This is a genomic window from Variovorax sp. CCNWLW225 (genome assembly GCF_037204045.1).
Taxonomy (GTDB): Bacteria; Pseudomonadota; Gammaproteobacteria; order Burkholderiales; family Burkholderiaceae_C; genus Variovorax.
Map to the genome: position 1 here is coordinate 167,363 of NZ_JBBCBV010000003.1, position 225,760 is coordinate 393,122.

206 protein-coding genes, 1 pseudogene and 2 riboswitches (2 of these 209 cut by a window edge) are annotated in these 225,760 nt (G+C 65.8%); of the genes and pseudogenes, 118 read left to right on the plus strand and 89 right to left on the minus strand.

Translation table 11 applies throughout. The features are described from left to right. The 6 genes from V9L20_RS08505 to V9L20_RS08530 form a co-directional block, all read left to right on the plus strand. Positions 1–906: the 3' portion of a mechanosensitive ion channel family protein gene (locus V9L20_RS08505; protein ID WP_337296242.1), read on the plus strand. 375 nt of this gene lie to the left of the window's left edge; the window shows 906 of its 1,281 coding nt (coding positions 376–1,281); its start codon lies beyond the left edge, outside the window; the stop codon is at positions 904–906. 137 nt (positions 907–1,043) lie between these two features. Further along, on the plus strand, positions 1,044–1,793 hold the full coding sequence (locus V9L20_RS08510; protein ID WP_126749040.1) for an electron transfer flavoprotein subunit beta/FixA family protein: 750 nt from the start codon (positions 1,044–1,046) through the stop codon (positions 1,791–1,793). Positions 1,794–1,795: 2 nt separating this feature from the next. Beyond that, complete coding sequence (locus tag V9L20_RS08515) at positions 1,796–2,728, plus strand: electron transfer flavoprotein subunit alpha/FixB family protein (protein ID WP_337296243.1); 933 nt, start codon at positions 1,796–1,798, stop codon at positions 2,726–2,728. Positions 2,729–2,802: 74 nt separating this feature from the next. Then, complete coding sequence (locus tag V9L20_RS08520) at positions 2,803–4,593, plus strand: acyl-CoA dehydrogenase (protein WP_337296244.1); 1,791 nt, start codon at positions 2,803–2,805, stop codon at positions 4,591–4,593. A gap of 79 nt (positions 4,594–4,672) precedes the next feature. Continuing rightward, positions 4,673–5,635, plus strand: coding sequence for an NAD(P)H-dependent flavin oxidoreductase (locus tag V9L20_RS08525; protein WP_258507701.1), 963 nt, complete (start codon positions 4,673–4,675; stop codon positions 5,633–5,635). 50 nt (positions 5,636–5,685) lie between these two features. Then, positions 5,686–6,801 carry an acyltransferase family protein gene (locus tag V9L20_RS08530; RefSeq protein WP_337296245.1) on the plus strand — a complete coding sequence of 372 codons (1,116 nt, stop codon included), beginning with the start codon at positions 5,686–5,688 and terminating at the stop codon, positions 6,799–6,801. 30 nt (positions 6,802–6,831) lie between these two features. Here V9L20_RS08530 and V9L20_RS08535 read toward each other — a convergent pair whose 3' ends face one another. Next, positions 6,832–7,254 carry a cupin domain-containing protein gene (locus V9L20_RS08535; protein WP_126749050.1) on the minus strand — a complete coding sequence of 141 codons (423 nt, stop codon included), beginning with the start codon at positions 7,252–7,254 and terminating at the stop codon, positions 6,832–6,834. A gap of 141 nt (positions 7,255–7,395) precedes the next feature. Between V9L20_RS08535 and V9L20_RS08540 the strand changes: the two genes are divergently transcribed. The 19 genes from V9L20_RS08540 to V9L20_RS08630 all read left to right on the plus strand — a co-directional run bounded on the left by V9L20_RS08540 (position 7,396) and on the right by V9L20_RS08630 (position 29,832). After that, positions 7,396–7,842 carry an ArsR/SmtB family transcription factor gene (locus V9L20_RS08540; RefSeq protein WP_337296424.1) on the plus strand — a complete coding sequence of 149 codons (447 nt, stop codon included), beginning with the start codon at positions 7,396–7,398 and terminating at the stop codon, positions 7,840–7,842. Further along, entirely contained in the window at positions 7,731–8,195 is a 465-nt protein-coding gene (locus V9L20_RS08545; protein WP_337296246.1) for an SRPBCC family protein, read from the plus strand. Before V9L20_RS08540 ends, V9L20_RS08545 begins: the two co-directional genes overlap by 112 nt. Then, complete coding sequence (locus V9L20_RS08550) at positions 8,192–9,775, plus strand: MFS transporter (protein ID WP_337296247.1); 1,584 nt, start codon at positions 8,192–8,194, stop codon at positions 9,773–9,775. The genes V9L20_RS08545 and V9L20_RS08550 overlap by 4 nt, the downstream gene beginning before the upstream one ends. Before the next feature lie 50 nt (positions 9,776–9,825). Further along, positions 9,826–10,011, plus strand: a complete 186-nt coding sequence (locus tag V9L20_RS08555; RefSeq protein ID WP_126749054.1) for a hypothetical protein — start codon at positions 9,826–9,828, stop codon at positions 10,009–10,011. A 32-nt stretch (positions 10,012–10,043) separates the two neighbouring features. Beyond that, a complete protein-coding gene (gene aroC / locus V9L20_RS08560) occupies positions 10,044–11,168 on the plus strand; it encodes a chorismate synthase (protein WP_337296248.1) in 1,125 nt (374 codons plus the stop codon). Continuing rightward, positions 11,168–12,361: an MFS transporter gene (locus V9L20_RS08565; RefSeq protein WP_337296249.1), complete on the plus strand. Its 1,194-nt coding sequence runs from the start codon at positions 11,168–11,170 to the stop codon at positions 12,359–12,361. The genes aroC and V9L20_RS08565 overlap by 1 nt, the downstream gene beginning before the upstream one ends. A 116-nt stretch (positions 12,362–12,477) precedes the next feature. After that, positions 12,478–14,664, plus strand: a complete 2,187-nt coding sequence (locus V9L20_RS08570) for a LamG-like jellyroll fold domain-containing protein (protein ID WP_337296250.1) — start codon at positions 12,478–12,480, stop codon at positions 14,662–14,664. Positions 14,665–15,051: 387 nt separating this feature from the next. Beyond that, positions 15,052–18,018 carry a type VI secretion system Vgr family protein gene (locus V9L20_RS08575; RefSeq protein WP_337296251.1) on the plus strand — a complete coding sequence of 989 codons (2,967 nt, stop codon included), beginning with the start codon at positions 15,052–15,054 and terminating at the stop codon, positions 18,016–18,018. Between the two features lie 49 nt (positions 18,019–18,067). After that, complete coding sequence (locus tag V9L20_RS08580; protein ID WP_337296252.1) at positions 18,068–22,960, plus strand: RHS repeat-associated core domain-containing protein; 4,893 nt, start codon at positions 18,068–18,070, stop codon at positions 22,958–22,960. A gap of 1 nt (position 22,961) precedes the next feature. After that, the gene (locus tag V9L20_RS08585) at positions 22,962–23,336 is read left to right on the plus strand and encodes a DUF7668 domain-containing protein (protein ID WP_337296253.1); all 375 of its coding nucleotides are present in this window, start codon (positions 22,962–22,964) and stop codon (positions 23,334–23,336) included. A gap of 86 nt (positions 23,337–23,422) precedes the next feature. Further along, positions 23,423–23,953: an SMI1/KNR4 family protein gene (locus V9L20_RS08590; protein WP_337296254.1), complete on the plus strand. Its 531-nt coding sequence runs from the start codon at positions 23,423–23,425 to the stop codon at positions 23,951–23,953. A gap of 120 nt (positions 23,954–24,073) precedes the next feature. Next, the gene (locus V9L20_RS08595) at positions 24,074–24,472 is read left to right on the plus strand and encodes a hypothetical protein (RefSeq protein ID WP_337296255.1); all 399 of its coding nucleotides are present in this window, start codon (positions 24,074–24,076) and stop codon (positions 24,470–24,472) included. Continuing rightward, positions 24,469–24,762, plus strand: a complete 294-nt coding sequence (locus tag V9L20_RS08600) for a hypothetical protein (RefSeq protein ID WP_337296256.1) — start codon at positions 24,469–24,471, stop codon at positions 24,760–24,762. The genes V9L20_RS08595 and V9L20_RS08600 overlap by 4 nt, the downstream gene beginning before the upstream one ends. 28 nt (positions 24,763–24,790) lie before the next feature. Further along, positions 24,791–25,177 carry a hypothetical protein gene (locus tag V9L20_RS08605; protein ID WP_337296257.1) on the plus strand — a complete coding sequence of 129 codons (387 nt, stop codon included), beginning with the start codon at positions 24,791–24,793 and terminating at the stop codon, positions 25,175–25,177. After that, the gene (locus V9L20_RS08610) at positions 25,174–25,671 is read left to right on the plus strand and encodes a pentapeptide repeat-containing protein (protein ID WP_337296258.1); all 498 of its coding nucleotides are present in this window, start codon (positions 25,174–25,176) and stop codon (positions 25,669–25,671) included. The genes V9L20_RS08605 and V9L20_RS08610 overlap by 4 nt, the downstream gene beginning before the upstream one ends. A 154-nt stretch (positions 25,672–25,825) precedes the next feature. Further along, on the plus strand, positions 25,826–26,830 hold the full coding sequence (locus V9L20_RS08615) for a sugar ABC transporter substrate-binding protein (protein ID WP_337296259.1): 1,005 nt from the start codon (positions 25,826–25,828) through the stop codon (positions 26,828–26,830). Positions 26,831–26,850: 20 nt separating this feature from the next. Beyond that, a complete protein-coding gene (locus tag V9L20_RS08620) occupies positions 26,851–27,810 on the plus strand; it encodes an ABC transporter permease (protein WP_337296260.1) in 960 nt (319 codons plus the stop codon). Then, complete coding sequence (locus V9L20_RS08625) at positions 27,810–28,616, plus strand: ATP-binding cassette domain-containing protein (protein ID WP_258507662.1); 807 nt, start codon at positions 27,810–27,812, stop codon at positions 28,614–28,616. The genes V9L20_RS08620 and V9L20_RS08625 overlap by 1 nt, the downstream gene beginning before the upstream one ends. Beyond that, on the plus strand, positions 28,609–29,832 hold the full coding sequence (locus V9L20_RS08630; protein ID WP_258507661.1) for an ROK family transcriptional regulator: 1,224 nt from the start codon (positions 28,609–28,611) through the stop codon (positions 29,830–29,832). The genes V9L20_RS08625 and V9L20_RS08630 overlap by 8 nt, the downstream gene beginning before the upstream one ends. A gap of 13 nt (positions 29,833–29,845) precedes the next feature. On the opposite strand, the gene V9L20_RS08635 is transcribed toward V9L20_RS08630, so the two are convergent. Then, positions 29,846–30,334 carry a hypothetical protein gene (locus V9L20_RS08635; protein ID WP_258507659.1) on the minus strand — a complete coding sequence of 163 codons (489 nt, stop codon included), beginning with the start codon at positions 30,332–30,334 and terminating at the stop codon, positions 29,846–29,848. A 192-nt stretch (positions 30,335–30,526) separates the two neighbouring features. Here V9L20_RS08635 and V9L20_RS08640 point away from each other — a divergent pair, with 192 nt between their 5' ends. Then, positions 30,527–31,177, plus strand: coding sequence for a hypothetical protein (locus V9L20_RS08640; protein WP_337296261.1), 651 nt, complete (start codon positions 30,527–30,529; stop codon positions 31,175–31,177). Between the two features lie 30 nt (positions 31,178–31,207). On the opposite strand, the gene V9L20_RS08645 is transcribed toward V9L20_RS08640, so the two are convergent. Further along, a complete protein-coding gene (locus tag V9L20_RS08645) occupies positions 31,208–32,218 on the minus strand; it encodes a Bug family tripartite tricarboxylate transporter substrate binding protein (RefSeq protein ID WP_337296262.1) in 1,011 nt (336 codons plus the stop codon). 69 nt (positions 32,219–32,287) lie between these two features. Next, on the minus strand, positions 32,288–33,082 hold the full coding sequence (locus V9L20_RS08650; RefSeq protein ID WP_337296263.1) for an IclR family transcriptional regulator domain-containing protein: 795 nt from the start codon (positions 33,080–33,082) through the stop codon (positions 32,288–32,290). A 200-nt stretch (positions 33,083–33,282) separates the two neighbouring features. On the opposite strand from V9L20_RS08650, the pseudogene V9L20_RS27315 reads away from it, so the two are divergent. The 12 genes and pseudogenes from V9L20_RS27315 to V9L20_RS08710 form a co-directional block, all read left to right on the plus strand. Beyond that, positions 33,283–33,561 (plus strand): annotated as a pseudogene (locus V9L20_RS27315) (shikimate dehydrogenase family protein); the annotation flags it as partial. Positions 33,562–34,262: 701 nt separating this feature from the next. Further along, positions 34,263–34,865, plus strand: coding sequence for a TRAP transporter small permease (locus V9L20_RS08660; RefSeq protein WP_337296265.1), 603 nt, complete (start codon positions 34,263–34,265; stop codon positions 34,863–34,865). Between the two features lies 1 nt (position 34,866). After that, positions 34,867–36,147 (plus strand): TRAP transporter large permease subunit, encoded by a 1,281-nt coding sequence (locus V9L20_RS08665; protein ID WP_337296266.1) that lies wholly within the window; start codon positions 34,867–34,869, stop codon positions 36,145–36,147. Between the two features lie 64 nt (positions 36,148–36,211). Further along, the gene (locus tag V9L20_RS08670; protein WP_258507653.1) at positions 36,212–37,216 is read left to right on the plus strand and encodes a TRAP transporter substrate-binding protein; all 1,005 of its coding nucleotides are present in this window, start codon (positions 36,212–36,214) and stop codon (positions 37,214–37,216) included. A 28-nt stretch (positions 37,217–37,244) separates the two neighbouring features. Then, positions 37,245–38,078 carry a shikimate dehydrogenase family protein gene (locus tag V9L20_RS08675; protein WP_258508481.1) on the plus strand — a complete coding sequence of 278 codons (834 nt, stop codon included), beginning with the start codon at positions 37,245–37,247 and terminating at the stop codon, positions 38,076–38,078. A gap of 100 nt (positions 38,079–38,178) precedes the next feature. Further along, positions 38,179–39,390 (plus strand): 3-carboxy-cis,cis-muconate cycloisomerase, encoded by a 1,212-nt coding sequence (pcaB, locus tag V9L20_RS08680; RefSeq protein ID WP_337296267.1) that lies wholly within the window; start codon positions 38,179–38,181, stop codon positions 39,388–39,390. Next, positions 39,387–39,815, plus strand: a complete 429-nt coding sequence (locus V9L20_RS08685; protein ID WP_337296268.1) for a carboxymuconolactone decarboxylase family protein — start codon at positions 39,387–39,389, stop codon at positions 39,813–39,815. The genes pcaB and V9L20_RS08685 overlap by 4 nt, the downstream gene beginning before the upstream one ends. Further along, positions 39,812–41,032 (plus strand): multidrug effflux MFS transporter, encoded by a 1,221-nt coding sequence (locus V9L20_RS08690; RefSeq protein WP_337296269.1) that lies wholly within the window; start codon positions 39,812–39,814, stop codon positions 41,030–41,032. Before V9L20_RS08685 ends, V9L20_RS08690 begins: the two co-directional genes overlap by 4 nt. Next, positions 41,029–41,793: an alpha/beta fold hydrolase gene (locus tag V9L20_RS08695; protein WP_337296270.1), complete on the plus strand. Its 765-nt coding sequence runs from the start codon at positions 41,029–41,031 to the stop codon at positions 41,791–41,793. Before V9L20_RS08690 ends, V9L20_RS08695 begins: the two co-directional genes overlap by 4 nt. A 143-nt stretch (positions 41,794–41,936) precedes the next feature. Further along, positions 41,937–43,835 (plus strand): bifunctional sugar phosphate isomerase/epimerase/4-hydroxyphenylpyruvate dioxygenase family protein, encoded by a 1,899-nt coding sequence (locus tag V9L20_RS08700; protein ID WP_337296271.1) that lies wholly within the window; start codon positions 41,937–41,939, stop codon positions 43,833–43,835. A 27-nt stretch (positions 43,836–43,862) separates the two neighbouring features. Beyond that, positions 43,863–45,272 carry an MFS transporter gene (locus tag V9L20_RS08705; protein ID WP_337296272.1) on the plus strand — a complete coding sequence of 470 codons (1,410 nt, stop codon included), beginning with the start codon at positions 43,863–43,865 and terminating at the stop codon, positions 45,270–45,272. Positions 45,273–45,310: 38 nt separating this feature from the next. After that, positions 45,311–45,994 (plus strand): DsbA family oxidoreductase, encoded by a 684-nt coding sequence (locus V9L20_RS08710; RefSeq protein WP_337296273.1) that lies wholly within the window; start codon positions 45,311–45,313, stop codon positions 45,992–45,994. On the opposite strand, the gene V9L20_RS08715 is transcribed toward V9L20_RS08710, so the two are convergent. Then, positions 45,984–46,916, minus strand: a complete 933-nt coding sequence (locus V9L20_RS08715; protein WP_337296274.1) for a LysR substrate-binding domain-containing protein — start codon at positions 46,914–46,916, stop codon at positions 45,984–45,986. The genes V9L20_RS08710 and V9L20_RS08715 overlap by 11 nt on opposite strands. A gap of 149 nt (positions 46,917–47,065) precedes the next feature. On the opposite strand from V9L20_RS08715, the gene V9L20_RS08720 reads away from it, so the two are divergent. Further along, entirely contained in the window at positions 47,066–47,461 is a 396-nt protein-coding gene (locus V9L20_RS08720) for a RidA family protein (protein ID WP_337296275.1), read from the plus strand. 30 nt (positions 47,462–47,491) lie between these two features. On the opposite strand, the gene V9L20_RS08725 is transcribed toward V9L20_RS08720, so the two are convergent. Next, positions 47,492–48,088, minus strand: coding sequence for an NAD(P)H-dependent oxidoreductase (locus V9L20_RS08725; RefSeq protein WP_337296276.1), 597 nt, complete (start codon positions 48,086–48,088; stop codon positions 47,492–47,494). 97 nt (positions 48,089–48,185) lie between these two features. Between V9L20_RS08725 and V9L20_RS08730 the strand changes: the two genes are divergently transcribed. Then, entirely contained in the window at positions 48,186–48,857 is a 672-nt protein-coding gene (locus V9L20_RS08730) for a TetR/AcrR family transcriptional regulator (RefSeq protein ID WP_337296277.1), read from the plus strand. On the opposite strand, the gene V9L20_RS08735 is transcribed toward V9L20_RS08730, so the two are convergent. Next, the gene (locus V9L20_RS08735; protein ID WP_337296278.1) at positions 48,854–49,729 is read right to left on the minus strand and encodes a LysR family transcriptional regulator; all 876 of its coding nucleotides are present in this window, start codon (positions 49,727–49,729) and stop codon (positions 48,854–48,856) included. The two genes, V9L20_RS08730 and V9L20_RS08735, sit on opposite strands and share 4 nt — an antisense overlap. Before the next feature lie 103 nt (positions 49,730–49,832). Here V9L20_RS08735 and V9L20_RS08740 point away from each other — a divergent pair, with 103 nt between their 5' ends. Together V9L20_RS08740 and V9L20_RS08745 are read left to right on the plus strand one after the other, a co-directional pair. Beyond that, the gene (locus V9L20_RS08740; RefSeq protein WP_337296279.1) at positions 49,833–50,762 is read left to right on the plus strand and encodes an NADP-dependent oxidoreductase; all 930 of its coding nucleotides are present in this window, start codon (positions 49,833–49,835) and stop codon (positions 50,760–50,762) included. Between the two features lie 56 nt (positions 50,763–50,818). Then, positions 50,819–51,688, plus strand: a complete 870-nt coding sequence (locus tag V9L20_RS08745) for an NmrA/HSCARG family protein (protein ID WP_337296280.1) — start codon at positions 50,819–50,821, stop codon at positions 51,686–51,688. A 530-nt stretch (positions 51,689–52,218) separates the two neighbouring features. Here V9L20_RS08745 and V9L20_RS08750 read toward each other — a convergent pair. The 9 genes from V9L20_RS08750 to V9L20_RS08790 all read right to left on the minus strand — a co-directional run bounded on the left by V9L20_RS08750 (position 52,219) and on the right by V9L20_RS08790 (position 61,773). Beyond that, positions 52,219–52,989, minus strand: coding sequence for an SDR family NAD(P)-dependent oxidoreductase (locus V9L20_RS08750; protein WP_258507618.1), 771 nt, complete (start codon positions 52,987–52,989; stop codon positions 52,219–52,221). A 5-nt stretch (positions 52,990–52,994) separates the two neighbouring features. Continuing rightward, a complete protein-coding gene (locus V9L20_RS08755) occupies positions 52,995–53,714 on the minus strand; it encodes an ABC transporter ATP-binding protein (RefSeq protein WP_337296281.1) in 720 nt (239 codons plus the stop codon). After that, positions 53,698–54,456 (minus strand): ABC transporter ATP-binding protein, encoded by a 759-nt coding sequence (locus V9L20_RS08760; protein WP_337296282.1) that lies wholly within the window; start codon positions 54,454–54,456, stop codon positions 53,698–53,700. Before V9L20_RS08760 ends, V9L20_RS08755 begins: the two co-directional genes overlap by 17 nt. After that, complete coding sequence (locus V9L20_RS08765; RefSeq protein WP_337296283.1) at positions 54,453–55,733, minus strand: ABC transporter substrate-binding protein; 1,281 nt, start codon at positions 55,731–55,733, stop codon at positions 54,453–54,455. The genes V9L20_RS08760 and V9L20_RS08765 overlap by 4 nt, the downstream gene beginning before the upstream one ends. Further along, entirely contained in the window at positions 55,730–56,746 is a 1,017-nt protein-coding gene (locus V9L20_RS08770) for a branched-chain amino acid ABC transporter permease (RefSeq protein ID WP_337296284.1), read from the minus strand. Before V9L20_RS08770 ends, V9L20_RS08765 begins: the two co-directional genes overlap by 4 nt. After that, positions 56,743–57,603, minus strand: a complete 861-nt coding sequence (locus V9L20_RS08775) for a branched-chain amino acid ABC transporter permease (RefSeq protein ID WP_337296285.1) — start codon at positions 57,601–57,603, stop codon at positions 56,743–56,745. Before V9L20_RS08775 ends, V9L20_RS08770 begins: the two co-directional genes overlap by 4 nt. A gap of 1,125 nt (positions 57,604–58,728) precedes the next feature. Continuing rightward, entirely contained in the window at positions 58,729–60,069 is a 1,341-nt protein-coding gene (locus V9L20_RS08780) for a metal-dependent hydrolase family protein (protein ID WP_337296286.1), read from the minus strand. A gap of 34 nt (positions 60,070–60,103) precedes the next feature. Next, entirely contained in the window at positions 60,104–60,895 is a 792-nt protein-coding gene (locus tag V9L20_RS08785) for an alpha/beta fold hydrolase (RefSeq protein ID WP_337296287.1), read from the minus strand. Positions 60,896–60,903: 8 nt separating this feature from the next. Then, positions 60,904–61,773 carry a fumarylacetoacetate hydrolase family protein gene (locus tag V9L20_RS08790; protein ID WP_337296288.1) on the minus strand — a complete coding sequence of 290 codons (870 nt, stop codon included), beginning with the start codon at positions 61,771–61,773 and terminating at the stop codon, positions 60,904–60,906. Between the two features lie 221 nt (positions 61,774–61,994). Here V9L20_RS08790 and V9L20_RS08795 point away from each other — a divergent pair, with 221 nt between their 5' ends. Continuing rightward, entirely contained in the window at positions 61,995–62,852 is an 858-nt protein-coding gene (locus V9L20_RS08795; protein WP_337296289.1) for an AraC family transcriptional regulator, read from the plus strand. A 1,149-nt stretch (positions 62,853–64,001) separates the two neighbouring features. After that, entirely contained in the window at positions 64,002–64,517 is a 516-nt protein-coding gene (locus V9L20_RS08800) for a ferritin-like domain-containing protein (protein ID WP_258507601.1), read from the plus strand. A 39-nt stretch (positions 64,518–64,556) separates the two neighbouring features. On the opposite strand, the gene V9L20_RS08805 is transcribed toward V9L20_RS08800, so the two are convergent. After that, positions 64,557–65,351, minus strand: coding sequence for a LytR/AlgR family response regulator transcription factor (locus V9L20_RS08805; RefSeq protein WP_337296290.1), 795 nt, complete (start codon positions 65,349–65,351; stop codon positions 64,557–64,559). Continuing rightward, positions 65,348–66,412 (minus strand): sensor histidine kinase, encoded by a 1,065-nt coding sequence (locus tag V9L20_RS08810; protein ID WP_337296291.1) that lies wholly within the window; start codon positions 66,410–66,412, stop codon positions 65,348–65,350. Before V9L20_RS08810 ends, V9L20_RS08805 begins: the two co-directional genes overlap by 4 nt. Positions 66,413–66,645: 233 nt before the next feature. Between V9L20_RS08810 and V9L20_RS08815 the strand changes: the two genes are divergently transcribed. The 3 genes from V9L20_RS08815 (at position 66,646) to V9L20_RS08825 (ending at position 70,221) form a co-directional block, all read left to right on the plus strand. Beyond that, positions 66,646–67,827, plus strand: coding sequence for an alpha/beta fold hydrolase (locus tag V9L20_RS08815; protein WP_337296292.1), 1,182 nt, complete (start codon positions 66,646–66,648; stop codon positions 67,825–67,827). A gap of 103 nt (positions 67,828–67,930) precedes the next feature. Beyond that, complete coding sequence (locus V9L20_RS08820) at positions 67,931–69,268, plus strand: glycosyltransferase (protein ID WP_337296293.1); 1,338 nt, start codon at positions 67,931–67,933, stop codon at positions 69,266–69,268. Continuing rightward, positions 69,265–70,221, plus strand: coding sequence for a hypothetical protein (locus tag V9L20_RS08825; RefSeq protein ID WP_337296294.1), 957 nt, complete (start codon positions 69,265–69,267; stop codon positions 70,219–70,221). The genes V9L20_RS08820 and V9L20_RS08825 overlap by 4 nt, the downstream gene beginning before the upstream one ends. 28 nt (positions 70,222–70,249) lie before the next feature. On the opposite strand, the gene V9L20_RS08830 is transcribed toward V9L20_RS08825, so the two are convergent. Next, complete coding sequence (locus V9L20_RS08830; protein ID WP_337296295.1) at positions 70,250–71,710, minus strand: sensor domain-containing diguanylate cyclase; 1,461 nt, start codon at positions 71,708–71,710, stop codon at positions 70,250–70,252. 109 nt (positions 71,711–71,819) lie between these two features. On the opposite strand from V9L20_RS08830, the gene V9L20_RS08835 reads away from it, so the two are divergent. From V9L20_RS08835 to V9L20_RS08850, 4 genes are all read left to right on the plus strand, one after another. After that, positions 71,820–72,872, plus strand: a complete 1,053-nt coding sequence (locus V9L20_RS08835; protein ID WP_337296296.1) for an NAD(P)H-dependent flavin oxidoreductase — start codon at positions 71,820–71,822, stop codon at positions 72,870–72,872. Between the two features lie 15 nt (positions 72,873–72,887). Beyond that, on the plus strand, positions 72,888–73,577 hold the full coding sequence (locus tag V9L20_RS08840; protein WP_337296297.1) for an alpha/beta hydrolase: 690 nt from the start codon (positions 72,888–72,890) through the stop codon (positions 73,575–73,577). A 135-nt stretch (positions 73,578–73,712) separates the two neighbouring features. Then, on the plus strand, positions 73,713–74,618 hold the full coding sequence (locus tag V9L20_RS08845; RefSeq protein WP_337296298.1) for a DUF3014 domain-containing protein: 906 nt from the start codon (positions 73,713–73,715) through the stop codon (positions 74,616–74,618). 109 nt (positions 74,619–74,727) lie between these two features. Further along, positions 74,728–74,976, plus strand: coding sequence for a hypothetical protein (locus tag V9L20_RS08850; protein ID WP_258507585.1), 249 nt, complete (start codon positions 74,728–74,730; stop codon positions 74,974–74,976). 22 nt (positions 74,977–74,998) lie between these two features. Here the strand turns inward: V9L20_RS08850 and gcvP are convergent, their stop codons facing one another. The 8 genes from gcvP to denD all read right to left on the minus strand — a co-directional run bounded on the left by gcvP (position 74,999) and on the right by denD (position 84,464). Further along, positions 74,999–77,905, minus strand: coding sequence for an aminomethyl-transferring glycine dehydrogenase (gcvP, locus tag V9L20_RS08855; RefSeq protein WP_337296299.1), 2,907 nt, complete (start codon positions 77,903–77,905; stop codon positions 74,999–75,001). A gap of 50 nt (positions 77,906–77,955) precedes the next feature. Next, positions 77,956–78,327 carry a glycine cleavage system protein GcvH gene (gene gcvH, locus V9L20_RS08860; protein WP_337296300.1) on the minus strand — a complete coding sequence of 124 codons (372 nt, stop codon included), beginning with the start codon at positions 78,325–78,327 and terminating at the stop codon, positions 77,956–77,958. Between the two features lie 50 nt (positions 78,328–78,377). Beyond that, positions 78,378–79,553, minus strand: a complete 1,176-nt coding sequence (gene gcvT, locus V9L20_RS08865; RefSeq protein WP_337296301.1) for a glycine cleavage system aminomethyltransferase GcvT — start codon at positions 79,551–79,553, stop codon at positions 78,378–78,380. Positions 79,554–79,598: 45 nt separating this feature from the next. After that, a riboswitch (glycine riboswitch) is annotated at positions 79,599–79,710 on the minus strand. A gap of 12 nt (positions 79,711–79,722) precedes the next feature. Then, a riboswitch (glycine riboswitch) is annotated at positions 79,723–79,813 on the minus strand. Positions 79,814–79,835: 22 nt separating this feature from the next. Further along, positions 79,836–80,399, minus strand: a complete 564-nt coding sequence (locus tag V9L20_RS08870; protein ID WP_337296302.1) for a hypothetical protein — start codon at positions 80,397–80,399, stop codon at positions 79,836–79,838. Positions 80,400–80,547: 148 nt separating this feature from the next. Next, on the minus strand, positions 80,548–81,825 hold the full coding sequence (locus V9L20_RS08875) for a TRAP transporter large permease (protein WP_281148587.1): 1,278 nt from the start codon (positions 81,823–81,825) through the stop codon (positions 80,548–80,550). Then, entirely contained in the window at positions 81,822–82,316 is a 495-nt protein-coding gene (locus V9L20_RS08880; protein WP_337296303.1) for a TRAP transporter small permease, read from the minus strand. Before V9L20_RS08880 ends, V9L20_RS08875 begins: the two co-directional genes overlap by 4 nt. An 87-nt stretch (positions 82,317–82,403) precedes the next feature. Then, entirely contained in the window at positions 82,404–83,375 is a 972-nt protein-coding gene (locus V9L20_RS08885) for a TRAP transporter substrate-binding protein (protein WP_337296304.1), read from the minus strand. A gap of 72 nt (positions 83,376–83,447) precedes the next feature. Continuing rightward, entirely contained in the window at positions 83,448–84,464 is a 1,017-nt protein-coding gene (gene denD / locus V9L20_RS08890; RefSeq protein ID WP_337296305.1) for a D-erythronate dehydrogenase, read from the minus strand. A 100-nt stretch (positions 84,465–84,564) separates the two neighbouring features. Here denD and V9L20_RS08895 point away from each other — a divergent pair, with 100 nt between their 5' ends. The 4 genes from V9L20_RS08895 (at position 84,565) to V9L20_RS08910 (ending at position 91,404) form a co-directional block, all read left to right on the plus strand. Further along, the gene (locus tag V9L20_RS08895; protein ID WP_258507569.1) at positions 84,565–85,470 is read left to right on the plus strand and encodes a LysR family transcriptional regulator; all 906 of its coding nucleotides are present in this window, start codon (positions 84,565–84,567) and stop codon (positions 85,468–85,470) included. A gap of 91 nt (positions 85,471–85,561) precedes the next feature. Further along, complete coding sequence (locus V9L20_RS08900) at positions 85,562–86,371, plus strand: putative hydro-lyase (RefSeq protein ID WP_337296306.1); 810 nt, start codon at positions 85,562–85,564, stop codon at positions 86,369–86,371. A gap of 41 nt (positions 86,372–86,412) precedes the next feature. After that, entirely contained in the window at positions 86,413–87,705 is a 1,293-nt protein-coding gene (locus V9L20_RS08905) for an MFS transporter (RefSeq protein ID WP_337296307.1), read from the plus strand. Positions 87,706–87,747: 42 nt separating this feature from the next. Then, positions 87,748–91,404: a hydantoinase B/oxoprolinase family protein gene (locus tag V9L20_RS08910; protein ID WP_337296308.1), complete on the plus strand. Its 3,657-nt coding sequence runs from the start codon at positions 87,748–87,750 to the stop codon at positions 91,402–91,404. A gap of 348 nt (positions 91,405–91,752) precedes the next feature. Here V9L20_RS08910 and V9L20_RS08915 read toward each other — a convergent pair whose 3' ends face one another. After that, a complete protein-coding gene (locus tag V9L20_RS08915) occupies positions 91,753–93,450 on the minus strand; it encodes an electron transfer flavoprotein-ubiquinone oxidoreductase (RefSeq protein WP_337296309.1) in 1,698 nt (565 codons plus the stop codon). Positions 93,451–93,566: 116 nt separating this feature from the next. On the opposite strand from V9L20_RS08915, the gene V9L20_RS08920 reads away from it, so the two are divergent. From V9L20_RS08920 to V9L20_RS08935, 4 genes are all read left to right on the plus strand, one after another. Continuing rightward, positions 93,567–94,349, plus strand: a complete 783-nt coding sequence (locus V9L20_RS08920) for an SDR family oxidoreductase (RefSeq protein ID WP_337296310.1) — start codon at positions 93,567–93,569, stop codon at positions 94,347–94,349. 77 nt (positions 94,350–94,426) lie between these two features. After that, the gene (locus V9L20_RS08925) at positions 94,427–95,257 is read left to right on the plus strand and encodes a DMT family transporter (RefSeq protein ID WP_443098557.1); all 831 of its coding nucleotides are present in this window, start codon (positions 94,427–94,429) and stop codon (positions 95,255–95,257) included. After that, positions 95,254–95,676: an acyl-CoA thioesterase gene (locus V9L20_RS08930; RefSeq protein ID WP_337296311.1), complete on the plus strand. Its 423-nt coding sequence runs from the start codon at positions 95,254–95,256 to the stop codon at positions 95,674–95,676. Before V9L20_RS08925 ends, V9L20_RS08930 begins: the two co-directional genes overlap by 4 nt. Positions 95,677–95,682: 6 nt before the next feature. Continuing rightward, complete coding sequence (locus V9L20_RS08935) at positions 95,683–96,384, plus strand: M949_RS01915 family surface polysaccharide biosynthesis protein (RefSeq protein ID WP_337296312.1); 702 nt, start codon at positions 95,683–95,685, stop codon at positions 96,382–96,384. Here the strand turns inward: V9L20_RS08935 and V9L20_RS08940 are convergent. Beyond that, on the minus strand, positions 96,381–97,733 hold the full coding sequence (locus tag V9L20_RS08940) for an ATP-binding protein (protein WP_337296313.1): 1,353 nt from the start codon (positions 97,731–97,733) through the stop codon (positions 96,381–96,383). The genes V9L20_RS08935 and V9L20_RS08940 overlap by 4 nt on opposite strands. Next, complete coding sequence (locus V9L20_RS08945) at positions 97,730–98,404, minus strand: winged helix-turn-helix domain-containing protein (RefSeq protein WP_258507546.1); 675 nt, start codon at positions 98,402–98,404, stop codon at positions 97,730–97,732. Before V9L20_RS08945 ends, V9L20_RS08940 begins: the two co-directional genes overlap by 4 nt. 146 nt (positions 98,405–98,550) lie before the next feature. On the opposite strand from V9L20_RS08945, the gene V9L20_RS08950 reads away from it, so the two are divergent. From V9L20_RS08950 to V9L20_RS08960, 3 genes are all read left to right on the plus strand, one after another. Then, a complete protein-coding gene (locus tag V9L20_RS08950) occupies positions 98,551–99,276 on the plus strand; it encodes a phosphatase PAP2 family protein (protein WP_337296314.1) in 726 nt (241 codons plus the stop codon). After that, a complete protein-coding gene (locus tag V9L20_RS08955) occupies positions 99,263–99,832 on the plus strand; it encodes a phosphatase PAP2 family protein (protein WP_258507544.1) in 570 nt (189 codons plus the stop codon). Before V9L20_RS08950 ends, V9L20_RS08955 begins: the two co-directional genes overlap by 14 nt. Before the next feature lie 89 nt (positions 99,833–99,921). Further along, positions 99,922–101,673 carry a phosphoethanolamine transferase gene (locus tag V9L20_RS08960; RefSeq protein WP_337296315.1) on the plus strand — a complete coding sequence of 584 codons (1,752 nt, stop codon included), beginning with the start codon at positions 99,922–99,924 and terminating at the stop codon, positions 101,671–101,673. A 9-nt stretch (positions 101,674–101,682) separates the two neighbouring features. Here the strand turns inward: V9L20_RS08960 and V9L20_RS08965 are convergent, their stop codons facing one another. The 7 genes from V9L20_RS08965 to eat all read right to left on the minus strand — a co-directional run bounded on the left by V9L20_RS08965 (position 101,683) and on the right by eat (position 108,959). Continuing rightward, complete coding sequence (locus V9L20_RS08965) at positions 101,683–102,261, minus strand: peroxidase-related enzyme (RefSeq protein WP_337296316.1); 579 nt, start codon at positions 102,259–102,261, stop codon at positions 101,683–101,685. 77 nt (positions 102,262–102,338) lie between these two features. Further along, complete coding sequence (locus tag V9L20_RS08970; RefSeq protein WP_337296317.1) at positions 102,339–103,601, minus strand: HAD family hydrolase; 1,263 nt, start codon at positions 103,599–103,601, stop codon at positions 102,339–102,341. 95 nt (positions 103,602–103,696) lie between these two features. Beyond that, a complete protein-coding gene (locus V9L20_RS08975; protein ID WP_337296318.1) occupies positions 103,697–104,950 on the minus strand; it encodes a type II toxin-antitoxin system HipA family toxin in 1,254 nt (417 codons plus the stop codon). Continuing rightward, the gene (locus V9L20_RS08980) at positions 104,940–105,284 is read right to left on the minus strand and encodes a helix-turn-helix domain-containing protein (protein WP_337296319.1); all 345 of its coding nucleotides are present in this window, start codon (positions 105,282–105,284) and stop codon (positions 104,940–104,942) included. Before V9L20_RS08980 ends, V9L20_RS08975 begins: the two co-directional genes overlap by 11 nt. Before the next feature lie 69 nt (positions 105,285–105,353). Beyond that, positions 105,354–106,139, minus strand: a complete 786-nt coding sequence (gene eutC / locus V9L20_RS08985) for an ethanolamine ammonia-lyase subunit EutC (RefSeq protein WP_337296320.1) — start codon at positions 106,137–106,139, stop codon at positions 105,354–105,356. Then, positions 106,136–107,530 carry an ethanolamine ammonia-lyase subunit EutB gene (locus V9L20_RS08990; RefSeq protein WP_337296321.1) on the minus strand — a complete coding sequence of 465 codons (1,395 nt, stop codon included), beginning with the start codon at positions 107,528–107,530 and terminating at the stop codon, positions 106,136–106,138. The genes eutC and V9L20_RS08990 overlap by 4 nt, the downstream gene beginning before the upstream one ends. Before the next feature lie 7 nt (positions 107,531–107,537). Then, positions 107,538–108,959 (minus strand): ethanolamine permease, encoded by a 1,422-nt coding sequence (gene eat, locus V9L20_RS08995; protein ID WP_337296322.1) that lies wholly within the window; start codon positions 108,957–108,959, stop codon positions 107,538–107,540. Positions 108,960–109,066: 107 nt separating this feature from the next. On the opposite strand from eat, the gene V9L20_RS09000 reads away from it, so the two are divergent. Then, on the plus strand, positions 109,067–109,492 hold the full coding sequence (locus V9L20_RS09000) for an FKBP-type peptidyl-prolyl cis-trans isomerase (protein WP_337296323.1): 426 nt from the start codon (positions 109,067–109,069) through the stop codon (positions 109,490–109,492). Positions 109,493–109,496: 4 nt separating this feature from the next. Here V9L20_RS09000 and V9L20_RS09005 read toward each other — a convergent pair whose 3' ends face one another. After that, entirely contained in the window at positions 109,497–110,252 is a 756-nt protein-coding gene (locus tag V9L20_RS09005) for a glucose 1-dehydrogenase (protein ID WP_337296324.1), read from the minus strand. Between the two features lie 128 nt (positions 110,253–110,380). On the opposite strand from V9L20_RS09005, the gene V9L20_RS09010 reads away from it, so the two are divergent. Then, a complete protein-coding gene (locus tag V9L20_RS09010) occupies positions 110,381–111,298 on the plus strand; it encodes a LysR family transcriptional regulator (RefSeq protein WP_337296325.1) in 918 nt (305 codons plus the stop codon). A 6-nt stretch (positions 111,299–111,304) separates the two neighbouring features. On the opposite strand, the gene V9L20_RS09015 is transcribed toward V9L20_RS09010, so the two are convergent. From V9L20_RS09015 to V9L20_RS09025, 3 genes are all read right to left on the minus strand, one after another. Then, complete coding sequence (locus V9L20_RS09015; protein ID WP_337296326.1) at positions 111,305–112,903, minus strand: glucan biosynthesis protein; 1,599 nt, start codon at positions 112,901–112,903, stop codon at positions 111,305–111,307. 225 nt (positions 112,904–113,128) lie between these two features. Next, positions 113,129–113,974, minus strand: a complete 846-nt coding sequence (locus V9L20_RS09020) for a class I SAM-dependent methyltransferase (protein WP_337296327.1) — start codon at positions 113,972–113,974, stop codon at positions 113,129–113,131. A gap of 140 nt (positions 113,975–114,114) precedes the next feature. Continuing rightward, entirely contained in the window at positions 114,115–115,623 is a 1,509-nt protein-coding gene (locus tag V9L20_RS09025) for a CoA-acylating methylmalonate-semialdehyde dehydrogenase (RefSeq protein ID WP_337296328.1), read from the minus strand. A gap of 104 nt (positions 115,624–115,727) precedes the next feature. Between V9L20_RS09025 and V9L20_RS09030 the strand changes: the two genes are divergently transcribed. Beyond that, on the plus strand, positions 115,728–116,678 hold the full coding sequence (locus V9L20_RS09030; protein WP_337296329.1) for a LysR family transcriptional regulator: 951 nt from the start codon (positions 115,728–115,730) through the stop codon (positions 116,676–116,678). A gap of 28 nt (positions 116,679–116,706) precedes the next feature. Here V9L20_RS09030 and V9L20_RS09035 read toward each other — a convergent pair whose 3' ends face one another. Continuing rightward, positions 116,707–117,618 carry a LysR family transcriptional regulator gene (locus V9L20_RS09035; RefSeq protein WP_337296330.1) on the minus strand — a complete coding sequence of 304 codons (912 nt, stop codon included), beginning with the start codon at positions 117,616–117,618 and terminating at the stop codon, positions 116,707–116,709. A gap of 115 nt (positions 117,619–117,733) precedes the next feature. Here V9L20_RS09035 and V9L20_RS09040 point away from each other — a divergent pair, with 115 nt between their 5' ends. The 13 genes from V9L20_RS09040 (at position 117,734) to V9L20_RS09100 (ending at position 133,427) form a co-directional block, all read left to right on the plus strand. After that, a complete protein-coding gene (locus tag V9L20_RS09040) occupies positions 117,734–118,150 on the plus strand; it encodes a YjfI family protein (protein WP_258507492.1) in 417 nt (138 codons plus the stop codon). Positions 118,151–118,165: 15 nt separating this feature from the next. After that, positions 118,166–118,879, plus strand: a complete 714-nt coding sequence (locus V9L20_RS09045) for a PspA/IM30 family protein (protein ID WP_258507489.1) — start codon at positions 118,166–118,168, stop codon at positions 118,877–118,879. Next, on the plus strand, positions 118,876–119,238 hold the full coding sequence (locus tag V9L20_RS09050; RefSeq protein ID WP_258507487.1) for a hypothetical protein: 363 nt from the start codon (positions 118,876–118,878) through the stop codon (positions 119,236–119,238). Before V9L20_RS09045 ends, V9L20_RS09050 begins: the two co-directional genes overlap by 4 nt. Positions 119,239–119,265: 27 nt before the next feature. Beyond that, on the plus strand, positions 119,266–119,910 hold the full coding sequence (locus V9L20_RS09055; RefSeq protein WP_337296331.1) for a ubiquinone biosynthesis protein: 645 nt from the start codon (positions 119,266–119,268) through the stop codon (positions 119,908–119,910). 53 nt (positions 119,911–119,963) lie between these two features. Continuing rightward, a complete protein-coding gene (locus V9L20_RS09060; protein WP_258507479.1) occupies positions 119,964–122,132 on the plus strand; it encodes a hypothetical protein in 2,169 nt (722 codons plus the stop codon). Positions 122,133–122,185: 53 nt separating this feature from the next. Then, positions 122,186–122,689, plus strand: a complete 504-nt coding sequence (locus V9L20_RS09065) for a zf-TFIIB domain-containing protein (RefSeq protein WP_337296332.1) — start codon at positions 122,186–122,188, stop codon at positions 122,687–122,689. Positions 122,690–122,701: 12 nt separating this feature from the next. Beyond that, positions 122,702–127,945 (plus strand): DNA repair ATPase, encoded by a 5,244-nt coding sequence (locus V9L20_RS09070; RefSeq protein WP_337296333.1) that lies wholly within the window; start codon positions 122,702–122,704, stop codon positions 127,943–127,945. 345 nt (positions 127,946–128,290) lie between these two features. After that, the gene (locus tag V9L20_RS09075; RefSeq protein WP_337296334.1) at positions 128,291–128,989 is read left to right on the plus strand and encodes a phospholipase D-like domain-containing protein; all 699 of its coding nucleotides are present in this window, start codon (positions 128,291–128,293) and stop codon (positions 128,987–128,989) included. Further along, on the plus strand, positions 128,989–129,762 hold the full coding sequence (locus V9L20_RS09080) for a hypothetical protein (protein ID WP_337296335.1): 774 nt from the start codon (positions 128,989–128,991) through the stop codon (positions 129,760–129,762). Before V9L20_RS09075 ends, V9L20_RS09080 begins: the two co-directional genes overlap by 1 nt. A gap of 105 nt (positions 129,763–129,867) precedes the next feature. After that, entirely contained in the window at positions 129,868–131,043 is a 1,176-nt protein-coding gene (locus V9L20_RS09085) for a CaiB/BaiF CoA transferase family protein (protein WP_258507471.1), read from the plus strand. Further along, complete coding sequence (locus V9L20_RS09090; RefSeq protein WP_337296336.1) at positions 131,040–132,023, plus strand: hydroxymethylglutaryl-CoA lyase; 984 nt, start codon at positions 131,040–131,042, stop codon at positions 132,021–132,023. The genes V9L20_RS09085 and V9L20_RS09090 overlap by 4 nt, the downstream gene beginning before the upstream one ends. Beyond that, positions 132,020–132,400 (plus strand): VOC family protein, encoded by a 381-nt coding sequence (locus V9L20_RS09095; RefSeq protein ID WP_337296337.1) that lies wholly within the window; start codon positions 132,020–132,022, stop codon positions 132,398–132,400. The genes V9L20_RS09090 and V9L20_RS09095 overlap by 4 nt, the downstream gene beginning before the upstream one ends. A 46-nt stretch (positions 132,401–132,446) precedes the next feature. Beyond that, positions 132,447–133,427 carry a Bug family tripartite tricarboxylate transporter substrate binding protein gene (locus V9L20_RS09100; protein WP_337296338.1) on the plus strand — a complete coding sequence of 327 codons (981 nt, stop codon included), beginning with the start codon at positions 132,447–132,449 and terminating at the stop codon, positions 133,425–133,427. 21 nt (positions 133,428–133,448) lie between these two features. Here V9L20_RS09100 and V9L20_RS09105 read toward each other — a convergent pair whose 3' ends face one another. After that, positions 133,449–133,595 (minus strand): hypothetical protein, encoded by a 147-nt coding sequence (locus V9L20_RS09105; protein ID WP_165442094.1) that lies wholly within the window; start codon positions 133,593–133,595, stop codon positions 133,449–133,451. Positions 133,596–133,743: 148 nt separating this feature from the next. Then, on the minus strand, positions 133,744–134,310 hold the full coding sequence (locus tag V9L20_RS09110; RefSeq protein ID WP_258507463.1) for a LuxR C-terminal-related transcriptional regulator: 567 nt from the start codon (positions 134,308–134,310) through the stop codon (positions 133,744–133,746). A 102-nt stretch (positions 134,311–134,412) separates the two neighbouring features. Here V9L20_RS09110 and V9L20_RS09115 point away from each other — a divergent pair, with 102 nt between their 5' ends. Beyond that, positions 134,413–135,216 carry a CoA transferase subunit A gene (locus V9L20_RS09115; protein WP_157614536.1) on the plus strand — a complete coding sequence of 268 codons (804 nt, stop codon included), beginning with the start codon at positions 134,413–134,415 and terminating at the stop codon, positions 135,214–135,216. Position 135,217: 1 nt separating this feature from the next. After that, on the plus strand, positions 135,218–135,856 hold the full coding sequence (locus V9L20_RS09120; RefSeq protein WP_126746825.1) for a 3-oxoacid CoA-transferase subunit B: 639 nt from the start codon (positions 135,218–135,220) through the stop codon (positions 135,854–135,856). Here V9L20_RS09120 and V9L20_RS09125 read toward each other — a convergent pair. Beyond that, complete coding sequence (locus tag V9L20_RS09125; protein ID WP_337296339.1) at positions 135,780–136,745, minus strand: LysR family transcriptional regulator; 966 nt, start codon at positions 136,743–136,745, stop codon at positions 135,780–135,782. The two genes, V9L20_RS09120 and V9L20_RS09125, sit on opposite strands and share 77 nt — an antisense overlap. 139 nt (positions 136,746–136,884) lie before the next feature. Here V9L20_RS09125 and V9L20_RS09130 point away from each other — a divergent pair, with 139 nt between their 5' ends. The 4 genes from V9L20_RS09130 to mmsB are packed head-to-tail and all read left to right on the plus strand — an operon-like array spanning position 136,885 to position 141,647. Continuing rightward, on the plus strand, positions 136,885–138,408 hold the full coding sequence (locus tag V9L20_RS09130; protein WP_337296340.1) for a CoA-acylating methylmalonate-semialdehyde dehydrogenase: 1,524 nt from the start codon (positions 136,885–136,887) through the stop codon (positions 138,406–138,408). A 12-nt stretch (positions 138,409–138,420) separates the two neighbouring features. Beyond that, complete coding sequence (locus V9L20_RS09135) at positions 138,421–139,575, plus strand: acyl-CoA dehydrogenase family protein (RefSeq protein WP_337296341.1); 1,155 nt, start codon at positions 138,421–138,423, stop codon at positions 139,573–139,575. 28 nt (positions 139,576–139,603) lie between these two features. Continuing rightward, positions 139,604–140,719, plus strand: coding sequence for an enoyl-CoA hydratase/isomerase family protein (locus V9L20_RS09140; protein WP_337296342.1), 1,116 nt, complete (start codon positions 139,604–139,606; stop codon positions 140,717–140,719). 31 nt (positions 140,720–140,750) lie between these two features. Beyond that, complete coding sequence (gene mmsB / locus V9L20_RS09145; protein WP_337296343.1) at positions 140,751–141,647, plus strand: 3-hydroxyisobutyrate dehydrogenase; 897 nt, start codon at positions 140,751–140,753, stop codon at positions 141,645–141,647. A 51-nt stretch (positions 141,648–141,698) separates the two neighbouring features. On the opposite strand, the gene V9L20_RS09150 is transcribed toward mmsB, so the two are convergent. Next, positions 141,699–142,625 (minus strand): LysR family transcriptional regulator, encoded by a 927-nt coding sequence (locus tag V9L20_RS09150; RefSeq protein WP_337296344.1) that lies wholly within the window; start codon positions 142,623–142,625, stop codon positions 141,699–141,701. A gap of 102 nt (positions 142,626–142,727) precedes the next feature. Between V9L20_RS09150 and metE the strand changes: the two genes are divergently transcribed. Both metE and V9L20_RS09160 read left to right on the plus strand, forming a co-directional pair. Beyond that, positions 142,728–145,082: a 5-methyltetrahydropteroyltriglutamate--homocysteine S-methyltransferase gene (gene metE / locus V9L20_RS09155; RefSeq protein WP_337296345.1), complete on the plus strand. Its 2,355-nt coding sequence runs from the start codon at positions 142,728–142,730 to the stop codon at positions 145,080–145,082. A gap of 38 nt (positions 145,083–145,120) precedes the next feature. Continuing rightward, the gene (locus tag V9L20_RS09160; RefSeq protein WP_337296346.1) at positions 145,121–145,984 is read left to right on the plus strand and encodes a hypothetical protein; all 864 of its coding nucleotides are present in this window, start codon (positions 145,121–145,123) and stop codon (positions 145,982–145,984) included. Here V9L20_RS09160 and V9L20_RS09165 read toward each other — a convergent pair. Further along, the gene (locus V9L20_RS09165; RefSeq protein WP_337296347.1) at positions 145,926–147,437 is read right to left on the minus strand and encodes a short-chain fatty acyl-CoA regulator family protein; all 1,512 of its coding nucleotides are present in this window, start codon (positions 147,435–147,437) and stop codon (positions 145,926–145,928) included. The genes V9L20_RS09160 and V9L20_RS09165 overlap by 59 nt on opposite strands. A gap of 106 nt (positions 147,438–147,543) precedes the next feature. On the opposite strand from V9L20_RS09165, the gene V9L20_RS09170 reads away from it, so the two are divergent. The 6 genes from V9L20_RS09170 (at position 147,544) to V9L20_RS09195 (ending at position 152,511) form a co-directional block, all read left to right on the plus strand. After that, positions 147,544–147,957: an acyl-CoA thioesterase gene (locus tag V9L20_RS09170; protein WP_258507442.1), complete on the plus strand. Its 414-nt coding sequence runs from the start codon at positions 147,544–147,546 to the stop codon at positions 147,955–147,957. Then, positions 147,954–149,120 (plus strand): bifunctional 2-methylcitrate synthase/citrate synthase, encoded by a 1,167-nt coding sequence (prpC, locus tag V9L20_RS09175; RefSeq protein ID WP_337296348.1) that lies wholly within the window; start codon positions 147,954–147,956, stop codon positions 149,118–149,120. Before V9L20_RS09170 ends, prpC begins: the two co-directional genes overlap by 4 nt. Positions 149,121–149,166: 46 nt before the next feature. Then, entirely contained in the window at positions 149,167–150,621 is a 1,455-nt protein-coding gene (locus V9L20_RS09180) for a bifunctional 2-methylcitrate dehydratase/aconitate hydratase (RefSeq protein WP_337296349.1), read from the plus strand. Between the two features lie 19 nt (positions 150,622–150,640). Beyond that, the gene (locus tag V9L20_RS09185; protein WP_258507439.1) at positions 150,641–151,519 is read left to right on the plus strand and encodes an isocitrate lyase/PEP mutase family protein; all 879 of its coding nucleotides are present in this window, start codon (positions 150,641–150,643) and stop codon (positions 151,517–151,519) included. Between the two features lie 163 nt (positions 151,520–151,682). Further along, entirely contained in the window at positions 151,683–152,024 is a 342-nt protein-coding gene (locus V9L20_RS09190; RefSeq protein ID WP_126746841.1) for an alpha/beta hydrolase, read from the plus strand. Between the two features lie 211 nt (positions 152,025–152,235). Continuing rightward, positions 152,236–152,511: a DUF4242 domain-containing protein gene (locus tag V9L20_RS09195; RefSeq protein ID WP_258507437.1), complete on the plus strand. Its 276-nt coding sequence runs from the start codon at positions 152,236–152,238 to the stop codon at positions 152,509–152,511. 9 nt (positions 152,512–152,520) lie between these two features. Here V9L20_RS09195 and V9L20_RS09200 read toward each other — a convergent pair whose 3' ends face one another. The 3 genes from V9L20_RS09200 to V9L20_RS09210 all read right to left on the minus strand — a co-directional run bounded on the left by V9L20_RS09200 (position 152,521) and on the right by V9L20_RS09210 (position 156,617). Next, on the minus strand, positions 152,521–152,991 hold the full coding sequence (locus V9L20_RS09200; RefSeq protein ID WP_258507430.1) for a cupin domain-containing protein: 471 nt from the start codon (positions 152,989–152,991) through the stop codon (positions 152,521–152,523). A 66-nt stretch (positions 152,992–153,057) separates the two neighbouring features. Further along, the gene (locus V9L20_RS09205) at positions 153,058–153,417 is read right to left on the minus strand and encodes a group I truncated hemoglobin (protein WP_258507429.1); all 360 of its coding nucleotides are present in this window, start codon (positions 153,415–153,417) and stop codon (positions 153,058–153,060) included. Between the two features lie 110 nt (positions 153,418–153,527). Next, entirely contained in the window at positions 153,528–156,617 is a 3,090-nt protein-coding gene (locus tag V9L20_RS09210) for a helix-turn-helix transcriptional regulator (protein WP_337296350.1), read from the minus strand. Positions 156,618–156,873: 256 nt separating this feature from the next. On the opposite strand from V9L20_RS09210, the gene V9L20_RS09215 reads away from it, so the two are divergent. Genes V9L20_RS09215 through V9L20_RS09230 form a run of 4 tightly spaced genes read left to right on the plus strand, consistent with a single transcriptional unit; the run spans position 156,874 to position 160,971 of the window. After that, the gene (locus V9L20_RS09215; RefSeq protein ID WP_337296351.1) at positions 156,874–157,560 is read left to right on the plus strand and encodes a DUF3348 domain-containing protein; all 687 of its coding nucleotides are present in this window, start codon (positions 156,874–156,876) and stop codon (positions 157,558–157,560) included. Next, positions 157,557–159,650, plus strand: coding sequence for a DUF802 domain-containing protein (locus V9L20_RS09220; RefSeq protein ID WP_337296352.1), 2,094 nt, complete (start codon positions 157,557–157,559; stop codon positions 159,648–159,650). The genes V9L20_RS09215 and V9L20_RS09220 overlap by 4 nt, the downstream gene beginning before the upstream one ends. Then, positions 159,650–160,303 carry an OmpA family protein gene (locus tag V9L20_RS09225; protein WP_258508476.1) on the plus strand — a complete coding sequence of 218 codons (654 nt, stop codon included), beginning with the start codon at positions 159,650–159,652 and terminating at the stop codon, positions 160,301–160,303. Before V9L20_RS09220 ends, V9L20_RS09225 begins: the two co-directional genes overlap by 1 nt. Next, entirely contained in the window at positions 160,300–160,971 is a 672-nt protein-coding gene (locus V9L20_RS09230; RefSeq protein ID WP_337296353.1) for a DUF2894 domain-containing protein, read from the plus strand. Before V9L20_RS09225 ends, V9L20_RS09230 begins: the two co-directional genes overlap by 4 nt. 30 nt (positions 160,972–161,001) lie before the next feature. On the opposite strand, the gene V9L20_RS09235 is transcribed toward V9L20_RS09230, so the two are convergent. The 7 genes from V9L20_RS09235 to V9L20_RS09265 all read right to left on the minus strand — a co-directional run bounded on the left by V9L20_RS09235 (position 161,002) and on the right by V9L20_RS09265 (position 165,215). Further along, positions 161,002–161,313 carry a chaperone modulator CbpM gene (locus V9L20_RS09235; RefSeq protein ID WP_258507422.1) on the minus strand — a complete coding sequence of 104 codons (312 nt, stop codon included), beginning with the start codon at positions 161,311–161,313 and terminating at the stop codon, positions 161,002–161,004. Between the two features lie 2 nt (positions 161,314–161,315). Then, on the minus strand, positions 161,316–162,278 hold the full coding sequence (locus V9L20_RS09240) for a DnaJ C-terminal domain-containing protein (protein WP_337296354.1): 963 nt from the start codon (positions 162,276–162,278) through the stop codon (positions 161,316–161,318). Between the two features lie 44 nt (positions 162,279–162,322). Continuing rightward, the gene (locus V9L20_RS09245) at positions 162,323–162,964 is read right to left on the minus strand and encodes a histidine phosphatase family protein (RefSeq protein WP_337296355.1); all 642 of its coding nucleotides are present in this window, start codon (positions 162,962–162,964) and stop codon (positions 162,323–162,325) included. A gap of 16 nt (positions 162,965–162,980) precedes the next feature. Then, on the minus strand, positions 162,981–163,559 hold the full coding sequence (locus V9L20_RS09250) for a glutathione S-transferase family protein (protein ID WP_258507417.1): 579 nt from the start codon (positions 163,557–163,559) through the stop codon (positions 162,981–162,983). A gap of 28 nt (positions 163,560–163,587) precedes the next feature. Next, the gene (locus V9L20_RS09255) at positions 163,588–164,226 is read right to left on the minus strand and encodes a CDP-alcohol phosphatidyltransferase family protein (protein WP_337296356.1); all 639 of its coding nucleotides are present in this window, start codon (positions 164,224–164,226) and stop codon (positions 163,588–163,590) included. 81 nt (positions 164,227–164,307) lie between these two features. Further along, positions 164,308–164,844, minus strand: coding sequence for an SRPBCC family protein (locus V9L20_RS09260; RefSeq protein WP_337296357.1), 537 nt, complete (start codon positions 164,842–164,844; stop codon positions 164,308–164,310). 29 nt (positions 164,845–164,873) lie between these two features. Beyond that, positions 164,874–165,215 carry an ArsR/SmtB family transcription factor gene (locus V9L20_RS09265; protein WP_337296358.1) on the minus strand — a complete coding sequence of 114 codons (342 nt, stop codon included), beginning with the start codon at positions 165,213–165,215 and terminating at the stop codon, positions 164,874–164,876. A gap of 169 nt (positions 165,216–165,384) precedes the next feature. Here V9L20_RS09265 and bla point away from each other — a divergent pair, with 169 nt between their 5' ends. Beyond that, positions 165,385–166,275 (plus strand): class A beta-lactamase, encoded by an 891-nt coding sequence (gene bla / locus V9L20_RS09270; RefSeq protein ID WP_337296359.1) that lies wholly within the window; start codon positions 165,385–165,387, stop codon positions 166,273–166,275. A 9-nt stretch (positions 166,276–166,284) separates the two neighbouring features. On the opposite strand, the gene V9L20_RS09275 is transcribed toward bla, so the two are convergent. The 4 genes from V9L20_RS09275 to V9L20_RS09290 form a co-directional block, all read right to left on the minus strand. Then, entirely contained in the window at positions 166,285–167,586 is a 1,302-nt protein-coding gene (locus tag V9L20_RS09275; protein ID WP_337296360.1) for a UDP-N-acetylglucosamine 1-carboxyvinyltransferase, read from the minus strand. Positions 167,587–167,672: 86 nt separating this feature from the next. Next, a complete protein-coding gene (locus V9L20_RS09280) occupies positions 167,673–168,110 on the minus strand; it encodes a helix-turn-helix domain-containing protein (protein WP_337296361.1) in 438 nt (145 codons plus the stop codon). Between the two features lie 67 nt (positions 168,111–168,177). Beyond that, on the minus strand, positions 168,178–168,798 hold the full coding sequence (gene trhA / locus V9L20_RS09285; RefSeq protein ID WP_337296362.1) for a PAQR family membrane homeostasis protein TrhA: 621 nt from the start codon (positions 168,796–168,798) through the stop codon (positions 168,178–168,180). A 95-nt stretch (positions 168,799–168,893) separates the two neighbouring features. Beyond that, positions 168,894–169,802: a LysR family transcriptional regulator gene (locus tag V9L20_RS09290; protein ID WP_337296363.1), complete on the minus strand. Its 909-nt coding sequence runs from the start codon at positions 169,800–169,802 to the stop codon at positions 168,894–168,896. Between the two features lie 118 nt (positions 169,803–169,920). Between V9L20_RS09290 and V9L20_RS09295 the strand changes: the two genes are divergently transcribed. The 4 genes from V9L20_RS09295 to V9L20_RS09310 are packed head-to-tail and all read left to right on the plus strand — an operon-like array spanning position 169,921 to position 174,324. Then, positions 169,921–170,376 (plus strand): DoxX family protein, encoded by a 456-nt coding sequence (locus tag V9L20_RS09295; RefSeq protein ID WP_258507397.1) that lies wholly within the window; start codon positions 169,921–169,923, stop codon positions 170,374–170,376. A gap of 24 nt (positions 170,377–170,400) precedes the next feature. Then, positions 170,401–171,069: a (2Fe-2S)-binding protein gene (locus tag V9L20_RS09300; protein ID WP_337296364.1), complete on the plus strand. Its 669-nt coding sequence runs from the start codon at positions 170,401–170,403 to the stop codon at positions 171,067–171,069. Then, positions 171,062–172,057: an FAD binding domain-containing protein gene (locus V9L20_RS09305; protein WP_337296365.1), complete on the plus strand. Its 996-nt coding sequence runs from the start codon at positions 171,062–171,064 to the stop codon at positions 172,055–172,057. The genes V9L20_RS09300 and V9L20_RS09305 overlap by 8 nt, the downstream gene beginning before the upstream one ends. A 2-nt stretch (positions 172,058–172,059) precedes the next feature. After that, the gene (locus V9L20_RS09310) at positions 172,060–174,324 is read left to right on the plus strand and encodes a xanthine dehydrogenase family protein molybdopterin-binding subunit (RefSeq protein ID WP_337296366.1); all 2,265 of its coding nucleotides are present in this window, start codon (positions 172,060–172,062) and stop codon (positions 174,322–174,324) included. Between the two features lie 9 nt (positions 174,325–174,333). Here V9L20_RS09310 and V9L20_RS09315 read toward each other — a convergent pair whose 3' ends face one another. From V9L20_RS09315 to V9L20_RS09330, 4 genes are all read right to left on the minus strand, one after another. Beyond that, complete coding sequence (locus tag V9L20_RS09315; protein ID WP_126746857.1) at positions 174,334–174,696, minus strand: hypothetical protein; 363 nt, start codon at positions 174,694–174,696, stop codon at positions 174,334–174,336. A gap of 156 nt (positions 174,697–174,852) precedes the next feature. Beyond that, on the minus strand, positions 174,853–176,265 hold the full coding sequence (locus V9L20_RS09320; protein ID WP_337296367.1) for a GTPase/DUF3482 domain-containing protein: 1,413 nt from the start codon (positions 176,263–176,265) through the stop codon (positions 174,853–174,855). Next, entirely contained in the window at positions 176,262–177,662 is a 1,401-nt protein-coding gene (locus V9L20_RS09325) for a DUF2868 domain-containing protein (protein ID WP_337296368.1), read from the minus strand. The genes V9L20_RS09320 and V9L20_RS09325 overlap by 4 nt, the downstream gene beginning before the upstream one ends. Positions 177,663–178,089: 427 nt before the next feature. Further along, positions 178,090–178,710, minus strand: a complete 621-nt coding sequence (locus tag V9L20_RS09330; protein WP_337296369.1) for a TetR/AcrR family transcriptional regulator — start codon at positions 178,708–178,710, stop codon at positions 178,090–178,092. A 73-nt stretch (positions 178,711–178,783) separates the two neighbouring features. On the opposite strand from V9L20_RS09330, the gene V9L20_RS09335 reads away from it, so the two are divergent. Beyond that, complete coding sequence (locus tag V9L20_RS09335; protein ID WP_258507383.1) at positions 178,784–179,212, plus strand: VOC family protein; 429 nt, start codon at positions 178,784–178,786, stop codon at positions 179,210–179,212. Between the two features lie 6 nt (positions 179,213–179,218). On the opposite strand, the gene V9L20_RS09340 is transcribed toward V9L20_RS09335, so the two are convergent. The 3 genes from V9L20_RS09340 to V9L20_RS09350 all read right to left on the minus strand — a co-directional run bounded on the left by V9L20_RS09340 (position 179,219) and on the right by V9L20_RS09350 (position 182,922). Then, entirely contained in the window at positions 179,219–181,081 is a 1,863-nt protein-coding gene (locus V9L20_RS09340; protein WP_337296370.1) for an ABC transporter ATP-binding protein, read from the minus strand. Between the two features lie 98 nt (positions 181,082–181,179). Beyond that, positions 181,180–181,641, minus strand: a complete 462-nt coding sequence (locus V9L20_RS09345) for a hypothetical protein (RefSeq protein ID WP_337296371.1) — start codon at positions 181,639–181,641, stop codon at positions 181,180–181,182. Between the two features lie 123 nt (positions 181,642–181,764). Further along, on the minus strand, positions 181,765–182,922 hold the full coding sequence (locus V9L20_RS09350; protein ID WP_337296372.1) for a helix-turn-helix transcriptional regulator: 1,158 nt from the start codon (positions 182,920–182,922) through the stop codon (positions 181,765–181,767). 168 nt (positions 182,923–183,090) lie between these two features. On the opposite strand from V9L20_RS09350, the gene V9L20_RS09355 reads away from it, so the two are divergent. From V9L20_RS09355 to V9L20_RS09370, 4 genes are all read left to right on the plus strand, one after another. Further along, positions 183,091–183,876, plus strand: coding sequence for a helix-turn-helix transcriptional regulator (locus V9L20_RS09355; protein ID WP_337296373.1), 786 nt, complete (start codon positions 183,091–183,093; stop codon positions 183,874–183,876). A 58-nt stretch (positions 183,877–183,934) separates the two neighbouring features. Continuing rightward, positions 183,935–184,765, plus strand: coding sequence for a DODA-type extradiol aromatic ring-opening family dioxygenase (locus V9L20_RS09360; RefSeq protein ID WP_337296374.1), 831 nt, complete (start codon positions 183,935–183,937; stop codon positions 184,763–184,765). A 28-nt stretch (positions 184,766–184,793) separates the two neighbouring features. Then, the gene (locus V9L20_RS09365) at positions 184,794–185,684 is read left to right on the plus strand and encodes an alpha/beta fold hydrolase (RefSeq protein WP_337296375.1); all 891 of its coding nucleotides are present in this window, start codon (positions 184,794–184,796) and stop codon (positions 185,682–185,684) included. 142 nt (positions 185,685–185,826) lie between these two features. Beyond that, positions 185,827–186,642 carry a MipA/OmpV family protein gene (locus V9L20_RS09370; RefSeq protein ID WP_337296376.1) on the plus strand — a complete coding sequence of 272 codons (816 nt, stop codon included), beginning with the start codon at positions 185,827–185,829 and terminating at the stop codon, positions 186,640–186,642. Here V9L20_RS09370 and V9L20_RS09375 read toward each other — a convergent pair. The 4 genes from V9L20_RS09375 to V9L20_RS09390 form a co-directional block, all read right to left on the minus strand. Then, positions 186,630–188,039, minus strand: a complete 1,410-nt coding sequence (locus tag V9L20_RS09375) for a sensor histidine kinase (protein WP_337296377.1) — start codon at positions 188,037–188,039, stop codon at positions 186,630–186,632. The two genes, V9L20_RS09370 and V9L20_RS09375, sit on opposite strands and share 13 nt — an antisense overlap. Next, positions 188,036–188,701 carry a response regulator transcription factor gene (locus V9L20_RS09380; protein WP_337296378.1) on the minus strand — a complete coding sequence of 222 codons (666 nt, stop codon included), beginning with the start codon at positions 188,699–188,701 and terminating at the stop codon, positions 188,036–188,038. The genes V9L20_RS09375 and V9L20_RS09380 overlap by 4 nt, the downstream gene beginning before the upstream one ends. A gap of 81 nt (positions 188,702–188,782) precedes the next feature. Beyond that, positions 188,783–189,802: a Bug family tripartite tricarboxylate transporter substrate binding protein gene (locus V9L20_RS09385; protein ID WP_337296379.1), complete on the minus strand. Its 1,020-nt coding sequence runs from the start codon at positions 189,800–189,802 to the stop codon at positions 188,783–188,785. After that, positions 189,799–190,797, minus strand: a complete 999-nt coding sequence (locus V9L20_RS09390; protein WP_337296380.1) for a Bug family tripartite tricarboxylate transporter substrate binding protein — start codon at positions 190,795–190,797, stop codon at positions 189,799–189,801. Before V9L20_RS09390 ends, V9L20_RS09385 begins: the two co-directional genes overlap by 4 nt. Before the next feature lie 167 nt (positions 190,798–190,964). Between V9L20_RS09390 and V9L20_RS09395 the strand changes: the two genes are divergently transcribed. The 7 genes from V9L20_RS09395 to V9L20_RS09425 all read left to right on the plus strand — a co-directional run bounded on the left by V9L20_RS09395 (position 190,965) and on the right by V9L20_RS09425 (position 199,222). Continuing rightward, positions 190,965–192,425: an FAD-dependent oxidoreductase gene (locus V9L20_RS09395; RefSeq protein ID WP_337296381.1), complete on the plus strand. Its 1,461-nt coding sequence runs from the start codon at positions 190,965–190,967 to the stop codon at positions 192,423–192,425. A gap of 79 nt (positions 192,426–192,504) precedes the next feature. Next, positions 192,505–193,353, plus strand: a complete 849-nt coding sequence (locus tag V9L20_RS09400; RefSeq protein WP_337296382.1) for an IclR family transcriptional regulator — start codon at positions 192,505–192,507, stop codon at positions 193,351–193,353. Between the two features lie 56 nt (positions 193,354–193,409). Beyond that, complete coding sequence (locus tag V9L20_RS09405) at positions 193,410–194,705, plus strand: aconitase X catalytic domain-containing protein (RefSeq protein ID WP_337296383.1); 1,296 nt, start codon at positions 193,410–193,412, stop codon at positions 194,703–194,705. A 127-nt stretch (positions 194,706–194,832) separates the two neighbouring features. Then, entirely contained in the window at positions 194,833–195,285 is a 453-nt protein-coding gene (locus V9L20_RS09410; RefSeq protein WP_157614490.1) for an aconitase X swivel domain-containing protein, read from the plus strand. After that, the gene (gene ilvD, locus V9L20_RS09415) at positions 195,282–196,985 is read left to right on the plus strand and encodes a dihydroxy-acid dehydratase (protein WP_337296384.1); all 1,704 of its coding nucleotides are present in this window, start codon (positions 195,282–195,284) and stop codon (positions 196,983–196,985) included. Before V9L20_RS09410 ends, ilvD begins: the two co-directional genes overlap by 4 nt. 120 nt (positions 196,986–197,105) lie before the next feature. Then, positions 197,106–198,233 carry a porin gene (locus tag V9L20_RS09420; RefSeq protein ID WP_337296385.1) on the plus strand — a complete coding sequence of 376 codons (1,128 nt, stop codon included), beginning with the start codon at positions 197,106–197,108 and terminating at the stop codon, positions 198,231–198,233. A 14-nt stretch (positions 198,234–198,247) separates the two neighbouring features. Then, a complete protein-coding gene (locus V9L20_RS09425; protein WP_337296386.1) occupies positions 198,248–199,222 on the plus strand; it encodes a Bug family tripartite tricarboxylate transporter substrate binding protein in 975 nt (324 codons plus the stop codon). A 16-nt stretch (positions 199,223–199,238) separates the two neighbouring features. Here the strand turns inward: V9L20_RS09425 and V9L20_RS09430 are convergent, their stop codons facing one another. Beyond that, positions 199,239–200,159 carry an aldo/keto reductase gene (locus V9L20_RS09430; RefSeq protein ID WP_443098560.1) on the minus strand — a complete coding sequence of 307 codons (921 nt, stop codon included), beginning with the start codon at positions 200,157–200,159 and terminating at the stop codon, positions 199,239–199,241. Between the two features lie 351 nt (positions 200,160–200,510). Here V9L20_RS09430 and V9L20_RS09435 point away from each other — a divergent pair, with 351 nt between their 5' ends. Then, positions 200,511–201,473 (plus strand): hypothetical protein, encoded by a 963-nt coding sequence (locus V9L20_RS09435; protein ID WP_337296388.1) that lies wholly within the window; start codon positions 200,511–200,513, stop codon positions 201,471–201,473. A 659-nt stretch (positions 201,474–202,132) separates the two neighbouring features. On the opposite strand, the gene V9L20_RS09440 is transcribed toward V9L20_RS09435, so the two are convergent. After that, positions 202,133–203,260: an ABC transporter substrate-binding protein gene (locus tag V9L20_RS09440; RefSeq protein ID WP_337296389.1), complete on the minus strand. Its 1,128-nt coding sequence runs from the start codon at positions 203,258–203,260 to the stop codon at positions 202,133–202,135. A 120-nt stretch (positions 203,261–203,380) separates the two neighbouring features. Between V9L20_RS09440 and imuA the strand changes: the two genes are divergently transcribed. From imuA to V9L20_RS09460, 4 genes are all read left to right on the plus strand, one after another. Further along, complete coding sequence (gene imuA / locus V9L20_RS09445) at positions 203,381–204,193, plus strand: translesion DNA synthesis-associated protein ImuA (protein WP_337296390.1); 813 nt, start codon at positions 203,381–203,383, stop codon at positions 204,191–204,193. Continuing rightward, complete coding sequence (locus V9L20_RS09450) at positions 204,162–205,529, plus strand: Y-family DNA polymerase (RefSeq protein ID WP_337296391.1); 1,368 nt, start codon at positions 204,162–204,164, stop codon at positions 205,527–205,529. The genes imuA and V9L20_RS09450 overlap by 32 nt, the downstream gene beginning before the upstream one ends. Further along, positions 205,522–208,890 (plus strand): error-prone DNA polymerase, encoded by a 3,369-nt coding sequence (locus V9L20_RS09455; RefSeq protein ID WP_337296392.1) that lies wholly within the window; start codon positions 205,522–205,524, stop codon positions 208,888–208,890. The genes V9L20_RS09450 and V9L20_RS09455 overlap by 8 nt, the downstream gene beginning before the upstream one ends. 68 nt (positions 208,891–208,958) lie before the next feature. Continuing rightward, complete coding sequence (locus V9L20_RS09460) at positions 208,959–209,891, plus strand: hypothetical protein (RefSeq protein WP_337296393.1); 933 nt, start codon at positions 208,959–208,961, stop codon at positions 209,889–209,891. Positions 209,892–209,920: 29 nt separating this feature from the next. Here the strand turns inward: V9L20_RS09460 and V9L20_RS09465 are convergent, their stop codons facing one another. The 15 genes from V9L20_RS09465 to V9L20_RS09535 form a co-directional block, all read right to left on the minus strand. Continuing rightward, complete coding sequence (locus V9L20_RS09465; RefSeq protein ID WP_337296394.1) at positions 209,921–210,130, minus strand: hypothetical protein; 210 nt, start codon at positions 210,128–210,130, stop codon at positions 209,921–209,923. A gap of 81 nt (positions 210,131–210,211) precedes the next feature. Next, positions 210,212–210,808 carry a hypothetical protein gene (locus V9L20_RS09470; protein ID WP_258507331.1) on the minus strand — a complete coding sequence of 199 codons (597 nt, stop codon included), beginning with the start codon at positions 210,806–210,808 and terminating at the stop codon, positions 210,212–210,214. 37 nt (positions 210,809–210,845) lie between these two features. After that, complete coding sequence (locus V9L20_RS09475) at positions 210,846–211,130, minus strand: hypothetical protein (RefSeq protein WP_281148485.1); 285 nt, start codon at positions 211,128–211,130, stop codon at positions 210,846–210,848. A 60-nt stretch (positions 211,131–211,190) separates the two neighbouring features. Then, entirely contained in the window at positions 211,191–212,699 is a 1,509-nt protein-coding gene (locus V9L20_RS09480) for a mannose-1-phosphate guanylyltransferase/mannose-6-phosphate isomerase (protein ID WP_337296395.1), read from the minus strand. Between the two features lie 36 nt (positions 212,700–212,735). Beyond that, a complete protein-coding gene (locus V9L20_RS09485; RefSeq protein WP_337296396.1) occupies positions 212,736–213,527 on the minus strand; it encodes a response regulator transcription factor in 792 nt (263 codons plus the stop codon). 111 nt (positions 213,528–213,638) lie between these two features. After that, positions 213,639–214,919, minus strand: a complete 1,281-nt coding sequence (locus V9L20_RS09490) for a glycosyltransferase WbuB (RefSeq protein WP_337296397.1) — start codon at positions 214,917–214,919, stop codon at positions 213,639–213,641. Then, the gene (locus tag V9L20_RS09495; protein WP_337296398.1) at positions 214,916–216,181 is read right to left on the minus strand and encodes a lipopolysaccharide biosynthesis protein; all 1,266 of its coding nucleotides are present in this window, start codon (positions 216,179–216,181) and stop codon (positions 214,916–214,918) included. Before V9L20_RS09495 ends, V9L20_RS09490 begins: the two co-directional genes overlap by 4 nt. 29 nt (positions 216,182–216,210) lie before the next feature. After that, positions 216,211–217,143, minus strand: coding sequence for a hypothetical protein (locus V9L20_RS09500; protein ID WP_337296399.1), 933 nt, complete (start codon positions 217,141–217,143; stop codon positions 216,211–216,213). Between the two features lie 40 nt (positions 217,144–217,183). Continuing rightward, positions 217,184–218,125: a hypothetical protein gene (locus V9L20_RS09505; protein WP_337296400.1), complete on the minus strand. Its 942-nt coding sequence runs from the start codon at positions 218,123–218,125 to the stop codon at positions 217,184–217,186. Further along, on the minus strand, positions 218,125–219,219 hold the full coding sequence (locus tag V9L20_RS09510) for a glycosyltransferase (RefSeq protein ID WP_258507318.1): 1,095 nt from the start codon (positions 219,217–219,219) through the stop codon (positions 218,125–218,127). The genes V9L20_RS09505 and V9L20_RS09510 overlap by 1 nt, the downstream gene beginning before the upstream one ends. Before the next feature lie 9 nt (positions 219,220–219,228). After that, positions 219,229–220,557, minus strand: coding sequence for a hypothetical protein (locus tag V9L20_RS09515; protein ID WP_337296401.1), 1,329 nt, complete (start codon positions 220,555–220,557; stop codon positions 219,229–219,231). Between the two features lie 39 nt (positions 220,558–220,596). After that, complete coding sequence (locus V9L20_RS09520) at positions 220,597–221,574, minus strand: GDP-L-fucose synthase family protein (protein ID WP_337296402.1); 978 nt, start codon at positions 221,572–221,574, stop codon at positions 220,597–220,599. 66 nt (positions 221,575–221,640) lie between these two features. After that, complete coding sequence (locus V9L20_RS09525; RefSeq protein WP_337296403.1) at positions 221,641–222,303, minus strand: sugar transferase; 663 nt, start codon at positions 222,301–222,303, stop codon at positions 221,641–221,643. Further along, the gene (locus V9L20_RS09530; RefSeq protein WP_337296404.1) at positions 222,300–224,612 is read right to left on the minus strand and encodes a polysaccharide biosynthesis tyrosine autokinase; all 2,313 of its coding nucleotides are present in this window, start codon (positions 224,610–224,612) and stop codon (positions 222,300–222,302) included. Before V9L20_RS09530 ends, V9L20_RS09525 begins: the two co-directional genes overlap by 4 nt. A 40-nt stretch (positions 224,613–224,652) precedes the next feature. Beyond that, positions 224,653–225,760, minus strand: the 3' portion of a protein-coding gene (locus V9L20_RS09535; protein ID WP_337296405.1) for a polysaccharide biosynthesis/export family protein. Its footprint extends 83 nt past the window's final position; only the last 1,108 of its 1,191 coding nucleotides appear in the window; its start codon lies off the right edge, out of view; it ends in the stop codon at positions 224,653–224,655.

Genomic DNA, 225,760 nt, shown 5'->3' on the forward strand with positions numbered 1-225,760 from the left:
TGGATTGCAGCCATTCTCTGGATCGTCGGGCTGCTGCCGCCCGTGCTGGCCGAGCTCGACAACATCACGCTGGCGTTCGGCAAGACGCGGGTCAGCCTGCAAACCATCATCCAGGGCGCGCTGTCCGCGGGGCTGGTGCTGGTGATTGCGCTCTGGATTGCCGCCACCATCGAGAAGCGCATCCTGCTGGAGGCCGTGACCGACCTTTCGATGCGCAAGGTGGCGTCGAACGCGATTCGCGCCATTCTGCTGCTGGTCGGGCTCCTGTTCGCGCTGTCGGCGGTGGGGGTCGACCTCACGGCGCTTTCGGTGCTGGGAGGCGCGCTGGGCGTGGGCCTGGGTTTCGGCCTGCAGAAGCTCGCGGCCAACTACGTGAGCGGCTTCGTCATCCTGCTGGAGCGTTCCATCCGCATCGGCGACAACGTCAAGGTCGACACCTTCGAAGGCCGCATCACCGACATCAAGACGCGCTACACGCTCATCCGTGCCGGCAACGGGCGCGAGGCCATCGTGCCGAACGAGTCGCTCATTACCAGCCGGGTCGAGAACCTCTCGATGGCGGACCGCAAGTTCAACATCACGACCAGCGTGGTGGTGGGCTACGACAGCGACGTGGCGCAGGTCCAGTCGATTCTTTGCGGGGCCGCCAAATCGCAAGAGCGCGTCATGACCGATCCCGAGCCGGTGACCTATCTCTCCAGCTTTGCGCCCGACGGGCTCGAGTTCATCCTGAACTTCTGGGTGGCGGACCCGGACAAGGGCAAGGACAACGTTCGCTCGGCCATCAACATTGCCATTCTGGAAGGCCTGCGTGGCGCGGGCATCGACATTCCGTACCCCCAGCGCGTGGTGCGCGTCGAGTCGCTGCCGCCGGGCGTTTCGGGCACGCCTGACGCTGCCGTATAATCACGAAAAAGCACGATCGTTCTTTTTTTGTTGCCCGCAGTGCCAATCGCCATGAAAGCAGAGGCGGCAAAGGTCGGACTCTAAAATGACCGGTTGCCCTCGAAGCCCCCTTTTTGCAATCCAATGGAGTCAAGTCAATGAAGGTTCTAGTGCCTGTCAAACGGGTCGTCGATTACAACGTCAAGGTGCGCGTGAAGAGCGACGGCACCGGGGTGGACATTGCCAACGTCAAGATGAGCATGAACCCCTTCGACGAAATCGCCGTTGAAGAAGCCGTTCGCCTGAAAGAGAAGGGCGTTGTGACCGAAGTCATCGCCGTTTCTTGCGGCGATGCCAAGTGCCAGGAAACCCTGCGCACCGCCATGGCCATCGGCGCCGACCGCGGCATCCTGGTCGAGACCACCGAAGAACTCCAGCCCCTGGCCGTTGCCAAGCTGCTCAAGGCGCTGGTCGAGAAGGAACAGCCCCAGCTCATCATCCTGGGCAAGCAGGCCATCGACGACGACGCCAATCAAACCGGCCAGATGCTCGCCGCCCTGACCGACCTGCCGCAAGCCACCTTCGCCTCCAAGGTCGAAGTCGCCGACGGCAAGGCCACCGTGACGCGCGAAGTCGACGGCGGCCTGGAAACCATCCAGCTCAGCCTGCCGGCCGTCATCACGACCGACCTGCGCCTGAATGAGCCGCGTTACGTCACCTTGCCCAACATCATGAAGGCCAAGAAGAAGCAGCTCGACACCTTCAAGCCCGAAGACCTGGGCGTGGACGTGAAGCCGCGCCTGAAGACCCTCAAGGTCAGCGAGCCGCCCAAGCGCGGCGCCGGCATCAAGGTGCCTGATGTTGCAACGCTGGTGGACAAACTGAAGAACGAAGCGAAGGTGATCTGAACATGACCGCACTTGTTATTGCCGAACACGACCACGCGACCGTCAAGCCCGCGACCCTCAACACCGTGACCGCGGCGCTTGCCTGCGGCGGCGACGTGCACGTGCTCGTGGCCGGAGCCAATGCCGCCGAAGCCGGCAAGGCCGCCGCGCAGATCGCCGGCGTGGCCAAGGTCATCGTGGCCGACAGCCCCTCGCTGGCCGAGAACCTGGCCGAGAACGTCGCTGCCCAGGTGCTGGCAATTGCCGGCAACTACAGCCACATCCTGTTCCCCTCGACCGCCAACGGCAAGAACGTCGCCCCGCGCGTGGCTGCCAAGCTCGACGTGGCGCAGATCTCCGACATCACTTTGGTCGTGAGCCCCGACACCTTCGAGCGCCCGATCTACGCCGGCAACGCCATCGCCACCGTGCAGAGCACCGACGCCACCAAGGTGATCACGGTTCGTACCACCGGCTTCGACGCCGCTGCCGCCACCGGCGGCAGCGCAGCGGTCGAAACCGCTGAAGGCGTGGCCGACAGCGGCAAGTCGAGCTTTGTGGGCCGCGAAGTCACCAAGAGCGACCGCCCCGAACTCACCGCCGCCAAGATCATCGTCTCGGGCGGCCGGGCCCTCGGCAGCGCCGAGAAGTTCACCGAAGTGATGACGCCCCTGGCGGACAAGCTCAACGCAGGCCTGGGCGCCAGCCGCGCCGCGGTGGACGCAGGCTACGCACCGAACGACTGGCAAGTGGGCCAGACCGGCAAGATCGTCGCGCCGCAGCTGTACATCGCGGCCGGCATCTCGGGCGCCATCCAGCACTTGGCCGGCATGAAGGACTCCAAGGTGATCGTCGCGATCAACAAGGACGAAGAAGCACCGATCTTCTCGGTGGCCGACTACGGCCTTGTGGCCGACCTGTTCACGGCCGTGCCGGAACTGGTCAAGGCGCTCTGACGCGATTGCCGCACTGAGCCGGAGGGCATCGTTCGCGATGCCCTTTTCGTATCCGCCGTATCTGGAGACAAGAGATGAGCTACACCGCCCCCCTCAAGGACATGCTGTTCGACATCGAGCACCTGGCCAACATCGGCGAGATCGCCAAGCTGCCCGGCTTTGAAGACGCGGGCCTCGAAACCGCGCAAGCGGTGCTAGAGGAATGCGCGCGCTTCAACCAGGACGTGGTCGCGCCGCTGAATGTGGAGGGCGACCGCAATCCTTCGTCGTTCAAGGGCGGAGAGGTAGCCACCACCCCGGGCTTCAAGGAAGCCTTTGCGCAGTACGTGTCGGGCGGCTGGCAGGGCCTGCAGCATCCGGCGGACTTCGGCGGCCAGGGCCTGCCCAAGACCATTGGCGCAGCCTGCGGCGAAATGCTCAACTCAGCCAACATGAGCTTTGCGCTGTGCCCGCTGCTGAGCGACGGCGCCATCGAGGCGCTGCTCACGGCCGGCTCCGACGAGCTCAAGGCGGTGTACCTGGAAAAGCTGGTGAGCGGCCAATGGACCGGCACCATGAACCTCACCGAGCCGCAGGCCGGCAGCGACCTTGCGCTGGTGCGCAGCCGCGCCGAACCGCAGCCTGACGGCACCTACAAGATCTTCGGCACCAAGATCTTCATTACCTACGGCGAGCACGACATGGCCGAGAACATCGTGCACCTCGTGCTTGCACGCGTCACCGGCGCGCCCGAGGGCGTGAAGGGCATCAGCCTGTTCGTCGTGCCCAAGTTCATCGTCGGCAAGGATGGGTCGCTGGGCGAGCGCAACGACGTGCACTGCGTGAGCATCGAGCACAAGATGGGCATCAAGGCCAGTCCTACCGCCGTGCTGCAGTACGGCGACAACGGCGGTGCCGTGGGCTACATCGTCGGCCAGGAGAACCGCGGCCTCGAGTACATGTTCATCATGATGAACTCGGCCCGCTATGCCGTGGGCATGCAGGGCATTGCCATTGCCGAGCGCGCCTACCAGCACGCCGTGGCCTACGCGAAGGACCGCGTACAGAGCCGCCCGGTCGACGGCTCGATGAACGCCAGCGCGCCGATCATTCACCACCCCGACGTCAAGCGCATGCTGATGACGATGCGTGCCTACACCGAAGGCTGCCGCGCCATGGCCAGCGTGGCCGCCGCCGCCTACGACGCGGCGCACCACCACCCCGATGCGGAAGCTCGCAAGCAGAACCAGGCGTTCTACGAATTCATGGTGCCGCTGGTCAAGGGCTACAGCACCGAGATGAGCCTGGAAGTGACCTCGCTCGGCGTGCAGGTGCACGGCGGCATGGGTTTCATCGAGGAGACAGGGGCGGCGCAGTACTACCGCGATGCCAAGATCCTCACGATCTACGAGGGCACCACGGCCATCCAGGCGAACGACCTCGTCGGGCGCAAGACGGCGCGCGACGGCGGGCAGACGGCCAAGGCCATTGCAGCGCAAATCGAGAAGACCGAGGCCGAGCTCGCCAAGAGCGAGAGCGCGGCGGCCGCGGCGGTTCTCAAGCGCCTGAAGGCCGCGCGCCAAGCGTTTGTCGAGGTGGTCGACTTCGTCGCGGGCCAGACCAAGGCATCGCCCAATGCGGTGTTCGCGGGCAGCGTGCCTTACCTGATGCTGGCGGGCAACCTGGTGGCCGGCTGGCAGCTGGCACGCTCGCTGATCATTGCCGAGGACCTTGCCTCGCACAGCGTCGACACCGATTTCATGCAAGCCAAGGTGGCCACGGCGCGCTTCTACGCCGAGCACATTCTCAACAAGGTACCGGGCATCCGCGACAGCATCGTCGACGGCGCGGAAAGCGTTACCGCACTGGCACTCGACGCCTTCTGACCCAAGGCCATGTGTCGCCCACCTGACGGGCGGCGCAGCCTTCCTCTTATATAAAACCGAAACTCATCCCGGAGAAGACATGTCCAAGCTGCCCCCCGTGCTCGCGAACCTGCCGCTGCCCATCATCGGCTCGCCGCTGTTCATCATCAGCAACCCCAAGCTCGTGATCGCGCAGTGCAAGGCGGGCGTGGTCGGCTCCATGCCGGCGCTGAATGCACGCCCCGCGGCGCAGCTCGAAGAGTGGCTGATCGAAATCACCGAAGAGCTCGCGGCCTACAACAAGGCCAACCCGGACAAGCCCGCCGCGCCGTTCGCCATCAACCAGATCGTGCACAAGAGCAACGACCGCCTCGAGCACGACATGGAAATGGTCGTGAAGTACAAGGTGCCGATCGTCATCACGTCGCTGGGCGCACGCACCGATGTGAACGATGCGGTGCACAGCTACGGCGGCGTCACGCTGCACGACATCATCAACAACAAGTTCGCGCAGAAGGCGATCGAGAAGGGCGCCGACGGCATCATTGCCGTGGCGGCCGGTGCCGGCGGCCATGCGGGCGTGAAGAGCCCGTTTGCGCTGGTACAGGAAATCCGCCAGTGGTTCGACGGCCCCATCGCGCTGTCGGGCTCCATTGCGACCGGCGGTGCGGTGCTCGCGGCGCAAGCCATGGGCGCCGACTTCGCGTACATCGGCACTGCCTTCATCGCCACCGAAGAAGCGCGTGCCAGCGATGAATACAAGCAGGCCATTGTCGACGGCACCTCCGACGACATCGTGTACTCGAACCTCTTTACCGGCGTGCACGGCAACTACCTGGCGCCCAGCATCGTCAAGGCCGGCATGGACCCGGCCAACCTGCCCGAAGGCGATGTGAAGACCATGAACTTCGCCGCCGGAGAAGGCAGCAAGGCCAAGGCCTGGAAAGACATCTGGGGCTCGGGCCAGGGCATCGGCGCTGTGACCGAAGTGGCCAGCGCCGCCGCATTCATCGAAAAGCTCAAGCGCGAATACCAAGAAGCAAGGCAGCGGCTCGCGCTTTGAACGGCGCGGACAAACCGGCACCTGCCGCGGAGCCCCCGCAGCGCGGGCGGATGCCGCTGCTCGACATTGCCAAGGGCATCGCTTGCGCGGTGATCGTCGGGCACCACCTGACGCGCTACGGCGCGATGCCAGCCGGAGCTTTTCCCCTGGCCCCCGCCTTCCTTGGTTGGTTGGCGGACGATGGCCGGCTTGCCGTGCAGGTGTTCCTGGTGATCGCGGGTTTTCTGGCAGCCGCCAGCCTGGCGCCGGACGGCGTGCTGCGTGTCGACCGGCCCATGGCGCGCATCCTCCAGCGCTATGGCCGGTTGGTGATGCCCTACCTGGCCGCACTCACAGTGTGTGTGCTGGTGGCCGCCCTCGTGCGCCCCTGGATGAGCGGCGACGATGTGCCCGCTTCGCCCAGCATCGGCCAACTGCTCGCCCACGGGTTGCTGATGCAGGACCTGCTGGACTACGACGCGCTCTCCACCGGCGTCTGGTATGTGGCCATCGACTTTCAGCTCTTCGTGCTGGCGCTGACGCTCATGGGAATGCCGGCCGTGTTGCGGCGGGGCAGGGCGACGTCGTTGGCGGCAGCCTCGCGTGAACACTGGATTCCCGTGGCGCTCGTGCTTGCGGTCGCCATCGCCTCGCTGGTGGTTTTCAACCGCAATGCCGATCTCGACGACACGGCGTTCTATTTCTTCGGTGCCTACGGCCTCGGCATGCTGGTGTTCTGGATCGGACGCGCCACGCGCGACAGCACCTGGCAGAGCGCCATCGCGCTGCTGGCGCTGACCGGCGCGGGCGCGCTGGCCATCGATTGGCGCAGCCGCATCGCCATCGCCTTGGTAAGCGCGCTGTTGATTGCGGTTGCGCAGCGGCAAGACTGGCTCGCGCTCGCAGGCCGGCCGAATGCGGCCATGCCGCTGCAGCGCCTGGGCCGCATCTCGTACTCGCTGTTCCTGATTCACTTTCCGGTGCTGCTGGCCACCAACGCAATGGTTGCGCAACTGGGGCCGCATGCCGCGTGGATCGACGCGCTCGGCATGGCCGTCACCTTCTGTCTTTCGGTGGCGGCCGCGCTGGTGCTGTACCGCTGGGTGGAGGTGCGCCCGGCGTCATGGCGCTCGGTAGCCGGACTGTTTGCCGCGCTGCTGGTCAGCGGGATGCTGGTCGCTCCCTGAACGGCCGCTACCAAAAGCCGCGGCAGCCTGTCAGGGCCAAGGCGTAGGCGGCGGAATCTCGCAAACCGGCTCGACATCCACGCTCTTGAAGTCCGCCGGCGAGACGATCTCCAGGTATTCCATGTCCGGCGAGTAGTCGAACAGGAAGTGCCGGATGCCGGGCCGCTGGTGCACGACGTCGCCGGCTTCGACCAGGGTTTCCTTGTCTTCGTACATGAAGCGGGCCCAGCCCTTGACCATGATCACGATCTGGAAGTCCGCCTCGTGGCGGTGCCAGCCAGTGCCCGCTTCCGGTGCCATGTTGGCCTTGACGAGGTGCGCGATGACTTTGCCGTTTGTGGCCTCCGCGATGCCGAGGTCGCGGTAAAGAAAGAAATCGCGCAGGCCGCCCGAGACAAACTCCGTATCGCCGGGCTTGACGTGGGAGAACTGGGTAGCGGTTCGGTCCAGCATGGGGCGCTCCTTTGCAGGTGATGCAGGTGGTGGTTGTGCCGCGGTGCAGCACGCATAAAGCGTTCCCAAAGACATCTGCGGCAAAGGGCTGATTCAAGCGATGGCTTGACGGGCCTGAAGCGCGACGAGATACTAAACCATATGGTTCACTCAGATCCCGTTTCGCTGGACGCCGTCTTTGCCGCCCTTTCCGACCCGACGCGCCGCGCCGTGCTCGAGACCCTGGGCGAGCGCAGCCTCAGCGTGACCGAGCTTGCAGAGCCGCACGGCATGTCGCTCACCGGCTTCATGAAGCACCTGCGGGTGCTCGAAGACGCCGGCCTTATCTCGCGCACGAAAGAGGGCCGGGTCGTGCAGTGCGAACTCTCGCCGCGGCCCATGCAGGAGGCTGCCGTGTGGCTATCCCGTTACGAGAAATTCTGGACCGGGCGCCTCGATGCACTGGCCCGCTATCTCTACCACCAAGAGGAGACCGAATGGCAAAACCTGCCGCCCCCGCCACGGAGCGACCCTCGCTCACCCTCCGCAGGCACTACCCCGTCGCCGCCGAAAAAGTCTGGCGCGCGTGGACCGACCCGCAAGCGCTGAAAGCCTGGTTCGGCCCGGAAGAAATCGTTTCCGTTCCCATTGCCGAAGTCGACCTGCGCGTGGGCGGTCGCTTTCGCGTGACCATGCTCGCCGCCGATGGCGAGACGCACGACGTGAGCGGCGTCTACCAGGAGCTGGTGCCCAACCGCAAACTGGTTTTCAGTTGGGCCTGGCGCAGCACACCGGAGCGCGAATCGCGCGTCACGGTGCGGATCGAGCCCGACGGCAACGGCTGCGAGCTGGTGCTGATGCACGAGCAGTTCTTCGACGAGGTGGCACGCGACGGGCACGAGCACGGCTGGACGGGCGCCATGGTCAAGCTCGAGCAATGGTTGGCGAAAGCGGCTGAATGACCGGCGGGCGCGACGCGTCTGCCGGCAGGCCGCCGCCGGCCCGTGCAACGGCGCGCGAGTGGACGGGGCTTGCCGTCATCGCGCTGCCGTGCATGCTGTATTCGATGGATCTCACGGTGCTGAACCTTGCGATTCCGTCGATCAGCGAAGACCTCAAGCCCACTGCCTCGCAGTTGCTGTGGATCGTCGATATCTACGGCTTCTTCGTCGCCGGGCTGCTGGTCACCATGGGCACGCTGGGCGACCGCATCGGCCGGCGTCGGCTGCTTTTGATCGGCGCGGCGGCGTTCGGCATCGCTTCCGTGCTGGCCGCGTTCTCTACCAGCGCCAACATGCTCATCGCCACGCGGGCGCTGCTCGGCGTCGCGGGCGCAACGCTCGCACCGTCGACCCTTTCGTTGATCCGCAACATGTTTCTCGATCCGGGGCAGCGCACGGTGGCCATCGGCGTCTGGATTTCCAGCTACTCGGCCGGTGCGGTCATCGGCCCGGTGCTGGGCGGGGTGCTGCTGCAGTTCTTTCCGTGGGGCTCGGTGTTCCTGATCGGCGTGCCGGTAATGGTGCTGCTGCTGGTGCTCGGCCCCATGCTGCTGCCCGAATACCGCGACCCGGAAGCGGGGCGGCTCGACCTGGCCAGCGTGGCGCTTTCGCTCGGCGCGGTGCTGGCGGCCATCTACGGCATCAAGCAGGTGGCGGAGCACGGGCCGGATGCCGTGTCGGCCCTGGCTATCGTGGCCGGCGTGGCGCTTGGGTGGGCGTTCGCGCGCAGGCAGCGGCGGCTGGCCGATCCGATGATCGACCTGCGCCTGTTCCGGCTGCCTGCTTTCCGCATCTCGCTGGCGGCGTATATGCTGGCCTGCTTCGTGATGTTCGGCATGTTTCTCTACAACGCGCAATACCTGCAGCTGGTGCTCGGGCTCTCGCCGCTGCACGCGGGTCTTTGGAGCGTGCCCAGCGCGGCCGCCTTCATTGCCGGCTCCATGGTGGTGTCCGCGCTGGTGCGCCGCATGCGGCCTGCGTTTGTGATGGGCGGCGGCTTGGGCGTTGCGGCCCTGGGGTTCGCGATGCTCGTGGTGCTCCCCGCGCAAGGCGGCCTGGCGTGGATGGTGGCCAGCGCGGTCATTTCCTCCCTGGGCCTGGCGCCGGTGTTCACGCTGGCCACCGACCTGGTGGTGGGCAGTGCGCCGCCCGAGCGCGCAGGCGTGGCCTCGGCCATCTCGGAAACGAGTTCGGAGTTCGGCGGTGCGCTCGGCATTGCGATTCTGGGCAGCATTGGCGCCGCCATCTACCGCGGCGCGATGGCGGATGCCATTCCAGCCGGCCTGGCGGGTGCTGCCGAAGTGGAGGCGGCGCGCAGCACGCTTGGCGGTGCGGTGGCTCTGGCCGACCAACTCGGGGGCACCGCTGGCGCCGAGCTGCTCGACACAGGCCGGGCCGCCTTGCTGCATGGCCTGCGGCTGACGGCCGGCATTTGCGCAGCGGTGCTATTGCTGGTGGGCGCGCTGGTGGCTGTGCGGCTGCGCAGCGCCGGAGAGGCCGCGCAGCCCAAGGCGCCGCCAGATGCATTGCCTGAGCGCTGACGAAGACCCATACTGCAGGCTCCACGACGAGACGATGAACGGAGCCTCCCATGAGCAACGAACTTCGCAAGAAGCTGCATGACCTGGCGGAACTGTCTGAAAACACCTCGGACCCGCAGACCAAGGCCATCATCGAGGCCATACGGCTGCAGACCGCCGTGCTGAACGAGCGGCTCTTTTCCATCGAGCTGCAGCTGGGCACGCTCACCAAGCGCATGGAAAACACGACTGACTGAGTGGCCGCCGCTTTGTAGGGATAATCCCAGCCATGAGCGGCAACACATTCGGAACTCTCTTCGCGGTCACCAATTTCGGCGAGTCGCACGGCCCGGCCATCGGCTGCGTGATCGACGGCTGCCCGCCCGGCATGGAACTGAGCGAAGCCGATATCCAGGGCGACCTCGACCGCCGGCGCCCCGGCACCAGCCGCCACGTTACCCAGCGCAACGAGCCCGACGCGGTGCAGATTCTTTCCGGCGTGTATGAAGGCAAGACCACCGGCACCCCTATTGCGCTGGTGATCCAGAACACCGACCAGCGCAGCAAGGACTACGGCCAGATCGCCCAGCAGTTCCGCCCCGGCCACGCCGACTTCACCTACTGGAAGAAATACAGCATCCGCGATCCGCGCGGCGGCGGACGTTCTTCGGCGCGGCTCACGGCGCCCATGGTGGCGGCCGGCGCGGTTGCCAAGAAGTGGCTGGCCGAAAAATACGGCATGGTGTTTCGCGGCTGCATGACGCAGATCGGCGAAATTGCCATTCCGTTCGAGAACTGGGACCACGTGCCCAGCAACCCCTTCTTCGCGCCCATTGCCGACGTGAGCGAGCTCGAGGCGTATATGGACCGCCTGCGCAAGGCCGGCGATTCGTGCGGCGCGCGCATCCGCGTCACGGCGACCAACGTGCCCGTCGGCCTTGGCGAGCCGCTGTTCGACAAGCTCGATGCTGAGATTGCCTACGCAATGATGGGCATCAACGCAGTGAAGGCCGTCGAGATTGGCGCTGGCTTCGATAGCATCACCCAGCGCGGCACCACGCATGGCGACTCGATCACGCCCACGGGCTTTGTCACCAACAACGCGGGTGGCATTCTGGGCGGCATCAGTTCGGGGCAAGACCTCGAAGTGAGCATCGCGATCAAGCCCACCAGCTCGATCATCAGCCCGCGCCAGTCCATCGACATCCACAACAACCCGGTCGAGGTGGTCACCAAGGGCCGCCACGACCCGTGCGTCGGCATTCGCGCCACGCCCATCGCCGAAGCCATGCTCGCGCTGGTGGTCATGGAGCATGTGCTGCGCAACCGTGCGCAGTGTGGCGACGTGCAGCAGCAGCAAAAGGCCGAAGCCGACAAGACCGAAGCTGCCTCGCCGCAGGCGTCTTTCCTCTAGTGTCCGCCCCGCCACCAGTGGCCGCCGGGCGCGGCCACCTGTTGGCGTTTGCTGGTCTGTCGGCCAGCTATTTCGCGCACATCGGTTTCTTCAACCCCTACCTGCCGCTGTGGCTGCAGGACCTGGGTCTGCCGATTTTCACGATCAGCCTGTTGGCTTCGGTGCAGTCGATCACCCGCGTGTTCGCGCCCTATGCCTGGGGCGCGCTCAGCGACCACACCGGCCACCGCGTGATGCTGCTGCGCTTCAGTGCCGCCGTGGCGCTGGTCAGTTCGTTCGGGCTCTGGTGGCATGGCGGCGCCTGGTGGCTGGCACTGGTGCTGTTGGTGATGTTTACCCACACCAGTTCGATGATGTCGCTCACCGAGGCTGCCATGGCGCAGCTCGTGGCCGGCGACTGGGGGCGCTACGGGCGCATTCGCCTGTGCGGCTCGGCCGGCTTTTTGGTGACGGTGTTCTTTGCGGGCGAGTGGTTCGAGCGCTTCGGCATGAAGCACTTTCCGGCCTGGGCGGCGGGCACGCTGGCCGTCGTGCTGATTGCGACCATGAAGCTGCCGGACATCCGCGAGCCCGTCGCGGCGCACGACGCAGTGAAGGAGCCTATCGGCCCCGTGCTGCGCATTCCGGCGGTGCGGTGGTTCTTTGCGGCGCTGTTCTTCCAGGTAATGGCGCACTTCTCGGTGTACGCATTTTTCTCGCTGTACCTCGATTCGCTGGGTTACGGCAAGAGTGTCATCGGGCTGCTGTGGGCGCTCTCGGTGGTGGCCGAGATCGTCTGGTTCTTTCTGCAGGGGCGGCTCATCGGCCTCTTGCCCATGCCGCGCTGGATGCTGGTGTGCGGCATCGCCGCCGTGGCGCGGCTGGGCCTTACTGCCGGGCTGGGCGGCTCGATTGCGGCGCTTGTCATTGCACAGTGGCTGCACGCGCTGAGTTTTGCGGCGCACCACACCACCTGCATTGCCGTGGTGTCGCGCCGCTTTCCCGGGCGGCTGCGCGGGCGGGGGCAGGCGCTGTTCACGGTGATCGGCTACGGCTTTGGCGGTGTGCTGGGCGTGCTGCTCGGCGGCGCGGTAGCGCAGGAAATCGGCTACCGCACCATGTTCGCGCTGGCGGCGTTGCTCGCGGTGGTGGGCTGCCTGTGCGCATGGCGGGTGATAAAGCTCGAACTGCTGGAGCGCGGGGCCAGGGCGTGACCCCGCGCTGAATAAAAGGCGCGCCGGCATTGCGCGCGCCAAAGTGTCACGGGCCTTAAATGCCTGCGTCACCGCGCCTGCCTACGCTTGCGCGCTTTTCAACGCTCCCCATCGACATGTCTGCTTCTGACGACTCGCACGGCGCCCGCGCGCCGCACACCCCTTCTCCGGCCGAACCATCTCCCGCCCATCCTGCCCAGCCGCCACGCCGGCAGGTTCTCAAGCTCGGTGCGTCACTGCTGACTGTCGGCGGTAGCAGCGCATTGCTGGCGGCCTGCGGCGGTGGGGGAGGCGGAGCGCCGGGCTTCAATCCGTTGCCGGCGCCGGCCCCGTCGCCTGCACCAGCCCCAGCGCCGGCTCCGACGCCCGCACCGGCCCCGCCGCCTGTCGCGTCGAAGATCTCGAGCTTCGCGCTCGCCGTAATGCCCGACACGCAGTTCTACGCGCGCTACGCCACCGCCGCCGAGAGCGACCAGTACGACAAGCGCTTCGGCAGCGCACCCTTCGCCGCACAGACGAAATGGATCGCAGCCAACGCCGCGGCGCTGAACATCCCGTTCACCATTCACCTGGGCGATGTGGTCGACCAGGTCGGCAAGCCCGACCAGTGGAAGGTGGCCGATGCCGCGATGAAGGTGCTCGAAGACGCCAAGCTGCCCTACAGCGTGCTCGCCGGCAACCACGACGTGTTGAACGATGTGGACTACGGCATCGACCCGAACGGCGGCACCGACGCCACCCGCACGCTCGCCAACGAGCCTTATCTCCAATGGTTTGGCGCCGAGCGCGCCAAGCGCCAGGCCACCTTCGGCGCGCGCGACAGCAGCGGCTTTCATGAGTACCACGTGTTCGAGGCGCAGGGCCAGAAGTTCATGGTGCTGTCGCTGTCGTGGCGCATCTCGGACGCCGGCATTGCCTGGGCGCGCCAGGTGATTGCAAAGAACCCGACGCTGCCCGTGATCCTGGTGAACCACCAGCTGCTGAACATCGATGCCGACGGCACCAGCCCGCTCGAGACCGACTACGGCAAGATGCTGTGGGAAAAGCTGATCCGCGACAACGACCAGATCTTCATGACGCTCAACGGCCACCACCATGGCGCGGCGCACCTCACGAAGACCAACGACTTCGGCCACAAGGTCGAGGAGATGGTGGTCGACTACCAGATGGCCTACCAGGGCGGCAACGGCCTGATGCGCCTCTACGAATTCGACCTGACCCACAACCAGATCAAGGTGCTGTCGTTCTCGCCGTGGGTGCCGCAGAAGCCGGCCGACACGCTGAACAGCTTCGACCAGGCCGTGCTCACCACGCCCAATGAGTCCTTCGTCATCGGGATGGATTTTGCGCAGCGCTTCGCGGGCTTCAACAAGGCTTTCGGCACGGGCGAAGCTCTCATCGAGGGCTCGTTGGTTGATAAGGCCAGGGCGATGGTTCTCGCGAACTACAAGGAGCCCGATGTCCCCGTGCAGCGGCCCGCCGCGAATGCTGACGATTACCCCCAGGTCGCGAACACGCTGGCGCATTGGCGCTTCTTCGGCGGCACCGTCAACCAGCCGGTGCTCCCGGGCACCGTCATTGCAGACGTCACGGGCAACAACCCGCTGCACCGCGACACGCTGAACCAGGGCGGCATCGCGGGTGCGGCCGACGCCGACATCGTGTGGAGCGACGACCGCCACCATCTCTCGGCCGCGCCGGGCTCGGTGCGCTTCCTGAACACCGACAAGAACGTGCCGCGCCTGAGCTACTTCCTCACCGAGGCCGCAGCGCCGATCAACGGCCAGACGCTGGACAACGGCTACACCGTCGAGGCGTTCGTGAAGATCGAAAAGAGCTGGACCAGCAACAAGCAGGCGTGGATGAACATCATGACACGCGACGGCCGGCGTGGCGACCTGGCCGGCTACCAGGGCGGCGACCCTGAAGCGCCGCCGATGCTGTTCGCCATCTCGAGCCTGCGCGAAGTGCAATGGGAAGTGGTGCCGAGCACGGCCGGCACTCGCTCGCCCAAGACCAACTGGTCCGGCGAGGTGATTGCCGACCGCTGGGTGCACATCGCCATCGTCAACGACCCCGTGTCGCACGACACCACGATGTATGTGGAAGGCGCGCCGGTGCTGCGCAACATCAGCAATGCGCCCGGCCTTGCCACGCTCTCGGCCACCTCGCCTTGGGTGGTGGGCGGCGGCTCGTGGGACGGCGCCCGGGCCGACGGCTTCTTCGGCCACATCGGCGAGGTGCGGGTGGTGGCTGCCGCTCTGGCGCCGCCCCAATGGCTCACGGCCCGCAAGGCGGCCTGACGAAGCCAAGGGCGGGAAGGACTACTTTCCGCCCATTACCGGCTGAAGGCTTTTCGCCTGTTTGGCCGATGAGATCACCCGGAATGCGCTATTCCGGGTGATCTTTTAAATACTAAGTATTCCTCGCATTGGAGCCGCCTCATTGCGGTCGGCAATTCACGTGGCCCCCGTTTCCCGCTTTGCTCGCTGAAGCGTTCACGCCGTGAACTTTTTGTTCAAGCGGCTATTTGTCAATTTTTAGCATTGGCTTTTACGATAAATCAACATTTAAAATAAATGTGAACACGTGCAATGGGAGGTGAGCTTGAAGCTCATTTTGAAAACAATATTCTTATTGGATGAATTGCTATTAGGTAATTCGTCTTATCGGCTCAATGCGGTGCAGCAATGAACCGCCGCGTCACCATCCAAACGCCCTTGGGCGAGTCGTTGCAATTTCACCAACTGGTGGGCCGTGAGGTGCTGAGCCAGCTCTACACCTTCGACATCGACCTGCTGGGCAGCAGCAACGCGATCGACTCGAAAGCCCTGCTCGGCAAGGCGTCGACCGTGGCGGTGGAAACCGAAAGCGGCGGTGTGCGTTACCTGGGCGGCATTGCAACGCGCTTCGGCCTGCAGCAGGAAGACGCACGCCACTCGTTCTATCGCCTGCAACTGCGGCCTTGGCTGTGGCTTGCCACGCGGCGCAGCGATTTCCGCATTTTCCAGGGCAAGAGCGTTCCCGACATATTGACCGAAGTGCTGGGCAGCTACGGCTATCCCATCGAGAAGAAGCTCAGCCGGGGCGACTACCGCCGCTGGGACTACTGCGTGCAGTACCACGAGAGCGACTTCAACTTCATCTCGCGGCTGTGCGAGCTCGAGGGCATCTACTATTACTTCCGGCACGAGGCTTCGCAGCACGTGCTGGTGTTTGCAGACGACATTGCAAGTTCGCACGCGCCGCTGCCCGGCGGCGAATCGGTGCGCTTTCATCCGCTCGAAAAATCCGGCATGGGCCAGCGCGAGCGCATCTATGCGTGGGAAACCGCTGAAGAGGTGCGCGCGGGCCATCACTACAACAACGACTACGACTTTGAGAAGCCCAAGGCCGACCTCTCGCACCTGCGGCAGATGCCGCCCGGGCACGACCACGACAGCTACGAGAACTACGAGTGGCCCGGCGGCTTTGTGCAGCACGCCGACGGCGAAACCTACGCGCGCATCCGTAACGAAGAGCAGCTGAGCCAGCGTAGCCGTGCGAGCGGCCGCTCCAACCTGCGCGAGCTCGCAACCGGCCACACGCTGCGGCTCACCGGCCACCCCAGGTCCGACCAGAACCGCCAATACCTGCTGCTGAGCGTGAGCTATCACCTGCAGGAAAACCTGCAGGCCAGCGAGGGCGCGGAAGCGACAGAGGGCTCGGTGCAGCGCTTTGCCTTCGATGCGCAGCCCACCAGCCTTGCATGGCGCCCGCGACGCACCACGCCCAAGCCGCGCACCCGCGGTCCGCAAACGGCCATGGTGGTCGGGCCTGCCGGCGAAGAAATCTGGACCGACCAGTACGGCCGCATCAAGGTGCAGTTTCACTGGGACCGCCTGGGCAAGGACGACGAGAACTCCAGCTGCTGGGTGCGTGTGTCCACCGCCTGGGCGGGCGCCACCTTTGGCGCGGTGTCGGTGCCGCGAATCGGCATGGAAGTGATCGTCGACTTTCTCAACGGAGATCCCGACTTCCCGATCGTGACGGGCTGTGTCTACAACGCCGACACCATGGCGGCTTGGCAATTGCCGGAGCAAAAGCATCTGTCGGGCATTCGCAGCCGCGAACTGGGCGGCGGGCGCGGCAATCACCTGGTGCTGGACGACACCCAGGGAAAGATCCAGGCGCAGCTGCGCAGCGACCACCAGGCCAGCCAGCTGAGCGTGGGGCACATCGGGCGCATCGAAGACACGGCCGGCCGCAAGGAGCCGCGCGGGCAGGGCTTCGAATTGCGCACCGACGGGCATGGCGTGGTGCGCTCGGCGAAGGGCCTTCTGGTCACCACCGAGACGCGCGCCAACGCGCAGGCGCACATGACCGACATGGGCGAAACCGTCGGCCGGCTCACGCAAGGACGCGACCTGCATGAGAGCCTGGGCGAAATCGCGCGCACCGCCAAGGCCCACGAAACCGGCGACCAGGACGAAGTGGCCCGCAGCCTCAAGGAGCAGACGGACGCAATCAAGGGCCAAGGCGGCAACCGGGAGCAGGGCGAGTTCGCCGAGTTCCAGGAGCCGCACCTGACGCTCGCCAGCCCCGCGGGCATCCAGACCACCGCGCAGGGTTCCACGCACATCGTGAGCGTGGAGCACACGGCGATCACAAGCGGTGCGCATGCGAGTTTTGCCACGGGCAACAGCTTCCTGGTCAGCGCCAAGGATGCGGTGCGCATCGCGGCGTTCAACAAGGGCATCCGCATGGTGGCGGCGGCCGCCGACATCGACATCACCGCGCTCAAGGACAGCATCAACGCGCTGGCCAAGCTCGACATCAAGATGGAGGCCAACCGGATCACCATCACCGCGAAGGAAGAGATCGTCGTCAACGGCGGCTCCAGCTACACGCGGTGGAATGCGGGCGGCATCGAGAGCGGCACCAATGGCCTGTGGCGCGCGCATGCGTCGTCGCATTCGATGGTCGGCCCGAAGAGCGACGGGCCGCCGCGCCTGCCGCAGCCGCCGCAGCTCCCGCGCGGGCAACTCGACCTGTACCACCGCTACGTGAAAGCCGACGGCGCCATGCGCCAGGGCGTGAAGCAGGGCGACTACACGGTGGTCGATTCGGAAGGCGCAACGCACACGGGCAAGCTCGACGCGAACGGTTTCGCGTCGGTGGCCGGGCTTCCGCTCGGGCAGGCCAAGGTCACCTTCGGCGGCGACCCGAGCGATCCGTGGGAAACGGGCAGCTACTTCGCCAAGCCCGACCGCTGGCCGGCCGAACCTGCGAGCGACAAGGCGCTGGACTCCGAGGGCGGTGGAACGAGTTTCCTCGGCGGGCTAGGGGGTGCGGGCGGTCTGGGCAATGTTGCCGGCCTCGGCAGCAGTCTCGGTGGCATCGGCCAGTTCGGCAGCGCGGCGACCGGACTACTGGGCGCAGGCGCCGCGGGCTCGCTGGGCAAGGCGAGCGGGCTCGTGAGCCAGGTCGCCCAGGCGGCGAACACGGCGCAGCAAGCCGTCGGGGCCGTGCAGAGCCTGCAGCAGGGCGGCGCAAAAGCGTTGCTCGGGCAGGTCGGCCGGACCGCCACCGGCATGGCCGCGCAGGCTGTAGGCGCCAAGCTGCCTGCATCGCTGCCTTCGCTGCCGAGCGTTCAAACGCCGGGGTTCGCAGGCTGACGGCCCGCGAACCTCGGCGACAACAAGAGATCAAGGGAGAGATTCGCGCATGGCTGAACAAGCCCCACAAAACAAGGCGCAAGGCGCGCAACCGACCGAACGCGAGCGCCAGACCGCGGTGGCGCCGCTCAACACCATCGGGGTGGAAGACATCGGCGCCGGTGCCGCCAAGATCGACAAGTGGCTACGCAAGCTCACCAACGACTACGTCACGCTCAACGTGCTGAAGACCTTTGCGGGCAGCCTGCCGGTCATCGGCAACATCATGGCGCTCATCGATGCGGTCTGGGACATCGTCGAAATGATCACCAAGAAGGCGTACTCCGACGTGCTGCAGTGGGTGAGCCTGGCGATCAACCTGCTGGGCGTGATTCCGTTTCCTCCCGGCACGGGCGCCGCGCGCATGAGCCTGCGGCCGATGCTGCACCTGCTCAAGCAGGAGATAGCCAAGTCGGCCAAGAACGTGGTGCCGAATATCGGCGAGGCTTTCGTGACGGTGCTCATCACCCACCTGAACGACACCATCGCCGGCACGCTCGACAAGTTCGTGGACGAGGCGCTCGGCTACCTGGACGACTTCCTGCAGTCATGCGCGAAAAAGGTCGACGGCATCGCCGATGCGCTGATCGGTGCACTGCAAGTGGCACTGGGCGAGAAGCCGGTGTTCGCGACGGGCGGCGCTGCCGAGAAGAACACCTACGACCCCAAGACCCAGAGCACCTGGGGCCGCATGATGGCCGCCGCCGCCGACGCCGCGAAAAAGTCCGCCAACTACGCGGCCGCGAAGGCGAGCCACTATGGGTTGCCCGACGCCGTGAAGGCGGAAATCCGAAATACCGTCGCCAGCCTGACCGATCTCAAGGGTGCGGCGCGCCGGCAGATCATGCGGCTGGGCGATGAGAGCCTGCAGTACGGCATCAAGTGGATGATCAAGATCCTCAAGGACGCACTGATCAGGCGCAAGGGAAAGCACGCCGCAAGCATCAACGCGACCAAGGGTTCGGAGGTACGGGGCAACAAGCCCGGCGGAGAGCAGGGCGCGACATCCGCGCAGGTTCCGGCCAGCGGCGACCCGGGCTGCAAGAACTGCGCGGTGTCAGGCGCCGGCGGCGCCATCGCACTGGCCACCGGATGCGAGAGCTTCGACCACACCGACTTCGTGCTGGGCGCGACGCTGCCCATCAGCTGGACGCGCGTCTATCGCAGCAACCTCGGCGCCTTTGACCAGGCCAGCCTGGGCGCGCGCTGGATCACGCCTTACACCACCCGCGTGGACGTTGCCAAGGCCGCCAAGGGCCGGCGCCAAGGCGAGATGAGCCTGATCTATCACGGCGCCGATGGCCGCAGCCATGCCTTTCCGTTGCTGGCCGTGGGCAAGAGCCATCACAACCCGATCGAGGAGATCACGCTCACGCGACTGAGCGAACGCCTGCTGGCGGTGGACTTCGGCAAGCCGGTGCCCGCGGGCGAGGCGGCCGATTGGCGCGAGACCTACGAACTCGTGGACACCGTGCCCGCCAAGGCTGCATCGCAAGGCAAGCAGCACTTCCGCCTGGTGGCCCAGCATGCGCGCGGCGGTGCCGCGGTCGGCCTGCGCTACGACCATGTGATCGCCGCGACCGGTGAAGAGGTGCTGAGCGACATCATCAGCCGGCAGGGCGATGCAGTCATCGCGCACGTCGGCACCCGGCCCGACGCCCGCACGGGCCTGATCAAGTCGCTGTGGGAGCTGAAGGACGGCCAGGTTGTGCGCCAACTGGCGGCCTACACCCACGATGCCGAAGGCGACCTTGTCACCGCGCAGGACGAGAACGGTGCCGGCTGGCAATACAGCTACAGCCATCACCTCGTGACCCGCTACACCGACCGCACCGGGCGGGGCATGAACTTGCAGTACGACGGCACGGGCGTCGACGCCAAGGCCGTGCGCGAATGGGCCGACGACGGCAGCTTTGCGCTCACGCTGGAGTGGGACAGGAATATTCGCCTCACCTACCTGACCGATGCCATCGGCGGCGAGACTTGGTACTACTACGACGTGCTGGGCTACACCTACCGGATCATTCACCCGGACAAGCGCGAGGAGTGGTTCCTGCGCGACGACGCCAAGAACATCACGCGCCACATCCACACCGATGGCAGCACGGACGACTACGTCTACGACGCCAACGGCAACCTGAAGACCCACACCCGCGCCGACGGCAGCCGCGTTCACTACGAATACGACGCGCGCCACCGGGTGACGGGCATCCTCGATGCCGAAGGCGGCGTCTGGAAGCGCGAGCACGATGCAAGCGGCAATCTCACTGAAGAAATCGATCCGCTCGGCAACAAGACCGAATACGCCTACGACCCGGCCGGCCAGCCGATTCTCATCACCGATGCCAAGGGCGGCGTGAAGACCCTGGCCTACACGCCCGCCGGCCAGATGGCGAGCTACACCGACTGCTCGGGCAAAGTCAGCAGTTGGGAATACGACAGCCGCGGGCGCCTCGTCAAGGCCACCGATGCGGCCGGCCAGTCCACGCGCTACCGCTACACGCCCGTGGGCGCGGCTGTGGCGCAAGGCGAAGACGGCGTCAACCGCAACCACCCGGGCCAGCTCGAGGAAATCGTGCTCCCCGACGGCACCCGCGAGCACTTTGCGCACGACGCCGAAGGGCGCTTGCTCGCACACACCGACGCGCTCGGCCGCCGCACCCGCTACAGCTACACCCGCGCTGGCCTGGTCGCCGGCCGCATCGACGCGGCCGGCCACACCTTGCGCTACCAGTGGGACCTGCTCGGCCGGCTGACCGAACTGCACAACGAGAACGGCAGCCGCTACGACTTCAAATACGATCCGGTGGGCAAGCTGCTGGAGGAAATCGGCTTCGACCGCAAGGCCACCCGCTACCGGTATGAGGAATCCACCGGCGTGCTGGCCGAGGTTGTCGATGCGGGCCACAGCACCACGCTCGCATTCGATCCGCTGGGCCGCCTTACCGAACGCCAGGCCGCGGAACAGGCGGAGCGCTTCGCCTACGACGGCAACGGGCGCCTGGTGGAGGCTGCGAACGGCGATGCGCGGCTACAGTGGTTCTATGACGCGGCGGGCAACCTCGCGCGCGAGCATCACCACTACGTCGAGAGCGGGCAAACGGCAGTCTGGCGCCATGGCTACGACGAGCTCAACCAGCGCGTGACCACCATTCGCCCCGACGGCCACACCACGCAGTGGCTGACCTACGGCTCCGGCCATGTGCACGGCCTGCTTGTCGACGGACAGGACATCCTCGACTTCGAGCGCGACGACTTGCACCGCGAGATCGCGCGCGAGCAGGGCAACGGCCTGACGCAGAAGCTGCGCTACGACCCAGTCGGCCGTTTGCTCGAGCAACAGATTTCGCAAACCAGGCCCGGTGCCATCGAAGCCGCTGCCGCCGTCCGCCGCAGCTATGCCTACGACAAGGCTGGGCAGCTCGTCGCCATCGGCGACAGCCGCCGCGGCAGCCTTAGCTACCGCTACGACCCTGTGGGCCGCCTGTTGGAAGCCAACAGCCGCCTGGGCCGCGAAACCTTCGCATTCGATCCGGCAGGGAATATCGGCAATCCTTCGGACACCACCGCGGCCGGCACGCTGGCCGCAGGCCGCGTGACCAACCGCGTCGCGGTTCGCCTGGACGGCGACGGCCGCAGCATGGCCGGCAAGCTGATGGACAACCTGCTCAAGGACTATGCCGGCACCCACTACAAGTGGGACGAACGCGGCAACCTTGTCGAGCGAACGAGCAATGGCGAGAAGACAACGTTCACCTGGGACGGCTTCAACCGCATGCGCAGTGCGAGCACCTACGGCAAGACCACGACCTTCAGCTACGACGCCCTGGGCCGGCGCATCGCCAAGCGATCCGAGCACGACGTCACCCTGTTCGGCTGGGACGGCGATACGCTGGCCTTCGAGAGCACGCAAAGCACCGAGGGCGAGAAGGAGCAGCAGGCTTGGCGCGGCGACAGCGTGCACTACATCCACGAGCCCGGCTCCTTCGTGCCGCTGGTGCAGATCAGGCAGGCCCAAGCCATCGCATTGAGCCAGACAACCGACGTGAAGGCGCTGATCGCGGCCAACGGCGGGCGCTACGAAATCGAGCAGGATCCGCTATGGAACGGGGAACAGCTCGGGTCGCCGCAGGCCTTCGCGCGGGAAGAGATTGCGTTCTACCAATGCGACCACCTGGGTACGCCGCAGGAGTTGACCGACCATGAGGGGCGGATCGCCTGGTCGGCGAGCTACAAGGCCTGGGGGCAGGCGCGGCAGGTAATCAGCGAGGCGGGGAGGAAGGCTGGGTTCAGGAATCCGATTCGGTTCCAGGGTCAGTACCTGGATGAAGAGACGGGATTGCACTACAACCGGTATCGATACTACGACCCGGCGAGTGGGCGGTTTGCCAGTCGCGATCCGATCAAGTTTAGGGGGGGCTTGAACCTTCATCAATTTGCTCCCAATCCAGTGAATTGGATCGATCCGCTGGGGCTTTCACCGATTAATTCATGCCCCTGCGAGTGCGAACGGATCCTTGCAGAAGAAGGCGTAGTAACAGGTAAGCATGGGGATCTGAAGAAGATTGGAGGTCTCCAAGACTCGCATCACATCTATCAAGATGCAGCGATGAAAAACATCAGCGGCTATGACTACAACGCTGCTCCAGCGATTAGTTTGCAGGGGCGCAATCCCGATGGAACAACGCGAGGTACACCTCACTACGGAGCCAATCGAGCGCAGGACAATGCGTCGCGGGCAGGAATCCTGGGCAGCGAGACAGTAGTAGCCTACAACTCACTGAAAGCGGCAGGACTGAGCCCCGCAGCTGCAAAATGCGCGACATTAAAAGCGCGTGGATATTTCAAATCCATTGGGGCGGGCGCAGGAACATCCACAACCACGCCATTAAAGAGGAAGTGAAATGAACGATGAATTTAGAGCTCAAGCCTATAAGCTCTTAGACGAATTTATTGGAGCGGTAAGCCGAGATGACCGGCAAGAACTGAACAATCATTTTGATGTCTCCGAGACACTGGCTGAGGAGATTCAAGAAATGATTCACGAATACTATCCTAATGAAGATTTTTCGCTTGGAATTGCTCCCTTTGAGTCGGCATTTTTAAAAGAAAAGCGCAAAAGGCCAGACATTGAGCTGTTCGAGATGAATGACGGCGACCGGTGGGGCGTGGAGTGTGTTCTATGGGTTAACGGAAAACCGAGCGAGCCAATATTGCATGTTGAGCTTTTCTGGAAAGCCTCGGACCTGAGGTTGCAATATAAATACATTGGATCTTAAATTGACAGATAAAAACTGGCAGCCTCTTATCTTTGATTTTATCAAAATGCGGGTGGGCGCTTAATGGCGGCGGTGCGAAAAATCTAATGTTTAGAAAACTTGGATTATCTGACGCAGGGCTGGAGATGCAAGGGGGCAGGTTTGATAGAAGAACAAGCGAACTTTACCGCTCAATGTATGAAACGCTCAATCCAACTGCCGAAGATATTCAGAAGCTCGAAGGCTCGGTTGGGCCAATTCCGGAGGACTACAAGGAATTCTTGAAAAATCACAACGGAGGCATCCCGAGCGCAACTTTGCTAAGGACGAAATCCAATGAGCGGGTCATAAATTCGTTTTTCGCATTGAATACGCCCTTCGGATTTGGAGATTCTATCGAAAACCACGCCAAAGTCTACGGCGAAAGAATTCCTAAAAAAACCATTCCTATTGCATCTGGAGGCGGTGGAGATCTAATTTTGCTGAACCTCGATGCGAGTAATTTCGGGCAGATTTTATATTGGGATCACAATTTCGAGTCGGACGATGAGGATGCGAGCAACTATTTTGAGAACACGGAAGTTGTAGCGAGCTCTTTTTCCGAATTCTTGAGCAAACTACGTCCTGATGTCGGGTGACTAGGAATTGCGGATCAATAGAGCGCATTGCTAGTTCAAACTGGGGTGGCGCTTTGGCTTGCCAAAGATGCCTCGAAGATTTTTATGTTGGCTTTAAGGAGAAACTCATTGCAACGGTTCATGATAGCCCTGCTGCTCGTCGCAGCCAACATCAGCTTTGCCACTGAGAGCGAGCCAAAGAAGATCAATCTGAGCAAATTGCACCAAGGCTACGTCAGGGGAGGTTATTCGACGATGGATTTGCCGGAATTCAATAAAAGGGTCGCGTTTTCCGGCGTGGTGATTGGCGGGCCGACCAAAGGCTTCAAAAGAGGGCCAGATAGCGCGAATGGTGGCACCTTGCTCAAAGTCGGTGTCGCTGGATCGGAAAACGAACTCGCTCGCATGGTTGCCCGAGATGCTGCCAATGCAGAAAAAATGGCGGCCCTGACAGCGGGCGCTGCATTCAAGGCTACATGCACGGTTGCGTTCGCATCGGGCGCGGGCTATGTCCCGTTGCAAGATTGCGTTCTCAATTGAAATGGGTTCGCGCCCGTGCCCAGCACACCGCTCGCCATCGCCTGGCCCATGCCCATGAGCGCTTTGCACAGACAGGGCAAGACCTGAACGATTTCGACATCCAGATCAGCGAGCGCACGCGTGAAGACGGCGAAGACGAGAACGGTGAAAACACCTTTGGAATCGCCTTTGTCGCAAAGCTCGAACCGGGCAAGAAGGGCCTTGGCAATGCAAATCGCCTCGGCCGTTCGGTGCTGTACATCGCCTCGAAAACGTCGGGCGAGATCTTGCGCGAAGCGGGGAGCCGCTGAGCGCCTTACGCAACGGAGAACAAGTCCCATGGAAAACGATGCTTCCGCTTCCGCCTCGTCTCTCTCTCCCATTTCAGGCGCCCAGAGCTATGCGCTCACTGATGAGCAGCGCCTTGCGCTAATGGCAAAGGCAGAGGCCGGCAATGCCGACTCTGCCTTTCGCCTCTCGCTGTACTACACCTTCACGTTCTCCGATCCCGATCAATCGATGCACTGGCTTTCCATGGCGGCCAAGGGCGGACATCGCATTGCGCAGCACAACCTTGCCTACGACCTGTACATGAACGGCACCGACCTCGAAAAGGCTGCCTACTGGGCCGCGGAGTCGCAGAAGAACGGCAACGCCGAAGCCGGATGGCTGCTGAGCGAAATCGAGACTGAGAAGGTCGTTTCCGGGTGGACCCCGCTGACATGAGTTCGCAGCTGATCATCCTGGCGCACGACATGTGGCGCAAAGGCGCAGGCGGAGCGCCGGCCGGCCTGGTGGGGCAGGCCGACAGCTTCGCATACGCGGGGCTCGACCTGGACCTGGCGCAGTTCGCCGGCTCGACTTTCGCGGGCACCAGTTTCACCGCCACCAGCTTCAAGCAGGCGGGCTGGAGCGCCTGCCAGTTCACGGGCTGCAACTTCACGCAGTGCGACTTCAGCGGCATATCGATTACCGGCTGCACCTTCGTCAGCTGCAGCTTCAGCGAGTCGCAGTTCAATGCCGCGCGACTGAGCGGCTCGACATTCACCGGCTGCACCTGGACCGGCCTCAGCTTCGACGGCGGCTCCTGGTCGCAGGTCGATGTGCTCGACTGCCGCGGTCACCGGGTCACCGCGAGCAACCTCCGCGGCCAGCAAGTGAACTTCACTGGCAGCCATTTCGAAGAGCTTGAATTCAACAACGCCGTCATCAACAGCTGAGTTCAACCCCGGGTTTCCGATAACTAAATCCACTTGATTTAGTCCTTCCGCTGTCCGATAGTCTCCCTGCGCCCGGATGCTCCGCGCCTTCCACGGCCCGCATCCGGATCCCAAGACCGCAGGCGCATTGCCGCCTGACCACGGAGACACACACATGCTCAGCTCCCGCTCCATCCTGGCCCTGGCGGCCATGTCCCTGGCTGCATCGTCCGCTGCCTTTGCCGCCGACCAGCCGGTCATCGGCCTCGTCACCAAGACCGAAACCAACCCCTTCTTCGTGAAGATGAAAGAGGGCGCGCAGGAAGAAGCCAAGAAGCTCGGCGCCAAGCTGCTTTCGGGCGCGGGCAAGGCCGACGGCGACAACGCGGGCCAGATCACAGCTATGGAAAACATGATTGCCGCGGGTGCCAAGACCATCCTCATCACGCCGAGCGACGCCAAGGCCATCGTGCCGGCGATCAAGAAGGCGCGCGACAAGGGCATCATGGTGATCGCGCTCGACAGCCCGGCCGATCCGCCGGAGGCGACCGATGCGCTCTTCGCCACCAACAACTACACGGCCGGCGTGCTGATCGGCGAATACGCCAAGGCCGCGATGGCGGGCAAGCCGGCGAAGATCGTCGCGCTCGACCTGCTGCCTGGCCACCCGGTGGGCGCGCAGCGGCACAACGGCTTCATGAAGGGCTTCGGGCTTGCGGCGAACGATGCCAAGTCGAACGAGCTGTCGAAGGCGCCTGAAATCGTGTGCATGGCCGACAGCTTCGGCGACCAGGCCAAGGCGCAGACGGCAATGGAAAACTGCCTGCAACGGGCGCCCGACGTGAACCTGGTCTACACCATCAACGAGCCCGCCGCGGCCGGTGCCTACAACGCGCTGAAGCGTGCGGGCAAGGAGAAGGGCGTGATGATCGTGTCGGTCGATGGCGGTTGCCAGGGCATCAAGGACACCAACGCCGGCGTGATCGCGGCAACCTCGCAGCAGTACCCGCTCAAGATGGCGGCCATGGGCGTGGCGGCAGGGGTGGAATATGCCAAGACGGGCAAGAAGGCCTCAGGCTATGTCGACACGGGCGTGACGCTGATCGCCGGCAAGAGCGTGCCGGGCGTCGACAGCAAGGACACCAAGACCGGCGCCGAGCTGTGCTGGGGCAAGAAGTAATCGAAGCCCGGAGCATCTAGATGGCGAAATCTCCGACGCACCATATTCCGTGGGGCGCCCTGGGGCCGTGGCTGGCCCTGCTTGGCGCATGCATCTTCTTTGCGACCCAGTCCGACCGCTTCCTGACGGGCGGCAACCTCTCGCTGATCATGCAGCAGGTGATGGTGGTCGGCGTGATCGCCATCGGCCAGACGCTGATCATTCTCACGGCGGGCATCGACCTGTCATGCGGCATGGTGATGGCGCTGGGCAGCATCATCATGACGAAGTTCGCCACCGAACTGGGCCTGCCGGTGCCGGTGGCCATCTTGTGCGGCATTGGCGTGACCACGCTGTTCGGCTTGCTCAACGGCTTGCTGGTCACGCGCATCAAGCTGCCGCCGTTCATCGTGACGCTGGGCACACTGAACATCGCGTTCGCGATCACGCAGCTGTATTCGTCGTCGCAGACCATCACCGATCTGCCCGCCGGCCTCACGGTGCTGGGCACCACCTTCACCGTCGGCAGCGCCGAAGTGGCGTGGGGCACGGTGCTCATGCTGGTGCTGTATGCGCTCGCATGGTTCGTGCTGCGCGAGACGGCCGCGGGGCGGCATATCTACGCGGTGGGCAACAACGCCGAGGCCACGCGCCTGGTCGGCATTCCGACCCAACGCGTGCTGCTGGGCGTGTATGTGGCGGCTGGTGTGCTCTACGGCATTGCCTCGCTGCTGTCGGTGGCGCGCACCGGCGTGGGCGATCCGAATGCGGGGCAGACCGAGAACCTCGACGCCATCACGGCCGTGGTGCTCGGCGGCACCAGCCTGTTCGGCGGGCGCGGCATCGTGCTGGGCTCGCTCATCGGCGTGCTCATCGTCGGCGTGTTCCGCAACGGGCTCACGCTGATGGGCGTGTCGTCGATCTACCAGGTGCTGGTAACGGGCGTGCTGGTGATTCTTGCGGTGGCGGCCGATCAACTCTCGCGCCGGGGAGCACGCTGATGAACGCCGCGGCCAATCCTCAATCCGCCAAGATCGTCATGCAGGCCAAGGGCCTGGTGAAGCGCTACGGCCAGGTGACAGCGCTCGACGGTGTCGACTTCGAGCTGCGCGAAGGAGAAATCCTCGCGGTGATCGGCGACAACGGCGCGGGCAAGTCGTCGCTCATCAAGGCGCTTTCGGGCGCGGTGGTGCCCGACGAAGGCGAGATCCTGCTCGACGGTGCGCCGGTGCATTTTCGCAACCCGCTCGACGCGCGCCGCGCGGGCATCGAAACGGTCTACCAGGACCTGGCCGTGGCACCCGCCATGACCATCTACGAGAACCTCTTTCTCGGCCGCGAGCTGCGCCGCCCAGGCTTCATGGGCAACGTGCTGCGCATGCTCGACAAGAAAAAGATGCTGCAGGAAAGCGCCGCGCGCATGGCAGACCTGAAGGTCGGCATCCAGTCGATGACGCAGGCGGTCGAAACGCTCTCTGGCGGGCAGCGCCAGTGCGTGGCCGTGGCGCGCAGCGCGGCGTTCGCGCGGCACGTGGTCATCATGGACGAGCCCACCGCCGCGCTTGGCGTGAAGGAGGGCAACATGGTGCTCGAGCTGATCCGCCGCGTGCGCGACCGCGGGCTGCCCGTGGTGCTCATCAGCCACAACATGCCGCATGTGTTCGAGGTGGCCGACCGCATTCACGTAGCGCGGCTCGGCAAGCGCGCGGCGGTGCTCAACCCGAAGAACATCAGCATGAGCGATACGGTGGCCGTGATGACCGGCGCCATGACGGCCGACCAACTGCCCGCGGAGGCGCATGCCTGATGCAGAAGTCGCTATGCGCCCGCCCGACCTGTTGCGCCCGCGCGGCTCCAACCAGGTGGGCATGCGCCAGTTCAACGAGCGCGTGGTGCTGCAGGCCCTGCGCGTTCACACCAGCCTGCCGAAGGCCGACCTCGCGCGGCTCACCGGGCTGAGCGCGCAGACCATCGGGCTCATTACCGCCCGGCTCGAGGAAGACCAGCTCATCGTCAAGCAGGGCCGCGTGCGCGGCCGCATCGGACAGCCGTCGGTGCCGCTGGCGCTGAACCCGGACGGTGCCTTTGCCATCGGCATCAAGGTGGGGCGGCGCGGCGCCGAATGGTTGCTGATCGACTTTGCCGCACAGGTGCGGGAGCGCCATGCCATGAGCTACGACTTTCCGGATGCGCAGGCGCTGCTGCCCGCCATTGCCGAGCATATCCATCGCCTGCGCGACGGGCTCGGGCCGCTGGCTGTGCGCAACGTGGGCGTGGGGCTGGCCGCGCCTTTTCTGCTTGGCGGTTGGCACCGCACGCTGGGCCTGTCGAAGGCGCAGTCGGACGAGTGGAACCAGATGGACCTGCTGGCCGAGGTAAGGGCGCGCACTGAGGTGCCTGTGAGCTTTGCGCGGGACACGGTCGCCGCCTGCGTGGCCGAACTGGTCGGCGGGCGCGGTCACGACCTGAAGAGCTTTTTGTACATCTTCGTCGACACCTTCGTGGGCGGCGGGCTGGTGATCGATTCGCACCTGCACACCGGTGCGCACGGCAACGCGGGAGCATTGGCCTCGTTGCCGATGCAGTCGGTGCGAGCCGGTGGCACGCTGCCGCCGCAGGTCATGGCCGAGGCTTCGCTCTGGGAGCTGGAGCAGCGGCTGCAGGCGCAAGGGCTGGACACCACTGCCGCGTATGACGACCGCGCGCTGCAGGCGCCGTATGCAGCGGTTACCCAAGCCTGGCTGGGCTCCGCATCGCTGGCCTTGGCCCATGCCATCGTGAGCAGCACGGCGGTGCTCGACCTCGCCGATGTGGTGATGGACGGTTCGATGTCACGCTCGCTGCTGCAGGCGCTGCTCGAACAGACGCGCGCGGCGCTGGCCCGGTGCAACTGGGAAGGGCTATGGCCGCCGCAGCTGCATGGAGGCAGGCTGGGCGCGCAGGCCTGTGCGCTGGGCGGGGCCATGCTGCCGCTGCACGCCAATTTCGCGCCTGACCACGACGTGTTCCTGAAGGCGGCCTAGGGGCTTGCGCAGCTCACAAGCTTGCGGATGCGTGCACGCCGCGCGGCAGCCGCAACGTGCTCGCTTGCGCGCCTTCGGGGCAAGGTCCATCGGAATAGCTTGCTTCGCCTTCGGGCATGACGCACTTGTGCACCTCGACCACGGCCGGTGCGGTCTTGGCCGGCGCCTCCGCCGGAGCGACTACAGGGGCTCCGAAGTTCGCGTTTGCGAGCGGCGCATAAGCGGGCGCATACGGCGACATGGGCATGACCGGTTCAGGGGACGAGCGGGCCACTTCACTCGGCAACGCCCGCGTGCTGGTGGCCGGCTCGACATGCGCCGGCATGACTGCCGGTGCCAACCCGGGCGCGCGTGCGGCGCTCTCTTGAACCAGGTCTTTCAAGGTCACATAGAAAAGCGACACCGCGACCAGTGCCACACCCAGGCAAGGCGCCCAGTACCGGCTGGAGCCTTGCGCAATATCCGGTTGCCCGGTCTTGCCGATCGTCTGTTCGAGGCCCATGGCTGAAGTTCCTTGTGAGTGTTCAGCCGTTCTACCGGCCGCAACCGACCGCCCTTGTAGGCCTGCGCCATGCGCCACGACGGAATACGCCTCGAAAACGCCGCGGAGAAAGCCGCCTGGACGGTTCGAAAGGGCCGAGACGCGAGAGTTTCGATAATGCAGTCCGTCCAGTAGATAGAACCGACCGCAAAAATGAGTGCCGCAGATTTCCTCTTCGCCCCCGAAGTACAAAAGCTACTGATGGTTGCCTACGCGGCGCCCGACCAACCGTTTTCTTCCAGCGAGCTGGCCAAGCGCTCGAAGCTCGAACCCGATGATGCAGCGCGCACGCTGGAGCACCTTGTCGGCAGCGGCATCCTGAAGCGCAGCAAATCGAAGGCGGACGAGGCCGAGACCATTTCGGTCGACCGCGCGTTCATCTTCCACGACGAGTTGCGCAACATTGCGCTCAAGTCTTTTGCCGCAGCCGAACCGGTCCGCGCCATGCTGCGCACCAAGTTCAAGGACTCGGTCATGCGCGCCTTCATCCTGCAAGAGGACAAGGACGGCACCCTGGAGCTCCTCGTCGTGCACGGCCAGCTGGTGCCCGATGAATCGGCCATGAAGGCCGCGTGCCAGAAGCTGTCGAAGAACATCCACCGCCATCTGAAGATGCACGTCATCTCGAGTGCGAGGTTCAACAGCCTCACGCCGCGCGACTCGCTCGCGTCGAAGATTGCGGCACCGGGCGCGCTCGAAATCATTGCGCTTGGCGATACGAAGGCTCAGCCGCCGGTCGAGAAGGTCGGCCTTCTGCAAAGCGCGAAGAAGAAACTCGCAACGTTGGCGCGCCCTTCGGCGTAAGCGCGCAGCGCGAGGCCGTTCAGGCCCGGCTCAGTCCGGCTTGATGTTCGCCCTTGCAATCACCTTTTGCCAACGCGCCTGCTCGGCCGCAATGAACTGTGCGAACTGTTCGGGCGTGCCGCCGATGGCCTCGGCCGCATCGCCCGTCAGCCGCTGCATGGAGTCGGGCGACTTCACGGCCTTCATCGTCTCGGCAGAGAGCTTGGCCAGCTGCGCGGGCTCGATGCTGGCCGGCGCAAGCATGCCGTACCACTGCGTCATCTCGAAGCCCGGAAAGCCTTGCTCGGCCACCGTGCCCACGTCGGGCAGTTGCGGCAAACGCTTGGCCGAACCCGTGGCAATGCAACGCACCTTGCCGCTCTTGATGAACGGAAGGATGGCCGCCGCACCGATGGCCGAGGCATCGAGCCGGCCCGAGAGCAGGTCGGTCACCATGGGGCCGGTGCCGCGGTAGGGCACATGCAGCATGAAGACGTTGGCGGTCATCTTCAGGTACTCGAAAGCCAGGTGGCCCGCGCTGCCGTTGCCCGCGGAGCCGTAGCTCAGCTTGCCCGGCTTCGACTTGGCGTAGGCGATGAACTCCTTCAGGTTCTGCGCCGGTACGTCGGGGTGCACCACGTACAGGCTGGGCACCTTGGCCAGCAGGCTCACGGGCCTGAAGTCCTTGTTCGCGTCGTAGGGCAGCTTGGCAAAGATGTACGGGTTGACCGCCAGCGTGCCGATGTGCCCGAGGATCAGTGTGTGCTGGTCGGTGGCGCGCGCCACTTCGCTCATCGCAATGTTGCCGGCCGCGCCGGGCTTGTTGTCGACGAACACGCTCTGCCCGAGCGTGCGGGAAAGTTCGGCGGCCGTGGAGCGCGCCACGATCTCCGAACTGCCGCCCGGCGCAAAGGGCACCACGAAGCGGATCGACTTGCTCGGCCAGGCGGCCTGGGCGGAGCCCACCGAAGGCAGCAGGCCGCCAAGGGCCAGCGCGCCGCCGCCTTGCAGCCATTGGCGGCGCGTGGACTGTTGATCGTTCAGGAAGAAGTTGTCGGACATGAATTTGTCTCCGTTGCTTTTGTGTGAGGGGAGCATCTTGCCCGACGAATGCAGCCGCAACCTGCCGGGTCAGATCAGGTTGCGCATCGCCTGCGCCGTCTCGCGCAGCACCGGCAGCACGCGCGCCACCGCGTCCTCGGAGCTTTCGTGGCCCATGGGCATGGTGATGTTGAGCGCGCCCAGCAGCATGCCGTGGCGGTCGCGCAGCGGCACCGCAATGCCGCGCGAGTTCAGGTCGAGCTGCTGCTCCGACAGGGCCCAGCCTTGTGCGCGGATGCGCGCCAGCTCGAGCTTCATGCGCTCCTTGCTTGCGATGGTGTGCGAGGTGAACACCTGCAGCTCCCGTGTGGCGAGCCATTCGGCCAGCTCGGCGTCGCCGCGCAGCGCCAGCATCAGCATGCCCGCGGCCGTCACCTGCGCCGGCACGCGCGCGCCGAGCACGTAGCCGGTGCTCATGCTGCGGTTGGGGCCGTTGCGCGCGATGTAGACGACCTCGTCGCCGTCCATCACGCTGAGGTAGGCGATCTCGTTGGTGCCGGCCGCCACGCGCTGCAGAAACGGCTGCACGATGCGCGGCAGCCGCGCCGAGTCGAGGTACGACTGGCCCAGCCGCAGCACGCGCGGCGTGAGCCAAAAGAGCTTGCCGTCGCTGGCCACGTAACCCATGTGCTGCAACGTCAGCAGATAGCGGCGCGCAGCCGTGCGGGTCATGCCGGTGCGCTCGCCGGCCTGGCTGGCGGTCAGGCGCGGGTGGGCGTCGTCGAAGGCTTCGATGATGCTCACGCCGCGCTCCAGGCCGGCGATCCAGTCGCGCTTGTCGAGCCCGGGCGGGGCGCGGGAAAGGTCGGTGAGATCGGTGCTCATGGTGCGGGAGTTTGCCGTGCCGGCGGCGCTGCAGCGCTCAGCCCTCATCAGGATTAACCCTGTTTTTGTGCGATGAACGAACGCATTAAGACGATAGTCGTGCATTTCCGGTGCTGCGGAAGGCGGGCTTGGGACTCAAGATGGATAAAGTGCGCCCTGGCGATGGCTTTGGAGCGATTGCCGCACAAAAGAGGCAAGACATGACCACCTCCATCACCGGCAGCACCCTGGCGTACCTGATCCCCGGCGACCCCGTGCGCAACGTGCGCCTGCCGAAGATGTTCAACGCCGTGTTCGAGCGCTTCGGCATCGACGCGGTGCTGGTGCCCATGCAGGTGCCGCTGCGCGACTTTGCGGTGTTCCTCAAGTCGGCCTTCCTGGCCCGCAACGTGCGCGGCATGGTGATTGCGCCGCCGCACAAGCCGCTGGCGGTCGATTTGCTCGACGGATGCGGCCTGTTCGGCCGGGTGGCGGGCTCGGTCAACGTGGTGCGCCGCATCGAGAACAACGAACTGGAAGGCGACCTGTTCGACGGCGAAGGCCTTCTGGGTGCGCTCGATCATTTCAACATTCCGTTCCGCGGCAAGCGGGTGCTGATCCTCGGCGCCGGCGTGAGCGCTGCGGCCATCGGCGTTGCGCTGGCCGAAGGCGGCACCGTGGATGGCGCGGAGCACATTGCCCTGTACGACACCTCGGCCGGCAAGGCGGCGGGCGTGGCGGCCAAGCTCGATGCGTTCTTCGATGCCAACGTGGTGGCGGTCGACAGCAATGCACCCGAAGGCTACGACCTGGTGATCAATGCCACGTCGCAGGGGCTGGAAGAGACCGACGCTCTGCCGGTCGATGTTGCGCGCATGGAGCCCCACGCCGCACTGTTCGACATCTTGCTGCGCAACCAGCCGACGCCGCTGGTGCGCGCCGCGCGTGCCCGCGGGCTCAACGCACAGGCCGGCTTCGAAATGCTGATCCAGCAAATGCCGCACTACTTTGCGTATTTCGGCCATGCCGAGGCGGCGCAGGGCCTGCGCAGGGACGCGGATTTTCTGCGCGAGATCATCTATCCGCCCGCCATGCATGCGGAGATTGCCGCCCCTCTGCGCTATCGCTCCGACACCGTCGCCTGAAAGGCGCTTGCGGAACAGCGCCGAGCGGAACAATTTCAACAAGAGTCAAAAGAACAATGACAAGAATCTTCTCGTGGTACTGCCGCGGGCTCGAAGGGCTCATGGCGCTGATGCTGGCCATCATGGTGGTCATGGTGTTCGGCAACGTGGTGCTGCGCTACGGCTTCAACTCGGGCATTACCGTGTCGGAAGAGGTGTCGCGCTGGCTCTTCGTCTGGATGACCTTTCTGGGTGCCATCGTCGCGGTGCGCGAGCACGGCCACCTGGGCACCGACATGCTGATCTCGAAGCTGCCCACGTGGGGCAAGAAGCTGTGCCTGTACCTGTCGCACGGGCTGATGCTGTTCGCCTCGTACCTGCTGCTCACGGGCAGCTGGCAGCAGACGCTCATCAACTGGGACGTGAGCGCACCTACCACCGGCGCCTCGGTCGGCATCTTCTATTTCGTCGGCGTGGTATTCGGCGTCTCGGCCATCGTGTTCCTGCTGTACGACCTCTGGCGTGCAGTGACCGGAAAGCTCAGCGACGCCGAACTGGTCATGGTGCATGAGTCGGAAGAGCAGGGCGACATCGACCGCATCAACGCCGAGCTCGCGCGGCGCGATGCCGAAGAGGCCTCTGCTGGCCACCGCGGCGGCAACGGCGCACGAGGCAACTGACATGACGATCGCCATCTTCCTCGGTGCCCTGCTGGGTGCCATGGCCATCGGCGTGCCGATCGCCTATTCGCTGCTGCTGTGCGGTGTTGCGCTGATGTGGCACCTCGACCTGTTCGATGCGCAGATCCTCGCGCAGAACGTGATCAACGGCGCCGACAGCTTTCCGCTTTTGGCCGTGCCCTTTTTCATGCTGGCCGGCGAGGCCATGAACCAGGGTGGCCTGTCGCGGCGCATCGTGAACCTGGCGCTGGCGGTGGTGGGCCATGTGCGCGGCGGGCTCGGCTACGTGGCCATCGTCGCGGCCTGCATCCTTTCGGCGCTGTCGGGCTCCGCGGTGGCTGATGCGGCGGCGCTCTCGGCGCTGCTGATCCCGATGATGGTGGCCGCGGGGCACGACAAGGCGCGCTCGGGCGGCCTGATCGCGGCCTCCGGCGTGATCGGCCCGATCATTCCGCCCTCTATCGGGTTCGTCATCTTCGGTGTGGCCGCCAACGTGTCGATCTCCAAGCTGTTCCTGGCGGGCATCTTCCCGGGCATTTTGATCGGCGCCTCGCTCTGGTTCACGTGGTGGTGGCTGGTGCGCAAGGAAAAGGTGCTGCCGCCGCCGCGCAAGTCCAAGGGCGAGATGCTCACCGCGTTGCGCGAAGCCACCTGGGCGCTGCTGCTGCCGCTGATCATTCTCGTGGGCTTGCGCTTCGGCATCTTCACGCCCACCGAGGCGGCCGTGGTGGCTGCGGTGTATGCGATCTTCGTGGCCACGGTGGTCTACCGCGAGCTCAAGCCCTCGCAGTTCTACGCCATGTTCGTGTCGGCCGCCAAGACCAGCGCGATCGTGATGTTCCTGGTTGCGGCGGCCATGGTCTCGGCCTGGCTCATCACCGTGGCCGACCTGCCGGCCAAGCTGGTGGCGTTGCTCGAGCCGCTGATCGCAAGCCCGATGCTGCTGATGATCGTGATCATGGTGCTGGTGATGGCGGTGGGCACCGCAATGGACATGACGCCCACCATCCTGATCCTCACGCCGGTGCTGATGCCGGTGGTCAAGGCGGCGGGCATCGATCCGATCTACTTCGGCGTGCTGTTCATCATCAACAACTCGATCGGCCTGATCACGCCGCCGGTAGGCACCGTGCTCAACGTGGTGGCCGGCGTCGGGCGCATGAAGATGGATGAGCTCACGCGCGGCGTGTGGCCCTTTGCGCTCGCAGAGTTCGGAATGATGTTCCTGATGGTCATGTTCCCGCAGCTCGTGATCTGGCCGGCCCGGCTGCTGAGCGGCTGAGGCGCTGGCCAGCCGACCCTTCCCCAATTTGCTTTTCTTATTTCAACCCGAGGAGACTTTCACCATGAACAAATTTTTCAGCAAGACGCTGGTCGCCCTGGTCGCGGTCGCTGCCATGGGCGGCGCCGCCGCCCAGGTGAAGGAACGCACGCTCAAGTTCGCGTTCCAGAACCAGACCGGCCATCCGCAGGCACAGGGTGCGCAGAAGTTCGCAGACCTCGTTGCCGAGAAGTCGGGCAAGAAGATCACCGTCAAGCTGTTCCCGGGCGGCACGCTCGGCGGCGACCTGCAGACCGTTTCGGCCATGCAGGGCGGCACCATCGAGATGACGGTGCTCAACGCCGGCATCCTCACCGCGCAGGTGAAGGAATTTGCCGCCTACGATTTCCCGTTCCTGTTCAACAACGCGCAGGAAGCCGACGCGGTGACCGACGGCCCCTTCGGCCAGAAGATGCTCGCCAAGCTGGACGAGAAGAACCTGCACGGCCTCGGCTACTGGGACCTGGGCTTCCGCAACCTGACCAACAGCAAGCGTCCGATTGCCAAGGCCGAGGACATCGCGGGCCTGAAGATCCGGGTGATCCAGTCGCCGATCTACATCGACCTGTTCAACACGCTGGGCGCCAACGCCACGCCGATGCCCTTCCCGGAGCTGTATTCGGCGCTGGACCAGAAGGCGGTCGACGGCCAGGAGAACCCCAACACCGTGATCGCATCGTCGAAGTTCGCCGAGGTGCAGAAGCACATCACGCAAACGCGCCACATCTACAACCCGCAGGCGCTGATCATCAGCAAGAAGACCTGGGACAGCATGAGCGCCGAAGAAAAGAAGATCATCGGCGACGCCGCTGCCGAAGCCACCAAGTTCCAGCGCGAGGCCTCGCGCGCCGCGGCCGACACCGCGCTCGACACGCTCAAGAAGGCCGGCATGACGGTGACCGAGCTCCCGCCCGCCGAAATGGCCAAGCTGCGCGACAAGGTCAAGCCGGTGATCGACAAGTACACGGCCACCGTGGGCGAGGCGACCGTGAAGGAACTAATGGCCGAGATCGCAAAGGTCCGCAAGTAAGTTCAACCACAGGCGAATGAAGGACAGCATGATCACCGGCAAGACCACCCTCGTCGCGCACCTGGGCTTTCCCACCGAGAGCTTCAAGGCGCCGATGATCTACAACCCCTGGTTCGAGAAGCAGGGCATCGACGCGGTCGTGGTGCCGATGGGCGTGAAGCCGGAGGACTACCCCGCGGCGTTTGCCGCGCTGTTCCGGCTCACCAACATCCGGGGTGCGCTGGTGACCATGCCGCACAAGATCACGACGATGGGCCTGGTCGACGAGGTCACGCCGACCGCGAAGATCGCCGGGGCTTGCAACGCGGTGCTCAAGCGCGCCGACGGCACGCTGGTGGGCGACCAGTTCGATGGCGCGGGTTTTGTGCGCGGCGTTCTGCGCAAGGGCTGCGCGCTCAAAGGCGCGCGCGTGCTGGTCTCTGGAAGCGGCGGTGTCGGCTCGGCCATTGCGGCTTCGCTGGCCGCCGCCGGCGTCGCGCAGATTGCGCTCTTCGATGCCCACGCGCCGTCGGCCGATGCGCTTGCCGGACGGCTGCGCACGCACTATCCCGCGCTGGCCGTTTCCACGGGCTCGAACGACCCGGCCGGTTTCGACGTGGTCGTCAACGCCACGCCGCTGGGCATGAAGGAGGGCGATGCGCTGCCTTTCGACGTCGACCGCATCGCGCCTTCGACCTTCGTCGGCGAGGTGGTCATGAAGTCCGAGTACACGCCGCTGCTGCGCGCCGCGCTGGACAAGGGCTGCGCGGTGCAGGTCGGCACCGACATGCTGTTCGAGATGATTCCCGCGTATCTCGAATTCTTCGGCTTTGGCACCGCCACGGCCGACGAGCTGCGCGCCGAGGCGAAGATCAGCTACTGAGTTGCGACCGACGCAAACGCCTACGTCCCACGGGCGTGTTGCGAACGCAGTGTAATGCCGTCTCGCCGCCCGATTTTTTTGATGCAAAGAGGCGTTCACCATGAGTATTTTTGAAGGCTTTCTTTCCACTTCCGAAACGCTTTCAGCCTTCAGCGACCGCAACTTTGTCGACGCCATGCTGCGCTTCGAGGCGGCGCTCACGCGGGCGCAGGCCGCCGTCGGGCTGGTGCCTGAATCGGCTGCGCATTCGATCGTCGGCAGCTGCAAGGTCGAGCTGTTCGATGTGGCGAAGATCGTGCGCGACAGCGGCCGCGCGGGCAGCGTTGCAATTCCGCTGGTCAAGGCATTGAAAGAGGCCGTGGGCCTGTTCAACGCGGAGGCGGTGCCCTTCGTGCATTTCGGCAGCACCAGCCAGGACGTGATCGACACGGCCATGGCATTGGTCACGCGCGAGGGCATGGCGCTGATCGAGAAAGACCTCGACCGTGCCATCGAGGCGCTGCTGCAGCATGCCGTGCAGCATGCCGCCACGCCGATTCTTGCGCGCACGTTGATGCAGCCGGCCTCGGTCACGAGCTTCGGCCTCAAGTGCGCGGGCTGGGCCGCGCCGCTGGTGCGCAGCCGCGTGCGCTTGCGCACGGCCGCGCACCACGCCCTCAACGTGCAGCTTGGCGGGGCCGTCGGCACGCTCTCGCAGATGAAGGGGCAGGGCCCGGCCGTGGTGCAGCGCGTGGCGGACGAGCTCGGCCTCGGCAACCCCGGTGCCACGTGGCACACGCAGCGCGATGAATGGGTGGCGCTCGGCTGCGAGTTGGGCCTGCTCACCGGCAGCCTGGGCAAGATCGCGCGCGACATCTCGCTCATGGGGCAGTACGAAGTCGGCGAGGTGGCCGAACCCACCGAGCCGGGCCGTGGCGGCTCTTCGGCGATGCCGCACAAGCGCAACCCCGTGGCCTCGATGGTGGCGCTGGCTGCGGCGCAGCGTGCACCGCAGCGCGTGGCCGCACTGCTGGCCGCCATGCCGCAGGAACACGAGCGCGCCCTCGGCGGCTGGCAAGCCGAGCTGGCCGAGTGGCCGCAACTGCTGATGTCCGCCCATGGCAGCGCACGCGCCCTGGCCGGTGCGCTGCCGGGCCTGCAGATCGACGCGGCGCGCATGCGCGCCAACATCGACACGCTTCGAACGGAACTGCCGCGCGAGGCAGCCGACGAATGGTTCAGCCCGGCCCTGGCCGGACCGGCAGGCGAAACCGCGCTGCGCCAGGTGGCGGCGCTGCGCGACCAACTGATTGCGAAAGACACATCCCGATGACCGATCCGAAAAGCACACCTCCCGCCGGTGACTACGAAGCGGGCCTTGTCAACCGCCGGCGCGTGCTCGGCGATGCGTGGGTCGACAAGTCGCTGGCCAACCGCAACGAGTTCAACGCCGAGTTCCAGGAGCTCATCACGCGCCACGCGTGGAACGACATCTGGGGCCGGCCCGCGCTGGGCGACAAGACGCGCCGCTTCATGGTGCTGTCGATGATGCTGGGCATCCATGCGTATGAAGAATTCGCCATGCACGTGCGCGCGGCGCTCGACGGCCCGCCCGAATCGCGCCTGACGCCGGACGACATCAAGGAAGTGATCATGATGGCGGCCATCTACTGCGGCGTGCCGGTGGCCAACCACGCCTTCGGCATTGCGACCGGCATCTTGCGGGAGAAGGGCCTGCTGGCAGCAGCCCCGCAGTGACCGGACCCACGGATATTCGAAAAGGGCGTTTCGACGTCGGCTTTGGCTTGCTGCTGCCGCTGCTCCTGGCGGCCCAGCCTGTGGCCACCGACAGCTACCTGCCCGCGCTGCCCGCCATTGCCAATGAGCTGGGCTCGGCGAGCACCAGCCTCACGCTGTTTGTGCTGGCCTTCGGTTTTGCGCAATTGCTCTGCGGGCCGCTGGCCGACCGCTTCGGGCGCCGGCCCGTGCTGTTGGCGGGGCTGGGTTGCTACGTGGTCGCGGCGCTGGGCGGTGCATTCGCCGGCAGCGTGGCGGTGCTTGCGGGCTGGCGCACGCTGCAGGGCTTTTCGATGGCGGCCATTCTGGTTTGCGCGCGCGCCGCGGTGCGCGACCTGTACCCCGCGCACGAGGGGCCGCACGTCATGGCGCGCGGGCTCACCGGGCTGGGTGTGGTCGGGCTCCTCGCGCCGCTGCTTGGCGCGTGGCTGGTGCAAGGGGCGGGCTGGCGCTGGGTGATGGGGTCGATGGCGCTGTATGCGTTGGTGCTCTTTGCGCTTTGCTGGCGTTCGTTCGGCGAAACGCGGCTGCCGCTGGCGGGCGATGTTTCCGCGCCGCGCGGCAGTGCGCGCGCGGTGTTCGCGAGCCGCAGCTTTCGCGCGTGGGCTTCGGTGGCCGCAACCACTTACGGCGGCCTGTTCTGCTTTCTGCTGCTGTCGCCGATGGTCTACATCGGCTATCTGGGCTGGTCGCCCGCGATGTACGGCTGGATTCCGGCGGGCGGTTCGCTGGTCTACATTTTCAGCACCACGATGTGCCGGCGCCTGCTGCGCAAATACGGGCCCGTGCACACCGTTCAGCTTGGCGCTACGCTGAGCATTGCCGGGGCAACGATCCAGGCGCTGGGCTGCTGGCTGGCGCCGCACAGTGCGGTGCCGCTGCTGGTGGGGCACGCCGTTTATTGCCTTGGCCACGGCATCCACCAGCCCTGCGGCCAGGCCGGCGCGGTGGGCGACTTGCCGCACCTGGCGGGCCGCGCCGTGTCCTGGTCGGGCTTCGGCATGATGATGGTTGCATTCAGCGTCGGGCAAATTGCGGCACAGTTTGTCGACACCGGTTATTCGAACGGCGCCTGGCCGATGGTCGTGCCCATGCTGCTCGCGGGCTGCGTGCTGCTGGCCATCGCGTTTCTCTGGCTGCCGCGTCTTCAACACCCGATAAGGAAGGAATCAACATGACCCGTTTGAACGTCGTCCGCGAAGGCAGCGGCCCCTTCGTCGTGCTGAGCCATGCGCTGGGTTGCGACCTGCACATGTGGGACGGCGTGGCCGAGCAGCTTGCGCGCGGCCACACCGTCATCCGCTACGACCACCGCAACCATGGCGGCTCAGAGGTGGTGCCGGGCGCGCTGCGCATCGAAACACTGGCGCAGGACGTTACCGAGCTCATCCAGCGCGAGACCGGCGGAGAGCCGGTGCATTTCGTCGGCCTTTCGATGGGCGGCATGACCGCGCAGGCGCTGGCGGTGCGGCATCCCGAGCTGCTGCGCAGCGTGGTCATTGCGAATTCGTCGGCTCACTACCCCGACCAGTCGCCGTGGCGCGCGCGCGCTGAAACGGTGGCCGCCAAAGGCGTGGCGGCCATTGCGCCGGGTGCGGTGTCGCGCTGGCTCACGCATGGCTATGTCACCACGCAAGAGGGCAAGGCGGCGGCGCAGGCGCTGAACGACGTGCTGGTGCGCACCGATGCAGAGGGCTACATCGAAAGCTGCAATGCCGTGGCCGCCATCGATTTTCGCGAGAGCAACCGCCGCATTGCCGTGCCCACGCTGGTCATTGCGGGCCTGCAGGACGAAGCCACTCCGCTGGTCATGTCGGAGGCCATGGTGGCCGCCATTCCCGGCGCGCGGCTGGCCACGATCGATGCCGCGCACCTGAGTGCGGTGGAGCGGCCGGTTGAATTTACGCAGCTGCTGATCGATTACTGGCGCAGTCTCTGAAAAATCGGCCGCTCGCGGAGCGGGATCACGCCTAGGTCTAACCCCTATTTCGTTCGAACAATGCACGCAGGCGTTCGATTATCGAACGACGGGTGAATGTGGAGCATTGTGGGCAGGGCGCCGTCTTCCTAAAGTCGGTTCCCATGCATCGCTCCATTGCCACCGTTTCTCTCAGCGGCACGCTTCGCCAGAAGCTCGAAGCCATTTCGGCCGCGGGCTTCGACGGCATCGAACTGTTCGAGAGCGACTTCGTCAACTTCAAGGGCAGCGCCAGTGAGCTCGGCCGCATTGCCGCCGACCTTGGCCTTTCGATCGACCTGTACCAGCCGTTCCGCGATTTCGAGGGCATGCCCGAGGCGCAGTTCCGGCGCAGCCTGGAGCGCGCCGAACGCAAGTTCGACCTGATGGAAGCGATGGGCGCGCCGATGATGCTGTGCTGCTCGAACACATCGCCGCTCGCCATCGATGACCCGGCGCTTGCCGCTGCCCAGCTGCACGAGTTGGCGGAGCGCGCCGCACGCCGCAACCTGCGGGTGGGCTTCGAGGCCCTGGCCTGGGGCCGCTTCACGTCGCTCTATGGGCAAGCCTGGAACATCGTGCGCGAGGCTGGTCATCCGAATCTCGGCTTGATCCTGGACAGCTTTCACACGCTGTCGCTGAAGGACGATCCCGCGGGCATCGCCCAGATTCCGGGCGACAAGATCTTCTTTCTGCAGATGGCCGACGCGCCGCTGCTTTCGATGGACGTGCTGCAGTGGGCCCGCCATCACCGTTCGTTTCCGGGGCAGGGCGACCTTGCCGTGATCGGGTTCTTCGAGCAGGTGCTGCGCGCGGGCTACACAGGGCCGCTGTCGCTCGAGATCTTCAACGACATCTTCCGCGAGACACCGAACCGACGCACCGCGGTGGATGCGATGCGCTCGCTGCTGTACTTGGAAAGCGAGGCGCAGCGGCGCCTTGCGGCGGCGGCCAATACCGCGGCTGTGCCCGTGCCGCCGCAGCGCGTCGAGCTTTTCAGCCCGCCGTCCGTGCCGGCGCTGTCGGGCCTGTCGTTCATCGAGTTCGCGGCTGACGAAAGCTCGGCCCGTACGCTCGGCGCACTGCTTGGGCAACTCGGCTTCCGCCGCGTCGGCCGGCACCGCTCGAAGGCGGTGGTGCTGTACCGCCAGGGCGAGATCAACCTGATCGTCAATGCGCAGCCGGATTCGTTCGCGCGCAGCCGCTTCGATGCGCACGGCACCTCGGTGTGCGCGCTGGGCGTGCGCTGCGCTGACCCTCTGGCAGCGGTCGATCGCGCCACGGCGATGCGATCGCAACGCCACGACAGCCCGGTCGGCCCCAATGAATTGCGCGTGCCGGCCATCGTGGCGCCGGGCGGCAACCTCATCCACTTCGTGTCGGAGGCGCTGGGTGCCAACGGCCTCTACGAAGCGGATTTCATCCTCGAAGAAGACGCAGCCGGAGCCGGCGGCGCAGGCCTGACGCAGATCGACCACGTGGCCCTTGGCCTGGCGGTGGACCAGCTCGACACCTGGGTGCTGTTCACACGCGCGGTGCTGGGGCTGGAGCCGGGCGAAAGCCTGGAGCTGGCCGATCCGTTCGGGCTCATTCGCAGCCGGGGCGTGGCCGATGCGGCGCGAAGCGTACGGCTGGTGCTCAACGTGTCGCTGAGCCAGCGCACCCGCACCGCGCGCACGCTGAGCGTGACGGGCGGCGGCGCGGTGCACCACATTGCCTTGCGGTGCGAAGACATCTTCGAAAGCGTGGAGCGGCTGCGCGCCAACGGCACGCGCTTCGTGCCCATTTCGGGCAACTACTACGACGACCTGGCCACGCGCATCGATCTCGACCCGGCGCTGCTCGCACGCATGCGCGCGGCGGGCGTGCTGTTCGACCGCTCTGCGGCTGGCGACTACCTGCACATCTACACCGAGAACATCGAAGGCGGGCTCTTCTTCGAACTGGCACAACGCACCGCGGGCTACGACGCCTACGGTGCCCTCAATGCACCCGCGCGCATGGCATCGCAGGCGCAGGAATAAGTTTTCTAGTCAACCCGGAGACAAACCATGGCAAACACCACGGCCCAAGAGCCGAAAGGCAAGCACCAGTCGAAGAAGGCCACCGCCAGTGGCTGGATCGGCTCGGCGCTGGAGTACTACGACTTCTTCATCTACGCCACCGCGGCGGCGCTGATCTTTCCGCAGATCTTCTTTCCCAAGGGCGACCCGCAGATCGCGATCATCGCGTCGCTTGCGACCTACGGCGTGGGCTATGTGGCACGGCCGATCGGCGCACTGCTGCTGGGCCACTGGGGCGACACGCACGGCCGCAAGACCGTGCTGATTCTCTGCATGTTCCTGATGGGCTTTTCGACCATTGCCGTGGGCCTGCTGCCGACGTATGACCAGGTCGGCTTGTGGGCGCCTGCGATGCTGGTGGTGCTCCGGCTGATCCAGGGCTTTGCGGTGGCCGGCGAAATTTCAGGCGCGAGCTCGATGATCCTGGAGCACGCGCCGTTCGGGCGCCGCGGCTTCTTCGCGAGCTTCACGCTGCAGGGCGTGCAGGCCGGCCAGATCATGGCGGCCGCCGTGTTTTTGCCGCTCGCGCACTACATGGACAAGGACGCCTTCAACTCCTGGGGCTGGCGCATTCCGTTCCTGCTGAGCTTCATCGTCATCGTGGCCGGCTACATCATCCGCAAGGAAGTGGACGAGACGCCCGCCTTCACCGAAGTGGAGAAGAGCGCGACCGTGCCCAAGGCACCGGTGATCCAGGCCGTGACCGAGAGCTGGGGCGACATGCTGCGCGTGCTGCTGTGCTCGCTGATGAATGTGATTCCGGTGGTTGCCACCATCTTCGGCGCCGCCTATGCGGTGCAGCCGGGCTACGGCATCAACTTCGAGAAAGACATCTACCTCTGGATTCCGGTGATGGGCAACATCCTGGCCGTGATCGTGATCCCGTTCGTGGGCAACCTGTCGGACAAGGTCGGCCGGCGCCTGCCGATCGTCGTTGGCGCCCTTGGTTCGGGCCTGCTGTCGTTCGGCTACCTGTACGCCATCAGCATCCACAACGTGCCGCTGGCCATCGTGATGTCGCTCCTGATGTGGGGTGTGGTCTACCAAGGCTACAACGCCGTGTTCCCGAGCTTCTATCCGGAGATGTTCCCCACGCGCACCCGCGTCTCGGGCATGGCCATTTCGCAGAACATCGGCACCGCAATCGCGGCGCTGCTGCCGGCGCTGTTCGTGGCCGTTGCGCCCCCCGGTGCCGCCAACATCCCGCTTACCGTGGGTGCCATCACGCTGGCGATCTGCGCCATTGCCGCTGTTTCGGCCTGGTCTGCCCGCGAAACCTACCGCGTGCATATGAACGACCTGGGCAAGCCCGACGCTGTTCCGGTCGAGAAGACCGAGTACGACCGGCTGCGCGAACAAACGCTGGTGAACGCACGCATGGCCAAGGCAACCGCCTGAAGACCTTGCGCGCACCAAGGGAGTCGGCGCCATGAAGAATGGCGCCCATGACCTCCCATCTGAAGATCGATTTTGTTTCCGACGTGTCTTGCCCCTGGTGCGCCGTCGGCCTGGGTTCGCTCGAAGCGGCGCTCCAGCGCGTAGCGCCCGACGTCACGGCGGAGCTGCATTTCCAGCCCTTCGAACTAAACCCGCAGATGCCGCCCGAAGGCCAGGACACCTTCGAGCACCTGAACCAGAAGTACGGCTCCACGCGTGAGCAGCAAGCGCAGTCGCGCGAGATGATCCGCCAGCGCGGGGCTGAGGTGGGCTTCGAGTTCAGTCCCGAAGGCCGGCCGCGCATCTACAACACCTTCGATGCGCACCGCCTGCTGCACTGGGCCGAGCTCGAAAGCCTGGCCAAGCAGGCCGCGCTGAAGAAGCTGCTGCTCAAGGCCTACTTCACCGACAGCCAAAACCCGTCGGACCCCGAGGTGCTGGTGCGTGCGGCCACGGAGGCGGGCCTCGATGCGGCGCGTGCGCGCGAAATCCTAGCAAGCGACGAGTATGCAAACGAGACCCGCGAGCGCGAACGCATGTACACCGATGCGGGCATCCACTCGGTGCCCGCGATCATCATCAACGATCACCACCTGATTTCGGGCGGGCAGCCGGTCGAGGTGTTCGAGCGGGCGCTGCGTCAGATTGCGGGTGCGCAGCCGAGCACCGTCGTCACGGCCTGAGCTGGCGCCGGGCCTCGACAGGCGCGTGCTGCGCCATCAGCTCGGCGATCCAATCGATGAACACGCGCAGCTTGGCGCTGACGTGCCGGTTCGGCGGAAACGCGACGTACAGCGGCATCGAGTCGAGCTGCCAGCCATCGAAAAGCCGCACCAGCTCGCCGCCCGCCAGGTGCCCCTTGGCCATGTAGTCCGGCAGCCAGAGAATCCCCAGCCCGGCAAGCCCCGCCGCGAGATACGCATTGCCGTCGTCCACCGACAGCACGTAGCGGCCCTGCACCTCGATGCGCTCTTCGCCCAGCCGCATGGCATACGGAAAAGTCTTGCCGCTGCGCGACCACAAGAAGCCCACGATGCGGTGGTGCGTGTCTTCCAGCTCGCGCGGGTGCAGCGGCGTGCCGGCAAGTTCCAGGTAGCGCGGCGCCGCATAGACGCCCAGCCGCAGGTCGCCCACGCGTCGCGCCATCAGCGACCGGTCGGTGAGCTCGCCGCCGCGCACCACGCAGTCCACGTTGTCGCCGATCACATCCACCATGCGGTCGCTCACGCCCATGTCGAGCTGGATGTCGGGGTAGCGGGCATGGAACGCCGGCAAGGCCGGCACAAGGATCATGCGGGCCAGCGGGCTTGGCACGTCCACCCGCAAGTGGCCGCGCGGCAACGCCGAGGCGCTCGGGAGGCTGGTTTCCGCGTCGTCCATGTCGGCCAGAAGGCGCACCACGCGCTCGTAGTAGGCGGCACCATCGGCCGTGACGCTGAGCTTGCGCGTGGTGCGGTTGAGCAGCTTCACGCGCAGCCTTGCTTCCAACTGCTGCACCAGCTGCGTCACGGTGGTCTTGCTCATGTTCAGCGTGTCGGCCGCCTTGGTGAAGCTGCCTGCTTCCACCACGCGCGCGAATGCGTGCATCGCATCGAAGCGGTCCATGTCTGTTCCTGCTGGTTCGAAGATTGTTTGAGTTTGCCAAACAATGATTGTTGGCTTTGCCTGTTTATCCGATGAGCCCGGATCCCTAAAGTCGCTTGATCGTGATGACGGGCCGGCGACGGCTCATTCGAGAAAAGAGGAAGCAATCCATGGCTCAACGCGACGTCGTTTTTCCGCCCGGGCGCCAGGCGCTCTATGAAAAGAACCGCTATTCGCCGGCCGTCCGGTCCAACGGCTTCCTGTTCGTTTCAGGCCAGGTCGGCAGCCGCCCCGACGGCTCGCCGGAACCCGACCTGGAGGCGCAGGTTCGGCTTGCCTTCGAGAACCTGAACGCCATCCTGGCGGCCGCGGGCTGCACGTTCGACGACGTGGTCGACGTGACCGTCTTCGTCGTCGACCCGGAAGCGAACTTCGAAAAGATCTGGAAGGTGGTGCCGGAGTACTGGGGCAATGCGCCGCACCCGACGCTCACCGGCATCGGCGTGACGTGGCTCTATGGCTTCAAGTTCGAGATCAAGGTGATTGCGAAGCTTCCTGAAGCCTGATGCGATGGCCAGGACTCCCTGGCTTTCAGCTCAAGCGGCAACGGCCGAGAAAAGCCCGCGCCCCAGGTCGCGCGCGGCTTCCAGCTGAACGGTGCGGTCCGGCCGGTCGGACTCGAGCAGGAACTCCGACGTCACCACGCGTGCGCCGCAGTAGCCGAAGATGCCATGGTCGATCTGCGTCTTCATCGCATCGAAGTAGCCATGCCGGTCGTAGGTTCCAGGGTCGGCGCCGCCAATGGCGACGAGGTGCACCGGCAAGTGGCCCAGGCGCTTGACGAGCTTGCCGTCGCGCTCGTCGTAGGCCCATCCGTTCGCGAACACGCGGTCGATCCAGCCCTTGAGCAGCCCCGGGAAGGACCACCAGTACACCGGATACACCAGCACAAGCGCATCGGCGCGGTCGATTCTTTGCTGTTCACGCGTCACGTCGGCATCGGGCGGCGCCTGCTTCCTGTGGGCGGCATGGTCGCCCGCGGTAAAGCGCGGGTCGAAACCCTCCGCTGCAAGGTCGGCAATTTCCGCCGTATGGCCTTCATCGGCAAGCGCGACACCTTCCGCGAGCTTGCGTGCGACGTGGTGGGTGAGCGATTCCGGATCCGGGTGCGAGACAACGATGAGCGCATGCATGCGTGACATTCCTTTCATGCTTCTTGAGGTTGAAGAGGGCTGCTACAGTTGCAACCTACGTTTAGTATATTGATTAACCTACCTTTGGTACATAACCATGCCCAAGCACGGGGTTAAAGAGGCACGCGCCACATCAACCGACGCCGATGAGCCCAAGCGACGCCGGCTCTCGCGGCAAGACCGCTACCGCCAGCTCATCGAAGTGGCGTGGCGCATCGTGCGCGAATCGGGCACCGATGCCTTGACGCTCGGCTCGCTCGCCGAGCAGGCGGGCATCGCCAAGCCGGTGGTGTATGACCATTTCGCGACGCGCAATGGGCTGCTTGCCGCGCTCTACGGCGAGTTCGACATGCAGCAGAACGCGCTGATCGATGCCGCGATCGAGAACAGCGAACCGACCCTGGCCGGACGCGCATCGGTGATTGCCGGCTCGTATGTCGATTGCGTGCTCGCGCAGGGGCGCGAGTTGCCCGGCGTAAGCGCGGCGCTAGCGGGCTCTCCCGAACTCGAGAGCCTCAAGCGCGAATCGGAAGCGGCCTTTTTGCAGAAGTGCCGCGCGCTGCTGGCACCGTTTGCTCCCGGCAAGGACATCGGCGTGGCCGGGCTGCGCGCCATGCTGGGAGCGGCCGAGGCCTTGTCGTACGCGGCGGCCATGGACGAGATCTCCGCGTCGCAGGCCAAGGAGGAACTGCTCGAGACCATCCTGGGGATGGTGTCGCGGCAGAAGCGGCCAGCCGCGCGTCGGGCCGCGAGCCGACCGGTCTCCTAGCCGTTCAGCACGAGCGACTCCTGCGGATACTGCTCGCACATGAAGTCGACGAACGCGCGCACCTTCGGCGCAGGAAGCCGCCTGGATGTATGCAGCACCCACAGCGCGACCTCCGCACCCGAAACCATGCCCCACTGAACCAGTTCTCCGCGTGTCAGCTGGTTGCACGCAATGGACTGCGGCATGAGGGCGGCGCCTGCGCCCGCGACCGCAGCATCGCGAATCATCAGGAACGAGGAAAGCCTCAGCCTTGGAATTGGCTCAATCACAAGGCGCCCGTCGTCGAGCGTCCAGTTTCCGCCTTGAAAGTTTGTTGAAACGATGCCGGGAACGGCGCTGACCTTGCCTGGCTTTGGCGCCGGCACGGAAGGCGCGGCCACCACCACCAGCCGGTCCTTGGCGAAGCACCGGCCCACCAGGCTGCTGTCGGGGCTTGGATTGATCCGGATCGCGGCGTCGAATTGCTCCTCGACGAGGTCGACCAGCCGATCGTCCGCCACCACCTCGCACGTCACTTCAGGGTAGGCCGCGCAGAACCCGGCCGAAATGCGGCCCATCGCAAGCTGGGAGAACAGCACCGGCGAGGCGATGCGCAAGCGTCCGCGCGGTACCGACAAGCCCTCACGCGCGGAAGTCATCGCGTCGGCCACCTCGTGCATCGGCCCTTCGGTGCGATCCATCAGCAGCTGGCCGGCTTCCGTGAGCTTGAGCCCGCGGGCGCTGCGCTCGATGAGCCGCACGCCGAGCTGCTCTTCCAGGTCCGCGATGCGCCGCGAAAGCGTCGCCTTCGATCTGCCGCTGGCGCGGCTTGCTTTTCCGAGGCCGCCGTTCGTTGCGACGAGCGCGAAGTCGCTCAGTGCGTTCAGGTCCATGGTGTTTCGAAATTGAGACGAGGTGTCTTCATTTTCGGGTCTTCGTTTTACCAATGCAACGGCCTATCTTCTCCTCATCGCAACTTCGAAACGAGGAATTGAAATGACCACCACTCAACGTGCTGTGCTGATCCGGGCCTATGGCGGTGCCGCAGAGGTCGCCGAAATCACGAGGCCCTTGGCAGGGCGGGGCCAGGTTCTGGTCCGCGTTCGCGCCGCCGGCGTGAACGGCATCGACTGGAAAGTTCGTGACGGCTTGGTTCAGCAGGCTTTTCCGCTGCAACTGCCCGCCGTGCTGGGTATCGAGCTCGCGGGTGTCGTCGAGGCGGTTGGCCCCGGCGCCTCGCGCTTTCGTGTGGGCGACCGCGTCATGGGGCCGCTAGGCGGGCTGGGTGCCTATGCCGACTTCGTAGCGGTCGACGAGGCGAACCTGGTACGCACGCCGCACGGCCTGGACGACGTTCATGCGGCCGCCATTCCGGTCGCGGCCGTTGCAGCTTGGCAGAGCCTGCACCACGCAGGACCGATCGGCGCAGGCCAGCGAATCCTGATCCACGGGGCAGCGGGAGGGTTGGGCGGCTATGCCGTGCAGTACGCCAAGCAGGTGGGCGCCGAAGTCTTCGCAACGGCGTCGGCCGCGCACCTGGACCATGTGCGCAGTCTGGGCGCGGACCACGTCATCGACTACCGGGCCCAACGCTTCGAGTCGGTCGCGCGGGACATCGACCTGGTGCTCGACTATGTCGGAGGTGAAGTGCTCGACCGCTCCTGGCAGGTGCTGAAGAAGGAGGGCGCGATCGTCGGCACCTCGTCGCCCGACATCCTTGCACGCACGCCGCCCGGCCGCCGCGGACTGTGGTTCATGAACAAGCCGGACGCCGATCTGCTGGAACGGCTGGCGGCGGAGATCGCCGAAGGCACGCTGATCTCGAAGCTTGGCGAAGTCGTCGGCTTCGCCGACATCCCGGCGGCCATTGAACGCAACCGCACCGACCCTCGCATCGGCAAGGTGGTCGCGGACTTTTCGCGCTGATCGGCCCCTTGCTCCCTTTACCTCGCTTCATTACCTAAAAACCCCTGGAGATTTCCATGAGCATTCTCGTCACAGGTGCCACCGGCACCATCGGTTCCCTCGTCGTCCAAGGCCTGGCCGGCGCAGGCGCCCAAGTCAGCGCATTCGTTCGCACCCCCGGAAAGCAAAGCTTTCCAACGGGCGTCAAGGAGGTCGTCGGCGACCTGACCGACGTGCCCTCATTGCGCGCGGCACTGTCGTCGGTGCGCACACTGTTTCTGCTGAACGCCGTCACGCCGGACGAAGTGACGCAAGCCTTGGTCGCACTGAACCTCGCGCGCGAGGCCGGCATCGAGCGCGTCGTCTACCTGTCGGTCATCCACGCGGACAAGTTCACCAACGTGCCGCATTTCACCGGCAAGCACACCGTCGAGCGAATGATCGAAAGCCTCGACATTCCCGCGACCATCCTTCGGCCGGCTTACTTCATGCAGAACGAGCGCATGGTCCAGCAGGTGATCCAGGGCTACGGCGTCTACCCGATGCCGATCGGCTCCACCGGCGTGGCCATGATCGATGCGCGAGACATTGCGGATGCCGCCGTCGCCGAATTGCTGCGTCGGGACGGGGCGCCCGCGCCGCTGCCGCGCGCAACGCTGGAGCTGGTCGGGCCCGAGTTGCTGACAGGAGAGTCGGTGGCCAAGATCTGGAGTGCCGCGCTGGGCCGCGACGTGGCTTACGGCGGAGATGACGTGGCCGCGTTCGAAGCGCAGATGGCGGGGCAGGGGCCGTCGTGGCTTGCCTACGACATGCGCCTCATGATGGCCGGGATTCAGAAGTTTGGCATGCACGGGGCCGACGGCGCAGTGGATCGCCTGCAGGCCATCATCGGGCGTCCTTTGCGCAGGTATGGCGACTTCGTGAAGGAGTCGATTGCTGCGTCGTAGGCTGCGCTTCGCGTGGGCAGCTCCGAATGTTGTATGCCGGAGTTACTGCAGGTAACATCCACGTCGCACCATAGAAACAGATCTCTCTGTATGCGCGCTGTGGATTGGCAGCGGCCAGCCGGTCTCGACCATGGACGCCGGTCGGCACATTGATGGCGTCATCGGCTTCGCTCAACTGGCACTGGGGCTTTTTCTTGTTCTCAAGGCTCAGGTTGTCGCTAGACATTTGCTGAGCGATCCGCAAGCGTCCGAAAAATCAGATTCATAAAAGCTTCATCGTCGATGCGTTGTTCCCGTCATTGGCGGATTGAATGCGACCGGTCCACTAGTCACAGTCACGCATATGAAACGAACTGGCGAACAGGCGAATGCCGCACTAGAACCAACATTGCCAGGTACAGCAGGCAAGATGCTGCTCTCGCCCACGGTTCACGAAAAGAATGAGACTGCTGTCTTCGGAATAGACCATTGCGTCATCTCGCCAGAACTCAGCCATCCGTTCCGCCATCACGCGGCCCTGAGCGCCGGCTCTAACCGCTTGTTAGTCCACCATCGACAGGAAAGATGCCTCCTGTGGTCCATGATGAGTCATCGCCTGCCAGAAAGACTGCGATGCCGGCGAGGTCGTCCGGCCGCCCTATGCGTCCGAGAGGGTATGCGCCATCCACGTATGCCTGAAGCTTTTGGCGGGCTTCAGGCGGCAACACCTCGATCGTTCGACGGCGCAGCGGGGTATCGACAGTTCCTGGAGCGATGGCGTTCACACGAATTCCGGAGGGGCCTAGTTCATACGCAAGCGATTTGGTCAACGAATTGATCGCCCCTTTTGTCAGCGAGTAGAGCGTCGATGGTCTCCCTGGCAGCATCTTCCCGGCGAAGTAGGAAGATATGTTGATGATCGATGCCGCGCGGTGCTCCATGAGCGGGAGAAGGCCTTGCGTCAGGAAGTAGGCCGAGGCGATGTTGAGATTGACGGAGAGTTGAAACTCCGCAGTTGTGGCTTCCTTGAAGGGAACAAGCACTGACGTTCCGGCGTTGTTGACGAGAATGTCGAGCGAAGTCGTCTGCGAACTCAAAGTATTGACAACCGCTTGAACCCCTTCCTCCTTAGATAGATCGGCGGCAATTGATTGGCTCGATTCGCGCCCGATGACGTCCATCGCGGCGTCGAGCTTTTCCTTGTCGCGCCCGACGATGCAGACATGCGCACCACGCTGGGCCAGCGCCTTGGCGATCGCGAGCCCGATGCCGTCGCTCCCGCCCGTGACTAGAGCTCGTCGTCCAGAGAGTTTCATTGTCATGCCTGTCATGCTGTCGCAAGACCTAGTGCCCGCTGCTGCAGCGCCACGTCGCCTTTCAACGTATCTGCATCCGTTGTGAGTGTGATCACTCCCGCAGACATGACGGCTATGCGCTCAGCCGCGCGCAAACCCACCCGCATGTTCTGTTCCACCAGAAGGATCGACACCCCGTCGCTATCGAGTTGCGATAACGTCTTCAGCAGGTCGTCGACGATTGCCGGCGCCAGTCCTTCGGACGGTTCATCCAGCACGATAAGCCGGGGGTTGGTCATGAGCGCGCGCGCGATAGCCAGCATCTGTTGCTCTCCGCCAGAGAGCTGGTTGCCGAAGTTCCTCTTTCGTTCCGCCAGTCGCGGAAAAGCGCGATAGACGCGTTCCCTTGACCACGGCCCGGGCTTGAGTCCGTCCATGAGCCGAAGATGTTCGTCGACGGTGAGTGAGCGGAAGACTCTGCGACCTTGAGGAACGATCGTGATCCCATGCGCCGCGATATGTTGTGGTGGCAATCCGGCCAGCTCGATTCCGCCGAAATCGATGTAACCCGCAGTAATCTGCATCAACCCGAGAAGCGCCTCGCACAGCGTCGACTTGCCGGCGCCATTGCGCCCCAAGAGTGCCACGGGCTTGCCGGGTTCAACTGTCAGATCAACCCCATGAAGCACCTCGAGTGATCCCCGCCGGACATGGAGACCTCTGATGGTCAACGCACTAGTGTTCTGCGCCAAGATACATCTCCCTGACAAGCTCGTTCGACCGGATTTGTTCGGGTGTACCCGACGCCACCACTTGGCCATCACGCATGACCGTTACCTCGTCGGCAAGGGCCAATGCCACATCCATATCGTGCTCTACGAAGAGCAGCGTGACTGACCGCGGCAACGCGCGAAGCCGGCCCAGCAGTTCAACTCGCCCGGACGGCGACATGCCGGCGGCAGGCTCATCGAGGAGCAAGAGTGTGGGTTCGGCCGCTAAGGCCATGGCGATTTCTACTTCGCGTTGCTGCCCATAGGACAGGGACCCGACCGGCAGTTCCGATACGGGCTTCAACGCAAAACGCTCCAACACGTTCTCCAGCCGCTCGCCTATTGCGCCGTATGTCGGCCAGGCGTTCAAGCCAAATCTAGGGCCGGCGCGACCGGCCAGTGCCACCCGCAGGTTGTCTGCCACGCTGCGATCACCAAAACACAGTGACGTTTGGAAGGTGCGGCCGATTCCCAGCCTGGCGCGCGCATGCACGGCCAGGTGCGCGAGCCGGATTCCCTGAAAACGGACGTCTCCGGCGCTGACCGGCACCGTCCCGCATATGGCGTTGAAGAGTGTCGACTTTCCGGCCCCATTGGTGCCAAGCAGCGCATGCCGCCCACCCGCAGGAATCCGCAAGGAGACATCGCTCACCGCACGCACGGCACCAAACTGGACGCAGACTTTGTCGATTTCCAGCAGGGCCGCTTTGTCGTCGGACCTCATGATGGCGACTTGCAAACAGGGTTGTCGCGACCGGCAGCGCCGAGCGCAAGAAACTCCGTACGCGGGCGGCCCAAGGTCTGATTGACGCCTTTCGCGGTCTTGACGAGCTTGTTGTACAGCTTGCCATCCGATCCCTGAGCGACTTCCGTGACGAAAATATCCGCGACGGCTTGACGGTTCTCGTCGAGCGTTACCGCGCCTGTGGGCGTTTCCATCCGCAGACCTGCCAGTGTCTTCTGATAATTCGTCTGGTTGCCCGATGTGTCCCCGTTGACCTGCTGCAGCCCTGTGAGAGCGGCTTTGGTACCGACGTAGTAGCCGTGAGCAAAGAGGGATGGCGACGGGAATGCTGCCGGGAAAGCCTTGCGATAGCGATCGCTGAACTCAACCCACTTCGGATCGGGATTCGAATCGGCAGTCGGACCGGCTGCGATCGCGCCGACCAAATTCTTGCGGAACGCACCCGTTGTACTGAGCACGTTCTGATCCACGGTGACACTTCCGCCGATGATGGATGCCTTTCCGCCACTCTGGTAGTACTGGGTGAAGAAGTTGACGGCATCAGAACCGCCGAGAAGCACATAGATAGCGTCGACGTCCTGAGGAAGCTTGGCGATGACCGAGGTGTAGTCCTTGGTACCCATCGGAACCCAGTTCTTCTGGGTAATCTTTCCTCCCTTAGCGCAGAACTCCTGCTGGAAGCCCATCACTTGAGAGTAGGGAAACGAGTAGTCCTCTGCCACGACTGCCACCCGCTTCCACCCTTTGACGTCGATCGCATAGCTACCGAGTCCAGCCTGCCACTGCGCGCCATCTGTGCTGAAGCGGAAAAAGTTGGAAGCCGGATCCCGCAGGGTCGTGTCCTGGGCTCCCGATGTGCCGTTGACGAACGTTTTCGTTGGCACTGTCTTGGCATATTCCTTGACGGCAAGACCCTCCCCACCCGACAGTGGCCCGATGACCACATCGACTTTATCCAGTTCGATCAGCTTGCGCGCCTTGGCAACGGCAACGTCCGGCTTACCGTTGGTGGATTCCTTGATCAGCTCAACCTTGCGGCCGCCTATTCCGGCTTTGAACTCTTCGAGCGCTAACTCCGCACCGCGGATGCCGTCCTGTCCCGCCTGAGCGAATGGTCCCTCAAGTGTGGCGAGAACTCCGATCCGGATGGGCCCCGTCTCTGCGCTTTGGGCCCTTGCCTGGGAACAGAGCGCAAAGCAAGCAGCGGCCAGCGCGGCAGCGGCGGCGCGAGATTTGATAGAGGTGCGCGAGGTCATGATGTCTCCTTAGTGGTCTGAACAAGTGGCGTGGGCGCATGTCGGCCCAGGAAAGAAAATCGAAGTGATGGCAGACGAGACAAGCTGATGAGGCCGCCCGGCAAGCAGAAAACAATCAGCACAAAGGCCGCGCCGATGACCAGGTTGAACCGGTCACGGCCGACAAGCAGCGAGGCAAAGTTCTCGAGGAGCACGAAGAAGATCGCGCCCACGAAAGCACCCATCGATCTGCGCATGCCGCCGACGACCGCGACGATCAACAACGCAACGGCGGCATGAATGTCTGTCGAGCCGGGCGACACCTGACCCGAGTACCAAACGTTCAACGTACCTCCGACGGAGGCAATCAAGCCGGACATGGTGAAGGCGACCAGACGCAAACGTGCCGTATCGTGTCCAAGCGCCGCCATGCGTTGCGGCGCATTGCGCAACCCGTGAAAAGCGGAGCCCAATGGCGTGCGCTCAAGCCATCCACAGAAGGCGATGCATGCAGCAGAGCACGCAACGGTCAAAGCGAAGAATGCCTTCTTGTTGGAGAAATCGATTCCGAAGGCTTGGGGCGGGCGAACTCCATTGACACCGTCAAAGCCATTGAAAACAGTCGTGTTCTGTGAGACGAAATAAAACCACGACATCGAAAGCGCGAGCGTGATCATCAGCAGATAGATGCCGGCGCTTCGGAGGGCGATGAATCCGACAAGCAATCCCGCAAGCGACCCAGCCGCCAGGGCCGCAATCACGGCTACCGGCAATGGGAGCGCGATACCCATTCCTGAGGTGTTGACCGAAAGCAGGGCTACTGTGTATCCGGCAACAGCTGCGACAGCCGCTTGAGCGAATGACACCAAGCCGGTCATTGATACAAGCATGGTGAGGCTCAACGCAGTGATGCCAATGATCATCGCGCGGGTTGCCACAGTGGATACCCAAAAATCTCCCGCAAAGAGCGCGAAAACGACGAAGAACGCGAGCGCTGCAACGCTTGTGATGACGGGCGTCAGATATCGGCTCATGCGCCTCTCCCGAACAGTCCTGCCGGCCGAACCGCAAGGACCCCAACCATGAGCAGGAAAGTGAGTAGCATCGCGTAGTTCGGAAACAGCGCCAGTCCGAACTGCTCCGCCATCCCGATAAGAAGTGCCCCTACGGCACCTCCCACCAGGCTGCCCATGCCGCCCACGATCACCACCACGAGCGACGACAAGAGCGCACGGGCATCCTCACCTGGAGCGATCGACAGCGCGCTGCCTCCCACCACACCAGCAGCGCCGGCGAGAGCTGCTCCGAGCGCGAATACCAGCAACATCGTTCGTCCAATGTTGAATCCCATCGCCGACACGATCCGCTGATCGTCGACTCCCGCGCGTATCAGCATGCCGAGACGTGTATGGTGAATGATCCACCAGAGTGCTCCGCCGACGGCGCATGCAAAGCCCATCACGAAGAGTCGAATGGTGGGGTAGGCCCCCACGAGCGGTAGGGCCGTGCTACCGAAGATGGCTTCAGGTGGTTCGAACAAAACCGTGGCGCCCCCATAGCGGGCCAGAAGCAGGTCGCTGATCACCACTCCAAACCCAATGGTTACCAGTGCCTGGCGTAGCTCGTCGCCTTCCAGGGAGCGGAGCAGAAACTGATGAAGCACCGCTCCAACGATTGCCGCGGCGATCGATGCACCAACCAAGCCGGCGACCCAAGAGCCGCTGACTGCGGCGATCTCGTAGCCGACATAGCCACCGAGCAGGTAAAGCGCACCGTGGGCCATGTTGACCGATCGCAGCAATCCGAAAATCAGCGAGAAGCCGCTTGCTACGAGGAAGTAGAGGGCCGCCACGGTCAAGCCGTTCATGGCGACGAGCAGATAGAGCTTCAAGGTTGCTCTCCCTTGCCGGCGAACAGCGCGTCCGTGCAGTCCTCCGGCACGGAACGCAGTTGCCTTTGGCCCCACCTATTGAATGTCGAGTTGCGCATCTTGATTGCTCCTGTGAATGCGTGGCGTCCCGCTGCTGCCCCGCCGTCGAGGAATGCGAGACGAGGTGGAAGCCTCGGCTGTTCCGAAGCGCGGGCAGCTGGGACAACGTGGCCCAACTATAGGAACGCGTCGTCGTATGCGCTTCTCAGTCAGTCGGCTGATTTATCGAACAGTCCGCATGGTGCGTCGGTACTTTCCCTAGACAACCGCACGGTCACGCGAAGCTCATCTGCTAAGGCCGCCGAACGCATCTATCGATGCACGACGAAGGCTCTGCTGGCGCCTTCCTGGCGAAGCTATAGGATCGATTGGCTATGGAGGTATACGCCCCGTATGAACGCAGCTTCAGGCGTGCAGTCGTGCTGGAGCCGCGCGCGGATTTGGTCTTGCACGCTCACGCGAAGTCGCGGTTGGCGTTCTGGCTGAGAGGTGCTCGCGTTGAAGCCAGGCTCAGGGCCACGCGGACTGCGATGCCGCACACAACCAGCGGCTCAGAGAAGTTGCCACGCACGTAGTGAATCACGGCTCGTAGTCACGGATGGCGACTCGGCGCGTACTCACCAAATTAACGTGGATATGGAGTGCCAAAAGTCGCGTCGATATCCGCAGTGCACAGACGAAAGGTCGAAGCGTCTGCGGACGGCATCCATTGGCTTCCATTTTTTTAGAAGGTCGTCGCTTGCGTCGTCGCATTGACCCAGCAGGGTCGGGACCGGCATGTACGTCGATGATGAGTTCACGTCTCCTGGTGGTGAGACGCTCGCGAGGAAGCAACCTCCGATTGAGTCCTTCGGACTTGAGGAAACGTACCTCGTGCATGACAAGCACGCACACTGGCGGTTGGGAACACTGAGAAGGCGAAGTGCGGATCCAGAGCGCGCTGGTAGTGGAGACCGCCAACCATCTGTCTGATGCGATCACGCACGAAGGCCACCCTCGATGAGCGTCGAAAGAGCCTTCCGCCGCCGCTGGATCAGGAGCTACGTTGCAGAGGTTGCACGCTAATAGCGGTGATCGTTCACTGAATCAGTGCATCTCCGCGATTGCCTCTCGCACGCCTTCTTCCTGCAGAGGGGAGTTGGCCCCCTCGAGGTGCAATGCCGCCTCAGCCGGAACGGGAGTTGCGCAGTCCTTGTGAATCACGCCATCCTTCATCACGAGCTGGATCTTGGCCGGATCGGTCATCAGGGCGAGGTTCTGAAGCGGGTCGCCGTCAACAAGCACGATGTCGGCCAAATAGCCGGCCTTCAGTTGGCCCAGTTCGTCAGGGCGCATCATGATCTGGCCGCCCAGCTTCGTTGCTGCGAGCAAGGCTTCCTTCGGCGTCATCCCGATGTAATCGACGAAGTACTGCAGGTCGTTGGCGTTGGTGCCGTGCGGCATCCAGGCAAAGCCGTAGTCGCCCCCTGGCAGGATGCGAATTCCGCGTTGGTGCATCTTGCGTAGCGACTGAGATGCAATCTCCAACTCGCGCTTGTAGCCCATCTGCGTCGCAACGGCTTCGGTGATGCCGTACTCCGCCGCGTTGTACGTAGTACGAATGAGCCAGCCGATGCCTGGCGCGACGAAGTGTTTGTCCTTCGCGGCCTCCAACATGTCGAGCGCTTCTTCATCCGCGAAGCTCGCGTGGTAGACCATCTCGATGCCGTGCCGCACGCACTGCTTAACTGATTCGCTCGAGCGCGCATGGGCCGCCATGCGTTTGCCGAAGCGCTTGGCTTCCTGCGCGAGCATCGCGATCTCCTCTTCAGCAAACGGCGACATCTCGGCCGGCAAGCCCGCGATGTATTCGCCCGACAGGTTGATCTTCAGGTGATCGACGCCGTACTTGATGAAGGTGCGGGCGGACCTACGGATCTCTTCAGGCCCGCTGCACACACTTCCGAAGCTCAGTTCCTCAAAATTCATGTGCGGCAAGGTGTTGTCACCGAGCGCGCCGATCGTCGTGATCTCCTGGCTCCCTGCGAGGTAGCGCGGACCCGGGAACTCGCCCGCATCAATTGCGTTGCGCAGCACCACGTCGAGCCGCGGCTTGGCCGCGGCTGCGCCGACTGCCGACGTCCAACCCATGTCGAGATAGCGTTTGGCCACGCGCACGCACCACAGCATGTGCTCCTCAGGCGGCATGAACTGGATCGCTGCCAGTGACGGCTGATCGTTCCACGAGAAATGTGTGTGCGCCTCGGTCATGCCGGGCATCAGGAAGCGGCCTCTACCTTCGATGACGCGCGCGTCATCGGTACTCACGCGTTTGGGTGCGTGAGTCACCTCGACGATGCGCTTGCCCTCGACGAGGACGTCGCCCAGATAGGTGTCTTCGCCCGTGCCGTCGAAGATGCGCACATTGGTGAATGCGATGCGTGTCATGCTTGTCTCCTCCGGCGAAACGCCGGCAATGGGTTTAAGAAGTCAGCTTCAGCGATGCATAAAACTGTTCGAGTTCCTGCATGCAGCGTTGCGGCTTTTCGAAGGTCGTCCAGTGGCCACAGTTGTCGAACACAACATGGCGGGATCCAGGGATGCGAGAGGCCATCGCCGACACATTGACCGGCGGCGCTACGCCGTCTTGGTCACCGGTGACGAGCAGCGTCGGTACTTCAATCTGCTCGATGGCTGCAGACTGCGCACTGGCTAAGGCTTCGCAGCTTTGCGCATAGCCCTCGGGCGACTGCCGCATCACGCTCTCTCGGACCAGCGCAAGGACTGCAGGTTGCTGGTCCTTCGTCTCCTTGCTGGTCGCGCCCTTGACTATTGCATCGGCTATCTCTTGCATCGCCGCTGCACCGCTGCGCGCCAATGCAGCCCGGGCGGTGATGTTCGGCCGCGCAGCTTCCGGCGGCGCGACCAGGGGGCCGAATAGCGCGAGCGACTTGACCTTGTCCGGGTGGCTCACCGCCAAATGCTGCGCGACGATGGTGCCGAGAGAGTGCGCCATGACGTGCACAGATTCGATCTTGAGGCTCCCCAGCAGTCCGTCCAGCGCCGCAACGTAACGCTCGATGGAAAGTGGTTGCTGCAGGAGTGCCGACCGTGCGCTGCCAGGCAAGTCGGGTCGGATGACTTTGAACCCTGACAGCGCCGCCAGCAACGGCGTCCAGGTGTTCGAGGATCCACCGAGCCCGTGGATGCACAGCAGTGCCTCGCCTTCGCCGTCGATTTCCACGGCCAGTCCATTGATGCATTGAGTCGTCATGGCGTTCCTCAGACAAATTTGTTCTCAATGGCGCCGAGGCCTTCGATCTCGACTCGGACAACATCGCCCGCTTTCAGGTAGCGCGGCGGCGTCATCCCCATGCCGACGCCGGCCGGTGTGCCGGTGGCGATTACGTCCCCCGGATAGAGCGTGATGCCCCGCGAGATGGTTTCGATCAGCGCCGGGATGTCGAAGATCATGTTCTCGGTCGGCCCGTCTTGACGCAGCTCGCCATTGACCCAGCAGCGAACGCGCGTCTTGGTGCCATCGAGCTCGTCGGCAGTGACGACCCACGGGCCCATCGGGCAGAAGGTGTCGAAGGACTTTCCCAAGTCCCATTGGCCATGGCGTACTTGCACGTCGCGCGCCGTCACGTCGTTGACGATCGTGTAGCCGAAGACATGATCCATCGCGTCCGCACGCGTGATGTTCGTCCCGCCCTTGCCAATCACCACCGCCAACTCGGCTTCGTAGTCGATCTGCTGCGAGATTTCACTGGGCACGAAGACGTCGTCATGCGGTCCGACGACGCATTCGGGTACCTTGGTGAATACGATGGGCCATTCGTCGGTTTTGGCAGCGCTATCCTTGAAGACGGATGACGACAGTTCCTTGGCATGCGCGTGGTAGTTGCGACCGACGCACCACACGTTGCGCCGCGGCTTGGGCAATGGCGCGTCGAGGTCTACATCTGCTACCTTGACAACAGCACCGTTCGTGGGCGGCAACTTGCCGCCTTCGGCCAAGGCTTCGATCAAGCTCAGCGCACCTTTTTCTGCCTGCTCCGGCGTAAGGATGAAGGGGGTGATCGTGCTTCCGTCGGCGGACACAAGGCCGGTTTGGCGACGCCCTTCGGCCAGGTAGGTTGCGATTCGCATGTCTGGGGTACTCCTGTGAGTTGTGTTCGATGATTTGCGACTCCGAGCACGGCGTCGCGGCGATGAGCAACTTTATGAACTCAGGGCACTTGGCGCTTATCGAGGAATCTGGCGGCGTATCAGGGAGTCAGGTGCGGGCTAGGGACTTTCCCGAATCGACCGCTATTCCGGCTCTGGCAGGCAAACAATCGCGGTGCCCCCACGTTTGAAGGACTTGCAAGATGCCAGAAGCCTACGCGCTGCATGAGGGCGCCTTTGGCACAGCGATCGTTCTTGAATCGCGCGCCAATCTGGTGTCACATGCTCATTCCGAAACGCAGCTAGCTCTGTGGCTTGGGGGTACCCGAGCGATCGCAAATGTGGGAGCCCACGTCGTTCGATACAGCGAGAACGTTGCGCTAGGTGTCAATGAATTTCAGGCGCACGACATGGTTATGGAAGGCAGCGGCACCAGCCTCTTTCTCGTATTCATGATTTCAAAGGATTGGCTGGATGAGCTGGGAGCTGCAACTGGACGCAACTTTAGATTTCCGTCGCCTAACGTGCCCATCACATCTGCGATGCGGCGGTCATGCTGGCGCGTGCTGGACTTGATCATCTCCGCCAGCAACTCGCGTTCCGCCATCGACAACGAAGTCGAGCGGTTGTTGGAGGCCGCTATCGCAGCGTCCACCGCCGGCGGTGCAGAACCACACTCTGTAGCCGTGGGCGTAACGCTCGACTACCGGCTCAGGGCCGCCATCGCCCACATGCGCGAGCATGTTTCTGAAGTCATCACCATAGATGAAATTGCAGCGAAGGTCGGACTGTCGCGTGGTCACTTCTTCGCGCTTTTCCGAGATCAACTCGACACCACGCCGCAGGTGTTCTGGAGTGGCGTGCGGGTTGAAGAGGCCATGCGCCGCGTAGCGGAAGGCAGCGCGTTGACCGACGTCGCGCTAGACCTCGGCTTCTCTGCGCCAGGAAACTTCTCGCGCTTCTTCAAGGAGCACACCGGTGTCTCTCCCTCGATCTTCAAACGCGCCGCTCGCGGCCCGTCCCCCGTGACGGTCACTGGCATCTCAAGGGAGCACGCTTAGTTGCGTGTTTCCCGTGGACGTCCTGCGACACGGCGCTTCATGGCGCGTCGGCAACGTCGAGAAGATCAAGCGCCGGCGTAAGCCTGGCCAAGATGAACGCCGCGCCGGGCGGCTAAGCGCTTAGCGAAAATCGACGTACCGCGGCATTGCGATTGGCCCACTTATCTGCTCTCGAAAGATTCATCCGACGAGACGCACCTAGTTATTTGCGACTAGGAAAGCCGTGAATGTGATTGCCAGGGGCAGCAATGAATCCTCCCCTGACTTTCCATGAGCAAAGTAGGCAATGGTCAGAACATGGCCAAGCCGGTAGTCTAGGCACACGTAGTCACCGAAGCCGGTATCGACAATGGGAAGCACGCTGACCGGTATCTGTTCGTCACACCTCAAAGCCCGATAGGTGCTCAACACAGTTCGCGGCGCGTCCCCATCAAACGCGAGCATGCTACCGACGCAGCTAACGTCCTCGACGCCCGAGCCGTATGTGACCACAAATTCGCACTCCTCCGGGTTGCTGGCTAGGGGGCCCGGGGCGGTCCTGAATGCCGGCCGAAACCGGTCACTTAGGGGCGAGCGAAAGGTATTGGCCAGTTGCTCAGGCCGCCGCGAACGTGTCGTAGGCCTTGCCGGATCTGCCCTCTGACGGCCTGTGAGCCGCGCCCGAACAGCACGTGACGCGTCATGGGGCCGGCGAACTGAAACGCCTTTGTAAAAGGGCAATCGCCCTCGTCGCTCTCAAAAGACCCCGAATACCTTCAACAAGATGATGACGCCAATAGGCACGCCGCATAGCCAAAGGATGATGCTTTTCATGTGACTTCCTCGGTGGTGGGTATGCCGTCACGGTAGCCAGCATCACCTCGATCGGCGAAGGGAAAAAACGACCCTTGCAGTAGGAAAACGTCCGCGCCGGTGATCGCCGACGGCTTGCGCGGGATAGTGCAGATGCTTCGCCCGGATGTGTCGAGCGAGTCACGTAATGGCGCTCCGCCTGCCGCTGTTGCGGATTCGGCCAACCCCTACAAGCCTCGTCACTAGCAGACGACGCCGGAAGCCCTGAGGCGCGCGACCATAGTTCGCAAGGCTGCGCCGCGGCGGCCCCGGCGGTTTTATTTCTGTTCCGCGTCAAGCAACACCAAGGAGCAAATCATGGCCAATGGCAGCGTTTTGGGTCGCGCCGACCAAGCTTGTGCTGATCGCGTTCCTTTTGCCGATGTGCCCGCCGATGAGCAGGCGGTCGATGTGTTGAGCGAACTGCTCGAACACGCGCGCGACAGCGAATACGGCTTTCGCACCTGCGCCCGAGAGGTGCCTTCTGCATCAAGCCTGAGGCAGTCGTTCAACCGGCGCGCTTCGCAGTACCACGAGGCATGCGATGAGTTGGAGCGAATGATACGGCGCCACGGTGGAACTCCCATCGAGTGTGGTACGACCGGGGCGACCATCCATCGGGGGTGGGTCCGGGTGAAAGGAGCGATCGGCGCGAACAGTGAGTTGTCGCTGCTTGAAGACTGTGAACGTGGCGAAGAGGCAGCCGTCGCGCTCTACCGCGAGGCGATGCAGCGAAATCTGCCACCCGACGCCCGCGACTTGGTCGAGCGCCAGGCCGCAAGCGCGCAGCAAAGCCATGAACAGCTCCGGGTGCTGCGCGACGCAACCGCCTAGGCGCGTGACGAAGATAGTCCGTTGCCGGTTCTGCCACCACTACATGGCGCGGAACAGGTGCCCGAACGCCCGGCTGACCTTGAGAGATCTCTGGAGGCCCCGCACGCACAGGCTGTAGCGCCCGTTCTCGTCGCGGGTGGCGCTCACGATGCAGTGCATGTTGACCAGCACGCCGCGATGCACCTGCGTGAAGTCGGCAGCGTCGAGCCGCGACACGAGATCGCGCAGGCTCATGCGCACCAGCGCCTCGCCGTCGGCTGTGACAACATTGACGTACTTCTCGGCGGCTTCCAGGCAGATCACCTCCGAGACCGGGATCATCCGCACGGTGTTGCCGACGCCTGCGCGGATGATCTTGATCTTCTCGGGCGCGTCGGCCGCATCCGTGATCGACTGGACGCGCTGCATCAGGGCCGCCATGCCACCGGCAACTGGTGTCCGGGCGCGCTCGTGCAACCTTTGCTTCAGCCGTTGCACGCAGACCTCCAAGCGTTCAAGCGTCGCCGGCTTGAGCATGTAGTCCATCGCCGCATGCTCGAATGCCGAGATCGCGAAATTGTCATATGCGGTGATGAAGACGAAGAGCGGTTCGGCCTTGTCATCGGGCCACTCGTCAGCGACAGCCTCTGCGACTTCCAGGCCTGTCTTGCCCGGCATCTTGATGTCCAGGAACATCACATCGGGCACCAGCGTCTGGGCGAGTTCGATCGCCTTCATGCCATCGTCGGCAACGCCCGCGATCTTCAGCTCGGGCCAGGCTTCGAACAGCAATCGCTGCAGCGTTCTCGACAACACCGGTTCATCTTCGGCAATCACGGCGCGCCATGCGTTCACGACGGAATCCTCACAACCGCGTGAACGCCGCACGGTGATCGAGTTTGCAGAGTCAGGGACGCACGCAAGCCATAGAGGGCCTGGAGGCGGTCACGCACATTCTTCAGTCCGGAGCCGCAAACCTCGCCCGCATCGTCGTCGCTCGAAGCGGGCTGTTGCGGCGGCAAGCCCAGACCGGAATCGTCTACCGCGACTTCGATGCTCCCTTCGACCGACCGTGCCCGTACTTCGATGTTCCCTGCGCCCAACTTCGGTTCCAGGCCGTGCTTGATGGCATTCTCGACCAGCGGCTGCAACAGCATCGGCGGGATGGCGGTCCGCTCCAGTTCGGCGGGCAAGTCGAGCCGATAGGTCAGCCTGGGGCCCATGCGCAAGGACATGATGTCGAGGTACGCCTTCAACTGGGAGAACTCCGACTGCAGTGTCGTCACTTCGTCGCGCGAAGCTGCATGCGTGCTGCGCAGGTAGACGATCAGTTGGTCGATCATGCGCTCGGCCTGTCGCGGGTCTTCGTCGACGAGGGAGCGCAGATTCGCCAGCGTGTTGAACAACATGTGGGGCTCGAGTTGGGCGCGCAGCAGCCGCAGTTCCGATTCGGTGGCAAGGCGTTGGGCATCGGATCGCGCGATCGCTTCTTTGGCAAGCTGGTCACGCGCCGCAGCGGCGTAGAGGACGAACGCGGCCAGCACCAGGCCGAATGCAAACGCCACCATGTAGTCGCGTCCATGACCCACAAGGCGGCTGATCGGCTCGTCCAGGATCAGGAGCGCGATCAGGTGACCTCCAAAGTACCCCGTGGGGATGGCGATCGCGCCGGTGAGAAGCCAACGGGGCAGCGCCTGCATTCGCAGCAGCCGTTCCGAGCGGCCAAGCACCGCGATGCACGCGATGAACACCATGCCGACACATTCGACGAAGACGAACAGGCGAGGCAGCGTCTCGAGTGCGGGAGCGGCCCAGAAGAGCAGCCCGGCCGCGATTGCGCACAGCAGAAACGAGCCGGCCGTCAGCCGTGCTGCGCCGAGCCAGCGGGCCGAAATCGATGAATCAACGCTGATCACTGGCGGAAGTCGGATGCATCGAGGAACTGTAAAGGTTGGAACGCCATGCCGCTACGGATGCAGGGCGTTGAGGGCGAATTTGTCCTCGAGCCGTCGGTTTGGTCGACCGAACGGCGACCGTTCGATGCCGCCTTACGACCGTTGACGCCCCCAACCGAGCGTTTGGGAGTCAAACCGGATGCGCCTGTGGCAGCGGCCGCCGAAAGTGCGGACCTCACCACTCGGGAGTTCTTATGCAACGGTCTTTTCTTTCCAACACGCTGCTTTGCGCCGCGGCCGCCGTCTGTGCAGCCATCGTCACGACGAACGCACAGGCCTTCGACGGCATCGTCGAAAAGCAGGTGTTCAACCTGCCTGCCTACACGACCGTGAACGGCCAGGTCATCAAGGGAGTGCGCATCGGCTATGAAACCTATGGCCGTCTGAATGCTGCGCGAGACAACGTGATCCTCATCAACCATTTCATCACCGGCACTTCGCACGCCGCCGGCCGGTATGCGGCGAGCGACGCCGCGCCCGGTTACTGGGACACGATCATCGGCGCCGGCCTGCCGATCGACACCGAGCGGTTCTTCGTCATCGCGACCGACGCGCTGGCCAATCCCAATCGCGCATCGGCCACGGTCGTCAGTACCGGCCCGGCCAGCATCGACGCCGCCACCGGCAAACCGTATGGCATGCGCTTTCCGGTGCTGGCCGCGCGGGACACGGTGGAGGTGCAGAAGGCACTGCTCGATTCGCTGGGCATTCGAACCCTCTACGCCGTGGCTGGCGCTTCGGCTGGGGCCTGGATGTCGGTGGAATGGGCCTCGGCCTATCCGGAGCGTGTGCAGCGCCTGTTGTCCGTCGTGGGACCTGGCGTCGACAGCCCGGCCTACGCCGTCGCCAAGATGAGCTCGTGGGGCGCGGCCGTGAGGCTGGACCCGAACTGGGCCAATGGCGATTACCACGGCAAGGCCGAGCCGCTGGCAGGCATGACGCAGGCCATGCGACAGGTCACGCTCGACGCCCTCAGCTTTGCCTGGGCCGACAAGGCCTTCGGTCAAAAGTGGGCCGACCCGGGCAAAAACCCCGGCGATGCGACCGCCAATCAGTTTGCGGTCGATGCCACCCTCGAGAAGATCGGCGAAGCGCGCGCCAAGGGCATGGACGCCAACAGCTGGCTGTACACGCTGAAGGCCTTGCAGTTGCCGAGCGCCAAACCAGACCGCATCAAGGCCAAGTCGCTGTTCGTGGGCATCAGCTCGGATCAGATCTTTCCGCCGCACTTGTCAAAACGCGCAGTGGAGACCCTCAAGGCGCAAGGCACTCCGGCAGAGTACGTTGAGTTGAACAGTCCCAATGGTCATGCCGATGCTCTGGGTGCCACAGTGGGCCAGGCCGGGCCGGCGATTGCGTCGTTTCTTGCGAAGTAGGCTCGCCGGACTCGTCTGAGTTGTTAGCACGCATCGGAAAATGTAAACAAACTGTTCAACGGATTGCTGCGGCATTACATTCTTGTGACCCCCGAGGATGCACATGAAAGTAGATGGCCGAGAGGCGAAGCGTTCGGCAATTTATCTGCCGGTGTCAGCCAAATTTTTGATCGCGTTGATCGGGGCGATCGCATGGATGGTTTTTTCGATTTGGGCCGCCGGGCCGTGGCTCGCCGATCTGAAAAGCTATGTAGGAACCGCGTTTGCCATTTTCCTGGTGTATGGCATTGCCATCATCCCGGGGTTCATGAATGCGTTCATGGCAATCAGCCTCATTCTGGACAAAAGGCCGCCGCATCGCCCGCTTTCGGTCTATCCGCCGATATCGATATTGATTGCCGCGTACAACGAAGAAGCTTCCATCGAAGAGACGCTGGTCAGCATTGACCAGCAGAAGTACCCGGGCGAGTTGCAGGTCATCGTGATCAATGACGGCTCGGCGGATGGCACTGCGCAGGTGGTTCAGCGTGCCCTCGAGCGATATAGCTGGCTCAGCTTTGTCGACCTGAAAAAGAATGGTGGAAAAGCCCGCGCCTTGAACATCGGGTTCAAGGAGGTTCTGCACGATCTGGTCGTGACGGTCGATGCAGATTCCTTTTTGTACCGCGGCGCGCTCACCAGCATTGTCGAGCGCTATCACGCCGACCCGCCCAATACGCGCGCCGTTGCGGGAAAAATCCTGGTTCGAAACTCGCGGCAGAACTGGATCACCCGTTGCCAGGAGTGGGACTACTTTCACGGTATTTCCGCGGTCAAGCGAGTTCAGTCGCTTTTCCAGGGCACCTTGGTTGCGCAAGGCGCATTCTCCGTTTACGACCGGGCCGCGCTGACCGAGGTTGGCGGATGGCCCGAGTGCGTGGGAGAAGACATCGTGCTCACATGGGCGCTGTTGAATGCCGGGTACAGGGTGGGGCACTGCGAAGACGCCTGCCTCTTCACCAATGTGCCCAGTACCCTCAAGCAGCTGGTCAAGCAGCGCCAGCGTTGGGCGCGGGGCATGACGGAGGCCTTTGTCAAACACCCCCGCATTCTTTTCAAGATGCGGCTGTCGACCTTTTTCATTCACTGGAACCTGTTGTTCCCGTGGCTGGACCTGGCATTCACCATCGGCTTCATTCCCGGAATAATATTTGCCTTGTTCGGCTATTACTGGATCGTGGGGCCAATGACCTTGGCGCTGATACCGGCGGCATTTGCGCTGAGTTTCCTGATGTTCTCGATCGAGCGCCGGATGTTCAAGAAAACCGGCCTGGTCGTGCGAAAAAATATCCAGGGCTTCTTTGTCTACGTGCTGCTGTACAGCTTGCTTTTGCAACCCGCCAGCGTGCTCGGCTATCTGGACGAACTGTTCAGAAAGCCCAAAGCCTGGGGCACCAAATGACCAGGAAGCCGGCATATGCAGCGGCCGCCATTTCAGGCCTCATGGTGTTGAGTGCCTCCTGCCATGCGCAGGAAGAAGCGGCCGAGAAAAAAGCGTCCGGCATGGCTTTCGGGACGGAAGCCCTGCTGACCAGCGACAGCGACAACTTCGAATCCCGCCGGGTATCGGTCGAGTTTTTCCCCGCTTTTGAAAACGCCGACCGCTACCTCGGGTTCCGGCTCGGCGACTACAAGTACCAGCAAGACAGCTGGCGAAGGGCAGGAAAAAAGATCTCGTTCCTCGCGCGTTCAATCGAAACCAGAACGGCCAATGGCGGACAGATGGAGGCCGGCGTGTTCGAGCAGGGCGGCCATACGCTGCTGACGCTCGACGGCAGCTACCGCATAGCGCCGACAAAAAGCACGGCGGTGGAGTTTCTGCTTACGCGCGACTGGGTCGAAACACCGAAGTCCCTCGACCGCGGAATCGACTTTTCGTTTCTCGGTGTTGCGGTCGACCAAGGCTTGGGAAGCCATGTCACGCTGGTGGGGCTGCTGGCACAGCAGTACTTCTCCGACGGGAATCGACGGGACCACGGGCGCATCCGCTTCATCTATCAACCCTCGCTCGACCTGGGGCTGACTCTGCAAGCGCGCTACCGCACGTACCGCAGCACCCACGAAGACGTCGACAGGGCCTACTTCAATCCGAAGAGCTACAGCGAATCGATGCTGGCGGTCAGCTGGCGGCAGCGTTTCCAGGGCTGGACCGCCGCGGTAACGGCCGGGCTGGGCAACGAGAAGATCAACCACGACCTGAGCCAGCCCACGAGACTGCTGGACGTGAGCCTGCAGAGCCCTGTGAGGGGATCGCAGGTGTTCCGCTTCAATGCCGGCTACAGCCGCAGCACCACCTTTTCGGGGCCCAGCTACCAGTACCGATACATACGCGGCGAGTGGATCATTCTTTTCTAAGGATGCCGGGGCCGCTTCTTCACCGCGCCTACTCGCGTCGGCGGTCGGCCTTGCTTTCGCGGTAGTAGCGGGCCTTCTCTTCGTACATTGCACGGTCCGCACGCTGCAGGGCCGCGTCGAGCTGGTCGCCGGCCTCGCAGGTGGCCACGCCCATCGCAAGGTTCAGCATCCGTCCGCTTTGCCCGGCGTAGAACTGGTTGTTCAGTTCGAGCATGGAAACGATGCGGTCGCGCATCGCCTCCGCCCCGCGCTCGTCCGTCTTGGGGAGCACGACGGCAAATTCGTTGCCGCCGATCCGCGCCGGCCAGCCGGGCTCATCGACGGCCTTGCTCAGCACCTCGCCCACGCGCCGGAGCAGTGCGTCGCCGGCGGCATGGCCTTCCTCGTCGTTGACGGGTTTCAGGCCGTTCATGTCGATCACCAGCACCGACACCGGCCATGGCCCCTTGCGCGTCAACCGATTCACTTCTTCCGTGAAGAAGGTGCGGTTGCGCAATTGGGTCAGCACGTCGTGCTTGCCCAGGTACTCGAGGTAGGCCTCTGCCTTCTTGCGGGCCGTGATGTCGATCAGCGACACCAGCACCAGGTCCCAGGTGGCGAGCCGGTCTTCGAGCACTGCAAACTGCATGTGGATGTTCAGCAGGTCGCCCGTCAATGCGTAGTTGATCACCTCCCGCTGCTGCAGCATCTTTCCGTTCCAGAGGTCCTGCAGCTGCTCGGCGAAGGAGTCTTGCATCTCGTCGCGGAAGATGTCCGAGAGGTTGTCCAGCAGCGTTGCCTTGTCGGCCGCACCGAACATGCGCAGGGTTTCGCGGTTGACGTCGATCACGCGAATCTCGCTCATGCAGCGGGTGACGAACTCCGGGTGCACCTTGATGAAGGTCGTGAAGTCGGTGATGCCCCGTTTTCGTATGTCGTCGAGCAGGGCCTTCACCGCACTGAAGTCTTCCACCCACAACGAAACGGGTGACCGTTCGAACAGTTCGCGCGCGTAGCGTTCGCTCTCCAGGCGCAGCTCTTCGGCGCGAACGCGCGCGGTAATGTCGTCGAGCGACACCAGCACACGGTCCCAAGACTTTTCATAGCCGGGCAGCACCTGCACCCGCACGTGCACGTCGAGCCTTCGGCCGTCGAGCGCGTAGTTGACCGTCTGGTTGTCGAAGGAGAGATTTCCACGCCAGAGCTGGTCCAGCTCGTAGATCACGGGCGCGGTCATGTCGTCCCGAAAGATGCTGTCCAGCCGCGAGAGCAGCTCGGCCTGGCTTTGCGCACCAAAGAGGTTGAGCGTGCTCTGGTTGACGCTCAACACCCGCAGTTGCGCCATGCATTCGCTCACCCGGCTCGGCTCGGCATTCAGGTGGGCCACCAAATCCACCACGCCCGCATTGCGCCACGATTCGAACAGCCGGAGCAGGCCGCTGTAGTCTTCGATCCAGAGCGACATGGGTGCAAACTCGAACATCGACTCGTAGTCGGTGGAAGACGGCATGTACAGCTCCTGGGCGGGTGGGATCTTGCTCCGGATGATGCACCATTTGGCAGTAGGCGTTTTCCAGTCGTTGGACAATGGCCGGGGCACGAAACACAAGGAATTCCGCATGACCACGCTGCAGCAACTTCTAGGTACCGAACTCCCGCTGATACAGGCGCCCATGGCGGGCATTCAAGGCAGCGCAATGGCCATTGCCGTCAGCAACGCGGGCGGGCTCGGCTCGCTGCCGTGCGCCATGCTGGGCAACGACGCCATTCGCACCGAAATAGGCGCCATCCGCGCGGGCACAGGCAAGCCCTACAACGTCAACTTCTTCTGCCACGTGCCGCCGCAGCCAAGCGCCGAAAGCGAGGCGACTTGGCGCAACGCGCTGGCGCCGTATTACCGCGAGCACGACATCGATGCGGCATCCATTCCCGCTGGCCCCGGGCGCAACCCCTTCAGCGAGGTGGTGGCCGAGGTGCTGGCCGAGTTCCGTCCGCCGGTGGTGAGCTTTCATTTCGGGTTGCCGCCTGAGCCGCTGCTGGCCCAAGTGCGCGGATGGGGCTCGAAGATCCTCGCCTCCGCCACCACGGTCGACGAGGCGCTGTGGCTGGAGGCGCAGGGTGTCGACGCCATCATTGCCCAGGGGCTGGAGGCCGGCGGCCATCGCGGGCACTTTCTCTCGCACGACCTGACGGCGCAGCTCGGCACCTTTGCGTTGCTGCCGCAAGTGGTGCGTGCGGTTCGCCTGCCGGTCATCGCGGCCGGCGGCATTGCCGATGCAAACGGTGTAGCCGCCGCCATGGCGCTGGGCGCCGCCGGCGTGCAGATCGGCACCGCCTACATGCTCGCGCCCGAAGCCTTCACCAGCGCCTTGCACCGCGCGGCGCTGACAAGCGATGCAGCGCGGCATACCGCGCTGACCAACCTTTTTACCGGCCGCCCGGCGCGCGGCATCATGAACCGCCTGATGCGCGACCTGGGGCCGATCGCCGCGGTGGCGCCGGAGTTTCCGCTTGCCACGTCAGCCATTGCACCGCTGCGCGCCAAGGCCGAGGCACAGGGCCGCGGCGACTTTTCACCGCTGTGGTCGGGGCAGAACGCGACGGGCTGCCGCGAGCTCCCGTCCGCCGAGATCACCCGCGCGTTGGCGCAGGGCTTTCACCTCACCGCCTGAACCCTCGCCAGACCCATGCCGCAACTCCATCTGCCCTTCAAGTTTCTCGAACAGCCCTCCAACGCCGGCGTGCGCGAGCCGTGGCTGCTGGTGCTGATGCACGGTGTCGGCAGCAACGAGCAAGACCTGTTCGGCCTGGCGCGGCTCATGCCGCCGCAGTTTCACGTGCTGAGCCTGCGCGCGCCCTATGTGCTGTCGCCCGATGCCTATGCGTGGTTCGAGTTCCAGGTGCTGGCAAACGGCGAGCGCCACATCAATGAAGAGCAGGAGCGCGAAAGCCGCTTTCTCGTCGGCGAGATGATCGCCTCGGCATCGCAGCAGCTCGGCGTGCCGGCGGAGCGCGTGGTGGTTGGCGGTTTCAGCCAGGGCGGCATCATGGCGCTGTCGCTGCTGCTGACGCAGCCCGCGAAGCTGCGCGCCGCGATGGTGTGGCACAGCCGCCTGCTGCCGCAGGTGGTGCCGCACATTGCGCCGCCGGAGGCCTTCGAGGGCAAGGCGCTGTGGGTGAGCCATGGCAGCGCCGACAACGTGATTGCGCCAAGCGCGGCACAAGCCACGCGCGAATTGGCGCGTGGCTTGCCGCTGGCGCTCTCGGGTGCGGACTTTCCCGGCGGGCATGAAATCCGGCCGGCCGAGCTGCAAGGCACGCTGGCGTGGCTTCAGGCGCTCAGCACCTCAGCGGGTACGCCCCAGTCGCGGCCATAGAAGCCTTTTTCGCTTGGCCGGCGCGTCACAGTGCGTTACGGGATGACGAGGGATGACACCGGGGAGGGCCGCAGAACTGGTGCACCATAGCCGTTCGCCTCCCACTGCAATCCTCGCAAAAGGAATATTGCCGACATGTCCGACAGCGACACCTCCGAATTCAGGCCGCGCCGCGAGAGCTCGGCCGGCACAATCATCATCATCGGCCTGCTGGCGATAGCGGCCGCTCTCCTGGGCTGGCGCTGGTACCAGCAGCAACAGCCGCAGCCAGTCGAGCCGGCGCCCACCGCGGCCACCGCGCCGAACGACGGGCCCGTGCCCGTACCGCCGCCAGCCCCGTTGCCCGAATCGCTGGAGCCCAAGAACCCCATCGATGCGATCGCGCTGCCCGCCTCGGGCCTGCCTACGGTGGCCGATTCCGACACGCGCGTGATGTCGGCGCTGGTCGATCTGCTGGGCAGCCAGAACGTGGCGGAATTCGTGCAGTTCGACGGCGTGGTGCGCCGCTTTGTGGCCACCATCGACAACCTGTCGCGCGAGCAGGCGCCAGCGAGTGCATGGCCGGTGCAGCCCACCAAGCAGCGCTTTGCCACCGAAGGCAAGGGCGAGGCGCAGACCATCGCGGCCAACAATGCCGCGCGCTACAACCCCATCGTGCTGCTTGCGGGGTCGGTCGACCCGGCCAAGGCCGCCAAGACGTATGCGCGGCTCTATCCGCTCTTTCAGAAAGCGTATGAAGAGCTTGGCTATCCAGGCCGCTATTTCAACGACCGGCTCATTGCCGTGATCGACCATCTGCTGCAGGCGCCCGAACCCGCCGGCCCGGTGCAGGTCCGGCTCGTCGAGGTCAAGGGCAACGTGTCGTCGCAGCGGCCGTGGGTGCGCTATGAATACGCCGATCCGCAGCTCGAGTCGCTCTCGTCCGGCCAGAAGATCATGGTGCGGGTGGGGCTGGAAAACGAGCGCAAGCTCAAGGCCAGCCTGCGCGGCTTCCGCGAGCAGATTGCCACGGGCGACATGGCCAAGAAGAAGCAGCGCTGACCCATCGCGCTGTAGGCGCGTCCCGATCGCGCGCCGTGTAGGCGCGGGCCGATTGCGCGCGCTGCGGATGCCGTGGATGATTTGTCCTCACGATTTCGAGGACAACCGTATGAACCTGATGAGCGTCGACCTCTACCAGAGTGCTACCGATCCCGAGAAGTTTCTGGCGCTGCCCGCCGGCACCGACCCCGCCGACCTCATGGGGCCGATGACCTTCGACCGGGACTACGCGCACATCAAGCGCTACCAGGAAGCCTTCGAATTCGATCCGTCCGTTCCTTACGCGGGCGTGAACGCCGCGAAGATCGCCGCGGACATCCTCACCGTGAAGTGGGCGATGTACCGCCGCGAAGGCTAGCGAAGCGAAGAAGGCCCCCTGATCAGGCCTCTTCGGTTTCCTGGTATTCGCCCACTGGCACGCAGCTGCAGAACAGGTTGCGGTCACCGTACACGTTGTCGACCCGGCCGATGGGCGGCCAGTACTTGGCCTGCTTGAGTTCGGCCAGCGGAAACGCGCCGAGTTCGCGCGAGTAGGGGTGCGACCATTCGGTGCCGAGCAGGCTCGCGGCGGTGTGGGGCGCGTGCTTCAAAGGGTTGTCGTCCTTGGGCCAGACGCCTTCTTCGACGCGGCGGATCTCGCCGCGAATGGCGATCATCGCGTCGACGAAGCGGTCCAGCTCGGCCAGCGGCTCGCTCTCGGTGGGCTCGACCATCAGCGTGCCCGGCACCGGAAAGCTCAAGGTCGGCGCATGAAAGCCGTAGTCGATCAGGCGCTTGGCGACGTCTTCCGCGGTGACGCCGCTGGTGTCCTTGAGCGGGCGCAGGTCCAGGATGCACTCGTGCGCAACGTGGCCGTTGGGGCTTGCGTACAGCGTGGGGTAGTGGTCCTTCAGGCGCGCGCTGATGTAGTTGGCGCTCAAAATGGCGGTTTCGGTTGCGGCCTGCAGCCCCTTGGCGCCCATCATGCGGCAGTACATCCAGCTGATCGGCAGCACGGCTGCATTGCCCAGCGGCGCCGCGGAAACAGCACCGACGCCGTTCGATGCAATGCCGGCCGTCGCATGGCCCGGCAGGTACGGCACCAGGTCTTCGACCACGCACACCGGGCCCACGCCCGGCCCGCCGCCGCCATGCGGAATGCAGAAGGTCTTGTGCAGGTTCAGGTGGCTCACGTCGCCGCCGAATTCGCCCGGCGCGGCCACGCCGACCAGCGCATTCATGTTGGCGCCATCGACATACACGCGGCCGCCGTGCTCGTGCACCAGCTCACAGAGCTCTTTCACGCGGGTTTCGAACACGCCGTGCGTGCTGGGGTAGGTGATCATCACCGCGGCCAGCTTGTCGCTGTGCTTTTCGCAGGCGCGCTTCAGGTCGTCCATGTCGACGTTGCCCTGCGCGTCGCAGGCGGTCACCACCACCTGCAGGCCGACCATCTGGGCGCTTGCGGGGTTGGTGCCGTGCGCCGACGAGGGAATCAGGCAGATGTTGCGGTGGCCCTGGCCCTTGGCTTCGTGGAAGGACTTGATGGCCAAGAGGCCCGCGTACTCGCCCTGCGAACCCGCATTGGGCTGCAGGCTGATGCCCGCGTAGCCGGTGGCTTCGCAGAGCCACGCGCGCAGCTGCGCATCGAGCTGCGCATAGCCTTGCTGCTGCTCGGCGGGTGCGAAGGGGTGGATGTTCGCGAACTCGGGCCAGGTGATGGGGATCATCTCGCTGGTCGCGTTGAGCTTCATCGTGCAACTGCCCAGCGGAATCATGCTGCGGTCGAGCGCCAGGTCCTTGTCCGAGAGGCTGCGGATGTAGCGCAGCATCGCCGTCTCGCTCTTGTGCGTGTTGAACACCGGGTGCGTCAGAAAGGCGCTGGTGCGGCGCAGGTCTTCGGGCAGGCGCGGCGCAGTGTTGGCCAGGTCGTCGAAACGCGGCATCGGCGTGCCCGCGGGCACGAACAGGGCCCAGAGCGCTTCGATGTCGGCGCGCGTCGTGGTTTCGTCGAGCGAAATGCCCAGGTGCTGCTGCAGCCGCTGGCGCAGGTTGACGCCGGCCGCGGTGGCGCGCTCGATGATCTTCGGCGTGTCTTCGCCTGTGCGGATGGTCAGCGAATCGAAGGCCGTGCCGTTGACCGGCTCGCGGCCCATTTGCGCCAGGCCCTGCGCAAGGATGGCGGTGAGCGCCGCCACGCGCTGCGCGATGCGGGTAAGTCCGTCGGGCCCGTGGTACACGGCGTACATGCTGGCCACAACGGCCGGCAGCACCTGCGCGGTGCAGATGTTCGAAGTGGCCTTCTCACGGCGAATGTGCTGCTCGCGCGTTTGCAGCGCGAGGCGGTAGGCGGGTTGGCCGTGCGTGTCGACGCTCACGCCGACCAGGCGGCCCGGCAGCGAGCGTTTGAACTCGTCGCGGCAGGCCAGGTAGGCGGCGTGCGGGCCGCCGTTGCACAGCGGCATGCCGAAGCGCTGCGTGGTGCCGCAGACGATGTCGGCGTCCCATTCGCCCGGCGGCGCGAGCAGGGTGAGCGCGAGCAGGTCGGCCGCCACGCAGAAGGCGGCGTCGCACTGGTGCGCATGGCCTGCGAGCGGGCGCAGGTCGTGCACGTGGCCGGTGGTGGCGGGGTACTGCGCGAGCACGCCGAAGAATTCGCAGCTCGCCATCAGGTGCGGCAGCGTCTCGGAAACGGTGCTCACCTTCACCTCGATGCCCAGCGGCGCGGCGCGCGTCTTGATGACCTCGATGGTCTGTGGGTGGCAGTCGCCCGACACCAGGAACACGTTGCTCTTGCTCTTCACGCTGCGCTTGGCGAGCGTCATCGCCTCGGCGGCGGCCGTGGCTTCGTCGAGCATCGATGCGTTGGCAATGGCCATGCCCGTCAGGTCGCACACCATGGTCTGGAAGTTGAGCAGGGCTTCCATGCGGCCCTGCGAGATTTCGGCCTGGTAGGGCGTGTAGGCGGTGTACCAGGCGGGGTTTTCGAGCACGTTGCGCAAGATCACACCCGGTGTGTGCGTGCCGTAGTAGCCCTGGCCGATGAAGCTCTTGAACACCTTGTTCTTCGCAGCGATGGCCCTAAGCTCGGCCAGCGCGTCCGCCTCCGTCACGGGAGCGGGCAGCCGCATCGGCCTGGCGCGGCGAATGGCCGCAGGCACGATGCCGTCGATGAGCTCCGCCCGCGTTTCCGAGCCGATTACCGGCAGCATGCGCGCCTCGTCCGCTGCATCGATGCCGATGTGGCGGGCGAGAAATTCTTCGGCGTTCTCTAGTTGTTGCAGGGAAGGCTGGGCGGGAATCGGCATGGCGGTAAAGGCTCGGGGAATGAGGAAGGGCGGCTGAAGAACCCGGCGGATCAGGATTCGGCGGCGAACTTGTCGTAGCTGGCGGCGTCGAGCATCGCGTCGAGTTGCGACGGCTCGCTGAGCTTGACCTTGAAGAACCAGCCGGCGGCCAGCGGGTCGGTGTTGGCGAGCGAGGGATCGGCGCGCAGGGCTTCGTTCACTTCGGTGATCTCGCCCGACACGGGCATGAACACATCGGCCGCGGCCTTGACCGATTCGACGACACCGGCCACTTCACCCTGCGCAAAGGTCTTGCCCACTTCGGGCAGATCGACAAAGACCACGTCGCCCAGCGCATCCTGCGCGTGCACGGTAATGCCGACAGTGGCTGCGTCGCCTTCGGCCGAGACCCATTCGTGGTCCTTGGTGTACTTGATGCTCATGGTGAAAAACTCCTCGTGGAAAAAATGATCTGGTTCAGGAAGCGCAGAGCCTAGCCGCGGTAATAGCGGGCCGGCACAAAGGGCAGGGTCGAGACTTCCATCGGCACCGGCTTGCCGCGCACGATGGCCTGCACGCGCGTGCCGGGTTCCGAAAACGCGGTGGCCACGTAGCCCATGGCAACCGGGCGGTCGGCCGTCGGGCCGAGCAGGCCGCTGGTCACAATGCCGATGTCCCGGCCTTCGAAAGATTGCAGGAGCGTGCCGTCGCGTACCGGAACGCGTTCCAGCGCCACAAGGCCGACGCGCTTGCGCTTCAGGGTGTCGTGGTCGGTGCGGCCCGCGGCGCCGGCCGTAGCGGCGGCCAGTTGCGCCAGCACCTTGGCCGCACCCGGAAAGCCGCCTTCGCGCGCGCCGCCCGTGCGGCGCACCTTCTGGATCGCCCAGTTGAGCGAGGCCTCGACTGGCGTGGTGGTGGTGTCGATGTCGTTGCCGTACAGGCAGAGCCCGGCTTCGAGCCGTAGCGAATTGCGCGCGCCCAGGCCGATGGGCTTGACCTCGGGCTGCGCCAGCAGCAGGCGGGCGAGGGCGTCGGCATCCTTGCCGGCGACCGAAATCTCGAAGCCGTCTTCGCCCGTGTAGCCGCTGCGCGTGGCAAAGGCCGGAATGCCGCCGATCTTCACCGCGCCGCCGGTCATGAACACAAAGCGCTCGATGCCGGGCGACAAGCGGGCCAGCACCGTGGCGGCCTGCGGGCCTTGCAGCGCGAGCAGTGCATGGTCGGGCATAGGCTGCACGTCGCAGCGTGCGCCGATCTTCTGCTGGATATGCGCGAGGTCGGCCACCTTGCAGGCGCCGTTCACGATCACGAAGATCGAGCCGTGCCCCTCGTTGAAGAACATCAGGTCGTCGAGGATGCCGCCTTCGTCGTTCAGCAGCAGCCCATAGCGCTGCTTGCCGGGGGCGAGGTCGATTACGTCGACCGGCATCAGGGTTTCGAATGCGGCGGCGGCATCGGGCCCCACCAGGCGCAGCTGGCCCATGTGGGAAATGTCGAACAGGCCGGCCGCGTCGCGCGTGTGCTTGTGCTCGGCCATCAGGCCGGCGGGGTACTGCACCGGCATGGAATAGCCGGCAAAAGGCACCATGCGGGCGCCCAGTTCCACATGCAGGTCGTGCAGGGGCGTCTTGAGCAATGGGGCGTCGGATGATGAAGCGGAAGCGGCCACGGGGCACTCCAAAGGGGCAGTCGAATTCCATGGCGCGAGCCATGGGCCACCCCTGCTGTCCGCTTTACCTGAGAGATTCGCCCCACGATCGGGGTTTGCTCCTTCGGTGGGCCGCCGCATCGGCAAGATGCAGGGGCCTCTCTCCAGCAAGGAAACGCCGGCATGCGCCAGCGCCTTGTCAGTCCTTTTGCCTGAGCGTTCGGGAAACCCCTGCGCCTTCGGCGGCCTCGCGTGGCGAGGCTCTCTCCTGACCCTTCGAAGTGTAGTGGATCGCGGAAGGCCTCAGTGCACGGTTTCCGAAGCGGGCGGCAGCAACCTTTCGATACGCTCGCGCAGCGATTCGGCCCGCTCGGCGCCTGCGGCTTTCTCGACTTCATTGAGCATCAGCGCGGCAATCGTCAGCATGGCGTCGCGGTCGCGGGCTTCGCGCAGCGCATCGCGCATCTGCAGCGCAAACTTGGGATCGCGCCGCACGAACATGCGCTCGCAGATGTCGAACAGGAACATGCGCGTGGTGGCCAGGGAACGTTTGCCGTCGAAGTTGTCGGTCGAGGTCTCTACACGGATGGGCTCCGCCGCAGGAGCCGGAATCGGCGTGTGTGTCGGGCCCGCCGTAACTGGTGCGGCGGTTTTCGGCGCTGCGCCCTGCGCGTCGTGCAGGTACCCGCGGTTCATCAGAGCCCGCAGCGTCTGTTCGGCTTCGTCGCGGCTTGCAAACAGCGGGCTGAAGTCGGTCAGCGAACGCCGGCCGTCGGCCATCAGCAGCAATGCGCGCTCGCGCTGGCTCAGCGTGCGCTGCCCGCCTTGGAGTTCGTCGCGTGCCTTGTCGGTCTTGGTGGGAAACATGGCGCCACAGCTTTCGGAATCGAAGGCTGCAGCATCGTTGCGGCTGGTGACATCTTTGTGAAACGTTTGCCTTACAGGGGCATTTGCCGCATAAAAAAAGGCAGCCCGCGAAGGCTGCCCGTTTTCTCTCTGGTTTTTGCGTCGCCTGCTACTTGGCGTACACCAGGTCGCGCAGCGCGAGCGATATCCACGGCACGTAGGTAATCACCATCAGGCAGGCCAGGATCACCAGCACGAAGGGAATGAGGTACTTCACGATCCGGTCGAGCGATATGCGCGCTACCGTGCACGCCGCAAACAGGTTCACGCCGAAGGGCGGGGTGATCATGCCGAGCGCGAGGTTCACCACCATGATGAGCCCGAAATGAACCGGGTCGATGCCGAAGTGCACCGCCACCGGCGCCAGGATGGGCGCGAGCACGATGATGGCCGCACTGGTCTCGATGAACATGCCGATGATGAACAGCGCCGCGTTCACGCCCAAGAGGAACATGGCCGGCGACTTCAGCACTTCCTGCAGCCAATGGCCAATGGCGTCGGGCACGCCCGCGCGCGTGATCAGGAAGGCGAACAGGCCCGCGTTGGCGATGATGAACATGATCACCGCCGACGACAGCACCGACTTCCGCAGGATGAGGTACAGGTCCTTGAGCTTGATCTCCCGGTAGATCACCATGCCGACCACCAGCGCATAGAACACCGCCACCGCCGAAGCCTCGGTGGGGGTAAAGATGCCGCCGTAGATGCCGCCCAGGATGATCACTGGCATCAGCAGTGCCCAGCCGGCCTGCCAGGTCGCCTTGCCGAAGGACATGCGGCCGTCGCCGTCGTTCTTGCCCCAGCCCTTCCACTTGCAATACACCCAGACGAACAGCATCAGCGCCAGGCTGATGAGAATGCCGGGGCCGAAGCCCGCAATGAACAGCTCGCCGATGGACACCTCGGCGCTCACGCCGTACAGAATCATCGGAATGGAAGGCGGAATGATCACGCCCAGCTCGGCGCTGGTGGCCTGAAGCGCCGCCGCGTACGCGGTGGGGTAGCCGTGCTTGATGAGCGCCGGAATCAGGATGGCGCCGATGGCAAAGGTGGTGGCCACCGAAGAGCCCGACACCGCCGCGAAGATCATGCAGGTGAGCACGCAGGTCATCGGCAGGCCGCCCTGCACACCGCCCACAATGCTCTTGGCAAATTCGACCAGCCGGCGCGAGATGCCGCCGGTTTCCATCAGGTTGCCAGCCAGGATGAAGAAGGGAATGGCCGCCAGCGGAAACTTGTTGATCGAATTGAACATCTCCTTTACGGAGATGAGCATGTTCACGTTGGCCACCTGGATACCCAGGATCGATGCGAGCCCGATGGACACCGCCACTGAAACCGACAGTGCAAAACACAGCACCATCGTTGCAACCATCACGGGGGTCATTGCGCGGTCTCCAGTTCGAGCCGCTTGGGATCGAGAAAATTACCAACGATGCCGAACAGGCAAAAAACGGAGCCGACCGGCAGCGCCAGGTACGACCACATCATCGACACGCTTTCGAGCCCGGCCATCGACTGCACGCGGCCGCGCATCGCGTAGTCCCAGCCCCACCACAGAATGACCAGCATCAGCGCCAGCGCTGCGATGCTGACCACGAAATCGAGCACACGCTTGATGCGCGGCGGACTCCAGCGGTAGAGCACATCCACGCTCACCATCGCACCCTGGCGAAAGGCCATTGGAATGCCGAGGAACACCATCCAGATCAGGCTCATGCGGATCAGGATCTCGCTCCATTCGGCGGGTTGCTCGAGCACGAAGCGCGTGACGATCTGGAACACGCCCAACCCCGAGGCGATGACCAGCATCACGCAGGCGGCAATCATCGAGAAGCCGGTGGTCCACCGCTCGATGCCGAGAAATTTTTCTTTCATCTGCAGTCGTGATGTTGAAAACAAAAAAGCCCGCCAGATGGAACTGAGCGGGCGCCCGATGCTATCTAAAAGATAGCATCATGAAAATCACTTGAAGTCGCGGATCTTGTCGAGGTTGGCCTTGCCGAAGTCCTTTTCGAACTGGGCATTCACCGGCGCCAGCGCGGCGACGAACTTGGTCTTGTCGACGTTGTCGATCACGGTCATGCCCTTGGCGCGCAGGTCGGCCACGCCCTTGGCATCGTCTTCGTCCACGCGCGCGCGGTTGGCCTTGGTGCCTTCTTTCGCGGCCTCGAGGAAGGCCTGCTTGTCGGCCGCGCTCAGCTTGTCGAACGTCGCCTTGTTCATCAGGAAGATGCACGGCGAGTAGACGTGGCCCGTGAGCGAAAGGTGCTTTTGCACTTGGTCGAACTTGGCCGCGATGATGACCGACAGCGGGTTTTCCTGGCCGTCGACCGTACCCTGCTGCAAGGCGGTGAACACTTCGGGGAAAGCCATGGGCGTGGTGACGATGCCGAAGGTCTTGTAGGCCGCAATGTGCACCGGGTTTTCCATGGTGCGCATCTTCAGCCCCTTGAGGTCTTCCGGCGCCTTCACGTCGCGCTTGCTGTTGGTCATGTGGCGGAAGCCGTTCTCGGCCCAGGCCAGCGCCTTGAAACCCTTGGCGTCGAACTTGGTCAGCAGGTCCTGGCCGATGGGGCCGTCGAGCACGGCGCGCGCATGGGCCTTGTCGCGGAACAGGAACGGCACGTCGAGGATCTTGGTCTCCGGCACGAAGTTGGGCACCGGCCCGGTGGAGGAGAGCGCCAGTTCCTGGGTGCCCAGCTGCACGGCCTCGATCGACTCGCGCTCGCCGCCCAATGAGCCGTTGTAGAAGGTCTGGACCTTGTAGCGGCCCCCGGTGCGCTTTTCGACTTCCTTGGCAAAGACGTCGATCGCCACGCCCTGGTGCGAGTTCTGCGCGGTCGAAATGCTGATCTTCATGGTGGTCTGCGCGAAGGCGGCGCATGCCATGCCCATGCCCAGAACCAGGCCGGCGGCCAGTCGGGTCAATTTCATTGTGTTGTCTCCAGAGAAAAGAAGTCGCGAAGAAAAGGCGGGAGCCAAGAGAAGTCCGCGGGCAGCCGCCGACTATGCCGTAACAGGGAGCTTCACCGCGTCGGGATTTTCACGGACGTAGTCACGAATAACTACTTCGAAATCGGCGTCCGCCGAAAGCCCCAGGCGTTTGGCGCGGGCGGTTTCGATGCGTCCGGGCCAGGTTTTCACGATGCGCTGGATGGCCGGATCGGGTGTGCGGTCGAGCAGGGCGGTGGCGGCCTTGCCGGCCACGCGTTCGAGCGCGGCCGCCATTTCACCCACCGTGGTGGAAAGCGAAGGCAGGTTCAGTGCGGTGCGCGGGCCCCAGTCGGCGTCGCTTGCCTCCGCCGCCCGGATGATGCCTTCGACGGTGCGGGCCGGCGACGCGATGGCCACGGGTGTTTCGTCAGGCACCGGGCAGGCGGCGCGAATGCCCGCGAGCGGCTCGCGGATCATGCCGCTGAAAAAGCCCGATGCCGCGCCGTTGGGCTTGCCGGGGCGCACGCTCACGGTCATCAGGCGCACGCTGCGCCCGCGGATGAAGCCCTTGCGCGTGTAGTCGGCCACCAGCTGCTCGCCGATGAATTTCTGGATGCCGTAGCTGGTCTGCGGCGTGGGCAGCGTGTGGTCTTCGATCACCGGCGGCAGCGGCTGCTCTGGCGAATCGCCGAACACCGCGAGCGAGCTGGCAAACACCACCAGCGGCCGGGTGCCGACGGCACGCGCTTTCTCGAGCAGCGCGTTCGTGGCGGCAAAGTTGCTGCGCATGCCCAGGTCGAAATCGGCCTCGCATTCGCCGCTGACCGCGGCGGCCAGGTGAAAGATGGCATCCGCTTCGCGCCAGAGCGCCGTGTCGGGCGAGGCCAGTTGCTCGTTCAGGTCGCCAAGCGCGGCGGCAACGCGCGGGTCGGCCGCAAGGTCGGCTGGTGGCGCGACCCGGTCGACCAGGGTGATGCGGGAAATGTCGCGCGCCGGGCCGCCGGCAAGCGATAGCCGCCCCTGCTTCAGCAGCGTGCGGGCAAGGCGTGCGCCAACGAAGCCGGCACCGCCGGTAATGACGATCTGCATGGTTGTCTTGTCTCCTTCGTAATGAGCATAGCGCAGCGGAGCCCCTGCTCAGGCGACACTCGCCGCTCGCACAAACAAGAAACCGGACGATCGGAAAACGATGAACCTGCGATTCGTTGAAGCCTTTCACTGGGCCGTGGCGCTCAAGAGCGTGACCCGTGCGGCCGAGAAGTTGCACCTTACGCAATCGGCGCTTTCCAGCCGCATTGCGGCGCTCGAGCGCGAGCTGGGCGTGCTGCTGCTCGACCGGCGCGACAAGCAGTTCCGCCTCACGGTGGCGGGGCAGCGCTTTCACGCCTTCGCGCAGAAGCTGCTCGAGATGCAGATGCACATCAAGGCCGAGATGGGCTCGGGCGCCGTGCGAGAGGCCGTGCTGCGCGTCGGCGCCATCGAATCGGTGGTGCACAGCTGGCTCACCGGCTGGCTCAAGCACATGCAGGCGACGCATCCCGACTTCGAGCTGGAGCTCACCGTGGAAACCACGCCGGTGCTGGTCGACCAGCTGCAGCGCGGCAAGCAGGATCTGGTGTTTGCCGCACTGCCCGCCGCCGGCGACGGCGTGCGCACCCGCGCCGTGCCGCCGATGCCTATGTGCTTCGTCGGCCACCGCGAGCTGCACCTGAAGCGGCGCTACCGCCTGCCCGACCTGCTGTCGCTCGACCTGCTGACCTTTCAGCGCGGATCGCAGCCGCACGTCGCGCTGCTCGAGCTGTTCCGCGATGCCGGCAGCCCGCCGCCGCGCGTGCATGCGATCTCTTCGATCTCGGCGATGGCGCAGCTGGTGGAAGCGGGCTTTGGCGTGGCCACGCTGCCGCGCGCGGTGGTCGAGCCGCTGGCGCGGCGCCTGCCGCTGCGCGTGCTGCCCTGCGACGACACGCTGGAGCCGTTGCCCATCTACGCGAGCTACCGCGACGACCCGTCCTCCCCACTGCCGGAGGCCGCACTCGGCTCCGCTGTGGTGCACGCGTCGCACCGCATGGGGTCATCGAAAAAATCGATGGGCTGAGCGAGAAAATTTGCGTTGGCGTTCGTGAGCGCGGATTCCCACAATCCGTCGCATCACACCACAGCGATGCATCGGGCATCGAGAACGCCAAATGTCGAACCGTCAATCCTTCGTAGAACAACCCGGCGCGGCGAGCAGTGCGCTGGCCGTGCGTCAGGCCTGCCGCAGCGGCTCGCTGGCCGCCCACACCAGCGGCCTCGCCAGTGCCCATGTGCAGGGCAACCTGGTCATCCTGCCCAAGGCATACGCCGCCGACTTCCTGCGCTTTTGCCAGGCCAACCCCAAGCCATGCCCGCTGCTCGGTGTGTCGGGTGACCCGGCGCTGCCCGCGCTCGGCGAGGACATCGACATTCGCACCGACCTGCCGCGCTACCGCGTGTGGCGAAACGGCGAGCTGGTGGATGAGCCCACCGACGTGCGTGCCTTGTGGGGCGACGACATGGTGAGCTTCGTGATCGGCTGCTCCTTTACCTTCGAACACGCGCTGATGGCCGAAGGCATCGTGCTGCGCCACGTGGAGCAAGGCCGCAACGTGGCGATGTACCGCACGTCGGTGGCTACCACGCCGGCAGGGGCCTTTCACGGCCCGATGGTGGTGTCGATGCGCCCGCTGCGCGCGGCCGATGCCATTCGTGCGGTGCAGATCACCTCGCGCTTTCCGGCCGTGCACGGCGCGCCGGTGCACATCGGCGATCCGGCGCTGATCGGCATCCGGTCGATTGCCGATCCCGACTACGGCGATGCGGTCGAGGTCATGCCCGACGAGCTGCCTGTGTTCTGGGCCTGCGGCGTCACGCCCCAAGCCGCGCTGGCCGCCGCCAGGCTGCCGTTCGCCATCACACATGCGCCGGGCTCGATGCTGGTGACCGACCTGCTGCACCACCGCCTGGCCGCGTTCTAGGCCACCGTTTTTTCCCCAAATCTCATACCTGGAGACAACCGATGAAGACCACCCTCGACGCCGCGCAGACGGTCGACGACGCACAAGCCGAAGGCAGCTGGCTGCGCACGCTCAATCCGAACGAAAAACGCACGCTCACCGCTTCGTTCAGCGGCTATGCGGTCGATGCGTTCGACTACTACACGCTGCCGCTCGTCACGCCCATCCTGCTGTCGCTGTGGGGCATGAGCAAGACCGAGATGGGCCTGATCGGCACGGCCACGCTGGTGGCTTCCGCCATCGGTGGCTGGGGCGCCGGCATCCTGGCCGACAAATACGGGCGGGTGCGCATCCTGCAGCTCACCATCCTGGTGTTCGCGATCTTCACCTTTGCCTGTGGCCTCGCGCAAACGCCTGAGCAGCTGCTGATTGCGCGCACGCTGCAGGGCCTGGGCTTCGGCGGCGAATGGGCCGTGGGCTCGGTGCTCATTGCCGAGATGATCCGGCCGGCCTACCGGGGCAAGGCAGTAGGGCTGGTGCAGAGCAGCTGGGCGGTAGGGTGGGGCGCGGCGGTGCTGGTGTCGATGGCGCTGTTCTCGTTCTTGCCGCCGGAATATTCGTGGCGCGTGATGTTCATGCTCGGCCTGCTGCCGGCGGTGTTGATCGTGTTCATCCGCCGTTCGATTCGCGACCCGGAGATCTATGTGCAAAGCCGCGCGGCCGTCGAACGCGGCGAGCGCAGCGGCAACTTCCTCGCGATCTTCAAGCCGGGCATGCTGCGCACCACCGTGCTCGCGAGCCTGCTTTTCACGGGCATGCAGGGCGGCTACTACGCCATTGGCGTGTGGCTGCCGACCTTCCTGAAGAACGAGCGGCATCTCACGGTGCTGGGTTCGGGCGGCTACCAGTTCATGTTCATCGTCGGCGCCTTCATCGGCTACCTGTGCGGCGCCTATCTCTCGGACCGGTTGGGCCGCCGCCGTGCCTTCATCCTGTTCGCCATCGGGGCGGGGTCGCTGGTCTATGCGTACACGCTGCTGCCCATTACCGACAGCCTGATGCTGCTGCTCGGCTTTCCGCTCGGCTTCTTCATGTCGGGCATTTTCAGCGGCGCGGGTGCCTTCCTGTCCGAGCTGTTTCCCAATGAACTGCGCGGCTCGGGGCAAGGTTTTTGCTACAACTTCGGACGCGGCATCGGCGCCACCTTTCCGGCCCTGGTGGGCGTGTTGAGCGACCGCATGCATCTTTCGCTCGGTACCTCCATCGGCATCTGTGCGGCGGTGGCCTATGCCATGGTGGTGATCGTGGCGCTGTGTCTTCCGGAGACGCGCGGACGCGACCTGCGCCAGAACTGATCCGAAGCATTTTTCTCTTTTCCCTGCGAAGCCCTTTCTCTCATGACCACGCATTCCCTTCTTCCGTCACGCTGGCAGTTCTGGATCGACCGCGGCGGCACATTCACCGACCTGGTCGGCCGCGACCCCGAGGGCGGCCTGCACACGCTCAAGCTGCTGTCCGAAAACCCCGAGCAGTACAAGGACGCCGCAGTCGAAGGCATCCGCCGCCTGCTGAAGCTGACGCCCGGCGAGACCGTGACCCCCGAGCGCGTGGAGTGCGTGAAGATGGGCACCACGGTGGCCACCAATGCACTGCTGGAGCGCAAGGGCGAGCCCACGGTGCTGGTCACCACGGCGGGATTTCGCGATGCGCTGCGCATCGCCACGCAGGCGCGGCCGCGCCTGTTCGACCGCCGCATCGTGCTGCCGGAGCTCCTGTACGAGCGAGTGATCGAGGCTGGCGAGCGCATGGATGCGCAAGGCGCCGTCGTGCAATCGCTCGACGAGGATGCGCTGCGCTCGGCGCTGCAAGAGGCCTTCGATGCTGGGCTGCGGGCCTGCGCCATCGTCTTCATGCATGGCTGGCGCCACACCGCACACGAACTCGCGGCCGAGCGCATTGCCAGGGCGATCGGCTTCACGCAGGTGTCGGTGTCGCACAAGACCAGCCCGCTCATGAAGCTGGTGCCGCGCGGCGATACCACGGTGGTCGATGCCTACCTGAGCCCGATTCTCCGGCGCTACGTGGAGCAGGTGTCGCGCCAAATGCCGGGCGTGCCGCTGTTCTTCATGCAGAGCTCGGGCGGGCTTACGCAGGCCGATCGCTTCCAGGGCAAGGACGCCATCCTTTCGGGCCCCGCGGGTGGCATCGTCGGCATGGTGCGCACCGCGCTCGATGCGGGCCATGCGCGCGTGATCGGCTTCGACATGGGCGGCACCTCCACCGACGTGTCGCACTATGCCGGCGAGTTCGAGCGTTTGTTCGAAACCCAGGTGGCCGGCGTGCGCATGCGCGCGCCGATGATGAGCATCCACACGGTGGCTGCAGGCGGCGGCTCGGTCATCGCCTTCGACGGCGCGCGGCTGCGCGTGGGGCCGGAATCGGCCGGCGCCAACCCGGGGCCGGCCAGCTACAGGCGCGGCGGGCCGCTCACCACCACCGACGCGAACGTGCTGCTCGGCAAGATCCAGCCCACGCACTTTCCGCATGTGTTCGGTCCGAATGCCGACGAGCCGCTCGATCTTGCAGCGGCACGGCGTGGGTTCGACGCCATGGCGCGCCGCATGTCGGAAGCCACCGGCCGTGCCGTGAATGCCGAAGAAGTGGCGAGCGGCGCATTGCGCATCGCCGTCGCCAGCATGGCCAATGCCATCAAGCGCATTTCGGTGGCGCGCGGCTACGACGTCACGCAGTACACGCTGCAGTGCTTCGGCGGAGCGGGTGGCCAGCACGCCTGCCTGGTGGCCGACGCGCTGGGCATGCGCAGCGTCTACCTGCATCCGCTGGCAGGCGTGCTCTCGGCGTTCGGCATGGGGCTGGCCGACCAACTGGCCATGCGCGAACTGGCGCTGGAGCGCAGGCTCGACGCACAAGGGCTGACTGCGGCGCGCGATGCGGCAGGCACTCTGGCGGCGCAGGCAAAAGGAGAACTGCGCGAGCAGGGCGTGGCGGATGCGGCCATCGCCGCGGTGCACCGCGTGCAGCTGCGCTACGAAGGCACCGACACCGCACTGGCCTGCGCGCTGCCCATGAAGGAGTCGGCCGAAGAAGCCATCGCCGCGATGCGTGAGGAGTTCGAGGCCGGCTATCGACGCCGCTTCGCCTTCCTGATGGCGGAACGCGCACTCGTGATCGAGGCCGTGACGGTCGAAGCCGTAGGTGCCGGCGAGCGCCGCGCACCGCCGGCCGCCCCGGCCGATGCAGCGTCATACGCCCCCGAGCCGCTGGCAGCCGTCCGCATGTACTGCGAGGCCGACGAAGAGGCCGCCGGCTGGCGCAACGCCGCGCTGTTCGACGAGGCAGCCCTCCGCCCCGGCGCGTCCATCGACGGCCCCGCCATCCTCGCGGGGCGCAACGCCACCACGGTGATCGAATCCGGCTGGCAGGCGCGCGCCACCCCGGCCGGCATCGAGCTGCACCGCGTGCGCCCGCGCGTGGCCACGCAAGCCATGGGCACCAGCGCCGATCCGGTGATGCTCGAGGTGTTCAACAACCTTTTCATGAACATCGCCGAGCAGATGGGCCTGCGGCTGCAGAACACGGCCTACTCGGTCAACATCAAGGAGCGGCTCGACTTTTCTTGCGCGCTGTTCGACGTGCAGGGCAACCTCATCGCCAATGCGCCGCACATGCCGGTGCACCTGGGCTCGATGAGCGAATCGATCAAGACCGTGATCGACGGCAACCCCGGCATGAAGCCCGGCGACGTCTTCGTGCTGAACGACCCGTACCACGGCGGCACGCACCTGCCCGACATCACGGTGGTCACGCCCGTGTATCTGGCGGCAGCCGATGCGCGGCCCTCGTTCTACGTCGCCTCGCGCGGCCACCACGCCGACGTGGGCGGCATCACGCCCGGCTCGATGCCGCCGTTCTCCAGGAGCATCGAAGACGAAGGCGTGCTGATCGACAACTTCAAGCTGGTAGAGGGCGGCCGCCTGCGCGAAGCCGAGCTTCGCGCGCTGCTGGGAAGCGGGCCTCATCCGTCGCGCAACATCGAGCAGAACCTCGCCGACCTGCGCGCGCAGATCGCCGCCAACGAGAAGGGCGTTCAGGAGCTGCAGGCCATGGTGGCGCAATTCGGCCGAGAAACCGTGGCCGCCTACATGGGCCATGTGCAGGACAACGCCGAGGAGTCGGTGCGCCGTGTCATCACGGCGCTGAAGAACGGCGAGTTCACGCTGCCGCTGGACAACGGTGCGAAGATTTGCGTGCGCGTCACGGTCGATGCGATCAAGCGCTCGGCCACCGTCGACTTCACCGGCACCAGCGCGCAACTGCCCAACAACTTCAACGCCCCGCGCGCCATCACCATGGCGGCCGTGCTCTACGTGTTCCGCACGCTGGTCGACGACGACATTCCGCTCAATGCGGGCTGCCTCAAGCCCATCGAAGTGATCGTGCCGAGCGGGTGCATGCTCAACCCGCTGCCGCCGGCCGCGGTGGTGGCGGGCAATGTCGAAACCTCGAGCTGCGTAACCAACGCGCTCTACGGTGCGCTCGGCGTCATGGCGGCAAGCCAGTGCACCATGAACAACTTCACTTTCGGCGACGGCGAGCACCAGTACTACGAAACCATTTCGGGCGGCTCTGGCGCCGGCCCCGGCTTCGACGGCACGAGCGTGGTGCAGACCCACATGACCAACTCGCGGCTTACCGACCCGGAGGTGCTCGAATTCCGCTACCCGGTGCGGCTCGACAGCTACCGCCTGCGCGCCGGTTCAGGCGGGGCAGGGCGCTGGCGCGGCGGCGACGGCGGCGTGCGGCGCGTGCGCTTCCTGGCGCCCATGACGGCATCGATTCTCAGCAATGGCCGGCTCTACGGAGCGTTCGGCGGGTCGGGTGGCGAAGCCGGCGCGGCGGGTGTCAACCGCGTGGAGCGGGTCGACGGCACGGTCGAGACGCTGGACCACATCGGGCAGGTGCAGATGGCACCGGGGGACGTGTTCGTGATCGAGACGCCTGGCGGGGGCGGTTGGGGCGAAGGCGGCCGTTGAATTGCGTGCTGTCTCGGTGGGCGCGATCCCGCCGACGGGGTACCTTGCTCCGCGAATGTCCCCCGGCCTGCGGCCTCCTCCTTTATTTCGCTGCGCAAGGCACCCCATCGACGGGATCGTTATTCGCGCCGGTCGTTGATCGAGCGGAACAAGCGCAGCGCCCGGTGTGCACAGGGCATCGGGTGCTCCCCGCAGCGAAATAAAGGAGGAGGGGCACAGCCCCGGGGGACATTCGCGGAGGGGAGTACCCGGTGGCCTTTGCACGCGCCCTGAACAAGAGCCCTAAACAAGACAGCCCAGAACCAGAGCGCCCTGAACAAGGGCGCCAAGAACAACAACCCGGAGGAGTTACATCCCCACGTAGTTAGGCCCGCCGCCCCCCTCAGGCGTAACCCACACGATGTTCTGCGTCGGGTCCTTGATGTCGCAGGTCTTGCAGTGCACGCAGTTCTGCGCGTTGATCTGCAGGCGCTGCTTGCCGTCATCGGTGCCCACGAACTCGTACACACCCGCCGGGCAATAGCGGCTTTCAGGACCCGCGAACTTCGAGAGGTTGATGTTCACCGGAACCGACGCATCCTTGAGCGTCAGGTGGGCCGGCTGCTGCTCCTCGTGGTTGGTGTTGCTGATGAACACGCTCGACAGCCGGTCGAACGTGAGCTTGCCGTCCGGCTTCGGGTAGACGATGGGCTTGCACTCCGCCGCCGGCTTGAGATACATGTGGTCGGGCTTGTTGCGGTGCAGGGTCCACGGAATGTTGCCCTTCAGCAGCCACTGTTCGACGCCGTTCATGAGCGTGGCAATGCCCAGCCCCTTCTTGAACCAGGCCTTGAAGTTGCGTGCCTTCTTCAGCTCCGTGTAGAGCCAGCTCTTCTCGAACGCGGCCGGGTAGGCCGTGAGCTCGTCGTGCTGCCGGCCGGCCTGCACTGCGTCGAAAGCGGCTTCGGCCGCCAGCATGCCCGTTTTGATGGCAGCGTGGCTGCCCTTGATGCGGCTCACGTTCAGGTAGCCCGCCTCGCAGCCGACCAGCGCACCGCCCGGGAACACCGTCTTGGGCAGCGACATCAGGCCGCCGGCCGTGATGGCGCGCGCGCCGTAGCCGATGCGCTTGGCCGGCTTGATGCCCTTGGCCTCGTCGCCTTCAAGGTACCAGCGAATGTTGGGGTGCAGCTTCCAGCGCTGCATTTCCTCGAACGGGCTCAGGTAGGGGTTGCTGTAGTCCAGGCCCGTGATGAAGCCCATGGAAATCTTGTTGTCTTCCATGTGATAGAGGAACGCGCCGCCATACGTGTCGCTCTTCATCGGCCAGCCGGCGGTGTGCAGCACAAAGCCCGGCTGGTGGCGCTTGGGGTCGATCTCCCACACTTCCTTTACGCCCAGGCCATAGGTCTGCGGATCGCGGCCTTCGTCGAGCTTGAACCTGGCGATCAGCTGGCGGCCCAGGTGGCCGCGCGCGCCTTCGGCAAACACCGTGTACTTGCCCAGCAGCTCCATGCCCAGCTGGAAGTTTTCGGTCGGCTCGCCGTCCTTGCCTACGCCCATGTTGCCGGTGGCCACGCCGCGCACCGAGCCGTTCTCGTTGTAGAGCACCTCGGCCGCCGGAAAGCCCGGAAAAATTTCGACACCCAGGTTTTCGGCCTGCTGCGCCAGCCACTTGGTGAAGGCACCCAGGCTGATGATGTAGTTGCCGTGGTTCTGGAAGCAGGCCGGCAGAAAGGCGTTGGGGGTGCGCAGGCCCGATTTTTCGCCCAGGAACACCATCGCGTCGTCGGTGACGGGCTGGTTCAGCGGAGCACCTTGCTCCTTCCAGTCGGGCAGCAGCTCGTTCAGCGCGCGCGGGTCCATGATGGCGCCCGAGAGAATGTGCGCGCCGGGCTCGGAGCCCTTTTCGAGCACCACCACCGAGATTTCCTTTTCGTGCTGCGCGGCCAGCTGCTTGAGCCGGATGGCGGTAGAGAGGCCGGCCGGGCCGCCGCCGACGACCACCACGTCATATTCCATGGATTCGCGGGGGCCGAACTGGGCGAGGATTTCGTCGTGGGTCATGTGGGTCTCGTCGATAATGATTTGAGGCTCGGACGCTTCGAGGGCGCGAAACATTTTATGTGGAGTGCAGGGCGTCACCTCGGCGACTCGGCAACGACTCAACAGGACCGCTTTTCATGGCTTACAGCATCGATCTTTCGGGCCGCGTGGCCTTCGTCACCGGCGCTTCCAGCGGGCTGGGTGCGCAGTTCGCGAAAACGCTGGCGCGCGCCGGTGCCGCCGTGGTGCTCGCGAGCCGCCGGGTCGAAAAGCTCAAGGAACTGCGCGCCCGCATCGAAGGCGAGGGCGGCGACGCACACGTGGTCGAGCTCGACGTGACCGAAATCGGCAGCATCAAGGCCGCCGTGGCGCGCGCCGAAACCGAAGTGGGCCCCATCGACATCCTGGTCAACAACTCGGGCGTGAGCACCACCCAGCGCCTGCAGGACGTGACGCCCGACGACTACGACTACATCTTCGACACCAACGTGAAGGGCTCCTTCTTCGTGGCACAGGAAGTAGGCAAGCGCATGCTGGCGCGCGCCAAGGGCTCGGCGCCGGGCACCTACATCGGCGGGCGCATCATCAACATCGCCTCGGTGGCGGCGCTCAAGGTCATGCCGCAGATCGGCGCCTACTGCATGAGCAAGGCCGCAGTGGTGCAGATGACCAAGGCCATGGCGCTTGAGTGGGGCCGCTTCGGCATCAACGTGAACGCACTGTGCCCCGGCTACATCACCACAGAGCTCAACGAAGACCATTGGGCCTCCGAAGGCGGCGCCAAGCTCGTGAGCATGCTGCCGCGCAAGCGCGTGGGCAAGCCCGAAGACCTGGGCGGCCTCATCGTGCTGCTGGCCAGCGGGCAGAGCCATTTCGTGAACGGCGCGGTGATTGCCGCCGACGACGGGTTCGCGCTCTGACGCCGCGCGCCTGGGTTGGCATAGCCGCCGGGCTGGGGGCAGGGGCGCTCTGGGGCCTGGTGTTCGTGGCGCCGCGCATGGTCGGGCACTTCGGCATGATCGACATCACGGCCGCGCGCTTCGCGGTGTTCGGCGCCATCTCGGGCCTGGCGGTGTTCACGCGGCCCGCGTCGCTGCGCTGGCCGAACAGGCGCCAGGCGATGGCGGCGCTGGGCCTCAGCGTGCTGGGCTTCAGCGGCTACTACCTGCTGCTGGCCTTCGGCATTGCGGCGGCGGGCACCGAGGTGCCCAGCCTCATCATCGGCACCATCCCGGTCTGGATGATGCTGCTCGGCCGGCCCGCGGGGCTGCGCATGCGGGCGCTGCTGCCCGGCCTGGTGCTCACGGGCGCGGGCATTGCGCTCATGGTCTACGGCGCCTGGTCGGCGCAGCACGGCACGGCCGGCAACGGCGTTCGCTTCGGCTGGGGCATTGCATTGGCGCTCTGCGCCATGGCAAGCTGGACGGTGTATGGCTTGCTCAACGCCGCCTGGCTGCAGCGCCATACCGAGCTCAACGCGACCGACTGGGCCAACTGGCTCGGCATTGCGACCGGCGTGGGCGCCTTGCTGCTGTGGGTGGTGGCCGGCAGCGACGTGGCCACGCTTCGCGCGCAGCCCCAAGGCATGCTCTTCGTCTGGCTCGCATTGGCGGGCGGGTTCGGCTCTTCATGGCTCGCTACCATTTTGTGGAACATCGCGAGCCAGCGCCTGTCGGCCAGCCTGTGCGGCCAGCTGATCGTGAGCGAGACGCTGTTCGCGCTGCTCTATTCCTTTCTATGGGACGGGCGCTGGCCGCAGGCTACCGAGCTGGCGGCCGCGCTCTTGTTCGTTCTTGGCATCCTCGCATCCATCAAGGCCCACCGATGAGAATCGAAATTCCCGAAAAGAAGAAGCTCGTGTACGAAATGTCGATCCCGATCCGCTGGGGCGACATGGATGCCATGGGGCACCTGAACAACGGCACCTACTTTCGCTACCTGGAAACCGCGCGCATCGACTGGATACATTCGCTCGGCATCCAGCCCATCCCCGGCGGCGAAGGCATGGTGATCGTCAATGCCTTCTGCAATTTCTACCGCCAGATCGAATATCCCGGCAGTGTGCTCATCAAGATGTACGTGAGCGACCCGGCGCGAACCACCTTCGAGAGCTGGGCCACCATGGCCCGCGCTGAGGCGCCCGACGTGATCTGCGCCGCAGGCGGTGCGACCACGATCTGGGTCGACTTTCCCAAGCAGAAAGCGCTGCCCTTGCCCGACTGGCTGCGCGCGGTGGTGAGTGAGTAGGGCGCGATGAAGCGAAAGATGCCGGCGCTTGCCGCCTTTGCTGCATTCGCGCTGTTCACCGCCGCGAGCCATGCCCAGACAAAGGCCGAGAAGCACGCATGCCCGGCCAACGCGCCATTCCTCAACGCCGATGCGGTGAAGAAAGCCGGCGTCGAGCTCCCGGTGTTCAAGCGCTACTGCTACACCGACAAGTCCGGCAGCTACGCGCTGGTGCTTTCCGAGAAGCAGGACTTGCCGTTCGCCGACGAGACACTGTCCTCCGTCATCCAGGCCACGCTTTTCAAGGTGGGAAGCGACAACGTGCTGACGCGCGAATGGTCGATTCGCGACTTTGCCGGCAGAGAGGATGCCGGCGTTAACTTCAGGTCGAAGCTCTTCGAGTTCGCCGATCTCGATGTGGACGGGCTGATCGAGCCCATCCTGGTCTACCGCTTCTTCGCCCCGGACGACAAGGACGGTTTCGACAGCGACCACTTTTCGGGCGGTATCAAGATCATCGCGTTCCACCAGGGCCGGAAGGTGGTGGTGCACGCCATCACCGGTATCCTGGACGGCGAGCGCAGCACAAGGGCCAACGCGGACTTCTTTGCTCTGCCCAAGCCCGTGCGCCAGCACCTGGTCAGGAAGATGGTTGCCATGTACAGCGCCGGTCAGTTCGGCTTCGACAACTCCGACGGCTTCATGCCGAAGAAGGCGCGAGCCCGCTAGGCCGGCTGCAGGACGATGCGGGCCTCGAAGCCGCTGGCGGCGCCCGCCGGCGGTGATGCCAGTTCGAGCGTTGCGTTGTGCTTCTCGACAATGGTGCCGACGATCGACAGGCCCAACCCGTAGCCCGCCCGGTCCGAGCTGTGGCGCACATGGCGCTGCTGCAAAGAGGCGAGCTGCGCCGCGCTCGCGCCGGCTCCGAAGTCGCGCACCGCGAGCGTGCAGGGCGCCATCACCTCCACCACCACGCGCGCGCACTCGCTGTAGCGCAATGCGTTTTCCACCAAGTTGCGCAGCGCGATCGCGAGCGCGTCGACGTCGCCCACTGCCACCGGGGCGGCACTGTCGGGCAGCTTGAGGCCCAACCGCTCGTTGACCTGCGGATCGTTCCAGAACTCCTGCACCACGGTGCCGGCAAGCTGGACCAGGTCGACCCGCGACCGCGCGAGCGACGCGCCCGACTCGGCCCGCGACAGCTGCAGCAGCTTTTCGGTACGGTGGCTGAGCATTTGCAGCGCATCGAGCGCGGCCTGCACATCGTTGCGCTGAAGATCGTGCTCGAGCGCCGTTTGCAGGCGCAGCCGAGCCGCGGCCAGCGGCGTTCGCAGCTCGTGCGCGGCGTTGGCGGCCAGGGCGCGTTCGACATCGAGCGAATGCGACAGCCGCTCCAGCAGGCTGTTGACGTGGTCGCCCACGGAGCGCAGTTCGCGCGGCAGTCCGGGCAGGGCAATGGGCCGCAGGTCGGAGCCGCTGCGCTTCTCGATCTCGCCCGCAAGCTGCTGCAGCACCCGCAGTTCGGTGCGCGCCACGTTGCGCAACACCAGCGCCAGGAGCGGCAGCACGGCACCAAGCGGAATGATCAGGCCGAAGAGCGTGCGGTTCAGCGCCGATCGCCGCTCATCCAGCGGATCGGCGACCTGGAAATAGAGGGCCCGCGTGGGGTGCCGCACGGTATAAATGCGCCAGGTCTGGTTGTTGGCAAAGCCCGAGGCCAGCGGAACGTCGAAGGCATTGGTGGGCGCCTCGGCCGAGCGCAGCAGCACCTGCTCGTGGATGTCGACCACCTGGTATTTCACGGCGTCCGCCGAAAACAGCTGCTTGGGCGCGATCAGCGGCGTTTCCGCGGGGGTGCCCGTCTGCTGCAGCTTGTCGAGCTCCTGCACCGCCATGTCGAACATGCGGTGCGACACCTCGACCAGTTCGTTGTCGAAGTTGTGGTTGATCTCGCGGTCCACATACCAGACCACGGCCAGCACGCACAGCAGCCACACGCCGCCGACCCAGACGATCAGGGTGCGCGTCAGCCGGCCGGCCAGCGTGTCGCGGCCGCTGTTCGGAAATGGAGCGCTCATTCGTCGTCGCCCGCCGATGTCGACAGGCGATAGCCGAGGCCGCGCAGTGTCTGGATGTGGCTCTTGCCCAGCTTGCGCCGCAGGCGGCTGATGAACACCTCGAGCGTGTTGCTGTCGGCCTCGTCGCCGAAGCCGTAGAGCGCGTCGGCCAGGTTTTCGCGGGTGTGGATGCGCTCGGGCCGGGTGGCCATCACGCGCAGCAGGGCCCATTCTTTCTGGGTCAGGACGACCGGATTCCCGTCCTTGCGGACCCGGTCTTGCGCCAGATCGATCTCCAGCGTGCCGAGATGCAGCACCGGCGAGCTGCCCGCGTTGCGCCGCCGTTCCACTGCGCGCAGCCGCGCCAGCAGCTCGGCTGGGTCATAGGGCTTGATGAGGTAGTCGTCCGCGCCGGCATCGAGCCCGCGGATGCGGTCGGTCACCTGGTCGCGCGCGGTCAGCACGATGACGATGGGCGGCTCGCGCAGCGCGCGCACCTGCGGCAGCAGCGAAAGGCCGTCGCCGTCGCCCAGGTGCAGGTCGAGCAGCACGGCGGCGTATTGCACCGAAAGCAGGGCGCCGCGCGCTTGGGCAAGGCCGGGCGCCACGTCGACGACGAACGCCTTCGCGAGCAGATAGCTGCAGACGGCGTCTGCCAACGCACTGTCATCTTCGACAAGCAATATCCGCACGCGAGGGGGTCTTTCGAGAAAAAACGAAGTCTAGCGCCGCCCGAGGTGCCGCCGCAGCGGGGTCAGCTTTCGTTCAGACCGCTTCAGGAACGGTTCAGGCCGCAAACGTAGGCTCACGGGGTGTTTTCAGACCTGCTTTTCTGCTCATGACGCGTGCGCCGAACTTTTCGAATCCGTCGAACATCCGCCTGGGGGGCTGGACCCTTCTTGCACTGGTGCTCCTGCTGGCCTGGGATGCCACGGGCGGCGATCTCGCATTGGCCCGCCTGGCCGGCACGCCCATGGGTTTTCCGTGGCGCGACAACGCCTTTCTTGTCCGCGTGATGCATGAAGCTGCAAAGAACCTGAGCTGGCTGTGCGTGATTGCGCTGTTCGCCGCCATCCGCTGGCCGCTGGGCCTCTTGCGGCGGCTGCCTCCCCGTGCGCGGGCGCAGCTGGCCTTCACGGTGCTGCTTTCGGTCATCGCGATCAGCCTGCTCAAGCACGCAAGCCATACGAGTTGCCCGTGGGATTTGAAGGAATTCGGCGGTGTGGCAAGCCATGTGTCGCACTGGGCGTGGAGGGTGTACGACGGCGGCCCGGGCGGGTGCTTTCCGGCGGGCCACGCCTCCGCCGCGTTCGCCTATGCGGGCGGCTTTTTCGTGCTGCGGCGCGTCTCGCAGCGCGCGGCCATTGCTTGGCTTTGCGTTTCGCTGGCCGCGGGATTGATGCTTGGCGTGTCGCAGCAGCTGCGCGGCGCGCACTACATGAGCCACACGCTGTGGACGGCCTGGATCTGCTGGACCGTCGGTTTTGCCATCGAGCTGATCGCCGCGCCCCGCGGCTCGCCCTTGCCGGCACCCGGGCCGGCTGCCTTGCATGCAGGCCCTTGATATTGCCCTGTTCGAGCTGATCAACGCGGGTGCCACGGCGCCGGCGTGGAGCATCCATTTCGCGCGCTTCGCCTCCGATGTGCTGCCGACCCTGCTGGCCCTCGCGGTCATGGGCGCGGCGGCAATCGACCGGCGCCTGCGCTATGCCTTCTTTACCGCGCTGGTCAGCGTGCTGGTCGTCTGGGTCGTGGTGAACGTGTTCCGCTCGGTCATGCCGTTCCAGCGGCCCGCGTTCTACGGGCTGGGCGTGCAGTGGGCGCCGCAGGGCGCGCGGCCGGGCTTTCCGAGCCTGCATGCCGCGGGCACCTTTGCCGCCGCGTTTGCGCTGTGGTGCCTGCCGTGGCGTGCGCCCATGATTGCGGCGCTGGTGGTGGCAGCCGTGGTCGGATGGAGCCGCGTGTTCCTGGGGCTGCACTTTCCTTTCGACGTGGTCGTCGGCGCCATGCTGGCCGCGCTCGTCGCGATCGTGGTCGAGCGCCGCGTCAGCCGCCCATTGAACCTGGCGCTCAGGGCCTATATGCGGCCCAGGTTGAGGGCGAGGCGAGCCCGCGCCTAGCCCCCAGGCGCGCCTGCGTGAGCCCATTCTGAACGCCGGCTGAACAGCGCATTCAGGCTTCCTTCAGTTGCGCTTTCTACAGTCGGCGCATGTCTTCCACGCGAATCGAATCCGCGCCAACGCGTGCCCTGCAACTGCCTGCAGCTGGCGCACCCTACCTGGCGTTTGCACATGCGCTGTGGGCGCGCATCGACCTTTGGCTTGCGCGGCCGCGCTCGGCGCAGCGGGTGGTCGTGTGGCTCGCCATCTACCTTGCCGCCGCCGCCAACTGGCCGCTGTGGGACGAGCTCGCGCGCATCGGCGGCGCACCCAGCGCCTACCTGCCCACGACCGCGGCCATGGCGGTGCTCATGGTGTGCGCCACGGTGGCGCTGCTGTCCTTCACGGCATGGTCGCGCTGGATGAAGCCGCTGTGGTTTGCCGTGGTGCTGCTGGCAGCGTTCGTGCAGCACTACATGCTCGAGTACCGCGTGGTGATGGATCCGACCATGATCGCCAACGTGCTGCAGACCGACCCGAACGAAGCGCGCGACCTCATGAGCTGGCGCATGGCATTCCATGTGCTGCTGGTCGTGCTGCTGCCGGGTGTGGCCCTCTGGCGCGCTCGCATCGTGCCGATGCGCTTCGTTGCCAAGCTCTGGCGCAACGCGGCGCTGCTGGTGCTGGCCGTGGTGGTGGCCTTGGCGGCGGCCGTATCGATGAACCGCCAACTCGCGCCGCTGATGCGCAACAACATCCACCTGCGCTACATGATGAACCCGGTGGCGAGCCTCTATTCGGCCGGCTCGGTGCTCATCAAGCCGCTGTTCAAGCGCAGCCGCAAGCTGATTCCCATCACCGCAGGTACGGCCCTGGGCGCGAGCTATGCCGGGCAGGCCCGGCCGCCGATGTTCGTGCTGGTGGTGGGCGAGACAGCCCGTGCCGACCACTTCGGCCTGAACGGCTACGCGCGCGACACCACGCCCGGGCTGGCCGCGCGGGGCGTGCTGAGCTACCGCGATGTGCATTCGTGCGGCACCAACACGCTCGCTTCGGTGCCGTGCATGTTCTCGCCGCTGGGCAAGCAAGGCTACGAATCGCGCAAGGACGACTACGAGAACCTGGTCGACGTGCTGCAGGCCGCCGGCCTGGCCGTGCTGTGGCTCGACAACCAGGCGGGCTGCAAGGATGTCTGCACGCGCATTCCGAATGCATCGGCCTTCGACAGCCTTTCACCGGCGCAGAAGAGCGCGCTGTGCGACGGCGAGGAGTGCCTGGACGACGTCATGCTCAAGGGCCTGGATGCACGCATCGCGGCGCTGCCGGCCGAGCGCCGCGCAAAGGGCGTGGTGCTGGTCATGCACCAGATGGGCAGCCACGGGCCGGCCTACTACAAGCGTTCGGCGCCGGAGGTGAAGCGCTTCCTGCCCGAATGCAAGACCAACGCGCTGGCGGAGTGCGGCCATGCGGAGCTGCAGAACGTGTACGACAACTCCATCGCCCAGACCGACCAGTTCTTGAGCCAGACCATCGACTGGCTCAAGGCTCAGTCGGGGAGCTACGACCCGGCGCTGCTGTACGTGAGCGACCATGGAGAGTCGCTCGGCGAGTACGGCCTGTTCCTGCATGGCGTGCCCTACAGCTTTGCGCCGGAAGCGCAGAAGCACGTGCCCATGGTCACCTGGTTCAGCCAGGGCATGAGCGAGCGCCGCAAGCTATCGATGCCGTGCATGGAAGCGGGGCTCGACACGCCGCTCACGCACGACAACCTCTATCACACGGTGCTCGGGCTGATGGACGTCGCCAATTCCACCTACAAGCCTGCGCTCGATGCGCTCGCGTCCTGCCGAAACAAGGCTTGAAGGATCGCGCTATTTCTTCTCGCGAGGCAGCCGCCCCATCAGGAAGAACTCGGGGTTCGGCTGCATGCCGCTGAAGCTGGCCAGGCGGTTGCTCAGGCCGAAGAAGGCCGTGATGGAGGCGATGTCCCAGATGTCCTCATCGTCGAAGCCGTGAGCATGCAATGCGCTGAAGTCCGCCTCGCCGACTTCGTGCGAGCGTTCGCAGACCTTCATTGCAAAGTCGAGCATGGCGCGCTGGCGCGGCGTGATGTCGGCCTTGAGGTAGTTCACGGCCACCTGGTCGGCCACCAGCGGTTTCTTCTCGTAGATGCGCAACAGCGCGCCGTGCGCCACAACGCAGTAGAGGCACTGGTTGGCTGCGCTCGTGGTGGTGACGATCATCTCGCGGTCGCCCTTGGTGAGCGAGCCTTCTTCCTTCAGCATCAGCGCGTCGTGGTAGGCGAAGAAGGCGCGCCACTCGGCCGGGCGGCGTGCCAGCGCGAGGAAAACGTTGGGCACGAAGCCGGCTTTTTCCTGCACCGCAAGAATGGCGGTGCGGATGTCTTCGGGCAGGTCTTTCAGCTCGGCGAGGGGGTAGCGGTCGGCCATGTTTTGTCTCCTGGGGGCAGTGCCACGATCATAGGCAACTCCCTCGAGAGCAGCTACCGCCCGCCACGTCCGCGTGCCTATTTCAGTGCCTTGGCCTGCGTGGCACCCAGCGGCGTGTGCAGCTGCGAAGCCACCCATTGGCCCGTGTTGTCGTCACGGCCCTGCAGCAGGTAGCGTGTGTCCGGCTTGCCGTAGTTCTGCACCGCCATCGCCGAGAACTTGCCGATATCCGTCTTGGGGTCGCGCAGGCGGTTCACGATCAGCACCTTCTTCGTGTCGGCAAAGTCGGCCATCATGTTCTGGTCGCCCTCGCTGTCGCCGGCAATGAAGCAGGGGCCATAGCCGTATTTGCTGACCAGAAAACGCTGGATGTTCTTCGTCTTGCCGGGGCCCTGCGTCTGGTCGTAGCCGCGGCGGAATTCCGGCTGGATGACGCCGTTGGCATCGCGCTCCAGCTCCATCGCCAGCACGCGCTCGGGCGGGTTGTTGTAGCCGAAGGCCGGGTTGGACGAAATCTCCTTGATCACGTCGACGAAGGACGCGGAACACACCCACACATCGAAGCCCGCATTGCGAAAGGCGGCGTACAGCTCCTGCATTTCGGGCTGCAGCCGAAGGCCGTTCTTCCAGCTGACCGAAACCACGCCCGCCTGGCCGGGCAGTGCCGTGGGCGAGGTCCACTTCACCTTGGCCACCGGCTCCTTCAACTGCCACGCCACCGTTTCCGCCGTGAGCTTGCGCACCTGCGCTTCGGTCATGCCGACGAAGAGGTAGGTCACCCAGGGGTAGGCCGTGTCGTGGTCGAAGGTGTCGCCAATGGCTTCGTAGAGATAGCGAACCTTGGTGGTGAACGCAATGTAGTGCGGGCTCAGCTTGACCGCCACGAGCGGCTGGGTGCCCTTGAGGCCGCTGTAGTTCTGGTAGAGCCACGTGTAGCTCGCCACGATGTCCGGCACCAGCAGATCGATGTTGACCGGCTTGCCCGCTGCATTGTTGTGCGCCGGAAGAAAGTCTTTCTTGGGAATGTTCTTGCGCAAGGCCACTTCGAGTTGCGCGGGCGTGGCGCCGAACACCAGGTTTTCGAGCTGGTAGATCAGCGAGGCTTCCTCGATGTCTAGGAACACGCTGGTGTTGTCCCAGTCGAAGACCACATAAGGCGGCTTGGCGGTGCTGTAGCCCGGGCTTCCCTTGCCGAGGCTGGAGATCAGGCCTTCGATCTGTGCGCGGTTGAAGGCGTCCCAGCGGCCCGGCGACAGGCCCTTGGCGGGCGAGAGACTGGCGCAGCCGGTGGCGGCGAGCGCGGCGGCAAGCGGGATAAGGAGGACGAGGCGGCGTTGCATGCGTTCCTTGTTGTTGTGCGGTGGTCGATGGGAAGCGCCGGGCGTATGCAGCGCCCGTGACACTTTCGCGTTGACCTACGCATCAGCCGTGCCAGCTACGCGTGCATGCGTGCGTGCTGCTGCTCGATGAACGCCGCCACCCGGCGCACGAGAGCGCGGTTTCCCCCTGCCGCCTCGACGCTCGCGGCGGCATGCAAGGCGACGGTTTCTTCCGTGGCGCGGATGATCGCGTCCGCCTGCGCCGCCGATAGCCCGAAATGCGAAGCCGCAGCGCGGGCCATTTCGATGCTCGATGCGTGCTGCCCCGGAAGAATGGCCAATTCCTGGTATCCCGTATGGCCGCCCAACTGCATGACCAGATCGAAAGCCGGCGCCAGGTACCAGAGGCCGTCTTCGCGCCGCAGCGCGCCATGGTTCTTGACGTGGTCGTCGCTGTTGCCCACCGCCAGGTTGAACACCAGGCGGCGAAAAAGCTCGGCCAGGTCTGCTTGCGGCTGCGCGGAAATGCGGCGCAGCAATTGCGCCAGCTCGACATAGCTGCCCCGGCTGGATTCGTAGGGCACGTCGAGCAGTGCCGAAGCCGAGAGGTAGTGAAAGCGGCGTTCGTCGCCCACCGGCCCCGCCCGGTCGAAGCGCTCGACAAGCAAGGCATGTCCTGCCGCAAGGGGTTGCAGCAGAAAAGGCGGAACTTCGATGCCGCAGGCATCGGCCAGCCAGAGCGTTGCCGCCTCGATCACTTCCACGTCGTGGTCGTCCCCACGCGATGCGAACTTGGCGATGCAGCGCCGGCCCTGGTGCACAAAGGCAGCCTTGGGGCGGGCGCCTCCCAGGCTGCCGCCGCGCAACAGCCTGTGCATGTCGGGGCCGATCTCGATTCCCGCTTCAATGCGGCGGGATGCCTCGGCGAGTTCCTCCAGCGAAAGCAGCGTCGATGACGGTTCTTCACTTTCGATGGGCAGCGATTCGGCAAACACCATCGCGCCGATGCGGTCCTCGTTGGTGAGCAGCAATGCGTCGATGTCCGACAGCGCTTTGCCCTGGCGTATTTCGAGCACCTTGCGGCCCCAGCTGTCCGGCAGCGCATCGCGCAGCGTGAGCGGCATGGCGCCACCGTCGCGAATGCGGCGCTCGGGCAGCACAAAGGTCGCATCGCGCAGCGGCAGATGCTCGGGGTTGAGCGGTGGGGACGCCGGGGCTTCAAGATAACGCCGCCCGTAGGCGAACTCGCCGGACTCCACCACGCCGCGGCGCACCACCTTCATCAGGCCGGCCGGTTGCACCCGTTCACCGGTGCGGTGCGCAAGGCCGACGTAGATGCTTCGCTCGTCGACGGCGCTGTCAGAAGTCACGTTCGTCTTCCGCGATCTTGCCTGCTGGGCCTTCCGCCGCCGACCTGCGCACGCGGCGCTTCGCGGCCAGCGCTGCGGGGGCGGGGGCCACGTTGTCCATCGAATCGATTTCGCCGAAGAGCCACAACGCGTGGGCGAGCAGGCCGATGCTGGTGCCCGGTTTGCCGGATTCGAGCGCGCGCAGGGTGTTTGGCGAGCACAGCAGCCGCTCGGCCATTTCGGCGATCGTCCATTCGCGATGGACCCTGTGCGCGCGAAGGCGCAGGCCGAGCCTTTCAAGGGGCTGGATGGTCTGCGAGGGCAGGGCGGAAAGGCTGTGGCTGCTTCTTGGCATCAATAAAATGACTATTAAACCGGTTAAAAGTCATTTTAATGCGTTTTCTCGCAGATGGTGGAGTGCGTGTTATCCGGGCAGTTCGGGCCTATGGGCGTCTTGCTGAAGCACCGCCAGATCGCTCTCGTCCTTGAGGCCGACGCCGGTCAGCCCTCTCTGCTGCGCCTCTTGCATCAGCCATGCCAGCTTGAACGCGGCGGCTTCGCAGGGCAGGCCGTCGGGGCGCACGTTCGAAATGCAGTTGCGCTCGGCGTCGTGCCGGCCGCGCTTGGGCGAATGGGTCAGGTAGATGCCGAGGCTGTCGGGCGAGCTGAGGCCCGGGCGTTCGCCGATCAGCATGACCGAGAGCGTGGCCCCGAAGAGTTCGCCCACCTCGTCGGCCAGCGCAACGCGCGCCTGCGTGGCGATGACCACGGGGGAGAAGCGCGTTTCCGCCGGCAGATGCGAGCGCAACGCAGCCAGCAGCGGCGCGGCATGGCGCGCCACTGCGAGCGAGGAAAGGCCATCGCCGATGACCAGGCACACGTCGCATTCGCGCTTTGCCGCAGCACGCAGCCGCTCCGCATCGGTGGGGTCGAGTTGCCGGCCCAAGTCGGGACGGCGCAGGTAGGTGGTGCGGTCTTCCGCACGGCTGCGGGCGTGCAGCGTTTCCCAGTTCTGTTGGCGCAGCGTTGCTTCGAGCGCATCGACGTCGAGTGCCGCATGGATGGCGTCGCGCGCCATGGCATGCGCCCATCCGAAGCGCAGCGTCTCGTCGGTCGGCATGCCGGCCCCGGCACGGCCCAGCGCCAGCCGCGCGGGCGTGGCCGAGCGCCACTGCGCCCATGGGTTGGGCGTGACGGGTTCGCTGCTCATGGCGCGAGTGCGGCCAGCCCGCTCATGTCCGCCAGCAGGCGGTTGGCCGACGGCGGTGCGAGTTGCCCCGCGGCATTGGTGATCTGCATGCGCTGCAGCCAGGCCTCGAATTCGGGCGCGCGCTTCAGGCCCAGCGTCTGCCGCAGGAATAGCGCGTCGTGGAACGAGGTGCTCTGGTAGTTGAGCATCACGTCGTCGGCGCCCGGAATGCCCATGATGAAGTTGATGCCCGCCGTGCCCAGCAACACGAGGAGGTTGTCCATGTCGTCCTGGTCGGCCTCGGCATGGTTGGTGTAGCAGATGTCGCAGCCGATGGGCAGGCCCAGCAGCTTGCCGCAGCAATGATCTTCCAGCCCGGCGCGGATGATCTGCTTGCCGTCGAAGAGGTATTCCGGCCCGATGAAGCCGACCACGGTGTTGATAAGCAGCGGCTTGTAGCGCCGCGCCAATGCGTAGGCGCGCACCTCGCAGGTCTGCTGGTCCACGCCGAAGTTGGCGTTGGCCGAAAGCGCGCTGCCCTGGCCCGTTTCGAAGTACATCACGTTGTTGCCCACCGTGCCCCGGTTCAGCGCCAGCGCGGCGGCGTAGGCTTCGTCGAGCAGCTCGGGCGTGATGCCGAAAGAGAGGTTCGCCTTTTCGGTGCCCGCAATCGACTGGAACACCAGGTCCACCGGCGCGCCCGCTTCCGCGAGCTTCAGCGTGTTGGTCACGTGCGTGAGCACACAGCTTTGGGTGGGGATCTCGAAGCGCTGGATCACTTCGTCGAGCATGTGCAGCAGCCGGCCGAGCACCTGCATGCTGTCGGAGACCGGGTTGAGCCCTATCACCGCGTCGCCCGCGCCATAAAGCAAGCCGTCGAGCGTGGAGGCGGCCACGCCGCGCAGGTCATCGGTCGGATGGTTGGGTTGCAGTCGCACGGCCAGATGGCCGCGCAGGCCGATGGTGTCGCGGAACCGGGTGACCACGCTGCATTTTTTGGCAACGGAGACCAGGTCCTGGTTGCGCATGAGCTTGGACACGGCCGCCACCATTTCGGGCGTGAGTCCCGGCGCCAGCGCCGTCAGTGCCTCGGTGGTGGCCTGTTCCGACAGCAGCCAGTTGCGGAAGTCGCCCACCGTGAGATGCGACACCGGCGCAAAAGCCTGTGCGTCGTGGCTGTCGACGATCAGGCGCGTGATGTTGTCGATTTCGTAGGGGATCAGCGCTTCATTCAGGAACTGCTTGAGCGGCGTTTCGGCCAGCACGTGGCGCGCCGCCATGCGCTGCTGCGCGGTGGCTGCGCCAATGCCCGCAAGATAGTCGCCCGAGCGCGCCGGGCTGGCCACGGCCATGACCTGCTTCAGGTCGCCGAATGCGAAGACCTGGCCGGCGATGGTGGTGCGATAGCGCATCTTTCCTTCAGGCGACCGGAGGCGATGAAAGCATCTCGTCGGGCGCCGCCGCCTTGCGCTGTGCAGAGGTCAAGAGAAAGTAGCCATAGGCCGCGGCCATCAGCACCAGGAACAGCAGCGTGAGCATGGCGTTGAACCACACCATGGCGCCGAGGCACACCACGCCAAGCCCGAGCGCAATGGCCGGAAACACCGGGTAGAAGGGCGCGCGGTAGGTGCGCAGCAGGTCGGGCTCGCTCTTGCGCAGCTTGAAGAGCGCGGCCATCGAGAGCAGGTACATCACGATGGCGCCGAGCACCGCCATGGTCACGATGTTGGCGGTGAGCGTTTGCCCGCCGAACTGTACCCACTCGTCGCTGAAGATGGCCACCACGCCGATCACGCCGCCAGCCAGGAGCGCGCGGTGCGGCGTGTCGAAGCGCGGGCTCAGGCCGGCGAAGTAGCGCGGCAGGTAGCCCGCGCGCGCCAGCGCGAAGATCTGGCGCGAGTAGCCCATGATGATGCCGTGGAACGAGGCAACCAGCCCGAAGAGGCCGATCCACACCAGCATGTGCAGCCAGCCGCTGTTGTCGCCCACCACCGCCTTCATGGCTTGCGGCAACGGGTCGTTGATGTTGGCGAGCTTGCGCCAGTCGCCCACGCCGCCCGCGAAGATCATCACGCCGAAGGCCAGCACCACCAGCGTGACGATGCCCGTGGTGTAGGCGATGGGAATGGTGCGGTGCGGGTCGCGCGCTTCCTCGGCCGCCATGGCCGCGCCCTCGATGGCCAGGAAGAACCAGATCGCGAAAGGTATCGACGCAAAGATGCCCGAGATGGCCGCGCCGTTGAGCACGTTGCCGCCGGCCCAGCCGTTGGCAACGAAATTCGCCATCGACCAGCCCGGCGTGACCACGCCCATGAACACGAACAGCTCGAAGATCGCCAGCACCGTCACGAAGAGTTCGAAGGCCGCCGCAATGCCGATGCCGATCCAGTTGAGCCCGATGAAGATCACATAGGCGCCCAGTGCAAACCACTTCGGGTTGATGCCGGGGAACTGCACATTGAGGTAGGCGCCGATGGCCAGCGCAATGGCCGGCGGTGCAAAGACGAATTCGACCAGCGTGGCGAAGCCGGCGACAAAGCCACCTGTCGGCCCGAAGGCTCGCCTGGCATAGGCAAAGGGGCCGCCGGCGTGCGGAATGGCGGTCGAGAGCTCGGTAAAACTGAAGATGAAGGTGGTGTACATGGTGGCCACCAGCACCGTGGCAACCAGAAAGCCGAGCGTGCCGGCCGTGTTCCAGCCGTAGCTCCAACCAAAGTATTCACCCGAAATGACGAGGCCCACCGCAATGCCCCAGAGCTGGATGGGGCCGAGCACCTTCTTCAGGTGGCCGGTGCCGGCCGGAACAGAGACGGCGACCGGGGTGGCTTCGATGGACTGCATGGAGCGTTCCTCTCTTTTTGCGGATGTTGACAGTGCGCATCCAGCAAAGCAAGGGCTGTTCCACCGCTCGCCATAATCATGCTTTTCCCATCCTTCCGAGGTATTCCGTGAAGTCCTTTTCTTCTTCGTCGCTCGTCTGTGCTGCTTTTCTTTCCGTGTGCGCCGTGTCCACCGCCTGGGCGCAGTCGGCCCCCGTCACCACGCCGAGCGGCCTGGTCTATCAATCGCTGAAGGAAGGCACCGGCGCCTCGCCGGCCGCAACGGATGTGGTCAAGGTGCACTACCGCGGCACCTTTCCCGACAGCGGCAAGGAATTCGACAGTTCCTACAGCCGCGGCGAACCCACCGAGTTTCCGCTCAACGGCGTGATCCCGTGCTGGACCGAAGGCGTGCAGAAGATGAAGCCGGGCGGCAAGGCCAAGCTCACCTGCCCGCCGGCCATTGCCTACGGCACGCGCGGCGCGGGCGGCGTGATTCCGCCCAATGCCACGCTCAACTTCGAAGTCGAGCTGGTATCCGTCAAGAAACGCTGATCGCCTAGATCTGCGCCATGCCGCCGTCGACGAACAGCTCGGCGCCGTGCACGAAGCTGCTGTCGTCGGAGGCCAGGAACACCACGGCCTTGGCGATCTCGTCGGGCGCGCCCACGCGGCCAAGCGGGATGTTCTGCGCCTGTGAGTCGATGAAGCCCTTCACCTGTTCCGGCGTGAGGCCCAGCAGGTCATAGGCCGGGGTCGGCACCACGCCGGGGCTCACGGCGTTCACGCGGATGCCGGCATCCTTCAGGTCCACTGCCCAGCTGCGCGCGAAGCTGCGCACCGCCGCCTTGGTCGCGCTGTAGACGCTGAAGGCGGGCGTGCCCTTGATGCTGGTGATCGATGCGTTGAGCACGATCGACGAGCCCTTGGGCATCATCGGCAGCGCCTTCTGCACGGTGAAGAGCAGGCCGCGAACGTTGGTGCCGAAGATCTTGTCGAAGTGCTCTTCGGTGATCTGCCCCAGCGGCAGCAGGCTGCCGCCGCCCGCATTGGCAAACAGCACGTCGAGGCGGCCTTTCTGTTCCTTGATGGTTGCGTAGAGCTGGTCGAGATCGGCAAGATTCGACACGTCGCCGAGCACGCCCGTCACGTTGCGGCCGATGGTTTTTACGGCCGCATCGAGTTCAGCCTGGCGGCGGCCTGTGATGAACACGTAGGCGCCTTCGGCCACGAAGCGTTGCGCGGTGGCCAGGCCGATGCCGCTGGTGCCGCCGGTGACGAGGGCGATCTTGTCGTTGAGCTTGGGTTGGGACATGGGATTCTTCCTTTGAATTGCTTGCTGCGAGGCAGCGTTGAACAGGCAAGGAAGTTTGGGCGCCATCCTCTCGCGGACCAAGACGCTGCGGCGGATTTGTTTATTCACAAATCACTAATAATCCGGCAATGGACCAGATCGCCGCCATGCGTGTCTTCGCCCGTGTGGTCGAGGCCGGCACCTTCACCCGCGCAGCCGATTCGCTGCAAATGCCCAAGCCCTCGGTGACGAAGCTGGTGCAGCAGCTCGAGACGTATCTGCGCGTGAAGCTGCTGCAGCGCACGACGCGGCGCGTGACGGTCACGCCAGAAGGTGCCGCCTACTACGAGCGAACGGCACGCGTGCTGGCCGAGCTGGAAGAGATCGAATCGGATCTCAGCAACGCGCAGGCAAATCCACGCGGGCGGCTGAGGGTGGACGTCGGCTCCTCGTTTGCCAACATGATCCTGATCCCGCAACTGCCGGCATTTCACGCGCGGTACCCGGAGATCGAACTCGAGATCGGCGTGGGCGACCGGCCGGTGAACCTGATCGGCGATGCGGTCGACTGCGTGATCCGCGCCGGCGAACTGAGCGACCAGTCGCTGGTGGCGCGCCGCATCGCGACCTTGCCCTTCGTGACCTGCGCCACGCCGGGCTACCTGGAGCGCCATGGCACCCCCAGGACGCCGGCGGACCTCGGCGACGGCGCGCACCGTGTGGTGGGCTACTTTTCATCGCTGAGCAACCGCGCCATTCCGCTGCGTTATGCGCGCGGCGAGGAGCGCATCGAGATCCATGGCCGCACCGTGGTGGGCGTGAACGAAAGCACCGCGCAGATCACGGCCGTGCTTACCGGCATGGGCGTGTCGCAGGTCTTTTATCCAATGGCCGCGCCGCACCTCGAAAGCGGCGCGCTGGTGGAGGTGCTGCAAGATTGGGCGCCGCCGCCATACCCGCTGCACGTGGTGTACCCCGCCAACCGGCATCTCAGTGCCAAGCTGCGCGTGTTCGTCGACTGGGCCGTGGCGCTTTTCGCGCCCTACAACCCACGCGCAGCGCGCTGATGGCGATCAACTTGGCTGGAATTGGTACAGCCAGGTTTCCGTGAGCGTCTTGTCGCCGGTCTTCAGGTACAGCCGCATGTCGACGGGTTCGTTGCCTTCGGGCGTGTAGTCGAACTGCGCGCGCCAGTGGCCGGGCACCCCGTTGGGCACGGCCTCGGCAAAAACGTAGGAGAACTTGCCGCGCGGCGCGGTCAGCACCAACTCGGGCTTGACGCCGAAGGGCACGGTGGTGAGCGGCTCGCCGACGAACTCGACCATGAACTTGCGCACGCCCGGCGGCCGCGGCTGGCCCGGCTGTCCGCCGCGGCCGATGCGCGTTGCCACGCAGCGCGCGAGCGGCGAGGGAAAGGGCTCCTGGTCGGTCCAGTGCAGCCGGTACTGCAGGCTGTAGCTCGCGCCCGCCTTGGCGTCGGCCTTGGGCACCCAGAAGGCGACGATGTTGTCGTGGATTTCGTCGTCGGTGGGAATCTCGATCAGCTGCACCGAGCCCTCGCCCCAGTCGCCCTGCGGCTCGATCCAGAGGCTCGGGCGCTTTTCGTAGTTGACGCCGTCCTGGTAGTTGTCGAACACGCGGTCGCGCTGCAGCAGCCCAAACCCGCGCGGCCGGGTGTCCGCAAACGCCGAGGCCCGCGTTTGCGTCGGGTTGTTGAGAGGGCGCCAGATGCGCTCGCCCGCGCCGTTCCAGATGGCAAGGCCGTCGGAGTCGTGCACCTCGGGACGCCAGTCGATGGCGGTGGGCTTGATGGTCTCGGAGTACCAGTACATCGAGGTGAGCGGCACCAAGCCAAGGCGCGACACGTCGCGGCGCAGGAAGAGGCGCGAATCGATGTCCATGATCACGGCCTTGCCGCGCTGCATGACGAACTTGAACACCCCCGTGACGCTCGGCCCTTCGAGCAGCGCGTAGACCGTCATCGAGGTGGTGTTGTTGGCGGCGGGCGTCTCGAAGTAGTAGCGCGTGAAGGTCGGAAACTCTTCCGGCTTGTCGGGCACGGCCACATCGAGCGCAAGGCCGCGTGCCGACAGGCCGTACTGGTAGAGCTCGCCGATCGCGCGGAAGTAGGAGGCGCCCAGAAACGCGACCCAGTCGTTCTTCTGCCAGTCGAGCTTGCTCTGGTCGCCGAGGCGGCTTTCCTGCAGGCGGAAGCCTGCAAAGCCCGCGCCGGCCGGCAGCGCGCGGGCCGGGCTGTCGGGCGGCATCGAAAAGTAGCTGGGGCTGTAGAGCACCTCGCGTGCAAACACATCGCCGCCCGCGTTCTCGAGCACGTGCATGCGCACCGGCGTCTGGAAGAAGCGGCCCAGGTGAAAGAAGGTGACGGGAAAGGCGCCGGGCCCATCGCGGAAGAGGGCGTTGGCGGGGTCGAACTTGATCTTGCCGTGGGCGTCGTAGTCGATCTTCTCGAGCACATCGGGTGCGAGCGGCGCGGCTGCTGCATAGGGTTGCGCGGCCAGGCGCCTGGCTTGCGCGACGAGGCGGTCGAACGAGAAGGGCGAGGGCTGGCTCAGTTTCAGGCCGTTGGCGGCCATTGCCTCTTCGGGCAGTCCAAGGGCGGCGAGTGCGGCGGCGGCACCACCAGCGGCAAGGAAGGATCGGCGATCAAGCATGTGTTTCTTGAGGGTTGCGAGTCTTGGAGGTACGAAAGCGTTCACGAAGAAGACGCGGCCAGCGGGTGTGCCGGCCGGCTGCGGAAGAACCATCCTAATGCAGCACGCGTCAGGATTTTCCGCGACGAGAGGAACGGCGAGCATGCCTTGAAGCGGGCCCGCCCGGCGTCAGCCAAGCCGCGCAATGCAGGCCAGACAAGGCCGGCGATTGGAAAAATTGTGCGTTTATGTATCGGCGGGGTCGGTCGCGCTCAACGCATAGACAGCGTAGAGCGACACGCCCAGCATCATCAGCACCAGCGGCGCGAATAGGGTGTACGGCAGGCCGAAGCCTTCCAGTACCCGATAGGCGGAATCGAGCCGCAAGCGCGGATGGACTTCGGTCAGTTCGGAGGCCCGGCGCAGCCCCCATCGAAACTCCGCGCCGGTGGCGCGCACCGAAGGGTGCTGCGCGGCGCGGCCGACGGCAAGCCAGCACATGGCGTCGAACGCCAGCACCGAGCCCGGGGGCGCCCGCTCGCCGAAGGTTGCGAACACGGCCCGCACCTGTTGCGGCTCCAGGTACATCAGCACGCCCTCGGTGAAGAGAAACACGGGCTCCCCCTTGCGATTGCGCGGCAGCGCCAGCTGGTCCCACCATCCGTCGGAGGTGAGGTCGAGCGGGCACACGTCGTGCCGTGGGTCGGTTTCGGGAATCAGCTCGCGGCGCAGTTCGAGCACTTCGGGCAGGTCGGCATCCGTCAGGCGGCACTGCCCGTCGTCCAGCCACTGGAAGTAGTGGCTCAGGCCGCAGCCCATGTTCACCACGCGGCCACCCGGATGCTGCTTGAGAAATTCCTGTGCAAGGCTGCGGAAGCGGCGCGTGCGGTTCAGGATGCCGTAGATGGTGGCCCTGTCTTCCGGCAGGGCATGCCCGTCGTCACGTATCTGCTCGAGCACCGATGCGGCGTAGGCGTCGCGCACCCCGAGCTGCGGAAACATCGCGTCGCCGGAGGCGCGCGCCGCAAGCGAAATCCGCAGGGTCGAAGGCACGGCCGACAGGCTCCGCGCGGCTTGGCTCGTTGTCGTCATGGGCGCTGGACCAGGGTCATGCCCAAAGTCTGGCTGCTACCGCACAGCGGGGCAAGTCAGCCTTTGGTTAGCCCTGGCAGGCCGCCGATGCGCCCGCGCCTATAACTTATTGCTTCGATTGCTTCGGATCGCGCCTTCGATCACTTGGCAGTCGGCATCACGAACTCGGCACCCTTGCCGATGCTCTCCGGCCAGCGCTGCATGACCGACTTCTGCTTGGTGTAGAAGCGCACACCTTCCTCGCCGTAGGCATGCATGTCGCCGAAGAGCGAGCGCTTCCAGCCGCCGAAGCCGTGCCATGCCATCGGCACCGGAATCGGCACGTTGATGCCGACCATGCCCACCTGAATGCGGCGGCTGAACTCGCGCGCCACGTTGCCGTCGCGCGTGAAGCAGCTCACGCCGTTGCCGAACTCATGGTCGTTGACCAGGTCGACCGCGTCCTTGAAGTTGGCCACGCGCACGCAGGAGAGCACCGGGCCGAAGATCTCTTCCTTGTAGATGCGCATTTCGGGCGTGACGTGGTCGAACAGCGTGCCGCCCATCCAGAACCCGTCGCCGCAGCCTTCGCCGGCCTTGCTGCCGTCGAACTGGCGGCCATCGACCAGCAGCTTCGCGCCTTCTTTTTCACCCTGGGCGATGTAGCCCGTGATGCGCTCGTGCGCCGCGCGCGTGACGATCGGGCCCATCTCGGCCGCGAGGTTCTCGCCGTCGAGCACCTGGAGCGTCTTCGTGCGCTCGATGAGCTTGGGAATGATCTTGTCGGCCACGTCGCCCACCAGCACCGCCACGCTGATCGCCATGCAGCGCTCGCCGGCCGAGCCGTAGCCGGCGCCGATCAGCGCATCCACCGTCTGGTCGATGTCGGCGTCGGGCATCACCACCATGTGGTTCTTCGCGCCGCCGAGCGCCTGCACGCGCTTGCCGTTGCGTGCGCCGGTTTCGTAGATGTAGTTTGCAATGGGCGTGGAGCCGACGAAGCTCACGGCCTTGACGTCCGGGTGCTCGAGCAGCGCATCGACCGCGGCCTTGTCGCCCTGCACCACGTTGAACACGCCGTCGGGCAGGCCGGCTTCCTTCAGCAGCTCGGCCATGCGCAGCGACGGGGTCGGGTCGGTCGGGCTGGGCTTGAGAATGAAGGTGTTGCCCGCGGCAATGGCCACCGGGAACATCCACATCGGCACCATCACCGGAAAGTTGAAGGGTGTGATGCCCGCCACCACGCCCAGGGGCTGGCGCAGCGTCCAGTTGTCGATGCCGGTGCTCACCTGGTCGGTGAAGTCGCCCTTGAGCAGCTGCGGAATGCCGCAGGCGAACTCGACGATGTCGATGCCGCGCGAGACCTCGCCCTGCGCGTCGGTGAACACCTTGCCGTGCTCGGCGGTGATCATGTGCGCGAGCTCGTCCTTGTGCAGGTTGAGCAGCTCCAGAAACTTGAACATCACGCGGGCGCGGCGAATCGGCGGCGTGTCGGCCCACTTGGGGAACGCGGCCTGCGCGGCGGCCACGGCGGCGTCGACATCGGCCGCGGCGGCAAGCACCACCTTGCCGGTGACCTTGCCGGAGGCCGGATTGGTGACGTCCTGCGTGCGGTTGGAACCGCCGGCGGTGTGCTGGCCGGCGATGAAATGCGCGATCTGTGTGGTCATGGAGAGTCCCAGGGTCAATGATTTGCGCCAGTCTAGAAAAGGGAAGGGCGCCTGCCTAGGCGCTAAAGTTGAACTGTTTGTTCGCTATGGTGAACAATGCAGCCATGGATACGCAAAAAGCCGAATCGCTCTGGACGCACCTGCACTGGCTGATCGTGCTTGGCCAGCAGGGCAGCTACACCGCTGCAGCGGCCCGGCTGGGCGTGAGCAAGGCCGCCATGAGCCAGCGCATCGCCGAACTGGAGCGCGCCGCGGGCGTGCCCCTGGTGCGCCGCACCACGCGCAGCATGCGGCTCACCGAGGCCGGCCAGCAGCTCGTCGACCAGACCCGGGAGCCCTTCGAGCAGATCGCCCATAGTTTTTTGAAGGCCCAGGACCATGCGGGCGAACCGCGCGGCCTGGTGCGCGTGACGGCGCCGGTAGCCTTGGGGCGGCAGCAGCTGTTACCGCGGCTGGCCGACTTCCTGCTTGCGCATCCATCGATCCGCATCGAGATGGAGCTTTCCGATCGTCTCAGCTCGCTTGCGACGGAAGGCTTCGACCTTGCCGTCCGGCATGCCGCTTCGCCGCCCGATACGCATGTGGCCTGGCGGCTGTGCGAGACCCGATCCGTGCTGGTGGCCAGCCGGGCCTATCTGCGCCGCAAGGGAACGCCGCTGTCGCCGGCCATGCTGGCCGAGCACGATTGCCTGCACTATCCGCGCGGGCAAGAAACGAATGTGTGGTCGTTCGAGCGGCGGAACGTCCGGGCGCGCCAGGCCGAGCGCATGACCGTGCCCATTGCCGGCCCGCTCGCCGCCAACAACAGCGAAGCGCTTCGCGATGCCGCGCAGGCCGGGCTTGGCATTGCCCTGCTGCCCGACTTCAGTGCGCAGTCGGCCTTGCAAGCGGGCAAGCTGGTGGAGGTGCTGCCCGACTGGCAGCCCACCGGCGCATTCGCGGACCATATCTACGCCATTCGGCCGTATTCGCTGCACATACCGCGCGCGGTCAATCTGTTTGTGAGCCATCTCAGGGAGACATTGAAAGCCGGGTTCCAAGTGCCGCAGGCCTGAGGTTTCGGCCCGCTGGTCCGGCCTGGTTTCAGGTGGACGATGCAAGCAGCTGCTTGACCAGCAACTGCGCCGCGGGCGACAGGGTCTCGCCGGCCTTCGTCGCCATCAGCAGCCGCCGAACGGCCCAGGGGTCCTTCAGTCGCACCACCTTGAGATCGAGCGCGCTCACCTGCGCCTTGCAGGCCGCGAGCGGCACCACGCCGATTCCAAGGTTGGCAGCAATCATGTGGCACATCGCATCGAAGCTGCGCACCTGCACGCGCAACCGCATCGGTATGCCGGCCTGTTCGGCCGCGCGGGAGGTCAGCTCGAGCAGCGAACTGCTGCGGTTGAGCCCCACGAACTCGTGGGCGAGGCAGGTCTTGAAGTCCGTTCTGCGCGTGCGTGCAAGCGGGTGCTGCCGGGCGCACAGCACCACCAGCTCGTCGGTCTGGAACTGCGCCACGTCGAGCCCGTAGGCGGGCGTGTTTTCCGCGAACACGCCCACGTCGGCCAGGCCGTCGACCAAGGCGCGGACGATGTCGCCGCTCAGTTGTTCTTCCACTTCGACGCGGATGTCCGGATGCTGGCCTAGAAACTCTGCCAGCGTGGCCGGCAGGAACTCGGTGAGCGCCGACATGTTGGCCCAGAGCCGCACATGGCCGCGCACGCCGCTCGAGTAGTCGCCGAGTTCGTTGCTGAACTGCTCGAAGCCCTGAAAGAGCCGCATCGCATGCTGCATGGCCACATGGCCGGCGGGGGTGAGGGCTATGCCTTGCGAACTGCGTTCCAGCAGCTTCGACCCCGTGGCGGCCTCGAAATCCGAAAGTCGCCGGCTGGCTGCCGATAGCGCGAGGTGGCAGGCCTCGGCGCCCTTGGTAATGCTGCCCGACTGGGCCACGGCGCAGAACAGGCGCAGCGTCACGAAATCGACACGTGCGGGATTGATGGGGCTGGCCATCGCCGGATTCTAGGGATGGCGCCGTCATGTAAACGCCAGTGGCATAGGCCAAAAGATTCTTTGACATGTTATGTCGGCGCACCTATAGTGAACGGCAGCAAACAAAAGGAGGGGTATGCAATCACTGCTCGATCAACTGAAGGGGCTTGACGTTCTGGCCGGTGCCGCAATGGGCGGACTTGCGGTGCAGCTGCAGCCGATTCCGGGCCACACGCCCGTGGTGCAGGTGAGCATCGAGGGCCGGGACGAGTTGCCGATCTTCATCACCAGTTCAGACATGCAGGTGATCTGCATCTGCTATCTCTGGACCGAAGAAGAAGTGAAGCCGGAGCGCCGGACCGAACTGCTCGAGTCGTTGCTCGACCTGAATCCCTCGGTGCCGCTGTCGTCCTTCGGCCGCGTCGATGGCCGCTATGTGCTCACCGGTGCGCTCGGCCGCAATGCCAGCGTCGAAGACATCGCGCGCGAAGTGGCGGTGCTCAGCGACAACGCGCTCGATGCGCTGGACGCCCTGTCCGAATTCCTGAACTAAAAGGCGGAAATCATCATGACGGTCATCAAGAAACTGGTCACCTTGCTGCGCGGCAGTGCCCGCGAAATCGGCGAGAGCGTGGTCGACAGCAATGCCACGCGCATCTACGAGCAGGAAATCATCGATGCCAAGCACAGCATCGAAAAGGCCAAGGGTGATCTCACCGGCGTCATGGCCAAGGAGATGCAATCGGCCCGCGAGATCGAACGCCTGAAGAACGAAGTCACGCGTTACGAAGGCCTGGCACTCGAGGCGCTCAACAAGACGCAGGAAGGCCTGGCGCTCGACGTGGCCGCAAAGGTCGGCACGCTCGAAAAAGAGCTCGAGGAGCAGGCCAAGGCGCATGCCTCCTACGCGCTGCAGGTGTCCAAGCTCAAGGACCTGATCAAGACGGCCGAAGCGCGCATTCGCGAGCACGAGCGCGAGATCGGCATTGCCAAGACCACCGAGAGCGTCTACCGCGCCACGCAATCGATCTCCGAGAACATTGGCGCGGGCGGTTCGCGCCTGTCCAATGCGCGCGAGTCGCTCGAGCGCATCCGCCGGCGCCACGAAGACCTGGCCGATCGGATGACCGCGAGCCAGGCACTCGAAAACGAGCTCGGCCACAGCGCTCTCGAAAAGAAGCTGGCGGCCGCGGGCATCGGCAGCGACGTGGACCGCACCGGCCTGGTGATGGAGCGCATCCGCGCCCGCCAGGCCAAACCGGCGGAGCCCGGCACCCAATGACCGTACGGGTCAAGCCGGTTCGCTGGCAAGGCTCGGACGAGGCGATACGCGCCGTTCAGGTGGCGTTCGATGTGGAAGAAGCCGTGCTGGAGGCGGTGCGCACGGCGGCCTTCGAGCAGCACGTGTCCACCTCCGACCAGATCCGGCAAGTGCTGGGGCTTGCGACAACGTCCAAACCCAAGCGGCCGCGCCTGACCGTGTCGCTGAATGCGGCAGACTACGAGTTTCTGGCGGCGAGATATGGGCTCGCCCCGGACGACCGCCTGGCCATCAAGGAGAGGGCCACGCGCGATCTGATTGCTTTTGCAAGTGGTGGAAAGAAAAAGGGCACTGGCGCAACGAAGCCGGGCCGCAGATAAAAACACAACCCGCACGCGGGAGGGTCAATGGGAAATTTCATGGATGCGGTGACGGGGTACCCCACCGCGATCTACACGGTGCTGCTGGGCGTCGTGGTGATCTATTGGGTGCTCGCGGTCGCCGGCATGGTCGACATCGAGCACAGCGGCATCGACGTCGATGTGCAGACCCATGCCGACGGTGACACCAGCGACGTGGGGCAGCTCGCGAGCTATGTGGTCGCGTTCGGCCTGAACGGCGTGCCGTTCTCTGTGGCGGTGAGTTTGCTGGTGCTGGTGTCGTGGACGCTGTCTTGCCTTGGCGGGGAGTGGCTGCTGCCGCTGGTGCCCACGCTGCCGCTCAAGCTCCTGGCCGGTACGGTGCTGCTGGTGGCGAGCGCCGCCATTGCCATACCCGTGACGGCAGTGGCCATTCGCCCGCTGCGCGGCTTGTTCGTGAGCCACACGGCCGTGAGCAATGCGGCACTGGTCGGGCAGGCCTGCCGCGTGGTCACCGGCGTGGTGAACGAGAAGGACGGCCGCGCCGAAGTGGCCCGCCGCGGCGCCAGCCTGAACATTCGCGTCTGGGCGCCCACGCCCAACACGCTCAAGCGCGGATCGCAAGCGCTGATTCTCGAATACGACGAGGTGGCCGGACGCTACCTCATCGCAGCGCACGAAGACATCGTCTGACCGCGCGCATCCCCTTACCGTTAGTTCGCTCTTAAAGCATCTCTGGAGAAAAAATGGAGCCCATCCTCTTTGCCGTGGCCATCCTGGCCGTGGTCATCCTCGGCCTGTTCGCGATGTTCGCCAAGTTCTATCGAAAGATCGAACAGGGCCACGCGCTCATCGTGAATACCTTGCGCGCCGAGCCCGAGGTGACTTTCACCGGGCGAATGGTCTACCCGATCATCCACAAGGCCGAGTTGATGGACATCTCGGTCAAGACCATCGAGATCGACCGCTCCGGCAACGAGGGCCTCATCTGCCGCGACAACATCCGCGCAGACATCAAGGTGAAGTTCTTCGTGCGCGTGAACAAGACCGCGGACGATGTGCTCAAGGTGGCGCAGGGCATTGGCTGCGCGCGCGCTTCGAACCACGAAACGCTCGAAGAATTGTTCTCGGCCAAGTTCTCCGAGGCGCTCAAGACCGTCGGCAAGTCGATGGATTTTGTCGACCTGTACCAGGCGCGCGACGGGTTCCGCGACCAGATCATCAGCCAGATCGGCAACGACCTTTCGGGCTACGTGCTCGAAGACGCCGCCATCGATTACCTCGAGCAAACGCCGCTGTCGGAGCTGGACACCAACAACATCCTCGATGCGCAGGGCATCAAGAAGATCACCGAGCTGACGGCGGTCGAGCATGTGCGCACCAACGAGCTGCGCCGCAACGAGGAAATGCAGATCAAGAAGAAGAACGTCGAAACGCAGGAAGCCCTGCTCGAGCTCGAGCGCCAGCAGGCCGACGCCACCGCGCGCCAGCAGCGCGAAATTGCCAGCGTGCGCGCCCGCGAAGAGGCAGAGACCGCCAAGATCCAGGCCGAAGAGCGCACCAAGTCCGAAACCGCGCGCCTGGTTGCCGAACAGTCCATCTCGGTGCAGCAGGAAAACGTGCAGCGCGAGAAGGAAGTGGCCGAGAACAACCGCAAGCGCGCGGTCGCCATCGAGGAAGAAAAGGTCACGCGCGCGCGCGACCTTGAAATTGTCGATCGCGAAAAGGAAGTGACGCTGCAGCGCATCGAGAAGGACAAGGCCGTCGAAGTGCAGAAGAAGGCCATTGCCGACGTGATCCGCGAGCGCATCGTGGTCGAGCGCACGGTGGCCGAGCAGGAAGAAGCCATCAAGGAACTGCGCGTGGTGGCCGAGGCCGAACGCACCAAGAAATCCGTCGTGATCATGGCCGAGGGCCAGGCTGAAGAGAAGATGGTGCTCGACGTGAAGGCGGCCGAAACGCAAGAAAAGCGCGCCCGCCACAAGGCGGCCGAAGAACTCACGCTGGCCGACGCCAAGCTGAAGGTGGCCGAGCGCGACGCCGAATCGAAGAAGCGCGAAGCCGAAGGCGTGGAAGCCATCTCGGCCGCGCCGGGCCTTGCCGCCGCCAAGGTCGAGATTGCGACCGCGCAAGCCAAGCTCGCGAGCTTCGAGGCCGAGGCTTCGGGCAAGGAAAAGCTCGGCTTGGCCGACGTGCATGTGCGCCAGGCCGATGCCGACGCCGTCCTCAAGGCCGGCCAGGCCGATGCGCAGGTGATCGAGGCGCGCTCGCAGGCCGAGGCCGCGGGCATGCGCGCCAAGTTCGACGCTGAAGCCTCGGGCAAGGAGAAGCTCGGCCTTGCCGAAGTGAACGTGCGCACGGCAGACGCCGAAGCCACCCTGAAGTCGGGCCAGGCCGACGCGCAGGTGATCGAAGCCCGCTTCAGCGCCGAGGCCAAGGGCCTGCACGAAAAGTTCGAAGCCATGAAGGCAATGAGCCCGGACACCCGCGACCACGAAGAGTTCCGCATGCGCCTGGAAAAGTCGCACATCGAAACCATGAAGGGCATCGATGCGCAGACCTCCATTGCCAAGGAGCAGGCCGAGGTGCTGGGCACAGCGCTCGCCAACGCCAAGATCGACATCGTGGGCGGGCAGGGCGACTACTTCGACAGCTTCGTGCGCTCGCTGTCCGTGGGCAAGGGCATCGACGGCGTCATCTCCAAGAGCAATGCGCTGCAGGTGGCCTTCAAGGACCAGCTGGCCGGCGACCGCGACGTGGTGAAGGACCTGCGCGACATCGTCGGTGCGCTCGGCAATTCGTCCGGCGAGATTCAGAACCTCAGCGTTGCGGCGCTCATGAGCCGCATTACCAGCGACGGCAGCGAAAGCCAGAAAACCGCGCTGAGCAACCTGATCTCCACCTTCCGCAACTGAGTGGGCGCGCAATGAACCCGAACCTCAAATGCAGCTGCTCGGCGCATTCGCCGATGCAAGCCGTTGCCCTGGCCGAGGCGCTGCTGGCCGTGAACTGCACCGACTGCGGCGGCATGGTCATGTCCATGGAAGATTGGCGCGCCTGGAAGGCCGCCGACCCTGCGCGCGAACCCCATGCAATCGATGACGAGGTCATCGAAGTGTTCGATGCCGCATCGGTGCGGCATTGCCCCGAGTGCGACCGGCTCATGCAGCGCCTGCGCGTGAGCGCGGGGCCCGACTTTCGCATCGACCGATGCATTGCCTGCCAGAACCTCTGGTTCGACCAGGGCGAATGGCGTGCGCTCGTGAGCCGGGGCCTTGCCAACCGGCTCGACGAACTGCTGTCCGACGGCTGGCAGCGCCGGCTGCAGACCGAAGAGGTGCGCGAGGTGCGCCTTGCCGCGCTGCGCCGCCGCTACGGCAACGACTGCATCGACGAGCTGGACCGCATTCGCGCCTGGCTCGACACCCAGCCCCACCGCGACGAATTGCTCGCATTGCTGCGCGCGGACTGACCGCGCCGACCTATGCAACCCACGGAAGAATCGGGGGCGCCGGCCGGCGCCCAGGCGCCGTCTGACCAGACCGAAACCCTGGTGTCCGGCAGCGGCAGCTACGACCTGCTGAAGAAGCGGCTCGAAACACAGGGCGAAGGCCTGCTGAAGAAGACGCAGGCGCTCAACGAGCGGCGTCTCGCCGAGTTCGGCCGCTCCGAGCAGGCCTTGGTGCTGCGCACCCGCGCGCGCACCGAGAACAACGCCGTGGCGCGCGACATCGTGCGCATTGGCGATCTGCTGCTGTTCGGCTACAACGTGTTTATCGGCCTGCGCAAGGAAACGGCCGTGAGCGACGTGTTCGGGCTCTACCGATTGGCAGTGCCCGGAGAGGCCGCCACCGAGAACGACGAGCTGCAGCCCGTGCCGCTGGCCGGCACCTTTCTCGAAGACACCCGCTTCGTCTCCGATTTTCGTGAGCTGTACGCCTACTACAAGCAGGCGACGATGCTGCAGCTTCGCGTCACGCAGGACAAGCTGCTCGCGTCCTTCCAGATCGGCCAGCAGTTGGGCGACGTGCGCGTGTTCCGCTGGGCCATCGAGCGCAGCGGCGACATCCACTACATCGACAACCGCGGCGAACGCGACATTGCGCTGCCCGCGAGCCACGACTTCGAATGGACCGTTGCCACGCGCGAAGACCATGTGGGCGGCAAGCACCCCCATGTGAACGTGCTCGACACGGTGTTTGTCGAAACGCTGGGCGGCGACCTCACGGTCAAGATCGAGAACAACACCGAAACCGGACTCGGCATCTACAGCGAGCCGGTGGAAGACAAGAGCCAGTCGCTGACCGACGCCGAGATTTCGTGGGCCAAGCTCGGCATGCTGATCTTGCTGCGCGTAAAGCCTTACCGCGAGCAGGTCACGCGCTACCTGGTCTTCAACATCCGCACGCAGCAGGTCGAGCGCATCGACGCCATCGGCGGCTCCTGCGTGCAGCTGCCCGAAGACCACGGCATCATCTTTCCGGGCGGCTACTACCTGCAGTCGGGCGAGTACAAGCGCTTCGACCTGCCGGGCGAGGTGGTGGAGAGCCTGCGCTTCAAGCGCATGCTGCGCTCGCCCAACGGGGAAGACGTGGCCTACGTCTTCTACGACCCGAAGCCGGGGCGCTATGCGCTCTTCAACTACAACCTGATCGACAAGAAGCTCGCCACGCCGATCATCGCCAACGGCTACGCGCGCTTTGCCGACGGCCGCATCCTGGTGTTCAACGGCGACGCCGGCGAGCCCACGCGTGTGCACCCGATGCAGCTCTGGCAGACGCCGTTCGCCAGCGAAGAGCATGTGAGCGCGCAGCCGCCCGCCACCGGCTTCTTCGGCAAGATCGGCAATGCCGAGCTGGTGCGCGGCGTGAGCGACCTGATGGGCATTGCCCGTGCGGTACGCGAGCAGGCGCCCACGCGCGCTGCGTACGAAGACTTGATTCGCCAGTGCACCCGCGTGAGCGACGCCTACTTCTGGCTGGACGCCTCCGAGGCGGCCGGCCTGATGGGCGAGCTGCGCAGCATTGCCGACGTGGCGCGCAGCACGCTGGCCGAGTTCGAGAAGGTCGACACCATCCGCCGCGAGACCGCGCGCGCGCTGGCCCGTGCCGAAGACGAGCAGCACGCCTTGCTGGTCGACATTGCCAGCACGCTCTGGCGCGCGCCTGACGATTTTGTGAAAGCCCTGGGCCGCCTGCGCGAACGGCGCGGCGCGCTGCAGATGCTCAAGGAACTGCGCTACGCCGACCTGCCGCGCATCGCCGCCATGGACGCCGCGCTCGAGACCGAGCAGCAGCGCATCGGCGAACGCGCCATGCAGTTCCTGGCGGCGGACACGGCCTTCAGCGGCCAGCGCCAGGCGCTCGACAAGCTGGCGCTCGACATGCCGAATCTTGCGACTTCGCCCGCGCTCGGCCAGATGCTGGCGACGCTCGACGAGCAGGCGGCCGGCCTCGACTTACTGACCGAACAGCTGGGCAGCCTGCCAGGCGGCGATGCGGTGATCCGCACTTCGATTCTCGACCGCATCTCGCTGATCTACGCCGACATCAACCGCATGCGTGCCGATGCACGCGCGCGGCGCAAGTCGCTGGGCGCGACCGAGGCGCGCGCCGAGTTCGGCGCCCAGTTCAAGCTCTTCAGCCAGGCGGTGGAAAACGCGTTGGAGTTTGCGGACACGCCCGAGAAGTGCGACGACGCGTTGACGCGCCTCTTGGCCCAGCTCGAAGAAATCGAAGGCCGCTTTGCCGAGCAGGAAGACTTTTTGGCCGACATCGCCGAAAAGCGCGAGACCGTGTACGAAGCGCTTTCCGCGCGCCGCCAGAGCCTGGTGGAAGCCCGCCAGCGCCGTGCGCAGGGCGTGGTCGACGCTGCGGGGCGCATCCTCGACGGTATTCCACGCCGCGTTGCGCAGTTCGGCGATCTGAAGCAGGTTCACAGCTACTTCGCCGCCGATCCGATGATCGGCAAGCTGCACACGCTGATTGCAGACCTGCGCACGCTCGGCGCCGCCGTGCCGGCCGACGAGCTCGACACGCGCCTGAAGACGGCGCGCGACCAGGCGCTGCGTTCGATTCGCGACAAGCGCGAACTGGTGAGCGAAGGCGGAGACACCCTGCGCCTGGGCCGCCATGCGTTCACCGTGCACCGCCAGCCGGTCGACCTGACCTTGGTGGCCCGCGAGAACGGCATGGCCTACCAGGTCACCGGCACCGACTACCTGAGCCCTGTGGACGAGCCGCGCCTGCTGCCGCTGCAACGCTACTGGAACCAGGCGCTGGTTTCGGAAACCACCGAACTGTCGCGCGCCGAATACCTGGCCGGCCGCTTGCTCGAGTCGCTGCTCGATGGCAAGGCCGAGCGCACCTGGGCCGAAGTGGTCACGCTCCTCACCGAAGACCCGTTGCATCCGCAGCTGCTCGAAATGGTGCGCCGCTTTGCAGCCGCGCGCTACCAGGAGGGCTACCAGAAGGGCATTCACGACGACGACGCGCTGCGCCTGCTGGGCGCGCTCGTCGCCATGCAAGACCAGGCCGGCCTGCTGGCATGGGGGCCGACCGAACGCGCACTGGCGCTGCTCTACTGGCAGCACGGCCATTTGATCGCGCACCGCGAATCGCTGCTGCGGCGCGCGCGTGCCGCCTTGCAGATGCGGGCGCTGTTCGGCCGGCGTGATGCACTGGAGCAGCTCGAAGCCGACACGGCGCGCGCGCTGAACCACTTTGCGCGCGACATGCTGCCCGACCTGCTGCCGCTGGCCGAAACCGCCACTGAAGAAGAGCGAGACGCCCACCAGGGCCGCGTGTCCACCGTGTGCGACCAGGCGGCTGCCTACCTGGTGCGCGAACTGGCGGGCGAGCACGGCGGCGAAACCTGGGCCGTATCGGGCGCGGGCGAAGACCTCGCGGCCGCGCTGCTGCGAGAACTCGAGCGCGGCGGCAGGCGCGATGCGTGGCAGCACGATCTGGACGCCGCACCGCCGGCGGAGCGCTGGCGCCTTGCGCGCGACTGGGTGCGTGCCTATGCGATTCATCAGGCGCCGCAGTCGGTCGATTGGGTAGACGATGCGGCCAGCGTGCTGGCCATGCCGATGCAGCGCAAGCGGGTGAACGTGGCGCTCGACCGCACGGTCGAGGGGCTGCGCGGCGAACATCCGCGCGTGGCCGACGGCCGCATGACCCTGAACCTGAACGACTTCTGGCGCCGTTTCCTGTTCCACGCCACGCACGCGGTGCCGGGCTACGAGGCGCTGCACAGCCTGCGCCACGAGCTGCTCGAACGCGAGAAAGCGCGGCTCAAGCTGAGCCAGTTCCAGGCCAAGCCGCTCTCGACCTTCGTTCGCAACCAGCTGATCGACGAGCTCTACCTGCCCATCATCGGCGACAACCTGGCCAAGCAGATCGGCTCGGCGGGGGAGGGCAGCCGCACCGACCGCATGGGCCTGCTGCTGCTGATCTCGCCGCCCGGCTACGGCAAGACCACGCTCATGGAATACGTGGCAGACCGGCTCGGCCTGATCTTCGTGCGCATCAACTGCCCGGCGCTGGGCCATGGCGTCACGGCCATCGACCCGGCCAACGCGCCCAACAGCGCCGCGCGGCAAGAGCTGGAAAAGCTGAACCTCGGCCTGGCAATGGGCAGCAACGTGATGCTGTACCTGGACGACATCCAGCACACGAGCCCGGAGTTTCTGCAGAAGTTCATTGCGCTGGCCGACGGCACGCGCCGCATCGAGGGCGTGTGGAACGGCGAGCCGCGCAGCTACGACATGCGCGGCAAGCGCTTTGCAATCGTGATGGCGGGCAACCCGTACACCGAGTCGGGCGACGTGTTCAAGATCCCGGACATGCTGGCCAACCGGGCGGACATCTACAACCTGGGCGACGTGCTCTCGGGACGCGAGGCGGCCTTTGCGCTTTCGTACATCGAGAACAGCCTGACCTCCAACCCCACGTTGATGCCGCTGGCCTCGCGCGACCCCAAGGACGTGCAGCTGCTGGTGAAAATGGCGCAGGGCCACGAGGTGCCGAGCAGTGCGCTTTCGCATGCCTACAGCGCGGTCGAGCTGGAGGAAATCAAGGCGTTGCTGCAGCGCCTGTTCCGTGCGCGCGACCTGCTGCTGAAGGTCAACCTCGCCTACATCGAATCGGCCGCGCAACAGGAGGCCTACCGCACAGCGCCGCCGTTCAAGCTGCAGGGCAGCTACCGCAACATGACCAAGCTCGCGGGCAAGATCACGGCGTTGATGCGCGACGACGAGCTTGATGCATTGCTGCGCGACCATTACCGCGGCGAGGCGCAGACCCTGACCACCGGCGCGGAAGAAAATCTGTTACGGCTCGCGCAGCTTTTAGGCAGCCCGACACCGGAAGAAAGCGCGCGCTGGGCGGCCATCTGCGAGGAGTTTGTGCGAAAGAAAAAGCTCGGCGGCGACGATGTCGACGGCAGCCAGCGCATTGCAAGCAGCATGCTCGACGTGGCGCGCGCGGTCGATGCGCTCAAGCCCAAGCCGCCCGCCGAAGGCCCGAGCGAAAGCCAGCGGCTGGCCGACGCCATGCTGCAGATTGCGGTGACTTATCGCGAACTGATCCTTCCGCTAGTAACCGCCACCGAACGCCGGCTAGAGCTCGACCGGTCGATCAAGCAGGACATGGAGCGGCTTGCGGCTGAGGTGCAGGCTGCGCGTGGCGTGGTGAAGCGCTCGCCCAAGCCGGACAAGGAGGGCTAGGAATGGGGCGTTGTGTTTCTTTGCGCGTTGTGCGTGAGGCGCTTTGTTCAGGGCGCGCCCCCGCCGACGGGGTACCTTTCTCCGCGAATGTCCCCCGGCCTGCGGCCTCCTCCTTTATTTCGCTGCGCAAGGCACCCCGCCAGCGGGTGCGTTGCACAGAGCGGTTGTTGATCAGCGGTACACCAGCAGCGTGCCCTCGTGCACAGGGCATCGGGTGCTCCACGCAGCGAAATAAAGGAGGAGCCGAAGGCGGGGGACATTCGCGGAGGGGAGTACCCGGTGGCCTTTGCACGCGCCCTGAACAACAGCCCCTGAATGGGCGCAGCTCTATGGAGATTCACTGACATGTCGGCCCTTCCCGAACTACTGGCCCAGCTGGACGCCACCATGACCGATGAGCGGCTGAGCGACGACGAGCGCCGCGTGCTGGTGCATACGCTTCGTGAGGCCTCACCGCCTGAGGACGGTTTGCGCCAGTTGCGCAATCGTGCATTCGACCTGGTGCGCGCCCGCACAGCTGATCCGGAGCAACTGTCCCTGCTCAAGTGGCTGGAAGGCGTGGTTCGCGCGATAGACACCGGTCGCTTGCCGGATGCGGTCAACGTGCACTCGCAGGCCTTCTTCAGCCCGGGCACGGCTTGCCTGCAGGCAATCAACCAGCAGCTGAGGGCCGCGAAGCGCTCGGTCGACCTGTGCGTTTTCACGCTGTCGGACGACCGTATTACCGCCGAGGTGCTGGCCGCGCACAGGCGCGGCGTGGCGGTGCGCTTCATTACCGACAACGACAAGGAGTTCGACCGCGGCAGCGACGTGGGTCAGTTGCGCGCGGCCGGCATTCCGATTGCGGTGGACCGCACCGAAGCCCACATGCACCACAAGTTCGCGATCTTCGACGGCGCACGATTGCTGAACGGCAGCTACAACTGGACTCGCAGCGCTTGCGAGCACAACGAAGAGAACGTGATTTTGAGCAACGACCCCTCGCTCGTTCGACGCTTTGCGGACGAATTCGACACCTTGTGGAAAGAACTGCAGGCCGCCTGATGCCAAGAAGAATCGACTACGACTGGGAGCTGCCGCCTGAAATTCAGCAGCGGCTGGGAGGCGCCAGCTACGGTGCGCAGCGCATCATCCACGAGCAGGGCCACCTGCTGGTGATCCTGCACGAACCGCCCGCCGGACCCGGTGCGGAGCGCAAGCCCGCGGTGTTCTTGCGCAAGCCCGATGGCGCGTGGTTCCACAAGGGCAACAACCCCGGCGAGCGCGCTTTTGCCAAGCTGCTCGAAAGCTACCGCACGGCGCTGGCTACTTTCGAGACCAGGCACGCGGCCGCTGAAACTTCCGAAGATCTGTTCCAGGTTCTTGGCCCGCTCATTCCGCTGACCCGCGCCGCCATGAACATGCAGGCCGCCTTGCAGGCGGCTCGCGATGCCGTCAAGGAAGACCTCATGCTGATCGACCTGCGCGATCTGGCGGTCGAGATCACGCGCGGCCTGGAGTTGCTGCTGGCCGACACCCGCATGTCGCTCGACTACCGGCTCGCGCACGCGGCCGAGGCGCAGGCGCGCTCTACCCGTGAAGTCAGCCGCGCGCAGCACAAGCTCAACACCATTGCGGCGCTGACCTTTCCGCTCATGGCCGTTGGCGCTGCATTCGGCATGAACCTGCACAGCGGCATGGAGAACATGCCAGTCTGGATGTACTGGGCGATTTTTGCGGGCGGTCTTTTCCTCGGCATCTTGTTGCGCGGGTGGGTCAAGGCGCCCGAGGCAGCGCCGCTGCCGCCCGTCAAGCCTGCAACGGCAAAAAGAAAGTAGGGTTCCGGGCCTTCGCATTTTGCGAAGGGGTGCTGCCGTCAGAGCAATTCCGGCGGACGCGATCTGTTCCTAGAGTTGGGGCATTCCAACAGGAGACAGACGCAGATGAACGCACTCGAAGGCCTCAAGGTGCTGGAACTCGGCCAGCTCATCGCCGGCCCGTTCGCAGGCAAGACGCTGGCGGAATTCGGCGCCGACGTGATCAAGGTCGAGCCTGCCGGCGTCGGCGACCCGCTGCGCAAATGGCGGATGCTGCGCGAAGGCACCTCGGTGTGGTGGGAGGTGCAGTCGCGCAACAAGCGCTCGGTGTGCTTAGACCTGCGCAGCGCTGAAGGCCAGGAGGCGGTGCGCGCCCTGGCGCTCGAGGCCGACGTGCTCATCGAAAACTTCAAGCCGGGCACGCTCGAAGGCTGGGGCCTGGGCTGGGAGCAGCTGCATGCACTCAACCCCCGGCTCATCATGCTGCGCATCTCCGGCTACGGGCAGACCGGCCCCTACCGCGACAAGCCGGGTTTTGGCGTGCTCGGCGAATCGATGGGCGGGCTGCGCTACCTGAGCGGCGAACCGGGCCGGGTGCCCGTGCGCGTGGGCGTTTCGCTCGGCGACACGCTGGCCGCGCTGCATGGCGTGATCGGCGTGCTCACCGCGCTGCACCACCGCACGGCCCATGGCGGGGAAGGGCAGTTCATCGACGTGGCGCTGTACGAGTCGGTCTTCAACGTGATGGAAAGCCTGCTGCCCGAATACGACGCGTTCGGCGCTGTGCGGGAGCGTGCCGGCAGCGCGTTGCCGGGTATTGCGCCGACCAATGCCTACAAGTGCAGCGACGGACATTACGTGCTGGTGGCGGGCAACGGCGACAGCATCTTCCGCCGGCTGATGCGCGCCATCGACCGCGCTGATCTTGAGAATGATCCGCAGCTCGTGCACAACGACGGCCGCGTGGCGCGCGTGGAAGAAATCGATACAGCCATCGAGGCCTGGACGCTGCAGCGTAGCCGCGACGAGGTGCTGGCGGCGCTCGATGCGGCGGGCGTGCCCGTCGGGCGCATCTACTCGGTGGCCGACATCGCAGCCGATCCGCAATACCAGGCGCGGCAGATGATCGTGGAGGCGACCACTTCCGATGGCGGCACGCTCAAGGTGCCTGGCGTTGTGCCCAAGCTCAGCGCCACGCCGGGCCGCATTGCGCACCCTGCGCCACGGCTCGGCGAACACACGGGCGATCTGAAAGGCCCGGGCTGGCCCGCACGCCGCACCGAGGAAAGCGAGGCCGTATGAAAGCAGGCAACGGCAAGCGGCTCTTCATCAACGAAGTGGCCACCCGAGACGGCTTCCAGATGGAAAGCCGATTCATCCCCACCGACGACAAGATTGCATTGATCGACCGTCTGGGCACGCTCGGCTACGCCAAGATCGAGGTGACCTCATTCACTTCCGCCAAGGCGATACCGGCATTGCGCGACGGCGAAGAGGTGATGCAGCGCATCGCCCGCCGGCCCGGAGTGGTCTACACCGCGCTGGTGCCGAACCTGCGTGGGGCCGAGCGCGCGCTGGAAAGCCGCATCGGCGAATTCAACGTCGTCATGTCGGTGAGTGAGACCCACAACCTCAGCAACCTGCGCATGACGCGCGAGCAGTCATTCGCTCAGTTGGCGGAAGTCATCGCGCTGGCAAAGCAGGCCGCCGCACCGGTGAACGTCTCGCTCTCGTGCATGTTCGGCTGCCCGATGGAGGGCGAGGTGCCGCTTGCCACGGTGCTCGAATGGATCGACCGCTTCGCTGCGCTGCGGGTGCAGGGCATCACGCTGTGCGACACCACGGGCATGGCTTTTCCCACGCAGGTGCAGGCCGTTTGCGAGGCGGTGCTGGCGAGATATTCCGCACTGCAGTGGACGGCGCACTTTCACAACACGCGCGGCATGGGGCTTGCGAACACGGTGGCCGCAGTCGAGGCGGGTGTCGAGCGGCTCGACATGTCATTGGGTGGCATCGGCGGTTGCCCTTATGCGCCCGGGGCCACCGGCAATGTGGCCACGGAAGACGTGGTGCACATGCTGCAATGCATGGGGTACGACACCGGCATGGATCTGGAAGGCCTGATCGAAGCCGCCTCGGAGCTCGAGGCCCTGGTGCAGCATGACTTGCCGAGCCAGGTCTCCCGCGCCGGACACCGGTTCACGCGGCATGCGCCACCGGCGGATTTCAACGACATCGTGGCGCGTGCGAATGCGCGCCGCGGCAAGGAGCTGCAGACATGATCGACCATCTGGACCACCTGGTGCTCACCACCGTCGACGAGGAGGCCTGCACCCGCTTCTATATCGACGTGATGGGCATGGCGCTGGAAACTTTCGGCCCGGGCCGCAAGGCTTTTCGCTTCGGCAACCAGAAGATCAACCTGCATGTGAAGGGGCACGAGTTCGAGCCCAAGGCGCAGGTGCCGATGCCCGGCTCGCTGGACTTGTGCTTCATCGCGAGCGTGCCGCTCGACGACGTGATCGCGCGGCTGAAGGACAAGGGCGTGCCGATCATCGAAGGCCCGGTGATGCGAACCGGCGCCACCTCGCGCATTCGCTCGGTCTACGTGCGCGACCCCGACCTGAATCTGATCGAAATCTCGGAGCTGGCGCCCTGACGGGCCGGCTTCGGAGACAGCCTACAAAAACCACCGGAGACAAACCATGAAACCCACACTTCGCCTTCTTGCGGCCAATCTCGGCCTTGCGCTAGCGGCCGCCGCGGCCACCACGGCCAGCGCCGACACCTGGCCTTCGAAACCGATCACCTTCATCGTGCCCACCGCACCCGCGGGCTCCACCGACATCATGGCGCGCATGGTCGGCGAGCCGCTGCAGCGCGCGCTGGGCCAGCCCGTGGTCGTCGACAACAGGCCCGGCGCCAGCGGCAACATCGGCACCGAAGCCGTGGCGCGCGCCGCACCCGATGGCTACACGCTGCTGATGCAGTACTCGGGCTACCACGTCGGCAACCCTTCGCTCTATCCGCAGCTCAAGTGGAGTCCGTCCAAGGACTTCGTGCCGGTGGCCATGGTGATGCGCGCTCCGCACGTGGTCGCCGTCAGCGGCAAGCTGCCGGTCAACTCGATGAAGGAACTGGTCGAGCACGGCAAGAAGAAGGAGGGCGGCTTGTTCTACGCCTCGTCGGGCAACGGATCGATCCAGCACATTGCGGGCGAGCTGCTTTCGCGACAGGCCAAGCAGCCGATGACCCACGTGCCCTACAAGGGCTCGGGCCCAGCCATCAACGACCTGATTGCGGGCAACGTGGACATGTTCATCACCACGCCGCCCTCGGTCATCGGGCACATTGCGAGCGGGCGCATGAAGGCGCTGGCCTATACGGGCAGCAAGCGGCACCCGTCGATGCCCAACGTGCCGACTTCGGCCGAGGCAGGCTTGCCGGGCTACGAAGTGGAATCGTGGTTCGCGGTGTTCGCACCGGCCAGGACGCCGCCCGAAGTGGTGGCAAAGCTCAGCGCCGAGATCAAGAAGATCGTCGAGAGCGAATCGTTCCGCAAGAAGGTGGACGAGCAGGGCGCCTTTGCCACCTACATGGACTCCGCGGCGCTGGGCAAATTCGTCGACCAGGAACTGGTGGCCTGGTCGAAGGTGATCAAGGCGGCGGACATCAAGCCCGAGTGAACGGGCCCCGGCCGCAACGCATTACGGCTTGACGCCGAGCACCGAGAGAATGATGGCTGCCAGGGTCAGCGTGACCGGCAGCCGGTGCGACGCCAGGGCTTGCGCCCGCGCAACCGACAGCTTCGACGAGAGAAGCAGGTTCTTTTCGGAATGAAGAGGTGTGGTCATATCGGTACTCCTGAATGGTTGCGGGCGACTTGTCCGCATGCCTCAAAGATAGTCATCGCAAGGCACTGCGGCACAGGCCTTTGCGCGACACCGCGTTTCCGTTTTTGCAACGATCGGCGCGGAACCAGGTCAGGGTAGCTGCGAAGAATTAGCCGGCAATGAGCTTCTGCACCAGCTCCGCCGTGGTGGCCGCCGCGTACTTGCGCATCAGCCGCGCGCGGTGCAGCTCCACCGTGCGGTGGCTGATGCCCAGTGCCTTGCCGATCTCCTTGGACGTGAGCCCGCGCATCACCTGCGCCGCCACCTCGCGCTCGCGCGGCGTGAGCTCGGCCTTCACGGCGCGGCGCGAACCCAGGTCTTCGAAGGTCCAGATGCCGGCCTCGTGCGGCGCGGCCCGGTTCATTGCGTGGCCCGTGACATGGCACCAAAAGGTTTCGCCGGCCATGGCGCCGTGCAGGCCGCCCAGGCGCTTCATCATGCGGTTGTCGGCATAGCGGCCGCTGGCGTTCAAGAACGGCTCCATGCGCTTGCCGATGCGCTCGAACTCGGCCACGCTGGGGTACAGAATGCTGAACGAATGCCCGACCAGCGCAGAGGGCGTTGCACCGAAGATCTCGCAAACCCGCTCGTTGCAGGCCACGATGGTGCGGTTGCGCGAAACCACCATGCCCACGGGGGCATGCTCAAAGGCCAGGCGGTAGTCGATCTCCTGCATCGGGGGTCACCATTACGAAATACTACGTATACGACTACGTAGTATCGTTCAAGGCTCTTCAAAGCTTTCGCCAACTCTCCACCCATCCATCAAGGAGCCCGAGTGAACAAGATTTATCCCTCCGCAGACGCGGCACTCAAGGGAGTCGTGGCCGACGGGCAGATGCTCGCGGTCGGCGGCTTCGGCCTGTGCGGTATTCCAGAGGCGCTGATCGATGCGCTCAAGGACACCGGCGTGCAGAACCTCACCGTCATCTCGAACAACGCGGGCGTCGACGGCTTCGGCCTTGGCAAGCTGCTCGAGACGCGGCAGATCAAGAAAATGATCGCGTCGTACGTGGGCGAGAACAAGGAGTTCGAACGCCAGTACCTGGCCGGCGAACTCGCCCTTGAATTCACGCCCCAGGGCACGCTGGCCGAAAAGCTGCGCGCGGGCGGCGCGGGCATTCCGGCCTTCTTCACCAAGACCGGCGTCGGCACGCAAGTGGCCGAAGGCAAGGAACTGCGCGAGTTCGACGGCGAAACCTACGTGATGGAACGTTCGCTGGTGCCTGACGTGGCGCTGGTGAAGGCCGACGTGGCCGACAAGTCGGGCAACCTGCGCTTTCGCCTCACGGCGCGCAACTTCAACCCGGCCGCCGCCATGGCCGGCAAGATCTGCATCGTCGAAGTCGAGAAGATCGTCGAAGTGGGCGAGCTGGCGCCTGACGACATTCACCTGCCCGGTATCTACGTGCACCGCATCGTGCTGAACGCCAACCCCGAGAAGCGCATCGAGAAGCGCACCGTGACGGCAGCCGCTCCGGCAGACGCCGCGGCCGCCAAGGTCGAGGCCCAGGCTGCCATTGCGCAAGCCGCCGCCGGCAGCGAAGTGCCCGCCCCCGTCAAGAACACCAAAGGAGCCTGAGATGCCCTGGACCCAAGACCAAATGGCCGCGCGTGCGGCGCAAGAACTCGAAGACGGCTTCTACGTGAACCTGGGCATCGGCATTCCCACCCTGGTGGCCAACTTCGTCGGCGACAAGGAAGTGTGGCTGCAAAGCGAGAACGGCATGCTCGGCATCGGCCCGTTCCCGACTGAAGACCAGGTCGACGCCGACCTGATCAACGCCGGCAAGCAGACCGTCACCACGCTGCCGGGCTCGGCCATTTTCGGCAGCCACGACAGCTTTGCGATGATCCGCGGCGGCAAGATCAACCTGTCGATCCTCGGCGCCATGCAGGTCAGCGTGAAGGGCGACCTTGCCAACTGGATGATTCCCGGCAAGATGGTGAAGGGCATGGGCGGCGCCATGGACCTGGTGGCCGGCGTGAAGCGCGTCATCGTGCTGATGGAGCACGTCGCCAAGAAGAAGGACGGCACCGAGGATTTCAAGATCCTCGAGCAGTGCACCTTGCCGCTCACCGGCGTGGGCGTGGTCGACCGCATCATCACCGACCTGGCCGTGATGGACGTGGTGCCCGAAGGCCTCAAGGTGGTCGAGCTCGCGCCGGGCGTGAGCTTCGATGCGCTGCAGGCGAAGACCGGGGCGCAACTGATCCAGTAGCAGGCAACAGCAGCGCGTCGCGCTGCGCTTCGGCGGCTTCGCGCAGAAAGTTCCACACCGTCTGCATCCGCACGAGGTGCTTGGTTTCCGCCGGCATCGACATCCAGAAGGTGCGCGTGAAGTTCGCCTGGTCGCCGAGCACGGGGCGCAATGCGGCGTCCTGTTCGGCAATGAAGGCCGGCAGCACCGCAATGCCGGCTCCGGCCGCTACCGCCCGGTGCTGCGCCAGCACGCTGGTGCTGCGCAGCGCAAAGGCATCGGGCCGGTGCAGTTCGTCCAGGTACTGCAGTTCCTTGCTGAAGAGCAGGTCGTCCACGTAGCTGATGAAGGTGTGGCCGCGCAGGTCTTCGCGCGTTTTTATCGGCTTGTGCGCGGCCAGGTATTGCTTCGACGCGTAGAGCCGCAGCGTGTAGTCGGTGAGCTTGGTCACGACCACGGGCCCGCGTGCCGGCCGTTCGAGCGAAATCACGATGTCGGCCTCGCGTCGCGACAGGTGCACCAGCCGCGGCATGGCCAGCAGGTCGATGGTGAGCCGCGGGTGCTGCTGGGCGAACAGCGCGAGTTGCGGCGCCAGCACCACGGTGCCGAAACCCTCGGTGGCGCCTATGCGCACCAGGCCCGACAAGCCTTCCTGCGATGCCGGCGCGGTGCTTTCCACCGCCTGGAAGGCGCTTTCCATGGCCTCGACCTGTGGCTGCAGCTTGCGGCCCGCCTCGGTCAGCCGGTGGCCGCCCGCCTCGCGTGAGAAAAGCGGCGCACCCACTTCCTTCTCGAGCGCCTGAATGCGCCTGGCCACGGTGGTGTGGTCTACCTCGAGCCGGCGCGCCGCGCTCATCAGCGTGCCCGAGCGGGCCAGTTCCAGAAAGTAGCGAAGGTTGTCCCAGTCCATGTGCTCGCATTGCCTCGGTTGAGCTTTGCATTTTTGCAAAGCGATGGCGCATATTTGTCTATTGTCATGGCAAATCTGCAAAGCTACGATGCGGCTTGAACCTGCCACGCAGGCCCCGTATTCACAGGAGACAAAACCCATGGACGCCACCACCACCCCGAAGACCCAGGTCGCCACCGTCAAGCTGTTGATCGGCGGCAAGTTCGTCGAATCGAAGACCAGCGAATGGCGGGACATCGTCAACCCGGCCACGCAGGAAGTGCTGGCCCGCGTGCCGTTTGCGACGCAGGCCGAGCTCGACGCCGCCGTGGCCTCCGCCAAGGACGCCTTCAAGACCTGGCGCAAGACGCCCCTCGGCGCGCGCGCCCGCATCTTCCTGAAGTACCAGCAGCTCATTCGCGAGAACATGAGCGAGCTGGCCGCGATTCTCACGGCCGAGCAGGGCAAGACCCTGCCCGACGCGGAGGGCGACGTGTTCCGCGGCCTGGAGGTGGTCGAGCACGCATCGAACATCGGAAACCTGCAGTTGGGCGAGCTGGCCAACAACGTGGCCAACGGCGTCGACACCTACACGCTGCTGCAGCCGCTGGGCGTGTGCGCCGGCATCACGCCGTTCAACTTCCCGGCCATGATCCCGCTGTGGATGTTCCCGATGGCCATCGCCACCGGCAACACCTTCGTGCTGAAGCCCTCGGAGCAAGACCCGATGGTGACCATGCGCCTGTGCGAACTGGCTCTGGAAGCCGGCATTCCGCCCGGCGTGCTCAACGTGGTGCACGGCGGCGAGGCCGTGGTCAACGGCATCTGCGACCACAAGGACATCAAGGCGATCAGCTTCGTCGGCTCGACCAAGGTTGGCACGCACGTCTACAACCGCGCCACGCTGGCCGGCAAGCGCGTGCAATGCATGATGGGCGCGAAGAACCACGCCATCGTGATGCCCGATGCCAACAAGGAGCAAACGCTCAATGCACTGGCGGGTGCGAGCTTTGGCGCCGCGGGCCAGCGCTGCATGGCTGTGTCGGTGGCGGTGCTGGTGGGCGAGGCGCGCAACTGGGTGCCCGAGCTCATCGCAAAGGCCAAGACGCTGAAGATCGGCGCCGGCACCGAAAAGGGCGTGGACGTGGGGCCGCTGGTTTCCTGCGCAGCCTACGACCGCGTCAACAACCTCATCGAACGCGGCCTGGCCGACGGCGCCAAGCTGGAGCTCGATGGCCGCAAGCCCACCGTGACCGGCTACGAGAAGGGCAACTTCGTGGGGCCGACGATCTTCTCGGGCGTGAAGCCCGGCATGACCATCTATGACCAGGAGATCTTCGGACCGGTGCTGTGCGTGGCCGACGCCGAGAACATCGACGAAGCCATCGAGCTGATCAACAGCAACCCGAACGGCAACGGCACCGCCATCTTCACGCAGTCGGGTGCCGCGGCGCGCCGCTTCCAGGAAGACATCGACGTGGGCCAGGTCGGCATCAACGTGCCGATTCCGGTGCCTGTGCCGATGTTCTCGTTCACCGGTTCGCGCGCATCCAAGCTCGGCGACCTGGGCCCCTACGGCAAGCAGGTCATCATGTTCTACACGCAGACCAAGACCGTGACGGCACGCTGGTTCGACGACAGCACCGTGAGCCACGGCGTCAACACGACCATCAGCCTGAAATAAGAAGCCCGGCGGATGGACTTCGAACTTTCAGAAGAACAGCGCGCCTTTGCCGATTCGGCGCGCGATTTTGCACAGGCCGAGTTCGCGCCGCATGCCGCGCAGTGGGACGCGGAGGCCATCTTCCCGAAGGAGGCCATCGCCAAGGCCGGTGAGCTGGGCTTCTGCGGGCTCTATGCGCCCGAGCGCATCGGCGGCCTCGGCCTGCCGCGGCTTGATTCGGCGTTGGTGTTCGAGGAAATGGCCGCGGTCGACCCCTCGACCACGGCCTTCATCACCATCCACAACATGGCGACGTGGATGCTCGGCACCTGGGCGACCGATGTGGTGGCCGAGCGCTGGGGCGAAGACCTGACGAGCGGCCGCAAGCTGGCTTCGTACTGCCTTACCGAGCCTGGCGCGGGTTCGGATGCCGGGTCTTTGAAGACCCGCGCCGAACTGCAAGGGGTCGAATACATCATCAACGGAGGCAAGGCCTTCATCTCCGGGGCCGGGTCGACCGACGTGCTGGTGCTCATGGCGCGCACGGGCGGCGGCGGCGCGGGCGGCATCTCCGCCTTTGCGGTGCCGGCCGATGCGCCCGGCGTGAGCTACGGCAAGAAGGAACACAAGATGGGCTGGAACAGCCAGCCCACGCGCACCATCAACTTCGACAACGTGCGCGTGCCGGCCGAGAACCTGCTGGGCAAGGAAGGCGAGGGCTTTCGCATTGCCATGAAGGGGCTCGACGGCGGGCGCATCAACATTGCGACCTGCTCGGTAGGCGCGGCGCAGGGCGCGCTGGACGCAGCGCGCCGCTACCTGCACGAGCGTCAGCAGTTCGGCAAGCCGATATCGAGCTTTCAGGCGCTGCAGTTCAAGCTGGCCGACATGGCCACGGAGCTTGTGGCGGCGCGGCAGATGGTGCGGCTTGCCGCAAGCAAGCTCGATGCGGGCCACGCCGATGCCAGCACCTACTGCGCCATGGCCAAGCGCTTTGCGACCGATGCGGGCTTCAACGTGTGCAACGACGCGCTGCAGCTGCACGGCGGCTACGGCTACCTGAGCGAGTTTCCGCTCGAGCGGCTGGTGCGCGATACCCGCGTGCACCAGATCCTCGAAGGCACCAACGAAATCATGCGGGTGATCGTTGCGCGAAAATTGCTGGAAGGGGACAGCGATATCCGCTGACGCCCCGCATCCAGAACCTCTCAAGACAATGACCGACTCCGTAGTTCTCTTCGACGAAATCAAGACCGCCGGCGGCCAGCGCTTCGGCGTTGCAATGCTCAATGCACCGGCTTCGCTCAACGCGCTGTCCGTGGACATGGTGCGCCTGCTCGCGCCCAAGCTGCGCGAGTGGGCAAAGGACGACGGCATCGTCGGCGTGCTGATGCAGGCAGCCGGCGAGAAGGCCTTCTGCGCCGGCGGAGACCTGCGCCAGCTGTATCAAACGCTGCTCGAATGCGGCCCCGCGCGCAACACCTACGCCGAAGACTTCTTTCGCGAAGAGTACGAGCTCGACTACCTGATCCACACCTTTCCCAAGCCGTTTCTCTGCTGGGGCCACGGCATCGTGATGGGCGGCGGCGTGGGCCTGATGTCGGGCTGCTCGCACCGCGTGGTCACAGCGCAGAGCCGCATCGCCATGCCCGAGATCAGCATCGGCCTCTACCCGGATGTGGGCGGCAGCTGGTTCTTGCGGCGCACGCCGGGGCGCACGGGGTTGTTCCTGGCGCTCACTGCCGCCAACCTGAATGCGGCCGATACCATCTTCTGCGGGCTGGCCGACGTGCTGGTGCCGCATGAGCACAAGGGCCAAGTGCTCGAGGCGATTGCCGCGACGCGCTGGCACGGCGAGCAGAAGGCCGACCGTGCCGAGCTTTCGCGAATCCTCGCGCGGGCGGGCGAGGGCGCGCAAATGCCGCCATCCAAGGTGCGCGAGCACTACGACACCATCAACGCCCTGATGGCCGGCGACGACCTGCTCGACATTGCGAACCGCCTGCGCAACCTGCAAAGCGACGATGCGTGGCTGCAGTCCGCATCCAAGACCTTCATGAAGGGTGCGCCGAGTTCGGCCGCGCTGAGCTTCGAGCTCTGGCAGCGCGTGCACCGCATGTCGCTGGCCGAGGTGTTCCGGCTCGAATACTGGGCTTCGCTGGGTTTTTGCGCGCACAAGGATTTTGCCGAAGGCATCCGCGCGGTGCTGATCGACAAGGACCGCAATCCGCGCTGGAACCCGGCCACCATCGAAGAGATCACGCCCGCGTTCATCGAAGACCACCTGCGCCCGCGCGGCGAAATGCCGGCCGAGCTGGCTGCGCTGGTCTGACCCGCTTCCACAAATACAACGGAGACAAAAAATGAAGATCGCATTCATCGGCCTCGGCAACATGGGCGGCCCCATGGCCATGAACCTGAAGAAGGCGGGCCACGAGGTCAAGGCCTTCGACCTGTCGGCCGAGGCTTGCAAGAAGTACGCGGCCGAAGGCCTGGCCATTGCCTCCTCGGCGGCAGATTCGGTTGCCGATGCCGAGGTGGTGATCAGCATGCTGCCGGCCAGTGCGCATGTGGAGGGCCTGTTTCTCGGCGGCGCTGGTAAGCCCGGCCTGCTCGAGAGCATTGCGGCCGGCACGCTCGTCATCGACAGCAGCACCATCGCGGCCGCCACCTCGCGCAAGGTGGCCGAGGCGGCCGCCGCCAAGGGCATTGCCATGATCGATGCGCCGGTTTCCGGCGGCACCGGCGGCGCCATTGCCGGCACGCTCACCTTCATGGTCGGCGGGGAAGCGAAAGACCTAGAGCGCGCCCGCCCGGTGCTCGAGAAGATGGGCGCCAACATCTTTCATGCCGGCGCGGCAGGCGCGGGCCAGACCGCGAAGATCTGCAACAACATGCTGCTCGGCATCTTGATGATCGGCACCTCCGAGGCGCTGGCGCTGGGTGTTGCCAACGGGCTCGACCCGAAGGTGCTGTCCGAAATCATGCGCCGCAGCTCCGGCGGCAACTGGGCCCTTGAAAAATACAACCCCATGCCGGGCGTGATGGAAACAGCGCCTGCATCGAAGAACTATGCAGGCGGCTTCGGCACCGACCTGATGCTCAAGGACCTGGGCCTGGCGCAAGAAAACGCCACCGCCGTGCGCGCCGCCACGCCGCTCGGCGGGCTGGCACGCAGCCTGTATGCGGCGCACAGCCTCGCGGGCCACGGTGCACTCGACTTTTCGAGCGTGCTGAAGCTGGTGCAGAAGGCTTCGTAGCCTTTTTTCAGACGGCGTGCACGGCCGCAGCAAAGCGGCTCGTGCCGGTGCTCAAAGCAGCTCGATCCCGGGCAGGCTCTTGAAACAGCTCTCGCGCGTGATGCGCACGAAATCCGCCAGCCACGGCTGGGCCGAGGTGCCCTGCGTGCAGGCCATGTACAGCCGGCCCGTGAGGCCCCTGGCGCCCACCCGCCGCGCCGTAACGTAGCCGCGATCCAGATAGCTCTGCACCGCCCAAAGCGGGAGCGTTGCAACGCCCCGGCCGCTTGCCACCAGCTGCAGCATCGCCACGGTGAGCTCGGTCGTGCGCCGGTGCGCGGGCTCCACGCCGGCAGGGGCCAGCACCTGCCGCACGATGTCGAGCATTTCGTCCGGCACGGGGTAGGTGATGAGCGTCTGGTCGGCAAAGTGGCGCGCGGTGAGATGCGGCTTGGCCGTGAGCGCGTGGTCGTTGGCCAGCAGTGCCACGATCTCGAAGCGGAACAGCGCGTGGTAGTCCACCGTTTCGTCCGGGTCCTGCTCGGAGACGATCGCCACCTCGGCGCGGTTCTGCATCACCAGCGCAATCGGGTCGGGGTGAAAGCCCGAGACGATGTCGAGCTCGATCTCGGGCCAGCGCTGGCGAAAGGCATCCATGGCCGGCATCAGCCAGTCGAAGCAGGTGTGGCACTCGACCACGATGCGCAGCTGCCCGCTGCGCCCGAGCGCAAGCCGCGCCACGTCGCGCTCCGCTTCTTCGACCAGCGGCAACGCGGTATCGGCCAGCTGCAGCAGCCGCAGGCCGGTGGTGCTGAACTGCGGCGGCACCGACTTGCGCTCGAACAGCTGCGCGCCGTAGCGGTCTTCAAGCAGCTTGATCTGGTGCGACAGCGCCGACTGCGTGAGGTTGAGCAACTGCGCCGCGCGCACCAGGCTGCCGGTGTCGCGCAGCGCGACCAGCGTGCGCAGGTGCCGTATTTCCAGAATGGACTGCAACATGAATGAATTTCAAGTGAAAGGGCAAAACGTTTCGTTTGAATCATATGCCTCAAAGCCCGACCATTGCGGATTCTCAAGATCCAGCGACCGGAACACCTGCAAATGACCACCCGTACCCACACCCTCGGCTTTCCGCGCATGGGCGCCAATCGGGAACTGAAGTTCGCACTCGAAAAGCACTGGCGCGGCGAAATCGACCGCACCGCGCTCGAAGCGGTCGGCGAACAGCTGCGCGCGCGCCATTGGCAGGCCCAGCGCGACGCGGGGCTCGACTACGTGACCGTCGGCGACTTTGCCTACTACGACCACGTGGCCAACCACATCCAGCTGCTCGGCTGCGAGCCGGCGCGTTTCGGCTTCAAGGGCGACGAGCCCGAACTCTCGCGCTATTTCAAGATGGCCCGCGGCGTCGAGGACGAAGCCGGCCATGTGCACGATGCGGCTTGCGGCCACGGCTGCGAAGGTACGGCGGGCACCTTTGCCCTGGAGATGACCAAGTGGTTCGACACCAACTACCACTACCTTGTGCCCGAGTTCACCGCGGCCACGCGGTTCAAACTGGCCTCGGCGCGCCTGTTCGACGAGGTGGCGCAGGCGCAGCAGGCCGGGCATGCGGTCAAGGCCGTGCTGCTCGGGCCGCTGAGTTTTCTGTACCTTGGCAAGGAGAAAGAGGCGGGCTTCGACCGCTTCTCGCTGCTCGATGCCTTGCTGCCCGTTTACGAGCAAGCGCTGAACCGCCTCAAGCAGCAAGGGGTGGAGTGGGTGCAGATCGACGAGCCCATCCTGGGCCTGGACCTGCCCGATGCCTGGCGCAACGCCTTTGAGCGTGCCTACTGGCAGCTGGCCCGCAGTGCACCCAAGCTGCTGCTGGCCACCTACTTTTCGCCGCTTTCGGACAACCTGCGCCTTGCCTGCCAGCTGCCGGTGGCCGGCCTGCACGTGGATGCCGTGCGCTCGCCGCAGGAGCTGACGGGCGTGGCCGACTGGCTTTCGGCGCACAAGGTGCTGTCTGTCGGCATCATCGACGGACGCAACATCTGGCGCACCGACCCCGATGCCGCGCTTGCCACGCTGCGCCCGGTGATTGACAAGAACCGTGGCGAACTGTGGATAGCGCCGTCGTGCTCGCTGCTGCATGTGCCGTTCAGCCTGGCGGCGGAAAACAAGCTCGATGCCGAATTGAAGTCGTGGCTCGCGTTTGCGGTCGAAAAGCTCGACGAACTTCGCGTGCTGCGTGCCGTGCTCGACGGCCGCGAAGGCTCCGTCGCTGAGGAGCTCAAGACCGCGCGTACCGCGGTGGCCGCGCGGCGCGGCAGCTCGCGCGTGCACCGCGCCGACGTGGCGCTGCGGTTGGCCCGCAGCGTGGCGGGCGACGACCAGCGCGCCTCTACCTTCACCAAGCGCCAGTCGGTGCAGCGCGCGCGCTTTGCGTTCCCCGCGCTGCCGACCACCACCATCGGCTCGTTCCCGCAGACGACGGAGATCCGCGCCGCGCGCGCCGCATTCAAGCGGGGCGATCTCGATGCGGCAGGCTACCGCGAGAAGATGCGCGCCGAAATCGCGCTGGCCGTGCGCAAGCAGGAGGCACTGGGGATCGACGTGCTGGTGCACGGCGAGGCCGAGCGCAACGACATGGTCGAGTACTTCGGCGAACGGCTCGACGGCTTTGCGTTTACCGCCAACGGCTGGGTGCAGTCGTACGGATCGCGCTGCGTGAAGCCGCCGGTGATCTTCGGCGATGTGGCACGCCCGGCGCCGATGACGGTCGAGTGGACGGCCTATGCGCAGAGCCTGACCCCATTGCCGATGAAGGGCATGCTGACGGGCCCCGTCACCATCCTGCAATGGTCGTTCGTGCGCGACGACCAGCCGCGCGCCACCACCTGCGAGCAGATCGCCTGGGCAATCCGCGACGAGGTGGTCGATCTCGAGGGCGCCGGCATCGGCATCATCCAGATCGACGAGCCTGCAATCCGCGAAGGCTTGCCGCTGCGCCGTGCGGGCTGGCCGGCTTACCTGAAGTCGGCCACGCGCGCATTCCGCATCAGCGCCTCGGGCGTGCGCGACGAGACGCAGATCCACACGCACATGTGCTATTCGGAGTTCAACGACATCCTGCCCGAGATCGCGGCAATGGATGCCGACGTGATCACCATCGAAACCAGCCGTTCCGACATGGAGCTGCTGCGGGGCTTCGGTGGCGAGAACAGCGCGGGCGGCTTCCGCTACCCGAACGAGATCGGCCCCGGCGTGTACGACATCCATTCGCCGCGGGTGCCCTCGGTCGACGAAATCGTGCGTCTGATGCGCAAGGCCGCGGGCGTGGTGCCGCTGGAGAACCTCTGGATCAACCCCGACTGCGGCCTGAAGACCCGCGGCTGGCCGGAGACCGAGGCGGCGCTGTCGAACATGGTGACGGCTGCGAAGCTGCTGCGCGAGGAACTGGCCATCGCCTGAAGCAGAGGGCGGTCGTGGCAAGCGCCAATAATGGCGCCATGACCGCTTTCTCAGTCGTTGCCAGACGTTTCTTCTTCGCGCCTTTTCTTGTTCTCCTGCTGGTGTTGGTGCCGGCAATGGCCCGTGCGCAGGACCGCGCCCAGGCCCTGCTGCAATTCGAAGGCGTGCAGGCGCGCTACCAGGCAGCCTACGCGCCGGGCGCGGTGGCGCGCGATGCACGCGAGTTGCTGGAGCCGGCCGACCAGGCCATTGCCGACAATGCACTCAAGGCGCTGGACGGAGCCGCTGCGCGGTCTTTCGATGTAGCGGCTTCCGTTGCCGCCATCCAGCAAGGGGTAGCGGCCGCGGGCAAGGGCGCAGCCGCGCCAAGCCCGCAGGCAGTGGCAGCGGTGGCTCGCTTCGCGCAGCTGCGCGCCGACTACGCCGCGAAAGACCAGGCGGCGAAGTTCGAGTTCTTCAACCGCGAGCGCGCAAAGCCGGCCGACCCTGCGCGCACCGAGTTGCTCGAGCGCATGACCGTGGCCGACATGCGGGAAGTCGATTTTTCGAGCCAGTTGCTGCTGAGCTCCGTCGTCAAGCAACTGGCGCGCGGCAATGCCGGCCAGTTCACGTCGTTGCCTGACCGCACGCTCGACATGGCGGTGGACACGCTGTGGTCGCGCGGCGTCACGTCCCCACGCCCGCGCAATCTGTTGACGGTGGCGCGCGAACTTGAAAAGCAGGTGACGCAGGCATTGCTCGCGGCATTGCCCGATGCGGATGTTGCCGCCTTGCTTGCCTGGCGCAACGACCCGCATGCCGCGGCCGAGCGCGAGGCACTGCTGGGTGCTTACCGCGCCGAGGTCAAGGCAAGCGGCGCCGTGGCAATCCGGACGATGGTGCGCGGCTGGCCGCGTTCCTGACCGCGGCGCGCGCGGTGCCGTACTTGTCGGGCGCCGCAGCGTAGGGCATGAAGCGGCTCTGGTTCTCGTCCACGTCGAGCGGGCGGCCGACGAACGGGAAGGCGCGCTGCGGGCAGGCTTCGCGTTCGCACACCTTGCAGCCCGCGCCGATGGGTGTCGGCACATCGGGGTCGCGCAGGTCCAGGCCCTTGGAGTAGACGAGCCGCGTCGCGTGGCTGATGTCGCAGCCCAGGCCGATGGAAAAAGTCTTGTTGGGCGAGCCGTAGCCGCGGAACCCGTGCGAAACCGTGCGCGCAATCCAGAGATAGGCGCGGCCGTCGGGCATGCGCGCCAGTTGGGTGAGCACGCGCCCGGGCTGCGCAAAGGCTTCGTACACGTTCCATAGCGGGCAGGTGCCGCCGGTCTTCGAAAAGTGGAAGTGCGTGGCCGATTGCCGCTTCGAGATGTTGCCCGCCCGGTCGACGCGAATCAAGAAGAAGGGCACGCCGCGTGCGTCGGGCCGCTGCAGCGAACTCAGCCGGTGGCAGATGGTTTCGAAGCCCACGCCGAAGCGCCTTGCCAGCTGGTCGATGTCGTAGCGCAGCTGTTCGGCCGCTTCGAGAAAGATTCCGTAGGGCAGGAGCAGGGCGGCGGCAAAGTAGTTGGCCAGGCCTATGCGCGCGAGAGAGAGTGCGGTGTCGCTGGAGAGCGGCGCATCGGCCACGAGCTGGTCGATCAGGCCGCCCACTTCAAGGAACGCGAGCTGCGTTGCAAGCTGAAAAGCGTGCTGGCCTGGCTCCAGGTAGCGCGAGAGCCGCAGCACGCGCGTGGCCGGGTCGTAGCGGCGTTGCGCGCCGCCTTGGTCGTCATCCGCCGGAATCACCTGCACGCCATGCGCTTCGAGCAGCCGCTGCGCCAGCCGGTCGCCCGGGTTGCCTTCGCGCAGCCGCCACTGCGTGGAGAAGGCCTCGGCCGCGGCATCGAGCGGCGCGATGTGGTTCTGGTGTGCGAAGAAGAAGTCGCGCACCTCCTCGAAGGGCATCGGCCGCGCCTGTGGCATGCGCGCGAGGTCGCCGCGGCCGTCGCCCAGTTCGGCTGCCAGTGCTTCGAGCCGTTCGGTGGCGTCGCGGTGGCGCTGGTGCAGCGCCACGAGTGCGCGGCCCACGGCCGGCATTTGCGTGGCCACTTCGCGCAATTCGGCAAGCGCGACCGCATCGCCGCCCGGGTTGTCGGCCAGCGCTTCGCGCAGGCTTGCGACAAGGCGCGCCTCTTCGTCTTCGGAGAAGGCCTGGATGTCGACGCCCAGCGTAGCGTGCAGGCGCAACAACACCGGCACCGTGAGCGGACGCTGGTTCTGCTCGATCTGGTTCAGGTAGCTTGGCGACAGGCCCAGCTGCTGCGCCAGCGCGAACTGGCTCAGGCCGCGCTCTTCGCGCAGGCTTCGCAGGCGCACGCCCATGAAGGTCTTCTTCATCGTCAATCCGTTCTTCGCAAGATTCGCAAAAATGCATGCGAGGTCTTCGCAATCATTCGCCAATTCAGTCCTTCATTATGGACACGATCTTGCGTAAATTGCGAATATGCAAAGCGCACGCGGCACAGTCCGACTGATCGAGGTGGTGTTCCCTGAACACACCAACCACTACGGCACCCTGTTCGGCGGACAGGCCTTGCAGCTGCTGTCGAAGGCGGCTTTTCTTTCCGGCCGCGGCTTCGTGCGCGGCGACGTGGTGATGGCGCGCTGCGGCGAGGTGCTGTTCCATGCGCCCGTGCGGCTGGGCAGCACGCTGGTGCTCGACACGCACGTGTCGCGCGTGGGCCGCAGTTCGCTCACCGTGCGCGTGGCGGGCAGCGTGCAAGACGTGGTTACCGATGCGCTCACCCGTGTGCTCGACGGTGAATTCGAAATGGTGGCGGTCGATGCCGCCGGACGACCGGTGCGGCTGGCGAACCCGCCGCATTTTCATGAACAGACATTCGAGGAGACGGTATGACACTGATCGCAGAGAACGCGCCCGCCGCCGGCTTCAGGCCGAAGAAATCCGTCGCGCTTTCAGGCGTGACCGCGGGCAACACCGCCCTGTGCACCGTGGGGCGCACCGGCAACGACCTGCACTACCGCGGCTACGACATCCTCGACATTGCCGATGTCTGCGAGTTCGAGGAAATTGCGCACCTGCTGGTGCACGGCAAGCTGCCGACCGCCTCGGAGCTGCGCGCCTACAAGGGCCGGCTGAAGGCGATGCGCGGCCTGCCCGCGAGCGTGAAGGAAGCGCTGGAGCGCCTGCCCGCCAGCGCGCACCCGATGGACGTGATGCGCACCGGCGTTTCTGCACTGGGCTGCGTGCTGCCCGAGAAAGACGACCATTCGCTGCCCGGTGCGCGCGACATTGCCGACCGGCTGATGGCATCGCTCGGCTCGATGCTGCTCTACTGGTATCACTGGTCCACGCAGGGCAAGCGCATCGAAGTGGAGACCGACGACGATTCGATCGGTGCGCACTTCCTGCACCTGCTGCACGGCCGCGCGCCTTCGGCAAGCTGGGAGCGTGCAATGCACACCTCGCTCAACCTGTATGCCGAGCATGAGTTCAACGCATCGACCTTCACTGCGCGCGTGGTGGCGGGCACGGGCTCCGACGTGTATTCGGCCATTACCGGTGCCATTGGCGCGCTGCGCGGGCCCAAGCACGGCGGCGCCAACGAAGTGGCCTTCGAGATACAGAAGCGCTACGACACACCCGATGAGGCCGAGGCGGACATTCGCCGCCGGGTGGAAGCCAAGGAGGTCGTCATCGGCTTCGGCCACCCGGTCTACACCGTGTCGGACCCGCGCAATGCGGTGATCAAGCGGGTGGCCAGGCACCTTTCGGAAGAGGCCGGCTCCACCCGCATGTTCGACATTGCCGAGCGCATCGAAAGCGTGATGTGGAACGCCAAGAAGATGTTTCCCAACCTCGACTGGTTCAGCGCCGTGAGCTATCACATGCTCGGCGTGCCCACTGCCATGTTCACACCGCTCTTCGTGATTGCGCGCACCAGCGGTTGGGCCGCCCACATCATCGAGCAGCGGCAAGACAACAAGATCATCCGGCCCAGCGCCAATTACACCGGCCCTGAAGACCTGGCCTTCGTGCCGATCTCGGACCGCCGCTGAAGGCTTGCGCACAGCTCCGCACCGTTTACCGCAACAGAGAAGAACCATGTCCGCTCACATCAGCAACGTCCGCCCCGAACCCGACCAGGTGCTGGTCGACATCGTCGACTACGTGCTCGACCACCAGCAGATCACCAGCGCGCTGGCGTACGAAACAGCGCGCCACTGCCTGATCGACACGCTCGGCTGCGGGCTCGAGGCGCTCGAGTACCCGGCCTGCACCAAGCTGCTCGGCCCGGTCGTGCCAGGCACGGTGGTGCCGCATGGCGCCAAGGTGCCCGGCACGCCATACCAACTCGATCCGATCCAGGCGGCCTTCAACATCGGCACGATGATCCGCTGGCTGGACTTCAACGACACCTGGCTGGCAGCGGAGTGGGGCCATCCGAGCGACAACCTCGGCGGCATTCTTGCCACGGCCGACTGGCTCAGCCGCAATGCGGTGGCTGCGGGGCGCAAGCCGCTCGTGATGCACGACGTGCTCACCGCAATGATCCAGGCGCATGAGATCCAGGGCTGCCTTGCGCTGGAGAACTCGTTCAACAAGGTGGGGCTCGATCACGTGGTGCTGGTCAAGGTAGCTTCGACGGCCGTGGTGGCGCGCCTGATGGGCCTCTCGCGAGACGAGATCGTCAACGCCGTGTCGCTGGCCTGGGTCGATGGGCAGAGCCTGCGCACCTACCGCCATGCGCCCAACACCGGCAGCCGCAAGAGCTGGGCCGCGGGTGATGCCACGAGCCGTGCGGTGCGCCTTGCGCTCATCGCCAAGACCGGAGAGATGGGCTACCCGAGCGTGCTCACGGCCAAGACCTGGGGCTTCTACGACGTGCTGTTCAAGGGCCAGCCTTTCAGATTCCAGCGGCCGTATGCAAGCTACGTGATGGAGAACGTGCTGTTCAAGATCAGCTTTCCGGCCGAGTTCCACAGCCAGACGGCGGTGGAGGCGGCCATGGCGCTGCATGCGCAGCTGAAGCAGGCCGGCAAGACGGTGGAGGACATCGAGCGCGTGACCATCCGCACGCACGAGGCCTGCATTCGCATCATCGACAAGAAGGGGCCGCTCGCCAATCCGGCCGACCGCGACCATTGCATCCAGTACATGGTGGCGGTGCCGATGATCTTCGGCCGCCTCACGGCCGGCGACTATGAAGACAGCGTGGCGAGCGACCCGCGCATCGATGCGCTGCGCGACAAGATCGTGTGCGTGGAAGACCCGCGCTTTACCGCCGACTATCACGACCCCGAAAAGCGCAGCATTGCCAACGCGCTGACCGTGACCTTCAAGGACGGCACCGGCTTTTCGGAAGTGATCGTCGAATACCCCATCGGCCACAAGCGCCGCCGCGCGGACGGCATTCCGCTGCTCGAAGCCAAGTTCCGCACCAACCTGGCACGCCGCTTCGCGCACAAGCAGCAGCAGGCCATCCTCGATGTGTCGCTCGATGCGAAGAAGCTCGAAGCCATGCCGGTGCATGAGTATGTCGATCTGTATGCCGCCTAACCGATTGCCGCCTGATCCCATGCAAGCGAACACCGAATCCACCAAGAAGGTGCTGCGCCGCCTGGCCGAGGCGCGCCGCGGCGTGCTGGTGCCGGGGGCATTCAACGCGCTCTCCGCCCGCGTGATCGAAGACCTCGGCTTCGAGGCGATCTACGTCACGGGCGCCGGGGTCACCAACATGCACTTCGGCCTGCCCGACCAGGCCTTCATGGGCTTGCACGAGATAGCGGAGCACACGGCGCGCATTCGCGATGCGGTGAACCTGCCGCTGCTGGTCGATGCCGACACCGGCTTTGGCAATGCGCTGAACGTGCGGCACGCGGTCCGCGTGCTCGAGCGGGCAGGGGCCGACTGCATCCAGCTCGAAGACCAGGTCAGTCCCAAGCGCTGCGGCCACTTTGCGGGCAAGGCGGTCATCGACACGGCCGAGATGCTCGGCAAGATCAAGGCCGCGGCCGATGCGCGCACCGATGCCGACATGCTCATCATGGCCCGCACCGATGCGGCGGCCGTGCACGGCTTCGAGGCGGCCGTCGAACGCGCGCAGCTGTTCAGCGAGGCCGGTGCCGACATCCTTTTCGTGGAAGCCGTGACGCAAGCCGACGAAGTGCGCGCCTTGCCGCGGCGGCTGGGCAAGCCGCAACTGATGAACATGGTGATCGGCGGAAAGACGCCGACCTTCGGCGCCGAAGAACTGGGCGCGCTCGGCTATGGGCTGGTGCTGTACGCCAATGCCGCATTGCAGGGCGCGGTGGCTGGCATGCAACGTGCATTGACGGTTTTGCGTGATACTCGCCGCCTCGACGAAGACCCATCGCTCGTGGCTTCGTTTGCCGAGCGGCAGCGCCTGGTCGGAAAACCCGAGCTCGACCAGCTAGAGAAAAAATACGCAGGTTGAACTAAATTTCTTAAACGAGTTGTGCACTTTTGCCCTCTCGTCAGAAAGTTCCCCGTCATTGTTTCAGTTTCATGAACACTGCGATTCGATTGGCTAGGGTTTTCCCTTGTAATCGTGGTGCAAACTTCAGGGCATCCAAAGCCCAATCAAGAAGGAAATTGAAATGAAGACCTCGAACATCCTCGCCGCCGCCGCTCTCTCCCTGCTCGCCGCCGCTGGCGCCCACGCAGAAACGTACGAAGGCGTGCAGCCCCTGACCTCCGGTTACAGCCGCGCCGACGTGGCGCCCCAAGCCGCCGCCGCAGCCCGCGAAGGCAACGTGTACAGCGATGCCGCTTCGGCAACCGTGGCTCCCGTGCTGGCTGCTTCGACCGACCGCGCCGCAGTTCGCAACGAAGCCGTTGCCGCCGCTCACGCACCGGGCCAGAACCTGCGCCGCGAAGCCTTCGCAGGCAGCGTGGTTCCCTCGCAAGCACGCAGCTTCACGCGCCAAGCCGGCCTGTAAATCACGCCAGGCACGGAACAGCGGCACACGCCGCTTGCTCCCCAAAAAAGCCGGACGATGCCTAGCGCACCGTCCGGCTTTTTGCTTTTTGGCCGTGAACGGCATGGGTAGGCCACAGGGTAGTCCGAACGGCCAGGGCGGGGCAAACACATGTGCCGCCAGCGGCTGCCAGTTGTACGATGGCCGTTCCATCCCCTACGAAGGAGCTGCCATGCCTCTCTACCTGATCGAACGCACCTTTGCCGATCAACTCGAGGTCTCGCCCGAGGGGGCGGCCAGCATCATGCGCATCAACGACGATGTCGGGGTTCGTTGGCTCTACTCGTTTTTGAGCGCCGACAAGAAGAAGACCTACTGCCTGTACGAGGCGCCCAGCGCCGAGATGATCCGCGAGGCGGCGCAGCGCAACGGGCTGCCCGCCGACGTGGTAATCGAGGTCGACGAATTGCGTCCGCCGGCCGTGCAGGGCCAGGCCGTTGCGGCCTGAACCGCGGGCCTACTTCGACCGCGGGTCGTCCGCCGGATTGACGTAGGTCACGCCCCAAGGGCCGGTGCCGTGAAGCTGCACCACCGTTTCCTCCTGCGTCCATGCAAAGTGGGGCGTCTTGGCCTGAAGGATCATCATGCCGCCGGCGGTCACGGGCATCGACTTCTGCATGTCGAGCTTGTCGCCCAGGCCCATGTGGAAGGTGCCCGAAAGCACGGTCACCCGCTCGACAGCCGGATGCCAGTGCGACGGAATCCGGTAGTTGGCCGGCACCCTGATGCGCACCGTGAAGGGCACGGCTTCGCTCATCGGCCCTTCGAGCACCGCGAGTTTGGCGCCCGGCGGCAGCGAGGGAACGTCGGCCCATTTCAGGTCGGCCGGTGAAATCATCCGGTGGTCGGGCGTCTGGGCCCAGCTCGTCGCAATGGCGGCAAGCAGCGTGGCACCGATGGCCCAGGCGGCAAATGGTTGGCGTGTCATGGTCTTTTCCTTCTCGTGTGACCGGCGAAAGCGCCGCCGGGGCGCGGACGTGGAGCGCGGCCTTGCCTACAGCCGCACCACATCGCCCTTGAGTGAATAAAGAATGGCGACCACTTCGTTCTTCTCGGCCTGGTCGTAGCCGTTCTTCGCCATCGCCTCGAGGATGTCGTCGATGGCGGCGACCAGCTCCTGCTCGTTGATGTTCATGCCCTTGTGCGCGGTCACCAGGTCCTTGCCGGTGTAACACTGCGGGCCGCCGCTGCCGGCGCAGAGAAACTCGAACACGTGGCGCTCGACCTCGGGGCGGTTGCTATTGGCGAAGCGGGCGCGAATGAGTGGGTTGCTGTAGTGGTTCTCGACCACGTCGGTGACGAGCCGCTGGATGCGCTCCTCACCGCCGAGCCGTTCGTACAGGGTTGCGGGCATACGAAGCACTCCTTCCGGTTGTCGACCCGGCGGCGCCGGGCCTGGAACAGACCATAGGACAGGCCGGGCGTGCACGCATCGCCCGAATTGACCATTTGCGGTGCGCGCGGCTACTGGCCGGCAGGTGCAGCGGAGCCTGCGGACGCCACGCGATGGCGGTGCGCCCAGGCCGCGGCTTCGGTGCGGCTGCGGCAGTCGGTCTTCGAAAGAATGTGCCGCACGTGGTGCGCCACCGTGTGCGGGCTGATGAACAGGCGCTCGGCGATGGCCTGGTTGGTGTGGCCGGCGCTGAGCAGCCGCAGCACGTCGACCTCGCGCCGGCTCAGGCCTTCGGGTGCGGCGGGCGATGCATCGGCGCCGCCTTCGAACTCCCGCTGCAGCGCCTCGCAGCGGCGGGCGAGGCCGGCCATGCCGAGTTCGCGGGCTGTCGCCAGCGCCGCGTCGAGCTGCGATGTGGCGGCGGCCATGTCGCCGCCGTTGCCGCTGCGCCGGCCCAGCCACCGCGCCCATTCGAAGCGGCTGTGCGCCAGCCACGGCCGGCTGCCGCCTTGCTCGTCCAGCGCGGCGGCGGCCGCGAAATGCGCCGCGGCGTTTGGGTCATCGCCCATCAAGGCGGCCAGCATGCCGCGGTAGCGGTCCACCGCGCCGAAGCAGGCAATGTTGGTGCCGGTGACCACGTTGCGCCCCGCATAAGGTGCGAGCAACCGGTAGAGCGTTGCCGCGCGCGGCAGGTCGCCAAGCCGTGCGCAGACCTCGGCGGCAAAGACGATGTTGGTGAGCCACATGCCGTCGCGCGCAATGCTGGCAAAGCCGTCGCCCGCGAGTGTTTCGTAAGCCTCGCGAGCGGGCTCGTGAAGATCGAGTTCGGTGCAGATCAGCGCGAGGCCGGGCTGCCACAGGCTGCTGCGCGGCACGCTGCCCACCAGCCCGCGCAGCACCGGCAGCACCTCGCCAAGCCGGCCCTGCTGGCGCCGCAGCACGAAGATCTGCAGGCTGTAGGCACCTTGCGCATTGCCCGCGAGAAAGCGCTGCCCGAGCGTGAAGGTCTCGCCGGCCAGCCGCTCGGAATCCGCGAAGCGGCCTTCGTACGCGGCAAGCAGGGTGAGGCTGGCCAGCCCCATCGCCTGCATGAAGGGCTGGCGGATCGCGTCGGCCACCCGCGCGTGCACCTGCGCCAGCGAGCGCGCCGCGTCGAGCGAGCCCTTCTCGACGAGGTCGCCGAAATACCAGCCGGTGAGCGCATCCACCCATTCGAGATGGCCAGCGCTCTCGGCCACCTCAAGGGCCTCGCACGCGCAGCGCAGGCGCTCGTCGAGTTGCTCGGGGTAACCGCGCGCCGGCAGGATTGCGGCCAATGCCTTGAAGAGCGGCTGCGGCATGGCCAGTTCGCGCGCCAGCGCCACGGCACTGCGCTGCGCCGCATTGGCTTGCTCCTGCCGGCCGCAGAAGATGCAGGCGCGGCACAGCGCGGCAAGCAGGTCGACGCGCAATGCGGCATCGAATCGATCGGCCGCTGCCAGCGCCTCTTCGAGCAGGGCGGCCGCCTCTTCGCCGGGGCGGCTGATGCGCCAGCCGTTGTTCTCGAAGCCGAGCGCCGCTCGCGCGAACATCTCGCCGTCGCAAAGGGTGCGCGCCAGCGTGGCGGCCTCCATGAAGGTGGCGGTGCCGGCGTCGTTCTCGCCGGCGTGCATCTGCACCGCACCAAGCGCCAGCAGCAGTGCGCCATGCCGCGCGCGCTCTGCTGGCAACCAGCGCTCCTGCAACTGCAGCGCGAGCCGGTAGCAGCGCAACGCCTCCTCGTACGCCATCACAGCAACGGCCTGCGCTGCGGCGCGCTGGGCGATGTCCAGCGCACGTGCGGGGCTGCCCACGGGCAATGCCGCGGCGGCATGGTAGGCCAGGGGTGCCAGCGCCGCGTCCGGATCGCCGGCGTGCCGCGCCTGGAGCGACTCGGCAATGCGTCCGTGCAGCGCGACGCGGCGCGTTGCGGGCAGTTCGTCGTAAAGCACTTCGCGGATCAGCACGTGGCTGAACTGGTACTGCGCGCCGGAAGGCGACACCTCGACGATGCGGTGCGCCAGCGCTTCGTCGAGCCTGCCCAGCAATTCGGCCTCACCGCTGCTGCCGGCCAGATCGGCCAGCAGCGGCAGGTCGAAGTCGCGGCCGATGCAGGCGGCGATCGAGAGCAGGTCGCAGCAGGGCGCCGAGAGCTGGTTGAGCCGCCGGCCGATCACCGCGCGAATGCCGCCCGGCACGGTTTCGACCTGCGCCGCCGCGGCGTGCGGGTCGGTTCCGCAGGAGCCCTGCAAAAAGCGCAGCGTCTCCACCAGGTACAGCGGGTTGCCCTCGGTGCGGCGGTGCACGGTCGCAATGACCGCGGGCGGCGGCGTCACGGCGCTTGCCGCAGCCACCATCCGCTCGGCTTCTTCCAGGCTCAGGCCCTGCAGCGGCAGGCGGCTGAACTGCCGGGTGTTCAGCAGCTCGGCCAGCGTGGCGGCCAAGGGATGCTGACGCGACACATCCATTTCGCGGCAGGAGCCGAGCAGCACGATGCGGCTTTCGGCGAGTTCCTGCGCGATGAAGGCCAGGAGCCGCAGCGACGAGGCATCGGCCCAGTGCAGGTTGTCCAGAATCAGCAGCAGCGGGCGCACGGTGGCCACCTGGCGCCAGAAATGCGCGACCGCGGCAAACAGCCGAAAGCGCGCCTGGTCGCCTTCGCCGATGGCCGGCACCGCGGTGCCGGGCGGCAGCCGCTCGGCGAGTTCGGGTGCAATCTCGGCCGCCGCGGCGGCATCGCGTCCGAGCAGCGCCGGCAGGCGCTCGTCGCGGCAGGCCCGAAGGCAAGCCTGCATTGCGCGCGTCCAGGGCAGGAAGGGCGGAGCGCCCGGTTCCTCGAGGCAGCGGCCCCACAAGGTGAGCATGCCGCGCCGCACGGCCAGCGTTGCCGCTTCCTGCGCCAGCCGCGTCTTGCCGATGCCGGCCTCGCCGCTGAGCATGACCACGCGCCCGCGCCCGGCAAGAGCGCCGCCGAGCGCATCGTGCAGCAGCTGCAGCTCGCCGCGGCGCCCGACGAAAGGCTCGGTCGCGCCGGCCGCCGCGGGGCTCGCTACTGGCGCCGCCCCGCAGGCCGGGCATGGCGCGTCGGCATGCAGGCAAATGCGCCCGCAGCGGTGACAAGCAATCCGGTTCAGCGTGGCCATGCCGCTCCTTGTGCTTTTTTCCCGGCCATGGGCCGGTATGGGCGAGTCTGCGCGCGGCGAGCGCCGGTAGAACTTGGGACTTACGCCACACAGCAAGGAAAACCGGCGGTCGGTGCAAGGGCAGGGCTCTGCTTCGACCCCGAAAACGCCCGGTTACCACCCGCCGCGTTACCGGAAGTTTCACTGTGCGGCGGGGTCCGCGGGGGCGTCCAGGGAAGGTGGCCGGTGTAGACTGCCAGGTTTTTCGTTCTGGGGTATGGCGCACGCTTCACAGCGCACAGTTTTCAATGGTTCGGCGCTTGTTCGCTTGCTTTCGCGACTGGCCGATACGGACTTGCGCGAACCCCGGCAAGCCACCGCGGACCGATTGAGCCAATGGTTCGGCTGGACCGATGCCATTTCGCTGTCCGCGGCGCTGGACGGCATTCCGGCGGCTGCTTCTTCCCGGTTGCGGCCCGGCGCCAACGCCGAGGAGCGGGAGTGCGCCGGTGCGCGCACGGCGCTGGCCAAGGCCATTGCCGAAGACGCCGCCGTGGCGGCTGCGGCCGAGTTCGCGCCCTTTCGCCGCCGCTATCTCGCGCTGCAGCAAGCCATGGAAGCGGGCATCGGCCCGTTGCGCGGGCGCCTTCGGGCCGCGCTGGCGGCCAAGTCGCCGGCCATGGCCCGGCTGGCCGCCGTGGACGTGGTCATGGAGCAGGTGCTGGCCGCGCGCGAGCACAGCCTCTTGGCCGGCGTGCCCGCGCTGCTCGAAAAACATTTCACCCGCTTGAGCGGGGACGGCCTGCTGACGGCAGCCGAACCCGCCAGCGAGGCCCAGGCCGGCGAGTGGCTGCATGTGTTCCGCAAGGACATGAAGAACGTGCTGCTCGCCGAACTGGACTTCCGATTTCAACCCGTCGAAGGGCTCCTTGAAGCCTTTCGCGAGGCAACCAGAGTGCCATGACTAGATTTCTTCAATACGCTGTTTTTGCCGCCGGCCTGGCCGCGGTGTGCTGGGTGGGCGCGGGCTACGTCGGCTCCAACCATCCGCTGGCGCTTTCGATCACAGTGGTAGTCGGTGCGTTCTACCTAGTGGGCGTGGTGGAGCTGCACCGCTTCAGGCAGGCCACGTCCACCCTGGCCAGTGCTGTGTCGCGGTTGACCGAAGCCCCGGCCAACCTGGGCTCGTGGCTGGAGCAACTGCATCCGTCGCTGCGCAATGCGGTGCGCCTGCGCATCGAGGGCGAGCGCGTCGGCTTGCCCGGGCCGTCGCTCACGCCGTACCTTGCCGGACTGCTTGTGCTCTTGGGCATGCTGGGCACATTTCTCGGCATGGTGGTCACGCTGAACGGCACCGGCATGGCGCTGGAAAGCGCGACCGACCTGCAGGCCATCCGCGCCTCGCTCTCCGCGCCCGTGAAGGGCCTGGGGCTGGCGTTCGGCACCTCGGTGGCAGGCGTGGCTGCGTCGGCGATGCTGGGTTTGGCCTCAGCGCTGTGCCGGCGTGAGCGGCTGCAGGCCGGGCAGATGCTCGACACCAAGATTGCGACCACCTTGCGCGTGTACTCGCTGGTGCATCAGCGCGAGGCGTCGTTCCAGCTGCTCGAGCAGCAGGCCCAGGCCATGCCCATGCTGGTCAACCAGCTGCAGGCCATGCTGGCCGCCATGGAGCGGCAGAGCCAGGCGTTGAACGAGCGCCTGATCACCAGCCAGGAGCATTTCCACAGCAAGGCCGAGGCGGTGTATGCCGGCCTGGCCTCGTCGGTGGATCAATCGCTGAAGCAGAGCTTGACCGAAAGCGCCCGCATTGCCGGCGCAACGATCCAGCCGGTCGTCGAAGCCACCATGGCCGGCATCGCGCGCGAGACGGCTTCGTTGCACGGCACGGTCGCGCACACGGTGCAGCAGCAGCTCGAAGGGCTTTCGAGCCGCTTCGAGGCCACCACGGCCACCGTGGCCGATACGTGGAAGGCCGCGCTGGCCGAACACCAGCGCAGCAATGAGGCGCTGGCGGGGGACCTGCGCGTTTCGCAGGAGCGCTTTGCCGAAACCTTCGAGCAGCGCTCGGCTTCGCTGGTGGAGACCGTGTCCGCGCGGCTCGAGAGCACCGTGGGCAGCGTCTCCGACACATGGGGCAGTGCGCTCGCAGAGCACCAGCGCGCCAGCGAAAAGTTGACGGGCGACACGCAACAGTCCCTCGCGGCGGCCGCGGCCACCTTCGAGCATCACTCGGCATCGCTGCTGCGCACGGTGGACCAGGCGCATGCCAGCCTGCAAACCGACATGGCATCGCGCGACGAGCAGCGGCTGTCGGCCTGGACCGCGGCGCTGTCCTCAATGGCTGCGTCGCTGCAGCAGGAATGGCAGCAGGCCGGCGCGAACACGGCCAGCCAGCAGCAACAGCTCTTCGAAACGCTGGCACAAACTGCGCGCGACATGTCGGCGCAGGCGCAAGCGCATGCGAAGAGCACCGTGGCAGAAATCGCCCAGCTGCTGCAAGCCGCTTCGGATGCACCGCGCGTTGCGGCCGAAGTGGTGGCCGAACTGCGGCAGAAGCTCTCTGACAGCATGGCGCGCGACAACGCCATGCTGGAGGAGCGCAGCCGCATCATGGAAACGCTGGGCACCCTGCTCGACGCCGTGAACCATGCCTCCACCGAGCAGCGCTCGGCGGTCGACGCACTGGTCGGCGCCTCGGCCGACGTGCTCGAACGCGTGGGCAGCCGCTTCACCGAAAAGGTCGAGGCCGAAACCGGAAAGCTCGAGAGCGTCGCCGCGCAGATCACCGGCAGCGCGGTCGAGGTGGCAAGCCTCGGCGAGGCCTTCGGCTTTGCGGTGCAGCTGTTCAGCGAATCGAACGACAAGCTGGTGGCGCATCTGCAGCGCGTCGAAGGCGCGCTCGGCAAGTCCATTGCGCGCAGCGACGAGCAGCTGGCCTACTACGTTGCGCAGGCGCGGGAGGTCATCGACCTGAGCATCATGTCGCAGAAGCAGATCGTCGAAGACCTGCAGCAGATTGCCAGCCGGCAAGCCGCGGTGGGCAGCGAAGCATGATGGGTGAAGAAGCCGACGGCGGACTGGAACCGAGCGTTCCGGTATGGGCGGTGTTCGGCGACCTGATGGCGGGGCTGGTCGGCGCGTTTGTGCTCATTCTCGTGGGTGCGCTCGGCATGCAGCTGGACCTTGCGGCCAAGCTCGAAGCCGAAGTGCAGCAGCGGCAGGCCGAAACGCAGCGCCGCGAAGCACTCGAACAAGCCTTGGCCGGGCCGCTCGCGGCGGGCCGCGTTACGCTGAACAACGGGCGCATCGGCATCAGCGGCAGCGTGCTGTTTGCCTTCAACTCCGCCGACCTGCAGCCTGAAGGCCGCCAGCTGCTCAAGAGCCTGGCCGCGCCGGTGGCGGCCTACCTCAAGGCGCGCGACGAGGTGCTGATGGTGAGCGGCTTCACCGACGACCGGCAGATGCGGCAGTCGAAAGACGGCAACCGCCCCTTCGCCGACAACTGGGAGCTGTCGGCCCAGCGGGCGCTCACGGTCACGCGGGCGCTGATCGAAGAGGGCATTCCCTCGTCCTCGGTGTTTGCCGCGGCATTCGGCTCCGAGCAGGCGGTCGCGTCCAATGCCGATGCCGAAGGCCGCTCGAAAAACCGGCGTGTGGAAATGGCGCCCACGCCAAGGCAATCCAACGCCAACACGAAGCGGCCGTGAGCGAGCACGTCGATCCGATCGAGATGATCGGCACCTGGCGTGCGCAGGGGCAGCATCGCGCGGACCCGGTGCGCTTTCATTTCATGGAGGCGTTGGCCAGGCGTACGGCCGCCCACCAGGGGGAGGCGAGGCGCGTCCTCGATGAGAAGCTCGCCGGCCTGGCTGCGGCCTACGGCAGGAATCTTGAAAACTCCCAGGGCGCCGATGGAGCCCCGGCGCTCGCTGCCGCGAAACGACTGCCTGCAGGCGCACCCGCTCGCGGCCCGCTGGCGGAGCTGGTCGACCATATTGCGCGGCATGCACCGGCCATCGGCGGCAGCACCGCGGCGGCGGCAGAAGACACGCTGCACGGCCTTGCGCCAGCGCCCGCCGAACTGAAGAGCCTCAAGTTCTTCAAGAGCACCTGGTCGCGTCTCAGCGCCGAGCGGCGGCTGACGCAGTCGCTCGCCAAGGTGCCCGAGAACGCCGGCCCGCTCAACTCGCACCACCTGGTGCACCGGTCGCTGCTGTTGATGCGCGACTTGTCGCCGGAGTACCTCAACCGCTTCATGACCTACGTCGACACCCTGCTGTGGGTCGATCAGCTGAACGGTGCCGGCGCCGCGGCGCCCGTGAATACGCCGCGCGCCGAAACCTCGAAGAAGACCGGGCGCGGCAAATCCGCCTGACGCTGAGATTGAGGCTGAGGGCGCTGCCGGCTAGCGCAAGCCGTGCGCGCGAATCACGGCCTTGAGCCGCCGCACTTCGTGCTGCAGGTCGAGAATCAGCGCGGCGGCGTCCAGGCCCACGCCAAAGTCGCGCTCCAGCCGGCGCGCCTCGAGTGCGCATTGCAGGTCGCTGCTCGAGAACTGCCAGCGCTCGGGCGGTGCCTCGGCGGTAGAAATCTGCACGATGCCCACTTCGACGAGCTGCACCACCCATTCGGTGTCGGCGCCGCAGGCATGGGCCAGCTCGCTTGCGGCGAGCGGCTGCGACGCGCTGATGGCTGTTGTGACGGAAACGGTCGCCATGCTCACACTCCCAGATGCTGGCGTGGGTTGAACGAAGCCGATGCCTGCGCCAGTTGCTCGTAGGCCTTGCGTGCGGCCTCGCTGTCGGCCGGGGGCAGGGCAATGTCGAGCAGCAGGTACAGGTCGCCGGGCTGCTTGCCGCCCAGGCCGCGGCCCTTGAGCCTGAGCTTGAGGCCGCTGCGCGCGTTGCGCGGCACGGTCACCTCGACCGCACCGCCGGTGGGCACCGGCACCTTCACCTGCGCACCGAGCGCGGCTTCGGCCGGGGTGACGGGCAGCGTCATGTAGAGGTCGCGCTCTTCGACGCGGTAGAGCCTGTGCGGCGCAATGCGCACCTCCAGGTACAGGTCTCCGGCCGGCTCGCCGCCGTGGCCGGGCATGCCCTGTCCGGCAAGCCGGATGAACTGCCCCGGATGCATGCCGGGCGGGATCTTGACGCTGAGCGTGCGCGTCTTGAGCGCAGGGCGGCCCTGCGCGTCGATTTCCTGCGCGCGCAGCGTGATCTCGCGCTCGGCGCCGTTGAGCGCGTCTTCAAGGGAGATCTCGATGGCCGCGTGATGGTCTTCGCCGCGCGCGCGGTAGTTGCGCCTTGCCGCGCCACGCCGCTCGGCTTCGCCGAAGAGCGAGGAGAAGAAGTCGCTGAAGTCCGCGTGGTCGGCCGGCCCTTGCCCCGGGCCGCGGTGAAATTCGAAGCCGGTGTCCCAGTCCGGCGGCGGCTGAAAGTCGCCCTCGGGGTGTCCGCCGCGGGCCACGCGGTCGGCCAGTGCGTCGTAGGCGGCGCGCTTTTCCTTGTCGCGCAGCACGTCGTTGGCTTCGTTGATGTCGCGCATGCGCTTCTCGGCGTCGGCTTCCTTGCTGACGTCGGGGTGGTACTTGCGCGCAAGCTTGCGGTAGGCCCTGCGCACCTCGTCTTCCGACGCGGTGCGGTCGATGCCCAGGGCGCTGTAGTAGTCCTTGAATTCCATGGCTGTCGGTTGGTGTGAACGCCGAACAGTGTGCGCCCGGCCGTCTACGCCAGGGCGGAATCCCCGTCGGCATGCCGCAGCAGCGGCGTTACAGCCCATGTAGGGCCGCTGCGCGAAAAACGCAATGGCTGCGCATTGCCGAGCAGGCCCAGGTCGATGGGCACGCCGATCAGCGCGGCCAGCGCGTAGAGCGTGCCGCCGTGGGCCACCACCAGAACCGGCGCGGGCTGCGCCAGCGCTTCGTCGAGCGCCTGCCTCTTGCGCGCCACGAACTGCGCGAGGGTTTCGCCGCCGTCGGGCTCGCAGGCCCAGTCGATGTTGACCGACGAGGTGCCGATGAGTGCGCCGAAGTTGCGCTCGCGCAGTGCGGCCTGCGGCGTGGGCTCGATGCGCAGCACCGCCGCCACGGTGTGCGCGGTGTCGTGGGCGCGCCGCGCGTCGCTGCAGACGATGGTGCGGATCGGCTCGCCGGCCAGCAGCTGGGCGGCGCGCGCCGCCTGCTGGAGCCCGAGCTCGCTCAGCGGCTCGTCCACGGCCTGGAAGATGCGCTGCGCATTGCGGCCGGTCTGGCCGTGGCGCAAGAAGTAGAAGTGATCGCAGGCCGGCGCCAGCGGCTGCGCGGCGGCAAGGCTTACCAGCTGGTCGAGGCCGGCGGTCGCGCCATGGGGGAATTGTGCTTGTGCCATGCGGTGTGAATCAACCTCAACCGAACTTCATGCCCTTGGGCCGGGCCTGGAGCCGGTTGATGTAGGCATCGATCTTCGGCCGGTTGGAGCGGCCGCCAAAGGCACGGTGCCAGATGAACATCGAGCCGATCATCACGTCGGCCGCAGTGAACCGCGCGCCGAAGAGATAGGGGCCTTCGCCCAGTTCGCGCTCCACCGCGTCCTTGGCCTGCTCGAAGTTGGTCCAGCCGCGCGCGCTGTTGTTGCTGCGCACCCCCAGCATGCTGTCGCCCATCGCGGGCTCCAGCTGCGCCGTCGAATAGACCATGAGCGACAGGTAGCGGCCGCGGTCGGGCGAATCCGCCGGCGGCGCCAGCCGGGCCTGAGGAAACTTGTCGGCCACATACATGCAGATGGCCGCGTTCTCGAACACGCGTGTGCGGCCGTCCACCAGCGCCGGCAGCTTGCCCGCGGGGTTGATCTTCAGGTACTCGGGCTTCTTGTGCGCCTTTTCGCGGATGAGGGTCTGCACGATCTCGTATTCCACGCCGGCTTCGTCGAGCATCCACTTTGCAACCTGCGAGCGGCTTTGCGGATCGAAATACAGCTTCAGCATTGAAGGGCTCCTTTCAGCGGATGGAGGGTCAGAACTTGGGAATGCGCAGCGTCTTGCTGATCATGAGCGTGCCCGAGAGCGCGAAGAGCAGCGTGAGCGGATGCAGCTGCCACGGGCCGAGCACCCATGCGCCGCCCCACACCGCGTCGCCGATGCGGCCTTGCCAGGCGGCCCATGCCAGCACGCCGACCAGCACCACACTGGTGGGGATGGGCGTGCCTTCGAAGTACTTGACCTTATCGGCGCCCGCGGAAAGCGCTTCGGCCGTGACGTTGTAGCGCGCGAGCCGGCTCACGCCGCAGCCGACGAAGTAGATCAGCAGCACGCAGTCCCAGCCGCCGTCCAGGCCCGCCGCAAAGGCGAGCGCGGCGGGCGCCACGCCGAACGAGATCACATCGGCCAGTGAATCGAGCTCGCGCCCGAGGGCAGAGTGGGTTTGCCGCCAGCGCGCAATGCGGCCGTCGAACACGTCGAACACGAAGGCGGCGGGCGCGAGCGCGGCGGCCCACAAGAACTGCGCAAGCGACTGGCTCGCCATGAAGGCCATGGCGAGGAACACCGCGCCCACGCCGCACGCGGCATTGCCGAGCGTGAACGCATCGGCCAGGTGAAAGCCGCGGATCATCGAGAAATGCTTGCGGGCCGGTGTGGAGGAGGGGGTGGTCATGGGGGTGCTTCGGAGTCTGCGAATGCACCGCACCTTAACGCAAGCGGGGCCGCTTGCCTGTAGTCGCCATCCGACTCCGGTTCAGGCCGGAAGCCGGGCCTCGTAGGCTTTTTCGAGCTCCGCGTGATTGCTCCAGAACCCCCTGGGCGTGCGCTCGTGCAGCACGTCGTCGAGCACGTCCAGATGCGCGTGCCAGCCGCTCGAAACGCTGAGTGTTTCCTTGCGGTCGGGCAGGCGGCGGTGCGTGAGCACCAGGTGCGTCGAATCGCCCCGGGGCGTGAACTCGAAGCTCACCTCGGATGCGGTGGCGCTTTCGCTGCCCCAGCTGATGGTCAGGCGCTTCATTGGGTCGAGCGTCACAAGGCGCGATTTCTGCGAGATGGGGCCACGGCAGTCGGCAAAGCGATCGGGCGCCACCTGACCGGAAAGGCTGGTGTGGTCGAAGCGCAGTTCGAACACGCCGCCGCTTTTCTCGGCCATGGTGCCGCCGGCCAGCCACCTCGCGCGCTTGTCGGGGTCGACGAAATAGGCCCACACGCGCTCCACCGGCGCGGGCAGGGTGCGCTCCATGCGCACGGTGCCGGGTTCGATCAGGGTTCCGAGGCTGCTTGTCGTCATCGTTTGCTCCTTGAAGAAGGGAAAGAACTTCACTTGCGGGATGCGTTGTCGCGCCGCAGTTCCTGCTCCAGCGCGTCCAGATGGCTGTTCCAGAAGCCTTCGTAGTACCGCAGCCATGCATTGGCCGAGGCAAGCGCCGCCGGCTCCAGCCGGCAGACGTGCGCGCGGCCCTGCACCGAGCGGGAGACCAGGCCGGCCCGTTCGAGCGCCTTGACGTGCTTGGAGGCGCCCGCAAAGGACATTCGAAACGGAGCGCCGAGTTCGCCCACGCTGCACTCGCCCTGCGCCAGCAGCTGCAGCATCGTGCGCCGCGTGCTGTCGGCCAGGGCATGGAACACGGCGTCGAGCCGTTCGTCGTCTAGTTCAACCATGAGGTTGAATATAGCCGGGCGTGAAAAGTTATTCAACCGAAAAGTTGAATGAATTGTGCCGTTACACCCGATACAGCAGAGACGCGGTTGCGCCGCCTGGCGCTGGAGCTTGCGAGGTGGCGCTCCTACGATTCCCTTCGTTCCATCCACTCGCTGAAAAAACAGACAAATGAAACCCTCCGCCAATCGCCGCATCTTCCTGCTTGCCGCATCCGCGCTGCCGCTGGCCAGCGCCTGCACCGCCTGGTCCGCGAAAGCGCAACAGGCCACATCGGCCGAGGCGCAGCTCGCGGCGCTCGAAAGCTCCGTGGGCGGGCGGCTCGGCGTGGCCGCGCTCGACACGGGCAGCGGCGCGCGCGTGCAGCACCGGGCAACCGAGCGCTTTGCGCTGTGCAGCACTTTCAAGACAATGCTGGCCGCGGCCATCCTCGCGCGCAGCGCACGCGACAGCAGCCTGCTGGAGCGCCGCGTGAGCTACAGCAGGAGCGACATCCTGATCAATTCGCCCATCACGGAGAAAAACCTGGGGCAGGGGATGACTGTTTCCGCCCTGTGCGCGGCCACCATGCAGTACAGCGACAACGCCGCCGCCAACCTGCTGATGAAGATCCTCGGCGGGCCCGCCGCGGTGACCGCGTTCGCGCGCTCCATCGGCGACCCGACCTTCAGGCTCGACCGCTGGGAGACCGAACTCAACAGCGCCATTCCGGGCGACCTGCGCGACACGACCACGCCCGAGGCGATGGCCGCAAGCCTGCAGCGGCTGGTGCTGGGCGACGCACTCGGTGCGGCGCAGCGCAGGCAGCTCGAAACCTGGCTTCTGGGCAACACCACCGGCGCCGCTCGCATCCGCGCCGGCGTGCCGGCGGACTGGAAGGTGGGCGACAAGACCGGCCTGGGCTCCTACGGCACCAACAACGACACAGGCGTGCTGTGGCCGCCCTCGGGCGCTCCGGTGGTGCTGGCGGTCTACCTTACCTTTCCCAAGGAGGATGCGCCGGCCCGCAACGACGTCATTGCGTCGGCGGCGCGCATCGTGGTGAACGCACTGCGGGGCTGAGCCCGAGGCTTACTCTTCGCTCGTCCACTCGACCTGCACGCCCAGGCTGCGCAGGTTCTCGGCGAAGCGGGGGTGGGCACGGCGAATGGGCGCGGCGTTGCGGATTTCGGAGCGGCCTTCGATGCTGGCCGCAACCATGAAGAGCGCAATGGCCACGCGAATGATGTAGGGGCTCTCGACCACGGCCGGCGTCAGTGGGCTGCCGCCAAAGCTGATGAGCCGATGCGGATCCGACGAGAACACATGCGCGCCGAACTTGGAGAGCTCGCTGGTCCAGCCCAGCGCGCCGTCGTACACCTTGTTCCAGAACATTGCATTGCCCTGGGCACGCACGCCCAGCGCAATGAAGATGGGCAGCAGGTCGACCGGAAAGTACGGCCACGGCGCGGCCTCCACCTTGGTGAGCACGTTGCTTGTGAAGGGCGTCTGCACCTTGAGCGGGCCGGTGCAGGTGGCGCGCGACCAGCCGTCTTCATGCGTGACCGTGACGCCGAACTTGGCGAAGGTGCGGTCGATCAGCGGAAAGTTTTCGGGTGCGCTGTTGCGCACGACCACGTCGCCTCCGGTGATGGCGCCCAGCGCCAGGAAGGTGGTGATCTCGTGAAAGTCTTCGTCGAAGCGGAACTCGCCGCCGCCCAGCGCATTGCCGCCGTGCACCGTGAGCCGCGAGGTGCCGATGCCCTCGATGCGCACGCCCAGCATCGTCATGAAGCGGCAGAACTCCTGCACATGCGGCTCTGACGCTGCGTTGGTGAGCGTCGATGTGCCTTTGGCCGCCGCCGCGCACAGCACAAAGTTTTCGGTGGTGGTGACGGAGGCGTAGTCGAGCCAATGCTCGGTGGGCGCAAGCGGCCCGTCGCAGCGCACGAGCAGCGAGCCGCTGGCGCGCTCCACCTTGCCGCCGAAGCGGCGAAACACGTCCACGTGCGGATCGATCTCGCGCACGCCCAGCGTGCAGCCCTTGACGTTGTCTTCCAGCCGCGCAATGCCGAAGCGCGCCAGAAGCGGAGGCACCAGCATGATCGACGAGCGCATTTCCTCGGGCAACCGGTCGCGTGCGGCGTCGAACGCCGTGTCGCGGTGGTGCAGCTCCAGCGTGCCGGTGGCGTGGTCCATGCGCGCCTCGCTGCCCAGGCTGCGGAAGATGTCGAGGATCTTGCGCACGTCGGTGATGTCGGGCACGCCGTGCAGCCGCAGCGGCTCACGCGTGAGCAGCGTGGCGCACAGCACCGGCAGCACGGCGTTCTTGTTGGCGGAGGGAGTGATGCGGCCGCGAAGCGGCGTACCGCCGTGCACGATGAGATTGGACATGGGAATACAGGGCGGAAACGAACCGGAGAAATGAGTGCCGGAACTTTACCCGCCGGGCGGCTGGCGCTGTAGAGCGCGAAAGTGAACTATTCCGCGTTCAGCTGTTCCGCCACTTCGCGCCGGCCCAGGCCCCGCACCGATGCGAGGCCCTCCAGCTGGGCCTTGCGCGGCCGTGCCTTGCCTTGTTCCCACTTGTAGATGGTCTGGCCGGTAACGCCCACCAGCTTTCCATAAGCCGCCGCCGAGAGGCCGAGCTTTTCGCGGTGCGCGGCCAGCCGGGTGGCGCTGAACCGGCGGGACGGGCCCGATTCGCCATCGTCCGCATCGCCGGCGGAAGGGGCGCTCGAAGACATCTTCAGCGCACGCCGCAGTTCCTTCTCCAGTTTCTCGACCTGCCGGCGCAGTGCGGCGATCGAGGCGCGATGGTGCGTGGAAGCTTTTTTCAGCGTTTCGATCTCTGTGCGAACTTCCTTGCGGGCGACACGGGAAATCTCGGTTTTGAGGATGGAGGCAATATTTGGCATGGGCGCATTTTGCACACCTTGCGCCAAGCTGGACCGGAAGGTAATGAAAAATGCTTATTTTTCTTGGTCAGAGCACGTACCGGCCCACCGAGATGAAATGGCTCACCGTGCCCGCCAGCACGAACAGGTGCCAGGTGCCGTGCGCATGCCGGAAGCCGCGCCGGTTTCGGTAGAACACCGTGCCCACGGTATAGAGCACGCCGCCCGCCAGCAGCCAGGCCAGGCCGCCGACGTCGAGCCGCGCCGCGAGTGGCGCGGCCGCCAGCACGCCGAGCCAGCCCATGGCGATGTAGAGCGCCAGCGGGGGCTTGGAGGCCGCGCTGTCCGCCTGCAGCAGTTCGCGCCCAATGCCGAAGAACGCGGCGCTCCACACCGCGGCAAGCAGCAGCCAGCCCCAGGTGCCCTGCAGCGTGACGAGCGCGAAGGGCGTGTAGGTGCCCGCAATCAGCAGGTAGATGGCGCAGTGGTCGACCCGCTCCCAAAAGCGCTTCAGCCGCCCGCGCGTGCTGTGGAACAGCGTGGATGCGGCATACAGCAGCGCGGCCGAGAGCGAGAACACCAGCGCACCGCCAATGCGCGCGGCATCACCCGTGGGCAAGGTCTTGGCAAGGAAGAGAACGGTGGCCACAAGGGCAAGCACCAGGCCCAGCAGATGGCTGTACCCATTGAGACGTTCGCCGGGGTACATCGCGTGGAGTGCAGCAGTCCTGGTCGGAAAAGGGGAGGCAAAGGCCAGCGGATGCTAGGCCGCCCCCATGACCGCACGGTGACTCCGATGCGTGTTCACGCGGCCGTGCCGAAGCGCTCCGCATAGAGCTGCGCAATCCAGTCGATGAACACCCGCACGCGCGGCGACAGCTGCCGGTGGTGCGGATACAGCACCGAATAGACCATGGGCGGGCAGGGCGTGTGCGCCAATATCTCGACCAGCGAGCCCTCGTGCAACTGGCGCTCCACGCTGAAGCGCGGCACCTGGATGATCCCGCAGCCCTGCTCGGCGCAGATCTTGTAGAGATCGGCGTTGTTCACGCTGATCCAGTCCTTCAGCATGTACGTCTCGAGCGTGCCATCGACCAAGAACTCGTACGGAAACACCTCGGGCCTCGAAGCCGAAAAGAAATTGACGCCCAGGTGCCTCGCAAGCTCGGACGGCTGCGTGGGCGTGCCGTACTCGGCCAGGTAGCCCGGGCTTGCGCAGGTCACTTGCGGCAGCAGCGCCAGGCGGCGTGTGACAAGCGATGAATCCTTGGGCTCGCCCGCGCGCACCACGCAATCGACGCCTTCGCGCAGCAGGTCCACCAGTCGGTCGCCGCTGCCCATGACAAGCTCGATGTGCGGATAGCGCTCGTGAAATTCGCGAATGCGCGGCAGCACGATGGCCTGCGCCGGCGCGCCGTGGATGTCGATGCGCAAGCGCCCGCGCGGGTTGACCGCCAGCTCCGACAGCGAAGACTCCGCCTCCTCCAGTTCGCGCAGCAGATGGCGGCACCGCTCGTAGAAGGCCTGCCCGTCGACGGTGGTGCGCACTTGCCGCGTGGTGCGTTCCAAAAGGCGCACGTGCAGCCTGGCCTCCAGCTCCTTGATGGCATGCGTGGCCGTGGCACGCGGAATGTCGAGCGCAGCCGCGGCCTGGGTAAAGCTGCCCAGATCGACGATGCGGGTGAACAGCTGCATGGCGTCGAAGCGGTCCATGGGCTCCTCGGATTGTTGATTCTCATTGAATTGTATTGGCGAGATTTGCGTATTTATTCGCCCATGCAGAACAGAGAGACTTTCCGCTCACCCCTTCGACATTTCAAGGAGCGACCTCATGCAACTGATCTTTCCGCGGCTGCGCGGTGTTTATGACCGGCTCGAGCCGTTGAGCTATGCGCTGCTGCGCATCGCGTTCGGGCTGATGCTCATGACGCACGGCATTCCCAAGCTGCTTGGCCGCAGCCACGGCAGCATGGCCGACCCGATGGCCGGTTCGGTCAACCTGATTGCCAACGTGCTGCACCTGCCTTTCGCGCCGCTGATCGGTTGGTTCATCGCGCTGCTCGAAGGCGTGGGCGGGCTGATGCTGGCGCTGGGCTTCCTGACGCGCATCGTCGCGCCGATGGTGGTGGTGCAGATGCTGGTCATCTGCTACCTGCTGGCGCCAACGTTCCCCTGGATCGACCGGGGCTACGAATACCCGCTGATGCTGGTCTTCGCCGCGCTTTGCATCGCTGCGCGCGGCAGCGGGCCGGTCTCGATCGACGCGCGCCTCGGCCGCGAGTTCTGAAGACCGACAAAAAGGAGAAGCCCCATGAACCAACTCCAGCAGAACGCGGCAGGCCCGGTGCCTGCCTTCCATACCCTCAACCGCCGCACGTTCATGATGACCACCGCGGCCGGCGCGGGTGCCGCCGCTTCGGCCGCCACCGGCACGGCTGCGGAAACCGGCAGCGCGGTACCGCCCTCCGGCGCCGGCTCCCGGGAGACCCGCGTCACCATCAACGGCAAGCCCCACCAGCTGAAGCTGGAGCCGCGCGCCTCATTGCTCGACGTGCTGCGGGAGCAGCTCGGCCTTACCGGCGCCAAGAAAGGCTGCGACCACGGCCAGTGCGGCGCCTGCACGGTGCACGTGGACGGCCGCCGCGTCGCCTCGTGCCTGACGCTGGCCGTGAAGACCGACGGCTGCGCCGTCACCACCATCGAGGGCATTGAGTCGGCCGACGGCACGCTCCACCCGATGCAGCAGGCCTTTCTCGACCACGATGCGCTGCAGTGCGGCTACTGCACGCCCGGCCAGATCATGGCGGCCATTGCCTGCGTGCGCGAGGGCCACGCCGCCAGCGAAGCGCAGATCCGCGAATACATGAGCGGCAACATCTGCCGGTGCGGTGCCTATACCGGCATCGTCGAAGCGATCCGCGAGGCGGCGCCGCAAGTGCTTCGCATGGAAGGCCGCATGGAGGGCCGCCGCCATGCATGACTTCGCCTACCTTCGCCCGCGCAGCACCGGCGAGGCCGTGCAACTGCTGGCCCGGCACCAGCCCGGCGCGCGCTACTTCGCAGGCGGCACCACGCTGTTCGACCTGATGAAGCTCGGCGTGGAAGCGCCGGCCACCGTGGTCGACATCACCCGCATCGAAGGCCTGCGCGAAGTCGATACGTCGAGCCGCGGCGAACTGCGCATCGGCGCGCTCGCGGCCATGAGCGACGTGGCCGAGAACGCCACGGTGCAGCGCGAATTCCCCGCCTTGTCGGAATCGCTCTGGAAGGCCGCCTCGCAGCAGCTGCGCAACATGGCGACCGTGGGCGGCAACCTGCTGCAGCGCACGCGCTGTGCGTACTTTCGCGGCGGACCCGAATTCGCGTGCAACAAGCGCGTGCCCGGCAGCGGCTGCGCGGCGCTGGGCGGGCAGAACCGCGGCCATGCGGTGCTTGGCGCCAGCGAAGCCTGTGTGGCCGTGTATCCGGGCGACTGGGCGGTTGCGTTGGTGGCGTTCGATGCGCAGGTCGACACCGTGAGCCCGCGCGGCGAACGCACGGTGCCGGTGCGCGAACTGCATCGCGCGCCGGGCACCACCCCGCACCTGGAAACGGTGCTCGCGGCCGACGAACTGATCGTGCGCATTCGCATACCGCGCGGGCCCATCGGCCGCGGCTCCACGTATCACAAGATCCGCGACCGCGAGTCCTACGCCTTTGCGCTCGCATCGGCGGCGGTTGCACTGGAGATCAGGGGCAACCGTGTGGCCGACGCGCGCATTGCGCTCGGTGGCGTGGCCACGCATCCGTGGCGCGCCGCGCAGGCGGAGCGCAGCCTTGTGGGCCAGCCGTTCACACGGGCCGCCGCGCGGCGTGCCGCCGAGCTTGCCTTCGAGGGCGCCAAGCCGCTCGAGCACAACGCATTCAAGGTGGCGCTCGGCATCGAAACGGTGACCGACGCGCTGATGCTGGCCAGGGAAAGGAACTGAAGATGGCAACCAACCTCAAGACAGCGCCAAGGAACACGCCTCGGGCGGGGGCCGAGCGTGTCGACGCGCGCGACAAGGTGCGCGGCGCCACGCGCTATGCGGCGGACGATGCGCGCGCCGGGCTGCTGCACGCTGCGCTGGTGCCTTCGCGCATTGCGCGCGGCACCGTCACCGGCATCGACAGCGCCGCGGCGCAGCGCGTGCGCGGCGTTCGGCAGGTGTTCACGCATGAGAACGTCGGCGCTTTCGACACCGGAGGCTTCCTCATGGGCGGCGGCTTCGGTTTCCAGAGCTTCTATCCGCTGCGCTCGCCGCAGGTTGCCTACCGCGGGCAGACCGTTGCGATGGTGGTGGCCGACACGCTGGAAGCCGCGCGCGAGGCCGCGGCGCTGGTGCAGGTGACCTATTCAGCCGTTCCCTTCGTTGCCGGCATCGATGCGCCCGATGCCCAGCCGCAGGCGCAATCGGCATTGCTGCCGCAGCCGATGTTCGCAGACCGGCGCGCAGGCGATGCGGAGGCCGCGCTCCAGGGCGCTGCATTCACGGTGGACGCGTCTTACGAATTGCCGACCCAGCACCAGAACCCGATGGAGATCATCGCGACCGTGGCCGAGTGGAGCGCAGACAGCGTGCTGACCGTTCGCGAGCCCACCCAGAACGCCGAGGGCGTGCGCCACGGCCTCGCCAAGCAGCTCGGCATCGAGCCCGACAAGGTGCGCGTACTGTCGCCCACCGTGGGCGGCGGCTTCGGCCAGAAGAACTCGCTGCAGTCGCACACCGCACTGGTCGCGATGGCGGCGCGCGCACTGGGCCAGCCTGTCAAGCTGGTGCTGTCGCGCAGCCAGCTGTTCCACAACGCGAGCTTCAGGCCCGCGAGCCGCCACCATGTGCGCTTGGGCGCGGACCGCAACGGCAAGCTGACCGCGGCCATTCACGAGATCGACCAGCAGACCTCGCGGCACGACCTGTTTCCGTCGAGCGGCACCGAAATCACATCGCGGCTCTACGGCATCAGCAACTTCCTGGGCCGCGAACGGCTCGTGCGCACCGATGTGCAAACGCCCGGCTACATGCGCGCGCCGTTCGAGCATCCGGCCGCCTTTGCATTCGAAAGCGCGGTGGACGAAATGGCCTACGCGCTGGGCCGCGACCCCGTCGCGTTCCGCCTTGCGAACGACACGGCCGTCGACCCGATCAGCGGCAAGCCTTTTTCGTCGCGCCACCTGGCCGAATGTCTCGTCAAGGGAAGCACTGCCTTCGGCTGGGCGCGCCGCACGATGGCGCCGCGCTCGATGCGTGCGCCCGATGGCAGTCTTGTGGGATGGGGCGTGGCGGTCGGTGCCTACAAGGCGGCCATTGCGCCGGCCATTGCCAAGGTGCGTCTCAGCGCCAACGGCACGGTGAGGGTCGCAGTCGGCGGCCACGAGATGGGGCAGGGCATTCGCACCGCCATTGCATTGACGGTGGCGCGCACGCTCGGCGCGCCGGTGGCCGCGGTGGAAATCGTGCTCGGCGATACCACCGCCGCGCCCCAGCACCTGACCGCGGGCTCCTGGGGTACGGCCACCGCGTTGCCGCCGGTGCAGGAAGCCGCCCAGCGGCTCATGGAAGACCTGCGGCAGCACGCGGGCGCGGCCGCTGCGCCCGATACGCCCGCTGCGCCTGGTAGTGCCAACGGCGCCACCGCAGTGGCGATGCTGCGCGCCTCGGGCCGCCCCTTCGCCGAGGCCGAAAGCAGGATGCGTGCGCCGGGCCAGCCCGAGCAGGTCTTCGGCCGGCTCACCGGCGGCCTGCCCGCTGCGGCGGGACCGGTGTATCCGGACTTCGTCGCCTTCAGTTTCATTGCGCATTTCGTCGAAGTGCGCATCGAACCCACCACGCGCCGCATTCGCGTACCGCGCGTGCTCAGCGTGGCCGACTGCGGCACCGTGGCCAGCCTGCGCACCGCGCGCAGCCAGGTCGAGGGCGGCGTGGTGTGGGGCATAGGCGCCGCATTGCGCGAGGCGAGCGAGCTCGATCCGCGCTACGGCGGATTTCTCAACGCCGACCTTGCGGAATATGTGCTGCCTGTTGCGGCGGACATCGGCCGCATCGATGTCGACTTTGTCGGCAAGCCCGACACGCGGCTCAACGCCATGGGCGTAAAGGGCCTGGGCGAAGTGGCCATGGTGGGCGTGGCGCCAGCCATCGTGAATGCGGTGTTCCACGCCACCGGCAAGCGCCTGCGCCGGCTGCCGCTGCGGCTGGAAGACCTGCTGGAGAGCTGAGCCCGGGCGCTACTTGCCCGTGGTGCCGAACGAATTGACATGCACCTCGACGATGTCCACGAACTCCGGCAACTCCAACAGGAACTCGGGGTCGCGTGCCAGCGGAGCCACGCGCAGCGGATCGCCGCGCTGTGCGTGCATGGCGTGCATGTGTTCGATCGATTGCCAGTAAGACACGGTCCGGAATTCGGCGGTGTCGCCGTTCAATTTACGAAAGTACTGCACGCCCAGGCATTCAGGTTTTTTCGCGATCTCCTGGATGCCGTGCTCGAAGCTGTAGCGCAGGTATTCGTCGGCCCGCGCAATGGGCGTGCGGCCTTGCCACACGCGTCCGATCAAAGGGGTGGCGAGCAGTTTGCATTCGACGGACATGGGTGCTCCTTTTTCTTGAGGGCGACAAAACAAACGGCACCCTGTGTGCCGTCGATGTCGTGAAAAAGACTGGCGCTCGTGCCAGTGCCGGTGCGTAGGAATCCGTCGCCTCCCTCTGCAAGTGAAGGCAAGTGAAGGCAAGTGAAGGCTGGGCGCTCAGTTTTCGAAAGCGCCCTGAAGCGTGCGCGCCAGCTCGGCCGCGAGTGCCTCGCGCTGCGGCGCGGGGCGCCAGAAGCCGCGCGTTGCCACGCCCTTCGATTCCCACTCCGGATGGTTGCGCGCCGGCCGTGCGGCGCGAACGGCAGCCGCGGTGGCGCGCGTGGGCGCGTCCTGCGTTGCGCTGGTTTCCGCCGCAATGCGCCCGGTGGCCGCGTGCCCGCGCTGCTCCAGCGCCCGCGTGAGCTTCAGCTGCCATGCCACCACCGCGAACAGCACGCCGTCTTCGATGGTGAGCTCGTGCACGTCGCGCAGCTTGTTCACCAGCTTGCGACCGAACGGGCCCCAGCCTTGCGAAACGGCGCCGCCGATGACACCGCCCACCGCGGCACCCGCGCCGAGCGAAATGCCGGCGACGGCAAGGTCCGCCACCACGCCCACAGCGGCGCCGATGACCGCACCCTTGCCAAGCCGCAGGCCCGCGTCCTTCATGGCTTCGGGGCTGAAGAAGTCCAGCGTCCAGCGGCCTTCGACGAGCGGCAACGGCGCTTCGCCGGCATCGTCCTGGCGAAAACCGTAGAGCGCGAGCAGGTCGTCGGTGCAGCGCTGCGCCTTGTCGAAAACGTCTTTCTGCAATGCGGCGACGAGCGCCTTCCGGCGCGCGGTGTCCGCGAACTCTTCGGCCGGCACGGTGCGGCGCAAGGCCGCGGCGTCGACCAGCAGTTCGGCGATGCGCGCGCAGGCCGTGCGCCGCCGCTCGGCGGCTTCGGCGGCCAGCGAATCCACCACGCTGTGCAGCAGCTCGCGCCGGTCGCGCAGCAGTGTCGAAAGATCGGTGTAGAGCTCGCGCTCGGCGCCGACGAAGGGCGCGGCGGCGTCGAAGCGCACCTGCACGTGGAGGCCATAGGCCGAGAGCAGCTCTTTCCAGGCGGGCTCACGGCTTGCCGCATCACGCACGAAGTTGAGCACCGGCAGCACGGGCCGAGCGCAGGAGTTGAGCAGTTCGATCTCGTCCCGAAACTTGGGCAGCACCGGCTCCCGCACGTCGATGACGAGAAAGGCCGCATCGATGCCGAGCATGGTGCGCAGCACCTTGGCCTCCTGCTCGAACACGCCGTGCGCCTCGGGGCCCTGCAGAAAATTGCGAATGCGCTCGGGCGGCGTGGCCTGCGGGTCGAGCCCGGCCAGGTGCTCGCGAAGGGCCACCGCATCTTCGAGCCCCGGCGTGTCGAAGAAGCGCACGGCAGCCTGGCCGTTCACTTCGAGGTCGGCCGATTCCACGTGGCGCGTGGTGCCAGGGCGCTGCGACACCTCGCCGAAGTTCGCGCGCCGCGTGAGCGTGCGCAGCAGCGAGGTCTTGCCGGCGTTGGTGTGGCCGACGACGGCAATGAGGATGGCTTGCTGCTGCGTCATGGTGTCGTGCCGAGTTGCTGCAAGGCGTCTTCGAGCCGGTGCGTGGCCGCGACGCGTTGCAGGCCGGTGCCCTGCAGCCAGTCCATCCAGCGTTGAGCCAAGCCGGCGTCAGCCGCGTCTTCCGCCGCATGAGCCGGCCACAGACGGCATTCCCCGCAATGGGCCAGCACATCGCGCAGAAAGCGCTCGGTGCCGCGGTCGGGGCTCGATGCGGCATGGCACACCAGCAGCACCGCACGCGGGCGTGCCAGCGCCAGCTGGTCGAGCAATGCGCGGCGGGCCGGGGCGCTGCCGTCGATGCGCTGCACCTGCGCGGCGGGCAACCCCGCGGGCGGCCATGTCAGGTCGGCAGGCAGCTCGAAACCGATGACGAAGAGCGTGTCCTGCAGTTCCGAAGGCGCGAGGCCGGCAGGTGGTGTGCCGGGCGCGCGGCCGGGGTCGGCATCCACGATGGCTGGCGGTGCAAGTGCGGCGAACCTGGCGATGAGCTTGCGGTAATACGGTTCGCTCCAGTCCGGCTGCAGTGCGGCCTTGCGCCTGTGCCACACCGCTGCGCTCAGCAATACCAGCGCAACGCGCGGCAGCAGCCCGTACATGGCAATGCAGCCCGTGAGCCACATCGCCCATGTGCGCTGGCCTGCGGCACCGGGGGTGGTCGAGAGAATGGTCGCGGCATCGGGAACCGGAAAGCCGAGTTGCGCCGGCGCCCAGCCCAGCGCGTGGACCGCGCGCACAAAAAAGGCGGGATCGAGAATCGTCGTTTCCCAACTCAGCGTGTAGCTGCGGAATGCAAGCGCGAACAGCAGCGCGGCCAGCACCACCGCAAAAGAGAGGGCCCAAATGCCGTGGCTCACGAGCCCGAACGCCCAGGGCAGCAGCCGGGCCCGGCTCAAGAGGCCGGTGGCCGCCCGCAGCAGCACCGGTGCCTGGCCCCGCTTGCCGCCGGCCACGCGTGCGGTGACCGAAAGCCATATCCATCCGAGCGAGCTTGTATTGAACGAGCCGAAGGGCAGCCACAGGCCGGCCAGCCACAGCAGCAGCGTGAGCAGGTGAATGCCCAGCAGGCTCACGAGCGCGACGATCACGTTGATGTGCCGTTCGCTGCCGCCGACCACGTTGCCCGCCAGGCTCAGGCCGGCAACGACGATCAGCGCCACCAGGCCAAGCAGCACCCACGGCCCCCATTGCCGGATGCGTGACAGTTCGGATTGAAAGCCGATGCGCTCGCCGAGCTGGAGCGCGCGCGACGTGATGCGCGCATGCGCGTCAGCTGAGCGGGAGGCGGCGGTGCGCATGGCTTGCGCATCGTCGAGTGGACCTTTCTCTTCGGTCCATCGGATCGCCTCGGTGATGACCGCGTCCGGAAAAGCAGATTCGCGCAACGCGGTGTTGGTCAACAGGGTCCCTTCGCAAGTGGCGTTCCGCGATGGCGGAAGGCGCGCAAATTATGCCCGGCGCGCCGCGAAGGACTCTATGCGAACGACTGGAAGAGGGACCGCAAGCGATCCCTTTCGTGGAACACCGCGGAACCGGTTTTGCCGGGCCGCAGGTGTTGCCCCCGGCGAGGGGAAGGGAGAAGCGACGCGAAGCGCGCGAAGCCTGGGGGAGGGGCTGGTTCTAGCGAAGGCCGAAGAACGAAAGCACGGCCACTACAACCACGACCAGACCGACGATGTAGATGATTGAATTCACGCGAGGACTCCTCGTTGTTGACGACAGCTTCAGCATCGCGCCAGAGGGGGCTGGTTACTGTCGGCGAGGGGCGGCCTGTGCTGTAGGACTCGCCAAGACCCGGGCGAGCGCATGCGCCCCGCCAGCGCAGCCTCAGGCCGCGGGCTTGCGGCGCGGCTCGGGGCCCAGCGCCTGCTCGAGCAGCCAGCGCATTGCCGAATGGATTTCTTGCGCGTCGGCGCCTGCATCCATCTCGAGTGCGGCCCGGTCGAAGGCTGAGGAGAGCAGCCGGGAGAGGGCGTCGAGCGAGACTTCTCCCTTGCCCAGGCCGGCTTTTTCCAGCCCCTGGCGCAGCGAGCCGGCCGAGGTCGCTTCGTCGATGGCCGTGAGTTCTTCCAGGCCCAGCACGGCAGGGCCTTCGATGAGCAGCAGCCGTGTGCGGCCCGGCACGCTCATCGCACTCAGGTAGGCCTTGCTTCCCTCCAGCAGGGCTTCGCGCGGCGTCAGCTGCCGTGGCGTGGCCGCCTCGATGTCGGCCGCCACCGTTTCGGCTTCGCGCACCAGCACCTGCCTGAACAGGTCGCGCTTGTCCGCGAAGTGGTGGTACAGCGCGCCACGGGTGATACCGGCGGCAACAGCAATCTCGGGCGTCGAGGTGTCCCCGTAGCCCTTGCTGACGAACAGTGCGCGTGCGGCGTCGATCAGCGCAAGGCGCGTGGCTTCCGTGCGTTCCCGGTTGGTTCTGGATTGAGAGTCGGCAATGGATTTAGGCATTTACATACAGACTGTCTGTAGATTAATATCCAACTTACATACAGGCTGTATGTTAATTGAAAGGACCGATGCCATGAAAGTGACAAGCTACTACCCGGTGATCATGACCAACGACGTGGCCGGGACGGCCGGCTTCTACCAGGCGCATTTCGGCTTCACGCCGCTGTTCACGAGCGAGTGGTACGTGCACCTGCAGCTGGCAGGACATCCATCGGTGAACCTTGCCGTGCTCGACGGCCGGCACGAAACCATTCCCGCACCCGCGCGCGGCCAAGTGGCGGGCGGGCTGCTGCTCAACTTCGAGGTGGACGACCCCGATGCCGTTCACGACCGGCTCGCCGCGGCCGGCCTGCCGATTCTTCTGCCGCTGCGCGACGAGGACTTCGGCCAGCGCCACTTCATTACCAGCGACCCGAACGGCGTGCTGATCGACATCGTCAAGCCGATTCCGCCGAGCGCCGAGTTCGCGGCGCAATACGAGGCCGGCGCCTTGCCCACCTGAAGCCGGCTACGCCCGCAGCGCTTCGCCTTCGTCTTCTTCGAGCGAATCGCCCAGGAAGCCGCCACTCTGGTGCGCCCACAGCCGCGCGTACAGCCCGCCTTGCGCCATGAGCGAGCGGTGGTCGCCTTCTTCCACCACGCGGCCTTCGTCGAGCACGATGAGCCGGTCCATCGCCGCAATGGTCGAGAGGCGGTGCGCAATGGCAATCACGGTCTTGCCTTCCATCAGCCGGTACAGGCTTTGCTGGATGGCGGTTTCCACCTCGGAGTCGAGCGCGCTGGTGGCCTCGTCGAGGAGCAGGATCGGCGCGTCTTTCAGCATCACCCGCGCAATGGCCACGCGCTGGCGCTGCCCGCCCGACAGCTTCACGCCGCGTTCGCCCACGTGCGCCTCGTAGCCGCGCCGGCCGGTGGCGTCGCCCAGCGTCTGGATGAATTCGTGCGCTTCGGCACGCTTGGCGGCGGCTTCGATCTGCTCCTGCGTGGCGTCGGGCCGGCCGTAGGCAATGTTGTCGGCGACCGAACGGTGCATGAGCGACGTGTCCTGCGTGACCATGCCGATGTGGCTGCGCAGCGAATCCTGCGTCACGTGGGCAATGTCCTGCCCGTCGATCAGGATGCGGCCGCTTTCCAGGTCATGAAAGCGCAGCAGCAGGTTGACCAGCGTCGACTTGCCCGCGCCCGAGCGGCCGACCAGGCCGATCTTTTCGCCCGGCTTCACAACCAGGTTCAGGTCGTCGATGACGCGGCGGCCCGCATCGGCATAGCGGAAGCTCGCATGCTCGAAGCGCACCTCGCCGCGCGGCACATGGAGCACGCCGGCATCGGGTGCGTCCAGCACGATGCGTGGGCGCGACAGCGTCTTCATGCCGTCTTGCACGGTGCCGATGTTCTCGAACAGGCTGGTCATCTCCCACATGATCCAGTGCGACATGCCTTGCAGGCGCAGTGCCATGGCGGTGGCCGCGGCCACGGCACCCACGCCCACGGTGCCGTTCGACCACAGCCACAGCGCCGTGCCGGCCATGCCGGCGGTCAGGCCCATGCTGAGCGTGTGGTTGACGATTTCGAAGGCGCTCACCAGCCGCATCTGCCCATAGCCCGTGTACATGAACTCGCGCATGGCTTCGCGCGCAAAGCCGGCCTCGCGCTGCGTGTGCGAGAACAGCTTGACGGTGGCGATGTTGGTGTAGGCGTCGGTCACGCGGCCGGTCATCAGCGCCCGCGCATCGGCCTGCGCCTTGCCCACCTTGCCCAGGCGCGGCACAAAGTACATCAGCGACACCGCATACAGAACCAGCCAGACGATGAACGGCAGCACCAGCTGCACGTCGAGCACGCTCACCAGCACGATGATGGTCACCACGTACACGCCCATGGCCACCACCACGTCGGCCAGCACAAAGAGGGTGTCGCGCACCGCGAGAGCGGTCTGCATCACCTTGGCCGTGATGCGGCCCGCAAATTCGTCCTGGTAGAAGGCCATGCTCTGGCCCAGCATCAGCCGGTGAAAGTTCCAGCGCAGGCGCATCGGCAGGTTCACCGCCAGCGTCTGGTGCTTGACGATGGTTTGCAGCGCGACCACGCCGATGCTGATGACCAGCAGCGCGGCCAGCCACATCAGCGTGTCGCCGCGGTCTGCCCACAGCCGCGAAGGCACCTGGCCGCCGAGCCAGTCGACCACGCGCCCGAGCACGGCGAACAGCAGCGCCTCGAAGGTGGAAATGGCCGCGGTAAGCACCGCCATGGCGGCCATCTTGAGACGCAGGCCCTGCGTGCAGGCCCACAAGAAGGCGAAGAAGCCCGTGGGGGGAAGCGCCGGTTCGGCAGCGGGATAGGGGTGGAGGAGTTTTTCGAAAAAACGGAACAAGGCGTGCAGTCTCCAGGGAGAAGCTGCGACTTTATCCCGGGCGGCGTGTCCTTGCCCCGAAAGGGTGCGTTACGGCGTTGCGCTCTGCAGTGCCAGTGTCATTCGCCCAGAACACAGAACCAATGCCAGCGCACCACCCGGTGCCCGCAGTAGCGGCCGACGACGCGCGCCGCCAGTTCCTGGTTGGCATACATGTCCGCACGCCTGTCGACCCAAAGCATGGCCTCGTAGAGGTCGTCCGAGTCGCCGGTCGAGTCGAACTTGTCCAGCAGGGCATTGGAGAGTGCCCAGTTCGAAAATTCGTCGCCGCTCGCCGCCTGGTTGCGCAGCAGGTCGAGTCTGGACTGCGCCGCGGCACTGAACGGGGCTGCCGCGGCTGCAGGTGCCGGTTCGGTCGGTGGCGTGACGCCGACGGCCGGGCTGTTCATCGCAAAGGTCAGGAGAGCGCCGGAGACCACCGCCCCTGTAGCGAAGGACCCGATGAGCTGCGACCGCTTCGAGAGCCGAAGCATGATTGCGCCTTTTGCTGCGGACAGGCGTCGAACGGTGCGGTCGAACATGGCAAACCCTCTTGTTGTAGATATTGGTGCGCGAGCGTAGGCGTCCATCGCAGCCGCCGCGTCATCGGAAGCGATGACACGGCGGCATACATCGTTCGCGTCAGGCCGTTCGTCCGAGGCCGCTCAATCCGCCAGGCGCGTCTGGTGCCGCGTCGGAGGTGTCGAGTGGTGCAGCAGGCGCAGCAGGTCCCCTTGCCTGGACGTGCCGGTCTTGGAATAGATCCTCTGCAGGTGGGTGCGAATGGTCGGTTCGCCCACGCCCAGCATGCCGGCGGCCTCGGTGCCGCCGAGGCCTTGCGACAGCGCCATGAGCACGCGCAGTTCGCCGCCGGTGAGCCCGTGCAGCCGTCCGAATGCCTCCCCTGGCATCAGCGGCGGCTGCACGGGGTCTTGCATGAACACGGCCACACTCGCCGCGAAGGGTGCGAGGACGCCGGCGCGCCGGCCATCGGCAATGGGCAGCAAGGTGGCGACGTAGCCCCCGCCGGTTCCATCGGGAATTCCGATCGCATGATCCATGGCGTGCATGTCGGCACCCTCGCGGGCTGAATCCTGGATCGCCTGTGTCAGCGCGGCACGAGCCGCCGGATACACCGGGGACAACCGGTTGTCGACCAGTCGCATTGCCGTGCCCGACCTGACCTGTCGCTCCGCGGCGGTGTTCATGTACACAACGTGGCCGTCGCGTGCCGCCAGGAACACGCCGGCCGCCAGTCCGTCGAGGGTCTTTTTCAGCACCTCGGAATTCATCACCTGGATGTCCAGCGCATCGGAAATCGCCAGGGCACGGCAGACATGCGGCGCAAGGAGCTTGAACAGGGCAAGGTCGCTCTGCTGGTAGTGCAGCGACTTGTCGCTGCGCGACGCGTGCAGGGACGCCATGCGGCCGCCGGTGCGCAGCGCCGGAAACCACATGATGTCGAGCACGCCGTGCGGCTGCAGCACCTCGCGGTAGAAGCAGCTGTCATGCAGATGGAAACGCTCCATCGACAGCGCGCTCACTTCCCCCAGGTTCGAGAGGACGTCCGCCGCGGCCATCGGGCTCTCGGCGTACCGGGCGCCGAGCTTCTGCAGAAATTCCGGCTCATAGCCGAAGACGTACAACTGGTCGTTCTGTGTCTGCTTCAGGTCGTGCATGCAAATGCCGCCCGCGGCGCTGTCACAACGCTGCGCGATCATTTCGCATGTGGCAGCCCACCGCTGCGGATCGAGGGAGCAGTCGTAGATCGCACCGATCAGCTCCGACAGCTCGGCGGCGGGAATCTGTTCCGGGGCCGTCATCGCACAGGGTACCTACACCACGCCCGCACCAGGGGCACAAGGTCCGTCAAATGCCATACGATGCGGGGCCGATTCATCGACGAATCGTAGGCAGGCGGGCTGCGTCGCGTAATAACCTAAACAGGTGATCAATTGAACGCAGGAGTTGAGCCCGCCGCACAGCCTTCGATGCCCGATTGCACCGAGCAGATCTACGCGCTGTGGGACAAGCTCGCGAACTACCCCATCGGCGATGGCGATGAAGCGCTGGAGCACCTGCTCGGCAGCCTGTGTTCGATCTTCGGCGCGCACAACGCGCTCTGGTCAGTGGTCGTGCGGCTGCCAAGCCCCGCGGTGGGCGATGCGCTGAACGGCTGGCGTCCGCTGTACGTCCGGCTCCTGCGGCCCTTGCCGACGATGGCCGCTTCGGTCCAGGAGCAGTTCGACACCTTGTGGTCGCCGTCTATCGACCTCTCTCAGATCCTTGCGGTGGCCGGCGAGGAACCGTTCCGCACACAGTTGCTGTTTGAAGCGCTGCCTCCCGAGTGGTTCGACGGACCCCACTACCAGCGCCACTACCTGGACGTCGGGCACGCGGACAGCATGTCGATGCGCTGCGCGATCAATGCCGATGTGCGGGTGCATCTTTTCATTTTCCGAAGCACGGAAAGTCCGCGGTTCTCATCGGCGGACAAGAATCCTTTCGGCCTGGCGCTTCGCGGGCTGCGCTGGTTCTATCGCCAGCAATTGCTCAGCCATGGGCTCCTCATCGCGAACGCGCCGCTCACCGCGACCGAGCGCAGGGTCTTGCTGGGATTGCTCGAGGGAAGGGCGGAGAAAGTGATCGCAGCCATCCTGAGCCAAAGCCCGAATACGACGCACATCCACGTGAAGTCGATCTATGCGAAGTTCGGCGTCCATAACCGTGCGGCGCTGACCTCCCTCTGGCTCGGGCGCCTGCCCGAAGCCCGCTGATCCACATAGATCGATAGCTGCAGCTAAAGTCGATGCAACGCTTTCAAGGAGCATCGGCTTGACCCACGACGACAACACCGCCCCCCTGCCCACGTACTTCATCTCGCATGGCGGCGGCCCCTGGCCCTGGATGAAGAAAGAAATGGGCGGCGTCTACGACCAGCTGGCCGCCTCGCTGGCCGACATGCCGCGCCAGATCGGCCGCACGCCCGGCGCCATCCTCATGGTGTCGGCCCATTGGGAGGCACCGGTCTTCACCGTGCAGGGCAACCCGCGCCCGCCGATGATCTACGACTACGGCGGCTTTCCCGCGCACACGTATGAAGTGCGCTACGACGCGCCCGGCTCGCCCCAGCTCGCTCAGCGCGTGCAGTCGCTCCTGACTGCGGCCGGGCTGCCAGCGGCCATCGACCCCGAGCGCGGCTTCGACCACGGCATGTTCTCGCCCATGGCGGCCATGTACCCCGACGCCAGCGTGCCGGTGGTGCAGCTGTCGCTCAAGCGCGGGCTCGACCCGGCGGAGCACCTGGCGCTCGGCCGCGCGCTTGGGCCGTTGCGGGATGAAAACGTGCTCATCGTCGGCAGCGGCCTCAGCTATCACAACCTGCGCAACTTCGGCCCGCAGGCGCACGGCGTTTCGAAGGCGTTTGGCGACTGGCTCGACGACACCGCTGTGCAGGCGGCGCCGCAGGAGCGCGTGCAGCGGCTGCAAGAGTGGGCTTCGGCCCCGTCGGCCCGCATGGCGCATCCGCGCGAGGAACACCTGATTCCGCTCATGGTGGCGGTCGGCGCGGCCGAGCAGGAAGCGGGCGAACGCATCTATCACGAAGACGCCTTCATGGGCGGGCTCGTGGTGTCGAGCTACCGTTTTGGCGCGGCCGCCAGCTAGAAGAACCGCCAGTTGGCAGAATCGGGCGATGCCTTTCATCCCCGATTCGAATTCCGCTCCAGGCTCGAGCAGCGAAGCCCGCCTGCTCATCGAACGCATCGCCGCCACCGGCACGCGCCATGACGTGGTGCACGGCGGCATCCGCGTCTGCTGGCGCCGCTTCGGCGCTGAAGAAGAAAGCCCCAATCCGCCGCTGGTGCTGCTGCACGGCGGCCACGGCAGCTGGATGCACTGGCTGCGCAATGTCGAAGCACTTTCGGCCGGCCGCACGCTGTGGTTGCCCGACCTGCCCGGCTTCAACGATTCGGATGCGCCGCCTCATGCAGCGCCCGGCGAAGACCCGCTCGGGCCCTTGCTCGATGCGCTGGGTGGATCGCTCGACCAGCTGATCGGCGCCGGCACGCCGATCGACCTGGGCGGTTTCTCCTTCGGCGGGCTCACCGCAGCGCGGTTTGCCGTGCGTCGCGGTGCCATCCGGCGCCTGGCACTGGTGGGCAGCGGAGGCCACGGCACCATGCGGCGCATGGCGGCGCAGATGATCAACTGGCGTGCCGCACCGAATCGTGAGGAAGAACGCGCCGCGCTGCTGCACAACCTGGCCGCGCTCATGCTGCACGACAAGGCCGCCATCAATGCGCTGGCTTTCGAGATTCACGACATCTCCTGCCACGGCACGCGTTTTCGCAGCAAGGAGGTATCGCAGGCGGGAGGGCTGCAGGCCGCGCTCGACACCATCGGCGGGCCGCAACTGCTGCTGTGGGGCGAGTACGACGTCACCGCCGATCCGCGACCGCTGGTGGCGCAACTCACGGCCGGGCAGCCGCAGCGCGAAGGCGTGGTGATCGACGGGGCAGGGCACTGGGCGCAGTACGAGCGCGCCGATGAGTTCAACCGGCTGCTGCTGCGCTTTCTGGGCTGAGCGCTCGCAGCCTCGCACCTGCTTCGTCCGCATTCATCGAATCTTAAAAAGTCTAAAGAGTTATTAAAGCCTCAGGGTCAGCATCCGGCGGCGAGGTGGCTGTGCCGCTTCGAACCTTCGACTTTTCACCCTGAGGATCCTGATGAAGAAGCAAACCCGCCTTGCCGCCCGAGGCCCCCGTTTTCATGGCCGCCTGGCCTTCACGGCAGTTGCCGTTGGCGTGGTCTCCGCCACCTGCATGCCGCCCGCATGGGCACAGTCCGACGAAGAGAAATTCCAGGCCGGGGGCTCCCAGTGGGGCCTTGGCATTGCAGCGGGGATGGACCGCAAGCCCTACCGAGAATTCGACGACAAAGGGGTCGTCATTCCAATGGTCACCTACGAGAACCGGTGGGTCAGCGTTGCGGGCCCGAGCCTCGACCTGAAGCTCCCTTCCGCCGGTCCGGTGTCCTTCCGGTTGCGCGCGCGATACACGTCCGACGGCTACGAGGCCGAAGACTCTCCCTACCTGACCGGCATGGACGAGCGCAAGGCCAGCATCTGGCTCGGCGGTGCGGCAATCTGGCGCAACGAGTTCGCCAACCTGTCGGCCGAGCTGCTGGCCGACGCTTCCGGGCACAGCAAGGGAACACGGGTCAAGCTGCAGGTCGATCGTCGCTTCACTTCGGGTGCCTTCAGCTTCACGCCGCGGGTCGCGGTGCAGTGGGCCGATCGCAAGTATGTGGAATACTACTACGGCGTGCGCGCAGCGGAATCGCGCGCGGACCGCGCCCAGTACGACGGCGAATCCGCCGCGAACGTCGAGTTGGGCCTGCGCGTGGACTACGCCGTCGCGCCCAAGCAGACAATCTTCCTGGACGTCAGCGGCACCAGCCTCGGCAGCGGCATCAAGAACAGCCCGCTGGTCGGCCGGTCGAGCCAGACCGGCGTGCGGGTCGGCTACCTCTACAGGTTCTGAGGCACAAAAGCCTCGGCGGAGTCCGTCGGCGGAAACACCACGCGAATGCCGAGGCCCTGGCCGTCGAGCCCGGCGCCGGTCTCGATGGTTGCGCGGTGCACCTCGGCGATGCCCGCCACCAGCGACAACCCGATGCCGCTGCCGCGCGAAGGTGCCCCGGCCACGCGGTGAAAGCGCTTGAAGATGGCTGCGCGCTCCGACGCGGGCACGCCGGGTCCGTCGTCGGCCACTTCGAGGTAGACACACCGCTGCTGCGGCGGCGCCGTGCCCGGTTCCTGGCCGCAGCTCACGCGCACGCGCCCGCCCTTGGGCGTGTAGCGCAGCGCGTTGTCCACCAGGTTGCGCAGCAGGATGCCGATCTCGTCGATGTCGCAGCGGATGGTGCACGGCTGCGCATCGAGCAGGATGGTGCGCGCGTGCTGGAGCGCATGCACGTCGAACTCGTTCGCCACGTGCATCACCAGCGCGCCCAGGTCGGCCGGCGCATGCTGCGGCGCGTTGGCGCCCGCATTGAGGCGCGCCAGATCGAGCAGCTGCTCCGACAGGCGCGTGCTGCGCTCGGCCACGGCGAGCAGCTTGGCGAGTGCGATGTCCTTCTCTGCTGCAGTGGGCGCGCGCAGCGCGATCTGGGCCTGCGCCTGCAGCGCCGAGAGCGGCGTGCGCAGCTCGTGCGCCGCGTCGCCGATGAAGCGGCGCTCGCCCTCGACCGCCTCGTCAAGCTGCCGCAGTGCATGGTTGAAGGAGGCCACAAGCGGATGCAGTTCGCGCGGCAGCGGCGCCGGAGACAGCGGCGTGAGGTCGAAGCTGCGCCGCTGGCGCATCTGCTCGCCCAGTGCCAGCACCGGCTTGAGCGAACGGCGTACCACAAACCACATCAGCGCCCCCACGAGCAACAGCAACAGCGTGTTGATGACCAGCGCGGTCATCGCATCCCCGCGCAGCTCGGCGTCGACCACGCTGTGCAGATTGCCCACCTGCACATGCACGCGGCCGGTCTTGTCCGAGACGGAGTAGACGCGCCATCGCGCGCCCCCGATCACGCTGGTGGCCGCGCCTCCGGCGAAGCCTGGCCGCAGCGGGGTGTCGGGCGCGCCGGGCGAGCGCACGAGCAGGCGGTCGTCGTCGAGCCAGATCTGGAACGCGAGCGCCTCGCTCTCGGGCAGCGCTTCATCGCGCAGCTGCAGGCCGTTGGCGCGCGGCCGCAGCCCCTTGAGCTTGTCTTCGCTGGGAATGGTCAGCAGGATGCGCGTGGCGATGGTCTGGAGCTTGTCGTCCCAGATGCTGTTCCTGTTGTGCGTGAGATAGACGAACAGCACCGCGAGCGCCACCGCCCAGCACAGCGCGATGGTCGCGGCGATCACCATGATCATCCGCGCCTGCAGCGAGTTCAGCCTCATGGACGCGGCTGGCCCACCACGTAGCCGTGCCCGTGCACGGTCCGGACCAGGTCGTCGCCGAGCTTGCGGCGCAGCTGGTGAATAAACACCGCGATGGTGTTGCTCTCGACCGCGCTCGCGTTGCCGTAGACGGCGTCCTGCAGATGGTCGCGCGTGACCACGTGGCCGGGCCGCTCGAGCAGCGCCAGCAGCGTGCGGTATTCGTGCGCGCTCAGCGTCACCTCGACGCCGGCCTTCGACACCACGCGGCGGCTGCGGTCGACTTCGATGTCGCCGTGCGAGAACACCGGGATCACGCGGCCCTGGCTGCGCCGGATGACCGAGCGCACGCGCGCCCAGAGCTCGTCGAACTGGAAGGGCTTGACGATGTAGTCGTCGGCGCCCGCGTCGAGCCCGTGGATGCGCTCGCTGAGCTGGCCGCGCGCGGTCAGCATCAGCACGGGCGTCGGGTCGTAGCGGCCGCGCATCGCGCGCAACACCGAGAGCCCCGACTCGCCCGGCAGCCCGATGTCGAGCAGCACGGCGGCATAGGCGTGGTCGATCAGCGCGAGCCGGGCCGCGGGCGCATCGCAGACATGGTCAATGGTCCAGCCGCCCTGGCGCGCGCCGTCGCACACCGCCTCTCCCAGCATGGCATCGTCTTCGACCAGGAGCAGGTGCATTGGGGGCGTGGGTATGGCGCGTGAAAAGCAGTGCGGATGATGCCCCAGAGTTTTTAATATCTTTTTAAGCTGGAGCTTTTGCTATTGCTTCACCAGCCCCAGCTTGCGGATCATGTCGCCCCACTGGTCGTAGGTGGTACGCGTGAGCTCGGCCAACTGCGCGGGGCTCGAAGACTCTGCTTCATAAGCACCCTGGCGAAAGAAGTCGCGCGTGGCGGGCATCGCCAGCACCTGCGCGAGCGCGCCGTTGAGCCTGGCGACCACGGGCGCCGGCATGCGCGCGGGCCCGAAGAAGCCGAGCCAGCTCGGCATGTCGACGCCGGCAACGCCTTGTTCTGTCATGGTGGGCACGTCGGGCAACATCGCGCTGCGCTTCGGCGCCGCCACCGCCAGCATGCGGACCTTGCCGGTGGCGGTGTTCTGGATGGCGTTGGGCGCCGCATCGAAGTAGTACTGCACGCGGCCTGCAAGAAAGTCTTTCGCGGCATCGGCGCCGCCCTTGTAGGGCACATGCACCACGTCCAGGCCCGCCTGCTGCGCGAAGGCCTCGCCGTAGATGTGCGACGAGGTGCCGGTGCCGAAGGACGCGTAGCTCATCTTGCCGGGGTTGGCCTTGATGTAGGCCACGAGCTCCTGCACCGTGCGCGCCGGCACGCTCGCATGCACCGTGAGCACCAGCGGCCCGCGTGCGCCGAGCGAGATGGGTGTGAGGTCCTTGAACGGGTCGTAGCGCACCTGTGCCAGCGTCTGCGGGTTTTGCGCCACCACGGAAGAGGGCGCGTACATCATCGTGTAGCCGTCGGGCGCGGCGCGAATCACTTCTTCCGTTGCGAGGATGAAGCTCGCGCCCGGCCGGTTCTCGACGATGACCGGCGTCTGCAGCACCTCGCCGAGCTTGTTGGCGACGAAGCGCGCCTGCGCATCGGAGGCGCCGCCCGCCGCAAGGCCGAGCACGATGCGGATGCTGCGTCCCTTTTCCGGAAAAGCCGTGGGCTCGGCCGCGAGCGCGCCCGGCGGCAATGCGGTTGCGCCATATGCGATCCCGAGCCCGAGCCAGGCGGCAACGCGGCGTCGCCCGATGGAGGAGGGCAATCGGTTCATTGCTTCGCCAACCCGACCTGCTGGACCATGGTGCCCCAGCGCTCGTAGCTCGAACGCGTGATGCCGGCGAACTCTTCCGGCGTGGACGCGCCGGCTTCGTAGCCGCCCGAGCGATAGAAGTCGCGCACCTGCGGCATCGCCAGCACCTGCGTGAGCGCGGCGTTGAGCCTGGCAACCACCGGCGCGGGCATGTGCGCCGGCCCGTAGAAGCCGAGCCAGCTCGGCAGATCGAGCCCCGTCACGCCTTGCTCGGCGAAGGTGGGCACGTCGGGCAGCGCGGCAATGCGCGCGTTCGCGGCAATGGCCAGGATCTTCACCTTGCCGGTGCCCGAGGTGATGAGGGCCGACGAGGCCGAATCGAACATGTACTGCACGCGGCCGCCGATCAGGTCTTTCGCCGCGTCCGAGCCGCCCTTGTAGGGAATGTGCACCGCGTCGATGCCGGCCTTCTTCACGAAAGCTTCGCCGTAGATGTGCGATGAAGTGCCTGCGCCGAAGGAGGCGTAGCTCACCTTGCCGGGGTTGGCCTTCACGTAGGCGATGAGCTCCTTCACGTTGCTGGCCGGCACGGTGGTGCTCACCGAGAGCACCAGCGGACCGCGCCCGCCCATCGAAATGGCGGTGAAGTCCTTGAACGGGTCGTAGGGCACCTGCGAGAAGGTGTGCGGGTTCTGCGCCATGGTCGAAGAGGGCGCGTAGAGCAGCGTGTAGCCGTCGGGCAGCGCGCGCGCCACCTCGCTTGCGGCGAGCATGGTGCTGGCACCGGGCTTGTTGTCGACGATCACGCCGGTGCCCAGCACCTCGCCGAGCTTCTGCGCCACGATGCGCGCCTGCGCATCGGTGCCGCCGCCGGCGGTAAAGCCCACCACGATGCGTATCGGCTTGCCGCCGCGCGCCGGAAAGTCTTGCGCCAGGGCCAAGGGCGCCAGGCCCAGCAAGGCCGCCGCGCCGAGCGCAGCGCCGAACGCACGGCGGGTGCCGCGAGGTTTCTTCATCGATGTCTCCGTTTATGAATGTTCTTCTTATATTGATTTAGAAAACCAGAAAAATCCACATACTTTAGGGAATACCCCGAAGAAGGGTCATTTTTTACCTTTTGTGTTTGACAAAATGAACATTGAAATCAAAATACGACGAAACAGCCTATCCAAGACACCTATCCATGAAAACTGTCGTCCGCACCGACGAGCGCATCCTCAGCTCCGACATCTTCGACCGCGACAGCCGCGTCAAGCGCCCTGACCACGGCACCTGGGCCGAGCCCGGCAAGAACATTCCGGTCTACCACCGCTGCGGCGTGCTGGTGGTGGGCGGCGGCCCTTCGGGCACCGCGGCCGCCGCGGCTGCCGCCCGTGCCGGTGCCGACGTGGCGCTGCTCGAGCGCTACAACCACCTGGGCGGCCTTTCCACCGGCGGCCTCGTGATCTGGATCGACCGCATGACCGACTGGGAAGGCAAGCTGGTGATCCGCGGCTTTGCAGAAGAACTGTTCGACCGCCTGCCGGCCGACGCCATTGCCGGACCGGCGCGCGAAGACTGGGGCTCGCAAGACGCGGCCAAGGCCGCGCACTGGTCGCAGCGCACGGCCGCTTATCACGGCGTGGTCACCTGGTCGCCCACCATCGACCCCGAGCGGCTCAAGCTGCTCTCGCAAGAGATCGTGCTGGAGCGCAAGGTCAAGCTCATCTACCACTCGTGGGCGGCCATTCCCATCGTGCAGGACGGCGCCGTGAAGGGCGTGGTCTTCGAGAGCAAGGAAGGCCGCATGGCGATCATGGCCGACGTGGTGGTCGACGCCACGGGCGACGGCGACCTGTTCGCGCGTGCCGGTGCCGCCTACGTGAACGACATCGAGGAAGCCGACGTGCACCACTGCATGAACACCTCGTGGCTCTTCGGCGGCGTGGACATGAACCGCTGGATCGAATTCAAGGCCGGCCAGCCCGAGGCGTTCACCGCCTTCATGGCACGCGGGCGCGAAGTGTGCGGCCTGTTCGAGCGGCCGTTCGTTTCATGGCGCAACGACGTGGCGCTGTTCATGGGGCCGCGGCAGTCGGGCTATTCGGCGCTGGACGTGGACGACCTCACGGCCGTGGAGGTGCGCTCGCACCGCGCGATGGCCGCGCACCTGGACTATTTCAAGGCGCATGCGCCGGGCTTCGAAGATGCGTACCTCATGCTCAGCGCGCCGCAGATCGGTGTGCGCCATGCGCGGCGCCTCTCCGGTGTGGGCGCCGTGCTGCGCAGCCAATGGCCCGACGGCGTGGCGCTGGCCGACGAAGTGGGCGTGACGCCCGCGGTGTCGCCCAAGTTTCCGAACATCTCCATTCCCTACGGCGCGCTGGTGCCGCAGCAGCTCGATGGCCTCCTGGCCTGCGGGCGCCATATTTCATGCGACCGCAACTCGCACGGCTTCATGCGCGAGATTCCGCAGTGCTGGATCACCGGGCAGGCGGCCGGCGTGGCGGCGGCGCTGGCCTCGCAGGGCGGCATCGAGCCGCGCCTTGTCGACGTGGGCGCGCTGCAGTCGGCGCTGCTCGCGCAGGGCGTGTACCTGCGCGCCGGTGCCGGGCAGGGCGCGCATGCGCCGGCGGCAGCGGCTGCGGCCGAAGCCGGCGTCTGAATGACTTGCCATGAGCCCGGCCGACCTCGCCCGCGAGCCTCTACATTGCAGAGTCTTGAGTCTTGCAACGGGTTCTTCCATGTCCACTGAAAAAAACGACACCTCTTTTTCCGCATCGGAAGCCGCCGATGCGCGCGGCGACCGCTCCGACACCGTGAGCGCGCTGGAGCGCGGCATCTCGGTGCTGCGCTGCTTCAGCGAAGAGCGCCCCGTGCTGGGCCATGCCGACATCGCGCGAATGACCGGCATTCCGCGCCCCACGGTCAACCGGCTCGTCGCCACGCTGCTCTCCATGGGCATGCTCAAGAGCGCGCAGGTGGCCGACCGCTTCATGCTCGGGCCCGGCGTGGTGTCGCTTTCGCGCGTGTTCCTGGGCAGCCTCGACGTGCGCGCCGCCGCGCGGCCCAGCATGCAGGCGATGGCGGAGGAGGTGGGCGCCTCGGTCTACCTGGCCATACGCGACGGCATGGAGATGGTGCTGATCGAGGCCTGCCGGCCGCGCTCGTCGATGCTCTCGGCGCGGCTCGATGTGGGCTCGCGCGCGCCGCTGGCCAATTCGGCCCTGGGCCGCGCGTACCTTTCGGCGCTGCCCGAGGCGCAGCGCAACCAACTCATCGATTCGATGCGCCTCTTGCGCGGCCCAGAGTGGGACAGCATCGCGCCCGGCATGACCCGCGCCATCGGCGAAGCGCGGCGGCTGGGTTACTGCCTCTCGCTCGGCGAATTCCACCGCGAGATCAATTCGGTGTCGGTGCCCCTCATCGGGCCCGACGGCGAAGTGATGTCGCTCAACGGCGGCGGCGCGGCTTTCGTGTTCACCGAAGAGCGCCTGCGCAACGAACTGGCACCGCGCCTGCACGACATCGCCCTGACCATTGCGCGCGACATCGGCGGGCATGTGCCCACGCCTACGCCTTCACCGGGTTAGCAGGCCCGGCGCGGGCCGACCCCACGACTGCAAACACAAGAACGGAGACACAGGTCATGCACCTGAGCGATGAAGAAAAAGCCATGATGGACGGCCGTGACGGACCGGCCGTGCAGAAGGCGATGGACCTCTTGATGCGCTATGGCGAGGCGCTGGGCGCCGAGCGGCTGGTGGAAACGCGCAACGTCTGCGCCACCATCACCTCGACCACGCCGTTCCAGCGCGACTTTGCGCTGGCCAAGGGCGGCGGCATGGATGCGGTGTTCTCCGAGTTCAGCCTCGACAGCCAGGAGACCGTCGAGATTCCGAAGTTCAAGGTGTTCACCAGCCACCTGCAACTGGGCTTCGACCCCGGCCAGCCCGAGCGCATGGGCGTGAGCGAGGAGATCGTTCAGTTCTACAACAAGAGCGAGCGCCATGCGGCGGGCCTCGGCGCGCAGATCATGAACACCTGCACGCCCTACCAGGTCGGCAACATCCCCACGCGCGGCGAGCATTGCGCGTGGATGGAATCGTCGGCCGTGGTGTATTGCAACTCGGTGCTCGGTGCGCGCACCAATACCGAAGGGCGCGAGAGCACCGGCGCGGCCATGCTCACCGGCCGCATTCCCTACTGGGGCTATCACCTCGACGAGAACCGCCGCGCCACGCATGTGGTCGAGCTCGAGGTCCAGGTTGAATCAGTGCAGGACTGGGGCCTGCTCGGCTACTACATCGGCGAGCACGTGCAGGAGCGCGTGCCGGTGGTGCACAGCAAGCGTGGCATCGCCCGCGTGCCCAACCTGCCGCGGCTCAAGCACTTCGGCGCGGCGGCTTCGTCTTCAGGCGGCGTGGAGATGTACCACATTGCCGGCGTCACGCCCGAGGCGCTCACACTGGAGCAGGCGCTCGGCGGCCGTGCACCGGTGGAGGTGCTGCGCTACGGCGAGGCCGAGCGCCGCGCCACCTACGAGAAGATCAACGCGACCGGCAAGGAAGCCGAGGTGCAGTACGTGATGCTCGGCTGCCCGCACTACACCATCGAGCAGATCTGGGAGGCCGCGCAGCTCATCGAAGGGCGCAAGGTGCATCCGGATTGCGAGCTGTGGATCTTTACGCCACGCGCCATCAAGTCGCTGGCCGACCGCAACGGCTACACCAGGATCATCGAGGACGCGGGCGGCATCCTCATGACCGACAGCTGCTCCGCCATGAGCCGCGCCGTGCCCAAGGGCACGAGAACCGTGGCGCTCGATTCGGCCAAGCAGGCGCACTACCTGCCCGCCATTCTTGGCGTGCAGGCGTGGTTCGGCAGCACGGCGGAATGCATCGATGCGGCGTGCACCGGGCGGTGGAATGGAGGCATGCAATGAAGCTCGCTCTCCGGACTTTCTCCCTCCCCCTCTGGGGGAGGGCAGGGGTGGGGGCGTGCGGCGCATCCATCGAGCGCTCTGGCTGCCCCCATCCCAACCTTCCCCCGAAAGGGGAAGGAGCAAAACCATGAATGCGCGCGACAACACATCCACGCTCGTCATCCGCGGCCGCAAGGTGGTCGGCGGCGTTGCGGAGGGCGAAGCACTCGTCACGCGCGACCGCATCTCGGGCTGGGGCGGCATCGATCCGCGCACCGGCACCGTCATCGAGACGCGGCACGAGCTGCGCGGCCAGAGCTTTGCGGGCAAGGTGCTGGTGTTTCCGGGGGCCAAGGGCTCGTCGGGCTGGTCGGCCATGTTCCACATGACGCGGCTCATGAACTCCGCGCCCGCGGCGTTCCTGTTCAACGAGATGACCACCAAGATGGCGCTGGGCGCGGTGGTGACGCACTCGCCTTCGATGACCGACTTCGAGCGCGACCCTCTGGAATGCATCGAGACCGGCGATTGGGTGCGCGTGGACGCCGACCGCGGCGTGATCGAGATCACCAAGAAGAACAAACCCGGAGACCGCCCATGACCACCCGCCCCCTGCGCAGCAACTTTCCGCGCGGCTCTTATCTTTGGTCAGTGCGCAATGCGCACTGGCGCGCGCTCGGCATTCCCGAAGAAGACTGCGAGAAGCCGAAGATCGCCATCGTCAACAGCTCGTCGGAGCTGGCCGCGTGCTTCAGCCACCTCGACAAGGTGGCAGCAGAAATCAAGACTGCGATCCGCGCCGCGGGCGGCGTGCCGTTCGAGATCCGCACCGCGGCGCCCAGCGACTTCATCACCGGCGCCGGCGCGCGCGGCGCCTACATGCTCGGCGCGCGAGACCTCGTGACCAACGACATCGAAGTGGCCGTGGAGGGCGCGCAGCTCGACGGCATGGTGTGCCTCACCTCGTGCGACAAGACCGTGCCGGGCCAGCTCATGGCCGCCGCGCGGCTCAACATTCCGACGTTGCTCGTGCCCTGCGGCTACCAGCCCAGCGGCGAGTACCGCGGCAAGCACATGGACATCGAGGAAGTGTTCATCGGCGCGATGCATGCCGTCACGGGCCACCTGCCGGTCGAAGAACTCGTGGGCATGAGCCGCGAGGCGATCCGTGGCCCGGGCGTGTGCTCGGGCCTGGGCACGGCCAACTCGATGCACATCGTCTGCGAGGCCCTCGGCCTGGCCTTGCCGGGCAGCGCGCCGGTTGCCGCGCTGAGCCCGAAGATGATGGCCGACGTGCGCGCGGCCGGCACACGCATCGTGCAGATGGTGTGGGACGACCTGAAGCCGCGCGACATCCTCACGCCCGGCGCCTTCGCCAACGCGGTGCGCGCGGTGCTGGCCATCGGCGGCTCGCTCAACACGGCCAAGCACTTGCAGGCGGTTTCGACCGAAGGCGAGTGCGGTGTCGACGTGTATGGCCTTTTCGAAAGCCTCGGCCCGACGACGCCGGTGCTGGCCGGCGTGCGGCCGATCGGCGATCACAGCATCGAAGCCTTCGAGGCGGCAGGCGGCTGCCGCGCGCTCATGAAGCAGCTTGCGCCCTTGCTCGACACGAGCGCGCCCACCGTCACGGGCGGCACCGTGGCCGACAACCTGAAGGGCACCGAAGTTGCCGACGCAGAGGTGATCCGCCCCATCGATCGCCCGGTCGCGCCGCTGCCAGCCATCGTGCTGCTGCGCGGCAATCTTGCGCCTGAGTCCGGCCTCATCAAGACCGGCATCGTGGAACGCAAGGTGCGCAGCTTCACAGGTCCGGCCGTGTGCTTCTGGACCTCGGACGCCGCCATTGCCGCGCTGAAGAAAGGCGAGATCGTGCCGGGCCAGGTGGTCGTGATGCGCGGCGCCGGTGCCTGCGGTGGCCCGGCGATGGGCGGCGGCGCCTCGCGCGTGGTGTTCGCGATCGACGGCGCGGGCCTGGGCGACCAGGTCGCGATCCTGACCGACGGGCATCTTTCAGGCCTGGTCTGCAAGGGGCTTGTGGTGGCCGAGGTCTCGCCCGAAGCCGCTCTCGGCGGGCCGCTGGGGCTGGTGCGCGATGGCGACGTGATCACCATCGACCTGGACGCGCGCCGCCTCGACATTGCATTGACCGATGCGGAACTCAAGGCGCGCCGCGCCGACTGGCAGGCGCCGCCCCCCGCCTTCGACACCGGCTGGCTGCAGCAATACCGGCGCAACGTGAGCCCGCTGTCCAAGGGCGCCGTGCTCGTGCGCACCGAACGACCCGAGCCTTCCGGCTAGCAGCACCTTTTTACCCCGGCCTTCGCCGACCGGCGCGCACCCCCGTGCGCACCCGGTGGCGCAGCCCTGCGCGCGTTCCGAGTTTTTCAACCAAGAGAAGAAGCAGGAGACAAGAAAACCATGAAGAAGATTTTGATGTGGTCAGCGCTGGGGCTTGCGAGCAGCGGCGCCGCGCATGCGCAATCCACGGTGACCGTGTTCGGCGTGATGGACCTCGGTATCCAGTACACCAACGGCGATGGCGGCGGCTCGGTCAAGGCGCTATCGAACGGTGGGCTTTCAACGAGCCGGCTCGGATTTCGCGGCACCGAAGACCTGGGCGGCGGCTTGCGCGCGGGCTTCTGGCTCGAGGGCAGCCTGAACCCCGACACCGGTACCGGCCGCGCGAGCAACAGCAACAACCAGACGAGCGGCGCGGGCGTGGCGGGGCCGATCACCTTCGACCGCATGTCCTTCGTGAGCCTGTCGCACGACAAGATTGGCGAGCTGCGCCTGGGCCGCGACTTCATTCCCACGCACTACAACAGCATCTACTTCGATCCCTTCAACGCCAACGGCGTGGCGCGCGCGGGCAACCTCACGTTCGCGGGCTCGGGCACAGGGCCGCTCCCTTCGGCCATCACGGGCAGCAACACGGTGAGCTACTGGTTGCCGGCCGGGCTCGGCGGCTTCTACGGCATGGCGATGATCGGCACGGGCGAGAACGATTCCACCGCGCCCAACCGCGACGATGGCAACTTTGCCGGTGCGCGCTTCGGATTCGCCTCGGGGGCATTCGACATTGCCGCCGCCGTGACGCGCACCCACTACGACGCGACCGCCACCATCGGCAACTACACGCACGCCAATATCGGCGGCACGTGGGACGCGGGGTTTGCGAAGTTCTTCGCGCTCTACAACAAGGTAACGGTGAAGCTCGCCGCCGGCACGGTTCGCAAGAACACCACCGAGATCGGCGCGCACATTCCGGCCTTCGAGGTCGGCCGCATCCGCGTGAGCTACGCCTACCTGGACGACCGCAGCGACGAGAGCCTGCGCAATGCCAACGGCATGCCGCGCAACCGCGACGACGCGCGGCAGTTCGGCATCGGCTATGTGCACAACCTCTCCAAACGCACCGCGCTCTACGGCACCTACGCGCGGCTCATGAACAGCGGCCAGGCGCGCTATGTCGTCAGTGGCGGCGTGGCACCGGCCGGTGGCCGCCGCTCGTCGGGCTGGGAGCTCGGCGTGCGGCATCTCTTCTGAACAAGGAGCAAGAAATGCGACGCAGAAACCTGACGCTGGCGGCCCTGGCCGCCGGTGGTTCGCTGGCCATGCTGCCCGGCGCGGCGGCGTGGAGCGCCGAGACCTATCCGGACAAGCCGCTGCGCTTGATCGTGGGCTTCGCACCCGGCGGCGGTGCCGACGCGCTCACGCGCATCATCGCGGAGGGGCTGTCGAAGCAGCTCGGCCAGCAGGTGATCGTGGAGAACCGGCCCGGCGCCGACGGCGTGCTCGCGGCGCAGGCCACGTCGTCTGCAAAGCCGGATGGCTACACGCTGCTGATGGGCACCAACACCGCCATGGTGGCGGCGCCCACGCTGCGCCCCACGCCGCCCTACGACCCGTTCAAGGCCTTCACGCCGATCAGCTCGGCCGGCCAGTTCTCGATGTTCCTGGTGGTGCCTTCGAGCCTGCCGGCGAAGAGCGTGAACGAGTTGCTGGCCCTGGTCGCGGCCAAGCCCGGCGCCTACAACTCGGCGTCGAGCAACAGCGCCTCGGAGTTGGCCATGCTGCAGCTGCTGGGCGAGCGCAAGGTGGTGAACGCGCGCTACAAGGGCGACATGCAAGCCATGACCGACCTGCTCGGCGGCCAGATCCACATGATGTTCACCACCGGCACGTTGGCCCCGGGCTTCGTGAAAGAGGGGCGCATTCGCGCGCTGGTCACGCTGCTGCCGCAGCGCAGCGCCTTGCTGCCCGACGTGCCTACGGGCAGTGAGCTGGGCCTGGGCAAGCTCACCATCACGCCCTGGGCCGGCTTTTTCGGACCGCCGGGGTTGCCGCCCGCCATTACCGCCAAGCTGTCGCAGGAACTGCAGAACACGCTGAAGCGCCCGGACGTGCATGCGCAACTGGTGCAGCAGGGCTTCGAGGGCTACGGCATGAGCCCCGCAAAGTTTACCGAGTTCTTCCGCGCGCAATACGACGCCTTCGGCTCCACCGTGCGGCAGCACAACGTCAAGTTCGAATAGCCGCCGCGGTTGCGGCTCAGAGCCCGATCGAGCGCGCGTTGCTGCGCCAGAACGCCGCATCCGGAAACGAGCCCGCGCCGGCCGCGGCGTTGTCGGCCATGTGCTCGGCGCGGCTGGTGCCGGGAATGGTGCAGGTCACCGCCGGGTGGCTCAGCACGAACTTCAGCAGCACCTGCGCCCAGCTTGTGCAGCCGATCTCGCCGGCCCACGCAGGCAGCGGCTTGTCCCGCAGCCGGCGCAGGAGGCCGCCGCCGCCGAAGGGCATGTTGACGACTACCGCCACCCCGCGCTCGGCTGCGAGCGGCAGCAGTCGCTGCTCGGCTTCACGCGCGTCGATCGAATAGTTGATCTGCAAAAAGTCGAGCTTCTCGGCGCGCAGCACCGCTTCGACCTCGTCGTAGGCAGAGGCGGTGTAGTGCGTAATGCCGATGTAGCGCACGCGGCCTTTCTCTTTCCAGCCGCGCAGCGTGGCCAGATGGGTTTTCCAGTCCATCAGGTTGTGCACTTGCATCAGGTCCATGCGCTCGGTGCGCAGCCGCGCGAAAGACTGCTCCATCTGCGCAATGCCGGCATCGCGGCCCGATGTCCAGACCTTCGTCGCAAGAAAAGCCTTGTTCTCGCGCTGCTTCGATGAGGCCAGCAGTTCGCCGGTGGTTTCCTCAGAGCGCCCGTACATCGGCGAACTGTCGATCACCTTGCCACCCGCGGCAAAGAGGGCGTCGAGCACACCCGGCAGGCGCTTGTATTCCTCGGTACCGGGGCGCTGGTCGAACCCGATCCAGGTGCCGCAGCCGACAACCGGCAGGGCCTCCTGGGTGGAAGGAATAGGGCGGGTGTTCATGGTCATCGCAGGCCTGCCTTGTTGCTGTGCGAAGGAGGGGAGCGCGGCACCGGCGCAGAGTGCGGCGCCGAGCCTGAGCAGCCGGGCGCGGGTGATGGGGAGGTGTGGGGTGTTCGTGAGTGGCGTCACGAATCAAATTTTGCGCCAGAGGCTTGGCTGGGCGCTCGTTGGGGCTACTTTGGGCTTAGCGGCCATTGGCAGATCCGCGCAGCCGTCTTCCGCCTCAGGCCCAAGGAGCCTTGAAACGGTTGTATCGGCTTGGCTGCCACAATGAGCACCCACGCGAGGCTGCATTGCTCGTAACAACGCTGGCGAGTGGAGTGCTCGGGCTGCGTGACCGAAACACACCAGAAGGGGACGTTGGCGATGCTCGCCAAGGGAAGGGGTACCTCTTGAATTTCCAGTGATCTGAGCAACGACAGAAAACTCGCATCTACGGAGCCTCGAATGAGATATGCGTTTGCAACAGCGTTGATTGACTTTCAGATCGACTCAATGCTCAAGAGCCCTGTGGCAATAAAGAATGGCCTTTTTGTTACCAACAATCCGGGCCACGTTGCCCGCTTTCTCCAGACCAGTCACATAGTGACCATCGGCTCTCTAGAAGCTAAGCCGCTCACAGGCGGGAGCGTGGTGCTCTATCGGGTAGATGATCTACCAGATATTTCTCAGGCCTCGGTGGAGGTGATCAATTTTCTGCGCGAAGTGCAGGCATTTCTAACGGCCGCATGGCTCAAGAAAGACAACAGCGCGAACTGTGAGCTTGCATTTTCATTTGGCCAAGAAACTCCGCACGTCCATAGCAACTCACTTGCACTGCAATACACAGATCACTCCGGCGGCCGAAAGTCCATCAAGGTTGACGAGGGCCTGCTCGCGGAGATTTGCAAGCTTCACGCGACATCGTTTCAGGGCGTCACGCAGCAGAATTTTCCCGCTCACACGGTCTTCAGAAAATCCATCGCGCGGCTGGATCGCGGGATGAAGTTCCTCCAGCAAGCGAGGTCTTCGGATGATCTTGGCCAGAAGGTTGCGAACTACTGCTCGTTCTTCGAGGCACTACTAAGTACTTCAGCTTCTGAACTCTCCCATCAATTGTCGGAGCGAATTGCATTTCTCCTTTCGGATGATCCGAACAAGAGGCTTGGGTTTTTTAAGGACGTGAAGAAAGCGTACGGTGTGCGGTCAAAGATCGTGCACGGTGACATTCTCACGGCAGGTGTGATAGCGAGTCTTGTAGACGTTGCTCGCACATGTGATGAGTTTGCCCGATCCCTTGTTTTGAAGATTGTTCAGGAACCGCATTTGGATGCACTGTTTAACACCGGCTCCAATGAGCTGCTGGACGCGTACATGTTGAATCTGATATTTGGTGTCAAAGAATCGCCCTCCAGCCAGCTTTCAAGTTAGGCGATTAACAAGATTTCACTCGTGCCTAGAGGTTCTTGGACGGGATGCAAGCTCGACCGACCATCGGCGCATGCAGGAACACGGGCCCATAGAAACGCGCCTCATTGAGAGGACCCAGGCATGAGATGCGTTCCCCATTGCAAAACGTGGGCGAGCGTTCGCGGCCGCCGCGAGGTCTCCGACCTCGCCCGAGAAAGTTATTTCGCCTACGGCACAGGTCCTACGACATACCTTCGAGGCTTTGACCAAAGCAACCGCACGGTCTAGCTCTCCGCGATCCAGACCTACAGGTCCATCTTCCCCTGCGTCCTCACGTTCGCCGCCGCGTTCTGTTCGAGCAGATTTCAGACGCTGCCCATCTTGCACTCGCCGCCACCGGCCGGATAGCGCTGCTCTAGCGCGCTACACAAAAACCAGTTTCAAAGACCGTGCTTGCATCTCTGATGCAGGCGCGACCTATGTTGTTTATCGACGGGAGCGTGATTCAGAGCGGTCGTTGATCAGCGGTGCACCAGCAGCGTGTCCCAGTGCACAGGGCATCGGGTGCTCCGCGCAGCGAAATAAAGGAGGAGGCCGCAGGCCGGGGGACATTCGCGGAGGGGAGTACCCGGTGGCCTTTGCACTCGCCCTGAACGATTCGCCCCCCAACACGTACAAACTCAGCGCAAATAGCGCCCGTCAGCCTTCAGCATCGAAAGCTCAGAGAAGGTCAGCCCACGGTGCTCCCCCGGCCGGTAAGACACAGCAATCCCGCCGATGTCCAGCGTCTTGAACGATTCGAGACCCTTGTGCAGCGAATCGGCCGTCGGGTTCGAACCCGCTCGCTTCAGGCCCTCGACCATCACCTTGGCCGCCACATAGCCCTCGAGGCTGGCGTAGCTGAACTCCGTCGCGCCGATCTTCTTCATGGACGCCTGGTACTCGGCAATCATCGGCATTGCCGTGTTCCATGGGTACGGCACGACCTGCGAAATGACCACGCCGGCTGCGTCCTTCTTGATGTCCTGGAACAGCTTCTGGCCGTTCAGGAAAGAGAACGAATAGAAAGCCGTTTCGCCGCCCGCCGCGCGGTAAGCCGTGATGAACTTGGCCGCCACGTCGTTCGTGGCCGACAGCACCACGGCCTTGGGCTTGAGCTTGACCAGTTCCGCCGCGCGTTCGGCTGCGTCCGAGCCGTCATTTTTGATCGACACGCTGCCGACCATTTTTTCGCCGCGCTCGGCAATGAATTTTTGCGTGCTCTCCATCGCCGAGCGCGCGCCCGGGTTGTCGTTGTGCGCGAAGGCGATGCGCGAGAGGCCGATGGTGAACAGGTGGTTCACGATGCGGCTGTATTCCTCGTCGAAGCTGATGCGCACCGGAAAGCCGTATTCGGACGGTTTCACCACCGGCGCCGCACCCGTGTACGAGCCTACGACCGGAATCTTGAGTTCGTTGGCTGCCTTCAAGGCGCCCACCGCCGACGACGTGCCGATCGGCATCAGGATGCCCACGGCGCCGTCCTTCACGAAAGTCTTCACGTTCTCGGCGCCCTTGGCGGGGTCGTAGGCATCGTCGAGCTGGCGCAGCTCGATGGGCCGGCCGTTCACGCCGCCGTTCGCATTCACTGCGGTGAACAGCGCGCGAATGCCGACCAGCGGCTCGGTCGACAGCGTTGCCAGCGGGCCCGTCTGCACATAGGTCTGGCCGATCAGGAGCGGCTTGGTTTGGGCCTGCGCCGCAGGCTGTACCGCAAGGAGGAGGGCGGCAAAGGCCGAAGCCAGCAAATGAATCTTTTTGTATTGCATGGTCACAAATTGTTTGTTCGGCCATCTTAAGAGGCAAGGCGCTTTGGGTAAATCGCTATTTGTCCTGCCCCGGTTGCGGCGCATGGAATACTGTATAAAAATACAGTTAACGATTGCATCATGGGCCTTCCTTTCCTCAACTCCTTTTCCGCCGCCGCGGGCCGTGGCGTCTGGCATGCCGACGAGCTCGGCCTTGCCGACGCGCAGGTCGTCGCCACCGGCCACGCCGCGCTCGACGCCGAGCTGCCGGGTGGCGGCTGGCCTGTAGGCGCCATGACGGAGTTGCTGCAAACCGCGCCGGAAGCCCATGTCTGGCGGCTGCTGCTGCCCGCCTTGGCGCAGGCCGTCCAGGCGCGCGGCGGGCCGGTGGTGCTGATCGGCGCGCCCTATGAACCCTGCGGGCCGTCTCTGGCGGCGCAGGGCTTGCCGGTGGAAGCGCTGATGTGGGTCCGGAGCGACGCGCCGGCTTCGCGCCTGTGGGCCTGCGAGCAGGCGCTGCGCTGTGCGGATGTGTCGGCCGTGCTGGCCTGGCTGCCGCAGGCCCGGGTGGGCGAGCTGCGGCGGCTGCAACTGGCCGCCGCCCAGCATGACGTGCTGCTCTTCGTGTGCCGGCCCGAATCGGCCGCGCAGGGTGCGTCGCCGGCGCGGCTTCGGCTTCAGGTGGAAAGCTGCGAGGCCGACAGCTCGCAGATCGAACTGCGCATTCTCAAGCGCCGGGGGCCGCCCTTGGCCGCGCCGGTGATGCTGCCCGCACGCAACGAGCGCATGGCCGCATTGCTGGCGGCCGCCCGGTTGCGCCGCAAGCTGCGGCTGCAGCAGCAGGGCACGGCGCCGGCCGGCGAAGCGGCAACGTCGGCCACGGCCACGGTGGTGCGCATCGACGCATGGAAGGGAGGCCCCAGTGCACTGGATCGCATTGCGGTGGTCGCTTGAATCCGATTCGCCTGACGAAGCGCAGCCCCTGCCCACGCCCGAGGCGCTAGGCTGGTGGGCGCTGCAATACACGCCGCACGTCGCCTGGCAAGACGAGGCGCTGATGCTCGAGGTTTCGGCCTGCGAGCGCCTGTGGGGCGGGCGCTCGTCGCTGATGCGCCAGCTGGCCCACGAGAACCCCGCGCCCGACGCCGTGATGCGCGGCGCGCAGGGTGCCACCAGCCTCATCGCACTGGCCCGGCTGCGCCTGTTCGAGCGCGAAGAGAGCCGGCCCAAGGACATTCCCGCCGGCCTCCCGCTGGACACGCTGAGCGCCGCGCGCGAACACCTCGATCTGCTGGCGCGCCTGGGCTGCCGCACCTGGGGCGACGTGGCGGCCTTGCCGCGCGGCGGCCTCACGCGGCGCTTTGGCGCGGCGCTGCGCGAGGCGCTCGACGTGGCTTGGGGCCTGCGCCCCGAAAGCCACAGCTGGCTCACGCTGCCCGACGTGTTCGAGCAGAAGCTCGAGCTGCCCGCGCTGGCCGAAACCGCACCCGAGCTGATGTGGTCGGCCAACCGGCTGCTCACGGCGCTGCAGTTCTGGCTGCGTGCCCGCCAGCGCGGCGCGCGCGCGCTCGAGCTGCAATGGACGCTCGACCTCAAGCGCTTCAACGGCGTGAACCTGCCGCCGCACCAGCAAGTCGCCGTGCGCACGGCCGAGCCCACGCAGGACATGGCGCACCTGCGCCGCCTGCTTTCCGAAAAGCTCGCCCTCACCACGCTTGCGGCGCCCGCAAGCTGGCTGCGCCTGCGCACACTCGAAACCGATCCATGGGCCGGCGCCAGCACCAGCTTTCTGCCCGAAGACAACCGCAAGGGCGACAAGCTGCATGAAATGGTCGAGCGGCTCAGCGTGCGGCTCGGGCCGCAGCAGGTGGTGGTGCCCGTGGCGCAGGCCGATCACCGGCCCGAGCGCAAGCAGGCCTGGCGGCCCGCGCTGCAGAAAGACACTGCGCTGCCGGGCACCCGCAAGGAAGCCAGGGAAACTGCAAAGGCGAAGGCCGCGGCTTCGCAGCCCGATGAGCTCTACCCGCCGTGGCTCTTGCCCGAGCCGCTGCTGCTCGAGATGGACGGCGAGCGCCCGTGCTACCGCGGCCCCCTCAGCAAACTGATCGGGCCGCAGCGCGTCGAAGCCGGCTGGTGGGGCGGCAAGGAAGACGGCGGCCAGCCGGCCATGCGCGACTACTACGTGGCGGAAAGCCCCGAAGCCGGACTGGTGTGGATCTTTCGCGAGCGGCTCTCCGCACGCTTTTCCCAGGGCGAAGTGCGCTGGTACCTGCAGGGGTTCTATGCCTGACCTGAGCGAAAAGCAGCTGCGCGGACGCAACTCCGCCAAGGTGCATGCGCTGCCGTTGCCCTTGCGCAAGAAGCCGCCGCCCACGCTGCCCGACTATGCCGAGCTGCATTGCCTGACCAACTTCAGCTTCCAGCGTGGCGCCTCGACGCCAGAGGAGATGGTCGAGCGCGCCTACCAGCTCGGCTACACGGCACTGGCCATTACCGACGAATGCTCGGTGGCCGGCATCGTGCGCGCGCACGTCTGCTTGCGCGATCTGCCGGCCAAATTGGAAGAACACGAGCGCGACCATCCTGACGAGCCGCCGCTTCCGCGCAACCCCGATTTCCGGCTGCTGTTCGGCAGCGAGTTCCGCTTCGAGCGCTTCAGGCTCGTGGTCATCGCCAACGACACCGAAGGCTGGGGCAACCTGTGCGAGTTCATCACCGCCGCGCGCAACACCGAGCTGCCCAAGGGCGAATACCGCGTGAGCTGGGACGAGAGCGACGTGGCTTCGCTGCAGCACTGCCAGGTTCTTTTTGTGCCGCACAGGGCGCCGGGCGGTGCCATGGACGTCGCCTCGCTGCATGAAGACCTGCTGGCCGCCAAGGCGTTCTATGGAGAAAACCTGTGGCTGGCGGTGGAAATGCTCAACGAGCTCGACGACGACCTGTGGTTCGTCACGCTGATGCAGGCGGGCGAGCACACGGGCGTGCCGCTGGTGGCGGCCGGCGACGTGCACATGCATGCGCGCTCGGCCAAGCCGCTGCACGACGTGCTCACGGCCGTGCGCCAAGGCAAGACCGTGGCCGAATGCGGCTTTGCGCTGCAGTCGAATGCCGAGCGGCATCTGCGGCAGCGGGTGCGGCTGGCCGAGCTGTATCTCTCCGAAATGCTGTCGAACACGCTGGTGGTGGCCGAGCGCTGCCGGTTCGATCCCAATGTGATCCGCGAGACCTACAAGTACCCGCTCGAAACCGTGGGCAACCACGAGACGCCCGTGCAGACGCTGGTGCGCAAGACCTGGGAGGGCGCGGCGGTCCGCTTTCCCGGGGGCATCCCCGACAAGGTGCGCGAGCAGGTCGAAAAGGAACTCGCGCTGATCGTCGAACTGAAGTACGAGATGTTCTTTCTCACGGTGGAAGACATCGTGCGCTTTGCGCGCTCGCAGCACATTCTTTGCCAGGGGCGCGGTTCCTCGGCCAACTCGGTCGTCTGCTACTGCCTGGGCATTACCGCGGTCAGCCCTGAAAAAGGCCACCTGCTGTTCGAGCGATTCCTGAGCCGGCATCGCAATGAGCCGCCCGACATCGATGTCGACTTCGAGCACCAGCGGCGCGAAGAGGTCATCCAGTACATCTACGAAAAGTACGGCCGCGAGCGCGCAGCCATTGCGGCCGTCGTCATCTGCTACCGCGCACGCAGCGCCTTGCGCGACGTGGGCAAGGCCATCGGAATCGACGAGCGCCTGATCGACGAGTTTGCAAAAGACCACTACTGGTTCGACGACACCGTGCTGGGCGAGCAACTGTTCAAGGCGGCCGCGCGCGTCGGCGTGCAGGAAGACGAACTCAAGCTGGTGCAATGGATCGAGATGACGCAGCGCCTCAAGGGCTTTCCGCGCCACCTGAGCCAGCACGTGGGCGGCTTTGTGCTCACGCACACCAAGCTCACGCGGCTGGTGCCGGTCGAGAAGGCATCGATGAAAGACCGCTCCGTCATCCAGTGGGAGAAGGACGACCTCGAAGCCATGGGCATGCTCAAGGTCGACGTGCTCGCGCTCGGCATGCTCAGCGCGATACGACGCGGGCTCGACCACATGAACCGTTGGCGTGGCTCGATGGTGGAGATGCACCAGATTCCGAACGACGACCAGAAGGTGTTCGACATGATCTGCGACGCCGACACCATCGGCGTGTTCCAGATCGAGAGCCGGGCGCAGATGTCGATGCTGCCGCGCCTGAAGCCGCGCTGCTACGAAGACCTGGTGATCGAGGTCGCCATCGTGCGGCCCGGGCCCATACAGGGCGGCATGGTGCATCCCTACCTCAAGCAGCGCGAGCGGTTGGCCAAGGGCTTGGCGATCCACTACGAGAAGGAAGAGCTGAAAGAAGCACTCGGACGCACGCTCGGCGTGCCGATCTTCCAGGAGCAGGTGATGCAGATCGCCATGATCGCGGCCAAGTTCACCGCCGACGAGGCCGATCAGTTGAGGCGCGCCATGGCCGCATGGAAGCGCAAGGGCGGCCTCGAGAAGTTCCACGAGAAGCTCGTGAAGGGCATGGTCGACAACGGCTACAAGGAGTCTTTCGCCGAAGCCATCTTCAAGCAGATCCTCGGCTTTGGCGACTACGGTTTTCCCGAAAGCCATGCCGCCAGCTTTGCGCTGCTGGTCACTGTGAGCAGCTGGCTCAAGAACTACGAGCCTGCCTGCTTCCTCGCGGCGCTGCTCGATTCGCAGCCCATGGGCTTCTACAGCCCCTCGCAGCTTGTGCAGGACGCGCGGCGGCATGGCGTGGAAGTGCGGCCGGTCGATGTCGCGTGCAGCAACATCGACACCACGCTCGAGGCCCGCAGCCCCGATGCACCGCGCATGCCGCCGGGCACCGATGCGCGCTACGCCAATCGCCTCGGCAACGAGAACCAGCCCGCGGTGCGCCTCGGGCTGAACCGGGTTTCGAGCCTCAGCAAGGAGGGCGCCAAGCGCCTGCTCGAAGCGCGCGCGCAAGCGCCCTTCACCAGCACCGAAGACCTCGCCCTGCGCGCCGAACTCGACGGCAAGGACATGGCCGCACTGGCCGCTGCCGATGCGCTGATGTCTCTTTCGGGGCATCGTCGCCAGCAGGTGTGGGATGCCACCGCCACCCGCGGCATGGGTGGCCGCTCGCCGGCCTTGCTCAAGGGCGTGCCGATCAATGAACAGGTCCTGCAGCTGCCCGCGGCACCCGAGGGCGAGGAAATCGTCGGCGACTACGCGGCGCTCGGCCTCACGCTGCGGCGCCATCCGCTCGCCTTGCTGCGCCCGCGCCTCGCACGCATGAAGCTCATGAGCGCCGAAGAACTGCGCAGCCTGCCCAGCGGCCAGACCGCGCGCGCCTGCGGCATCGTCAAGGGGCGGCAGCGCCCGGGCACCGCCAATGGCACCATCTTCGTCACGCTCGAGGACGAGACCGGCAATGTCAACGTCATCGTCTGGAGCCATGTCATCGAAGCCTGGCGCGAGCCGCTGCTCAAGTCGCACCTGCTTGCGGTGCAGGGCACCTGGCAGCGCGACGACGAGACCGGCGGCAAGGTGCAGCACCTGATCGCCACGGGCTTCAAGGACCTGACGCCGCTCATGGGGCGGCTGGCGCAGAGCAACACCAGCCGCGATTTTCATTGACGGCGCGGATGCAACCGATCGTTCCATGGCTCGCGCAACCGGCCACTTTTCGCTAACCTGCTTCTTCCATGTCCGCACTTGCACTTGATCCCGTCGTGGCCTTGCCGATCGGTCCGCCGCCGCCTGCGCCCGATGTACCCATTCCCATGCCGCCGCCACCGCAGCCCGGGCCGCCGCCGGAAGGCGATCCACCGCCCGCGGAGCCGCCGTTCACCGACCCCGGCTTTCCGCCGCCGGTGATCGATCCGCCGCCGCCCATGCAGAAAACCGGCGAGGTGCCTTTCGGAAAGGCGCACGCGCGGCGGCTGCGTGAAATCTATCGCTCGGCCGGCTGGCCCTGCTGCGACACCATCGAGGTCGAACTGCTGGCGGGCGGATTTCTCGAGCGCGTTCGCACGCCGCACGGCCACGAGACCTTGCGCGTCACCGACGCCGGCATTGCACGCATTGCCACCACGCTCACCATCAACCGCGCGGCGCTCTCACCGCACGAGGCATTGGTCGAGCGCGTGGCACGCGAAATGACGCGCGGCGGCCGCATCGCGTGGCGCGGCCTCGGCCTGCGGGCGCGCCTGCCACCGCTCGAAGAGGGCGGCAAGCCGCGCTGGTGCATTGCAAAGCCCGATGTGTTTTCGATCCGCAATACCAGCGTGGAAGCTTATGCGCACCCCATCGTGCACGAGGTGAAGGTGAGCCGCGCCGACTTGCTGGGCGACCTGCGCAAGCCCGACAAGCGCGCCGCCTATCTCGACCTGGGTGGCGAGTGCTGGTACGTGCTGGGCAACGACGCGCGCGGCCGCTGCATTGCGTCGCCCGACGAAATTCCGCAGGAGTGCGGCGTGCTGGTGCTAGAAGGCGAACGGCTGGTGGTGGCGCGCGCGGCCGTGCACCGCGCGTTCGAGCGCATTCCGTTCGGCGTGTGGCTGGCGCTTGCAAAGGCGCAGCCCATTGCGGGCTTCGATGACGATGCGCAGGACATGCTGGGCGACGATGCGCCCTGAATGACGGCCTGCGCGGCCGTTGCAAATCACTAGGACTCAGGCCACCACTCTTCGGCCGTGGTGCGGATGACGCGGGCCGCCTGCAGGCGGATGTCCTTGCCGTCGCCGCGCTCCTTGTCGGAGACCATGCGAAAAGGCCAGGTCGAAATGCGGCCCGCATGCGGGCGCGGCTGCAAGCGCCTCAGCGGCGAAAAAAACAGGATCCGCGCAGAAGGCGCTGGCGGGCTGGCGGTGGTCATGGTGTCGCCTCGAATGTTGCTCTGGGAGACGAGTAATTCTAGAGGAAACACTGTATGAACGTACAGTATATTTGCGCCGTCTCAAATGCTGAGGAGAGGGTGCATGGCCCGTGGCATGTCCGGCCCGCTGCGCAGGTTGCGCTCGATGAATTCGCGGGCAATGGCATCCAGATTGGCCGGCGCCGGCGTGACGAAGGACATGCGGTATTTCAGCAACCGGCCGTTGCGCCCCGTCAGAAAGGTGAACGACTCGTAGGTCTTCTGGCTCTGGGCGTGCAGCACGCGAAAGCTCACGCGCCGGAAGGCCTGCCCGTCGATCAGCTCATCGCGCACCGGGCCGACTTCCACCTTGGCATAGACGCCTCGCGCGCCCGCAAGCCGGACCTCTTCCACCGCGGCCTTGAAGTGCTCGTCGAACTCCGGGTCGGCGACGCCGGCGGCCCAGTCGCTGCGCTTCATGCCGTACACGTAGACGTCGACCCAGCCCACGTTGCTTTGGTACCGGTGGCTGACGCCCAGGCCGGGCTGCCCGGCCTCGTACGAGGTCGAGCGCACGTACTGCCATTGCACCGCACTGGCGGCCGGAGCCGAGGCGACGGGAGGTCTCGCGGGCGGCGCGGTGCAGCCCGCGAGCAGGGCTGCGGCCGTCAAGATCAGGGCAGGCCAACGCTTCGTCATGAAGGGCCTGCCTGAAACGGGGTGGCTGCCTCGGCCGTCAGTCCGGCCGGACTTCGAAATACGCTTCGTCGGCCTCGCCTAGCGCGCGAAAGCCCGCGGTCTTGGCGGCTTCGTAGGCCTTGGCCCAGTTTGCGGCCAGCGCGATCTCGTCTTTCGTCAGCTCGTCGGCACTCGACTCGCTGGCGTTTTCGAAGGCCTTCAAGGCCTGCGTCACGCCGTCGCCCAGCAGCTTGTCGAGTTCGCGCCGGAAGCGCGACTCCGCCGCGGAAATGACTTCGGCCGGTGCATCGGGAAAGTCGATCAGGTTCACTGTGTAGCTCATGGGCCGGATGCTACGTGATGGCAACAGCCCCGTCCTCCGGTGGCGTTGTTGCCGCGCATGTCAGGGGTGTGCCGCCAGCTGTGCACCCGCACTCGCGCTGGCGCTTGCAGCCAGCGCTTCGGGCGGCATCGCCGTCGCCGTTTCGGGCTGCGCCCTGACGGAGGCGCAGCGGCCGTAAGTGTCGTCGAAGCGCACGATGTCGTCCTCGCCCAGGTAGCTGCCGGTCTGCACCTCGATCACTTCGAGCATGGTCTTGCCCGGGTTCTCGAGCCGGTGGATCGCGCCCGAGGGCAGGTAGATGGATTCGTTCTCCCGCACCAGGCTGACCTGGCCGTCGCAGGTGGCCTTGGCCGTGCCGCGCACCACAATCCAATGCTCGGCGCGGTGGTGGTGCATTTGCAGCGACAGCTTGGCGCCCGGATTCACGGTGAGGCGCTTCACCTGGAAGCGGTCGCCGAAGTCGAGCCTGTCGTAGGCGCCCCAGGGCCGCACCACGCGCCGGTGTTCGGTCGCCTCGGCCTGGCCTTGCTGCGCGAGCATGCGCACCACCTCGCCGACCTGCTCGGCGCAATCCGCCTTCGCCACCAGCACAGCGTCGGGCGTGTCCACGATGATCAGGTCCTCGGTGCCCAGGGCCACCACCGGCCGGTGCGGCGCATGAATGAAGGTATTGCGCGCACGCAGCGTCCTGGCCTGGCCGCTCAGGCGGTTGCCGGTGCCGTCTTCCGGATGCAGCGTGGCCACCGCGTTCCAGCTTCCCACGTCGCTCCAGGCGCCTTCGAACTTCACCACGGCAATGTTCTGCTGCTTTTCGAGCACCGCATAGTCGATGCTGTCGCTGCGGCAGGCCTGGAAGGCCTCGGGGTCCAGGCGGTCGAAGCTGCCTTCGCTCGAAACACCGGCTGTCGCACGCTGGCAGGCCAGCAGGATGTCGGGCGCATGGGCGTTCAACGCCGCAATCAGCGTACTTGCCTGCACCAGGAAGATGCCCGCGTTCCAGCTGTAGCCGCCGTGCAGGATCAGCGATTCGGCCACCGACGCCGTGGGCTTTTCGACGAAGCGCACCACGGCCCGGCTGCAGCCGTCGGCCGACACGGCGCCGGCTTCGATGTAGCCATAGGCGGTGCTCGCGAAAGAGGGCATCACACCGAAGGTCACGATGTGCCCGGCCAACGCCGCGTCGACGCCGCGCCTTATCGTCTCGGCGAACAGCGGCGTGTCGGGAATGTGGTGGTCGGAGGGGGCGAACAGAAGCAGGTCGTCCTTGTTGGCGAGCAGTGCCGCCGCCGCCATGGCTGCCGCAGTGTTGCGCGCCATCGGCTCCAGGATCTGCCGCCCGATTGCACCGGCTTTCTCGACGGCCTCGCGCACCAGGAAGCGGTGGTCTTCCGATGCGATGCAGGTGATGTTGCTGTTCAGGCTGCACAGGCGCTCCAGCGTCATCTGCAGCAGGCTCTTGTCGCCGATCAGCGGTGCGAACTGCTTGGGAAGCGTCTTGCGCGAGAGTGGCCACAGGCGAGTGCCGCTGCCTCCGCAGAGCACGACGGGATGGATGGTGGGGGTGTTCATGACAACGTCCTTGATGAAAGCTGAAGGCCGGCTCGCTCAGAGCTGCCCGGTGTTGGTGGCGAAGCTCACCGCCTGCGCGCGCGAATGCACCTGCAGCTTCTTGTAGATGTTCTTGATGTGGGCGTTGACCGTCTGCCCCGAGATTCCGAGCCTCATGCTGATCTCCTTCGATACGCAGCCGCGCGCCACGCAGCGGAGCACTTCGCGCTCGCGCGTCGTCAGCGTTACCTCGCGCTGCTGCGGTGCTTCTACCGGGGGCGGCTCGCTGGTGTGCTGGTTCATGCGTGTCAGCAGCCGGCGCGCCAGCTTGGGCGTGATGGCCGCGCCGCCGTTCACCACCTGCAGCACGGCCTGCGCAAAGCTCTGCAGCCAGGCGTGCTTGAGCAGGTAGCCCGTGGCGCCAAGCTCGAAGGCATGCATCACATGGGCGTCGTCTTCCATGGCCGAGATGACGATGATTTCGCAGTAGCGATGCAGCTTGCGCGCCTCGCGAATGAGCTCGAAGCCCGATCCGTCGCCGAGCCGGAGGTCGACCATCAGCACGTCGAATTCATGGGTCGCCAGCAGGCGGCGGCCGTCGCGCACGCTGCCGGCCTGCGCCTCCAGCTGGATGCGCATGTCCGACAGCAGCTCCTGGGCAATCACGCGGCGCATGAACTCGTCGTCGTCGACGAGCAGCACGCGAACCGGGGCGTCTTCCTGCCCCGTCAGGAAATGCGGCCACAGCGGTTCGGCCGGAGGACAGACGCCGGACGGATAAACCGTGCGGCGCTCGGACGCCCGAGCGGAGTCAGGGGAGTCGGAAGAGTGAGGCGCGGTGTCGGACATGAAGGTTCCTAGAGAGTTGTTAGGGTTGGAGGAGGTTTCACGTTTGCATCGAGATACGCCGGCCCTCCGGGGCCGGCAATTTGGGAGCCTTTGCAGGCAGCTTTGAAGAAGTCATGGCCTGGATCCGGTAGGGGCGGGAACCGCGAGCGGCTCGGCCACGCAGCGCATCAGCTCGCGCTCCAGGCGCTGAAGAATGGCGTTGCGGTCCAGCTCTGTTTCCGCGAACGAACGGGCGGCCGCGCCCATCGCTTCGCGTTGCGGGCGAGACATCGCAAGCTGCGCGATGGCGTCGGCCAGTGCGTCCGCGTCGCCGGGGGCAACCACCATGCCGCGGCCGGACACCACGTTGCTCAGCTCGGTGCCCGCATGGGCCGTCACAATCACGGCCTTGCCGCTCGCGAGCATGCCGGCCAGCTTCGAAGGCATCACCAGGTCCGCGGCGTCGGCGCGCTGCGGCAGCACGTGGATGTCCGCCATGCCCAGCAGATCGTTGAGCCTCTCGGCAGGCTGCAGGTCGATGAAGTGAACGCGCGGCAGGTTTGCGCAGGCAGCCTTCAGCGGCTCGCGGCTCGGGCCGTTGCCGCAGAAGACGAAATGGATATGCGCCGCTGCAACCAGGCGGTGCGCCGCATCGGCCAGCAGCTCGATGCCCTGCTTGGCGCCCAGGCTGCCCGCATAGAGCACCACCACCTCGTCGGCTGGAATACCGAGCATGCTCCGGTAGCCGGTGGTGCCGCTCGCATCCGATGCACCGGCGGGTTGCGGAAAGATCGAGCGCACATCCACCCAGTTGGGCAGCAGTACCAGCCGGCTTTCGTCGATGCCCTTGTCTTTTGCCTTGTCGAGCATGGCGGCCGAGATGGTCGATACGCGGTTGAACCGGCCGAGCAGCCAGCGCTCGACCGAGAGCGCGAAGCGCCGCACCCGCGCGCCGCGCACCAGGCCCATGCCAAAGGCGGCGTCCACCTCGTAGTCCTGGATGTGCAGCCACGACTTGATGCCGATCATCCGCGAGAAGAAGAGCACGGACGGCGCGCAGAAAAGGGGCGGCTCGACCACGAAGACCAGATCCGGCTTCCAGCGGATCTGCGCGAGGAGCAAGGGCAAGCTCGACACCATGAACGAGAACAGATGCGCCAGGCGCGCGAGCGCCCGCGGGCGCGCGGGTATCCAGGTCGGCGCGCGCCAGACCGTGATGCCGTTCCAATCGGTCTTGCGGTAGGCCCAGGCCGAATACCCCTCGAACGGCGCCCAGTTCGGAAAGAAGGGCGGCGATGCGATCACGCGTACGTCGTGGCCCTTTGCATGCAGCCACTGCGCCATCTCGCCCGAGTACTTGCCAATGCCGACCAGCTCGGGCGCGAAGTTCATCGAGTAAAGCAGAATTTTCACGATGCCCTTTCAAAGGAACCGCGGACCAGCCGCACGATCGGGTAGAAGCCGAACAGCGCGCGCATGCGCACTTCGTAGAGAAGAAAGTCGGTGAAGAAGGCGATGAAGAAAACGTAGTGCGGCTTGCCGGGAAAAACCGACACCACCACGCCGTAGGACACAAGCCGCAGCGCCACTTCGAGCAATGCCCAGCCGCCGAGTGCGGCCACCGGGCTCTTGAGCGCCAGCAGCATCTCGTGGTGGATCGTGTAGGTGCGCAGCAGGAAGTACGGCGCAATGCACAGAAAGATCTCCAGCGCCTCGTGCCCCACCTTCAGCAGCGGCGCGGCCACCGTGATCAGCGCGGCCAGGCCGGCAAAGAGCACGCAGCCCAGCAAGAACGATTGCTTGGCCAGCTGCAGCGTCGACGCATCGAGCTTGCCGGCCTCGGCACCCAGCATGGCGCGCGTCTTCGTATAGAGAAACGCCTGCACGAACTGCGACGGTGCTTCCGCCAGCAGAAACGCGACCTTGAAAGCGCCCACGTATCCGAGCGGCATGAAGAAGGCGATCACGAGCAGGTCCGACTTGCGAAGCAGGAACATCAGCAGCGAATAAACGGTGGCGCCGCCCTGCGACTGCAGGCGCAGCGCCGGCCGGCCGCGCGGCGGACCCGCAGCCCAGCCCGTGCGCATGCTGGCCGCGCCCACGAGCAAAAAGGCCAACAGGTTGATGAGCAGCAGCTGCCAGGCACCCAGCTCGAACCCCAGCACGATGAGCGCCGCGATGCCCAGCACCAGAATGCTCGAGCGGATGCCCGTCTCCAGGTTGAGCAGCCCCGCATAGCCCAGCCCCCGGCTGTAGGAAAGGCGCAGGCTGATGAACGAGAACACCGCCAGCGTGGACACCATCAGCACAAAGGGCGCGCCCGCCACCGGCAGGTGCTGAACCTTCAGGATCAGCACGATCAGCAGCGTGGCCAGCGGAATGCCGATGGCCAGGGTGCGCAGCACGTCGCCCCGGCGCACGCCCGGCGGCACGCTGGCGGCTTCGCGCGAGAACAGGAGCGAACTGCCCAGCGTTCCCACCACCAGCGCCGCTTCCAGCACCGACTGGTAGATCGAGTACTCGCCGAACTCCGCGGGCGAGACATACGCCGCCATCAGAAAGACGGCCAGGAAGCCCGACAGGTAGGCATACAGTCGCGAAGCCAGCGCACCCAGGCCGCGCAACTGCACGGCGCGAAAGCCGGGCAGCGTGATGGAGCGGTCGAGGAGGTTCATGGCCTGCGCCTGTTGCGTGCCGGGCCGCGTCATTTCGGCGCGGAGGCGCCCGCGAATGGGCCGGCGCTGGCGGCACGCTGCGCGAGCAGGCCGCGGCCGAAGGCCCAGTTCTTGGCGCGGCGCGCCGCCTGCAGCACATACGTCAGCGCGGCGGCCGTGTGCACGCGGCCATGCAGCACGTGCGACATGGCCATCTTTGCGCTGCCCTGGAAGTGCAGGGCCATCACGCCCACCAGCTCGCCGGCCGGCGTGACCACGCTGGGCTGGCCGTCGACATACACGATGCGCTTGGCGCCGCCCCGGGCCTGGAATTCGTTCAACAGCAGGTTGTGGCCGCCGTTGATGTTGTGGTCGATCATCCGTCCGCCGAACACGCGGTTGATCGGATCCGCATTGCCGCTCGCCTGGGCCCAGAGGTGGAGCAGCGTCATGTCGGACACGCCGCCGCGCACGCCGCGGGCTGCGAACCGCGCCGCAATGGCGCGCAGCTTGCGGCGGCCGGCGGGCGTGGCGTAGGTGTTGAGCACAAAGGCGATGAAGCGCTGCAGGCCCATCGCGGTCCAGTAGCTCACGTGCGGCGATATCTGGCATGGGTCCCAGCCGTCGCGGGGGCGCATGTAGGAGCCGGAGAAATCCGCCTTTCCGGCCACGCGCCGTATGTGCGCGCCGACGCCGCGAAACAGCAGCACGTCGCTGTCGATCAGCACGAACTCGCGGCACTCCGGATGCGCCTTGAGATATTCGGCCAGGAGGAAGTAGCGCCGGAAGCAGATCTTCTCGAACTCCGGCGAGTTGCTGGACAGGTGCACATAGTGGCTGCACAGGCGCTCGTAGTCGGGTCCGGCGTCGGTGCCCGCCAGCACGACGAGATGCTCCTCGGCCCGGGCCGCGGACTCGCGGCACAGCAGCAGGGTCTTGTTCTGGCGGTCTTCCACCACGATGAATGCGAGAGCGTTGGTCATGGGCTATGGAAAAAAGATGGCGTTGGTCGTGGGTCGGCGCTCAGGGCCGGGGCGCGGTGGCGCTGCGCACCAGCGCGATGTGCGTGGGTAGAAAGCGGTAGTCCGAGTCCAGCGGCAGGTCGAGCGTGAACAGCCCGCCGCGCGCTTTCGCATCGGCGATCCAGTCGCGCACCTGGGCGGCCGTGAAGCGCGGCGCAGTGGTCTGGCCCCACGACGCGCCGAGCGGCGTGAGCACGTGGAACGCCAGGCCCGATGCGGGGGTGGTGGAAGGCACCGAAGGCGCCGGAGGCTGCAGGAGCTCGCCCGCCATGAGGTTCTGGCACGGCGCGGCCTTGGCACTGAAGCGCTGCGGCCCCTCGCCGGAGTTGAAGGCGAGCCACCGCTTGGGCGCACCGGTGCGCGCGGCGGCGCAGAGCCCGTTCCAGTCTTCGGCCGACATGCCCTTGGTGTTGTAGACACCGTCGAACCACCAGCCCTTGGCCAGCGCGCCGTAGTGTTCCGACCATTCCCGGACCACCGCGGTCCATCCGGCGATGAAGCGCGCGGGCGGCGGCTTCTGCTCCGAAACATCGCCCAGGCAATCCATCAGGTAGGCATCGCCCTGCGGCGCACGGAAGGGCAAATACAGCACCAGCCCAATGCCGCGGCGCTGCAAGGCGCGGGCGATCTCCATCGGCAGGTCGCGCGGTGGGCGGTTCTCGATGCTGCCGGGGCACAGCAGCTCCAGCGCCGCATTGGGCGCGATGAACTGGCCGTTGTTCTGGCCGAGCGTCAGGATGAGGTAGGAGGCCCGCATGCGTGCGAGCGATGCCGCAAGCGCCTCGGCATCGAATCGCGCCACATCGGCGATGGTCTGCTTGTCGGGCAGGTAATGCACCATCACCCCGAAGCCCGTCATCGGCGGCGCGGCCGACGCCGCGCAAGCCGCGCACAGCAGCCATGCCGGGAGAAGCCGCCGAAGAGCGCCTGCAAGCCAGGTCATCACATGGCCCCCGCGAGCGAAACGGCTTCATGCTTGAGCGTGAGGTAGCGCCTTGCCACCGTGCCCGGTGCGCAAGCTTCGGCGAGCGGCCAGGCCGGCTGCTTGGCCCGGTGCTCGGCCAGGTAGCGCGACAAACCGTCGAGGTCGGTGGAGCCGTTGCCGATGAAGAAGGCGTAGTCGCCGAACAGCTCCCTGTGCACGGGAATGTCCGACAGCAGGAGCGGCACGCCCAGCGTGGCGGCCTCGGCGGCGGAAAGGTTGAAGCCCTCGAACGCCGACAGCGAAATGAAGGCCGCCGCGCCGCAGTAAAGCTGCGTCAGTTCCTTGCGCGAAACCATTCCCCTGTGGCGCACGCAGCCGCTGATGGCGGGATCCATGCGGGCGGCCATCCGCTTCACTTCTGCGGCGCCGTTGCCGGTAACGTCCAGCCAGTCGACCAGGCCCTCGCGCTTCATGCGCTCGAACAGCTTCAGCGTGCCGTCGAAGTTCTTGTGCGGGTAGTAGTGGTACGAGGCGATGAGGTAGCGCTCGCCAATGGCCGCCGCGCGTGCCGGCTTGACCGGGCCCGGCGGGCCGGGCGAGCGCGTCGCATCGACCGGGTTGAAGATGACGTTCGGGTGCTCGCAGCGCCCGAAGTAGCGCTCGAAATCCTGCTGGCTGCTCCTGCTGATGAACACCACATCGGCCGCGCTGCGCGCCACGCGCCGCAGGCACCAGTCGAGCCACAAGCGCTTGGTGCGGCTGAAATACTGCGGGTAGGCCTTGTACTGCAGGTCGTGCACCACCACGATCGAATCGCGGTGGCGCCCGAAAAGCGTGAACGGAAGGAAGTAGTTGGGGAACAGCGAGAACACCGTCTCGCCGGACACCAGCGCCCTCAGCCGGTGATAGTTGTAGAGCGCTATCTCCAGCAGGAACCGGCTGATCTTCAGGCGCTGCGCGGCGGCGTAGATGCGCGGGTGCCGCTCGCTGATCGGCTGGATGTGGTCGCCCTTGCACATGCGCATCCTGCGCAGCAGAAGATCGGACACATTCAGCACGCCGCCCGCGCCCTTGTTGAGGCTGATCGAGTCGTAGAAGAGGTATTTGTACATGGTGAAACCTCACGTCGTGCCCTGGGCGTAGATCGCCGGCGCGCGGCGCGGCTGGCGAAACCGCGAGCTCAGCAGCCCGGCAAAAACCGCCGCGATCAGCCCCGAGGCCGCGAACGGGCCCCACCCGAGAATCGGGCCGCGCATGAAGGGCACATATGCGGCCAGCAGCACCAGAGCGCACAGGTAGGTGCTCGAGAGCGCGGCATGCGGCTGGGCCACCTTGTCGAGCACGCGGAACAGGGCCGAGACCGCCAGGCCGAGCATCACCGGCCCCGCCAGGCCGAAGTCGAAGTACGCCGTGGTGAATGGCGGCAGCGAGAGGTTGCTCTGCGAGAAGTTGCCCAGCACGGCCGGCCATCCCAGGGGGTCGAACTCCGGATACATCTTCAGGCTGCGCGGCAACATGAAAGAGAAGGCCGACAACAGGTAGCGGCCAAAACCGAGCTCGGGTTCGGGCGCGCGCTCCAGCAGCCCGGCCACGATGTACATCGCGTCGAAGTCCTGGCTGTAGGGAAAGGTGGTTAGCGTCTCGCCCCAGAAGCTGCCGCGAGAAATCAGGTTCAGCACCGGGCCGAGGCCGGCGATGGCACCGAAGATCAGCATGGCGAGCAGCCAGCGGCGCTTCACGCCGAGCACGTAGATGAAAAGCGGCAGCAGGCCGATCAGCAGGATCTGCCGCGGCGTGTTGACCGGATAGGCCGCAATGCCGGCCAGCACCAGCGCAAAGCCGGCGGCGCACCACGACCAGATCGTCCGGCGGCGGTATGCGTGGATGGCCAGCGCCACGAAGCACATCAGTACGATGAGCTTCGGCAGCGTCGAATAGACGATGAAATCGACCGGAAGGTTCTGGCCTTCGTCCGGCAGGCCGCGCGCGATGAAGTTCAGGTCGGGGCGGATGAACAGCGACGCGAACGCCGCGACCGTGCCGCTCAACAGCAGCAGCACGGGGTGCGCAACGCCGGCGATCTGCGTCTCGGGCACGCCGGCCCCGCGCGCGAGAGCCGGGGCCGCCGCCTCATGCATGCCGAACCTGGCGGCCTCCACACCCGCCATGTACAGCAGCAGCAGCGTGATGGCTTGCGTGTGCGCGCCCGCGCCGATCACGCCCGTGTCCCAGAACGAAACGTCGGCCGCGATCTGCATGGCCGGCGCCACCGAGAAGTAGGTGAGGATGGCGGTGTAGTGGATCAGCAGGAACGTGCTCGTTCCCGCGGCGCCGAGCGTTGCAAGCTGCACCAGCGAGAGCACGCACACCGCCGCGTAGCCCCAGACCGGGTCTACCTGGGCGCATGCGAACGCAGCCGCAATGCCGAACCAGAAGCAGAGTGTTCTCATGACAGGCCTTGTAGAGGTCGGGGGTGTGAAGTGTTCGGCTCAGGCGTGGGCGATCTCTTGGACCGGGCGGATCGCCTCCTGGTAGGCCGCATAGGTGCGGCGCAGGCCTTCTTCGAGCGGCACCGTGGCGTGCCACCCGATGGCGGCTGCGCACGACACGTCGAGCAGCTTCCTGGGCGCGCCGTCCGGCTGCGAGGTGTCGAAGCAGATCCGGCCGCGGTAGCCGACGACGTCGCCGATCAACGCTGCCAGTTCGCCGATCGACAGGTCTTCACCCGTGCCGAGGTTGATGTGGGCGCACATGGGCGTGGTGTGCTGCTCGTAGCTGTCGCGCGTCATGTCCATCACCGCGATGCAGCCGTCGGCCATGTCGTCGACATAGAGGAACTCGCGCCGCGCGCGGCCGGTGCCCCAGATCACCACCTCGGGGGCGTTCTCTGCCTTGGCCAGGTGAAAGCGCCTGATGAGGGCCGGCACCACGTGGCTGTTCTGCGCGTGGTAGTTGTCGCCGGGCCCGTAGAGGTTGGTGGGCATCACGCTGCGGTAGTCGATGCCGTGGGAGGCGCCGTACTGCCGGTTGTAGCTCTCGCACAGCTTGATGCCTGCAATCTTCGCGATTGCATAGGGTTCGTTCGTCGGCTCGAGCTTGCCGCCGAGCAGCGCACCTTCGTGGATGGGCTGCTCGGCAAGCCGCGGGTAGATGCAGCTCGAGCCGAGGAACAGGAGACGCCTGACGTTCGCAAGGAACGCCTGGTGCGTGACATTGGCGGCGATCAGGAGGTTCTGGTAGATGAACTCCGCCGGGTAAGTCATGTTGGCGTGGATGCCGCCGACCCTTGCCGCCGCGAGATAGACCTGGTCGATCTGCTCGGTGGCGAAGAACCGGCGCACGGCCTCCTGGTCGAGCAGGTCGAGCTCCTCGCGGCCCCGCGTGACGACCTCGTGCCCCAGGCCCCGCAGGCGCTTCATGAGCGACTGACCCACCATGCCGCGATGACCAGCAACGTATATACGCATATGTTCTTTCGGTTGAAGGTTGAGGATTGAGATGGTCGGAACAGGGAGTGCGCGCGCCCCCGGCGCCTAGCCGGAACCCTTTGCGCCCGCGACCACCAGAAAGGTTTTCAGCAGGATCACGATGTCCTGGCGCAGAGACAGCGTGGCGACGTAGTCGGCGTCCATGGCGGCCCTGCGCCGGTAGCTGACTTCGCTGCGCCCGCTCACCTGCCACAGGCCGGTGATGCCCGGGCGCACCGAGCAGTAGTGGCCCCAGTAAGGGCCGTACAGGTCCTTCTGCGAGAACATGCAGGGGCGCGGGCCGACCATGCTCATGTCGCCCTTGAGCACGTTCCAGAACTGCGGCAGTTCGTCGAGGCTGTACTTGCGCAGGAACGCGCCGAAGGGCGTGATGCGCGGGTCATGCTCGAGCTTCTGGTACATGTCCCATTGCCGCCGCGCCTCTTCGTTCTCCCGCAGGTGGCGCGCCAGCACCGCGTCGGAGTCGGCCACCATCGAGCGGAACTTGTAGAAGCTGAAGACGCGCCCGTCCCGGCCGTAGCGCGGCTGCTTGTAGATCGCCGGGCCGCCGGAGGTCAGCCGCACGCCGAGCCACACCAGCGCGTAGACCCAGCCCAGGAAGAGGAAGAAGCAGCTCGCCATCACGATGTCCATACCGCGCTTGGTGGCCATCAGCAACCGCGAATTGCCCGCCCACTGGACGGGAGCATTCGATCGCAGGGTGTTCACGCTGTCGCTCCCTCCGCGGCGGCCGCGGCTGCGACCGGCGTTGCGGGCCGGGGCAGTTCGGGCGCGGTCGGATAGTCGTGTGCCCGCAGCCGGTAGGCACCGTAGCGGTAGGCAAGGCTGCCGTAGTAGCGCCGGCGCGTGTCCAGCGCGTTGAGCACCACGCCCTGGAAATGCGCACCGGCGTGCCGCAGCTGCTTCACGCTTTCGGTCAGGTCGCCCAGCTCGTTGTCGCCGGCGCGCGCAACCATGAGCAGCGTGCCCATGCAGGTCGCCATCTCGGCCGTTTCCGATGCGAGCAGGGTGGGCGGCGTGTCGACGATCACCACGTCATAGCGCGTCGAGACCTTCTCGAGCACGCGGGCGAAGGCATCGCTCGTGAGAAGGCCCGTCGGGTCGGACGGCAACGCGCCTGTCGTCATCACGTCGAGATGCGGCAGGACTCCCTTGTGGATGGCGCCGTCGAGCTCGATGGAGCCCTGGATCAGCTCCGAGAGGCCGCCTGTGCGCTTCAGTCCGAAGCGGGGTGCCACGCTGCTGCGCCGCAGGTCGGCATCGATCAGCAGCACGCACCGGCCGCTCGATGCAAGCACCGCCGCGAGGTTGGACGACACGAAGGTCTTGCCCGCGCCGGGCGTGGCGCTGGAAATCATGATCCGGTTGTTCAGCGCGCGCGGCATCGCGAACTTCAGCGCGGTGCGCAGCCGCCGCAAGCCCTCGAGCGCCGGATCGTCCGGATGAGCCGCCGCCAGCAGGTGCACGCCGGGCTTGCCGTGGAGCACGGCGCGGTCGAGATGGCGCTGCTGGTCGCTCAGAGTGACGGTGCTGTACACGTCCAGGCCCGTGTGGGTTTCGATCTCGGCCGGGCTGGCGATGGTGTTGCGCCACGACCTGCGCATGAAGGTCGAGGCCGCGCCGAGGAACAGGCCCGCCAGCAGCGCAAGCGCCATGGTGATCGAGGCCTTGGGTCGGATCTGCTTTTCAGGCGTCAGCGCCTGGTCGAGCACGCGCACGTTGCCGATGCGCCCCTCTTTCGCGAGCCGCATCTGCAGCGAGCTGTTCAGGAGCGACACGTAGAGGTCGGTGTTGACCTTGATGTCCCGCTGCATGCGCAGCGAGTCCTGCTGCATCATCGGCATGCGCCGGATGCGCTGCTCCACGCCGCCGAGCGCCTTCTTCAGCGAGGCGATCTGCGCGTCGATGGTCATGACGCTCGGGTCGCGGGCCGTGAAGCGCTCGGTCAGCTCCAGCCGCTTCTGCGTTGCATCGAAGAGCTTCGTCTGCAGGTCGATGTTCTGCGACAGCGCGTTGCGCGCCTCGTCGTCGAGGCTGATCGTGCCGTTGCGGTTGCGGTACTGGTTGTAGACCTCTTCGGAGTCCTCCAGCTGCTGCTTGAACTTGGGCAGCTCGCCGCCCAGGAAGTTGAGCGCGCGCTGGGCCTGTGCCGTCTTCTGGTCGATGTTCACGCGAACATACAGCCGAGCGACTTCATTGAGGAGGTTGGCCAGCTGCGTGCGGTTGCCGGTCTGCCAGCTCACGTCCATCACCGAAGACTGCTTGCCTTTTTCGATGACGCGCAGGTCCTTCTGCAGCTCGAGCAGGGTGAGCTGCTTCGACTGGCGCACCAGCGAGAACGCAGCGCCCGGCAACCCCGAGACGGAGCCCACCAGCAGGTGCACAGGGCCGAGCGGCGTTTCGGCGTCGAGCGGCGTGCCGACCTTGCCTTCGAGCGGCGCATCCAGCTTGGGGTGCGTCAGCGTGTAGGCGCCGTTCTCGCCCGCGGTCAGCAGGAAGCGCGTGCCCTCCAGATCCGTCGGCACGTCCATCTGCGCCACCACGATGCGCTCGTTGCCGCTCACGTAGCCCGAAAGGCCCGCAAAACCGGGTTCGGAGAGCGTCTTCGCGCGGCGTGCGAGCCAGGGGCCGACGATCGGCAGATAGAGCGGCTCGGCCTCGATGTAGAGCTTGGTGTTCTCGATGGCCTGCCCGAGCACCAGGCGCGACTTCAGGATCTCGGCCTCGCCGGCCGTCGGCGTCTTGGCGTTCAGTGCGCTGCTCGCGGAGTCGCCGACCAGCGTGCCGCCCGAGCGCTCCGGGTCTTCGACCTGGATGAGCACGTTGGCCTCGTACACGCGCGGCCCGAACATCGCGTAGGCGGCGCCGATCAGCAGCGCCACCGCGGTGATCTTCGCGATCTTCCATCGGTTGTCGATCAGCAGGTCGATGTGCTCCCGCAGTCTTGAAGGAGGCTGCTCGGAAGCCGGCGCCGCATCTGTGGGGGCGGTAACCATGGGTTGCCAGTGCGCATTCATGAGATCACCTTTTTGGGTTGCCTGGACGGGAGGGGAGGGTTCAGCGGCGGCTTGCCGTGCCGCCAAGGTTCACGACCTGCGCGGCGGGAAGGATCAGGCTGATGACGCGGTTCCATCGCACCAGCGGCACCGGGTCGATGTAGACGACGTCGCGCGCCTGCAGCGGAAAGCGGTCGGCCAGCGCCAGCGCCACCGGGTTCTTCGCGTCGAGGTGGTAGATCTCGGGCACTTCGCCGCGCGAGTTGCGCACCACGTAGATCTGGCCGGGCGACGAGGTCAGCAGGTCGGGCCCGCCCGCATCGCCCAGCGCCTCGTTCAGGCTGAGCCGGCCGTTGCGCATCAGCAGGGCCGAGGGGTTGCGGATCTCGCCCATCACATACACGCGGCTGTCTTCGCGGGTGCCCACGTTCACGAGGTCGCCGTTCTGCAGCGGAATGCGGCTCGCGTCGAAGCCGTAGCGCTGCAGCAGCGGCAGGTCGATGGTCACCGTGCGATCGCCGCGCGTGAGGGTCACGCGGGAGCGGTCGGCGGCCGTGGTCACGCTGCCGGCGCGGTTGATCGCCTCTGCAAGCGTCATCGGCACGTCGGTGAAGATCTGCAGGCCCGGGGTGCGGACCTCGCCTTCCACGTACACGCGGCGGCTGCGGAACGACTGGATCCGAACGCTGACCAGCGGGTCTTTCACGAAGGGTGAAATGCGCCGCGTGATCAGGTCTGAGGCGGCGCTTTCCGTCATGCCCTCGACCTTGGTGCGGCCGATGTAGGGAAAGCTGATCTCGCCCGATCCGTCGACGATGAAGCCGGGAGCCACGCTCACGCCCGTCGGGTCCGACTGCTGCGAGATCACGGCGCCCGCATTGGGCATGAGTTCCGGATGCCGGTACACCACGATGCCGATCACGTCGCCTGGAGCGATCGTGTAGGCCGGGGCCTTGCCGAAGAGCTGCCGCACCTCCGCCGGCACGCCCTGCGGCTCCTGCGCGGCGCGGGTGCGGATCAGCTCGGGCGTGATGGGAACGATCTTCGGCTCGCCTTCCGCGTGGGAGCTGCTCCAGCCGCTGGTGTCCGGCGTCTTGAAGCCGGGAATCCCGCAGCCAGCCAGGCACAGCGGCAGCACCAGCGCAACCACCGACCCGATCCGGCGTCGG

Bases quoted from the DNA above. Each gene is read 5' to 3' on its own strand.
- V9L20_RS08510 (WP_126749040.1), top strand. From the start codon at position 1,044: ATGAAGGTTCTAGTGCCTGTCAAACGGGTCGTCGATTACAACGTCAAG.
- V9L20_RS08515 (WP_337296243.1), top strand. From the start codon at position 1,796: ATGACCGCACTTGTTATTGCCGAACACGACCACGCGACCGTCAAGCCC.
- V9L20_RS08520 (WP_337296244.1), top strand. From the start codon at position 2,803: ATGAGCTACACCGCCCCCCTCAAGGACATGCTGTTCGACATCGAGCAC.
- V9L20_RS08525 (WP_258507701.1), top strand. From the start codon at position 4,673: ATGTCCAAGCTGCCCCCCGTGCTCGCGAACCTGCCGCTGCCCATCATC.
- V9L20_RS08530 (WP_337296245.1), top strand. From the start codon at position 5,686: ATGCCGCTGCTCGACATTGCCAAGGGCATCGCTTGCGCGGTGATCGTC.
- V9L20_RS08535 (WP_126749050.1), bottom strand. From the start codon at position 7,254: ATGCTGGACCGAACCGCTACCCAGTTCTCCCACGTCAAGCCCGGCGAT.
- V9L20_RS08540 (WP_337296424.1), top strand. From the start codon at position 7,396: ATGGTTCACTCAGATCCCGTTTCGCTGGACGCCGTCTTTGCCGCCCTT.
- V9L20_RS08545 (WP_337296246.1), top strand. From the start codon at position 7,731: ATGGCAAAACCTGCCGCCCCCGCCACGGAGCGACCCTCGCTCACCCTC.
- V9L20_RS08550 (WP_337296247.1), top strand. From the start codon at position 8,192: ATGACCGGCGGGCGCGACGCGTCTGCCGGCAGGCCGCCGCCGGCCCGT.
- V9L20_RS08555 (WP_126749054.1), top strand. From the start codon at position 9,826: ATGAGCAACGAACTTCGCAAGAAGCTGCATGACCTGGCGGAACTGTCT.
- aroC (WP_337296248.1), top strand. From the start codon at position 10,044: ATGAGCGGCAACACATTCGGAACTCTCTTCGCGGTCACCAATTTCGGC.
- V9L20_RS08570 (WP_337296250.1), top strand. From the start codon at position 12,478: ATGTCTGCTTCTGACGACTCGCACGGCGCCCGCGCGCCGCACACCCCT.
- V9L20_RS08575 (WP_337296251.1), top strand. From the start codon at position 15,052: ATGAACCGCCGCGTCACCATCCAAACGCCCTTGGGCGAGTCGTTGCAA.
- V9L20_RS08580 (WP_337296252.1), top strand. From the start codon at position 18,068: ATGGCTGAACAAGCCCCACAAAACAAGGCGCAAGGCGCGCAACCGACC.
- V9L20_RS08585 (WP_337296253.1), top strand. From the start codon at position 22,962: ATGAACGATGAATTTAGAGCTCAAGCCTATAAGCTCTTAGACGAATTT.
- V9L20_RS08590 (WP_337296254.1), top strand. From the start codon at position 23,423: ATGTTTAGAAAACTTGGATTATCTGACGCAGGGCTGGAGATGCAAGGG.
- V9L20_RS08595 (WP_337296255.1), top strand. From the start codon at position 24,074: ATGATAGCCCTGCTGCTCGTCGCAGCCAACATCAGCTTTGCCACTGAG.
- V9L20_RS08605 (WP_337296257.1), top strand. From the start codon at position 24,791: ATGGAAAACGATGCTTCCGCTTCCGCCTCGTCTCTCTCTCCCATTTCA.
- V9L20_RS08610 (WP_337296258.1), top strand. From the start codon at position 25,174: ATGAGTTCGCAGCTGATCATCCTGGCGCACGACATGTGGCGCAAAGGC.
- V9L20_RS08615 (WP_337296259.1), top strand. From the start codon at position 25,826: ATGCTCAGCTCCCGCTCCATCCTGGCCCTGGCGGCCATGTCCCTGGCT.
- V9L20_RS08620 (WP_337296260.1), top strand. From the start codon at position 26,851: ATGGCGAAATCTCCGACGCACCATATTCCGTGGGGCGCCCTGGGGCCG.
- V9L20_RS08625 (WP_258507662.1), top strand. From the start codon at position 27,810: ATGAACGCCGCGGCCAATCCTCAATCCGCCAAGATCGTCATGCAGGCC.
- V9L20_RS08630 (WP_258507661.1), top strand. From the start codon at position 28,609: ATGCCTGATGCAGAAGTCGCTATGCGCCCGCCCGACCTGTTGCGCCCG.
- V9L20_RS08635 (WP_258507659.1), bottom strand. From the start codon at position 30,334: ATGGGCCTCGAACAGACGATCGGCAAGACCGGGCAACCGGATATTGCG.
- V9L20_RS08640 (WP_337296261.1), top strand. From the start codon at position 30,527: ATGAGTGCCGCAGATTTCCTCTTCGCCCCCGAAGTACAAAAGCTACTG.
- V9L20_RS08645 (WP_337296262.1), bottom strand. From the start codon at position 32,218: ATGTCCGACAACTTCTTCCTGAACGATCAACAGTCCACGCGCCGCCAA.
- V9L20_RS08650 (WP_337296263.1), bottom strand. From the start codon at position 33,082: ATGAGCACCGATCTCACCGACCTTTCCCGCGCCCCGCCCGGGCTCGAC.
- V9L20_RS08660 (WP_337296265.1), top strand. From the start codon at position 34,263: ATGACAAGAATCTTCTCGTGGTACTGCCGCGGGCTCGAAGGGCTCATG.
- V9L20_RS08665 (WP_337296266.1), top strand. From the start codon at position 34,867: ATGACGATCGCCATCTTCCTCGGTGCCCTGCTGGGTGCCATGGCCATC.
- V9L20_RS08670 (WP_258507653.1), top strand. From the start codon at position 36,212: ATGAACAAATTTTTCAGCAAGACGCTGGTCGCCCTGGTCGCGGTCGCT.
- V9L20_RS08675 (WP_258508481.1), top strand. From the start codon at position 37,245: ATGATCACCGGCAAGACCACCCTCGTCGCGCACCTGGGCTTTCCCACC.
- pcaB (WP_337296267.1), top strand. From the start codon at position 38,179: ATGAGTATTTTTGAAGGCTTTCTTTCCACTTCCGAAACGCTTTCAGCC.
- V9L20_RS08685 (WP_337296268.1), top strand. From the start codon at position 39,387: ATGACCGATCCGAAAAGCACACCTCCCGCCGGTGACTACGAAGCGGGC.
- V9L20_RS08695 (WP_337296270.1), top strand. From the start codon at position 41,029: ATGACCCGTTTGAACGTCGTCCGCGAAGGCAGCGGCCCCTTCGTCGTG.
- V9L20_RS08700 (WP_337296271.1), top strand. From the start codon at position 41,937: ATGCATCGCTCCATTGCCACCGTTTCTCTCAGCGGCACGCTTCGCCAG.
- V9L20_RS08705 (WP_337296272.1), top strand. From the start codon at position 43,863: ATGGCAAACACCACGGCCCAAGAGCCGAAAGGCAAGCACCAGTCGAAG.
- V9L20_RS08710 (WP_337296273.1), top strand. From the start codon at position 45,311: ATGGCGCCCATGACCTCCCATCTGAAGATCGATTTTGTTTCCGACGTG.
- V9L20_RS08715 (WP_337296274.1), bottom strand. From the start codon at position 46,916: ATGGACCGCTTCGATGCGATGCACGCATTCGCGCGCGTGGTGGAAGCA.
- V9L20_RS08720 (WP_337296275.1), top strand. From the start codon at position 47,066: ATGGCTCAACGCGACGTCGTTTTTCCGCCCGGGCGCCAGGCGCTCTAT.
- V9L20_RS08725 (WP_337296276.1), bottom strand. From the start codon at position 48,088: ATGCATGCGCTCATCGTTGTCTCGCACCCGGATCCGGAATCGCTCACC.
- V9L20_RS08730 (WP_337296277.1), top strand. From the start codon at position 48,186: ATGCCCAAGCACGGGGTTAAAGAGGCACGCGCCACATCAACCGACGCC.
- V9L20_RS08735 (WP_337296278.1), bottom strand. From the start codon at position 49,729: ATGGACCTGAACGCACTGAGCGACTTCGCGCTCGTCGCAACGAACGGC.
- V9L20_RS08740 (WP_337296279.1), top strand. From the start codon at position 49,833: ATGACCACCACTCAACGTGCTGTGCTGATCCGGGCCTATGGCGGTGCC.
- V9L20_RS08745 (WP_337296280.1), top strand. From the start codon at position 50,819: ATGAGCATTCTCGTCACAGGTGCCACCGGCACCATCGGTTCCCTCGTC.
- V9L20_RS08750 (WP_258507618.1), bottom strand. From the start codon at position 52,989: ATGACAATGAAACTCTCTGGACGACGAGCTCTAGTCACGGGCGGGAGC.
- V9L20_RS08760 (WP_337296282.1), bottom strand. From the start codon at position 54,456: ATGAGGTCCGACGACAAAGCGGCCCTGCTGGAAATCGACAAAGTCTGC.
- V9L20_RS08765 (WP_337296283.1), bottom strand. From the start codon at position 55,733: ATGACCTCGCGCACCTCTATCAAATCTCGCGCCGCCGCTGCCGCGCTG.
- V9L20_RS08770 (WP_337296284.1), bottom strand. From the start codon at position 56,746: ATGAGCCGATATCTGACGCCCGTCATCACAAGCGTTGCAGCGCTCGCG.
- V9L20_RS08780 (WP_337296286.1), bottom strand. From the start codon at position 60,069: ATGACACGCATCGCATTCACCAATGTGCGCATCTTCGACGGCACGGGC.
- V9L20_RS08785 (WP_337296287.1), bottom strand. From the start codon at position 60,895: ATGACGACTCAATGCATCAATGGACTGGCCGTGGAAATCGACGGCGAA.
- V9L20_RS08790 (WP_337296288.1), bottom strand. From the start codon at position 61,773: ATGCGAATCGCAACCTACCTGGCCGAAGGGCGTCGCCAAACCGGCCTT.
- V9L20_RS08795 (WP_337296289.1), top strand. From the start codon at position 61,995: ATGCCAGAAGCCTACGCGCTGCATGAGGGCGCCTTTGGCACAGCGATC.
- V9L20_RS08800 (WP_258507601.1), top strand. From the start codon at position 64,002: ATGGCCAATGGCAGCGTTTTGGGTCGCGCCGACCAAGCTTGTGCTGAT.
- V9L20_RS08815 (WP_337296292.1), top strand. From the start codon at position 66,646: ATGCAACGGTCTTTTCTTTCCAACACGCTGCTTTGCGCCGCGGCCGCC.
- V9L20_RS08820 (WP_337296293.1), top strand. From the start codon at position 67,931: ATGAAAGTAGATGGCCGAGAGGCGAAGCGTTCGGCAATTTATCTGCCG.
- V9L20_RS08825 (WP_337296294.1), top strand. From the start codon at position 69,265: ATGACCAGGAAGCCGGCATATGCAGCGGCCGCCATTTCAGGCCTCATG.
- V9L20_RS08830 (WP_337296295.1), bottom strand. From the start codon at position 71,710: ATGCCGTCTTCCACCGACTACGAGTCGATGTTCGAGTTTGCACCCATG.
- V9L20_RS08835 (WP_337296296.1), top strand. From the start codon at position 71,820: ATGACCACGCTGCAGCAACTTCTAGGTACCGAACTCCCGCTGATACAG.
- V9L20_RS08840 (WP_337296297.1), top strand. From the start codon at position 72,888: ATGCCGCAACTCCATCTGCCCTTCAAGTTTCTCGAACAGCCCTCCAAC.
- V9L20_RS08845 (WP_337296298.1), top strand. From the start codon at position 73,713: ATGTCCGACAGCGACACCTCCGAATTCAGGCCGCGCCGCGAGAGCTCG.
- V9L20_RS08850 (WP_258507585.1), top strand. From the start codon at position 74,728: ATGAACCTGATGAGCGTCGACCTCTACCAGAGTGCTACCGATCCCGAG.
- gcvP (WP_337296299.1), bottom strand. From the start codon at position 77,905: ATGCCGATTCCCGCCCAGCCTTCCCTGCAACAACTAGAGAACGCCGAA.
- gcvH (WP_337296300.1), bottom strand. From the start codon at position 78,327: ATGAGCATCAAGTACACCAAGGACCACGAATGGGTCTCGGCCGAAGGC.
- V9L20_RS08870 (WP_337296302.1), bottom strand. From the start codon at position 80,399: ATGTTTCCCACCAAGACCGACAAGGCACGCGACGAACTCCAAGGCGGG.
- V9L20_RS08875 (WP_281148587.1), bottom strand. From the start codon at position 81,825: ATGACCCCCGTGATGGTTGCAACGATGGTGCTGTGTTTTGCACTGTCG.
- V9L20_RS08880 (WP_337296303.1), bottom strand. From the start codon at position 82,316: ATGAAAGAAAAATTTCTCGGCATCGAGCGGTGGACCACCGGCTTCTCG.
- V9L20_RS08885 (WP_337296304.1), bottom strand. From the start codon at position 83,375: ATGAAATTGACCCGACTGGCCGCCGGCCTGGTTCTGGGCATGGGCATG.
- denD (WP_337296305.1), bottom strand. From the start codon at position 84,464: ATGCAGATCGTCATTACCGGCGGTGCCGGCTTCGTTGGCGCACGCCTT.
- V9L20_RS08895 (WP_258507569.1), top strand. From the start codon at position 84,565: ATGAACCTGCGATTCGTTGAAGCCTTTCACTGGGCCGTGGCGCTCAAG.
- V9L20_RS08900 (WP_337296306.1), top strand. From the start codon at position 85,562: ATGTCGAACCGTCAATCCTTCGTAGAACAACCCGGCGCGGCGAGCAGT.
- V9L20_RS08905 (WP_337296307.1), top strand. From the start codon at position 86,413: ATGAAGACCACCCTCGACGCCGCGCAGACGGTCGACGACGCACAAGCC.
- V9L20_RS08910 (WP_337296308.1), top strand. From the start codon at position 87,748: ATGACCACGCATTCCCTTCTTCCGTCACGCTGGCAGTTCTGGATCGAC.
- V9L20_RS08915 (WP_337296309.1), bottom strand. From the start codon at position 93,450: ATGACCCACGACGAAATCCTCGCCCAGTTCGGCCCCCGCGAATCCATG.
- V9L20_RS08920 (WP_337296310.1), top strand. From the start codon at position 93,567: ATGGCTTACAGCATCGATCTTTCGGGCCGCGTGGCCTTCGTCACCGGC.
- V9L20_RS08925 (WP_443098557.1), top strand. From the start codon at position 94,427: ATGGTCGGGCACTTCGGCATGATCGACATCACGGCCGCGCGCTTCGCG.
- V9L20_RS08930 (WP_337296311.1), top strand. From the start codon at position 95,254: ATGAGAATCGAAATTCCCGAAAAGAAGAAGCTCGTGTACGAAATGTCG.
- V9L20_RS08935 (WP_337296312.1), top strand. From the start codon at position 95,683: ATGAAGCGAAAGATGCCGGCGCTTGCCGCCTTTGCTGCATTCGCGCTG.
- V9L20_RS08940 (WP_337296313.1), bottom strand. From the start codon at position 97,733: ATGAGCGCTCCATTTCCGAACAGCGGCCGCGACACGCTGGCCGGCCGG.
- V9L20_RS08950 (WP_337296314.1), top strand. From the start codon at position 98,551: ATGACGCGTGCGCCGAACTTTTCGAATCCGTCGAACATCCGCCTGGGG.
- V9L20_RS08955 (WP_258507544.1), top strand. From the start codon at position 99,263: ATGCAGGCCCTTGATATTGCCCTGTTCGAGCTGATCAACGCGGGTGCC.
- V9L20_RS08960 (WP_337296315.1), top strand. From the start codon at position 99,922: ATGTCTTCCACGCGAATCGAATCCGCGCCAACGCGTGCCCTGCAACTG.
- V9L20_RS08965 (WP_337296316.1), bottom strand. From the start codon at position 102,261: ATGGCCGACCGCTACCCCCTCGCCGAGCTGAAAGACCTGCCCGAAGAC.
- V9L20_RS08970 (WP_337296317.1), bottom strand. From the start codon at position 103,601: ATGCAACGCCGCCTCGTCCTCCTTATCCCGCTTGCCGCCGCGCTCGCC.
- V9L20_RS08980 (WP_337296319.1), bottom strand. From the start codon at position 105,284: ATGCCAAGAAGCAGCCACAGCCTTTCCGCCCTGCCCTCGCAGACCATC.
- eutC (WP_337296320.1), bottom strand. From the start codon at position 106,139: ATGAGCAGCGAACCCGTCACGCCCAACCCATGGGCGCAGTGGCGCTCG.
- V9L20_RS08990 (WP_337296321.1), bottom strand. From the start codon at position 107,530: ATGCGCTATCGCACCACCATCGCCGGCCAGGTCTTCGCATTCGGCGAC.
- eat (WP_337296322.1), bottom strand. From the start codon at position 108,959: ATGCAGTCCATCGAAGCCACCCCGGTCGCCGTCTCTGTTCCGGCCGGC.
- V9L20_RS09005 (WP_337296324.1), bottom strand. From the start codon at position 110,252: ATGTCCCAACCCAAGCTCAACGACAAGATCGCCCTCGTCACCGGCGGC.
- V9L20_RS09010 (WP_337296325.1), top strand. From the start codon at position 110,381: ATGGACCAGATCGCCGCCATGCGTGTCTTCGCCCGTGTGGTCGAGGCC.
- V9L20_RS09015 (WP_337296326.1), bottom strand. From the start codon at position 112,903: ATGCTTGATCGCCGATCCTTCCTTGCCGCTGGTGGTGCCGCCGCCGCA.
- V9L20_RS09020 (WP_337296327.1), bottom strand. From the start codon at position 113,974: ATGACGACAACGAGCCAAGCCGCGCGGAGCCTGTCGGCCGTGCCTTCG.
- V9L20_RS09025 (WP_337296328.1), bottom strand. From the start codon at position 115,623: ATGACCACACAGATCGCGCATTTCATCGCCGGCCAGCACACCGCCGGC.
- V9L20_RS09030 (WP_337296329.1), top strand. From the start codon at position 115,728: ATGGATACGCAAAAAGCCGAATCGCTCTGGACGCACCTGCACTGGCTG.
- V9L20_RS09035 (WP_337296330.1), bottom strand. From the start codon at position 117,618: ATGGCCAGCCCCATCAATCCCGCACGTGTCGATTTCGTGACGCTGCGC.
- V9L20_RS09040 (WP_258507492.1), top strand. From the start codon at position 117,734: ATGCAATCACTGCTCGATCAACTGAAGGGGCTTGACGTTCTGGCCGGT.
- V9L20_RS09045 (WP_258507489.1), top strand. From the start codon at position 118,166: ATGACGGTCATCAAGAAACTGGTCACCTTGCTGCGCGGCAGTGCCCGC.
- V9L20_RS09050 (WP_258507487.1), top strand. From the start codon at position 118,876: ATGACCGTACGGGTCAAGCCGGTTCGCTGGCAAGGCTCGGACGAGGCG.
- V9L20_RS09055 (WP_337296331.1), top strand. From the start codon at position 119,266: ATGGGAAATTTCATGGATGCGGTGACGGGGTACCCCACCGCGATCTAC.
- V9L20_RS09060 (WP_258507479.1), top strand. From the start codon at position 119,964: ATGGAGCCCATCCTCTTTGCCGTGGCCATCCTGGCCGTGGTCATCCTC.
- V9L20_RS09065 (WP_337296332.1), top strand. From the start codon at position 122,186: ATGCAAGCCGTTGCCCTGGCCGAGGCGCTGCTGGCCGTGAACTGCACC.
- V9L20_RS09070 (WP_337296333.1), top strand. From the start codon at position 122,702: ATGCAACCCACGGAAGAATCGGGGGCGCCGGCCGGCGCCCAGGCGCCG.
- V9L20_RS09075 (WP_337296334.1), top strand. From the start codon at position 128,291: ATGTCGGCCCTTCCCGAACTACTGGCCCAGCTGGACGCCACCATGACC.
- V9L20_RS09080 (WP_337296335.1), top strand. From the start codon at position 128,989: ATGCCAAGAAGAATCGACTACGACTGGGAGCTGCCGCCTGAAATTCAG.
- V9L20_RS09085 (WP_258507471.1), top strand. From the start codon at position 129,868: ATGAACGCACTCGAAGGCCTCAAGGTGCTGGAACTCGGCCAGCTCATC.
- V9L20_RS09090 (WP_337296336.1), top strand. From the start codon at position 131,040: ATGAAAGCAGGCAACGGCAAGCGGCTCTTCATCAACGAAGTGGCCACC.
- V9L20_RS09095 (WP_337296337.1), top strand. From the start codon at position 132,020: ATGATCGACCATCTGGACCACCTGGTGCTCACCACCGTCGACGAGGAG.
- V9L20_RS09100 (WP_337296338.1), top strand. From the start codon at position 132,447: ATGAAACCCACACTTCGCCTTCTTGCGGCCAATCTCGGCCTTGCGCTA.
- V9L20_RS09105 (WP_165442094.1), bottom strand. From the start codon at position 133,595: ATGACCACACCTCTTCATTCCGAAAAGAACCTGCTTCTCTCGTCGAAG.
- V9L20_RS09110 (WP_258507463.1), bottom strand. From the start codon at position 134,310: ATGCAGGAGATCGACTACCGCCTGGCCTTTGAGCATGCCCCCGTGGGC.
- V9L20_RS09120 (WP_126746825.1), top strand. From the start codon at position 135,218: ATGCCCTGGACCCAAGACCAAATGGCCGCGCGTGCGGCGCAAGAACTC.
- V9L20_RS09125 (WP_337296339.1), bottom strand. From the start codon at position 136,745: ATGGACTGGGACAACCTTCGCTACTTTCTGGAACTGGCCCGCTCGGGC.
- V9L20_RS09130 (WP_337296340.1), top strand. From the start codon at position 136,885: ATGGACGCCACCACCACCCCGAAGACCCAGGTCGCCACCGTCAAGCTG.
- V9L20_RS09135 (WP_337296341.1), top strand. From the start codon at position 138,421: ATGGACTTCGAACTTTCAGAAGAACAGCGCGCCTTTGCCGATTCGGCG.
- V9L20_RS09140 (WP_337296342.1), top strand. From the start codon at position 139,604: ATGACCGACTCCGTAGTTCTCTTCGACGAAATCAAGACCGCCGGCGGC.
- mmsB (WP_337296343.1), top strand. From the start codon at position 140,751: ATGAAGATCGCATTCATCGGCCTCGGCAACATGGGCGGCCCCATGGCC.
- V9L20_RS09150 (WP_337296344.1), bottom strand. From the start codon at position 142,625: ATGTTGCAGTCCATTCTGGAAATACGGCACCTGCGCACGCTGGTCGCG.
- metE (WP_337296345.1), top strand. From the start codon at position 142,728: ATGACCACCCGTACCCACACCCTCGGCTTTCCGCGCATGGGCGCCAAT.
- V9L20_RS09160 (WP_337296346.1), top strand. From the start codon at position 145,121: ATGACCGCTTTCTCAGTCGTTGCCAGACGTTTCTTCTTCGCGCCTTTT.
- V9L20_RS09165 (WP_337296347.1), bottom strand. From the start codon at position 147,437: ATGAAGAAGACCTTCATGGGCGTGCGCCTGCGAAGCCTGCGCGAAGAG.
- V9L20_RS09170 (WP_258507442.1), top strand. From the start codon at position 147,544: ATGCAAAGCGCACGCGGCACAGTCCGACTGATCGAGGTGGTGTTCCCT.
- prpC (WP_337296348.1), top strand. From the start codon at position 147,954: ATGACACTGATCGCAGAGAACGCGCCCGCCGCCGGCTTCAGGCCGAAG.
- V9L20_RS09180 (WP_337296349.1), top strand. From the start codon at position 149,167: ATGTCCGCTCACATCAGCAACGTCCGCCCCGAACCCGACCAGGTGCTG.
- V9L20_RS09185 (WP_258507439.1), top strand. From the start codon at position 150,641: ATGCAAGCGAACACCGAATCCACCAAGAAGGTGCTGCGCCGCCTGGCC.
- V9L20_RS09190 (WP_126746841.1), top strand. From the start codon at position 151,683: ATGAAGACCTCGAACATCCTCGCCGCCGCCGCTCTCTCCCTGCTCGCC.
- V9L20_RS09195 (WP_258507437.1), top strand. From the start codon at position 152,236: ATGCCTCTCTACCTGATCGAACGCACCTTTGCCGATCAACTCGAGGTC.
- V9L20_RS09200 (WP_258507430.1), bottom strand. From the start codon at position 152,991: ATGACACGCCAACCATTTGCCGCCTGGGCCATCGGTGCCACGCTGCTT.
- V9L20_RS09205 (WP_258507429.1), bottom strand. From the start codon at position 153,417: ATGCCCGCAACCCTGTACGAACGGCTCGGCGGTGAGGAGCGCATCCAG.
- V9L20_RS09210 (WP_337296350.1), bottom strand. From the start codon at position 156,617: ATGGCCACGCTGAACCGGATTGCTTGTCACCGCTGCGGGCGCATTTGC.
- V9L20_RS09215 (WP_337296351.1), top strand. From the start codon at position 156,874: ATGGCGCACGCTTCACAGCGCACAGTTTTCAATGGTTCGGCGCTTGTT.
- V9L20_RS09220 (WP_337296352.1), top strand. From the start codon at position 157,557: ATGACTAGATTTCTTCAATACGCTGTTTTTGCCGCCGGCCTGGCCGCG.
- V9L20_RS09225 (WP_258508476.1), top strand. From the start codon at position 159,650: ATGGGTGAAGAAGCCGACGGCGGACTGGAACCGAGCGTTCCGGTATGG.
- V9L20_RS09235 (WP_258507422.1), bottom strand. From the start codon at position 161,313: ATGGCGACCGTTTCCGTCACAACAGCCATCAGCGCGTCGCAGCCGCTC.
- V9L20_RS09240 (WP_337296354.1), bottom strand. From the start codon at position 162,278: ATGGAATTCAAGGACTACTACAGCGCCCTGGGCATCGACCGCACCGCG.
- V9L20_RS09245 (WP_337296355.1), bottom strand. From the start codon at position 162,964: ATGGCACAAGCACAATTCCCCCATGGCGCGACCGCCGGCCTCGACCAG.
- V9L20_RS09250 (WP_258507417.1), bottom strand. From the start codon at position 163,559: ATGCTGAAGCTGTATTTCGATCCGCAAAGCCGCTCGCAGGTTGCAAAG.
- V9L20_RS09255 (WP_337296356.1), bottom strand. From the start codon at position 164,226: ATGACCACCCCCTCCTCCACACCGGCCCGCAAGCATTTCTCGATGATC.
- V9L20_RS09260 (WP_337296357.1), bottom strand. From the start codon at position 164,844: ATGACGACAAGCAGCCTCGGAACCCTGATCGAACCCGGCACCGTGCGC.
- V9L20_RS09265 (WP_337296358.1), bottom strand. From the start codon at position 165,215: ATGGTTGAACTAGACGACGAACGGCTCGACGCCGTGTTCCATGCCCTG.
- bla (WP_337296359.1), top strand. From the start codon at position 165,385: ATGAAACCCTCCGCCAATCGCCGCATCTTCCTGCTTGCCGCATCCGCG.
- V9L20_RS09275 (WP_337296360.1), bottom strand. From the start codon at position 167,586: ATGTCCAATCTCATCGTGCACGGCGGTACGCCGCTTCGCGGCCGCATC.
- V9L20_RS09280 (WP_337296361.1), bottom strand. From the start codon at position 168,110: ATGCCAAATATTGCCTCCATCCTCAAAACCGAGATTTCCCGTGTCGCC.
- trhA (WP_337296362.1), bottom strand. From the start codon at position 168,798: ATGTACCCCGGCGAACGTCTCAATGGGTACAGCCATCTGCTGGGCCTG.
- V9L20_RS09290 (WP_337296363.1), bottom strand. From the start codon at position 169,802: ATGGACCGCTTCGACGCCATGCAGCTGTTCACCCGCATCGTCGATCTG.
- V9L20_RS09295 (WP_258507397.1), top strand. From the start codon at position 169,921: ATGCAACTGATCTTTCCGCGGCTGCGCGGTGTTTATGACCGGCTCGAG.
- V9L20_RS09300 (WP_337296364.1), top strand. From the start codon at position 170,401: ATGAACCAACTCCAGCAGAACGCGGCAGGCCCGGTGCCTGCCTTCCAT.
- V9L20_RS09305 (WP_337296365.1), top strand. From the start codon at position 171,062: ATGCATGACTTCGCCTACCTTCGCCCGCGCAGCACCGGCGAGGCCGTG.
- V9L20_RS09310 (WP_337296366.1), top strand. From the start codon at position 172,060: ATGGCAACCAACCTCAAGACAGCGCCAAGGAACACGCCTCGGGCGGGG.
- V9L20_RS09315 (WP_126746857.1), bottom strand. From the start codon at position 174,696: ATGTCCGTCGAATGCAAACTGCTCGCCACCCCTTTGATCGGACGCGTG.
- V9L20_RS09320 (WP_337296367.1), bottom strand. From the start codon at position 176,265: ATGACGCAGCAGCAAGCCATCCTCATTGCCGTCGTCGGCCACACCAAC.
- V9L20_RS09330 (WP_337296369.1), bottom strand. From the start codon at position 178,710: ATGCCTAAATCCATTGCCGACTCTCAATCCAGAACCAACCGGGAACGC.
- V9L20_RS09335 (WP_258507383.1), top strand. From the start codon at position 178,784: ATGAAAGTGACAAGCTACTACCCGGTGATCATGACCAACGACGTGGCC.
- V9L20_RS09345 (WP_337296371.1), bottom strand. From the start codon at position 181,641: ATGTTCGACCGCACCGTTCGACGCCTGTCCGCAGCAAAAGGCGCAATC.
- V9L20_RS09350 (WP_337296372.1), bottom strand. From the start codon at position 182,922: ATGACGGCCCCGGAACAGATTCCCGCCGCCGAGCTGTCGGAGCTGATC.
- V9L20_RS09355 (WP_337296373.1), top strand. From the start codon at position 183,091: ATGCCCGATTGCACCGAGCAGATCTACGCGCTGTGGGACAAGCTCGCG.
- V9L20_RS09365 (WP_337296375.1), top strand. From the start codon at position 184,794: ATGCCTTTCATCCCCGATTCGAATTCCGCTCCAGGCTCGAGCAGCGAA.
- V9L20_RS09370 (WP_337296376.1), top strand. From the start codon at position 185,827: ATGAAGAAGCAAACCCGCCTTGCCGCCCGAGGCCCCCGTTTTCATGGC.
- V9L20_RS09375 (WP_337296377.1), bottom strand. From the start codon at position 188,039: ATGAGGCTGAACTCGCTGCAGGCGCGGATGATCATGGTGATCGCCGCG.
- V9L20_RS09380 (WP_337296378.1), bottom strand. From the start codon at position 188,701: ATGCACCTGCTCCTGGTCGAAGACGATGCCATGCTGGGAGAGGCGGTG.
- V9L20_RS09385 (WP_337296379.1), bottom strand. From the start codon at position 189,802: ATGAACCGATTGCCCTCCTCCATCGGGCGACGCCGCGTTGCCGCCTGG.
- V9L20_RS09390 (WP_337296380.1), bottom strand. From the start codon at position 190,797: ATGAAGAAACCTCGCGGCACCCGCCGTGCGTTCGGCGCTGCGCTCGGC.
- V9L20_RS09395 (WP_337296381.1), top strand. From the start codon at position 190,965: ATGAAAACTGTCGTCCGCACCGACGAGCGCATCCTCAGCTCCGACATC.
- V9L20_RS09400 (WP_337296382.1), top strand. From the start codon at position 192,505: ATGTCCACTGAAAAAAACGACACCTCTTTTTCCGCATCGGAAGCCGCC.
- V9L20_RS09405 (WP_337296383.1), top strand. From the start codon at position 193,410: ATGCACCTGAGCGATGAAGAAAAAGCCATGATGGACGGCCGTGACGGA.
- V9L20_RS09410 (WP_157614490.1), top strand. From the start codon at position 194,833: ATGAATGCGCGCGACAACACATCCACGCTCGTCATCCGCGGCCGCAAG.
- ilvD (WP_337296384.1), top strand. From the start codon at position 195,282: ATGACCACCCGCCCCCTGCGCAGCAACTTTCCGCGCGGCTCTTATCTT.
- V9L20_RS09420 (WP_337296385.1), top strand. From the start codon at position 197,106: ATGAAGAAGATTTTGATGTGGTCAGCGCTGGGGCTTGCGAGCAGCGGC.
- V9L20_RS09425 (WP_337296386.1), top strand. From the start codon at position 198,248: ATGCGACGCAGAAACCTGACGCTGGCGGCCCTGGCCGCCGGTGGTTCG.
- V9L20_RS09435 (WP_337296388.1), top strand. From the start codon at position 200,511: ATGAGATATGCGTTTGCAACAGCGTTGATTGACTTTCAGATCGACTCA.
- V9L20_RS09440 (WP_337296389.1), bottom strand. From the start codon at position 203,260: ATGCAATACAAAAAGATTCATTTGCTGGCTTCGGCCTTTGCCGCCCTC.
- imuA (WP_337296390.1), top strand. From the start codon at position 203,381: ATGGGCCTTCCTTTCCTCAACTCCTTTTCCGCCGCCGCGGGCCGTGGC.
- V9L20_RS09455 (WP_337296392.1), top strand. From the start codon at position 205,522: ATGCCTGACCTGAGCGAAAAGCAGCTGCGCGGACGCAACTCCGCCAAG.
- V9L20_RS09460 (WP_337296393.1), top strand. From the start codon at position 208,959: ATGTCCGCACTTGCACTTGATCCCGTCGTGGCCTTGCCGATCGGTCCG.
- V9L20_RS09465 (WP_337296394.1), bottom strand. From the start codon at position 210,130: ATGACCACCGCCAGCCCGCCAGCGCCTTCTGCGCGGATCCTGTTTTTT.
- V9L20_RS09470 (WP_258507331.1), bottom strand. From the start codon at position 210,808: ATGACGAAGCGTTGGCCTGCCCTGATCTTGACGGCCGCAGCCCTGCTC.
- V9L20_RS09475 (WP_281148485.1), bottom strand. From the start codon at position 211,130: ATGAGCTACACAGTGAACCTGATCGACTTTCCCGATGCACCGGCCGAA.
- V9L20_RS09480 (WP_337296395.1), bottom strand. From the start codon at position 212,699: ATGAACACCCCCACCATCCATCCCGTCGTGCTCTGCGGAGGCAGCGGC.
- V9L20_RS09485 (WP_337296396.1), bottom strand. From the start codon at position 213,527: ATGTCCGACACCGCGCCTCACTCTTCCGACTCCCCTGACTCCGCTCGG.
- V9L20_RS09495 (WP_337296398.1), bottom strand. From the start codon at position 216,181: ATGAACCTCCTCGACCGCTCCATCACGCTGCCCGGCTTTCGCGCCGTG.
- V9L20_RS09500 (WP_337296399.1), bottom strand. From the start codon at position 217,143: ATGACCAACGCTCTCGCATTCATCGTGGTGGAAGACCGCCAGAACAAG.
- V9L20_RS09505 (WP_337296400.1), bottom strand. From the start codon at position 218,125: ATGACCTGGCTTGCAGGCGCTCTTCGGCGGCTTCTCCCGGCATGGCTG.
- V9L20_RS09510 (WP_258507318.1), bottom strand. From the start codon at position 219,219: ATGTACAAATACCTCTTCTACGACTCGATCAGCCTCAACAAGGGCGCG.
- V9L20_RS09515 (WP_337296401.1), bottom strand. From the start codon at position 220,557: ATGAGAACACTCTGCTTCTGGTTCGGCATTGCGGCTGCGTTCGCATGC.
- V9L20_RS09520 (WP_337296402.1), bottom strand. From the start codon at position 221,574: ATGCGTATATACGTTGCTGGTCATCGCGGCATGGTGGGTCAGTCGCTC.
- V9L20_RS09530 (WP_337296404.1), bottom strand. From the start codon at position 224,612: ATGAATGCGCACTGGCAACCCATGGTTACCGCCCCCACAGATGCGGCG.